Genomic DNA, 230,686 nt, shown 5'->3' with positions numbered 1-230,686 from the left:
GGATCTCCTCTGCTACAAAAGTTGCTTTCATGGCAAATTGGACATTCATCTGCTTCATCCAATCTGGCGGAACTTTGCTAGCCTTCATCGCCTCAAACCAGCTGTCAATTTGTTCATGCATCCGCTCGGCATCCCCTCGTTTCAACGAATCGAGGATGGCATCAGACATGCCAAACAATTGATGGGATTCACCGGTTTGCTGCTCGCCTATATCCTCTTTTGTAATGACGGCATCTGGTCCCATCACGAGCTTGTATTTAAGCAATTCCCCTGCATGTTGAAACGATTGGTGCAGCTTATGAAGACTTTCTGCCTCACTGCCTATGCCGACTGAGACGGTCCGTTTGAAATATTTCTTAACCATATGCTTGATCAATTCAGCCAAAGAAACAGCACGAAGCGCTGTTTCATTCTCGTTATTTACTTCATCCATACATAGGATAACCGCACAAGTGCCATCGCCCAATTCAATGGCTACACCGCGACATTCGCTGCGGGTTAGCTCCTCAGCTACATTAGCCAAGGCATAGCCGTAAAGCTGGAGATCCCGCACCGATTCAATCGTTGACCGATCATCGAATTCCAAGATCATCACCCGATAGCACGCTGCCTCCAATGAGATTCCCATATAGCCCAGGTACGACTGAATCTCGGTATAATTGGTGCGGTAATGTGTAAGCAAGTCCATCAACAGCCGCCACTTCATGGCATGCCGGCTCTCCTTCATATGCACATGCATTTCTTCACTTTCTTTCAGCACATCCCCGATCATCGTCTCCAGATCCACAAATTCATTGCGTGCCACTCCGGCAACGTTCAGCTTCCTGACCCCTGTGAGCTTAGCTACCCGTGACATATTATGCAGAAAACGATGCACTGGGCGAAGCGTCCAGTGTCCGACAAACACGACCAAGATGACCGCGATTAATGAAAGCACGCCAGCCACAATGGCAAGCAGGTTGCGGATATAAACCAACGGTTTGTTCTGCTGCACAGACGGAACGACTCGGACATATTTCCATCCAGTTGTTTCCGCAGTAATGTAATAGACAGAGTTCTCTTTCCCCTCAATCCTCGTCGTGTAATGCCCTTCTTTCGCACCTTGAAAGATCGGGGCAATCGAGGGCAGCTCGGCAATAGGACGTGATAGCATCGCTATATCTTGATGTAGGATTACCCGTCCTTGCGCATCCAGCAAAAAGGTTTCGTCCGCATTGTCCCCTTGCTCATCCATATTCTGCAATAGCTTATACAACTCTTCTTCTTTTAGATGAACGGCAATGGCTCCTTTACGATACCCTACAGGGTGGATCAAGGGATAAGTACGGATATACGACACTACATTGCGGAAAATCGGAAAAGTAGAATTGGATATTTCCATTTTGTGTGTAGGCAGCCAAAGTGTGTACCCGGTATGGTCCTTAAATTCGTTAGCCCACTGGCTGTTGGGCGGAAGTGCATCGGTTATAGCGCCTCCTGGAATCAGCTTGTTGCGCACATAAGAATATAGCTCAATAGATAATATGGAATCATTGGCATTCAGCGTTCGGTCGATTAGCAGCTGAGTCTTCAGCTCGATTTCCTGACCGCTATCCTCATATTCAAGGAATTTTCGGACGGTATCATTCTGCAGGAGATCAATTAAATTCCGATCTACGGATCCAATAACCAACTCGAATTTGCGATTGATTTCTTCCAATAAAGCTAGATTCGTATGAACCCGCTCATCCCTTACCTGCTTGCTAAAAATTTGATAGGACAACAGCGAAATCGCCGCAACCAATCCGACCAACAGCAAAACCATTGCCCAAATGGTAAAACGCAAGGTATGGCTTTTAAACAGGTTCATACGCTCTACACCCTTTTTAGTTTAATGCTTTACTAAGCCTTTATTGGCAGCATACCATTCTTGTATTAACGGATCTGCTTTCTTTCCGCCCAAACGATCCCATTCTTTACGAAGCTCGTCAATCGCCTTTTGTTCGGTATAAGCAGCTCCTCCGAGAATAGCTTGAGCTTTGATCTCTAGCTGCACGGTTTGGAAGGACGCTTTCACTTCATTAATTTCCGTAATGTTCGGTTGGAATGGGAAATCCCGACGATACTTGTTCTTCATTGCCAGCTCCAACGATTTTACTTTTTGCTTGGCTAGCTCCTGGGATACAGGATCCAATGCCGCACTCACTAGCAGATCCTCCGGCTTGACGACTTGTTGTCTCAGGACACCATACTCCGCAGCGTACGCCACTTCTTTCTTATAGATTTCCTGATTCGTAATCTGCTCCACGCCATTAACCAGTTTATAATGCGTTCCTTCTATTCCGTTTACCAAAGTATACCAGCCCTTGTCGATAATCCAATCCAAATATTCAACAGCGGCTTTCGGGTTTTTCATCTCTTTGTTGAAGGTTACATAGATACTAGCCTCGGTCTCTTGGTACAAGCCATACTTGCCGTATTTGGAAGCTACTGGCTCCATCGGCACCGGCATTGCCGTCGGGATATTCTTCTTCAGATCAGCCATCCAGTTATCGATGTTGCCCCCGCCCCAATTACAAAAACAAATGCCTGATTTTCCTGTAGTCCAGTTTTGGATCGCACGTTGATTGTTCTTATCGGTCAGATATTCCTTGTCGAACAGACCCAAATCGTACAGCTTTTTCTCATAACCCAGAGCATCGCGATAGCGATCCGTTAACGGTCCGAATTGGATCTTGCCATCCTCCTGTATAAACTCAGAAGGATGTACACCGAACATCGCGCTGATCTCATCCGTGGTGGTAGTACCCATGAGGGGCACGGTATCATCCTTCTTATTGCCATCGGGATCCATGGTTTTGAATGCTTGCGCGACCGCGATTAGCTCATCCGTCGTTGTCGGGGCTTTCAAATTCAACTTATCGAGCCAATCCTGACGAATCCAAATTCCGTGATTAGCGACAGTCGTAATCGGACGTTTGGATGTAAAGGCGTACATTTTACCATCAAAGGTAACATAGGGCTTCAGCTCCGGATTTTCCGCCAAATACTTTTTATAAGACGTACTATATTTCTCGATATACTCATCCAGCGGCTGAATCGATCCTTGGGTCACCAGCTTGCCGATATAATTGCGATCAAATTCCCAGATCATATCCGGGGCTTGCCCGGAGGCGAGCAGAACATTCAACTTATCCTGCGCCGTACCGCGGGGTACCGGGACTATTGTCACATCAATGCCCGATTGCTCTTGAATCCATTTCGTCCAGCGATTCTGTTCATACGTCCCTTCATCACTCGACACTAAGCCGCGGTCAAACATCGAAATACTGACTGCGTTAGGCAGCTTGGCGTAAGGATCGTCCTCTGCTGGTTTGGCTGAATCCGCTGCTGCCGTTCCCGACGTAGTCACTGCGCCATCTGTTGGTTTGTCCGAGCATCCACTGAGGATGACAATTGCTGCTAATATAATCGATAGGACAAGATATCCTTGACGTTTCCATACGTAACTTTTCTTAGCTCCCATAACACTAAAAACCTCCCTATTTTATCAAACCCAAATCTTTTAAACCTATTTTCAACCCTTTACGGATCCCATTAATACACCTTTAACAAAATATTTCTGCAAAAACGGATAAATCAACAAAATTGGCAAGGTGGCGATAACGACCGAGGCGCTGCGAATCCCTTCCGGCGTAACGGTTACCTGCTGAATCCCTTCTCCACTTTGCAGCAAATCCGGACTGAGGTTATCCAACATCTGATATAACTTGACGGTCAAAGAAACTTTGTCCGAGCTGTTGATATAGATTAATACATTCATATAAGCGTTCCACCAGCCTACGGCGTAGAATAATGTCAGCGCAGCAAGTACAGGCAACGACAAGGGAAGAATAATCCGCAGCAATAGTGTCATTTCCTTAGCTCCATCTACAGTTGCGGACTCTTCCAGCTCCTGCGGCAAAGCTTCAAAAAAGCTTTTCAACACAAACATATTATAAACGCTTATTAAGGCCGGAAGCCATAAGGACCAATACGTATTAACAATCCCCAAGTTTTTCACCAGTAAAAATTCCGGAATCATCCCGCCGCTGAACAGCATTGTAAATAAAATGAGCATCAACAGCGGATTGCGCCCGCGCAATCTCACTTTCGACAGTGGATAAGCTGCTAGTATCGTAAACAAAATATTAAGCAATGTGCCAATTACGGCGATCTCTATGGAATTGCCCATCGCGACCAGCAGCTGTCCATCATCTATTAAGTGTTGATAGGCGGACCAATTCCATTCGACAGGGAACAAGCCCACTTCGCTTGCGTTAACAGCTCGACTGCTGCTGAGCGATACTGCCAGCACGTTGATAAACGGAAAAAGTGTTGCATAGGAGCATAAAGTCAACATAACATATACCGCGATTTTGCCCCAAGAATAGGGAGCTCTCCGGGAGCGGGTAGAAGATATCGTTCGTGTAGTTACCATAACCCCTTTTCCCCCATTCTGCGGATAAGCTTGTTGACGGACACCACTAAAACCAAGGCAATAACGGCCTGAAATAGTCCGAGCGCTGTCGTATAGCTGTACTGCATGCCAACAATGCCGCGTTTGTATACATAAGTGCTGATGACTTCTGCGACTCCAGTGACCGCCGAATTCTGCAGCACAAATACTTGCTCGAAGCCGACATCCATCATCTTGCCCATTTGGAGCACCAGTAAGATAGCGATCGTGCCGCGAATGCCGGGCAGAGTAACGTGCCACATCTGCCTAAGCTTATTGGCACCGTCAATCTTCGCAGCTTCATAGAGCAATGGATCAACAGCTGCCATTGCCGCCAGATACAAGATCGTCGCGAAGCCCGCTTCCCGCCAAATCGACGAGAGTATAAAGACAATCGGCCACCAGATTTTGCTAACCATAAAGTAAATAGGCTCTAGTCCGAATGTCTTCAACACGGCATTAACCACACCGGTGCTCGGGGAAAGAGCTCCGATTACAATCGTTCCTAGCACTACCCAAGAAATAAAATGCGGTAAATAAAGCAAATTTTGTACAAGGCGTTTATACCATTCCACCCTTACATCATTAAGCAGAATGGCCAGGAATATCGGAACCGGAAACGCGAATAGGAGACTTAATACATTCAACGTTAAAGTGTTCATTAGAATATGGAGGAAATCGGGGCTGTGAAACAGCTTATCGAATTGCGCCAAGCCTACCCATGAACTACCCATAATGCCTTCAGACAACCTGTAATTCTTGAATGCAATAATCACACCATACAGTGGGCCGTACTTAAACACGGCAAAATACACGATGACAGGCAGCAGCAGCAAATACAATGTTTTGTTGCGCTGCCATTCCTTCCACCCGAAACGGTTCTTGTGCAGCTTCTTTCTATCAGTCGGCAATCTCATATCCGTTCGGTGCTGCTTGGCGGTCTGCGTCGTGCCCGTTTGTTCCATGGAGTCAACCCCCTTTCGTAAACGATGAATATCTGTGAGCTGATCAGACCCTGACCTAAAGCTATACCAAGCACCCATTTTATTCCATATCCATGTTTTGCTCGCATCTACTCTTCTTGTTGCAGACGCTATTCCTTTTTTGTGCGGATATCCAATTGAGGTATTTTCACAAAAAAATAAGCCCCGCATGATAGCGAGACTCAGTGTTTGCTCTATATAGTAGAAATGGTATTACAGCCCCTTAACGTTCGATGAGAACTTGCGTCACCATTTTCTCTGGTCCGAGTTCATATCCTGCAAACCAAATTTTCACACGATCTCCGATCTGGATTACGGAGGCGACCACATTTTCATCCTTTATCCACACTTGCACATTCTGAAGTAGCCGATACTTTATACCATCCACTTTGATGTAATACTCCTCGTTCACACCTTCGCCGGATTTCTCCACTCCTGTTACTATACCGCTCTCATCACCTATTCCATTATCCAATTCGGTAATTTCGAGGCGCAGTCCTGAAGTTTGCCCTGGGTAACTCGTCAACATCATTCCTTCACCCCATACCTTAACGGATGAGCCGATTTTCACATCCTTCGCTTGAAGCTCCTTTCCATTAAAGGTAATGAGCGCATCGTCCGTCATGCCGTACCATGCTCCGTCAGGCATTTTCTCTTCTTTGTCTAGATATCTATCCGATGAGATAACCAGAAATCTTCCCTCTTTGTCAATCGCAGTGATCTTGCCAGTCATCCCCGGTTGCTCTCCAATCATATATACAGAAATTCTAAGCGGAAATTCGCTTCCAATCGCCTCATAGATCGATTGTTTGAACTGGGCTTTCTCTTCATCCGACAGATCCGTCGAATGATCACCACCTATTCTACGGATCTCCAGGACACCTTCTTTTTCATCGCTGTATGAAGACTGAAACCTGACATTATGGCTTTTGAATACAGCCTCCAAAGAGGGAAGCCTATCAACATACTTTTCTAACTCTTCTTTAGAGATGGAGCTATCTTTATTGGATGTCTGGCTAGGTGCAGATCCCTCGCTTCCATTCACTGGTTTTCGCTCCCCGCAACCCGACAACAGCATCGTAACAACAATGGTAAAAACCATCACACCGAGTAACCTCATAAGCACGCCCCCTTTTCTTTCTTAGACGATCTCCTTCACAAAATAGTTGCTTTCTCTCCTGCCCATAACAAACTTCTTCTAAATTATCCCTTATTACCAGAAACTTTTCCCATATTTTTCCGTCTTAATAATGAAAGGTTTATATTTACGGATGGGGTGGATTGAATGATGAAGATTTTAGTCTATGTACGGGTGTTATTAGCTCTTATTCTTCTTTTTACTGTTTCTTTTTCGGGATTTTTTACCATTCCCAATGCCATCGCTTGCTCGAAAGGACATGTAAACACACTTGAAGAGGATTATTTGGTAGCTAATGCTATCTATACAGGGACGGTCACCCAGCTTGATGAGATTTATCTTAACGGCCGCTTGATGAAGCAAATGACGTTGAATTTTGATAATGTATATAAGGGCAAGCCACAGACAACCTTAGTGACCAGTTTCGATAGTGACCAGTGTGGTGTGGATGTAAAGATTGGAAGTCGTTATTTATTCTATGCATCGGGAAAACATCACCTGTATACAAGCGTATTTACTACATTTGACATGATTCGTTCCAAAGAAAGTGAACGCATATCGTGGTTGGAAAAACGTGCCGCTAACGCTCCCATCATTCATGTATTAGGTGAACAAAAAATAACAGCCTATGTAGCAAGTCGCTTGAATCTGGCGTTTGATGGCAAACCTGCATTACTCTCCTCGCCTGCACTGATTTATAACAACGTCACCTATGTCCCACTTGATTTCTTATCTCACTCTTTAAAGCTTCAGACTCACTGGAATCCGCAAGAAGCAACAATCGATATCTCAACTTCGAAAGGGAACGAAGTTGAATCCGAAACCTCCAATTGGCAGTCTTCACCTGCTAACGCCATAAACGCACCGACCCATTTACTTATCAAATATCAAAACATTCATTTTATTGTCAACGGATCTAAGTATCAACCGAATGAAGAACCGTTTATTCTACATAAACAAGTATATATCCCCTTACGTGCATTGGCCGAAAAGTTGGGGCTCGAAGTTTTTTGGGCTCAGGATTTGACTAGTGTGGATCACCCCTTTCCTAATGGTGAAAAACCTCCCGTTTTGGAGTTGAAGTTTTCCGTTAATTTCGGAATGGAAGCTGATTATATCGTTGATACACTTACTAAGACTTCTGTTACTTATCGTTATTTTGATTACCAACACACAAAAAAGCCTGAAACAAAACAACAGACTTCATCTTTTGAGAGCATGTTAAAAATGGTTGAAGGTCAAGGGATTCCCGCAAACCGAGTCCGGTTATTTCTTAAAGACGCATCTCAGGAAGTCGAATTAAAAATAGCCGGAAATCTAATGAAAGCCATCGAATCAGATCCATCTTATCGGCAAAAACTCGGTTCCTTGCTTGGTAAACCTATTAGTCTTTCTAATAAAGACACTCTTTTGATCACTTTGACAGATCTCCAAAAATAGAATTAAATGTACAGGAAGCGATGAGTTACTTCATATGTGAAATAAGACAAGGGTTATCCCTCAAGCCGTTTATTTACCGCTTAAAGGATAACCCTTGTTTGTTAATGATCTCATCTTGGACTTCTTGCATATCCATCCACTATGAACAACAATAAATGGGATTAAATAATAACTGAACTAAATGTGCAGAGACTCCAATAATTTGTATATCATCGCCGCGGCTTCGGCTCGGGTGACTGCTTTGCTTGAACGGAAGGTATCATCCCCATAACCGCTAAGAATAGTCGCCGATACTACAATATCGACTGATGCTCTAGCCCATGTTGGGATGCTGGAAGCATCTTTGAACCTGACCGAGTTTGCAGAGTTTACCGAGCTTACCACTAGGCTATCCGTTTGATTGGCTGTTGTATTTAACGCTTTTGCGATGATCACTGACATTTCGGCTCGAGTTATCGTTTGATTCGCTCTAAACCACATTTCTCCGTTCTCACTATAACCATGGATGAAGCCTGCTTCTACTAATGCAGCTACGTCTCCTTTGGACCAAGAAGGAATTTCGGCATCGTCCGCAAAATTCGTCGCGCCTTCGAAGGGCGAGATTCCAAGTGCTTTCGCAAGAATAGTGGCAAACTGGGCACGGGTTAAGGCTTCTTCGGGACGGAACATCTGATTTGGATACCCTTCGACGACTTCCATGCCAATCAATCGCTCGATATATGGCATCGCCCAATGTCCCCCTAAATCTAGAAACGGTTTCGGTTCGTAGTCATATACAGCAAATTTAGTAAAATGGTTGACGTAAATAGTAATTGTTCCATCCGCGTTAACGGTTCCACCGAGATAGATCCAACGCTCCAGAAGCTCGTTGTAATAATACACAGCAGCCCTGTTTCCGCTGATGACTTGATCTACATCGTACTTGAAGGTGATTTTAACAGGCTTTTTAAAAGTATCACCGGTCGAGCTGATGAACTCGAAAACTTGGCTCAACGCATGAAAATCTGGGGGTTCTGGAACCTGATCGTCTGGAACGACAGTGAATTTAATTTTGCCGTCCAAAGGCACCGACCCAGTCGGAATCGACAGCTTAACGAAATCTTTAAATTGCGCTTCCGCACCACCCTGTACAGTTACATCCACATACTGCTCGTCGTCGGTTGATATTGGCGTCGGCGTTGGGTCTGGTGTTGGTATCGGCGCTGATGTTGGTATCGGAGCTGGCGCAGGTATTGATGTGGGTCCTGGTGGAGCGACCACATTAGCAGGTGCCATCGTGACGGTCACCGTGTACGTCTGCGTCGAGTTGTCCGCAGCCGTTACCACATAAGTTACTGGCGATGTGAAATCGTTGGGCGTGGTTCCGCTGATTTGCGGCGTGCTGCCCACCTTCACCGTCGATCCCACATCGTTCGTAAAGGTTGCGATTAGACTCGTTACATCCGTTTCACTTGGCACCGTCAAGCTTATATTTGTGCCGCTGATCGTTCCCATGATGCCCGCAAAGCTATATGCCGTAATGTTCTTCGCACTGCTTAACGGTAGCGGTGGGGCTGGTGCCATCGTGACGGTAACCGTGTACGTCTGCGTCGAGTTGTCCGCAGCCGTTACCACATAAGTTACTGGTGACGTGAAATCGTTATGCGTGGTTCCGCTGATTTGTGGCGTGCTGCCCACCTTCACCGTCGATCCCACATCGTTCGTAAAGGTTGCAATCAGACTCGTTACATCCGTTTCACTTGGCACCGTCAAGCTTATAGTTGTGCCGCTGATCGTTCCCATGATGCCCGCAAAGCTATATGCCAGTATGTTCTTCGCGCTGCTCGGCAGCGACGATGGCGCTGGTGCCATCGTGACGGTAACCGTATATGTCTGAGTAGAGTTGTCCGCAGCCGTTACCACATAAAGTACTGGCGACGTGAAATCGTTAGGCGTGGTTCCGCTGATTTGCGGCGTGCTATCCACTTTCACCGTTGATCCCACATCGATCGTAAAGGTTGCGATCAGACTCGTTACATCCGTTTCACTTGGCACCGTCAAGCTTATAGTTGTGCCGCTGATCGTTCCCATGATGCCCGCAAAGCTATATGCCAGTATGTTCTTCGCGCTGCTCGGCGTTGGTGGTGGCGCTGGTGCCATCGTGGCGATCACCGTATATGTCTGAGTAGAGCTGTCCGCAGCCGTTACCACATAAAGTACTGGCGACGTGAAATCGTTGGGCGTGGTTCCGCTGATTTGCGGCGTGCTGCCCACCTTCACCGTCGATCCCGCATCGTTCGTAAAGGTTGCAATCAGACTCGTTACGTCCGTTCCACTTGGCACCGTCAAGCTAATATTTGTGCCGCTGATCGTTCCCATGATGCTCGCAAAGCTATACGCCGTAATGTTCTTCGCGCTGCTCGGCGGTTGCGGTGGCGCTGGTGCAACCGTGACGGTCACCGTATACGTCTGCGTCGAGTTGTCTGCAGCCGTTACCACATAAGTTACTGGCAACGTGAAATCGTTGTGCGACATTCCGCTGATTTGCGGCGTGCTGCCCACCTTCACCGTTGATTCCGCATCGTTCGCAAAGGTTGCGATCAGACTCGTTACGTCCGTTTCACTTGGCACCGTCAAGCTAATATTCGTGCCACTTATCGTTCCCGTAACCGATGGAGTCATTCCCGCAAAGCTATATGCCGTGATGTTTTTCGCGCTGCTCGGCGGTGGCGTTGGCGTTGGTGCAACCGTTACTGTCACCGTATACGTCTGCGTCGAATTGTCCGCAGCCGTTACCACATAAAGTACTGGCGACGTGAAATCGTTGAGCGTGGTTCCGCTGATTTGCGGCGTGCTGCCCACCTTCACCGTCGATCCCGCATCGTTCGTAAAGGTTGCAATCAGACTCGTTACGTCCGTTCCACTTGGCACCGTCAAGCTAATATTTGTGCCGCTAATCAATCCCGTAACCGATGGAGTCATTCCCGCAAAGCTATATGCCGTGATGTTCTTCATGCTGCTCGGCGGCGGCGATGGATCCCCAACGGAAATGGTAAACGATTGGCTTACGGAAGTATCTCCACCTCCATTTGCAGTCCCGCCATCATCTTTTAACGAGATCGCTACTGTGGCAGTACCGCTTGCATCGGCTTTTGGCGTAAAATGCAGCGTACCGCCGCTGTCAACAGAAGGTTGTTGTGTGAATAGTTCTGGATGGTCATTGTTGACCAAATACGTGAGTCCCTGAGAAGCTTCGTCAGTTGCTCCAGCAGAAATGTTTGTCGCCCAATCTGCGACTGCTTGTGCAGGTACATTATTCACCACATATTGGTCAGCACCCTTAGTAAATAAAGGCGCATCATTTACAGGCCGAACCTGCACCGAATACGATTGGGACGCTGATTTCGCTAAACCTGTCCCTCCGTTGCCTGTATCGGTGACGGTTAAGGTGACCGAATCCGTTCCATTGTAATTCCCGTCCGGCTGATAGCCTACGTTTTGAAGCGCAGCATTCAAATCAGCAACAACGCCGGAATAAGCAAGAAGTTTCGAATCGTTCTCCCCTGCAGTCAATGTAAGGCCGCTCGTTGCAGGTATGTGCACATTACCGTGCGTCGCTGACAATTGGACTGTCAACGTGGTGTCAGCCGTATCGACATCTCCGACTTCACCGAACGAGTTCACGATTGTGGTATCTTCATTGGCGGTCTGCTCTTCCGGCTGCATATTGAGAGGAGGGGCAAAAACGGACTGCTGCACGCCAATGAGCGTGCCATTATTGTCTCCGCCAGCGAGATCGGGAACTATATCGCCGATAACCTGTTCCATATCCAGATTCAGCTTCAGGCCCGGTTCGTTTCCTGACAGCTTACGATTGTAGTTCAGGCGAATTTCTGCATCACTCAACTTTCTGTCCCATACCCGAACCTCATCTATGTCAACATGGCCATATTTCCCTGCATACGCTAGGCTCGTATCATCGTCTTGCCCGATAAATAAATTGATGTTTTTGTTTAAACTTCGAAAAGTATCTACCTCTCTCACATACTGATAAATTCGCTGCCCATCCAAATATACGTTGTACTCCACTGTTATATTGTCTTCATCATAAAAATAGCTAATCGCGTAATGATGCCACTGGGTTATATCAACAGGCAGAGAAATATTTAATTTCACGTATTCAGTAGTTCCGCCTGATTTCATAAAATAAACGCTCATGGTCTTAGTATCCTTATTCGGATGCATAATAAAACCGTTCCCTCCTCTTGAAGAGAGGAGAACACCGCTCTCATTCCAAACTGGAGTACTCGACCGCGCCCACACTTCGGCTGTAAAATTGCGTCCCATTGGAAGAGCAGACACTTTGACCGAATTGCTGCTTCCATCGAAGTGAAGGGCGTGGTTAAGAGAAATCGTGGGGTGATAATTCATATTCAGACGGTTAACCGTGATAGTAAAAGTGGCTATAGCCGTGTCCACTCCACTTTGCGCTCTACCTCCGTCATCTTTAAGAATAACGGTAATTATCGCGCTTCCGTTAACGTCTGGCATCGGCTGGAAAGTTAATGTTCCGCTGCTGTCAACAGCGGGCTGTTCCAGAAACAGATACGACTTATCACTACTGACCAAAAAGGTCAAGTTCTGGATTTCATTAGGACCAGGCGATATGTTGGTTGCCCAGCCAGAGATAACCTGGCGCTCTGCACCTTCCTCCACCGTCAGATCGGTTCCTTTATCAAAGGATGGAGCTTCGTTAATTTTATGAATCATAATCGGATTCAAGTAGGTCGTGCTTGCGCTGCCGCTATCCGTAACGGTAACGGTCAGAGTATCCGCGCCATATTGATTGGCATTCGGCTGGTAAGTAAGGGATTGCATGGCGGTGTTCAAATCGTCCATCGTCCCCCTCCATATCATCAATGCAGAATGATCTGCCCCGCTTATCAGCGTAAGATTAACGGTTGAAGCGAACGATAACCTCCCTTTGGCAGCAGAAAGGCTCATCGAATATGGATCGCTTGGCGAAGCGGCATCGCTGTCTGTCAGCTCCAAGCTCGGCATTAGCCCTGGCTGACCTTCATCGAATACGATTGGTTGAGAAGCCAATACCCTCGTTCCTTCCGCATAACTTCCCTCTATAGACCCCACTTGACCGGGTTGGGCGAGGTTGTTCACACTTGGAGGACTAGTTTGAATAGATTCAAAGTTCCAATAAAGCACCAGGCCTGATTCGTTGCCGTACAGTCTGCGGTCTTTGTTTAAGGTGATATCCTCAGACTTACGGGCATAGTTCCAAATTCGAACTTCGTCGACCTCGACATTACCGAATCGTGTACCAGAGGAAACGGGATCTTTCCCCAGATAAACGTTACCATTGTGCGGACTGGTCCATCGACCAAGCAGTTTAATAGCTGACGTTGCAACAAGATTTCCGTCAAGGTAAAGCCTGACAGAGTCAATATCATATACAACTGCATAATGATGCCACTGCATAATATCATCGACATGGAAACTGACCGAAGCTTGAAAGGGTGTCTCATTCATACCGTTGAAACCCACAATATAGACATTTACAGTTTTGGTCCCTATAACGGGGTGCAGGATGAATCCGTTCCCCGACCTGGCGGATATTAGAAAACCGTCATCATTCCAAGTATCCGTGCCTGATTTGGCCCACACTTCCGCTGTAAATCTAGGCGCTAAGGGCACCGCGCCTGTTACGGCTGCATCGATTCCGTTCAAATTAATGGAACGACTCATTTTTTCTGTGACGGTTGGCGCTTGATTGCCTGTTGCATAAACCTCCTGCGAGCCAGTAAACACCGAGAGAGAAAAGAGACATACAACCATAAGCACAACGGCTGCTTTATGCATAACAGTGCTATTTTTCATCCTAAATCCCTCCTTATTATGAGACAGTACATTTTAATATTTTTAGACCTAATCAGAATCTAATTCTAGCAAGTGAAAAATGAAAAACAATTGACTAAGGTTAATTTCGCATTGTTTTTAGAGTATAATAATAAAAGCTATACATTCATTAATGTCTTGCCTATTTTACCAATGAAAAAATAATAAAACTATTAACCAAAGTTAACTCCAGCTATCGAAATCACAGTTAAAAAGAGGTTGTATTAGAGATAAAAAATAAAAGAGCAATACATCGCGGAGGTATAATGAATTCTTTCTTGGAACATGAGCCTATTATGCTCCATTCGAAAACAACCCCCCCCGTCTCCCGAATGAATCAGGTTACACGACAGAGACTGGTTGATTTAATTGAACAAGGTGTTCAAGGGAAGCTGACTCTGATCAGCGCTCCTGCTGGATTTGGAAAAACGACAATCCTCAGCCAATGGATACGTCAGACTGCATACACTACGGCTTGGCTCTCACTGGATGAGTTGGATAATGACTCTGTCCGCTTCTGGCGTTATGTCTCCAAAGGCTTAGCGAACGCTCTCCCAACAGCAACAGGCAATAGAATCGAACAGCTGGCACATAAGCTGCCTAATCTATCGATTAACACCTTTCTTGACGCGCTAATTAATGAGCTTCACACAGCCAATCAACCTACAGCACTCCTTCTTGATGATTATCACGTCATTGAAGAAACGAGCATTCATGACGGACTTTCCTATTTCATCGAGCATATTCCACAGCAGATTCATCTGCTTATTTCCAGCCGTAACGAACTGCCTTTTCCAACTGTAAAATGGAGAGTAAGAGATGAGATTACGATTATTGATACGCAGCAGTTGAAATTCACACTGCCCGAGTCTGAGGCTTTCTATCAAGAGACCGCTGGTCTTACTCTTTCTACTGAGCTTATTGCCCATCTCTTTTATCGAACCGAAGGTTGGATAACAGGGCTGCAATTGTTCTCTATTTCACTGCGGTCCGAAGCCGATTACGAACCCTTCATTGCTAACATTACTGGGTATAATCGGAACGTTGCCGATTACTTGTTCCATGAGGTCATAGCGAAGCTTCCTGAGGACATTCAGGATTTTCTTCTTTGTACGTCCGTACTAGAACGTCTGGATGCCAAAGCTTGTAATGACATCACACTTCGTTCAGATGGCATTCAAATGCTAGAGAAGCTGAAGGAGTGGAACCTGTTTCTCCTTCCGCTTGACGATCATGACATTTGGTATCGTTATCACCATCTATTCGCCGAATTTTTGCGAAATCTTGCAAAAAGAAAACACCCGGATTTGTGGTTATCGACGAACCTATTAGCTAGTAGCCATTTAGCAGAGCGAGGATTAATGGATGAAGCGATTGACCATGCCTTTGCTGCCAATGAGTACATATTTGCCGAAACCTTGCTATCCCGTCATATCTCCAATGTGCTTCAGCGCGGAGAATTTCCTACGCTGCTCAAGTGGTTCGACAGCCTGACCACTCATGCTAGCTTGTCACCCGAGATGTCGCTCATCTATGCCTTCATTCTCGTAGTAACGGGCCAAGCGGAAAGTGCGGGGCATCAGCTAAATCGAGTAGAGCAGCAATTTCACAGTATGGAATATGGAGAGGCACGCCAACAGCTGCAAAGTGGACTCTTGTTCGTGAAATCGAATCTTGTATTCGCTAGTGGTCAATTCGAGCAATGGTTTTCTTTCACCGCTGCCATCTTGGACGAATTTCTACCGCATAACTCCATCTTCTACAACTTTAACTATAACAAGACAGACCCCCTTGTCCGACGAAATGCATTCGGGTTAAAGGGGGTATTGTCAAAGGATACAGAAGCGATTGGCAAGCTGTTCTCGAATGTTCTAGAGAAGCATGGATGGGAGGATTCCCTCATTAATCTCTACCTTATTCAATCGCTAGCTGAGGGTTTCTATGAGTGGAATCGTTTAGAAGAAAGCCAAGATTTACTTCACAAGCTGGAAAGTGTTGCCCGTTTGCAGCAAATTCCCGGACTGTTTGTTCCCAACCGAATTACACAAGCTCATGTCTATTGGGCAAATGGCCAACCTGAGCTCTCTCACGCCATTTTAGAAGAAGCGATATCCATTGTCCTGAAGCTGGCCGAAACGCATTGGGTATCCTACTTGCGAGCTTGTCAATCTCAACTCTATCTCCTTCAAGGCCAACTTCCCGCTGCTAAGAAAGCAATGAGCATACTTCGTATATCTGCCAAAGAGAGACCTACCTTTAACAAGGAATTTGAGTATTTGGCCTTATCTCGTTTGCTTGGCGCACAGCATAAGGAGCTGGATGCACTTCGATTGCTCGAATTGCTGAAGCCCCAAGCACAGCGTGAGAACAGTCTCATGTGCAAAGTGGAGATTTCGATTATTCAAGCTTGCTTGCAGGAAAATCTGGGTCAACGCTCTCAAGCGCTAGCCGCTCTTCATGATGCACTCGTCATTGGAGAGGCCAATGGCTATATCCGGAGCTTCATCGATGCTGGGCAAGTTATGGCGAAACTGCTGGTTAAATACTTAGATCAAAAAAGCCGCTCAGATTCGTTGGATTCTTTCCCGTTCACACGAGTATCCAACACCTATATTCAGAAGCTGCTCGAAGCCTTTCCAAGCAAACAAAAGCAGGAAACGGCATTCCCGTCTCCTGCACTTATTGAAGAACTTACCCGGACTGAGCACCATCTCCTGAAGCTCATTCATCAAGGCGAATCGAACAAGCAGATTGCGGATAAGCTGAACTTATCAGTAGGGACCGTTAAAGTCTACGTTTCCAGACTCTACAGTAAATTAGACGTTTCCTCACGTACGCAAGCGTTGGTTAAGGCGCAGGAATTGCAGCTGCTCCATGCGCAGCAGTAAGCTGTTAACGTATATTTAACAAAGCTTTTCAAGAAAATAAAAGCCCAAGCAACAAATTGGATATGACATCATACCCAAACTCGACGAAACCAATCGTAAGCTACATCTCCTGATATTTCATGAGCACCTTCAAACAGATCTAATTCCAACTTCTCTTCTATTCCCAACAACTGGTAAACGCTCCGAATTTTCTCGAATGCTTCTAAGGTTGCATGTACAGGAAAAATTGGATCTCTTGTGCCAGCTTCGACCAGGAGAGGTCTTGGAGCGATCAATCCCAGTAGATCTGGCATTTCAGCCACAAGTGACAACCCTGGCACATAATTATCGATACAGTGATGAATGGATAAAATGCTTGCTTGAAATGTATTGGTAAAACCACTAACGACCGCAGCAGAAATTCGAGTATCTATTGCTGCAGCAAACGAACACACAAGCCCCCCGCCTGATATGCCCATACATCCGATTCGATCTGCGTCCACGTCCTCGCGAGTCAGTAAATAGTCTACACAGCGCAAAGTTTCAAATACTCGATATCCGGCCATAGTTTGGCCCATAGCTAAAAGAAAAGTTGAAAGACGTTTACAGGAGTTTGGTTCATGCGCTTCCTCAATCAGTTTCCGATCACCAAAGCCTAATAACTCCGGAGCGACCGTGATATAACCTCTATTAACCAATTCAATAGCAAAATTCTTTTGGTAGCCCACGTCCCCAGTCTTTTCTTCGCCATTTTCAGTTAATCCAACGATATCCTTACTTCCATATCCATGACCATGGCAAGCAATTACTGCTTCCGATCGCTCTTTGCGTTCTTTTGGGAGGAGGACATATATCGGCATGTAGAGCCCTGGATACGTTTGGATTTGAATCCTTTGACGAATATAAGTACCGCAGTCTTCTGATTCAAGAAGGACCGGGGAAAGTTCGGAAGTCTCAGAAGGGAAACCCCCTAGCAATTCCACGAACCGTTTCCGTAAACGCTCACTCCACTTGCTCCATTCCTCATTAGAAGATGCATGAAAACCTTCAGAGGGAGCAACACTCTCGTATAAATTCTTAAAATAATCATTCGGACTCCACATTACGGATACCCTCCACTAATTATATTTGTAATCTTGTTTCTAGAGATTCGAGATCTACAACTGATTCCCTCCATTTAAAATAATCTATGAAAAAAGAAATAATCACTCAATAAGGTTCGGAACCTATGAGTGATTATTTCGACCGAGTTAATATTTTGTAGCAGCAGCTCATTGAAGTATTTTCGCAAAAAAATAAGCCCCGCATTATAGCGAGACTCAATGTTTGCAGAAATAGTATTAGGTGTTGAATCATTTCAAAAATAATGATAACGGAACATGATCGCTTACAGGTCTCCAAAGATCGTAATTACCTACTGACACATCAACAAGTTTATCAAGCCACTTCGAGGGGATGAAGGCATAATCGATATGGTACCCCTTGTTCTGATTATAGTGTAAATAATATGTAGGTATGGTCTCACTTCCATGCAGTTCATTAAAATGGGTATGGTAGACACTGATTAGACCGTGATCGTTTAACAGATTCACAACGGTCGTATGATTGCCTACATGCGGTAACCTATCCCAAATTGCATTGCTATTCCAATCACCTATAACAATACATGTTTCATTTTGAAAGATTGATTCATACTGCCGAAGTGCAAGATACAATTGTCCTATGTAGCTTTGCTTTTTATCACTATGATCTTTAGTCCACACAATGAATATGGTGAATGTTTCAACTCCACTAACTAGAACAGGAACCACCCAATGGAACCTGTTCTCATAAGATGGATGTATAGATAATTTGTACAAATGATTAGAGAATATACCAATTCCTTTATTGGGGTTGTCGCCAAACCAGAGTGCATTTGTGAAAGTTGGGTCATAACATTTTTTTAACTTCTCCATTGATTCACATTCTTGGATTACTGCGATATCGGGTAACATTTCCGCGATTCGAACCCACTTTTTCCGAAATGCTTGGCTGCAATTCCAAGAGATAATTCTCATCACAAAACCTCCAGTTGATTCTAAATAAACGAATATATATTTAGAGAGATTCTAGAGCTTATGTAGATAATTTCTAAATGATTAATTTTAATTTATTACAAATGTGCTACGTTTAAAATTTCGTTTGCATTTTATAGAGGACAAGACTTGATATGGCTGTTTGCCTTTTATAAAAACACAAAACAAATCTAGTTATATTACTTTTAAAGACTTGTCGTATTCAATAGAATGTATGGCTGCCAAGTGGCTGGTGGTTGGGATTAGGTTTAAATAGCTCACTCCAAAATTATTATTATTGAGCATAGCTTACAGCCTGCTGACCTAGTTGCGTCCAGCTTTCTAAGAATGGTTGCTTTGCTATTTTCTCTGCCTTTTCCCCGTTGGCGGGGTTATTTATGTAAACATATTCCTCGTCATATCCTACTAATAAAACAGTGTGCTCTTCAAAAGTAGCACGAATTGTGCGGCCATCTATGGACTTCCATTCAACCCAATTATTAACGGAAGTAAAGTTTGATGTTGTCCAGACGACTACCGGATTACCTTGAGAAATTTGTCTTTCAATCTCAGTGAACTCATTTCCAGTCAAATCAACCATGTGACCATTAGAGATTTGCGCAAGTAAATCACCTATAGGCTTGTGATAGACCCCATAGCCCATCTTCTTTCCAGTTATATCACCAACAAAACCAAGATCAGGGTCTCCCCATACTTCAATTGAACCGTCTTCAGCATTTTGAAGTGGTGTCTCATCTTTAACTAACATTCTAATAAGCTCCTGCCTGTTGAAAGGAAGTTTTAGATAATTAACTAGCATGGCCAAGCTCGTAATCTCGCAACCATTATAATAATCAGGGAACTGCGACATAGCAGGTACATCTATAAGAAATTCCTTAACAGGAGGAGCAGGAGTAACAGTCGGAGTACTCACTTGACTGGTTTCATAGACTACCTCTTCAACCGTTTGCTCAAGAATGGGTACTTTAGTTTCTAGCCTATTTTCTATCTCGGCTACTGGAAAATCTGATTGTCTTACTGTTGTTGTGGAAGTGGGCTGATCTCCATTAGAGCATGAGCTACAGAAAACAATAACCAGAACAAGAGCAATCTGTATCAACCATCGTTTAGACATATTGCGCCCGCAAATTTGCCTGAATAGCGTTAATAGTATTGAAAATGCGAATTACTTTATCGATCATCGCCATACTCCTTAACTGTCATAAGATAAAATTCTCATAATATGACAATTCGACAAATCGGCCTCAATTCCCTCTTGATAGGAGTAGATCTGCTACAGATTGCTACTCCTGATCAGTTGTAAGTGCCGATTAAAACCCATAGATTGCTGTTTATCGTTTGGTTCACTGATTTTGATATATCGGTAGAGTTGCCGCCATTGTATTTAATTTTTATCGGCGCTGCATCTGGACGGTTGTTAAAAGCCGGCCATCGCATATAGACCTGATAGCTGCCTGCCTGAGTAATGGTAGGTGTCCATTTTGCCGTTTTACCCGTATCGACACCAGCTGTATTATCTGTTAAATAATTAGCCCCATAGTATCCGGCTGTAGTGTGCTTGCAGTCCAAGTCCCTGTTGTGACAAAACCGCTTCCGCTATTATCCATCTCAATCCCGGTTGCTTCTGTGCCTGTGACTTTAAGCATGACGACATTATGCGATAGCACACTTATACTGAAACTCCCAGTGAAGGAACCCAGCTCGGAGTTGGACCACAGATTTCGCACGCTGGCGGATCTTTAAGCAATTCTTTAGCCTGCTTAATTCTTACTGAGGTTAAATATTCATTGATCGTTACACCTGTTTCCTGTTTAAATAATAGGCATATATAAGTCGAGGTTAAATAAACTTCCTTGGCGATATCATCTACTAATAAATTTTCTGAATAACGCTTGTCCATAACGGATCGGATGCGTTCAATAACATTCTTAGATTTACCGCTGCGTTTCTCGCCAATTAATCGGCAAACATCAATTAAATAGGACTCCACCAGCTTTCGCAGATCGAGAATGGTTTCTTGCTTAATAATCAGCTCCCACAGACTGTGCTCTCTCTCTTCCATTTCTTGAGCTTGGATATTCAGCTCCAGCATAAGCCTGCTTCCGAGAAGAAGCAGGCTTATGCTGGACAACAATGCTGCCATATTTAATGCCTTCTCTGCGGTTATTTGATAGAGCGGCAAAAATTTCAATTAAAACAACAGACAGCTTCTCGGAATCCGCCGATTTAAGAATCGAAAGCAAATGCTCATTCTCCTTAGCTTCAAACCGATAAAAGTTCTCATCATGTACCTTCATATTATCCATAGAAATGATTTGGTTTTTACCCAAGTACCACTTTTGATCGGTTGCTTCCCGTGCTTGAGAATAAGAGTGCGGTAAATCCGCTAAATGGTTCACTTGTTCTCCTACGCCGATTGTAACACTAATTTTCAACCAACGGAGCAGATTATCCCGCACATCCTCAGCTAGGGCGTACAATTGATCTTCCTTATGCTCCTCAGCCTGAATACATACAACGCCAACAAATTCCCCGCTTTGATTCTCAAATGCATAACCGCTCATATAACGTTCGATTAACTCTTGAACAATATTCAGAATGGAGTAAGAAGTAATAAATATAATTTTCAAATGGGGGAATCTGCTTCTCAATGCTAAAGATAAACGAATCCCATCCATATTCGGCATTAGCACATCGGTTAGAATTAAATCCGGCTGAAGTTGCTCGATTAGCTCCAATGCAATATCACCATCTTCAGCCTCACCTACAACCTCAATATCATAGGCACTCCAGTCAAAAAAAGTACGTAAACCGTTACGAACTGAAGGCTCATCGTCCACAATGACTAATTTGTACATGCTACTCCAGCTCCTATCCTAATTAAGCAAGTAACTTTGAAAACGTTTTCAAATAGTTTGTAATTTATTATATCAAAATAAATTAACCGTAAGTAGATGGTAATCTTTCGGTTTCTGGTAATATTCTATAAAGATATAGCAAAGAGGATCTAGGTGCTAGCCTGATCCTCCATATCCAATATTCAAAATCAAATTTAATAACTGTTGGACGAACTGTTTTGGATACTCTTATGCGCCTAATGCTGCAGCAATTTCAATATTTATCGTTGCTTTCATTCCCATTGCACTCATAACAGCCTCAATTTTCTCTGTGGTTGCTCCATAATACTCATTTCGCTCATCTCTAGATATTTGCGCTTCCGACACTTCCAGTTTTTTAGCTAACTCAGATTGAGTCATATTCATATATATTCTAAACGCTATAAGGCTTTTTCCAATATCCGTAAACTTGTGAATCGGATTAAACAACCCTCTTTTTACTCTTTCATAATACTCAACTTCTTCCTTCAATTGTTCATGAAAAGAAATTAATGGCTCAACTGCCATGTTAACCTGTTCATCATTAAGACCCATTTCTACAAAACGAACCTTTTCCTTCGTAGTAAATATCTTATCTTGTTTCAATTTTTCCAGTGCCTTTTGATAGGCTGTTTCGTTTTTTATCAATTTCCTCAACTCCTTTATTTAATAATTTTCACTATTCCTTTTGGTTCTAATGTATCCCTTGTTTTTCTAAATGCAGCAGGAAACATCTGCTCTAAACCATGTTCATCGACGATCCCTGACGATTGTCCGATATGCGGATATAGTTCAACCTTGTATCGATGCCACATAGGCAGCTGCCATTTTGCAGAATTTCGGTCATAAATGCGATCTTTCCAGCTCCAAATTTTATGGGGGTCGATTGAGTTTAGTTCTCTTACAATGTCCGGTAAGGTTCTTACATCAGCCACGAAGTAACCATCTATATCACTAGGGCTTGCTTTGTCTTCAACAAATGAACCATCTATATAAATTTCTGTTATAACGTAATTGATTTAATGTCATCGGGTAGTCTTGTGCAGCTAATAAACCATTATCATTAAATATCAACATAGTTAGCCTCCGAAAACCCGAAATCGCACGATATATTACTAGACATAATTGTTAACTTAACCTATATGTTAATTTTATTATAAACCTGTTTATTAAGGACTTCAAGTGTTTACTTACAAATTTAATGAAGCTTTTACTTATTCTCATTCTCAATCAAACAAACTTAATTGATCCTCAAATGTTCTTCCACCATGCTGGAGCTGCTCGATGATTGTTTCACCTTGTGTGGAACGCTTTAGCTCCAATTCCCAGAACACGGGAAACCGGCGGCTTACATCCATCTTAATTAACTCAGGCGGTGCTAAGACGACCCATTGAAAATTTAAAACCTCAGCAATAGCAAAAATCGGATCGAGAATATGCACGGATACTGCTTGTCCAAACGGATTGTCCGAAATCAAGACCGACCATTGCTTGGTCTGCCTAATTTGCCGTTTATGCGTTAACAGCATCATCATAATCAGTGTGCGCGCTGCTAATAACTGCCCTCCGCTGCCTTTAGCTTCCGTAATCGAACCTTTGTTCAATGTTTCCCATTCTGTATAATGATGCTTCTTAGGCGTCTCATAATAAAATACATTCGTTGTTTGGGGTTTATAAATATACATGACAGGATAGCGATTCTTCAAAGCAACCATGACAATTTTGCTATCATTCATCCATTCAGCCAAGACAGCATCCGGTACACTCTCCAAGCTTTCAAACTTCGCAAGCAGCTCCTCAATACAGCTAACAAAATACCCCTTTAATAAAAGCTGGATATCCTCTTCCCGCTCAGGTAAATCTCCTTGCTTCATCTCCATTTTTACAAGTGGAAAGCGATGTCCAGATTGATTAATAATCGTCATGCGACTAGCCATGGAGCGCATTGATTTAATGATGCTAATCACGTGCTTGCTTGCTCTACTCGTCCAAAGCTCTCGTGCGTGCTCCGATTTCAACTTATCTAACAATAGTGTCTCGATTTCATAGTGTGCATGCTCCTTCATACTCCGCAGAAGCTCCAAAGTCGGATCATACTGATCCCATTGAACGGGAAGCAGGGTTCGCTGCAAACTCTCTTTCAGCTCTGAATCCCAAGCTTGAGCGCGAATGGTTTGCAAGAAATTCTCTTTAGTTGATAATACAGTTGCCCGTAAAGACCCCCGTTTATCAGCTAAACGCTTGTTCTGTTCGATCCACTGATTGACCAACTGATCTGCACCTATTTTGACAGTTTGCCGAATGGCAGCAGGGATTTCAAAAACAGCAGTTTGCGATATCGTTTGTGAAATAATAAGCTTCATTAGATAACCTAAATTAGCTAATCTACTCTCATAAGTTGCCAACAGATGACTGCATTCAGCCAAAAAGGTATATGCCTTATCCAAGCCTAGCTTCAGCTCAGCTTCTCGCAATGAAAGGTCTTCCCCTTCCCAAGCCTCTGCCACCCGGCCATGCTTATCACTATTCTTAACTGCCAATCGCTCGACATCTTGAGAAGTTAGCTTGGCTTGAGTCACAAATTCCAAATGCCCATTTTTGTAAGCCTGCAGCTCGAGTTCTTTAGCTAGCCTAACTCCCGTTGCCTTCTGCCATTCACTCCGCAAAACCTCCATGGCCAATTCAGCAAAAGATTCTTCACGCCATTCACCATTTAGCAGATCAAGCTCGCTTTCCTTTGCTTTGAGCCCATCCTGCTTATAAGCTAGGCTCACATTCAGCCTGACTAATTCGATATTATTCTGCTCCAGCGTTTGGCTGAGCCCTTGCCATTTCGTAATTAAGTGCTTCAAGTTCGACGAGTGATCTTGGGCAAACAAGCCAGATGCTGTTTGATTCACAGACTCATCAAGTCGCTCATGAGATAACCGTTCAAAATTAAAGTCGATGGAAGTGAGCGATACTTGCAGCTGTTGGAGCAGGCTTTTTTGCGCTTCCTTCCAATGTAGAGCTGCTCGGTCCAAAGCGAATAAATCGCTATCTATTTCTTTGCTAAGCGCGGCATTTGCCGTTAGTTTTGTTTGAAGCTCCAGCTTTTCAGCTTGCAGCGATTTTTTCTGAGAACGCCATTGCTGGTACTCCTTGCATTTAACTGTCCAATCACGAAGCGTTTTTAAGTCCGCATCACATTGCGCAATTTCTTTTCTTATCTCTTCAATAGTAGCTTCATAAGTCTTAAGTTGTTCCGTGATCAAAGTAAGTTTCTGGGCTGTTTTGATTTCCAAATCAGCTTGAGATTGGAGCTCTTCAGTAAGTTGATCCAGTACCAAACCCAAAGCTAGCGAATCCGCTTGCGCCGAATCTAACTCCAGCTCCGCATATAACGCTTCACCTTGTTCGATCTGAGCTTCGATTAACCCGATATTCTCTTGCATAATCGAGGTCTGTTCATTTAAGCTGATCTGCCACTGCTTATAATGATCCTGTTCGACTGACATGCGCAAGCCTTCATCCCGCAGCAGCAAACCACCATTTTGCAACGAGATAAATTCTTGGTTCGGCTCCTCCAATAACATCTGAGCCGATTCCATTGTCTCACGCAGATAAATCGGCACAGGTGCACGCAGCAAAAGTAAGCGCAGCTTAACAAGATCAAGCTTCCGCCAATCTCTTTCCAACAGCACTATACCGTAGGGCAGCAAAGGGTTCGTAGTCAGCAGCTGCAACGACTGCTCGGATGGCATTGATTGCAATAATTGCGTACCATAAGCAACGTTTATCCCCTGAGCCTCCAAGGTTGATTTCAGCGTACTAACCGCTTGATTAGGAATCCAATAATCATTCTGAGCGAGTGCAGTATCAAGCTGATGTGTCCAGAAAGCCTGTTGTTGGCTAGTTAATTCCGCCTTTCTAGCAGCAATAAGCTGCTCAAGCTGCTGCTTTTTGTCCTGAAGCCACTGCCGTGAAACAGCAGGAGCCCATGAGCAAGCAATACGGAGAAATCCAGCCAATTTATGTGCTAGGCGTTCCTCCTCCGACCGCTTCTCATCCCGCTTCAATGTCATCTGATTCCATTCTTTTTGGAGAAATCCAAGCGTTGTTAGCAGGCTTTGCCTTGCTTTAATGCTTGCTTCCTTCTCTTTTTCCGCCTGTTGCTTATCCTTCTGTACAGCTTTCAATACCTCCGAGCGTTGCTCCCAAACACCATCGAATTGCTTCACCAGCACCTCAGGTTTTTCATTGGCCGCTTGCCCGAATCGTTGCACCATCGTCATCGCTTCGTTATTCCACTGCTGCTGCTTCGCATTCAAACCACCGATTTGTTCACTGAGTCCATTGATCTCCTCATTTAGCCGCTCATTATGAGCTTGAACATCATCTCTACTGCCCTTTATACTTGTAAGCTCTAGTTCATAAACGCTTAAAGCCTGCTCCCAATGCTCAGAAACCTGCTGCCATTCTGCTTCAAGCAAGGGGAGGATAGTCTGCATTTCCTGCTGCAAATCCTTGTGCTCCGATTGCTGCTGCAGCTCCCGCACCTGGTCTTGAATCAGCTTTCTGTCACGCAGCATCAACTGTCTTTCGTTCCATAATACCGCCGTATGCTGCTGTATCTCCTGCTTCACATTTACCTGCAACTGCAGCTGCGTTTCGTTCAGCTTCAGCTCCGTCTCACTGGCTTGCTGCTGATAGCTTTGCCAATCCTTCCACTTGCGCGCATACTCGAGGTTATCCTCCTGCCATAACAAAACCTTCAGCTGACCCTCACTCTCAAGCTTACTTTGCTCCCATTTGAGCTTCTCTTGCTCCTGCTCGCCCTTCCACTCACGCAGCGCATGATGGATTACATTCCCCTCGTCACTATGAAGCTGTTGCTTCCCCTCATGCAAGGCACTCTGCTCCAAGCTTCCAATCAACGGCTCCAATAACTGCAATAAGTGAAGAAACGCATCCTCTCGCTTCAATAGCTTGGGGAGATTTTGCGCAATTCGAGCATTATTCTTAAAAATATCCAACAGCGTCCCAATCTTCCCTACCTCGTCCGTACTCGTTAAATGTCGGCTGATTTCAGGAATAATGAGATGGTGAAACAAGGCATGATTATCCTGGCCTTTTTTGAAAAAAGCCTCGACTCCGCCCTCTTGGCGATTAATGTCCCGCAGCAGCTCCCATTCTTTACGATCAATATCAAAGGTAAGAAGCAGCTCAAAGTAATCCTTGGTTTGATTCGCCGTATATGTTCTGAACTGCGCTTTATGTTTATTAAGAAATTCCTTCCATTCCTGAAAAGAAACGGTTTTCTTCGTTCCCTGATCTATCAACGGTAAAGCCTCGATCTCGTAATCACTGGGTTTAGTAAACTCATGGGTGTACAGCATATATCTGGGCTCTGCGCCCTCCCCATCGCTATCTCCGCTGTCCGTTTTCTCTTGTGCAGTCACCGCAATACCGGTAGTCAACCATTTGACCGGATAAGTATCTAAACGCCATTCAATAACAACATGAAAGGTATAAGGCACAAACTGCTTGTGATCATTATAAAATAACGCCTCGATCCGATTCTCACTCTTAGCGCCCCACTTGGTCAGAGGCATAAGCAGCTGAAACAGCATTTGCAGCAGCAATCCTTTACCACCGCCGTTCATTAACGCCAATAGCGTATGTTGAGGTTCAGAGCCATTGATAAAATCAAGTGTCGTATCGGCATATTGCTTGCGCATACTGTCATATTTAATTCCAACTAAACGTACCTTCTCAATACGCGGCATTTGGATTATCCTCCGTTTCTTCCGTGGTCGTGAATGCCTGAGCAATCGCAGCCTTCATCGCTTGATAACGATCCTGCTGGTGATAGATCGCTTCCATGCGTTCATATAATTCGTTCCGTGGAATAATCCGCTTCTCATCCTCGCTAATATAGACCAAATTCTCATCCCGAATCGTGCGAATCGCCATATGAATCAGCCCAATATGCGTTTTCCGTGTGCCAATCAAGCGTCCTTCTTTATCTGAATCATCATCGACAGCCATCGTTTCCCAAAGCTCTGCGATTTCCTCAATCGCAATTCCCCAATTCGCACTAAAGGCAGTTGCAGACACTAGCTGCTCCTGTTTCCAACGCATCAAGACCGCATGCACCTGCTTCTCCAGCTGATAATAGGACACGCCATTCGTCTCCGCCCTCATTCGCCGCGCTGCTTCCACATCCACTTCCGCTAGAAAGACCAGTAGAATCACATTCATCAGATAGAAATATTTTTTGGATTCAATATCTGTATAACGCTTTCTCATTTGGGTAAAAGAAGTCGCGAAAACCGAGCCCTCCGCCCGCGCCACCAAATGCACATGACTGGGTGCTTGGACGATCATTACACCCGCTTCATCCGCCATCACCTTCAGTGCTTCACGCACCTCATCCTGCTCAAAAAATGCCGTAAGCAAATGATCCTGATTTGGAATCATTTTTCGCCTCAGCAACTGAAAAAATATCGTCGAAGCCTGCTGCACATACTCTATATGAATGCTCATGGGGGGGAACTCCTTATCTCAATCCGAAATGGGGTTATGACAACGCCCTTCCAGCGAATCATCGCTTTGCCAGGCTCAATAGTCGCTATAATCTGCTTGCCGATTAGCTCACGCATCCGTCCATTCTTACGAAGCAGCCAACGCAGCAGGAGCAATCGCTCGTCCGAGCTTTTTTCCTCCGTATCTAACTCTGGTACCATAAAGCTGCTTCCATAGAACATCAGCCAGAGGTCAATCGCTTCCTTTTGCCGTGTCCATGCATGCTGAACTTCTAAGGATACATCGCGCAGCTGAGATAACGAGTAAGAGCCATATTCCACAACCTCGTGCATAATAGGTCCCCACAGCTGGCAAATCTCATCCCAATCCACTATTCGCCCTGGCTGATTCCCCTCATCCACTTCATTCTTATCAACCGGCTCTTGCTCCAACATCTGCTCTCCCAGCATATCCTGCTCTTGCCAAATCCAATCCATTGGGAAAATAAAGTCAGGCTGCGGTGAAAAAAGCGGCTGCAGCACAAAGCTCATCGCATCGGGATGAGGCAAGCCATTCTTCGCAATCGCATCCTCCCATATCGTTTGGCGAAAAGTAACATTCGATTGCTTCCAGAATAAATGTGGGAATTTATACCTTAGTTCGATTTCTAGAGACATATTCTGCAGCACACATTGGGCAAAACGATCATGAACCAGACGAGTCTGTTCAATTTTGTCCTGCAGCTGTCGCTGTTCTTCCGTAGGTGTTCCGCTCAAACGATGCAGCGTATGCAGCAGCTCGTCAAAGCGCAGTTTCTCTTCATCAAATTGCTTTTTTATCTCCGCCTCACGTTTGCTACGCAGCTTGATCCCTTGCTGAAAAATCATTTTCGGATTACGCCTTATATCCTCCTGATATTCCAGCTCCTGCTGAATCAAGCGCCGCACCCGTGCCAGCAAATCATCCAAACCACGCTGCGCTTTACGAAAATTACCGCGTTTCATCTGCTGCTGAATATACATTTGATCAATACTGATCTCCAGCTCCTGCAGCCATTCGCGACTCATAAAAATAATCTCTAAAGCTTCCTCTGTAAGCTGGTAAACGGTTTTTCCGCCTTTAGCCCAATCAGACGCATAGCGATCCTCCTTCAGATAACGAAACGTATGCGTGTCCATTATGGCGCTTTTTTCATCATAATAACTAGCGATGAACGGCTGTTGCAATTCAGGATCCTTATACCACAGCAAGCCCTCAACTAAACGTTCCACCTGCTCCGGCAGCACTTCAAACCCAAGCTTCATCCCCTCGATCATCTGCCCAGCAGACTCCATCAAATCGAAGCGAGTTCGTTGCTGATTGCTATCCAGCTCTCGATAAAACACCTCAAGCAAGAGCAATAATGAAAGCATAGGTGCATAGTCGTTCAAGGAGCCCAGGCTCATGCTTTTACCTAATGACCATAGAGGATTCAAGCGCTTTATTCGTTCTCCAAAACCGTCTAAACGATCATTCATCTAGCTGTCTCCCATCACGCGCTGAAGAGTTTCTATTGTAATCACTTCTTGAGGAATTCTAACTTGGCTTGTCCAGCATTGCTTAATAATCGCTAACGCCTGCTCAGAGATATTCGTCGCCAGCTCAAACTCCTGAAGAATCGTGATAAAATGTATTTCATTGGATTGTTGCCCTGTGATAAATTGAAAAGGTATACGTGCCAGCTCAGCCATACATCCGTAAATCGAAGCCGCAAGCTGAAGAGGATACTCGGGGAACTTAGCTCTCAGACGGGCATAGATACTCCAGCCCTCCGGATCTATATCCCCTGCATAATATAATTGAATGATGGACTGATTGAAAATCTCCTGATAAAAGGGTAAGCTGGCTTCGATCTTCTTGCCCTCTCCATAGATTATCGCATCAGGAATTAAACCAAGCAAATCAATCCCTTGCTCGAGTGCTCTTTTGCAGGTATGAAACATCGATAAATTCTCAACAATTAATACCTGTTTTGCTTCCGATAAAGGAACCCCTGGACGCGGCCAATAAACAAACGGCTCGCCGTAAACCTTGGCTTTCAAATCGGCTAGACTGAGACCCAATCGTCGTAGAAATTGCAATCCAAGCTCCGAGGAAAGCCACTTTTCCGCTTGAAACAGCTCCAAAGCTCGCTCCTCACGCGTAACCCATTCCCGCTTATCCCGCTCTTGCAGAAACTGATAAACCCGCTCAATTCGCTGCCATTCTTCCGCCGATTGTAGATTAGGCTGCAATCGATATTTATGCAGCTGCAAACGATCCGACATCTTCAGCATTTGCAGCGTATCCCATGTGCTCTCTATTCTATGAGGGATGATCCAATAAGAGGATTTAAGCTCGGGCTGCCGCCCATTGCTTTTTGCGCTCGTGATGGATTCAAGCCTCCCTTGTTGGAGGAGGTCTTGGATGGCTAAATGCAGGCTTATGTATCCGCCTGCTTCCTGGTAATAACTAATTTCAATATAGTTGCTACGGATATAAATCTCCGCTGAATGTGTATCTAGCTTCCGCCTTTGCTGCGGTTTGTCCTTAATAATAAGAGCTATGTATTGAAGCAATAATTGGGAGATTGTGAACATGGTACACCTGCTAACTGAAAAATCATACGCATGAAATACTTAAAATTAATGCACTATTTGAGTATATCATAGTGCTATCGACTTACATTAAACAAACAAGAAAAAAAGCAGCCCATTAAGATGACCACTATGGATAGGGATACTTTTATTATAAAACTTTGAGAGAGAATAGAGCTCACAACCGTATCGGCACCAATAAGGTTAAGTCCAGTCCCCCAGCCTTAAACGAGATCTAACTCTAAAAGAGCCCTCTATCTTTCAGGGATTGCAGGGTATTCAGAACAATCTCTTTTTGCATAAATCTAAGTTGACATTTTTCTAGTACCTTAATGAAACCAGTGCGATCTCCAGATATCTGGGCGTTACCCAACTCTTGACGATATTCCATAACATATTCAGTATCCACTACAATCGGGATAATTCCATTTTCTAGACACTGCTTTAACATAATGAACCTGCCAATTCGTCCATTCCCATCTTGGAACGGGTGAATTTGTTCGAACTCCACATGAAATTCTGCAATATCAGGTAAATATTTATTACTTAATTCCCACCGATAAAGTAAATCTTTAATCCTCTCTCGAACTAGGGTCGGGGGAGTTAATTTGACAGGGACTCCTAATATTCTATTGTCGTATATCTTCCAAGTTCCGGATAAACCTGCTTCTTCATCCTTTGTACCTTTTTTTAGAGTGTTATGGAACTTGAGCAATAAATCATCTGTGATCGGTTCTTCTAAAGTGTTAACCATTAATTCGAATAATTCCAAAGAATTTGCAGTTTCTTTAACATCCTCTAACTCGTGTTCTCCAACAACGATTCTTTTATCTAATAACAATCCTAGTTGTTCCTCTGTAAAAGTACTTCCTTCCATCTTGTTAGAATGAAATAAAAATTCAACTTTTAAATAAAAATACAAAGAGTTTGGATACTTTCGCAATTCAAGCAAATGTTTACCTGTAATCATACGTTATCTTCTCCTCCAAACATACCAATCTTTTTAAAACTCATACTTATTGATTTGATTTTAACATGGAAGAAGCTCTATACCTAACCATTGTTTACTTAGCTACTTTTTTTCCATTCTTGGTCAGCAATCAAGTAGATATTCTTCGTTTCGTCCCCTATTTATACACATATATCCCCACTCATGGTAAAGGAAAAGGTAGTGCTGTGTATTCCTAAATCTTGCAGATCATGAATAAGAAGAGCCGCTCGGTCTCTTGCTTCCTCATCCTTGAATACAATCCATAATAAGACTTCGAGGGTAAACGGCTACGCCGTCCTTTAAGGGCTAGGCGTTTGTGATTTGCAAACAAAATATCAATAAACAAAAATGCTGCGAGTATTAAAGATGTATACATGCTATTTAGATTCTTCTTCAAGTCTTCTCCTTTGGGAAGTATCTTTACCTCTCCTATTAAATCACAATTTATTTACTCATTAAAACACAAAAAAATTACATAAAAACGCGACATTGGAGTACTTTCATTTGCCGTTTTTATGCACATTTTTAAACCAATACTGCAAATACTTCATGTTGCATCACCCACTCAAACCCACCAACTCAAGCAATCTTTGATGAATCGACGGCCAACTTGCAGATAGGTCGACGGTATAAATCTTTACTTCATGACCCGACAACTGATAAGTAAGACTGAGTGATTGATCTACCTTTGGATATAGCAAAGCACCCTTAAGAACTTTACTAGGGTTGCGTTTCTCTATGTTCCTCAGATAGGAGTAGATCTGATATAGATTGTTACTCCTGATCGTTTTATTTCCAAATCTTCCCGTAGAGAGGGTGGTGCCATAGAATTTTGTATCGATAATCCATTTAACATGATCTTTATCAATGGAGATATCGGTCCTCATTATCGGCAAGTAAGATCCCGGGGTATTCGTATCTTCATCCCAATCTATTTTCTCACTATGCACCCAATAATCCTTAAGTTCTTTTTTGTAAAAATTCCTCGTGAATTGCTCAAACAGTTCAGCCATCTTCTTGTGATCTCGTTCAAAATCAGAAAACCGACAGGTTCCATCCTCTTCGTTTACCAGTAAACCATGATAAATTAATCGACATATCTGCAATACAAATCCGTAATGCCTATTATTACGATGGACCTTGGCTTGCTGGAATACAGAATCGTTAAGCTTGATAAGTGATACTTCTTGAAAATGATTATACAAACCAGCTATTCGTTCCTTGTGAGAAACGTTTAACTCCTTGACCTTGAGAAGTAAATGCAACGTTGATTTCACAATTCGATTATGAATTAAGTTCGTACTTAACTCATCATAACTGATGACCATCTTGCTTCGGAGATGAGTCAGTGCACGCACAGAGGGAGCAAATTGTAGCTTTCCCCGAAGCGTTGAGCTCTCCTCCTCAATAGGGTGATACTCCCGGTACAACCCTTTTTTTAGCATGGATGAAACACGATCGATCAGGAGGCGAGTAAATAGATCATAGATGTCCTTAGCATCCTCCTGATCTGCATTCTGCTGTTCACTTTCGTCAAGTCGGTCCCAAGCATAACAGAGCATATAATAGAGATTACGAATTGGTATGCGACTAGGCTCTTTCAAGAAGATTCCTCACTTTATCTTCGTCATCGAACCAATACTCCCGAAGTAAGGGTTCCACTTCAAGCTTGAGAATTCTTCTAAACCAAACTTCCTCATCCATGATAGTTTCATATGGACAGAAGTAACTGTGTCCGATTTCGTATCCTTTTCCCAAGTTGACTCGATCCTCTGTGATTTCCCTGTTAATCTCATTGAGCGAAGTAACGATTTTCTGGATAAAGCCTTGGCTGATACCTTTGCTCTGCAGAAATTCCTTAAATGAAACAGTCCCAAAAGCTGGCTCGATAGAGACAAATGCAAATCTTCTTCTCAGTGCATAATCTACCAATGCTAGTGAACGATCCGCCGTATTCATCGTTCCTATTAAGTAAAGGTTGACAGGGATATAGAATTGTTCACTATCATCCGAGTATGTCAATTTAACTGAGTAAGCTTTGGAACGTTTATCACTCTCAATCAACATCATGACTTCGCCAAATATCTTGGATAGGTTACCACGATTTATTTCATCAATGATTAGATAGTAATTATGATCAGGATCCTTCGTTGCCTTCTGACAGAAGTCATAGAATATCCCGTTCTTGAGAGCGAATCCACCACTGACTACAGGCTTATAGCCCTGAATAAAATCCTCATAGGAGTAGGATTGGTGAAACTGAATCATGCTGATTCGACTATCATCCCTCACACCGTTGTGATAGTAAGCTAGACGTTTGGCCACGAATGTTTTCCCTACGCCTGGAGGACCTTGCAAGATTAAATTTTTCTTGAATGTAAGGGCAGCCTTTATTTCTTCGCTTTGGTCAGCGGAGAGGAATACTTCCTCAAGTAATTGTTCTAAAGAATATGGTGGAGCATCATCTGGACTAGGTGGCTCTACGCCCGTTATTGTTACAATTGGATTCTCTATTAGTACAAGGATTTCCTTGAGGTAATCCTCATAGGGAGTGAGGTTAGTCAATGTCTTCGTTGCAAGCGTGGATTCATCTATTGGGGAGAAGTTCCAAGTCCCTATGGACAACCATTCCACCGATCGAACAGATTTATAGTTGGAACGCGCTAGGTCATATCTGTAATCAGATGTGATTTGCCCATAGGCAATGATAGTGCGTTTACCTTTCTTAATAATGACGTAATCTCCAACCTTCATATCTTTGACAAACTGATAATTGGCAAGTGCAACATTAGTAGGATTATGTGGTACATTGTGAAGTTCCTTCAGTTTGTCTGTGATCTCCTGCTTGGATTGATACTGCTGCAGATCTCCAAGCTCACTCCAGCCAATAGCAATAAGATTATTATCTCGAAAGTCTTCCCATTGATCAGAATTTTCCCCTGCAGCTAACAACCAGTGCTGAACGTTTGGTTCATTTACTGGTACAGCTTCAACTTTCTTCCCATAATTGACATATAAGAAACTAAAAAACTGATCGATTTCCAAATATATAGGCAGCTTTGTCTGTTTTCCCACGATCTCTATATATTTCCCAACAACATCCTCTTTCTTCAGACAATTTTGAAACTTGATGAACTTATCTGCAAAAGAGTCTCCACGAGCATAGCCCGGATCAAATAATAATATATTCTCAACTGCAACCTTATCCCGCTGATTATAGAAACAATATTCATCTGGGAATACACTACCGATAATTTCACTTACAGAGCTATTACCAATACCAAATAATTTATATTTCTCATCCGTTGCAAACCTTTTCATTCTCTCTGCAAGCGGAGCCTTATCATACAATAGATATTGAAAGCTACTACGATACTTTTCAATGGGTCCATTCATATTGCCCAATGCTTTTCCACGAGCAAGCGGCATACTAACAAATGCGTTGATATGTTTACCTAATCCTTGAAAGTCAATCCATTCCATTACCTTCAACCGATTAGGATCTTTAAATGTCTGAAAAAAAGTATCATTCTCACCAAGAAAATCACAGCTCTCAAACCATTTAGCAGCTTGTTTTCGAAAAACGTGCAAATACTTTTCCAAATTCGACATACTGGATTTCTCATTTAATAGACCTGGAGTTTTCCATAATTCTAATAAGGTTTCATATTCGTTATCAGTAAGCTTATAATTGGTGTTCTGGTTAATCTTGAAAATGGGTAGTATAGACGTCTCTGGCCAGTCTTTCAGCTCGTAGCGATGAAGCATTCCCAATTCTGGAGATATCCGTTGCTCTTGTAATCTTAATTGTACGGTCCAACATTCTCTTTCCTCATCGTATTGCGGCAATCCCGCAATATGACTCAATCCAATAACACCGCCGGAATTCTTCTGGTCTCCATCTGATCTCCAGATGAATACCGGATCGTTAATCTGCATTTCATCCTTAAAATGCTTTTGGCGTACATCCCACTGAAGTAACACATTTTCATGTAAATAAGTATCTATATCGAAATGTTTAGGGTTCCCTTGAAAAATCCAGTTGCTCACTTTTGTTCCTCCTTGTATTTACTTTATTTATCAATATGTTTCGAAGATGTTGTACCGCACATGCGTTTTATAAAATACTCTTACAAGATATTATAATAATCCTTATTCTAGTCTATTATAAATGGTCCTTAGTCAAATTGTGCATAATTATTCCAGATTAGAGATTATTCAACGTTTAGTTATAAAACCCTTTAAGGGAAACATTCAACTCGGCTCTAAGACAGTACGATGCTATCAATTGAGCACCGTCCTTCATGTCTTGCTTTTTTGTAAATCCATTCTTTTTTCAGTTCCTCTAACAATGTCCAAGACTCTTTCATTGTACGATATTAAGCTCGTTTCTCTTTACTCAAATTCCGGATAAAGAAACTAATAAATATCAATTTCTACAGTAAAGCATGATGGGAATTCCACTTATATAACACTTTCTTTCAATCTAAATAGTTAGATTTATTTCTATTCTAGCATATCAATACATATTGGTATTCACTAAAGAATACAAATTGCAATATTATAACAATACAATCTATGGCTATACCATTGATTGAGGTGACTTACACGAGCAATGATGAATTTATAATTACACCAAAAGAAGATAAATCGTTAACGATTTGGATAGGAATTGAAAAGCAAATGCAGGATCAACTTATTAATAAAAGCAACCGTTCTCGTAACGAATTAACTAACTTGGCGTTAGAATACGTATTGAAACATGGTAAGTTTATTAATAGTAATGGGATTGAGTAGTAATCTATTTAAAATGCAGAAGAACCCAAGCGACTATGATGTCGATTGGGTTCTTTACTTATAGACTTAAATTTAGTTTTATTTTCAATCTTTTTTATTAATTACTTCATCATACACCATATTAATTGCTCTTTGCTCTAATTTATAGGCTTCAAACCTATTACTGTTTGCTTCTAATATTAAATTATTAATTTGTAAAAACTTATTATCATCATTGATAATCGGTATTTCAATTTGTCTTACATGAATATCTTCCACATGATCCTGGACTGACCCATATATAAATCTCTCAATGATCTTTTGACCATAAGGCGAATTCAAGAAGGAATATAAATAACCTGCAACTTTATTACTACTTGGAAATATCCTAATCAAATCTTCGCTAGCAGACCAGCCTTCCCAATGTTTTGGAACCAAGGCTAATTTCCCAATTGTTCCACTTCTAGATATTAGTATTGAATTTTCCTTTAACAACAATTCATTTTTCAATCTTTCAGTGTGTTGATTAAATGATAAATATTTATCAGCTGATGGTGCAAGTTCTGTAATTTGCTTACCACCAAAAAAGGCAGTTCCTTGACCTTCTTCAACATAAATACGTTTAAATCTCCCCGGTAAGAAAACAGCTTTACTTAATCTCTCATCGCCTACTTTAATGACTTCTTTACTATTACTATGAAGATGAGTAAGTAAAGCATCAACTATAGGTATATGATTTGAAGCATCTATTCGTAAATTTAAATCACTTAATTTTACCGAGTAGCTTCGCAACTTTTCTGTACAATCAAAATAATCTTCCCCCATCTCTTCAATAGGTGGTAGTTTTAGTTCCGTAATAAGGATACTTTCAGCCTCTTCAATTAACAAATTAGACAGATCCCTTAGTTCAAAGGATTTTATTATATCATCGTGAATTTGTTTTTTTATATTATCCGGAGGATTAGGTATCGGAATGTTATCCAAATGCTCTGGTTCAATATGAGATATTACCGCTCCATAACTATTTGTATTTAAAAGTACCTTTCCTATTTTAGTTTTTAAAAAAGCATAGGTATATCCGCAATCATATTTAGAATGAAAATTAATTCGAATTAAATCATGACTGAATATTTTATTATCTAAAGAATCACTTACAACTGTACAGTTTCCAATAGTACCAGAGCAAGTTAATAATAATTGTCCCTTTTTCACTCTTAGTGATTCAATATCAGTATTAGTCTTTTCTGAAATAAAGTTAGTAGGTTTTGGATTAATCTCTGTAACTTGAGATGGTTGATAAATAGGATAATCCGATTTTTCTACCCAGATTCTCTTAAAGCGTGCTCTATGATAAGCATCCGAAAGTCCATTTTCTCCAGAAATAGTAGTTAATTCCCATTTACACAAACTTAGAATTGATCTTACGGTTTTCCCTTCAATATCGTAAACACTTGCTTCTAATCTAAAATCTTTATCTACTATATTTGATAATCCTACTGATGACCACCTAATCTCTTCATTTGGTAAATTAATATTATCTTGAATATATTTAAATTCATTCTTAAATACATTATTCACCATGTAATCCCCTCTAGTTCTTTCCATTTTCTAAATGTATTTGGAACAAGATCTGTTTGATCATCAATTAATTTTATCATCGCTTCCGATTTTCCACCATTTTCATCTTCTGAATTTTCACCCATATCATCTACCAGACTTGACTCAGGTATTAATATTTCATTGCCATATGCATCTCTTTTAAATGTTGCATTGCCTCTTTTATCATGTCCAACTTTATCTACCATTGCCATGAATATATTATAATCCTGCATTTGCCCACTTTTTTCTTCCTGATCAACTTCTTCTCGCGTCTTTTTTTGAAGAAATAATACTGATGTTTGTGTACCGTTCCTTGGTTGAAATGTATCTACATGCAAATCAATACTTGATATAATAATAGTGTTTTTTATTAGCCATTGACGTATATATGCTAATCCAGGAGAACCTAAAATAGAATCTGGCAATACAATTCCCATTCTTCCACCTTGTTTTAACAGTTGCCAACATCTCTCAATAAATAGTTGCTCGGGTGGAACCGATGATTGAAGTCTATTTGTTTTTACCCAGCCTTTTCCCTGTCTTACCCAAATATATCCTAGCTCAAATTGTTCAAGAATATGTGGGTCTTTAATTGGTATTTTACTACCAAAAGGGGGATTAGTCAGAATTACATCGAAATAACCTATACTTTTAGAATTCCTTAATTCTGATGGATCTATTTGAAGTGCTTCAGCTAGTTTCGTTTTAAACTCCTCGGTCCATTCATGTGGAGGTAATAATGAATCATTCCTAAGAATGTTGCCACTTCCATCATTATTCATGACCATATTCATTTTTGTAGCTTTGACTAAGTCTGGATTTATATCAAAACCGTAAAAATTACTCGATGCTATTTCTGAAATCTTTTCCTGGTAAATCTTTATCTCATCATAATTCCATTTAGAGCTTGACTTTCCTAATGCAACTGTAAGTTCTTTATCTAATTGTTTAATCACATAATTCATTGCAGTAACAAGAAAACCTCCAGTCCCACATGATGAATCTAAGACTTTTTCATGCATTTTAGGCGCTATCATTTCAACGGTCATTTTCATTATATTTCTAGGTGTGAAAAACTCACCTCTATCTCCACGTAAATTTGCGCCAACCAATTCCTCATATGCCTTACCCTTTATATCGATATTTGTATTCAAGAGACTATATTTTTGTAACTCACTGACTATATAAGCTAGACTTCTAGGCTGTAAATTGATAACATCATTGGCTTCAAATATTTTTCCGTACTTTTTTTTCACACCTTCAAATATTTTCGATATTCTTTTTTTTACTGTTAATTGTCCATCTGGATTTGACCTCTCAGCAGAGGTTGTATAAAATTGCAATGGATGTGGCAAATTTCTTTCATCCTCTATCTTGCAAAAGATAATTTTTAAAAACTCAAAAAATGCAGGTTGTTTTTGCAACCCATCAGTAATGTAAATATGATTATGACAAGTTTTAAATGTAAATAAGAGATTGTCTACTACTGCGTTTTTTAATGTATCCCGCTTAGGTCTATCTATATCTTCAATTGAACCAAAAGCAGATGGTATATCTATATATTCTTCAAATATTATATGTCCATTATTAATTACTTTTCTAAACACTTCTTTGCTTTTACCATTTGTCCACATTCCCCATTCACAATTCGGACATGCAGACATGTACGATTTTAACTGTTCTATCCCTTCCTTTTTATTGTTGATTTCAACTGCTTCTCTTTTACATTCAACAATAATTTTAATGTTCTCTTGAATAAACTCGGTACAATTCTCTGGAAAAATTCCAATATCAATTCTCGGCTTATTGGACCCAAGTTTTATTGTAAATTCAACATTAATGCGATCTCTAGTATACTTATGTTCGTTAACTAACCTTTTTTCAATTGTTTGCCTCACATATTCTTCCGGTGTATCATTTCTAAATGTTTTATCAATATAATCACAAATTTTACCTTCAGGAATAATTGGGGCTATATGAATATTAATTTCCTTCTCAATAATTTCCACTTTGTTTCCTCCAATTTAAAATGTATTTTAATAATCCAAATAACAACAAAAATGGAACCTATATTTCCGACACAATTGTCACTGCCCCCCAATTAGAAACATATGTTCTATTTTATATTTTTTATTTGTAAAAATCAACAATTCCATTTATAAAACACTTTACTGAGGATATTCCTACTCTGGCTAGAAATTAGCTTCGAATCTTTTTGTCCATTAATACTATACGGCTACCCTCATAATATAATCTCGTATATATTTTAATTATATCTATTATTAATGATTCGGTCTTAGCTATCTCGATAAAGTCTATTATAGAAATTGCATCCAATTCCTAAAATACAAATAGAATTTTATCATTATTCAACATTTATTTTGCTTGTTTACTAAATTCATCATATCAATATTAGCCAAAATAGTATATGCAATATTTAAGTCTATATTTGTTTATTATATTAATAACTAATTATTAACTCTGTTATTATTAGCAAATAATTAATACGATGTATAATAACCCCTATTAGTTTAAGGATTAGTGTTACAAATTACTATTCCTCACAAGTAGTACAACCGCCTCCACATGAACCGTGTGAGGGAACATATCCACCGGCTGAGCCTCGGTGACAACATACCCGCCTTCGACAAGGCGGGTGAGGTCACGCGCGAGCGTGGCGGGGTTGCACGAGACGTAGACGATGCGCTTGGGGCGCATCTCTAACATTGTCTCGAGCAGCTCCGGCTCGCAGCCCTTGCGCGGCGGGTCCACGACGATGACGTCAGGGACGATGCCATCCGCACGCCACGCGGGAATGATCTCCTCTGCTTTGCCCACGGCAAAGCTCACGTTGCGGAGATCATTCAGCTTCGCATTGCGGCGGGCATCGGCAATCGCTTCGCCGACGATCTCAACGCCGTAGACATGCCGCGCATTCTTCGCAAGAAAGAGCGAAATCGTCCCAATGCCGCAATAGGCATCGATGACAATTTCATTGCCGGTTAAGCCGGCATAGTCGAGTGCTTTTTGATAAAGCACTTCGGTTTGAATTGGATTAACCTGATAGAAGCTGCGTGCCGATATCTCGAACTTGATATCTCCGATATAGTCATGAATGAACTCAGCGCCCCACAACACACTTGTGCGATTACCAAATATAACGTTGGTTTTCTCGCGGTTCACGTTGTGGCAAATGCTTTTGACATTCGGTATTTTATGACGAATCTTCATGATTAATGTTTCAACATGAGGTATAGTCTCACCGTTCGTTACTAACACAAGCATCATTTCGCCTGTGCGAACCCCGATTTTCACTACTACATGACGCAATAAGCCTTTATGTGTCGCCTCGTCGTACGCAGATATCCCCATTTCCCGGGAAATAGACTTTACTCGACGAATTACCTCATCATTATTCTCGTGCTGGATCAAACAGGTATCCATATCAATAATCCGATGGCTGCCTTGAGCATAAAATCCACCAACGAGATTGCCATCCACTTGAGCAATAGGCACCTGTGCCTTATTGCGATAACGCCACGGATCCGACATCCCAATCGTAGGATGGACAAGAATCCCTTCTTCCCCTAACTTAACTCCCTGTCCTTGGCTTCGCTCTTCCCCTGAATGCCGAACAGCCAACTTACCAATCCGCTCCAAGCTATCGACTACCATCTGTCTTTTATATTTAAGCTGCCCTTCATAACTAAGATGCTGAAGCTGACAACCACCGCATTGCTTATATATTGTACAAGGAGCTTCAACCCGCTCCGGACTCACTTTAAGCACCTTAATCAGCTTGCCGTACCCAAACTGCTTCTTCAGCTTCACGACACGCACAAGCACCTGCTCGCCTGGCAAAGCACCATGAATAAAAAGGGTAAAGCCGTCTACACGGCCCACCCCTTCGCCTTCGTGTCCTATTCCAATAATGTCCGCAACATACTCCCCATTCTTCTCGACGGGAATGATTTTCGTATCACGTTCATCTTTAACCTTCATCTTTAAATCCTCCTGATTGCCTAAGCTGTTCTCATTCTCTAGCTAGTTGTTTACTCTTAGCACTTTTTTCTTTACTCTTTACTCTTTACGTTAGGATTGAAATCCATATTATTAGCCGTATTGCCGCTAGACGCATGAGAATCCTTAGCGTTTACTCTAACTTCTTTCTTAGCCTTCTCTGTAACCGGTCCTTTAGCTATAACGTTGTCCTTGCTATTATCTCTAACCGTGCTTTTCGTACCCCAGCGAGTCCAACCTTTTTTGTCCGTACCTCGCCCTGTTCCACCTTTTGCCTTAGCCATCTCAATCACTCCACTTTTCCCCTTATAACAAGAGGGACTTTTTCAATAAATTTGTTTCTAAAATACTTGCGAGTTAGCAAGTAATTAGGTGCTTTTAGAGCAACTAATTTCTTAAGAGTTGTTTAATGATTAAATTTAGCTGCCTTTAGAGCAACTAAATGCTGATATTATCAGTAAATTAGCTTATTTATCCCAATTAGCTGCCTCAAAAGCAACTAATTCCAAAATACTTAGTATCCCATTGATTTAGTTGCTCCAAAAGCAGCTAATTCCCCGATGTACAGCACCCAAGCAACATCAGCGAAATTAATCCCTCTAACCATTAACCCCTTAAATCATCTTCAACTCGTGCTCTTGTTTCCGCTTTGCCCGCTTGTATTGTTAGCTCATTTACTCTTATCAATCTTCACTCTTCCCAACCTCAAAACCCATTCTTACCCTTATATGTGGAATTGCCTGTTTGGTCAACGATGATGTTAATATGCGAAGGAAGCATGGAGAACATGCATGGTAAGGTGCCGCCGAATTCTCCATCCAAGTTGATTTGCACGTAATCGGGCGAGGTCACTTGAATGCTGTTGGTTTTGAAATAGATCATGTTCGGGTCATTGATATGCTCACCACGCAGTGCTGCACTGGCAACACGGATAAACTCGACAAGGTTGCACTTCTTAAGAATGAATACATCAAATAGTCCGTCGTCCAAGCTAGCTTCTGGAGCCAATTTCTCAAAGCCGCCAACAGAGTTGCTGTTAGCAATGATGAACAGCATGACCTGCTCATGGAGATCCATCTCTGGTGATTTAATGTATACCTCGATTGGGCGCAGGCGCGGGAGCTTCTCAAGCCCCTTCATATAGTACGCCAGCTGGCCGATCATGGTTTTCATCTTGCTGGGCACCTCGTAGGTAAGCTCTGTCATCGAACCCCCACCGGCAATGTTGATAAAATACCGCTGATTGACCTTGCCAACATCAATGGGACGCGCATATTGTTCAATAATGATGTCGCATGCTGCTTCCCACCTGCGTGGGATCGAAAGCGCACGCGCAAAATCATTGGTTGTGCCCAAAGGCATTATGCCCAGAAGCGGACGATGCGATTTCTCTGCCATCCCGTTGACCACTTCGTTTAATGTGCCGTCTCCACCTGCAGCAATTATAACATCAAAGCCGCGTTCCACGGCATCCGCAGCAGCTAGAGTTGCATCGCCTTCACCGATTGTGGCATGTGTTGAGGTTTCCAAGCCGCCGCGCTCCAGCCTTTGGAGTATATCTGGCAGCTTTTTCTTCATTTCCTCGCGCCCGGAGGAAGGGTTATAAATCAGTCTTGCTCGTTTGGCCATCTAATTACCACCCATTTTTCCTATCATCTGACGAATTTGCTTCTCCATCCATCTAGAAATGAGTGGGTGCGGAAGCATCGCCTTACCATTATATTTATATATGAACCCTTGCATGCGCAATGGAATGACCTGATTTGTGAAATAACCCTCGCTCAGGAAAAGCGGCGCGACAATAATCGTATGTTTTGGCTTTTTTAGAGCCCATGTCTTCATTTTACGCTTCACTTGATCAGGTAGCAACATTGCCACATCAACTTCATCAAAACCGCCGCGAAGCTTCAAGCGGGCAGCCAGTAATTCGAGACCTTTGCGCCAGCGCAGGTGAAAGCCCTTCTCCACACTGCCATGCCCAATTAAGAGTACAATTTCATGATCGGGCTGCTGGGATAATGCTTGTATTTTGCTATATATAATTTGAGTAATTTCCTCATCATCATCGATCGGTGAGCCAAAATGAATCCGAGCTTGAATCACTAATGGAACCATATCTGTTTCTAGATTAGGTTCCGGGATAACTCCCAAAGCATAACTTATCTCATCTATATGCGTACTGCCCGAGGAAACGAATAACGGAATGACCAGAATATCCGTCACGCCTTGCTGCTCTAAGCTGTAAATGCCATCCTGAATAAGTCTGCCTTCAATTAGCTCTAGATAAGAAGAATAGATCGGTATAGATATATCTGAATCTATTTCAATAGCAGCAACCGCTTGATCAACCAATTCAACCCATTCCGCATTGCGCGAGCCATGGCTGATGACCAGAACGCCGTATTTAATCATGGGAGCCCTCTCTAACGGTCTAATCGTTCTAATGATAATTTATAGCCATCATTGCCATAATTTAAACAACGCTTCACACGTGAAATAGTCGCAGTGCTTGCGCCAGTTTCCGCTTCGATCTGATTATAGGTACTCCCTTTACGCAGCATACGAGCGACTTCCAAGCGCTGAGAGAGAGACTGAATTTCATTTACTGTACATAAGTCGTCGAAGAAAATATAGCATTCCTCAACATCCTTTAATGTTAGAACAGCTTCAAATAATTGGTCAATCGCTTTATCGTTTAATTTTTTCAATTGCATCCGTCTTCAAACCTCCAGTTAATCTTTTCATTATGCTAAGCTTTCGACATTTTGCCGAAGAATCCCTGCTTTACTTTAGTAAACTTATCAGCTTTTACGTACTAAAAGCAATAAAACCTACAAAACCGTGACAAACGTCCAATCCAATCATTTGCCTACATCATAAATTATAGTAAAAAAAGGATTGTGAATCCAGTGAAACCAAATGAATTCAATAATACACGCCAAGATCCCTTCTTCTCCGACGGTTTAGTTCAGCAGCAGCCCTATTATGGTGCTGGCTTTCAAGGGCAGCAGCCCTATCCCGGTGTTAGCAGCTTTAATGGCTTTGCTCCAGCCGCACAATCAACGGCATTAGCCACACCCGCTGCTTCTACCGGCTTATTAGCTGGCTTACCCTTTAATATGACTCAAGTCAAAGGGTTTATTGACCGGATGGGTGGTATTGATGGGGTAATGGGGCATGTAGGCCGCATTCAAAAATTCATTCAGAGTATGCAGCAAATGGGACCGATGCTCAAAGTATTAATGGGGTCATTCGGCTCTAAGGCCAGCACGGCAGCGAAATTAGATGGGGATGGATTGACCTCCGCTGGTCGGCGCAGACGCAGATCTACACGTAGAAAAACCATTAAAGCCGGAAAAAAGAGCTACAAACGCAGATCCAGATGAGTAAGCGATAAGAAGGCTTCAAATTGCTCGGAAGGAAGCGGAGGACTTGTATAGAACCCTTGCATATAGTGGCAGCCTAGCTCTCTTAATAATTCATATTGCACCTTCTGTTCAATGCCCTCTGCAACCACTTCAAGCTGTAGGCTATTAGAAATAAAAATAATCGCCTTCACGATATCCAAATCACGATGCTCCAATGTCATTTCCGAAATAAACGATTTATCTATTTTGACCATACTGATTGGCAGCTTTTTCAGAATCGAGAGGGAGGAATACCCGGTACCGAAATCATCCAATGAAATTCGGATACCCATGGCCGTAAGCTCCTTCAACATATCAATCGTGGCTTCTAAATTATCTATAATGGTACTCTCCGTAATCTCGAAGATGAGATAACGGGGGTCCATTTCTGTTTTCTCAATAATCGCTTTCACATTGGCTACAAATCCAACTTGTTTAAGCTGCTGCCCGGAAATGTTTACAGAGATCTTGATCGGCTTATATCCTTTAGCTGTCCAGCGTTTATTCTGTCTGCAGGCTTCTAATAAAACCCATTCGCCAATCGGGATAATCTGTCTGGTATCTTCTGCAAGCGCAATGAATTCCAATGGAGAAACTATCCCGCGTCCTGGGCAGTCCCAACGCAGCAAGGCTTCAGCGCCATACACCATACCTGTTTGCAAATCGATCTGAGGCTGGTAGTAAAGCACAAACTCATGATTCTGCAAAGCGGTTTGCAGTTGATTCTCCATATGGATGCGCCACATGGTTTGCTCAATCATATGCGGTGAGAATAGCTCATATCTGTTCTTGCCAGCTTGCTTTGCTTTAAACATCGCAATATCCGCTTTCTGAATCAGCGTATCTGCATCCTGCCCATCAGTCGGGTATAGGCTAATCCCAACACTTGTCGTGATTCCCACACGCACGGCATCACAGATCATCGGCGTCGAAAACTGCGAGGCAATCGATTGAGCAAACTCTTCAACCTCCCGCATATGCTCATACGGATAGATCAAGACAAATTCGTCCCCGCCAAAACGGGCAATTTGCTCATTCTGATTTACCAGGGCTTTAAGATGTTTAGCAACATGCTCTAGTAAACGATCTCCCATTTGATGGCCGTAGGTATCATTTATTTTCTTAAAATGATCCAAATCTAGAACCAGAATAGCAAATGGCTCATCCTGACGCAGCTTAACTGCGGTTTTAATAACCTCATAAAAGCTCAACCGATTAGTTAAACCAGTTAAGCTATCATGATAAGCCAAATTATGCATCAATACCTCAGAGTGCTTCCGGTCCGAGATGTCTCTTACAGAGCCTATCATTCGAGCCGGCTTTCCGTGCTCATCGTATAAAACCTCTCCAGAGGCAATCACCCATACATATTCTCCATCTTGTTTACGCAACCGCAATTCAATTTCAAAAAGCGCTTTTTGCTGCAAATGCTCGAACAACGCTGCCTTATAGCTCGCATAGTCATCCAGATGAATAATATTTTCGAACAAGCTTGGAGTGGAAAGCCCTAATAAATTAAAAAAGCTTTGATTCCATTTTACGGCATCTGTCGTCATATCCCAGTCCCAAATACCATCATTCGAGGTACGTGATACGACCTCCAGCTGTTCAGCAATTAGCTTGAACTGCAGGCTTTGCTGTCTGACCGCTTCTAGAAGCGATTGCCGTTCTAAGGCATAAGCCATCATATCGAGATAATGGATCACCGTCTCTCGAGCCACTACTCTATTCGAATAGTTCATAAAAGCTGCTCCCAAAGCTAGAACGCACCAATTATTGCCCTCCCCACGAAAAGGCAGCATATAAATCATTTCACTGCTTCCTGCACTGGATTCATACATTTGCAATTCATCTGGTGGAAACTTTTCCATTTCAATATTCATTACGTTTACTAATTCATAGTTTTCATGAAAATGATAGAATTGATTGATCTGGAGCTTCGGAGAGCCATTCTCTTTATCATTCCATAAGCCCAGACAGCCCCATTGGAAAAAAGGCGCCAGAATCCAGCTTAAGTCCTTGATGACGTCAAATTTATAATTCATAATAAATTTATTGAATTCGTAATTGCTCTCAAACTTATGCGCTATTTCATCCTTAGTAATTAGGGGATCCATGGCTCGATCTTGTGTTTCCTCAGGCTCCACACACCCGCAGGAAGCGCGGACAACTAAATCACATTCGACTAAATAAGGATTTGTTAAACAGGGAATATCACGAATTTGATCAAATAATAGGTTAACCGCACTTTCTCCCAAACGAGCAATATTCTGATCTACACTTGAAAGCCTTGGATGGCTGGTTTTCCCTGCAATCGAATTATCGAAACCAATCATCGCGAAATCCTCTGGAACTCGATAGCCAAGCTCTGTGAATCTCTCTATCATACCCACGGCATTCAAATCTGTTCCTACTATAGCCGCTCTGTAAGGAAATCCTGCTTGAATGATGAGGTCAGCCGCACGTCTGCCACCCATAACTCCATAGTCGTTGGGATCGATCACATGATCCGGATTAAAAGCAATCCGATGATCTTCAAGAGCTTCACGATAACCCTTAAATCGCAAGCGCATATCATCTAATTCCATATAGCCCACGAATCCAATGGACCGATTACCGTGTCCCACCAAATGGTGAACGGCCCGTTTAATCCCACCTTCATTATCACAGAAAATCATCTGGCCGTTTATATGCAGCGACGTAATATCCTTGGCGATAGTTACAATCGGTTTTTTCACTTCAGCATGCAGGTATTGCAAATAATCATCTGTGACGGCATCCAACAATACAATCCAGCCATCGACTTGATCCAGTGCAATAGGACTGTCATAATTCTTCCCAGCTGAACGAATAGCTATCAATCTAGCATCATAGCTTTGAACTGTATTTTGGATCGAGCTTGTAATATCACTAAAATAATATCCACCTAGAAACGGAGACAGCAAGCCAATAGTTGTTTTAGCCATCGTGTAAGCCACCTCCTAATTTCCAAATCAATTACTAAATGATACCATTTTAGTAATGAAGGCGCTATCATTATCATGACTTGGAACTTATATCCATGTGATAAGTCTATTTAAGTGAGGAGTGATTAAATGGACTTGGATTATCTGGAGCATATGAACACAATCGAAATACCGCAGCTAAAAGATATCATGGAGTTCTATGGGGAGGATATTTGGAATTACGCTTATTTTATTACTAAAAATCACTCGCTTGCTGATGATATTGCTCAAGAGGTGTTTTTTAAAGCCTACAAGCATATAGCTACCTTTCGTGGAGGATCCAGCTTAAAGACATGGCTGCTCAAAATAACACGAAATACCGCACTCTCATTTCTGAAGCTCGCTTTTGTCCGCAAGGTTAGCTTGGTAGGCTTCATTTTCAATAGTGGAACCTCGCCTTCGCCAGAATCACAGTTTTTTGCGCAATTTCAGCTGGATGAGATGTGGAGCATCGTAATGAGCTTACCGATTAAATTTAGAGAAGTTCTCATCTTGCATGCACACTACGAATTATCTATGGAAGAAATTTCAAGCACCTTGGACATATCTATTGGGACCGTTAAGTCTCGCTTAAATCGCGCCCGCTCCAAATCAATAAAGCAATTAAAGGAGAGAGAAATCTATGAATAACAATGAACCAGATTTCGATAGTTATATCACTCATCGCCCCTTTGCCAAACGGATGTTTACAGAGTCACTTATGGATAAAGTGGAGATGAAGATTAAGGCGAGCGAGGTTAAGGCTAAACGAGGCTTACGCAATTGGGTTATCGGGACTGTTAGCTTAGCTGCTATAATCTTGGTAGTTTTGTTCGGTAATGATTATTACAGCACCAATAGTTTGGATGGGGCTGATGGCACTGGGACTAGCGAGAAGTATTTTCAAACTGCAAATTATCGGATTGCTCTGCCTCAGGACTGGGAAGCAAAGACAACAAATGACGGCGGTCTTATCATGACTCAAAAAAACCAAGAAGTAGCTAGAATAACAGTTATTCCACTTGAACAATCAGAATCTCTTTACAAGGAGAACCAGAAAATCGCTATAAAAGAAGGACTCCTACCCGATTCAAAATCTAAAATCACCTATTATATGACATTAAAGAAGTCAGGTAATCAGCAAGAGACGCATTATTATTTAAGTTTCGCCAGTGGAGGAGTCTTATATGATTTGTTATTTGACTCCAAAGTAGCAGCTTCCACGAGCTTGCGGATTGCCAAAAGCTTCGTCACTCCACCTGTTTTTTGGAAAATAGAATATCGAACGGTACCTATTCCCATGCTGGCAACAGTAGAAGGGCTTGAGCAAACGGATCAAATCTTGAATGGCCTTCGTTTAAGCGGAGATCAGTTTCTAACAGACATAAGCCCCCAAGATAACAATATATTTTTGAATCCTAGAGACATTTATAAAACCTACTACTACAGAATAAAGAGCTTCGAAAAAGCCTCCGAGAAGCTTGCCTATTTGCAAAAGGGCAGCCAAGTTATTATCCTTGCAGGAAATTATCAAACAACAGGCGAACCATCATTTTTAGGTTCAACCAAGCTCTATTATAAAAAAGGCAACGATTTCTACGATGTAGATGACGATTCCAAGTATCCTTATGCCATTCCAGCTAAAAAATAGATAAACAAATGGATTCCATATCCAACCTGCTGCCAAAACTCAATGTATAAGGAAGAAATTTCGTTATTAACGATATCATTTTCTATATCTGTCCATCAAACTTCCCAAATGAAGGCGAACAGCGAAAGAATTTCGCTATTAACGAACTTCTTTCGCTGTTATCGCCAAAACTTCCTTAGTAGCTGTGGTTTCCGGCTTTTTCTCTATTTTTAGCGAAAATCATGTATCTAATAACGAACTTATTTCCATATTTACTCAATCGGAATATAGATATCGACTTCGGACAGCTCATTATCAACACCAAGGAAACGCTCATCGTAGAACTCAAAATCTACGCCGGCAGCCCGCGTCAATTGATATTGAGGCCAGGTTTGGTGGATTTCTGCAAAAGTATCCGTAATATCATGACCAGGTTCGAATAAAGGTCCCTTATGCGTGAAAACAGCGTATTTTTGTGTAGGAATAATGACTCTAACCATCCCATCCGGCAGTGGCTCATGATTGGACTGAAAGCCCGCAACATAAACGATTGCCTCTCCCTCCATCCCATAGCAAATCCCGTAGCTGAAGGAAGGATTAATTTTCGCTTGAATTTCGTTTTCTCGTAGAATAAATCTTTGCCACATTTGCGGGATACTTTCTGAGCTGGTTTGACTGTTATGCTCCATCCCAACTACACTAAATTGCTCCACTGTTTTTATGGTAAAATTCATTTTAATCTCTCCTTTTATTGTAAATTGCTGCATACGAGCTTCTACTTGATTTAACAGCTGCTGACGGGTACTGATTTCCTCACGCAAGGTTTCCACATGCTCTAGCAGAATAGCATTGATTTTAGCAGCATCAGCCATCGCCCCACTCTCACGTAGCTCACGAATGACCTCCAGCCCCAAGCCAAGCGAACGAAAAAACACAATTTTCCGCAGAAGATCAATTTGCCCTGGCTGATAATAGCGATATTGATTTTCTTGTCCAATCTCTGCCGGCATGAACAACCCGATAGCTTCATAATGATGAAGTGTTTTGGTTGAAATATTGCAAATCCTTGCCATCTGTCCAATCGTGAGCATATCCTGCCTCCTAAGCTATTTTCCGATTAATAGTTGATTCTACCACCTGATTTAACCAGCCATTCGCCAGTCTCCCAATCAGTCAGCTCCGCTTCATTACCTTTATAGTACAAGTCAATCCGGATTAATACATCCTTGCTCCAAGGGGAATCGACCATTACACTTCGAAAAATGTCTTCTAACCCAGGGATAGCATATCCATACGGATGTGGAAAGGCTTCCTCAAGCTCATTTCTCGATAAATCAGTAATCAATGCAAATTGAAGAATAGGCAAGGCGTTATACTCATCATAAACAAGCTCAAATTTTAAAGTCCGAGGTGCAGAGAAATCAGTTATATCAGCCTGAAATTCCTCCTCATTAGCCGGAATAATAAAGGGCCATTCTTCGCCAGGATATCGATAAATATTAGTGATCTGAGAGAGCTTCTGCGTCAGCTCTTCCCACTTGGACTTCTCGAATAGAGGTACCGGAATGTTAACCCCTGAATGATCCATGTCAATAAGATGGCCTTTTAATCGAGCATACAGCGCCGTAATGGAGTGATCATTTGGAACCTCGGATGACTTCAGTACATTGTCTATTGCCTCCGTTTCAGCTAGCTGCTCCCAAGTACCCGCAAGATCAATACCATTTCTAATGGATACACATCCGAATACAGCTTGAATGGGAAGCGAAGTCCCTAAAACGATCTGCGGGTAATTTACGCTAGTTGCGCGAAATGACGTACTGGGTAAGTTTTTTTCTGAAACAGGCATAAAATTAAGCTCTCGGCAATTTGGAATTCCCATTAAAAGTGCGCCGAATGTACGGTTCCATTCCTTCTCATTCTGGTGATCGTTTGGAAAAATAAACGTGATTTCCGTAAGACGCGTCATAGCTAAATTTACATCCATTATCACAGCTCCTCGTTCTTATTATCCTACAGCTTTATCTTAGAACATTGCCCCAAGGGAAGAGTCAAGTGCTTTATTTGTAAGAATCTCTTTGCTTTGATAAAATGAGTAGGCTCACGGAATTATCTATAAGGGGAACTGAAACTAATGTCGAATAATGCAAAAGCTGGATTAATCATTACTGGAATTCTTATCGTGGTCTCAGCCATGGTTTACTTAGTGCTTTATGGGATTAACCGTGAAGACTTAAAAACTGAAATCCCACTTCCATCGGACGAGGCAGCTAGAGCCTACGTTCTGGAACATAAGCTGCTTACCACCGTTGAAGAGATACGTACCGAGCATCCTGGAGGGCCTAATTTTAAATCACTGCAAGGCACGGATGAAGCTGGAAAAGTGAAAATCGTTTGGCTAACAGGGAAAGATACTAAGATTAAAGAACGCGGATCCATCCTGGTTGAGGAAGGCTTGACTAAAGAGTTTATGCTCGCCAAGCTGCTGAAAGAAAAGAATATTAAAGAATCAGATCTCAAAGATATTTTCATCGCTCCCTACGATTATACCTCAGGAAGAATCATTTGGTTTGCTAAAGAGAAGGATATTCGGGGTCATGTATTATCCTATGATTTCAAAACAGGTGAGCTATTGTTCGAGATTTTCCAGGACCCTACGGCGTGGAAGCTGTAAGTTAAAAAGTCGTTCACAGCTTAGAACTGTGAACGACTTTTTTAAGCGAAAAAGCTATATTCACGTGTCCATTCCATTGTTTCACCAGGAGAAAGTAAGATGCTAATAAACATTTCTGGACTTACTACATGAGGCATCCCCCACAAGGCAAGATGATGCAATGGTGCATTCAAAGATTCCTGCATTCCCACCCCACTGGGCTCATGTGTAAGCCTCCAGGTGTTCTGCGATTGAACTGGAAGCTTGTTAAATAGGCAATAAAACTTCCCATCTACCGGGTTGGACCAACGCAATTCATCCCCATCTACTAAGATTCCATTGTCAATAGCAGCCGTGCTTTCACTAACATCAAAAGGCAGCCGCAGTACATACTCTGGGCCCACTGCATTCCCATTCACCAGTACAAAATTATGATTATATTCATCGGTTTCTATTGTTTTATCACCTGAATTATGGAGAATATACTGGATGCTTAAACCATTTTCTTTAATGCTTATCGTCTTTTTAAGTGTACATTCATAGCCTCTGCTATTAAGGGGGCTAACCTCAAAAAAAATGGAGTAATCGCTCTGCTCTACATTCACAACAAATGGTTGAAGGCCATAAGCTCTAAAAAAATTATATCTGGCATCATCCGGCTTCTCTAGCAAACCAACGCCGATTTTCGGGAAATCTTCCCCAATGGCACAATCACTGTACCCCACGGGTGTTAGGTTGCCAAACTCATTACAAAGGCCAAGTCCTCCCGTGCCTTCATTTGGCTGAAGTGACTCGCTGGCCATATAGGTATGTTTTCCGTCCAGGACAACACTTGTAACCCACCCCGTCCAATCAAACCTCGTACCTTGGTAAAACAAACCCGGCTGGGCAATTTCTAAGCGAAGTCGGCTATTTTCTAGAATAATCGGTGAATGTACCAAGCTCAATTCCTCCTAACAATCTATCCATTTACTCGCATCCTTGCCGGGATTTTATCACAAAATCACTGATAATCATTGATCAAGATATATAAGCCTCGAGTTCAATCAAATGTCGCTTCAGCTCTGGAATTTTTAAGCTTTTTAACAAGGCGATCATTCCTTTGACCATGACGACCTGCGGCTCTTTTTTATCCAACTCTGCTTCAAGCACCTGCAAGCTCATGTTAATCTCATCTAGCTCTTCCGGCTTCTTATTCAGCTTCTCTACAACTAGACGAATCGCGTGCAGCTCTTCAGCTAGTGCAGCTTTCGTTGTTCTCCCCGATTTAGGATTACTCGCGAAGAATTTTTCGAATTCTTCTGTATTAAGAATCGGTTTAGTTTGTTTGGCAAGCATTCCATCCACAATGTCATCCAAGCGATCGAGTAGAAATTCCGATACCATCTTGAAATCAAGCTTGATTTGCTCCATGATCACAAAGCCCATATACCCGTTGATCATCGAGATAAAAATAGTCGCCACATCGTAGGAAACGGGTCTGATTTCTTCCCCATATAGCTCAACTATGCATTGTTGATTGCCCGATAATTGCTGTGCTCTTAGTGAAAAGATCAGCTCATGAATTTCCTGATTGACTTCAAAACGTTCCTTCATCAGCACCTTGACGAAATCACTGTGCCCAACGAACTGTTCGTAGCTGTCAATCACCTGCCTAATTAATTTCTCACGCGGAGTTAAGTGAGGATCCTCCATCGTTTCCCAGAACTTAACCACAATCCGTTCAAAATAATACTTGCAAATCGAGACCAGCAAATCCTCCTTAGACTTAAAATAGAAGTATAAGGAGCCCTTAGCGATCCCGAGGGAATCAGCGATCTCCTGAATGGAGGTCGCCTGATAGCCTTTATCGGCAAAGCATTTAATCGCTGCTTCGAGAATTTGTTTCTTTTTATCGTTCAATCGAATTCACCGCCTATTTTAGACCGACTCTTCTTTAATTTTGCTGCGGAATCTAGCTAAGAATTCATAGAAGATCGGAACCATGATTAAGGTTAATAAGGTAGAGCTAATCAAGCCGCCAATTACCGTCACACCTAATCCTTTGGAGATAATTCCGCCTGAGCTCTCGAAGCCTAAAGCTAGTGGAAGCAATGCGCCTACTGTAGCCAAAGCCGTCATAAGAATCGGACGAAGTCTCGTTCCTCCAGCTTCTATTAAAGCTTCACGAACAGATAAGCCTTCTTGCTCCTTGTGCCTTACGCGGTCCAATAGGACAATCGCATTCGTCACGACAATTCCGATGAGCATCAGTGCTCCCATCATTGCTGCAGCACTGATTGTTTCGCCTGCAACATAAAGTCCAAGTAAAGCACCGATTAACATAAACGGCAAGGAGAAAATAATCGCCAACGGAGTAAGTGCCCCGCCAAAAGTGATTACGAGCAATAGATAAACAATAGCTACTGCCGCTGCCATCGCTAATCCAAGCTGCGTAAAGGTTTCCGTGATTTGTTCCGTCACTCCGCCAAAATCAACTTTGATCGACGCCGGAAGCTTGAGCTCATCGACTTTCTTTTGCAGATTGCTTGACGCTTTTGCTACGTCTTTGCTCGTAATATCAGCGGATACACTAACGAACAAGCGACCATCCTTACGAGTTACCGTACTGGCTGAAGTCCCTTCTTTAACCGTTACAAGCTCCTTTAAGGGTACTACTGCCCCAAGCGGCGATTGAATGGTCGCATTCTCAATATCAGCAATGCTTCCATAAACCTTTTGATCAACATTTACATAAACCTGATAGATTTTATCTTCAACCTTCACTTCTGTAAGTGCTGGACGATCCCGCACTGGACTTAACATCATCGCGATTTGTCCGGCTGTCAGTCCGTATTTGCTTAATTTAGCCTGATCCGCCAAAATCGTATATTGCTCATAGGTTTTGGATTGGCTGGTTTCTATTTTCTCAAAAGACTTGTCCTTAGCCATAATCCCTTGAATTTGTTCCACTGCTGGTTTAATTTCTTCCAATGAATCTCCATAAACGGATAAGCTAAGCTTGCTGCCGCCTATGCCGCCTCCAAAATCCATCGGCGCCCATTTGCCAGTTGGTTCAATTTTTCTAAGCTCCTCGATCAGCAAATCACTTTCTTTGGCAAACTCAGGTGTGTCCGTATTATAGAGCACGTAGAATAATGCACCTTTATTCGGGCCGCCTCCACCAAAAGGACTTTGTCCGCCTACCGAATATTGCAAATTCTCGACATTTGCGCGTTTAAGAATGAATTCTTCTGCTTGCATAGCTGTTTTCTTAGTATCCTCTAATAATTTACCAGGGCTTGGACTATAGGTTAGTGCTACATATTTATCCTCTTGGTCTGGCAGAAAGCTGGTTCCAACTACCTTAACCAAGCCTAAACTACTGACCAGAAGCACGATCGCTATAATAAATGTAATAATTTTGTGGCTAAGTGTCCATCTTAAAACTCGACGATAAAAGTTAGCAATTGCACCAGGTGTTTCATCGTGAATTTGACTTGCCTTCAAGCCTTTGCGGAACATCATATGTGCAAGCATCGGTACAACCGTAATTGCAACCAGCAAGGAGGCAATTAATGCGAATACCATGGTTAAAGCAAAGGGAAGGAACAATTGGCCAATTGGACCACTAACCGTACCCAAAGGTAAGAATACTGCGATTGTCACCAAAGTAGAGGAAAGAATCGGCATAAACATTTCACGTGTTGCATCCAAAACGAGCGGCTTGCCACTTAACTTCTCGGAATGCAGCCCCATACGACGGTAATTATTCTCGATTACGACGATCGAATCATCGACTACCCGCCCAATGGCCACGGTCATGGCACCAAGTGTCAAAGTATTCAAGGTAATATTGAATTGCTTCAATAAAAGGACCGCGATTAACAGGGATAAAGGGATGGAGACAATCGAGATAATCGTTGTCCGAATATTTCTTAAGAACAGCATGATGATCAATACGGCGAATAATGCACCGAATAGTGCTTTGGTCAGCATTGTACTGACTGACTCTTCAATCGGCTTGCCTTGATCAAAAATCGTCACTACATCAACGTCTGGATGATTGGTCTTAATCAGCTCGGCTTGCTTCTTAACTGCATTAACTACCGTTACGGTATTGGCATCCGGTGATTTAGTAGCATCTATTCCTACAGAAGGACTGCCGTTAGTTCGTGAAATCGAATCGGCTCTCCCGACTAATTCTACAGTAGCAACCTCTGACAGCTTATACGATGAAATTGTGCCAGGTTTAGGTGAAGAAGTAATTACGATATTCTTCAAGTCATCTAAAGTGGTTATATTGCCATCTACGACAATACTTTTCTCGGAATTCTCCATTTCAAAAAGCCCAAGCGGAACTTTAAGCGCTGATGCTTGCACGATACCTTTGAGGGCAGCTTCAGTGAGACCCATTTCCTTCATTTTTGCTTGATTTAAGGTTAAGGCAACTTCCTTAAATTGTTCACCGGATACATTAACTGTACCTATTCCGGCAATACCCTCTAGATTAGATTTAATTTCTGTATCAATTAATTTGGAGATTTCTTCGAGTGATTGATTTTTCGAGCTAATGCTCAATGAAATAACAGGAAATGCATTCAAGCTCAGCTTGGAAACCTTAGCTGGCTGTGCGCCCTGCGGCAAAGCAAGATCGGAAATCGCTTCCCGCAGCTCCGTCAATGCTTTATCAATGTTCTTACTGTATTTGTAGTTCACTACAATCGAAGAAACATTCTCCATCGAAGTTGAATCTACTACATCCACGCCGTCTAAATTCTTAATTCTCTGCTCCAACGGAATGGAAACCTTATCGGCAACCTCTTGCGGCGCAGCGCCGGGATAGACTGTCGAAATCGTTAGAATCGGCACATCCAAATTCGGCAGCGTTTCTTGCTTCATCGTGACACCTGCATACAAACCAGCAACTGTGATGATAATAGTCATCATCCAAATCGCAAATTTGTTGTTCAAAGAAAACTGAATAATACTTTTCATAGCTCCACTCCTAATGGTTTCTCTAGTGTTGAACGTTGTTCAACTAATGTTTATATAATAGTTGAACAACGTTCAAGTTGCAAGCTAGTCACGAAGTGTTCATACTTCTTGAACTTGTGTTTCCGAGTGGGTTCCTTTTGACCGTTATCCCTTCGGCTCAGGCCAAAAAGACTCCTTGTTAGGGAGTCTCCAGTTGTTGTTTAGCTATTCTACAGTAATCGTCGCTGTCATGAAGGTATGTGGCTCACAATAAACCTCATATACACCCGCTTCAGTGAATTTTTGGGTAAAAGATTCATCCTGCTTTAATAGCTTGCTTTTGAATGAACCATCTTTGGCAGTAATCGTATGCTTGACGTCATCTTTATTCGTGAAGGTTACTTCCGAATTGACAGGTACCTTTATTGAACTAGGGCTATAGGCAAAAGTTTTAATCGTAACTTCGATCGTTTTGCTGGTTACTGCTGGTGCTTTAGTTGGTTCAGGCGTAGCCATCATAGAATGATCCATTGTTGCAGTTGGCTTAGCAGTCGGTTTAGATGTAGGCTTTGGTGTAGGCTTTACAGTTGGTTTAGCCGTTGCTTTCAAAGTTGGCATAGGCGTCATGGGTTCCTTTGTTGGTTCTGCGGTTGGAGCTTCTGTTACCATCTCAACTGGAGCCATTGTTGGCATCATCGAAGGTTCCATGGACATTGTGGGCTCCATTGTTGGCATCATAGTAGGTTCCATCGACGGCTCCATTGTTGGTTCCATTGTCGGAGCCATACTTTCCATTCCTGCCATACTCTCCATTGGAGTGGATTTGCTGGTCATTTGAGCATCTGCATCATCCTTAGAGCTGCAGCCTGCCGCGAGCATTAAACTAGCTGATATCATTGCAATTCCTAGAAACGAGACGATTCTCTTTTGTTTTTTCATGCCAATCTCCTACTTTCCTTTTCTGATTACTTCAAAGCCTCTATAAACTTGAACGTTTTTTATCCTTGGATGGATCACATATACTAATACCAACCTTAATTTAGACAACAAAATTTTAGACAACAAAAAAGCCGCCTGCAGTTAATCTGCAAGCAGCCTTTTATCAGCTTCGGTCTAGATCGCTACATTATCCGAACTCGGACGCCTTAATTCATTAGTTGATTTCAAGCTGTCAATCTTGGCATTCAATTCACTAAATGCGTCATGTGTTCTAGCCATGCTGTCAATTTTGAGATTCAAATCCTTGAATGCTTGCTGTGAAGCACGTGAAACAGAAGATAGCTTCGCCCATACGAGCACCAATATAAGAATAAATACTACGGCAACAGATATGCCTACCCAAACTAATGTGTACGTCCACCAATTATTCATTACCATTATAACATCATCTGTAGTTCCCATTGCAACCAGCTCCTCTTTAATTAAGTTTATTATTAGTTACCTAGTTAATAAACCGTATTAAAGATTTTCAAACATGGCTGTCTGCTGTCTAATCGCGAGAAATTCCGAGAAAACGCAGCAAGTATAAAAACAGATTAATAAAATCAAGATATAGGTTAAGTACGGCTAACGGGATGTCCTCATTCGCTAAACCTTTACGGTATTGAGAGATGTCATAGAGGATAAATCCGGAGAAGATTAATACCCCACCACCTGCAATTAACGTACCCAATGGACCACTAAAACCACCAATAAACAGCCCTACTAAGCCAAACCCAATTAAAGTGAACAGGCCAACCATTAGAAAACCAGCGAGAAAGCTGAAATCTTTTTTTGAATAATAAGCGTAAGTGGATAATCCGCCAAATATAACAACCGTAAGAATAAACGCCGTATTAATTAAAGACGAGCCGCCAACAGTTGAATAATGCGCAAGCGTTGGATAAATAATGACACCCGTCAGAAATGTAAAACTAAACACAAACGCATACCCAATAGCTTTTTTACCTTTTCTAATAAAAAATGCAGAAACAATCATAATAATTTGTACGACCACCAAAGGAAGAAATAAAGCAGGTGGCACAACCGTTCCCACCAAGGTACCAAAAAACGAAATTAGAATCGATAACGTAAACATACGCAGCAGCTTGTGAAAAGATGAGTTGTATTCTCTTGCCAGTCCAATTGTCGACTGTCTTTGGTCATAATCCATTGCCAAATCCCACCTTGCTATTTAATTTACCGTTTGTCCGGTTACTACTATTGTATCATAATCTTCAATAAACATACTTATTTTTAGGGGAATACATATTTAAAATCTTTGAGGTAAAGCTAGGAACAGCACATAAGGAGCGTGATTAAATTGAACGTTGTCCTCTCATATTTGAAAGTCCATTGGCACACCCTATCCTTAATGCTTGGTTCCCTTTTAGCTATCTTCTATGTCTATAAAAATCGCCACAAGTTTTTTAACACTAAGACATACAAACGTCGTTCCAAGCTCTAAAAAAGCTGCTATAGAAACAGTAAAGGGGACCTTTCGGCCCCCTTTACTTATTCGATCTCCGTTAGACGGAGATCACCTCAGGCAAAGTAATCAACAAATCGATCACACTCCTTTCCTTACTAGCTTATCTTGCTTCTTTATTAAAACATTTTCTATATTAGCTCTCAAGTGAAAGAATAGTTATAAAAAAACTTTCGTTTTTATGGAGCCTATCTACTTATATTTTTAATGAGGATTCTCTGGTTTTCAGCTCGAACGGGACCATGATTTTAACAGGTATTGGATATCTGTTTTGAATAACATCGACAATTGTTTTTGCAGCAATATAGCCTATTTCAAATTTCGGAATATGTATCGAAGACAGCGGTGGTGAAGTATATTGGGAGAATTCAATGTTGTCGATGCCAATAAAAGCAATATCCTCAGGGATTCTAAGATTACTCTCTAGGACTGCACGCATAGCAGAAATCGCCATCATATCACTAGCTGCAAACATGGCTGTGGGTCTACTGATCGCTGGGTTCTGCAAAAGCTCCTTCATTAAAGCATAGCTTTTATCCACATCCCAGTTGGCATTCAGAATCCATTCCTGCTTCAGCTCAAGGCCAGCTTCATCCAAGGCGCTTTTGTAGCCTCTAAATCTTTTTTCTTTTTCAATCTTTTGGGAAAGTCCCACACCGCCAATATAGCCAATATCATGATGCCCTTGCTGCAATAAATGAAAAACGGCTTCCTTAGCAGCTGCTAGGCGATCATAGCTTACTTGCGACACGGAATCATCTGCAAAATCCACACCTACAATAAACGGAATGTGTTTTTTGATATATTCGTAGGTTTCATTCTCGATCCCTTCTACGAAAATCAATCCATCAATCTCGCTCTCATACAACACCTTTTGTAAAAAGCTAGGATTCTTAATTTCTTCTCCTGTATGGATAAAGCTCAGGTAATACCCTTGGTCAGCTAAACCCTTCTCAATCCCATCTAAAATAAAGGAGAAGTAAGGGTGGTTATATTTATTCTGTGGGGTTGCAACTATGCAGCCTACTTTTTTGGTCACTTGATTTTCCGCTTTTTTGCCTTTGACCAATTGTCTAGCAATCTTGTTCGGCTCATAACCTAATTTAGCCACGGCATCCCAGATTTTTGTTCGTGTTTCAGGACTTACCGCACGGCTATTGTCATTACTGATGACACGAGAGACTGTAGATATGGATACACCTACGTATTCTGCTACATCCTTTAGTTTCGCCACCATCACTCAATTCCTTTCAACAATTTACAAATTTGCGCCAAACGCTCTCTCTATAGTAATATGCTGAATTTTCAATGTCAAATTTGAATCGATTAGAAAAAAAAGACCAGGAAACGAGCTCGTTTCCCGGTCTTGCAATGCCTTTACTCTGCTAAGCTTATTTCCCGTACAATTCCTTAACTTCCTTGATTGCTTTAACCAAGTCGCCTTTGCCATCTAAAGGCAACGGCATTTTTTGCGGAAGGATTTCCCAAAGCAATTTGTCTTTTCCATCAAAGAATGGTGTTGTAATGGCATATTTCTGTGCATCGATAATCGCTTTTTTGTCAAAAGCAGCATCAATGGCTAGGTAGGCCTCAGCTGCTTTCTTATTAGCTGGAATCGCACTGCCTGATTTAGCTAGTGCATTCTGTCCATCAGGACCGGAAAGCCATGATAATAATGCCCATGCTGCCTTTTCATTCTTGCTGTTAGGGCTCATTACATTTCCAGCAGGCTGAACGACGGTTTGTGTAGTATTAAATTTAGGAGGCAGAATATATTCGAATTTAATGTTAGCTTTCTTAAACTCACCTGCTGACCAGCTTCCTGCAAAGCTCATCGCCACTTTACCTGAAGCTAAGCTTAGGAATGGATCTCCACCCAGGGTCTGGATAGTTGCTGATGATGGGGCAACATGTTCCTTGTCCACCAAACCACGAAAGAACTCTAATGTTTTCATTGCTTCTGGTGAATCTAAGGCAAGTGTTTTATCGTCATTGACTATTTTCGCACCGCTGGAGATTAATTGTGGCTCTAGCACGGAATCAAAATTCGTAACTCCGCTCGCTACTCCCCATTGCACGATATTCTTAGCATCGAACCCAGCTTCTGTCGGGTTTTTGCCGTTTTTATCAAGCGTCATTTTCTTGGCAATTTCCAAGGTTTGATCCCATGTCATTTCACCTGTTGGGAAAGGCGCTTTGGAAGGATTCGTCTTCGGATCTTCAAACAATCCTTTATTATAAGCAAATTCTACGATGTTGGCATCGCGCGGCAGGGAAACTTGTTTGCCTTCAAATTGATGAGCTGCTAAAAGTGCGGGTTCAAAATCGTTAAGATCGAAGTTATTGCTTGCAATCAGATCCGTTAAATCCTTCATTGCGCCAAGCTTGGCATATTTCTCTACATAAGCGAAGCTGATTTTATAAACATCAGGTAAATCCTTGGATGCCGCTTGAGCAGTTAACGATGTCCAATATGTACCCCAGTCCTTACTGATAACCTCAACTTCAACCTTAGGGTATTTCAGATTAAACTCCTTCAAAAGCGCTTTGGCTTGCGTTGTTTCTTCAGCTGTTCCCCATTGAGCGTAGGTTACCTTTCCGGAAATTTCTTCAGCAACAGGAGCTGTCGTTTCTGCTGGCGCCGCTGTTGCATCAGGTGCTACAGTTGCCTCTGTTGTTGGCTTTGTTGATGAAGCCGCCGTTTCTTCCTTTTTCGAACACCCGGATAGAACAATAGTAGCCATTAAAAAAGTACTTAGCATTGAAATTAAGATTCTTTTTTTCAAAGTAAACCCTCCCGATTTTTGAATGATTTTATTAATAATTCCGCTAGCTTCCTGCTCACTCACTTAATACCGGACAAAACCACCCCCTCAACAAAATACCTTTGGGCGAAGAAATAGATAATTCCGATAGGCAGCAATGCTATAAACGACCCAGCAGCTAACATGGGATAATCCCTTGAGGTGTCTCCAAGTATCTTCTGTAAACCAACGCTGAGCGGATAAAGCTTCTCGGATTGAATGAACAGAAACGGTGTAAAAAAATCCTGCCACGAAGCAACAAAGGAAAAAATGAATGCAGTCGTTATAATCGGGCCAGACAATGGCATAATCACGCGGGTATAAATAGTCCAAGAGCTGCCTCCATCCATATAAGTGGCTTCATCCAATTCAATCGGAATCGTCATAAAAAATTGGCGGAATAAGAAAATGAAGTAAGCCGTTCCAAGCAGTGCTGGCATTATTAATGGAAGCCATGTATTGTACCAACCAATGTTGCGATAAAGCACATACAACGGGATCAACGTAACCTGTGACGGAATCATTAATGTGGTCATAAGCACTATAAAAACGGCATTTCTGGAACGAGCTTTGGTTCTCGTAAAGCCAAAAGCGACCAAAGAGCTTGAAAATACCGTCCCCACTCCAACCGTTGTTGAAATCATAAAAGAATTCGCAATCCAGCGCGGCATCTCAGGCATTTGTGTAAAAAGCCTTTGAAAGGCGGAAAAGGTAACCTCGTCTGGAATAAACGTTGTCGGGACCGCATAGGTCTCGGCTTGAGTTTTCAACATTGTCGACATAAGCCACAGCAGCGGACCCATAAAAACCAGTAAACCCAAGATTAAGAATAGGTAGTAAGTGACAGCTGATTGTTTACGAATCTCTGTGTTCAAGATGCTCAGCTCCCCTTTTCCGATTCGTAATAAACCCACTTCTTAGAGGTTTTCAACACGATAATGGTTATGATTAGAATTATTCCGAACAACAGCCACGCTTGAGCCATTGCCGAACCGAATTTGAAGTCTGTAAAAGCAGTGCGATATGTAGTTACCATATAAGTGGTTCCCGAGTAATTCGGTGCTCCTTTGTTATTCAAGAGCAGCGGTTCGGTGAATATTTGGAAGAAATAAATAATTTGAATCACTAGCGCGAAAAGAATAGCGGGTGTTATCATCGGAAGCGTTATGACAAAAAAGGAACGAAAGATACTGGACCCGTCAATTTTGGCTGCTTCGTACAAATGACGCGGCACCCCTTTTAATGCGGCAATGAAGATTAATGCGGTTCCTCCAGCCCCCCATATAACCATAGATAGAATAATCGGCTTGCTGAGGAATTCACTGTCAAACCAGCTCACGCTGTCCAACCCTACCAAATGTAATAGTGAGTTCATTGCACCAGTTTCGTTAAAAATTAATCTCCAGATAATAACGGTTGCAACGGGTGGTACCAGATAAGGCAGGTAATATAAGGTTCTGAATAAGCGAATCCCTCTAACTTCAATATTAAGCAACAGAGCTATCAAAAGCTGAAAGCATATGAGAATAGGATTACCTACTACCACAAAAAATAAGGTATTCTTTAAGCTTTTGATAAAAACCGGATTGTGGAACATTTCCTTATAATTGTCTAATCCAATCCAATTCGCGGTAACCGCGTTATAGTCGGTAAAGCTATAAACCAGAGAAGCAATGGCAGGGCCAACGAATAATAGAAAGAAGCCAACAATCCACGGAAGAATAAATAAATAAAATTTGATCTCTTCTTTAACTTTTGAAGCCCGCATGTCTTCCCACCCCCGATTCATTAGCTCAAATCTACTGTTTTAAACCTCTTCTATCTGGACGTATCTGCCTTCTTTAATGGATCTCTCCGCAGCCAAAGCAATTTTTAGAGAGCTTCTGCCAACCTCTAGGGAAGCAAACGGTTTATCTCCAGTACGAACCGATTTAATGAATTCTGTTCTCTCCCGCAAGCTTCCAATGTGGCCATTCAACACAGAGTCGGATACGGAATCGACTTCGATTCTTTCTATAGAAGAATCTTCTCCTCCATAGATGGAAAGTGTCCTATCATTCTTAGCGATCATTTGCGCACCATTTGTCCCAATAAGTCCAATTTCTAACCCTTCTTCTGTTAAGTTGCGCGGTTTTAAATACATGCACAAACCTAGATTTGCTTTGCTTCCATTCTCATATTCAACCAAAACCCAGGCATGATCGATAATGGTGCTAGTGCTAATGTTTTTTGCAGGATAATGAGTATAGCTGTTCGTAATCATTTGGTCCGTTCCATTTTTAATCACATGCTGGCCGCCTGTTGCAAAAACGCGATAAGGCTTGGAATCAATCATCCAATTGAAAATATCAAAATGATGGCAATCCTTCTCAACCAATGCTCCACCTGATTTCGTTTCGTCATAGAACCAATCTGCTGGTGGAAAAGCCTCGCGATATTCCTTGCACCACATCATAGAAACCTGATCCAAACGTCCACCTTTTAATATTTCAGCCATTTTTCTGTACAGGTTCGAATAACGATAAACCAAGCCGATCTGCACTATTCGCTGACTGCGTTCCGCTGCCTCAATAATGGCATCGCAATCCGCTATATTGTGAGCCACTGGCTTTTCAAGAAAAACATGCTTACCGCTTTCAATAAATGGAATCGCTACTTCACGATGCAAATAATTCGGCACACTAATGACAACAGCATCGATGTCTTCATTATTCAGCAGCTCTCTATAGTCCTTACAAACCTTAGGTGTATTCTTGCGAATATAGGTTAAAGCTCGTTTTACATTATCTTCATTTGGGTCACAAACCCAAGTAATCTCACAATCGGCAATTTGGTCAAAACCACTGCAATGTCCAGCACCCATATCGCCTACGCCTATCATAGCTAATCTTATTTTACTCATCGCATATTACCCTCCGTGTTGTGTTACCCAACTTTGTTTTATTTTTGCCCCAAACGTTATATCTCAATATTAGTGATTTCCACTAATTCTGTCAATGATATTCTGCAAAAAAGATTCATTTGGGCAAATAAACGAGGGATTAATTAAATATTTGGGGCAAAAACAGATAGGATAATACTTAGTTACAATTCAGAGCCACCCAAGTGCTTATGCACTGAAGGTCAACCTTGCATACAGCTTAACACCAGAAAGTAGCTCTACAGCTACTTTCACTCTCTAACGCCAAAAATTGGCTCTATAGCCCCACTCACCAGTTACTTTCACTCTCTAACACCAAAAGCTGGCTCTATAACCCCACTCACCAGTTACTTTCACTCTTTAACGCCAAAAACTGGCTTTATAGCCCCACTCACCAGTTACTTTCACTCTCTAACGCCAAAAACTGGCTCTACAGCCCCACTCACCAGTTACTCAGACTCTGCAATGCTGATTTTCAGCTTTGCACGTAGCTTTCCACAACGGGAAAGTTATCATTTTCTATCCTATAAAAAAAGACCAAGCTACATAACAGAACTTGCCCCAAAAACCACTTTACTGTGTCACGTACGTCAAGTTCTTCGGATTGTCCCAGAATCTAGGTGCCGCCGTTTCTGCCGACCTGTACATAAACTTAATCGTCTGACTTGCAGCAACAGTAGGAAACATTTGATATTAATTTTTGTTTTTCGTTGACGGAAATCGTTTTCCAAATTTCTATAGACTAATCTCGATTTTATTACTATAATGGGCTTGATGAGAGCGCTTTTAGAATTCTAATAAGCAGAGCTTAAGAAAGGATTCCTTATGAAAAAACAAATTAGTTATGAATTGTACTTAGACAAAGTTTACGGCGCTTGGCTAGGGAAGAGCATCGCCGGAACCATCGGTGCACCTTACGAAGGGCGCAAAGAGTTATTCGATTATGATTACGACCCAAAAGCGATTGCCGAAATGCTGCCTAACGATGATCTTGATCTCCAAGTGATTTGGCTGCATGTGCTTGAAACCAAAGGGATTTACTTTACCTCCAATGATTTGGCAGACGCATTTTATCATTTGTATCCTTATAGTCCTGGCGAGTACGCTTATTTCAAGAAAAATTATGAACGCGGCTTAAACCCGCCCTTATCGGGATCATTCAACAATCGCTATTATATCAATGGGATGGGCTGTCCAATTCGTTCCGAAATTTGGGGTTGTATTAGCCCTGGAAATCCACAGCTAGCTGCCGAATATGCGGCTAAAGATGGCGTTCTCGACCATGCAGGCGACTCCGTCTATGCCGAGCAATACTTAGCGGCTTTGGAGGCTATGGCTTTTTTTGAGGATGATCTAGATAAACTAATGCTGGATGCGTTGGTCTATTTACCTGAAGGCACGAAGATCAGAAGACTAGCAGATGACACGATGAAATGGAGCAAAACCACACCCGATTGGCGCAAGGTAAGGGAAATGATTATCCGTGATTATGGTCATCCAGACTGTACGAACTTATATCAAAATATTGGCTTCACGTTCCTATCGCTGATTTATGGTGAAAAGGAATTCCTTAAAACCTCGATGCTTGCTTTAAATTGTGGATTCGATACGGATTGCAGCTGTGCCACTGCCGGCGCCATTCTAGGCATCATTTACGGAGCTACCGATTTGATTGAGCGTTATAATTTCTATGATACCAGCTATAAGCTGGATGCCTTGCTCACTCGCAAATCCAATAAGCTTTTTGATCTGGCAGAAGATACTTGTAGAGCGGGGGTTACGGCTGCAAGAAGAGTTAACACGGATATTGAAATAACAGGTGTCCCAGATTCCTTAGGTGAAGTCCCCTCTGTTGAGCCAACTCCTCGTCTGAATATTTTGATTGACTATCTGGGCATTCCTGTCATTGGTTTGAATGAAACCAAGACATTGTCTATCCAGCTTACTAATGAAACAAATGGAGATATTTTTGAAAAGGTTCATGTGCTTTTACCTGAAGGATGGACTACAGATTGGCAAGAGGAAAGTATCTTTTTGCGGAAATATGAATCGATTTCCAAAAATATAAGCATTTCTATCCCCACTGACCTCTCGATACTATCTGAGAAGAATACAATCACTGTTGAGTGTGGCTGCTACCAAGAGAAATTCGGCTTAAATGGCGCTCAGATTTGGCGTGTATTCGGTCCTTATTGGGATAATTATCTGGAGCTTCCGCCAACTGAACTAGGGGAATGGTACTATCCACATATCAAAGCGGAAACCGAAGACTTAACAACCGATTTAGTCAGACAATTCCACCTCAATACGAAAGCAGATTTAAATAAAGCTTATTTACAGGAGCCTGAATTTACCGAAGATGCTCTTCATAATGTAGTTAACATCTCTGAAGACTTATTCAGTGTTTCCGATATGATTGGCTTCCAAGGTCCTTGTGTGGTATATGCCGAGCGTTTAATTTATTCCAAGGAAGATCAAGAAGTTAGCTTAATCATAGGTCATTCGGATGCTTATAAGCTATGGTTAAACGGAGAGCTTCTTAGTGAAGCGGATCAAGTGGATTGGTGGACCGCAGAAAATCGCCATCTGACTCATCTCCAATTAAAAAAAGGACAGAACCGTCTCCTATTGAAATGTCATCGACACGGTAAAGACGCTCAATATAGCCTAATTTTCACCCAACTCGGCAAAAGCTTCCCTAAACACATTACGGATTTGGGATCTTATAGTCAGTTTTAATGATTAAATCTGGTTCAAGGCGCTATTGGGCTGCTTCGATGCGGTCGAGCACGAAAAAGGAGCTACTAATTTAGGGGCTCCTTCATTTATTCGAGCTTGCTTTCAAGCCAGTTTATCAGATCTTGAGTGACTTCGTCTCGTTTAATTTCATTAAACATTTCGTGACGACCACCCTCATAGAAGCGGTAGGTAATGTCCTGCAACCCAAGCTCCTCATACGTACGGATCAAGGCCATGACACCCTTGGTCTTATGTCCAACTGGATCCAAAGAGCCTGAAAGGAAATAGATGGGGAGATCTTTTGGAATTCGCCGCAATGCTTGAACCTGATAGATCTCTTGCAAAAAAACAAAAAAGTCACGAAAATAAGAAGCTGTAAATAAGGTACCACAATAAGGATCTACGATGTACTTGTTAACCTCATTCTCATCTCTGCTTAACCAATCAAAAGGAGTACGCAGTGGTTTGAACTCATTGTTATAGCTGCCAAAAACCAAGAAATTAATTATTTTACTCTTATGTCGCTCTCCGTAAAGCTTTGCAATGATTTTTGCCAAGAAGATGCCTGGCTTGATCGCGACTCCTGGATCACCGTTTGTTCCCGAAAGAACTATACCCTGAATCTCTTCAGCATATTTTTGCATATACCCCTGGGTCAAAAAGGAGCCCATGCTATGGCCTAATAGAAATATAGGTAAGTCAGGATGAGAAGACTTAATAATTTGCGTTAAATGTGCCATATCCTGCAGCATGCCATGAAAGCCGGTTGGTCCTATGTATCCAACATCCTCAAAAGTTGGTGCCGTTTTACCATGACCTTTATGATCATTAGCATACACGGCATAGCCACTAATTGTTAATTCAGATGCCAGTCTTTCATATCTCACCGCTGTCTCTCCCATACCAGGCGCAATCTGCACAATTGCTTTAACTGGCATACCTTCGGCAGGCAACCATCTATATACATAAATGCTAGCCCCATCGGCATCTTGAAACGTAAAGGGGAGGCTGATCATGCGGTTTTTGCTTCAATTGCTCTTCTGAGCCCCATCATATAACCAAGATGTATACCCTCATGGTAAAAGCTGTAACCAATAGATTCTTCCAAGGTCTCATAATGTAAAAAAGGGACAGCCAGCTTGTCAGCCAATTTACCCGAAATAAAGATTTGCAGGCGCTCTGTTTGCTCTCTTAATTCTTGCAACAAAAGCTCAACGGCAGGCGGTTGACCTTGCCAATCGGCAGGCTTTGTCCCTGGACCAAACCATGCGGTATATTCTTCAGGCAAGCTGATTTTCTCACCCATTAAGCGCAAGGTTAATCGATCCTGAACAAGCAGAATATGCCCTACATGCCATTGAATAGTATTATTAAAATTAGCCGGCATTACTTCGAAAATGGTTGAATCTATGGCTTCAATCCATTTCAATGTTCTCGAACGAACTAATCCCATGTGACTAAAAACCTGCTCCTCCGTCATCGCCTAACCTCCATATTTATGAATTTATGATTATACCAGAGCTTTCATTGCTATATCTGTTCGATACTGCTTACCCTCAAAATAAATTCGTTCCGCATCGCGATAAGCTTGCTCTCTCGCTTCTTTAATCGTCGTTCCTCGACCAACAACTCCCAACACACGACCTCCATTGGTAACCAATTGTCCATCTTTTAGAGCTGTTCCTGCATGAAAGACTAGTGACTCTTCTACATCATTCAATCCTGTGATTGGCAGGTTCTTTGGATACGTACCCGGGTATCCGTCCGAAGCAAGAATTACGCAAACTGCTGCCTCGTTACTCCACTGTATATCCATTTCCTCTAACCGACCATTTACCGTAGCTAGGAAAATATCTAACAAGTCCGTTTCCAAACGAGGTAATATCACCTGTGTTTCCGGATCACCAAAGCGCGCATTAAACTCAATCGTTTTAGTTCCTGTTGCTGTAAGTATCAAGCCTGCATACAGGACTCCGCGGAAGGGTCTGCCTTCTTTAACCATCGCTTCTGCAGTTGGTTTAAGAATAGTTGCAATAGCCTCATCAATTATAGATTGTGGAATATGCGGCAATGGAGAATAGGTTCCCATCCCGCCTGTATTTGGCCCCAAATCATTATCAAAAATCGGCTTATGATCCTGAGATGGTGTCATCGGTCGCACAACATTACCATCGACAAAAGCGAGTAAGGACATTTCTTGTCCTTGTAGGAATTCTTCAATAACAACCTGAGTTCCTGCTGTTCCAAAAACTTTATCGACCATAATGTCTTTTAATGCCTTTTCAGCTTCTTCTAACGAGTGAGCTACAATAACTCCTTTACCAGCAGCCAAGCCATCCGCTTTAATTACAATCGGTGCCCCTTGCTTATGGAGATAGGCAATTGCCTCATCATAATTCTCAAACGTTTCATAGGCAGCTGTCGGAATGTTATATTTTTTGAGGAGATTTTTTGTGAATACCTTGCTGCCTTCAATAATTGCAGCATTCTTACGCGGTCCGTAAACGAGAATATTCTTCGCTTCTAGAAAATCAACAATACCTGCAGCTAAAGGATCATCCGGTCCAACTACCACAAAATTGATGTCGTTTTCCAAGACGAATTGACTAATTTCTTCAAACTGATCTTCTAGAATATCTACGCATTCAGCAATACTAGCAATTCCACCATTACCTGGAGCACAGAAAATTTCTTTGACTTTATCACTCTTTTTTAACGACCAGATGATAGCATGCTCTCTTCCGCCTCGACCAATAACAAGTATTCGCATAGGATCTCCTTTCAAATTAAATTAGTGTTTAAAATGACGTACGCCGGTCATAACCATAACCATACCATTTGCGTTAGCTGCTTTAATAGAATCCTCATCTTTAATCGAGCCACCAGGCTGGATAACGGCTGTTATGCCTGCCTTAGCTGCTAATTCTACTGTATCGCCCATCGGGAAGAATGCATCGGAAGCCAGTACGGAGCCTTTGGCTTTATCGCCCGCTTGTTCAATGGCAATCTTCGCTGCGCCTACTCGGTTCATTTGCCCCGCGCCTACACCAACCGTCATATCATCTGCAACAAGTACTATTGCATTCGATTTAACATGTTTAACTACCTTCCAAGCAAACAACAGCTGTTTCAGTTCAGCTTCCGTTGGCTGACGTTCAGAAACTATTTTTAGATCATTCTCGCTCAATTGGTATGCATCGCTTTCCTGAACCAACATACCCCCATCGACAGTGGTAATCACCATTTGGGATTTATTTTCTGCGGTTGAGCTGCTTAATTTAAGTAAGCGAATATTTTTCTTCTTTTGGAGAATTTCAAGAGCTCCATCTGTGTAATCTGGCGCTATGATGATTTCAAGGAAAATCTCAGATAGAAGCTGCGCGGTTTCTTCACTGATTGTCCGGTTAGCTGCAATAATTCCTCCAAAAATAGAAGTAGGATCAGCCGCATAAGCCTTTTGAAAAGCTTCATGAATGTTGGCGCCAATCCCGACTCCACATGGATTCATATGTTTAACAGCTACAACAGCAGGTTCGCTAAATTCTTTGACGATTTGCAGCGCTGTGTTGGCATCGTTGATGTTATTGTAGGAAAGCTCTTTGCCGTGAAGCTGCTCAGCAGTCGTAATATTACCTTGGTCTGCTAAAGGCTTGCGATAAAAAGCTGCTTTTTGATGAGGGTTTTCGCCATAACGCAGATCTTGAACTTTTTCATAGGTTACTGTATATTTTTCAGGCATTGGCTCGCCCATTTGCTTGGAAAGATAGTCGCCAATTAGCGCATCGTAAGCACCCGTATGACGGAAAACTTTGGCTGCTAGTTGCTTGCGAGTTTCTAGAGTCGTATCTTGGGAAGCACGAATTTCTTCTAAAACTCTCGCATAGTCGGATGCATCTACAACTACGGTTACGAAAGCATGATTCTTCGCTGCTGAGCGCAGCATGGTTGGGCCGCCAATGTCGATGTTCTCAATGGCATCTTCATAGGAAACATTTGGCTTAGCAATCGTTGCTGCAAAAGGATACAAATTCACGACCACAAGATCAATGTAATCCAAGTTTAGTTTTTCCATTTGCTCTACATGCTCGGGGTCATTGCGAACTGCTAGCAATCCACTATGTACGGCAGGGTGCAAAGTCTTCACACGCCCATCGAGAATCTCGGGGAAGCCTGTCACTTCGGAAATTCCTATTACGGGAACGCCTTTTTCCTTCAACAAGCTTTGTGTACCGCCTGTCGAAATTACTTCTACTCCTAATTTAGCCAGCTCTGCGGCAAATTCGACTATGCCTGTTTTATCGGATACGCTGATTAATGCTCTTTTTATAGTCACAGTGTTCCTCCTTCTAAGTTTTGGATTGAAATTAAACCTTCAAAAACATTAAAACTTAGCCGTTCCGAATCTACATATCAGTTCCAGCCACTCTTGAAATTGCATCCTTTTTTATTGGAATAAAACAGGTGGTAAGGATGCAATATTCAAAGGCGGCACGTAAACTTTCCACTAGACATGTAAATCCTCCACTATCCGTTTTAACTTTTCCACATAATTAATTCACATAAACTTTTCTTTCGTCTACAAAAACCTAAACACTACTCAACAAAAACTTTTCTTCCGTCTAGACGGACCCGGCCAGCGCGGATTAGGGCGATGACTTGGGGATAGAGCATGTGCTCAAGGGCATGGATCCGTTCAGCGAGTGTCGCTTCCGTGTCGTCGGATGTTACGTCTACAGACATTTGGGCGATTACGGGTCCGGAATCTAGGCCGCCGTCGACGAAATGCACGGTTACACCGGTTAATTTTACGCCGTATTCGAAAGCTTGACCGATCCCGTTTATACCTGGGAAGGCAGGGAGCAAGGATGGATGGATATTGATAATTCTTCCATAGTATGGCTTAACAAGTGTATCTGTAATCAGGCGCATATAGCCTGCCATGATGATTAGATCGATTTGGCGAGCTTCGAGCTCCGCGATGATTTCGGCTTCATATATCTCGCGCGATGCGTAATCTTTGGGGCGAAAAACAAATGTGCTAACGCCTGCTAAATTTGCACGCTCTACCACGGGTGCTTGCGGCCGGTCACAAACAAGAAGCTCGACGATCACATCGAGCTTACCGGATGCCACGGCATCCACAATTGCTTGAAAATTGGTGCCGCTACCCGAGGCAAACACGGCAATGCGAAACGGCTGCGTCATACTACAGCTCCGTTAAATGTTACAATACGATCCCCAGCTGTTACTTGTCCAATCCGATATACGTTTTCTCCAAGCTCGCCAGCAATGCGCTCCGCTTCGTCTGCAAATCCTGCAGCAACGACAACTACCATGCCAATCCCCATATTAAAGGTACGGAACATATCATTGTTCGTGATTTGACCAGCTGCTTGCATCAATTGAAAGATCGGTAGAATCGGCCATGAACCATACTCGATATGGGCATTTACGCCTTCTGGAAGAACACGCGGGATGTTCTCAAGAAAACCGCCGCCCGTAATATGTGCCATGCCTTTAACTTTTACTTTTTCTATCAAAGCTAGAACCGACTTAACATATATTTTCGTAGGCTCAAGAATTACATCTCCAAGCTTACCGCCCAGCTCATCAAAATGCTGCTGTAAAGTGTAACCCTTATCCTCTAGTAAAAGCTTACGAACAAGTGAGAAGCCATTGCTGTGGATACCGCTTGATCCTAGTCCAAGAATCACATCACCTGGTGCAATCGTTGAACCATCGATGATTTTCTTCTTATCTACGATCCCTACTGTAAAGCCAGCAATATCGTATTCGCCACTGTGATACATCCCCGGCATTTCTGCTGTTTCTCCACCAATTAAAGCACAGCCTGCTTGAACGCAGCCATCGGAAATCCCTTTGACAATCGCTTCGATTTTCTCAGGAATGACTTGACCGCAAGCTAGGTAATCCAAGAAAAATAGCGGCTCTGCACCCTGAACAATAATATCGTTAACGCACATTGCTACTGCATCTATTCCGATCGTATCATGCTTATCCATCGCAAAAGCGATCTTCAGCTTCGTGCCAACACCATCTGTACCTGAGACCAGAACAGGCTCATCATATTTATCCTTGTTCAGCCCGAACAAAGCGCCGAAGCCACCTAAATCCGTGAGTACCTCTGGACGGAACGTCCGTTTCACGTGTTTTTTCATCCGTTCGACCGCTTCGTTGCCTGCGGCTATATCGACACCGGCTTGTTTGTAAGCTTCTGACACCGTTCAACACCCCTTTATTTTGGCAATACATATCTATTTGGATCAGCGTAATGGCTGAATAAAGCTTCTATTTTAGATTAATTAGAATTAACAGGTTCCGCAGCCCACTGCTTCCATTTCTTCACTTAATGCAGTTGGGTAATTATTATCAAAGCATGCTGTGCACATCCCACGATTAAATTCATCTGGTGTACGGCCAATGGCTTCCAGCAAGCCCTCTTTGGTTAAAAAATGCAGCGAATCGGCGTTGATCGCAATACGGATCTCTTCAACCGTTCGCTCATGCGCAATCAAATCCTTGCGATCCGGTGTATCAATTCCATAAAAACATGGGTTTTTATAAGGTGGCGAGCTGATGCGAACATGAACTTCCTTAGCTCCAGCTTCGCGCAGCATATTCACAATTCTTAAGCTAGTCGTCCCACGCACAATGGAATCATCGATCATCACTACACGTTTACCTTCAACTACTTTACGAACAGCGCTGAGCTTCATTTTGACTCCGCGTTCTCTGAGCTCTTGGCTCGGTTGAATGAAGGTACGTCCTGTGTAACGGTTCTTAATCATGCCAAGCTCATAGGGAATACCAGTTTGTTCAGCAAAGCCAATCGCCGCCGAGATACTTGAATCGGGAACACCCGTTACAATATCCGCATCAACAAAAGCTTCCATCGCCAACTGACGACCCATACGTTTACGGGCTGAGTGAAGATTTATTTCATCAATATCACTATCCGGTCTGGAAAAATAAATGAATTCCATTGCGCAAAGCGAGCGTTGCTGAAGTGGAGCAAAACGATCCTCTGTCATACCCTTTTCATCGATAATCAACAGCTCACCTGGACGCAAATCACGTTCGTAGGTAGCGCCAATTGTTTCAAAAGCACAGGTTTCAGAAGCAAATACATAGGCGCCATCCAAGCGGCCAATAGCCAATGGACGTAAGCCATGAGCATCCTGAGCTACAAAAAGGCGGTCATTGACGAGAATCAGAAACGCAAATCCGCCGACAATCCGCTGCAAAGCTTCTTTCACGGCATCATTAATATTCTTTTGCTTAGAGCGAGCTATTAGATGAATCACTACTTCTGTATCGCTAGTCGTTTGAAAAATCGAACCCAGCTCTTCAAGCTCCGCACGAATTTCAGGCGCATTGACGATATTCCCATTGGTTGCGATCGCCAAATCGCCGCCTTTGTATTTAAAGACCAACGGCTGCGCATTCTGCAGCTTGCTTGCACCTGAAGTTGAATACCGGACATGTCCGATAGCAGCAGGTCCTTGCAGATATTTAATCCGCTCATTGTCAAAAACCTCTTTGACCAAGCCCATATCACGGTGATAGTAAAAATTCTTACCGTCGGAGGTACAGATTCCTGCACTTTCTTCACCACGATGCTGTAAAGCATGCAAACCGTAAAACGAAAGCGCGGAAGCCTCCGAATGGCCATAAACACCGAAAACTCCGCATTCTTCTTTTAGCTTATCAAAATAATCATTATCGACGCCTTCATTATAGTATTGCCCAGTCCATAAGGAGTTACCTGAAGCATCAATCGCTGGTGAATCCGCCTGCACTATCCGCTTTGATCTAAATGTTAAGCGTTCATCAGACATGGAATCGCATCCTTCCAAACCTTTTCTAGTTGGTTAACGGGTGACTGTAGGGCTGCATCGGCTTGCGCGTTGATTCTAATGGAAAGCTCTTTACCTTTGACTGTACCTAACACTTGGTAAGGTACATCCTGTTGACTGACCCAGGTAATTAATTCTTGTGATTTACTTTCTTTGGCACTTAAAAGAATACGGGACTGGCTTTCACTGAATAAAGCAATATCAGAACGAAGCACTGTATTGAAATTCACTTCAGCTCCCAATCCACCGCTGATGCAGCTTTCTGCCAAAGCAACTGCTAAACCACCCTCAGATAAATCATGAGCAGAAGCGACTAAACCTAGCTGAATCGCAGCAAGCACCGTACGCTGTAGGTTTAATTCAACCTGCAAATCAATTTGTGGCGGACGGCCTTCTGTTACCCCATGGAGTATATATTGAAACTCACTGCCACCAAGCTCAGCATGAGTGTTGCCGAGTAAGATAATTACGTCGCCTTCATTTTTGAAGCCTTGTGTGGTGATATGGTCCAAATCATGAATCAAACCGACCATACCGACTACAGGTGTTGGATAGATCGCACCTTTGGCATTTTCGTTGTACAAGCTAACATTTCCGCCAATAACCGGGGAGTTAAGCACACGACAAGCTTCTGCCATACCATCTACTGACTTTTCCAGCTGCCAGAAAATCTCTGGCTTCTCCGGGCTGCCGAAGTTTAAATTATCTGTAATCGCTATAGGCTCAGCACCAGAGCAAACTACGTTACGTGCTGCTTCGCTCACGGCAATTTTACCGCCAACCTCAGGATCTAGATAAACATATCGTCCATTGCAATCCGTTGTCATCGCCAAAGCTTTACGACTGCCAGGAATTGAAATTACAGCTGCATCTGAGCCTGGTCTAACGACTGTACTTGTACGTACCATGTAATCGTACTGACTGTAAACCCATTCTTTGCTAGCCACTGTAGGTGAACCCAGAACCTTTTTCAAAGCATCTGTCAGATCTGTTACTTCTGCATATCGATTCGTATCGATAGCTCCATTAATTGCATAATAAGCTGGCTCTATAGAAGGTTTATTATATTGTGGTACATCATCAACTAATGCGGTAACGGGCATATCGGCTACTACTTCACCGTGATGAATGATTTTTAGACGTCCATCATCTGTAACTTTACCCACTCTTGGACAACCTAATCCCCAACGAGCAAAGATCGCCACAGCCTGCGCTTCATTCTCAGGAGTAACTACGAATAACATCCGCTCTTGAGATTCCGAAAGCATCATTTCGTATGCCGTCATCCCCTCTTCACGTTGTGGTACTTGATCCAAATAAAGCTCCATACCGTTGCCGGCTTTGCTCGCCATCTCAGCACTTGAGCAAGTCAAACCTGCTGCTCCCATATCTTGAATCCCAATAACAATTCCGGAATTAATTAGATCCAAGCAAGCTTCAAGCACTAGCTTTTCCATAAAAGGATCGCCGACCTGCACAGCTGTACGATTGGCTTCCGACTTCTCGGTGATTTCCTCAGAAGCAAAAGTAGCTCCATGAATCCCATCGCGACCTGTTCCAGGACCCACATAGAATACGGGATTGCCTACGCCTTGAGCAACACCTTTTTGAATTTTATCATGATCTATAAGTCCAACACACATGGCATTAACTAACGGATTACCTTCGTAGCTTTCGTCAAACATGATTTCGCCGCCGACGGTTGGAATCCCAATACAGTTCCCGTAAGAAGCAATTCCTGAAACCACATGTTCGAATAAATATTTGGAGCGTTCATTGTCGAGCTTACCGAAGCGTAAAGAGTTCAATAAAGCTACTGGACGAGCTCCCATGGAAAAAATATCGCGAATAATCCCGCCAACACCCGTAGCTGCACCTTGAAACGGCTCAACGGCTGAAGGGTGATTGTGACTTTCAATTTTGAAAACGACTGCTTGATTATCGCCAATATCGACGATTCCTGCACCTTCACCGGGTCCCATTAGTACGCGAGGACCTGTAACCGGGAACTTGCGAAGCACGGGCTTGGAATTCTTATAAGAGCAATGCTCCGACCACATAACGCTAAAAACACCAATTTCACAATAGTTTGGCTGACGACCTAGAAACCCGACTATTTTGCCAAATTCTTCATCCGTTACGCCCATTTGTTTATAAATCTTCTGTTCTGCGATCTGCTGTGCTGTAGGCTCCTTAACGGATTGCTGCTGCGCCATGTCGATCCCTCCATGTACTCAAGATTGATGTAAACATCCGCTTGCCGTCCTCAGAACCTAGTAATTCATGAATGGCGCGCTCCGGATGTGGCATCATGCCTAAAACGTTACCTGCTTTGTTGCTGATTCCTGCAATATCGTCCACAGAGCCATTGGGATTCTCCCCCGCATAGCGGAAAATAATTTGTCCATTGTCCTGTAATTCTTTTAGAGTAGCGTCATCACAATAGTAATTTCCTTCGCCATGAGCGATTGGAATGTTGATTTCTTCACCAAGCTTATAGTCCTGGGTAAAAGGATTGTTCGTGCTTTCTACTCTTAACGTTGTTGCATGACAGCGGAATTTCAAGGAATTGTTGCGCAGCAATGCGCCTGGCAGTAATCCCGCCTCAGTCAAAACCTGAAAACCGTTGCAAATGCCGATCACATATTTGCCTGCTTCTGCAGCCACTTTCAATGCAGCCATAACGGGTGCGAACTGGGCAATTGCTCCACAACGCAAGTAATCGCCGTATGAGAATCCACCGGGTACAATAATTGCATCATATTTGGAAAGATCCGTCTCCGTATGCCACACATAATCAACTGGCTGGCCTATGGTTTCCTCGACTGCCTTGAAGCAGTCAATATCACAGTTTGAGCCTGGAAAAACAAGCACTGCGAAATTCATTATGCCCCCTCCAGTTCAAAACGGTAATCTTCAATCACCGTGTTCGCCAACAGTTTTTCACACATCGCTCTAACACGGCTCTCTGCTTCAGCGCGATCTGCTGTGTTCAAGGTAACCTCCAAGTACTTGCCGATTCTCACTTTTTCTACCTCATTAAAGCCCATAGAGTGAAGTGCGCTTTGTACTGCGTTGCCTTGTGGATCTAATACGCTTTGTTTGATGGTTACGTAGACGGTTGCTTTGATCATTGAAAATTCCTCCTTGAAATTGTGTGGCTGCAGTTGAAAGACTAATGACAATTATAAAGTGATACCGTTCCAAACCGTTCTATTGCCCTCCAGCCACTCTTGAAATTGCATCCTTTTTTATTGAAATAAAACAAGTGGAAACGATGCAATATTCAAAGGCGGCACGTAAACTTTCCAGACAACAGAACTATTTTACACTCTAACTTTATATGAATTGATGGACTTGCTTCGCAAGCCATCCTGATTAAAACTCGTCAAAAGAGAAAAGATTAAGAGCAAACCAACTGTGCCCATTAGTTGCTTTTAGGGCAGTCAAACCAAGATAGCTACAAAAACCAACCTCATTACTTTATAAGCAGGTTCATGATGTCGCGGTAGCGTTGGGATGTGGCGGCGACGACGTCGGCAGGGAGTGGATCGGGTTCGCTGTTCTTATCCCAGCCTGAGCCGGAAAGGTAGGTGCGAACGGGTTCTTTATCCATGCTGTCGATCTCGGTGTCTAAAGCGTAATTCGCTTTAGCCCAGAAACGCGATGAATCTGGTGTGAATAGCTCGTCAATTAGAATGACTTTGCCGTCGATTAAACCAAATTCGAACTTCGTGTCTGCCAAGATGATGCCGCGCTTCTCACAATAATCATGAGCGAATTGGTAAAGCTTGATGCTCTTAGCTTCGAGCTCATCGGTAAGATCTGCGCCAACTAGCTCTTTCATGCGTGCTACGGAGATATCTTCGTCATGACCGACATCGTTTTTAGCTGCTGGTGTGAAGATCGGCTGCGGGAAACGTTCGTTTTTATGCATGCCTTCTGGAAGCTTGATCCCGTTAACTTCGCCTGTTTCTATATATTGTCTCCAACCGCCGCCTGTAATATAGCCGCGAACGACGCATTCAATATCAATTCGTTCTGCTTTCTTGGTGACCATGATGCGATCCTTCATTAACTCTGGATCGGTAATGATATCGCCAAGCAAGCTTACATCTGTATGGATTACATGATTGGGTTGAAGTAGAGCCGTTTGTTCAAACCAATAGCGGCTCAGCATGTTCAGCACATTTCCTTTGTCCGGAACAGCTGGATTCAGCACATAATCAAAAGCGGAAATTTGATCGGTTACAGCAATCAAGTAATATTCGCCTAAGTCGTAAAGCTCACGAACCTTGCCTTTATAGATCAGCGGTGCTTTGATATAAGGCTGGGCTGTAGCTATCGCAGTCGATAAACTCACAAGTAGAACCTCCTAATAATAAATAATGTAAGCTTATATTAATTCCAAACGTTTAAAGATCGTATCAACATGCTTCAAATGCCAGCTAGGATCAAAGCATTCTGCAATTTCTTCCAAGCTAAGCTGTTCACGAATTTCGCTGTCGGCTTCAACAATTTCCCGGAAAGAGCGTTGCTGCTCCCATGCCATCATAGCCTTAGGCTGTACAGTATCGTAAGCTTTCTCACGGCTGTAGCCTTTGTCGATCAGCTTCGTTAATACACGGCCTGAGAATGGAACTCCATATGTGCTTAGCAGGTTGCGTTTCATATTCTCTGGGAAAACCGTTAGGTTCTTCACAATGTTCCCAAAACGATTCAGCATGTAATTCAACAAGATCGTCGCATCTGGCAAAATAATTCTTTCTACGGAGGAATGCGAGATATCGCGTTCATGCCAAAGCGTTACATTCTCATAAGCAGAAAGCATATGGCCACGAATGACGCGAGATAAACCGGAAATGCTTTCGCAGCCGATAGGATTGCGTTTATGTGGCATAGCGGATGAGCCTTTTTGACCTTTACCGAACGGCTCTTCAACTTCACGAATTTCACTTTTCTGCAGTGCGCGAATTTCAGTAGCAAACTTATCCATTGAAGTCGCGATTAAAGCTAATGTAGCAACATACTGTGCATGACGATCACGTTGTAGCGTTTGTGTGGAGATAGGTGCTGCTTTAGTTCCTAATTTGCCGCAAACATAAACTTCGATAAACGGGTCAATGTTGGCGTATGTGCCTACTGCGCCTGACATTTTACCGAATTCAACGTTTTCCGCTGCTGCACGGAATCTCTCTAAGTTACGCTTCATTTCTTCGTACCACAAAGCCATTTTTAAACCAAAGGTTGTTGGCTCAGCATGTACTCCGTGTGTGCGTCCCATCATGGCTGTGTCTTTAAACTCGATTGCTTTATTCTTAAGAATTTCGATGAAATTCAATAAATCTTGCTCAATGATTTGATTGGCTTGCTTCAATATATAGCCCATTGCGGTATCCACAACATCTGTTGAGGTTAAACCATAATGCACCCATTTGCGTTCTGGACCTACTGTTTCCGATACGGAACGAGTAAAAGCGATGACATCGTGTCTGGTTTCTAGTTCGATTTCGTTAATTCGATCAATGTTGAAGGATGCTTTCTCACGCAATAAAGCAACGTCTTCTTTCGGAATAACCCCTAGCTCTGACCAAGCTTCACACGATAAAATTTCAACCTCAAGCCATGCTCTAAACTTGTTCTCTTCTGTCCAAATCGCAGCCATTTCCGGCCTACTGTAACGCTCAATCATGGTTAAACCTCCAGATAAATATTTATATTTTCGACATTTCTCATGACCAGATTTGAGTGTCTTCCACCCATTTCAGCGCCTGATTGATATCGTTGGTTAATAAATTAAGATGACCCATCTTGCGTTGGTGCTTGGCTTCTTCTTTACCATATAAGTGAAGCTTCACGGATAAACCATCGGCTTCCTCGCTTTGCTCCAACAGCCAGTTCATGACAGGGTCAACATGCTGCCCCAGTATATTGACCATGACAACGGGTGACAGCAGGGTAGTGGCACCGAGCGGTAAATTGCATATTGCGCGCACGTGCTGCTCGAACTGTGAAGTGGAACAAGCTTCAATCGTATAATGACCGGAATTGTGCGGCCGCGGTGCCAATTCATTGACGTACAGCTCGCCTTCCTCTGTCAGGAACATCTCGACTGCGATCAAACCGATCACATCGAGCGATGCCGCGATGCGAATGGCAAGCTGCTCCGCCTTGAGGCGAATCGCATCGGAAATGCGGGCGGGCACAATCGACAAGTGGAGGATGTTATCCACGTGAATATTCTCCGCCACAGGAAAAGCCTTAACCTCGCCGCGCGGATTCCTCGCCGCGATCACCGAAAGCTCGCGTTCGAAGCGGATGAACTGCTCGAGCACAAGCTCCGTCTTTGCCAAGCTAAGCGCGGCAAAGGCGGCTCCAGCCTCGTCCAATGAGCGAATCACCCATTGGCCTTTGCCATCATAACCGCCGGTAGCCGTTTTCAGCACGCACGGCGTCCCAAAACGGCCAATCGCCGCTTGAAGCTGCGCCAAGCTCTCGATTTGCTCGTACGGCGCCACTTTCACGCCTGCGGCTTCAATCGCGCGCTTCTCGCGAATCCGATGCTGCGTCGTATACAGCAGCTGGCTGCCTTGCGGCACATACGAGTCCGTCATCAGCTTAGCGGCTACATCCGCATCGATGTTCTCAAACTCGTATGTAATCACATCGGACAGTGCGGCAAGCTGACCCGCTGCCTCGGCATCATCATACTCGCCAATAATCTGGCGATCTGCTACTTGACCGCACGGCGAATCTGCGGTCGGGTCCAACGTAATAAACCGGTACCCCATATGGCGACCGGCTAAAGCAAGCATTCTGCCTAATTGCCCCCCACCTAACACACCGATTGTACTTCCCGGTAAGATAACCTTGGCTGGTTCAATAGACTTATTCATAATGATTCACTACTCTCGATAACAGTTTGACGCGTACGTTCTCTACGATCTATCAACTTCTGTTGAATTTCGGAATCCGTTATCCCCAAAATCTGTGCTGCTAAAAGCCCTGCATTTGTTGCTCCTGCTGTACCAATTGCCACAGTTGCTACCGGCACACCGCCAGGCATCTGAACGATCGATAATAAGGAATCCAAGCCATTTAAGCTTGCTGACTTAATGGGTACCCCAATTACTGGCAATACCGTTTTGGCTGCTACCATGCCGGGCAAATGTGCTGCACCGCCTGCTCCAGCGATAATCACTTGGATGCCGCGAGCGATTGCCGTTTCTGCATATTCAAACATTAAATCAGGTGTACGATGCGCTGAAACGACTTTCTTCTCAAACGGAATGTTTAATTCCTCTAGAATTACACAAGCTAACTTCATGGTCTCCCAGTCTGACTGACTTCCCATGATCACACCTACACGTGCTGACATGCTCAACCTTCTTTCTTCTATTTGAAGCAAAAGAAGAACAATCGCGGTGGTCCGCCACTGTTCTGTATTAGTTAATAAAATTATTATAAGTCAAAATTCGCGGTTTTTCGCACATTTTGTAATTATCCTTTTAACATCGCTAGCATTTATCCAAGCAACATTTAATTGCTCTTATAACTCTTATTTTAACAGCCTTTGACCAATGATGTCAAATTGAAAGGCGAACGATTTTCCTCAAATAACTTTGAAAAGTTCGCTTTTACTCGCATATTCCAGCTGTTTTACCCTTTATATTACAGATAACTCGATTTTCCAAGCAAATCCAATTCTTTCTAACTATTTGTTGAAATTATCTGCGATCTTCATAACGATTTTCTTGGGCCTGCAATACCGCATAGTCCGGCGCCCACTTGGGTGGTCCATATTTCGACATATAGCCTAGCTTATTGATGTAATCTTCAATCTTCACTTCTTTGCTTAAAGCTTCATATAAATGCCAGCAGCCATAAACATCACTTAGAGCACGATGAGCGCCAATCAATTCAATATTATATCTTGCACATAAATCCGTAAGCTTATAAGGAAAAACCGTCCGCTCGCGACTGATCGTCAATGTATCGATAAAAGAGTTATTGAAGGAACGTTTCGCCAGACGCATTAAAGTATGATGTAGAAAGCCTAAATCAAAGGCAGCATTATGAGCGACAATCACACTATTTCCGATGAAACGATTGAATATTTTAAAAGCAGTCACTTCATCAAAGCCATGCTTTAATTCTTCATCATGTATCCCTGTTAGCTCGATAATTTTGGGAGACAGCTTGCCATCGTATTGAATCAAGGTACTGAATTCACCAACAACCTGTCCATTCGCAACCCGAATCGCAGCCATTTCAATGACCTGATCCTTTTCAGCGCTTAAGCCCGTCGTTTCAAAATCAAACACGGTTATTTCGTTAATCAAAGCCATCTCTCCTCTATAGCAAACCCATTATTAATTTCTTCATTATATAATAGATTGGCGAATAAAGGGGAAGCTTCTCCTACATAAAATAACCACAGCTCGTGCAATGCCCGCGTACAACCGACATAAAGCAGCTTCGCATCCTGGAAATTCTGTTCATAATGGAGCGGATCCGCATCAATAATCAATACAGCATCAAATTCCAAGCCTTTGGTTAAATAGACTGGAAGCACCGAGATTCCACCGAGATATTCCCGTTGTCCCGCTTCAATTAAGTTGGCTGCCAAGCCTTTTCCTGTTAAAGCCTCATGCAGAATTGCACATTCTCGTTCCGTCCGATCAACAATTGCAATCGTATTAATCAAGCCACTTTCCTGCAGCTTGCCTACTGCCTTCAATAAAGCCTCCACCTTTTGCTGCTCATTGCCCAATTCGATCAAACGTACCTTTTCCCCACTGCGGAACACAGGGATAGCTGGTGTAATAGCTTCACCACCACGACTCAATACGGCATTGGCAAAATGAATAATTTCCATGGTCGAACGATAGCTGCGGTCCAATTGATGATACATCGTGCGGTCTGCCTCAAATAGTGAGGAAATCTCATCCCAATTCCAGATCCCCTGGTAAGCATGAATCCCTTGCGACAAATCACCTAGTATCGTAAAAGAACCTCCGCGGGTCTGCTCCTTAAGTAAAGCTACCTGAAACGGCGAGAAATCCTGGGCTTCATCTATCACTACATGATCAAACATTTGCTCGCTTTCAATTCCATAAAACCGATTGTGGATATAAATGAGCGGTGCTAAATCCTCTGGTTGAACCTCTTTTTTCTTGAAAAGCAGGTTAGATTCTTTAATTAACTCATCTGGTACATGAGGTTCTGTGAAAATAGTTTTGTAAAAAGAAAACGGGGATTCCTCTGGCCATTGCTTCAAGTAGGCACGCAAGCGGTCATTGGCTTTCTTCTTGTATTCTTTGCGCATCGACTCACTAGGAAATTTAGTTAACTCAATTTCTATCCAGCGCTTCATCCGCGCCACAGTACGATCACGACGTTTCATTAGTGGATAATGCTTGTTCTCGACATAAAACCATTCATGAACCGTCTTATTGAGCAAGGTTTTCCCTTCCCAAGCAACTAGATCTGCTGTAGGTAGGCAAGCGGCTTCAAACTGTTGTAATTTTTCATCTATATAATGAAGGAAAGCAATCGAGCCTTTAAAACGACCCGGAGCTTGATTATCAATTTGCGGTTTTTTTGCTCCAATATTAAACCAATAAGCTAAGCGTTTAGTCGAATCAGTCAGCTTCACTGCATTATCTAATAATGCCAAAGTCCAATCCTGAAAAATCGTTTGTTGAATATGACCTACACCAAGCTCTGGCAGAACACCTGAGATGTAATCGAGAAACATGCTATTCGGGGCAAAAATAATCATCCGCTCCGCGCGGATATTATCGCGATATTGGTAGAGCAAGAAAGCCAGACGATGCAAAGCTACCGTTGTTTTTCCACTCCCAGCAACCCCTTGAATCACGATAGCCGTATTTCTTACCGAGCGAATAATCTGATCCTGTTCGGCTTGAATGGTTGAAACGATATCTCGCAAGCGATTATCTTTATTCTCACCTAGTCGGTAGAGTAAGAATTCATCCGTTATCGTCGGCTCATCGCTATCTCGATCGTAGGTATCCACTACACGCTGCAGCACCTGCTGGCGAATCACTAAATTTCGCTTTAACAGAACGTGCCCGCTGATGGTGCCATCCTCTGGTGATTCATAAGTCGCTTCCTCTGTACCGCCTGTAAAAGAGTAAAAAAGACTGGCGACAGGTGCACGCCAATCTATAACTAATAGTTCATGGGTTTTGTCATTCTCGACACCATTCTTGCCGATATAAAGCGGAAATGGTTGGGTTTTACCAATTTCCTGATAATCCAAACGTCCAAAATATGGCTCCGCACTAGCTTTTTGCAGATGCTCCCGCTTGACCTCACGATTTAAATCCAAAACCTGTTCCGTTAAATCCTGCCCGAAGTAGCGTGGCGTTTCCACAATCTTCTGCAGCTGCTTGTCGATTTCATCGGTTGTTTTCTTGAGCTGTTTAAGCTCGTCTTGATAGGCACTTTGAGTCTGGTCCAAGATCAGTTACCTCCTAAGTTCTATTAACAAATCACATCCTAAAGCTATTCCTGCTTTAGTGACGAAGAGTCAATATACCATATAATAGGATAGCCTACAAGAGGTCCGCTCTAGATGATTTCTGATAACTGAAGAGCAGTATAAAAGATACAAGCAGCAGAGGTAAGAGTAGAATGTAAGTATGTTGAAAAGCAAGAATCGGTTCAGACCCCTTCTGGCTAACAATCGTCAACCCGCACAAAGCAACCGCAAACGATCCTCCCATAAATTGCGACAACTGGGAAAGCCCCATTCCCGATCCAAGCAGTTCTTTGGGAAGAATACGGGAGACTTCATTGGATATAGCCGAGGTAATGGTTGATGATGCCGGAGCAAACAGCAAATAGGCAAAAGTAATGATGAAAGCTGATTTATGAATCCACAAAGACACAATGATAATGGAAAGACTCATGAAGATGTAACCTATTAACAAAAATCTTAAGTTTCCATATCTGTCAATCCAGCGACCTACATATCTAATTAATATAGCCGATAAAACGGCACCGGGAAAAATCAATAAGCCCACGGATGCAGCCGGTTTATGAAAACCATTTGCCAGTACCAGAGGCATGAGAAATACCATGGACATATTAAGCGCAAAACCTAAAAAAATTAGAATAATCATTTTGAGGTATCCCGTATTTTTAAACAAAATAGGCTGTATAAATGGTTTTCTCGCTCTGCGCAAATGTGTAATGAATGTGATTAAAGAACCAAGGCTAATAAGAAGGAATAAAATGGATAGTTTAGACACTGCTACTAATAACGTAGCTGTTGTCAGCACAATTAAAACGGCGCCAATCAGATCAAATTCAAATTTGTTATGAGATTCCTTTGGAAGCAGCGACCACAACACCAGAACTAATGGAAGAACCAGACATATGACTAAAAAAAGCTCATGCCAGCCTAAGAATTGTGTAATAAAACCGCCTACAACTGGACCTAGCCCGAAGCCTAGAGACGATGCCGAAGCAAGTATGGCAATTGCCCTTCCTCTACGTTCAATGGGTACATACCGAGCAGCCAGTACCATTCCCAAACCAGGCATAGCTCCGGCACCACAAGATTGCAACAATCTAGCAAGCAGAACAAATCCAAAGCTGTCGGAGAAAAACCCTAATATAGACGATAATCCGAGAATGGAAAGTCCAATTGCCATTAGCTTGCGAATCGGGATAAAATCAGATAAACGGCTAAATATGATCGTAGAAAGGGCAAACCCAATCGAGTAACCAGAGACAAGCCAGGAAGCATGACCTGCTGAAATATGGAGCTGTTTAATAATATCAGGGATAGAAACGTTAAACATCGTTGTATTCATCACAATCAGAAAGGAACCAATTGACCAAACAGGAATAAACACTTTGTCTTTCATAAACTTCCACCTTTTTTTTGGGAGCGAGCTATTAGATATCAGAGATTAGCTCTTGAGTAGTAAGAATCGAATGGGCAAAGGTTGGACCATTGATCTCATGAGCAGCATGCATCGCTTCTTTGCTAAATGCCGCTGTTGCATCCTTCACGATAGTAACATGGTAACCAAGCTCTGTTCCGTAACGGGCAGTCGATTCAATACAGGTATTAGCCAATAATCCGATGATGATAATTTTATCGATTCCGTGCATTTTCAATTGGTAATCGAGATCAGTATTAGCAAAGCCGCTTGAACCCCAATGCTCTTTAATAATAATGTCACCGGATTGGGGCAGGAAATCGGCATGAAACTCGCCACCCCATGTGTTTTTGGCAAAGGATTGCCTTCTGCCTGATGCAAGCTGATTGGGGCTTGGATGTTTCCAGTTCGCATAATCTCCTGGCACCCAACGATGATGTGGCACGAAAAACACCTGAATACCTGAATGTCGGACTGCAGCAACAATTTCCTGCAAATGCGATAAGAGATTGACGGACTCCGCCACTTCTTTGGCATAAGGGTAGAGCTTCCCTTCTGGAGATAGGAAGTCATTATACGGGTCAACCAGAAGAAGCCCTGTAGTAGCACTATTATAGTTCTTATTTATCATGTTTAATCGCTCCAATTTTTTAGATTATATAAACCTAATAAATTGTCCTTCTTGCCTAACATTTATCCAACATTATCAAAGCTCACTCGGCTATGAGAAGCTCTTGCTCAACTGCATTCTCTGAAATAAATCCATCTTTATATCGAATCGTCCAGGCAGCTGATTTTTCATCGAAATTAATTGCTATAACAACAAATGCTTGGACATTTGCTGCTTCCTTGCTCGCTAGCGCTTTACGAATAACTTCCTCTTCCGTTAAAACAGCATTATCATGCTTCAGACTTGGTAAAATAGCTACCTTATCAGATTGACCTTGAGCAGGATATGATTCAGCTATGGGTCCATTAAACCAAACCAGAACTCTTTGTCCAAGCTCGACCTTTTCAGCTATACCTGAAACCCATACGGCATCGTAGTATTCCTTAATGCCACCTGTAGAGCCATAATCTTTAGCTATATTATTTACAATGAGTACTCTCTTCTCATCTCGTTTTACAACGTAACCAGTCATACTGAAATCAGTTGGAGGATTTATTACAATGGATACTTTATCCCCATATTGACTTAAGAAAGCTTGATTGGCTTGATCGCTTATCACTGTAACGGTTACACCCACATTGTTTTTGATCTCATCTACAAATATATCCTGAATATCGGCACCTAATTCACCATAATAATCCCATTTTTTCGTAATCTCCATTGAACGAGCTTTTAATTCAGAAACGGAATATTCAACATCTCTATATCTTATTAATTCAGGTGGGATTGTTTCAGCTAAACGTTTCTTTAAAAGCTCTGTTTTTTCATTCGGATGGGCTATGGCAACGACAAATTTAATTAACGGTGTACGTTCAATATACATGGAACCATACGGTTCAAAATCTCCGACTATTTCCTTAATATCTGCTTGAATTTGCGGCAAATAACGCGCCTCGATCCCCCCATTGATGTTTGTTACTTCTTTGGAACAACCGACTAACATAATAGTTCCGATAGCAATCAGAAATAGGAAACCTAGTTTGATTCGTTTCATATGGACAGCCTCTTCCCTATTTGTTTCTCCATTATATGTCTAATTATAGCATGATAAGGTAAAAAGCCGCTGAATGAGCAAAATTCACTCACAGCGGCTTCTATATAATGGATCTATTGATTAGACAGTGGCTTCCTTACTTGCACGGCTTCCACCTGACTTCGACCAGGGAACCACCAATTCATGCGACCTAGCAGCTTCATCGCGACTGGCACTAAGAACATCCGCACAACAGTTGCATCAAGGGCTATCGCGACTGCCATTCCAAAGCCGAGCATTTGAATGGGGAGCGCACCTGAGAAAGCAAATCCAGCAAAAACAGCGAACATTAGGATAGCTGCACCCGTAATTAAAGGACCTGTTTTTTCCATCCCTTCTGCAATACTCTCATCATTATTGCCTGTCTTGTTATATTCTTCTTTAATACGGCTAACTAAGAATACTTCGTAATCGGTACTAAGGCCAAACAGCAGCGCTAGCAATAAAATCGGCACAAAATGAATGATATAACCATTCGCTTGAGCATTAAATATTTCTACTCCATATCCCTTGGCGAAAACCAATACGAGGATTCCATAAGTTGCTGCAACAGAGAATAAATTTAAGATAATAGCTTTCAATGGAAGCAGAATACTGCGGAATGTAACAACTAAAATGATGAAGATTAGGACAAGCATAATTCCAAGGGCTGGCAGTAAGCTATCATTAATCGCTTTAGATGAATCTATCCCTTGCATCGTTTCTCCGCCAATACTAAAGGAGGTTCCCTCTGGTAAAGCGAATTCCGGTAAAACGGTATCACGAAGCTGTATAACGACATCTTTACTTGCATCACTTGCGCCATATTGATCCAATTGCAGCTCAAGCAATGCTGTATGACCATCCTGACTTAGATATCGGTCTGTCATTTTTCTGACATCTGCAGGAAGCGTGCTTTCCGTTTTTAATAAATCTGTGACCACAGCTGCATCCGTGTTAGGGAAGAAGGAAGCTACTGAAGATACATGAGCAACATCATTTCCTCGCTCCAGCTTGGTTTGCAATGTGGTAATTGTCGTGATGGCATCCGCAGTCCGCAAATCAGTCTTTTCGTTATGCAGTACAATGCTAATCGGACTTGTGGCGCCCTTGCCAAAGGATTGTTCCAGCATCGCAAAGCCTTGTCGCACGCCTGTATCCGCTGGCAGAATCTGCATGTCTGGCGAATAAAGCTTCATCCCTGCAGCCGGAACTGCTACTGCCGCTAAGATTAATAAAGCAGCTAGCAAATACACAACTGGACGTCGCATAATGGCTTTCGTCCATCTCTTCCAGCCGCTAGTTTTTGGAGATGTGGTTGAACTCGATAAGAATGGTATTTTACCTTTGTTAATGCGAGCACCCAATACTCCCAAAATAGCAGGTAGCAAACTAAGGCTAATTAGCCCCGCTACGAACACTACGGCTATGCCTCCAAAGGCGATAGCTTTAATAGCTGGGAGCGGTACGACGAATAATGCTGATAAAGCCGCAATTACTGTAATCGCCGAGAATAGCACGGTATGACCGGTCGTTTCCATGGTTCTTAATAAGGCATCTATCGTATTATTATTATTCTCTAGCTCCTGCTTAAAGCGATTAATCATGAATAATGAATAATCAATCCCAATCCCTAATCCTAACATTAACGCAGAATTTGTCACAAACACTGAAAGCTCTACCTGATTGGCGACCACATATACGATACCCATGGCAACTAACACAGAGCTAATCGTAACTACTAAAGATGTAATTGTCGCGACAACTGAGCGAAAAATCAGCAGTAAAATGAGGAGGATCAAAGGAAATACAATCATCTCCGCTTTAGCTAAGCCTTGCTTACTTTGCTCACTATTCTCACCTTGGAAAGCTGTCGTTCCCACTAAATGCGCTTCAACTCCAAGTAACTTGGCTTGCTCAACCAAACGCTCTTGGTATAGGGTTACATTGTTCATTACGTAATCTGCTTTAATATTCATATCGATGAAGGCAATACTCATATTCTTATCTGTGCCGATTAATCCCTGGCTCACGGCTTCCGATGCAGTAAGAATGCTGAATACATCAGCCACACCCTCTTCCGTTTTCAAACGATCTACTATTTGTTTAAGCTTATCTTTATATTCAGGCGTCCCAACTGCGTGATCAGGATCGCGAAGCACTAGCGTTAAAGAGCTTTCTGATCTGCCTGCAAATTGAGAAGCAAGCTGCTCTCCCGCGATAGCAGATTGTGAATTCGGTACATCCCAGCCCCCGCCACTTAGCAGCGATGGAAGCTTTGCGAATACTGAACCGCCGAGAATGATTAGAATCAACCAAGCGACAATAATAAACCATCTTGCTTTATAAACACCCTTGCCCCAAATACGCAGAACATTATGCATTTCATCCACCATTCCTTATTTTGTATTTTGTTTGTACGTTCAAACAATAATATGTAAAAAAAGAGATTATGATTCCTCTTTTTTCGGGGAGATTGCCTCCAAATATGCGCCTAACATGACTGCAAGTGTATCAAAAGCCTGATCGTAGTTAAATTCAGGGTCTGCAATTTTTTGTAATCCCAAGCCTTCAAAGACGGCATAGAGTATAGATGCGATCGTACTTGCTTGTTCTTGTGGCAAATGGGTCACAGCTTCAACGATACCGCCAATAAATTTGCGCTTGGTTGTCAGCATTTCTTTGAGAATTTCAGATGTATTTCCTCCACGAAGGCCAATTGCCGAAAGCTCATTGCGAAGAGTATACCAATCGGGATCACTGATTACTCTGGTTTTCGGTTCTTCTAATAGTTCTTTAATCGTCTCAATCGTTAAGGGTTTATTATCTAAATGCTTGAGGAATTCAAAGCTTTCGCAATACTTCGCTGTTTCACGGCGAAACACTTCAGCAAACAACAGATCTTTACTTGGAAAATAGTAATTGATCAAGCCCTGAGCGACACCCGCTGTACGAGCTATCTCTTTGGTTGATGCAAGATCATACCCTTTTACTGACAATACATTATAAGCGGCCGCTATAATTTTCTCGCGTTTGTCTAGCTCTGACATAGGTAATCTCCTTGCTTCACTAATTAGTTGAATGAACGTTCAAACAGATAATAACATGTTAAAATATATTTTGCAATATTTACGTAATCTCCAAGCTCCAGTCGTTGCAATTCATCCTATTTCCTGGAGGATATTCGAATTCACACTCACGAATCAGGGAGAAGTTGAGCTTCCGACAAACCGCATTAGAAGCAGGATTGCTAATTGACGGGAACGCATGGATAGAGCTATGTTTGTGCTCCTTGCTGGCGATAACGATGGCTTCTGCGACAGCTGCCGTCGCTAAGCCTCTGCCTTGGAAGGCTGGCAGGACACTCCAACCAATTTCGTACACGGACTCATCTTGCCAGACGCTATCCCAATAACCAACACTCCCAACGACTTCAAGACCTGGGAGCAGCACAATGCTAAACATCCGCCCAGTTCCTCTTCCCCCGATAGCCAGATAGCGCTTATGTCGAGCGATAATCTGCTCCTCGCTTTCCGGCCCTCCAAGGTGTTCCATCATCTCAGGAGCATTAATAAGCTTCAGTAAAGTTAGGTTTTCTTCTGCCCATTCCTTAATCTGAACCTTCTCTGCATTTATTCGCTCAGCCATTCTATCACCCCAAACATTATTCTAAAAACCTACTAAAATCCAAATTATAATACAAACATATATAGTTAATATGCACATGCTTCAGGTATAACTTTATTTACTGAAATGAGCCCAGTCTGAGGTAATCAGGTGCAGAAGCGCACCTTGTTTATTGAAATGAGCCGACTCTGAGGTAATGAGGTGCAGAAGTGCACCTTGTTTACTGAAATGAGCTGGCTCTGAGCTAATGTGGTGCAGAAGTGCACCTTGTTTACTGAAATGAGCCGACTCTGAGCTAATGTGGTGCAGAAGTGCACCTTGTTTACTGAAATGAACCGGCTCTGAGCTAATGTGGTGCAGAAGTGCACCATTTCTAGCTAATACTATCTTTTTTCCTGAGCAGAGCGCACATACAAAACATAGGTTTCAATCAAACAACACCTCAATACTGTTTTGCTAAATCAACTCGATTAACGGATGGCTCTCTTCCTGCTATAAAATCCTCTAAATTGCGTAAGAAGATTTCAACAGCACGCTCGTCATACTGAACCGTCGCCCCTGCGTGATGAGGCGATACAATTACATTGTCCATTTTCCAGAGTGGACTGTCTGCCGGCAATGGCTCCTGCTCGAATACATCCAATCCTGCACCAGCTATTCCGCCACTCTGCAAGGCAGCAGCAAGCGCCTTTTCATCCGTAGTCTGTCCTCTGCCAATATTGATGTACATAGCTGAAGGCTTCATAACGGCGAATTCTTTTTCACCAATCATATGTCTTGTTTCATCTGTAAGCGGCACTGTCATTACAATAAAGTCACTCTCTTTTAATGCTTCCTCAAGGCCATTACGCTTTACTATCTTGTCCACGTTTGCCACAGGTCTCCCTGAATAGCTGACGCCCCAAACTGTCATACCGAATGCTTTAGCTATCTTAGCTGTCTCTTTGCCGATTGCACCTACACCAATAATGCTAATGGTCTTGCCATGAATTTCATCCGCTGTTTCTGACTTCCATACTTGATTAATTTGATTCCGAATAGACGTGTTTAACTTCCTTGTAAAAGATAACACCATGGCAAAGATCGTCTCGGCGATTGGAAATGCGTGCACTCCGCTTGTATTAGTTAGTACAATACCACTCTTAGCCAATCTATCAAAAGGAAAGTGATTAACGCCCGCTCCCCAGTTTTGGATCCAACGCAGCTTAGTCTCAGGCTGTATGATATGCTCTGCAATAAGCGAATGCCAACCGATAATAACCTCTGCGTCCGATAAATGAGATTTCCAAACGTCTGATTCGTCCGCTACTATCAGTTCCATCTCTGGTGCAGCTTTGTAAATACGCTCCATGTGAGACTCGCTTAGCTTTTGAAAGCTAATTATTTTCCCCATACTCAATCCCTCCTAGCTCTTGTTGCTATCATCCCATAGGATTGGACGAATAATCAAGCTGAAGAAATTATTAATAAAGCAGCCATTAATAACGGCTGCTTTACACTTTTGAGAATATATGATTAAACCCACCATTTAAGATTAACAGGTGAAAGCGGACGCTCCCCGCGAATGACTCTGGCTACTTCCTCAACAGCCATCTTCTGCAAGGCTGGTAATGATTCTTCTGAATAATAAGCTGAGTGTGGCGTAAGAATAGCCCCTTCCAATCCAATAAGCGGATGATTAGCTTCGGGTGGCTCTGTTTCCAACACATCGAGGCAAATCATGCCGATCTTATTATCCAACAGCGCTTCTCTCATATCCGCTGCGTTTACTAAGGCACCACGCGCAGTGTTCATGATGATCACGCTGTCCTTCATTTTGGCCACCAACGCTTTATTGACAAAATGATAGGTTTCCGCGCTCAAAGGAAGATGCAAGGAAACAAAATCAGCTCTTGCACACAATTCTTCCAAGCTTACTAGCTCAATGCCCATAGCTGCTGCTTTATCCTGAGCTAGCCATGGATCATAGGCAACTATATCCATCCCAAATGCCTTAGCACGTGAAGCCACCTTTTGAGCAATATATCCGCAGCCGATCAGCCCTAAGGTTTTACGGGCTAAGCTGTAAATGGGCCGATGCTGCATGAAGCTCCAGCCGCCTGCGTGAACTCCCGCATTTATCGCGATCAGCTTACGAGCTGCCGTTAGCATGAAAGCTAAAGTATGGTCAGCCACTTCATCCCCGCAATAATGGGGCACATTGCTGACGTAGATCCCTTTTTTCCCAGCTGCTTGCAGGTCAATATTGTCATATCCAATCCCATAACGCAGAATAATTTTGCACTGATCCAGCTGTTCAATGGTTTCTTGCGGTATCTTCGTATACTGCACGAATAAAGCGACGCCATCTTTAGCTTTTTCAGCAATGACCTTTGGATCTACACTATTGATTAACTCCAGTTCCACACCGAGCTCTGCCAGCATTTTCGTTTCTTGATCTAAATTAGGGAAATCATGTGGTGTTATATAAGCCTTCAATTAACTCATCTCCTCATATAGTTAGGGATAACCATCATGTAGCTGCTCTGACTCACTTAAATATAATTTCATAATGTATAACTGTCAACAGTTTTAATGGCAGGTAAACAACCTAAGATTGCGAAAAAAGATTACTTCATCTCATTCCGTAATAATCATTAGTTTGTTTATATTGTTAATCATTGCTTCTTCACCTAAATTAAAGTGTTCTTTTAACAGCATTGTAGCCAGCTCAAAATCTTTTTTTTCTAAAGCTTTGGTAATGTCTCTATGCTTCTCAACGATCGTTTCTGCACGCGGATTGCCTTGATTGGTTATCTCGAGAATCGATTTAATGACCTCTTCCATCCCATACCAGGACTGAATTAGCGATTTATTATGTGACATAATGACAATTGTTTTATGAAAATCCATGTCTAAGCTGGAAAATTCACTTGCAGTAATCCGGTTATTTGACATTTTATCAAGAATGCCATAAAGCCGCTCGATTGAAATCGATATGTCCGCATAATTGGCGCATTTTAAGACAGCATGGCTTTCCAGAATATATCTAAACTCGTATAAATGTTGAATATCCTTCACCGTAAACCGCTTCACCATAACCCTGCCATTGGAAAGGCGTTCGGCAAATCCCTGATGGATCAGCATCTGCAGCGCATCACGAATGGGACCACGGCTTGTACCAAATTCCTTAGCCAGATTAGGTTCCGCCAAATGAAGATCGTTTGCAAAGTCCCCAAGTAGGATAGCCCGACGAATTTTTCTCGATACGAGCTCGGAGAGATTTTCTTTTTTGATATAATCCACGGTGGCTAGTCCTTTCTCCATTAAATTATTCCGCATTCACTAGAGTTATTATAGCACAAAAAGAGACACCCCTCTCGGAGTGCCTCGATCATTAGAAACCAATTTACGCGTTTGGTCCAATTGCAATAAATGTACCGGTTTGATCAATATAGATCTTTACCTCACCATTGGAAACGGGAGCTAAACCGTTATGAAACTTATCCGCTTCTAAATAATTAGCTTCAATCACAACTTCAGCTTTTTTATTGATGTAGCCATAGTTCCCATTTTCGTCTTCATACGTTGCTAAACCTTCGCTGAAATCTCCAGCATTTTCGTATTCCGTTTGCAGAATAACTTTACCGGTTTGATCGATGTAAGCCGTAAGACCATCCATTTTCACAGCTGCTAGGCCATCACTGAAAGGAAAGGCTTCCTCATAATCCGCAGGAATCACGAACTCACCTTTTGGATTAATAAAGCCAAACGAACCATCTACCTGCACCAAGGATAAACCATTTACAAAAGGAGAGGCAGCTTGGAATTCCGGCTTGATTACCACAGCTCCCGTTTTATCGATAAATCCGTAAGCGCCATCGACTTGAACAACGGCTAAACCTTCTGAGAAATCAAACGCATCCTCAAATGTTGCAGGAATAATTAGCTTTCCAGTACGATCGATATACCCAAATTTATCATCCGAGATAATAAGTGCTACATCATCAGAGAAATCAAAAGCTTCTTGATATTGATAGACAGATTGGATAACGGAACTGCCTTTTTTATCAATATATTCGTATTTACCGCCTTGTACAGCAAGGGCAGCCCCCTCATTGAAATCATAAACACTGTCATATTTCGCTTCAATGATTACTTTACCGCTTGGATCGATGAAGCCAAATTTACCATTGGACTTAACTGCAGCTAAACCCTCTTGAAACTCAGATGCTTCTTCAAAACTACCAGCAATTGCAGCTTCGCCAAAACGGTTAATGAAGCTTGCTTTTCCGTTTTGCGAGGATATATTCCATTGTGTTTGCACACTTAATGTTTTGGTTGCTGCATCCCAGCTTATTGCGGAACCAAGTGCTTCACTTACAAAACGAGCTGGAACCCAAGCTTGATCACTACTCCATAATGGAGCTTGTGTTAAAGCTGCTTTTTTACCATTGATTAGAGCCGATTTGGAATCGATCGTAAGAACGATCACACGCGCTCCTTGTGTAAGGGTGATTTTCTTAGCTGTTGCATCCCATTCTACGGTCGCTCCAATAGAAGCAGCAAACTCATTTACAGAAATTAGAATATTTCCGTTCTTCAAAACAGGTGCGTTTCCTTGCTGCGTAACTCCATTTATAGAAAGAGAGATAACTGATTCAGCAGAGGCGGAGGCTACAATCCCGAATCCGATTGCTTGAAAGCTCAGAAATGCGGTTAAGGTAAGCTTAATTAATTTACTTTTTCGGGATGATTTAGGTTTCATATTTAGATTTTCCTCTCCAATTAGGTTCATCGTACAGAATTATTTTTTAGGTGAATAGATTTGGTCAAACGTACCTTTGTCTGCAAAATGTGTAGCCTGTGCTTTATCCCAGCCACCAAAATCTTTGATATTGATCAAATTCAGCGTAGGGAATTGGCTTTCAAATTGTTTAGCAATCTTAGGATTGGAAGGACGGTAGAAATTCTTAGCAACGATTTTCTGACCTTCTTCTGTGTAAAGGTAATCCAAGTATGCCGTGGAAACTTCACGCGTGTCATGCTTAGCTACATTCTTAGTAACAACGGCAACTGTAGGCTCTGCAAGAATACTTAATGATGGCGTAATAATCTCGAATTTATCTCCGTATTCCTTTTTCGACAAGTAGGCTTCATTCTCCCAATCAATCAATACATCGCCTAGTCCTTTATCAACGAAAGTGGTTGTTGAACCTCTTGCACCTGAATCAAGTACGGGTACATTCTTGTATAAAGCAGCTACGAATTCTTTAGCTTTCTCTTCGTTATTATTGTTATGAGCTAATGCATATCCCCAAGCTGCCAAGTAGTTCCAACGAGCTCCACCTGATGTTTTTGGGTTTGGTGTAATAACAGAAACGCCTGGTTTGATTAGATCATTCCAATCCTTAATGCCTTTCGGGTTGCCTTTTCTTACTAATAGAACAATGGTGGATGTATAAGGCGCGCTGTTCTTAGCCAAACGATCCTGCCAGCCAGTGCTGATCAAACCTGTCTTGGCAATAGCTGATACATCATAAGCAAGTGCTAGTGTAACAACGTCTGCTTGCAAACCATCGATAACCGCACGAGCTTGTGAGCCTGAACCACCATGAGATTGCTTAATGGTTACGTTCTGTCCTGTTTTCTTCTTCCAATACTTAGCGAAGGATTTGTTGTAATCTACATACAACTCACGAGTTGGATCGTAGGAAACATTCAATAGTGTGACGTCCTTCTTAACATTCTTTTTGGCTACTTGGGCAAAAACACTGGTTGTAGTTAAAGCAAATACAAGTAATGCGAGGAATAACAAACGCGCTGTTTTTTTCATTGTGGTAATCTCCCTTATTTGGTTTTTGTAATGCCTTCCGGCTGGTTATATTTACAAACTCATCATATTACACACTATTCCTAGCTGTCAACTATGAATTAACGAAATAATGGAAATATTTTTTCTTATTGACAGTGTCATATTAGAGTTGTTACAATAATTCCATTAATTCCTATTATTTTTATCGGAATTAAATATTAAACATCAAAAAAGGGAGTCTACATTATGAATAAGAAGCGTTTTTATGGTTTATTATTTCTTACCGCCATCATCCTGGTTTTATCCGCTTGCTCATCTAAATCGGATAATGCTGAAGCTGAAGCAACCAAATCCGACTACACCAAAGCCGTTGAATTGAATCACGCTACAACGGATGAAGCCAGCTCATTCTTCAAAGCAATTGATACCAGCTTCATTCCCTATTGGAGTGAAAAAACAAAACAAACGGTAACTATTAAAGAATCATTAGGAAATTCAACTAAACAAAGTCAAGCCATAATGGATGGCCAATTAAAAGCAGATGTTGTTTCATTAGGTGTCGGTCTTGATATTGACGCCATTCAAACCAAAGGCCTAATTAAAGAAGGCTGGCAGCAGCGCTTAGAGAACAACAGCTCACCTTACACAACAGCAATAGCTTTTGTCGTTCGTAAAGGTAACCCTAAGGAAATTAAGGAATGGGAAGATCTAGTTAAGCCAGACATTCAAATTATTGCAACTAATCCCAAAACCTATAGTGATGCACGTTGGAGCTATCTAGCCGCTTGGGCAAATGGACTGAATGAAAACGGTGATGAAGAACAAGCGAAGACTTTTGTTAAAACGCTTTATGCCAACGTTCCAGAGCTTTATGCGGATGTCGCAGCTTCCAAAAGCGCTTTTCTGGACAATAACAAAGGGGATATCTGGATTACCACAGAACTCGAAGCCCTACAGCTTGCTAGCACAACGGGTAAAGACACTATCGAGGTGATTGTTCCTTCTATTACGTTATCCGTAGAGCCTATTGTTTCAGTTATTGACTCGAACGCAACAAGCGATGGAACCTCAGAGGTAGCTACTGCTTACTTAAACTTTCTGTATACGGAGGAAGCACAAACTATTGCAGCTAAGAATTATTACCGACCGCGCCTCGCTTCAGTTGCCGAGCAATTCCCCGAGCAATTCCCTGATGTTACTCTATTGACTGTAGATGATGATCTAGGTGGCTGGGATGATTTGCAGAAAGCTCACTTTGTAGATGGCGGCATTTTTGATCAGCTTGTCAAAAAATAAGTTAATTTATCTCTATGTAATATAGGAGAAGCACTTGAAGAACTAACTTCAAGTGCTTCTTTCATTTCTACTTCTTGTAATACAATATAGAAGTTTTGGATTGACACCTAATTGTCTGGTAAAACGCCGCGTGAAATAGTCCATTAAAAATCTTAAACACTAAGTAGTCCTTACACAAATTACTTCTGTATTCATAGCATGGCATTTTCTTATTGCTTCTTCAGGCAACACTATATCTCCCCCCCATGAGAGGGAGTACCTGAATTCATAGAAACCGCCTAATGCTGCTTTGAAATTAGTATCCCAGAAATTATTAAGCACCCATGAATATAAATGCCCAGCATCATCATAAATTCCGTTCTCTGCCTTTAACTGTCTTACGCCGAATTCAAGCGGCCCAAGCTGAATTAAAGGAGCATCCCGGATTGCAATAGCCAAGCCTTGTTCTTTTGCCGATAAGGCTATTCCTTCCTGAATGCAGTAGAAATCAATTCCTGTTCCGGGCAGCTGGTCAATTCGAGGCCGAAGTATGGCTCCGGTCTTCTCAATCCAGGTTTCAGAGGACATCGGGTCACCTGCAGCAAAAGGCAGAGAAAGATATATATTTTCTGGCTCCCATACATTGTCCTTATTCATTCGGACAGAGATATCCACTCTTGGCAATCCTGCATATGCTGTTAATACTACTGAGTAAAACGTTGTTCCCGCAAGCTCATAGTGCAGTTCCACCATTGTAAAGAGAGGTCCTTTTTCAACCAGCTTGACTCCAGAAAACGTACCTATGCTTCGCGAAACATTAATCCGTTTTCGATTTCTCCCCATTTTTATTCTTGTCCCGCATGCTTGATCAATACCATCGAAAGGTGTTATCTCATATACCGGTGTAAAAGCATTGTGTATCCTGTCGTTTCTTAAAAGCTCACTCCCCGATTTTTTATCAAACCAGGAAACTATACCTTCTTTTTCCTTCCAGGCTATGCATACAAAGGGTGTTTCCAAAGAGTTCTCATTTACATTAATCTCTTCCTTCGCACCTGAAATGTCATTAATACCATCAGCACCGATACCTTGATGATTGCTGACAGTAAATTGCTTTATTGCCACTACTGGGAGAATTTGCAGCTTTCTCTCCTCCCCAGCCTCCAAATGTTGAATGATACATACTTGAGTACATTTAACGCTTCTAAACAATTGATGTGGAACAACCTTGCCAGTATTCAGATCTATAACCTGAAGTCCATTTCCTAGTAAAAAAACTTCCCAGAAATCTATATTAAGCTTTGCCATATCCGTGATAGGAAATGGATGGGGATTAATTACCTGATAATTCATTGGCCTATCCGCAACTAATGGAACTTCACCTTTAGCTTCAAGGATCTTGTCCAAACAGCTGGAAACGATTTGGTGCGCTTGATAAGCAAACATTCCTTTACGAAACTCCAAAGACTGGACAGTTGTATCCCAAGGCTCCATTACGGAAGCCCAATGCCCCCATGTATGCTCAGCATACATAGACAGATTATACTCTGCTTGTTTTACCAAGCCAATAGTTGCAACTTTGTTATAGGGGTCAAGCTGCTTGACAACTCTAAGGTTTCGCTGAGCTTCTCTAAACACTTTTGTTGGAACAGGTGTGGATGCGACTCCGTCTGCCCACCAATCCGGCCAATCTCCTTTGAAAATGGGTATGTTCTTCTCCTGTTTCCTCAAATGAGTAAAAAAGCTATTTAAGGTTGTCATCTCAATATGGACACTTGCTCCGTAGTGCAAATTCCACTTATGGATAAAGTCCATAATCTGGCCGTTTGGCGGAGCATTATCCGTTATTAGGCCCGATGCCATCACCGGAACAAAATCATAAGGATAATCTTCCTGCTCAAGCTGGCTCAAATAACGGTGAATGCGTTTCTCGGCAATTTCCCTATGCTCCGGCATATACGCAGTTGTTTGAAATTCATCTTTAATATTATAAGAATGAAGCGCGCCTGGCACTAACCCAAGATCATTGCCTAACTGGTAATGGTCACCATTCCAAACCAGGATTTTATTCCCTTTGGGCGTTTCCCACCAAAAGGGAATTTGCTTGCTTCCAATCGGAAACATTCCATGATAGGTATGAATGCAAGAGAATAAATTCTCAATGCCCAAATCTTTCAGGCACTGAGCATATCCCCAGCTATAACCATTAATATCAGCAGTCATGGCCGTATCCACTTTGACATTAATAGATTCACCATACTTTACTGCTTTACCCATCATTGTTTTTAGCATTTCAAAGTCCATTAGCTCTGTTAGATTGAGATAGCTTGCGGTTAATTCGATATCACCGGATTTCACTGCATCTACAAATAACTGCTGGGTGTTCATATCTGCCTGCTCCAGGAATCGTTCAACAGCCCAGAAGGTTTCACATGTCCATTTAAACCCCTGCCACTCCTTCTTTTTCCCAGAGCGAATCGATTCCCCAATCATGACCGCCTGTTTTATATAATCGATATGATTTTTTTCAATCTTTTCCTGCCTGTCTGTATATCCGATATCGGTATGAGAATGATGAATAACAAACAATTTCCATTTGCGTTTAAGTGCTGTCTCTTGCATTATTCAACCTCGACTGCAAGCAAAGGAAACATCCTGCCTCGAATGGGCTCGTTCTCTTTTAAGTCTAAATTATCTGTGATCAGGTGGGAAACACCGCTATAGGTCGTACCGTCCGGCATATAAATGATGGCCAATGCCCTGCGTGGTTTCTCTGTCACGTTAGCATGTGCATAATGAAAGGTCAGCCCATCATGAAACGTACAGCTCCCTGCTTTCATGGGGACTTTAACTGGCTGCTGTTGGGCAATTTCGGTTCCTTTCACATACTCATTGATATCTGTCGGATCAACCAGATTAATAGGAGTCAGTTTGCCTGCTGTGTGTGATTTAGGAACAAACATCATGCAGCCGTTATTCTCATCGACATCATCAAGCGCAATCCAAATCGAGAGCGCTCCTGTTTCATTCATCGGCCAGAACACCAAGTCTTGGTGCCAAGGGGTTGGTTTCGAATCGCCCGGCATTTTCAAGAGTGCATGATCGTGGAAAAATCGAATTCCCTTGGCCCCGGTCAAACAACGGGCTATTTCTGCAAAACGGGGATGAAAGGAATACTTGCCCATGCCGCCATGATCTCTCCATGTATTGACTTTCTGATTCAGCACACGGTAATAGGTGCCTCCTTTTTTATCGGTCTGCGTGGAATGTCCGCCTTCAGCCTCCATGACCTCAGCCATATATTCGCGCAGCTCTTCCAATTCTTGCGTTGAAAGCAGATTATCCATTTGCACAAACCCATTTTCTCTATAAAAATTAATCTTCTCTTGCGAAATTGTTTGTTCTGCCGCTACATTTGACATTGTACACTTCTCCTTATTTTCTATATGCTTTAAATTTAGTTAAACCTGAGTGTATACGTGATTTTCGGCCACGATACGGTTTTTTCGGTCGTAATTGTCGTTTTAAATGGCTCCATAAAATCACAACCAGAAGCCATAAAATAAGTTTAACTACCAGAACTCGCCTTTTCAATCAGGGAAACTTTCGATTTGGTTTGTACATTTTGGCAGATTGCACAAAAATATCAACCATTCTATTAGTCTCCATGTAAAAGCATTAATTTCTCAGTTTCTGATGCACATTAAAAGAAGGTTCTCAGTGAATTTTGTCTCTCATTATTTCTAAATTGTATTCCCCTGATCCCAGAGCTATTTTATAAACATTGTCCACTTGGCTAATTTCAATATCCTGGGGCACTTTTCCATTCTCTAAAACTTCCCCTTTGAAATCTGCAGGGACGAATAACGTTGCATGGCAATTTACCGGAATGATTATTTTGATTCGGAATATATTCCCTTCTACCTGCCATCGGCAAGCTACTTGCCCATACATCGAGCGATGGGACGCATTAGCCCAATCCAGATCAGGTACGGGATTAGGACGCAATATAGTATGCTTGAATCCCGGCTCATGACTGTCTGGCTGGATCCCCGCAAGCCCTTTATAGAACCATGCGCTTACGTCACTGAACATGTGATGATTGCGGGATTCAGCACCATTCCAATTCTCCCAAAGCGTAGTTGCTCCCTGTTGAATCCAGTGGCCCCAGCTAGGAAATGTAGTTTGGGTAGCGATAACATAAGCGATGTTCGCCTGCCCAAGCTCGGATAGCGAATGCAGCAGAAATTTGGTGCCCAGAATGCCGCAATCCAGATGCATGTCGTTCTGATGGATCTTCGCCAATAAATTTTGCAAAACAATTGGTTTTTCTGCTTCATTAACGAATCCCATATATAAAGCGCAAGCTAAGGAGGTTTGGCAATCCCCTTCGATTTGGTCTGTTTCTGAATTAAGAAAGCGGCTGCGAAAAGCCTCGCGAATCCTATCAGCCAGCTCGAGATATTGCTGAGACTCATCATACTTATTCAAGATTTTTGCAGTCTTTGCTGCAATAACGGCATCGATATAGAAATAGGCTGTATCCGTCACAATTGTTGGACAAGCATGCTCCATCGCACCGCCAGTCGGCGGGCACCAGTCTCCCAGTCCGAAATCAACCAAATAACCATCTGCCATGGATACGAGATAGTTCATATAGGCTTTCATAGAGTCGAACATATATTCAAGCAAAGCGGTATCACCGCAATATTCGTATAAATTCCAAGGAATAAGGAATATCCCGCTATCCCAGGCTGGTCCACTCCCCCAGTAATAGCCCCAGCCGCCAGTCGGAATGATACCGGGAAGCTGTCCGCTTGGGGTTTGAGCATCTTTAAAATCACTCATCCATTTAACATAGGCTGACATGGGATTAAAATTGAAAAGCGTTTGCTCCGCTGACAAATGGGCATCACCCGACCAACCGTTCTTCTCACGGTGCGGGCAATCCGTCGGAATATCATGATAGTTAGTAAGCGTAGACCATCTGGCGCACCGTTGAATATCATTCAACAGCTGATTGGAACACTCGAATTCCCCTCTGGATTCAAATGCTGTGTGCACCACACGGCCCCGAAAATTCTCAAGGGTCAGTGTTCCGGGAAAACCTGTTATCTCCACATATTGAAACCCATGGTAAACAAACCGCGGTTCCCATTCCTCCTGACATCCACCCTTAAGCGTATATCGATCAGTTTGAAACTGCCCGCTGTACACAAAGCTGTCTATATTGGATGTATCTATGCTTCCATCCTGCTTTATTTTTTCCGAGTATTTTATGGTGATTTCTGTACCCGCCGGTCCACTCAGCCTAATCTGTGCCCAACCTGATATATTCTGCCCTAAATCATACACCCAAACGCCTGGGCTAACTTCCTTAAGATTAATCGGTTCAATTGTGCTAGTAATTTGGATTGGGGTCATTTGATTTGATTTTAAAATCCCCCCAGGACTGCGAACTATTCTTACTTTTTTCCACAAGCTGTCGTCAAATTCAAGCAAATTCCAGCCAGGCTGTTCCAATCTGGCATCGTAGAACTCTCCGTTCCTAAGGCCATCAAAAATAATCGGGCTTTCGGAGCAAGTCCAGCTGGCATCACTCCCAACAGTCATGCTATCGCCATTGTCATACATGACCTTTAACTGTAGGATGAATTTAGGCTGGTCCCTCCATGCGGCAGCTTTATGATTCCATACATCTGAAGTAAAACAGTTATACCAGCCGTTACCAAGAATTACACCTAATATATTGGTTCCTGCAGATAACTGATCCGTTATATCATAGGTGTTATATAGTACGCTTTCATTATAATTAGTAAAACCGGGAGTGAGTACATCATTGCCTATTTTCACACCGTTAAGATAAAGCTCGTAATAGCCTAGTCCAGAGACATACACCCTGGCACTGACAGCTTTTTTGACCATTTCGAAGGATTTACGAAACAACGGTGCCGGTACTGACTTCTCGGCTTCAGTTCGCCCTGAAGGATGCCCAATCCAATTAGCATACCAATCCTTGTTATCTAACAGCCCCATCTCAAATTTGGCTGCATCGCTCCACTCCGACCTAATACCGTCTTTATCCCATATACACACTTTCCAAAATACTGTCTGCGCTGACTTAAGCGGCTGTCCCTTGTATGCTACGTGAATAGATTGGCTCGACTCCACCTTACCGGTATCCCATAAATCTCGTATATGCTCATCCAGCTTTTCTCTGCTGCTTGCTGCAACAATTCGATAAGCGAATTGCATCTGCCACCGCACTTGAGATTCCAGCACCCAGCTTAACCGTGGTTTTGGCAGCTCAACGCCCAACGGATCCTTTAAATAATTACATGTCAAATAGTCGATCCTCATGATCGTTGTGCCCCCCATTTCTAATTCTTCATATCCATATGAAAAGGAATTATAAGTACAATGGTTGTCCCCTTCATTAGCTTGCTTTCGATTCTAAATTCGGCCTTTCCTCCGTAATAGAGCTGCAGCCTGCGAAAGACATTATCCATCCCGTAGCCGGATCGGCTTGTAGGCACTTTGTCATCCGCTGCTTGAAAGTCCATTACCTGCATACGCTCATGTATCTCCTGTATTTGGTTTTTTTTCATTCCAACTCCGTTGTCGGCAACCCTTATTTGAATACACCCGTTTTCACATTTTGCCGAAATATGGAGTTCACCGCCAGATGTATATTCAGATAATCCATGCTGGATCGCATTCTCTACTATGGGCTGAAGAATAAACTTTAAAACCGGCTGGGATAACACTTCTTCAGATATCTGGTATTCCACGGAAAATCTGTCGCGAAAGCGAATTTGTTGAATGGCAATATAATTTTGCGTATGCTTTATTTCAGTGCTTAACGGCACTAACTCCGGTCCCTTACTGATGCTGTAGCGAAATATCTGCGCAAGAGCGCTGACCATCGTACTTATCTTCGGCGATTCGCTAGCCTGTGCTTCCATGTTGATCGACTCCAAAGTGTTATAGAGAAAATGCGGGTTAATTTGCTGCTGCAGCATATTTAATTCCGCCTGCGACTTCAGCATGAGCATCGTCTGTTCCCGAGTCCGGCTTTCGATGTTTTCCCTCATTAATAGATTAATTTTGTAAATCATTTCATTAAAGCTCTGAACTAGTACCCCTAGCTCGTCATTGGAGCGATATTGAAATTTGGGTTGCAAATAGTTATCCGACATTTGATCCATCCTGATCTGCATTTTGCGGATCGTCCTTACGATTATATGAGACATTCCTTGACCTGCTAACATGCACACGGCAAAAACAGTCAGGAGTACCACCAAATCCGTTAATAGCAGACGATTTCTTAAATCATTGCTTAAATCCTTCGGATACTGCAGCACCAGCTTTCTGTCTGTTCCGGCAATACTTCGATTAACGGAAGTATAATTCCGCAGTTCATTTAACAGCTCACTTTTCGTGCTGAAGACGTCGTACAACAATTGATCTAGATTGGTATACAGCTTCCAATTGACAGAGGCAGGCAGCGGGATCGACTGGAAGACGTCCGGCTTTAATACAATTTGAATATATCCGGTTCTTTCCGAATTTTTTTGTCCGCTTTTATAGAGATTTCCGACAATTTTCAACGTATCCTTACGAAAAATATCAGGTCCTTGTGGCTGCCATAACAGGTCCTGGTCTGGGTCATTACTAAAAACACTAGGCTCCAAATGAAATAAAGCAGGAGAATCTGAGAATATAGAGGAATAGTTTACTCTGCCAAGAGAATCAAACAAGACAAAATAGGATAAGTCGCCAAGAGTGGTATAATCGTATTGCCCATCCACACTCGGTGCCGTCCCGCCAGATAAAACGTCCGTAGACCGGTTCATTCTGCTGAGCAAATCTGCATTCTCCGACAGCTGCTGAACCATGCGTTCATAGCGCTGCATCTCGTTGCTAACCGTCAACCCGGTCTGATCCGTGATTCTTTCCATAGAGCTCTGCAGCTGATGGTTAGAAAAAGTATTCAAAAGCTGCCAATAGAAAATAATAGCAAATATAATCGGGAGCCCTACTGAAAGCATGAATAAATAAAGCACCTTTAAACGGACAGACAGATGAGGCAGCCATTGCTTCCCCGCCCAATTCTCCGGAACAATATTCAAGGGAAGCTTTCCGCCTTCAAGCTGCATGAATTTGGACAATTCAACAATCGGCGAGACTATTTTACCGGAAATCCATATTGACAGCATCAGAGAAGCCACTATAACCACCAAAGAAACGGCAGCATAGGTACGTAGGATAGAAAAAATCGCGTGCTGATTGTAATGGAAGGCGATAGTCATCTTGAGCCCATAGGGCGACAATAGCTTTACATATTCCAACCAATCGGCTCTCACTGCGGATTCGTTCTGATTATGCCAAATCAGCTTTCCTTCCTGTGTGGAAACCGACAAAACTACGTCGGGAAATTGTTTCTCCGGAATCAACCTTTCAAACATATCCGAACTCAACACAAGCAGCTCCAGTGAAAAGTTTACCCTGTTCGTCAGAAGAAGCTTCCCTTCCAGTTGCCTTGCAAAAGCCGTAACTCGTTTGATTTGCTGATCCGTAGCGCTGTTCCATTTTTTATATATCTTGGCTATTAACTCTCCTTGATTGAAATACAGCGGAATTCCAGTGCCATTATTAGTGAATATATCCAATAAACCCGCATACTCCAGATCCTCGATCGAAGGCGGATTTTCATCTAATACTGCTTTTGATCCAATGTTGCTTACAAAGCTTTTTTGACTGCTATCGGCTCCAAGAATGTACAGCTTATCGACAAATTCAGGATCCATATACAGCTTATCTATGCGGTTGTTAAGATCCTTTCTTAGCTCAGGTTCATCTTTGGAGCTTACAAGGTTAAGAAAATCGGTAGTATACACGGTAAATTCGGGCCGCTTCAGCTGTGAGGACAGCGCTTCAAGCTCTTTGAATAAAGCCAAGGCATTATATTCAGCCTGCTCTGTCACCGTTTTCTGAGCTTGAGTATTAATTGTACGGTAAATTTCCTTAGCTTGAGAACCACCATGAAGGTTAAAAACAAGAACTGCAGCGAATGAAAGCAACAATGAAATTCCGACAATTCGGATTCTATGGGTAAAGAAATTCACTGTGATCAACACACCTTTGGCTGAATAGTTAAGTTTTCGACTTGCCGCTACGATAATCGTAAGGTGTTAATCCGGTGTATCTCTTGAAAATAATCGAGAAATGCTTGGTGTTCCGGTAACCAATCCGCTCGGATACTTCATAAATCTTATATTGCGGATCGCTTAATAACCGTTTGGCTTCATCCATTCGACAGGTAGTTAAATAGTTTACATAGTTTTCACCGTGCGATTTTTTGAACAGATAGCTTAAATAGGAGCTGTTGACATGAACCTGCTGAGATATTTCCTTCAGAGATATAGGCTCTTTGAAATGTTTTTGGATATATTGTTTCGCGGCCGAGATGATATGCCCTTCCGATTCAATTGCTTCAACCTTTGAATCCTGCTGTACACTCCCTGAAGCTTCCATAAAAGGAACATCTTTAATTTCATAAACGGAAAGCCGTTCTTCTCCTTCGGCCGCTAAAACCCGCTCTGCCTGCTCACCAGATAATAGAACCTCGGAAATATGAGAAACCGTTTCTCCTATACCAATCGAAAGGGTAGATTTAAACAACCCGCGGAAACGGTAAAAATGATTCCTGATATCTTCCGCCCGAAGGAGAAGCTTATCTGAATCACCTGCGGTCAGCAGCAGGCATAAGCCGGTCTCGGCTTCCACCAGATGGTACCCATGCCCGCGTTCATCCCAAATCTCCGAAAGGGTATTCTCAAAAGCGAAGAGAATCAGCTCCCAATCTTTTATTGAATAATCCGCTCTCACCTTTCCGTCTAACTGAATGACCGCTACCCGGAAGTCAGGAGCATTCAACTGAATGCTTCCTTCCGCACAGCCCCATTCGATTTCATCAGCGGATAGCGGCATAAACAATAGCTTTTGTAGAAATTCCTTGCGTTGGAGCAGCAAAGCTTTACGCTTTAAGGATAGCAAAACGGTCTTCTGCGATTGTTCCAATTGCAGTTCATTTACGACTCCATGGAATACACGGTCAAGCTCATCCTGCAGAGTTGGTTTAAGCAGGTAATCCGCTACACCACTTCGGAGTGAAGAACGCACAAATTCGAAATCATTGTAACCCGTAAGAATAACGACCTTCACAAACGGGAACAGCTGGTTGATTTGCTCGGAAAGCTCCAATCCCCCCATGAAAGGCATCATAATATCCGTTAGAACGATATCGACAGGGTTCTCCATAATATAACGAAGCGCTTCCAATCCATTGTTGCAATCATAAACCGGCTCGATTCCTAGTGCCGACCAGTTGTGCTTGGCAAGTCCTTCCCTTATATTGGCTTCATCGTCAGCAATAAGCAGTCGAAACATTGGAATCCCCCTTTCCGATTAGTATACCATGGGCGGTTTTTTCTTACTGCTACATTTTCACTGCAGATGATGTGAGACCCTGAACATAAGTTCTGCTCGTGAATAAGAATAAAATGATTAACGGTAAAGAAGCAAGTGAATATCCTGAGAATAGGATTGGATAATTGGTAGAGCTGCCTCCCATGGCCGAGCTTCCAACAAAGCGATTAACCAAACCAGCAGAAATTGTCATGTATTTGTTGTCAGATATAGCGATAACCGGCCAGAGCAGGTCATTCCAGGCTCCAATGACGCTCATGACAGACAAGGCTCCTAATATGGATAAAGAAAGTGGAACACATATCCGTGCATATAGGCCTGCCGGGCCGCAACCGTCTATTCGCGCGGCTTCGAAAATTTCTTCCGGGATGGCAGCAAAAAATACGCGCAGCAGGAATATGCCAAAAATAGGTCCAGTCGTCCACATGGGTACGATCAATGCCCAATAGGAGTTTAACAAATTCAGCGACTTGTAAATCATGTACAGCGGAACAAGCGACAATATACTGGGAACCATCATTAACGAAATGACCAATGTATACAGTACTTCTTTACCAAGAAATTTCATTCTTGCAAATACAAAAGCCGCAACAGAAGCCTGGAGAAGCAGACCAGCCGTTCCAACAGCACCCACTATGATGGTATTGAGTAAATAGCGCCAAATTGCCCGATAAGCTTCCTTATAATTCTCAATCCATAACGGAAGTGTTGGATACCACTGAGTATTCTGAAACTCTAAAGTTCCTTTCAAGGACCCCCACATTGTGAGGCCAAGCGGATAAAGCAAGAGCATCATAAGCAGGCAAAGAATCAAATGATTCAGCATTTGAGCGATGTTATGCTCGCGCCTAGGCGAATAATTCCGATTCAATTGGTTCCCCCCTAATCATTCATTTTCAAATATTTGATGCCAAGCAGGCTGAAAAAGAATATAACAACAAAAAGCATTACTCCAATGGCACAGGCTTCTCCCATTCTCCCAAAAGAAAAGCCTACGCTGTACATATAATAACCCGGAACCATCGTACTGTAGTTGGGTCCCCCTTGTGTCAAAACCAATTGTTTGCTGTAATCCTGCATTCCGCTGATAATACCGAGAATAAGAAAAAACTTAACCTGGCCCATGATACTCGGGATGTCGATGTGCCAAACTCTTTGCAGAAAGCTCGCACCCTCCAGCTCCGCGGACTCGATGACTTCTTTGGAAATGTTCATCAGACCTGCCAAATAAATCAAGACGGAGGTTCCACCTATCCAAGGAAATCCCAGAAAGTTGAGACTAAACAAAGCATATTGGGAATCTCCCAGCCAACCAGGCTTATAATCCTCTGGAAATCCAAACGTATGCAGCAGTGTATTAAGCAATCCGCTCTGTGGATCATATATATATTGCCAAATGAGCAGCACAACTGTACCTGGAACCACCATAGGTATCAACACCAGCACTCTATACCAATAGGAAATTCCCACTCTGCGCACTGAGAAAATCATCTCCGCTACAATAAACGGCGGAACAATGGCCACAAACAGCGAAGGGATGAGTAAATAAAACAAAGTGGGTATCGAGTGTACGAATATCGGATCTTGAAACAGCATCTTAAAATTATGCAGGCCAATCCATTTGGTCTCTCCATAGATATTCCAATCGCTGAAAGCATGTATAAAACTGCTCACAGGCGGATAATAGGCAAACAGCAGCAAACCAACAAATAATGGGCTTAGCAGTAAGTAGGCCGGCAATGAATTTCTAAACTGAAATAACAATCCTCTCATGTTAAATCTCCTTGTTTCAAGGTTTTATACTTCAAAAAAATGCGTCAGAAGTAATCCTCTTCGGTTGATCTGTTTCAGATTTCATTATCTTAATTAAATAGGAAGCTTTCGGCGGTATCTGAATGACTTTCGAGACAGTCTCATCATAAAAATGCAGCAAATCATCCTGTGCTTGATTAACGGAATTGGTCTGGGAGGGATAAAAAATGAATTCAGCTTCACCTTTTGAATCAGTCAATACCCTTACAGCCTTTAATGTTCCATACGTGGTCAGTCCGTAAATCCGGTCACCTATTCTTAGTTTGCCTGCCGAATCCATCACCCGCACCTTAATCATCACAGGAGTAATTCCTTTTTCCTGAACGGAATTAGTTGAAGTGCTTATTTCGAAATGGAAACGGGAAGCGGTAACAGCATCATTGACTCCGCCTGCAACCAATAAAGCAATGCCAACGAAAAAGATTGCTGCAGCCCATTTTTTTGTGTTCAAGTTTTCACACCCTTGTTAAAAGTCTGCCGACGAGTGTGTCGGCAGACTCATAATGTTATCATTTTGCCTTACTTGATTACCATATTCCAACCTGTTGTATCGATTTTCTGTGCCTGTATCGTCCGATCGGCCGATTTATTCGTCAAATCATCAAGTTTGGTGTAATATTGGTCATCTGTCAGCTTTCCATCAATCCATGCTTTTGTGTATTGTACCCATTGGGTATTCGCTTCGCTGTCCAAGCTGACTGACCATGGCAACGCCGGAGTCTTGGGAAACGGACGTTTAATCCAATCCTGCAGACTCGCAGGTACAGGCACTCCCTTTACCGCTCCAAGGGCCGTTTGATCCTCATCCACGATTAGTGAAAGATTATCTGGAACAGTAATAAATTGCAGAAAACGAACTGCTACCTGCTCTGTTCCATGATCCTCCACTGATTTTTTGAGAATGTTCAAGGCAACTGCCGGTGCAGGCTGATAAGGTCCCTCTTCAGTAAATTCCACCGGTGCAACAAACTTCGACTCTTTCTCGGTTAGGGTAAGCGGCGGAAACAAGCTGAACTCGAATTTCCGGTCTGTATTGGCGTTTTCTGGAGCAATACTCCAAGTGCCGTCTTCCTTCATAGCTACCTTGCCGTCTGTCCAGGATTTTGTAAAATCCGTGGTTTCCCAATTAGCTGGCGCCAACTGAAACATCTTCTTGAAATTCTGGTTTAAGTCTCTTGCATAATCGTGAAGAACCGGTGAGAACAAACCTTCTTTCGTAGCCCGCACCACTTCTACGGAATCAAAATTGCCATCTTTATTATAATCCGCTTTATCAAATACATTTTTCTTAGTATAGTAGGGACCTAAATTAAACTGGAATGCCCAATTGTAAATAGCCTTTATCGCAGTCCAAGGGACGAAGCCTGTATACCCTTTATCATTCAAAAGCTTGACATCATCGAGAAATTCATTAAATGATTTTGGTTCCTGCAGACTTTCTTTGGTAAAAATATCTTTGTTATAGTAAATTGCGGTTGGAGGCCCCGAGAATAAAGTAAGCGGGATCGCGACCGCTTGGTTCTTACCATCCATAATCCCGTTAACAACCGTTTTATCATTTAGAAGATATTCAGGGAACTGATCCTTCCAATGCTGATTATCCTTAACGAAGATATTGGATTGATCCAATGCTGAGTCCAGCGGCAAATAATAGGAATCATTGAGAAATTGGTTAAGCGTAAACCCAATATCGGGAGCATCTCCTGAAGCTAATTTAGCCCTATAAAATGAAGCTTTTGCTGCAGTATCCATCTTGTCCAGATCACGAACCCATTCGATCGTGACATTTGGGTACAGCTTGGTAAAAGCATCTGCTATTTTCTGGGAAGCAACTCTTACTGTCGGATTTTCTTTAGTTTTAGTCGTATTCAAGGTTGGTGTGTAATTGTGCAAATCTACCTTTAATGTAATTGGCTTACCTTCATTTAGCACTTCGGTCTTCTCTTGAGGCACCGCCGTTTCGGTGGCTGCACTCGCCGTTACCTCTGCCTTTGGACTTTCAAAGCTGGTATCGTTACTCCCCGAACAACCTGTCAAAACAGTAGAAGCTGCCGCTATCACAGATATGCCGACTATTATTCTTTTCTTAAGCCTCATTGTATTGCACCCTCCCGATATTGTCTTGATTTCGTAGATCTACAGTTATAATAATAAGATAGACGAAGGCACCATACAATGAGGCAGTCTTTTGAATTGGTTCGTTTTTTTTGGGAAAGCAATGCTGTCCAAGTAAGATCGCCAACAAACCATAATTATAAAAAAACCCTCTAATGCCGAGAGTCTATAAGATAACTATTCAGCTCTTTTTTCAACCTCTCCCCCAGCCTTTCATCCTATTAGAACATTAAACTAGCCACCCAAATGAGTTTACCCCTCTACTACGTCATCACTTTATTACATAAACGCGTCACCTTATATAACATAATATGTTATATTTTTCTGTTTATTTTTTAATAATCATGCTATTATATCTAACATAACTTGTAACAAGTCCTTACATTAATTTTTATTAGGAGGTTGTTAATAGTAAATTTCAAGTCGTTCTAGCAAATAAGCATACAACAAATTTACTAGATTTGTAAAATTTGATAGAGGATGTGACACCGAAGAGTAGGCAGAATAAGCAATTCTATAGCTTTATGTTATATATCCTAACATTGATTTGATTGTTGAATTTAATCATCTCAAAATCTTAAACTAGCAAACTATTGCAAATCAGGAGGAAAAACAACTTGAGAAAAGAACTTTCAAAGAAGTCGTTAATGATAGTCGCCGCTATGTCGCTCTTAATTGGTACGACTGGCACCACCTTCGCTCAGGACACCACGGTGAAGCCCAGGAAAAGTGAATGGACTGCAGCAACAGCCCCCAAGGATAATGTCATTCAAATCACTCCAAAATCCAGCAATAAAGATAGCGTAGTCGCGAAAGTAGCCCCATCAGCAGGAAACTCTACTTTCACTGATGGCCGAGTCATTGTGAAATATAAGAAAGGCTTCAGCTCGACGTCGACTCCAATCTTCGACCCCAGTACTTTGGAGAAAAGTATTAAGGTGCCCAGCATCAATGCTCTAATCGTAAACCTGCCAAAATCTACTAACGTAGAGCAATTACTCACACAGCTTAATAGTGATCCCAATGTCCAGTACGCAGAGCCTGACCATATGCTTGAAAAAGCCAGCAGTACCCCGGATGATACTTATTTCGCTAATCAATGGGCACTTTTGAACACAGGACAGGACCCTGCAGGGCAAAATGAACCAGGCCTTCCCGGTATTGATATTAAGGCAACTGAAGCCTGGACTATTACGAAAGGCAGCAGCGATCTTATCGTCGCAGTCATCGATACGGGCATTGCTATTGATAATCCTGATCTAACAAATAATATCTGGACCAACAAGAAGGATTATCCCAACAACAATATAGATGATGACCACAACGGCTACATCGACGATATCAACGGGTGGAATTTCATAGGCAACAACCCCCAGCTGTACAACCCAGTTGATGGAGACTTCCATGGCACCATAGTAGCGGGCATCATCGCTGCCTCAATGAATAACGGAATTGGTATTGCAGGCATTGCGCCAAACGTTAAGATCATGCCGCTTAAGTTTCTAGGACCTGATTACGGTTTAGAATCTGATCTTATACAAGCTATTGAGTATGCCGAGCGTAACGGTGCCAAAATCGCCAATATCAGCGCTGAAATGTTCGATCAAAGCCAATCTTTAAAAGATGTTATAGATGCATCTACGATGTTATTTGTAACAGCTGCCGGCAACTATGGCGTAAATACAGATTCTATACCTGCCTACCCAGCTTCCTATGACAGTCCTAATATTCTTTCAGTTACATCGGTGGACAATACGGGAAATATTGGAGAGGGCGCTAACATCGGCGTTAAATCCGTCGACGTAGCAGCACCTGGCCAAGCGGTTTTAAGTACCATCCCAACTAACAATCCGGGGCTGTCAGCAGAAATTGACTACGGCACGTCTGGCGGCAAGGCTATTTTTAACGGAATTGCCTTTGAAAATTTCCCTGACCTAGACGAAAGACAAGATGCTTACGACAGAGCAATGAATTACCTTGGCGCTACCAAGGAGGATATGGATACCAATATTCTCCTCGTTCAAGATGATCTTTCCAACATGACCCCCTATGCAAGCGACCCAAAATTATCCACATATAAAGCTTTGCTAGCTGACTATCAAGGAATTGATTTAACAGATGGTTCGGAGGATGTAGTTATTTCGGCACCAAAAGCCGGAGATGGACCTTCACTAGCCACAATGCAGAAATACAAAGTAGTGGTTTGGTTTACAGGCTTGGCAGCAAGAGATAAGCTCAACAATTTGACTGAAAACGATCAAGAGAACTTAAAGAAGTATCTGGAAGGCGGCGGACATTTGCTGCTTACAGGGTCTCACTCACTCAACAATATTGAATATTCCCCCTTCGTAAACGATGTCCTCCATCTTGCTTTTCAAGAAGAATTTACGTGGGCGGACATAGAAGGCGTTTCCGGCACTATCTATGATGGAGTGAGTTATGATCTTCACAATGACGATGATATAGACAGCTTTAATTGGGTCATTTCAAGAGACCCCGCTATTGCCAAAATTAATCTGCAATTTATTATGCCGTACCCGAAAAGCGTTTACGCCTTTTCAAGAGGCACTTCAATTGCTGCTGCTCATGCATCAGGTGTAGCGGCGCTCGTGCTAAGTCAAGATCCTACTCTTACTGCTGAAGCCATTAAACAACGTATTATGATGAGCGGCACTCGACTTAGTTCGTTGACAGGCAGAATTGCCAGCGGAAGCATGATTAATGCCTACCAAGCTCTTTCTGACGACGAAATTCCCGGTACTCCATTCTTTGGCGATAGCATCAGCAACCGCCTAAATGAGAAAACAGACCAGAACGATGTTTATGCTGTGGATCTCCATGCTGGGGAGAATGTCAGCTTCTCTATGACAGCGGACAATGGTACCGATTTCGACCTTTACTTATACGCTCCTTCTACGAGTTCGATTAATTCTAGAGAAGGAATCATAGCGTTCTCCGAAAACGAGAAGACATCAACAGAATCGATTAATTATAAGGTGACCGAGAGCGGAACCTATTATCTCGATTTGTATGCTTATAAAGGCAGCGGCGCGTATACATTAACCGTCAAGACGGATAATCACAATGGAATCTATGAAGATACCAGTAGTTCAGTAGTGTTTAATGGCCCTTGGACACAAGCTATTGATGCCGCCTATTCCGGTCAATCAGCGAAGCAAATCGATCATGCAGGTACAATTGAGATGGCATTCGTCGGCAGCTATATCAATTGGATCGGTTCAAAAAACGACAAACAAGGAATTGCTGACGTTTATATTGATGGCATAAAAGTGGCTTCCCCTTCTTTATTCAGCAAAACTTCATCAACCAAGCAATCAATCTTAGAGAAGATGATTCCTTACGGGCAGCACACTTTAACAATTGCTTGGACAGGCAAATCCGACCCGGATGCCAAAAAATCCGGCACAACCTTCATCAATATGGATGCCATTACCGTTTCCCAATTAATTCAAGAGGAAGACCCTACCACAATTTTCGCCGGTGATTGGCTTGTTAATTTCAGCTTGAAAAATTTCGGAGGAATAGCCAAATACACAAAAACCTCAGGCAGTTCTGCTCAGTTCAAATTCGAGGGCACGAAGGTGCAGCTGATAGCTTATACAGGAACAAACCGCGGCGAAGCAAACATTTATATCGACGATGTGCTTGTAACTCCTAATCCAATTGATATGTATAGCGCCACTACCAAATACCGCTCTACCGTTTTCGAATCAGCAACCCTTACTCCTGGTGCACACACCTTGAAAGTGGTAAATGCAGGAACGAAAAACCCTCTGTCTAGCGGCACTTACATTGCAGTAGATGCTATCTCTATCATTCAATAAACAAACAGATTTTATTACTAGGAAATGGGGAATCAGAAATTGTCTAAAATATGGATTAAAACATCTGTTGCTCTCTTAACATCTATCGTACTAATGACTACGCCATTTAACCAATCTATCCACGCGGCTGATACATCACTAAATATCACAGATTTGCTTAATCCCACACATTCGGTTATTCCTGCGTCCATGTCCGCTAGTCTGGGAGCAGCAAAGTATTCGCAAGCTGCTATCAATGCTCCAAGCAATACCAAAGCCAGCGTTGATCCTGAAATCGATACTACATCTACCAAAAACGTTAACGTAATCGTACAGCTTAGTGGACAACCGGCTTCCGCAGCCAAATACTCCGCAAGCCTTTCAAAGCGCTCGTTCTCGGCACAATCGACGGAAATGGCAATCCAAACAGAGCAAACATCCTTCCTGAGTACTGCCAGCGCAAAAGGCTTAGCAATGAAAATCAACTATCAATACGACACTGTACTCAACGGGATGGAAGTTACAATTGCGGCTAATCAAATTCCAAAATTGGCTCTAATATCCGGTGTCAAAGCAATCAGTAAGAATATCACTTATTATCCGATTCCATTGATTGATTCACCTCAGTCCGATGACCCTTCAGATATCAAATTTGATATCGAACCTCTTAAACAAATTGGAGTGGATACAGCCTGGGAAAATGGCTTTACCGGCAAAGGCTTGAAGGTAGGCGTTATCGATACCGGTGTCGATTATACACATCCTGATCTGAAGGATGCTTACAAAGGAGGGTACGACTCCTTCTATAAAGACAACGACCCTTACGAAGAAGCTCCCGATTTGTTCGGGTGGTATGAAGGAACCAGTCACGGAACGCACGTCTCTGGAACAATTGTAGGCAGGGCGCAGAATACGACATCCGATTTCGTCCAAAAGGGCATAGCATACGAGGCAGATCTGTATGCCTATAAAGTGCTGGGCAAAACTCATAACGAACAAACAGATGCTTACCAAACCTCTGGAACATCAGCGCAGGTTATTGATGGTATCGAGCACGCCATTAAGGATCATATGGACGTTATTAATCTATCATTAGGCTCCGATATGGAGAAGGATCCGAATTCACCTGATTCTATTGCAGTAAACAATGCTGTTCTCTCCGGCGTTACAGCCGTTGTTGCAAACGGGAATGCCGGAAGCAATGGATTCTATTATTATTCGATCGGCTCTCCAGCAAGTGCGCAGCTTGCTATCTCTGTTGCTGCTGCTACAAGCAAGAGCATTCATTATGACGCAAACTTTACAACCTCAGTAACGGATGCCACTTATTCTCTTAGTGTAATGGCATGGAAGGGCAAAGAAACAAATTTCCACGAAATTCTCGGATCAGATCCTCTGGAAGCCGTATACGTAGGCTTGGGATATGAGGAGGATTATGAAAAAGCCGACGCTACAGGCAAGGTAGCCCTGATCTCACGTGGCAATCTAGCATTCGAGGACAAAGTGATAATCGCAAAAAGGCACGGAGCAAAGGCCGTAATCGTGTTTAACGGCAACTCCGTGGGCGGCTCTACAGTTGCAGATTTAGCTGAACATGTTTCTGGTCGAGACGGTCCAATAGGGGCAGGGGCATACCTTGGCGAAAATTATGACCACATTCCAGCTTTTGATATGTCCGGATATGAAGGGCGCGCTCTGGCAAGACAAATCATTGCGCATACGGATCAGCCTACGCAATTTACATTTGGCGCAGATTTCCCGATGTCAGAATTGAATGGAGATACAATTGCAGATTTTAGCTCTCGCGGTCCCAACTCTGACGAAAATTACGGTATTAAGCCAGATATCAGTGCTCCAGGTGTGAACATTCTCTCCACTTTACCTAAATATGGCGCTTTTTATGGCGACCCAGAATATGACTACTATTTTGAAGGGAAAGAACCAAACTATGATGATGCATACCACCGCTCTAGCGGAACGAGTATGGCTGCCCCACATGTAGCCGGTCTGGCTTTGCTAGTCATTCAAGCACACAAAGACGCGCTCACAAAATGGTCACCTATGGATATTCGTGCTGCGCTTGCCAATACATCTGATGTAATCTCGGATACTTATGGGACGAAGTACGATGTTTATTCTCAAGGATCTGGCCGTGCCAACGTCGCAAATGCGCTTATTACACCAGCTATCGTAGAATCCCTTGATCCTATTACCATTTATGACGAGAAGATGAATCCCACGATTATGGAAAGCCAAGGAAGTAACTTAAGCTTCGGAGCCATTAACCCGGCAGATGAACCCATCTCTAAACCACTGCAGCTTAAGAACACTTCGAATAACCAACTGACTTATTCAGTATCTGTAGTTATGCATGACAAAGTTACGTCGGATCCGTCTGACCCAATCGATACACCTGACGTAAATAACATTGTAATGGCACTAGGGGGATTGAACGCGAATTCCACAATTAGTGTAGCTGCTAACTCAAACTACCGTTTCACCCTCTCGGCGCAAGCTAAGAGCAGCGCTGTTCATGGCGTATATGAAGGTGAGATTTTATTACAGAGTTCAGGTCTTCCTTCCCTGCATTTGCCATTTGTCATCCACGTTGGCGATGATGCAGCCGATAGCGATTTTGCTCTGCAGAATCCATCCATAACGAATAAAAAGATTATGCCCGATGCATCAATCGACATGTCAGCAACGCTAATGGATGATACAATGAATTTCATGGTAGTTGAAGTCTCCGGATTAAATGAAGGATATGTTGGGAGAATTTCCCAATGGTTAGACGTAGATGTTCAAGCTAATTTGTTGAAGCCACTTCCTGTAGGAAGGTTTACGTTTGAGAATATTGACGGAAGCTATTTCGACGGCACAGTAGATGAGTATGGGAATCCTATCATCAAGCAGCTTCCTGAAGGACAATACAAAATATCGATTATAGCCGTTCGATATGATGACTCTTTTGAAATAGCAGATGCCCAGAGCATTAGCCAAACGGTCTATGTGGACAATACTTCGGATTTGACTCCAACTCCAACTCCGAGTCCTGATCCGAATCCAACTCCGAGTCCGAGTCCTGGTGATGATGATAATCCAGGAAATGGAAACCCGAGTCCAAGTCCAAGTCCAAGTCCAAGTCCAAGTCCAAGTCCAAGTCCGAGTCCATCTCCTGATCCCGAACCGACTGCAAGTCCGAGTCCAGGAACTCCAACTAACCCAGACACCGGAGGAACTGATAGTGGTACTCCTACACCTACTCCAGAACCTACAAAGACTCCTGAACCTGCAAAAACTCAGGAAAATCTAACTTCTGTTGTTCAGCCAGGTCAAACACTCCAATCCTTGACTGGAGTTGCAACAACACAAGGAGATCAGACAGAAGTCACTTTTACCGATGCCGAGCTTCAGAAGGTTATAGACGCTATGAAGCAATCACCATTAGTTTTCAGCATCGTTGCAGATTCTACAGATTCATCTGAAATTAAGGCACATCTCTTGGTTACAGCTGCACAATTGAAGCTGCTGCAATCAGCACCAGAACAAAGCTCGATCGCTTTCTCATGGAACGATGCGACTGTCTCTATCCCACTATCATCCTTAGTTGATCTTGCTGCAAATTCTAATTTTACGCTCGACATTTCTCCGGCTGCGGACAGCAAATCTCTATTTGCCAAAGGCTTCGCGGATGCTACCATTCTTGGAACGCCTTACTTGTTCGAAGCATCGAGTATTGTCAACGGAGCATCAACTCCAATCTCGTTTTCTCCTGATCAAATCGTTCGGAGATCCTTCGTACTGGATAAAGGTATTGATGCAAGCAATGCAGGTGCATTATATATCGAAGGAGATAAGGCATACCCTGTACCTGCCCAATTCAAAAAAGCAAATGACGGATCGACCATTGTTACAATCAACCGCCCAGGCTTCTCTACCTATGCGGTAGCGACTAGACATGTAGCTTTTACTGATATTGAAACATCATGGGCAAGCACTGAAATTCAAACCTTGGCAGACAAGTTTATCTTGAATGGAACTTCAACCAAGACCTTCTCGCCGAAAAGCTCTGTCACTCGTGCACAGTTTTCCGCTATGCTTGTGAACGCAATCGGTTTGAATAAGCAAACGGCGAAGACTCCTTTTGACGACATCAAGGGTAATGAATGGTTCGCTCAAGATGTGGCTGCTGCTTATCAGGCTGGTCTCATTACAGGCTATTCAGGAAAGTTTAAACCCAATGATGAAATTACCCGTCAGGATATGACAGTCATGCTGGCAAGAGCAATCAAACTGCTGCACATCACTAAAACCAGCGGCACTCCCGCAAAGCCATATGGCGATGTGGCGCAGTTCAGCCAGTATGCGCAAGAAAGTATTCAAACCGTAACAGATACAGAATTAATGCAAGGTGTTGAGCAGCAGGGACAATTCTTCTTCCACCCTAATCTGCCAACTACTCGAGAAGCTGCCGCAAAAGTTCTATACCAGCTGATCAAAGCAACCAAGTAAACTTAATTATCCCTATTCAAAAGCCCCTGCATCGGCACCTCACCGATGTAGGGGCTTTTTACTCAACTCAGCCAATTGGTATATTCTTGACCCAACCAATTATCAGATAAGCTATAATCATAATAAGAGGTGGAGCAAGATGACATGGAAGCCGCAGCCTAATACAGAAATGCCGATTTTTCGGCAAATTTTTCATTATTACGAGAATCAGATTATTAATGGCATGCTTACTCCTGGAGCCAAGTTCCCGGCCGAACGTGAATTGGCAGCTATGTTTTCGGTAAATCGCAGCACGATTTCAGCAGCCTTCGAAGAGCTTCGCGCAGCGGGACTTGTTGCAACAAAAGTAGGAAGCGGTACTCGTGTAAGTGAGCTTATGTGGGAAACGAAGCCTTATCACTCGCCAAATTGGCAGCGTTATACCATTAATCGTATGTATGACCCTGGCTTAATCCTCCAAAACCAAATACATAAGGCAGCTTCTAAGCCTAATATGATCAATATGACTAAAGGGGAATTATCTCCCGACTTAATGCCGCTTGAATTCTTGAAGAAGCTCTCATCCCAGCTTGATTTCACTCAGCCCTACAGCTATCATGATAACTTTCTAGGTGACCCCAAATTGCGAGGAAGCTTAATTGAGCATTTAGCCAAACAACAAATTCATACCAGCACCCAGCAGTTATTAGTCACTTCCGGTGTAAAGCACTCTCTGCATTTAATTGCGCACACCTTACTCCAACCAGGGGAAGCTATAGCCGTTGAAGGTCCCTCCTATCTGTATGCTATGCAAGTATTCACAGCAGCTGGTTTGAGAATGGTGAAAATCCCTATGGACGCAAACGGGCTTATTCCTGAAGCCATCCCTGAGTTGTATCACAAGTACAGAATACGAATGGTATTTACTAACCCAACTTTTCATAACCCCACTGGAACCACACTCAGCTTGGAGCGTCGCCGTGCCTTATTGGCCATTTGCGAGCAGCTGCGATTACCGATCATAGAAGATGACCCTTATGGCATGCTTCATTTGGATTCTCCACAAACACCCCCTCCCGCTTTAAGGGCATTGCCCAGTGGGGAGCATTCCGTTATTTATCTCGGAACAATGTCCAAATTTGTGACGCCAGGCATGCGATTAGGCTGGATCGTTGCACCTTTAGAAGTTATCAATAAGCTTGCCGAGGCTAAAAACCGCACGGGGTACAGCTCAAGCCATGCCGGAGAAAGACTGGCTCAGCTTTATCTGGATTCCCCTAGTGCAGATACACAGTTGAATTTAATCCTTCTAGCCTTGATTTCAAGACGAAAAGTTCTACTATCTACTTTGCAAGATCAAATGGCTCATTATGCAACTCTTGCTGCACCGTATATTCCTGCAGGTGGTTTTTATGTCTGGCTGAAGCTCAAGACACCTGTCCCTGACAGGATTATTATTGAAGCCTGCATTAATCAAGGAGTTCTGGTTTATCCAGGAAGTATATATGGCGCAGAAAAAGGTTTCTTTCGCCTTACCTATGCATCTATCGGGGAAAGCGAAATCGTTGAAGGTGTCCGAAGAATTAAAGCCGCCCTTAAGCGACTACAAGTGAAGGGTGATCTATAAATGTGGTTTAAAGAAAAAAAATATGCTTGGTTCATTCTTATTTTCCTCTGGATTTTTGGTTTTGTTAATTCACTTAGTCGTTTCATATCCGCTTACTATCAGCCTGAGATTGCCAACTTTCTTCATGTGGGTCGCGGCTTTCTGGGTTTTACTTGGTCGACTAGTATATTTATCGGCGCCATCTGTGCACCTTTAGGCGGTTGGTTAACAGATCGATATGGGTATAAGAAGGTATTGATTGCCAGCGGGGCTCTCGGGACTTTAGCGACAACTCTTTTTCTGTTCATCCAGAATCCGATAGGCTATTATTGCGGGTTTGGTTTATTATCTGGTCTGGCAGGCATTGGAGCATCAACCGGCTATATATTGATCAACAACTGGTTCACCCATCACCGAGCTAAAGCCTTGGTTATTCTAGGCAGTGCAGGCTCCCTCGGTCTAGCTATTATTACGCCAATCTTCGTTTCCAATAAAACCTGGCTCGGCTGGAACAATGCCTATTGGATTCTTTTTACTACGGGCTGTATCTTTATACCATTAGCCATCCTGTTCATTCGGGATAACATTAGTAAACCAGCCAGCATTCAAGCTGATGAGATCGCTGCTGAGAAGCCAATAGTGCCGGATAAGCCCGCCTTAAGCAAGCTTCAAGCCTTTAAGCAATATCTTAAAAATCCAACGTTGGTCACCGTAATTTTTGCTTTATTCACTTGCGGCTTTAGCATGGGTACAGTCGAAATGCATTTAATGGCCATTCAACAGCAAGCACATGTGCATGATATGATGTTTACTTCATCCTTAAGCACACTTGGCGTACTAGAGCTTATAGGAGGTCTAACCTTTTCCTTTCTCTTAGACCGCATGCGTAGAACCCTAGCATTATCTGCCTTGTATACGTTGCGTGTTGTTGCTTTCACCTTATTGATTTTCCATTTTCAAGCTTCACCTATTTTGTTTTCCGTTATCTTTGGAGCTAGCTATCTTGGAGCTGTACCTGGGGGCATCTTAGTTGCTAACGAAGAATTAAAAGCCTCCAATCACTCCATGGGCTTACAAACTGGGCTCCTCATTCTCGTCCACCAGCTAGGTGGGGTAGCCGCCGCGATCGGCGGAGGATTAAACTTTGATATTTTTCATAATTATCAGCTGTTGATTGCGATTAATATTGCCATGAGCCTGATCTCTGCAATTGGCTATTATTACGTCTCAAAGCGTAGAAGTCAGCCAGCGTGACCTAAGCCACTCATATAATCATCAGCAGTACCATCAGTGCCCACTATATTATTGTAGCCCTCAACCTCAAACCACCCTTTTTGCCCATTGGCGGCTTGGATCAAGCACCAACGTTTATCATCGCTTGATATAATTTCCGCATCACTACCAGGCTGAATGATAAACGCTTTTTCCTTGTTATTTCTATCCTTATAGAGCTGTAGCGCCTTTGTCATTTTCACTTTTGCGTTCATGTTGTATAGGTCCTGGGGAACCTCATCAAACAAATGCTCTGCATTTAATTTGTACGTCTGGTCATGATACCAGTTTTGGATGATAGCGCCGCGTTTGCGATGCAGGATTAAAGTTCCATCCCCAGGGTATTCCATATCTGTCCCTTTACCTTGAAACTTGCCCATAAACTCGATTTGGTTCTTGGATCTATTAAGATAATAATAACTCGTCTCGTAATGCATGCTAGGATCTGACTCACTAATGGAAATCTCTTTAATTTGATCCTTGAGGTCTAGATCAACTTCTTGAAAATCACCATCCAAATAGCTAGAAAACCCGTTAAATATAACCTCATTAATTTTCAATACAAAAGATTCGCCTCCCTGACCTCCGTATAAAGCAACTATGTCCTCTTTGTTTTCCCCATCCACATTAGTTATCATTATATTAGACTTGAGGATTCGTTCAGAAGCCGCTAGCTTAGCGTTAGCATCCGTTAATTGCTCCGTTGCGGCAGCAAACTGTTTATCTGCTTTATCCAGCCTATCCTGCGTTTCTTGTACTTTATGTTTAGATGCAGCTAATTGCTGCTCTAAGTTGCTAATAATCTTTTCGTTTTTAGCAGAATCGCAGCCAGCTATGAACAACATGCAGCCGATACATATAATAAATTTTCTCAATTCAATATCACCTCTAATTATTATCATAAATCCCATATTAAGCCATCGATTTCAGTATACATCGAAAGTTTATTCTGTGCTCATTAATCTAATATTGGACACCTTCCAAACGCAAAAAACTGCGAATCGAAAATCCGACCCGCAGTTAATTGCCTATTTCGTTTAGTTAAACCTTGAATCTGGAAATAGCCGCTTGCAGCTTTTGTGACATTTGACTTAAATCATTCGCAGAGGCTGCAACCTCCTGTAAAGCAGCTAGCTGTTGGGTAGTATTATCCACTACAATTTGTGCAGCATTAGAGGTTAGTTTAGCAATACTAGCTGACTCTATAACAGATGCGGTTATTTCTTCAGAGCCTGCAGACATTTGCTCTGCGACTGAAGATACATCACGTATCTGATCCGCAACCTGTTCAATCGCCTGTAAGATTAAATGGAAGGAGTCACCCGCTTCATGCACAATCTGCGACCCTGCAGCAACTTCTCTTGTTCCTTCACTCATTGCGCCTACCGCAAGCTTAGTATCAATTTGAATTTGTTCGATTAGCTCGCTAATCTGGTTTGCCGAGCTTCCAGATTGCTCAGCTAGCTTCCTGACTTCACCCGCCACAACAGCAAAGCCTCGACCGTTCTCACCTGCTCTTGCAGCCTCAATTGCAGCATTAAGCGCTAGCAAATTTGTTTGTGTGGCAATACCAGAGATCACGCTGACTATACTGCCAATTTCAATCGATTGTTTCTCCAATTGTTGAACCATAATGGCCGAACGCTCTACTTTTTGCGCAATAGAATCCATTTGGCTGACTACCTGCTGCAGCAATTTATTGCCATGTATCGCTTTCTCCGTAGCTTCCAAGGATACCTCTGTTACTGTAGCTGATGTTTCTGCTATGCGCTGAATACCAATGGACATCTCTTCCATCGCTCTTGCGCTTTCTTGAGAGGCAATCCCTTGAGCCTCCGCTCCTTTTGCCACTTCAAAAATAGAAATTGAAATCTCATTGGAAGCTGCCGCTGTTTCCTGTGAGCTTGCTGACAGCAGCTCTGAAGACGCCGAGACATCCTGAGAGTTAGCATTTACTTCCTTAACCAGCACCTGAAGATTTCGTTGCATCTGAGCAAAGTTTTCTGTTAATCTACCAATTTCATCCCGGCTATTACTTTTTATATTTTGTGTTAAATCCCCTTTTGCAATGCTTTGAGCATGATTCATTAGTCTAATGACTGGACGGGTAATTACCCTGCTTAGAAACAAGGCTAAAGCAAACGCCAAAATAATATCGATAATACAGGTAATAACAAGCTGTGAATTTACTTTAGCGATTTGTGCAATTGAATTTGCATTTGAGGCCTTATATTCACTACTAAAGCTTTGAATCAATTGATCCGAAGTTGTATAAATCGTTGCTTTGAATGCATCGGTTTGATCATCCAACACCTTATATTGCTCACTTAGCTGCTCTGCAGACAATGTACTTCTTTTGTTGAAGATCTCTACGACATTGTCAAATGATTTTATATATCCTTCACTAGCCGTTTTCAGGGTTTTTACCCAATCTATTTGGCTTTGTTTATCAACACTTTTCGAGACATCCTCGATAAGCTGTTTAAATTTAACGGCATATTCTTTGTAATTTGTTATAGACTCTTCACTTTGATTGATGATGACATCCGCTTGGTTACTGTATAATATGCCGACATAATTCTTTATTTCCAAAGCAGCTTTTTGATCTTGCTCTCTCATATCATTTTCATTTAGTGCTGCCTTTACATCCTTTAGTTTATTGTAATTTAAGACAGCAGCCGAAGAAAATAACAAAATAACAATAAAAAAACCTAATAAAATTTTAACAACTATGGATCTGTTCTTAAGCATGGTCAATCCCCCTGTTTTCATTTAAACATATAATAAATCAGACTAAACAATTTCGACATTGTTCGACAAATCCCTCTTCAATTCAAGCTAAAAGCGATATAAATTTTACTTATCGAGCTATGAAATCTGTAAAATCAAACTCATCCATATTAAATACATTAATGTCTACATATTCGGCAATCCCCTGTACTTTACCACGATTGTTGAACTGCCATAACACCCATTTGCGTTGCTCCAATTTAGGATGCTTTAGAATATCTCGAAGCCAAATGTCTTGCTCTGGAAAATCACCTTTAATGTATTTGTTGTAAGTATCGTATGTAACATAAAGCATCGGCTTTTTGCCATAATACTGCTGTAAAAGCTCAACCATCTTATGAAGCTGCAGCTTAACTTTTTCTTGATCATAGCCTAGCCCAATCTCTAAGTCGATAACTGGCGGCAAACTACCTTCTTGTTTAGGCACTGTTTTAATAAAAAGCGCTGCCTGAGCTTCACCTGTGTTTTCCATTGAGAAAAAGTGATAAGCACCTATTGCCATATACTTCTGCGCTGCCTGCCAATTGGTTAGAAATTGTTCATCGACAAAATCTTCGCCCTCTGTAGCCTTGATATATACAAAACGAAAGCTATTGTGATTGCTGACTTCTTTCCAATCAATCTTCCCTTGATGATGGGATACATCTAAACCTTTAATTTTATATTTCATTGCAAAAAAATCATTATGCCAAATAATCCCCTTATATTCTAAGAACCCAAGGAAGATCGCCAAACAAACCATAACCATAATAAATCTACGTATTTTTTTCATCGGCTGCCTTCCTAAACTGCTTCCCTACTGAAGCTCAAATATCGAGTGCCTTGAAAGCTTAGCTTCCCCTGATCCCCTTCAGCCAAAAGTCCAAATTCACGATCCTGAATACTAAACTCGATACGATCTCCGCTTTCAACCTCAAAGGTTGCGAAGTAGGTTGTATGGGTACTATAGCGAATATGATCATCTTGGTTGTTACTGCTACTTGTGCTGACTTTGCTTCTTTTACTAACAATCTTAGAGAAGACTGTTAAAACAGGCTGTTTATTATTGTAGCTCCGTTGCTTATTACTCGATAAAACCCTAAATAGAAGGACAGCTACAATAATTACAACCACAAGCATTATAAAGATAGGCACTATTGTAAACATAATATTTGATTCCGTTTCCATATTTCCTCCTCATCACTGCAGTAATATTTGCTCCAATTGAGCATACCATGATTCATCGGTTCAAAAACCTCTTTTTGTTAATAAAAGTAAATTATAAAAAACGCTCCCGTGATTAGCGGCAGCGCTCTTGATTATAATACACTTACAATAATATCTGCTCCAATTGGCCAATCTCCGTGATTATAGCAAAAGGTGTTACATCAGGAGGCAATGTTTCGGCGTGATTGTTTACCCAAATAGCTTGCATACCATGATGCATCGGTCCAATAACATCGTTCTTAATCGAATCCCCCACAAAAACTACTTCACTTGCCGCAACATGGAAGGTATCCATGGCCATTTGATAGATCTCCTTAGCCGGTTTAGAGTAACCAACCTCCTCCGATATAAAGAGGTGTTCATCTTTAAAATAACGGCTTAGCCCCATTTGCTTAATTTTATTCCGTTGAAATTCAGGAGTTCCATTGGTTACTATACCTATGAGATACTTTTCTGCCAATAAAGCTAGGGTATGATCTACTTTGACGCTTGGTTTAATATAGTAATTAGTTAATGAGGTAAATAGTTCATGGAATTGAATAGCATCCTCATTGGTCACAACTCTATTAAAGTGCTCCAATGTTTTGATAAATCTATCTCTTCTAAATTCCCATAAGGAAATTACGCCTTCATCGTACAGCTGGCAGTATAACTCATCCTGAGCTTTAAATATGGGATATAACTCATTAATTTCAATTGCACTTGTTACTGCCGTTTGTTTAAAAGCTTCCTTGATGCTCTCTTCCCAATATTCATGCATATGGAGCAGGGTGTTGTCCAAATCAAATAAAATTAACCGAGTATTTAACATAATCTGTTACCTCCCGTTGGGTCATCGTTGGCTATAATTCGAGATTAGCTGCTGCTCTCTTAACGAAGTCATTCCGTGGGCAAAAGGTGCGCTTCTTTGTTCAAGCCATGCTAAGGTATCACGAATCGTTTCAGATAAAGGACGGAAGCTTAGACCTGCTTCTAACGCTTTATCTATATTCACCTGCATAAATCCAGCCGATTTCTCATCCTTTGCTGGAATCCAGAAAGGCAATTCCGTGAACACCTTCACTTTATGCTCCAGCAGATATTCATCCTCAAGCCAATTATACGCTTCATTTGGGCTGCACGCTTCAACAAATGTTTCCATTGTTAATACGTCGCGTGGACCTGTTGCATTATAAACGCCTGTTTTCTTAAGCTCTGCCATCCGAATAATCCACTCCGACAAATCCCTTACATCAATGAATTGAAGCTTTCTTTGCTTGCTCCCAGGCACTAGTATTTCTCCGCCTCGCTTAATGCGATGGGGCCAATAAGTAAATCGATCGGTAGGATCATGAGGCCCAACTATTAACCCTGGTCTGATAGTTAGGACTTTTCCCGGTAGAATTGTCTCCAAGCTAGCTTCACATAAGGCTTTTAAAGGTCCATAGGTTTCCCCATTGATTTCCTCCACATGCGGATCTGCTAACACTCCAAGGGGATAATCTTCACTTATACCCAGCTCTTGATAGTCTGCATATACGGAGATACTCGATATATAGATATAATGTTCAACAGTGTGCTTCAATGCTTGTGCGGTCTGCTCAACAATTCTCGGAACATAACCCGAAGTGTCAATTACAACATCCCACTTATGCCCAGCTAAGCTTGCCAAATCACCATCTCGGTCACCCTGCAGCTTGTTTATATTAGGAAAAAGCTCCGTATTAGTTTGTCCACGATTAAACAGCGTTATCTCATGGCCGCTTTGTAAAGCCGCCTCTACTAGGTATCTGCCAAGAAAAACGGTTCCACCCAGAATCAAAATTCTCATAACGCTAAGCCCTCCTTAACCAGGTTCATAAAATATTCCTTATAATCCGGATGACAAGCAATTAAATAAGGCTCTTCACACATTTCATCAAAAGGATTCCCAGCAAAATCAATTACAATCCCGCCCGCTTCCTTCACCATCAAGACACCCGAATAAAGATCATCGCCTTCCGAGTTATAGAGCACAATACCGTCTATATCACCCTTAGCCAGCATACACCATTGTATGGTTGGCGCCCATAATCTTAGCAAACGTTTAAAGTTCAGCTCAAGATGATGCCTTAATTTGGTTGCTTTTTCATCATGTTGTACCTTATGCCCTTGAATCCAACCGATGTTGCCTTTACGAATGTCTGCCTTCTTAGCAATTTGGATGTTTCGATCATTACAAAAAGCTTTCCCATCTTGGATAGAAACAAACAAACGGTTAGCCATCGGCTCGAACACAACACCTAGGACAGGCTTTCTTTGGAAAAGCAGCGTAATCGACACAGCAAAAACAGATAAACCAATCGCATAATTATTCGTTCCATCCAATGGATCTATTAGCCAAAGCCAATCGCTCTCCAGGTTATTGCTGCCGGCTTCTTCACTATGAACTTGATGTAAGGGAAACACTCTATTAATCGCTTTAAGAATAAGCGCTTCAGTTAGATAATCCACCTCAGTTACGAGATCGCCAAAACCATCCTTTTCATCAATCATATCGAAATGGTCATAACGTTCTTTGGCTATTTGTCCTGCTTCCCGTATGACTTGGATCGATAATTCTTTGGCAGCGTGAATGACTTCCCTGTTCATAATTGCTCCTACTTCCCAATCAATACCCAATAAGGCTTGATGAATTTTTTAATTAAAACAGTTAGCAGATAGGCACCGCCAAAAGCCACAAGGTAAGCACCTATAAAATATAAAAGATAGGCAATCGAGCCTCCGCTAGCTTTTATCTTCATCGTATAGAGACCTATAAGTGCTGGATGAATCAAATAAATCCCAAAGGAATGTGATCCGATATTCTGCAAAACGGTTGAAGTTTTACTAAATTTCTGATGAATCGCATATGACAACCATAAGAAGAATAAGGAAGCAAAAACACCATATGTATAGAAAAAGAAATCATAAACATACTGTGGTGCGAAGTGATGATTGTCTGCAAGAATATAAGGTATTGAAGCTCCAAGCCCCGTGATTAAAGCACATACGCTAATCCAAATGCGTTGCTTAATGATCAATGCCAGCGCTTTGGCATAATTCATCCCGATCGAGGCGCCTAAGAAGAAAAAGGCAAAGTAAGTGAAGCACAAGCTTGTCCGATGAGGGAAGCTATAATAATACTTATTAGTGAAATAGAACAGCAGGAATAAACCTATGCCAATCCACGTAAAATAACGCTGTACGAAAGAGAATTTCTTCACAAGAAACAGCAGCACTGGAAATAGTACATAGAATTGCAAGATAATAATAATAAAATACAAATGATAACCAGATTTAGACCAAGGCAGCAACGAAAGAAAATGGCTTAAATTAAACGTCATTGTGTGATAATATAAACGCTGATTAAATAAATAATAAAACAAAGACACCACTACATAAGGCACGACAATAAACTTCAGCCTTTTAGCATAGAACGGAATAATATCTTTCAGCTGCCACTTGGCATAGTAGTTATAGAACAGCACGACTCCACTCATAAAAAGAAAGCTTGGTACCGCATACAAAGAGATTTTATTCAAAAAGTTAAAAATCACATGAATCTTGCTTTGACGATCCAACAGTCCAACCCCTTGCGAGGATGCATGAATCAGCACTACTGCGACAATTGCAAAAAATCTAAAAAGCTCAAACTCGTATATTTTTCCCTTACCCATTCTATATCACCCCCAAGAGTATACCACGTGATGATTCCTTACAGGAATAGTAAAATAAAAATCCCCCTGCACGAAAAGCTTCGGCAAGGGGTCTTGATAGTGAACTGAAACCCGCTAAACAAACATCATTATGTAATTAACCTTCGCTGCCCACAAACACATAACGAGCAATGATCAGGACTGCAAGAATCCACATCAACCAATGTATTTTGTATTTGCCTTTAGCCAGCAAGTTAGCTACACTAGCCAATATTACATAGGACAGAATACCAAATGAAATCCCATTGGCAATATTATAAGTAAATGGCATCATGATGATCGTCAGGAACGCTGGGATTGCAATGACATAATCCTGAAAATCAATTTCCTTAATCGATTGGGCCATAAGCACTCCCACAATAATTAAAGCCGCTGAGGTAGCAGCACCCGGAATTAACGCAGCAATAGGCGCTAGGAATAAAGCCAATAAGAAGCAAACTCCTGTCGTTACAGCTGTAAGCCCCGTTCGTCCACCCGCTGCAACTCCAGCCGAGCTTTCAATATATGCCGTTACTGTGCTAGTACCCAATGCAGCACCTGCACTTATACTCACGGCGTCTACAAGCATCGCTTTACCGATTTTCTTCTTGCCTTCGACCTCATCCTTCAATAAGCCTGCACGATTGGCTGTACCTACCAAAGTTCCAAAGGTATCAAACAGCTCAACAAAGGTAAACGTCGCAATTATCGAAATAATGCCTGTAGTCATAACTCCTGGAAAATCAAAATTAAACATTTCCAGCTTGCCTAAATCAGGTACCCAAGTTGTCTTGGCATCCGATAAAGTAGATAATTCCACATGCCCCATCAGAATACCAACAATCGTTGTTCCAAGAATCCCGAACAAGATCGCCCCTCTTATCTTCAGAACCATCAAAATCGAGATTAATAAGAGCCCAACAAGCACCAATTGAACATCTGGATTCTTCAGGCTACCCATATGGAATACAGTCTCGAAGAAGGCTAGATCCGCATATTTGTGCGCACCGTAATCACTCCCAGGGTCAAGACCAATCGTTAGTAAATTGCTGTTCTTCAGACCGATGATTGTGATAAAAAGTCCAATTCCCACTGTAATCGCATGCTTCAAGCTGTTCGGAATCGCTATCAAAAGCAGCTGACGGACTTGGGTTAAAGTAAGAATAACAAAGATGATCCCGGAAATAAAAACAGCTGTCAATGCCATCGAACCCGTTATGGGCTCTCCGGTTGCGGCGGAGGTTAATATAACCGTTGCAAAATAAGCATTCAAACCCATTCCCGGTGCCAAAGCTACAGGGAAATTAGCATATAACCCCATTGCGATGGTTGCGATTCCTGCTGCGATTGCAGTAGCTAAGAACACAGCTGTCCAATCTAATCCTGTCGCATCTGAACCAAACACAGTAAGCGTATTGGGATTTACAGTCAAGATATACGCCATTGCCATAAATGTCGTCAATCCAGCCATAATCTCCGTTCTTACGGTCGTACCCTTGGCCTTTAATTGAAAAAATCGATCCATCGTCCAAAACTCCTCCTATAGAAAAGTGAGATTGCATTCTTATTCTAGGAGCTATTTTGGCTAATGTCAATAAAAAAGTCACATTATCGTCACATTTTCAACTAAACACGAACGTTAAATGGTTTTAAAGCCATTCATCGTTCGTGTAATCGTAGAATATGGCTCCTTCATCTGCATAAGCTGCTAAAACCTTCAAGAAAACCATTCCATATTTCTTATATTTGGCTTCGCCGATCCCTTTTATACGCAGCATGGCTTGCTCTGTTGTCGGGCAAGCCTCGCTTAAATCACGCAGCACGCTGTCAGGAAAGATAATATAAGGCGGCACCCGATCCTTGGCTGCCAAGTCCTTACGCAGTGCACGCAGCCGCTCGAATAATGCTTCATCTGCCATGACCTCCGCTCCATCGGAGAATGCTCCGTATGCATCAGCTCCTGTATGCTGGCGATTGCTTCGACTGCTAGTGCCACTGCCCGAAGCTCTGCTCCTACTGCGCTTAACACTCGCCGGAGCTACATTATCCTCAGGCTTCAGCCAGACTTCTTCTGTGCCCTTGAGGACAGCTCCTGCGATAGTCTGCAGCTTCACTACGGGATATTGCCCCTCCGTAATCATCAGATAGCCTTCCGCGATTAAAGCATTGATGCGACTGATAATGGTTTTCTCCGCATGATGGGCCAGCAAGCCGTAGGTAGGAAGCTGCTCGAAGCCTAGGTCTATCAGCTTCTTCAGCTTGGACCCCTTCAGCACGCTTGCTACGAGCGTCACCCCATACCGTTCCCGCATTCGCAGAATACAAGAAAAGATCATCTGCGCATCCTTAGTCATGTTAACTCTTTCACGCGTATCATTGCATTGGCTGCAATTGCCGCATGATTGCGGGGTATCCTTCTCGCCAAAATATTGGAGGATATAACTCCGCAAACAACGAGGCGTATGGCAATAGTCGATCATCGACTGCAGCTTTTTCGATTCATTGGCTTTGCGATCTGGTGGCAGCTGGCTTTGCTCAATTAGAAATTTCTGAATCATGATATCCTGCGGGCTGAATAAAAGCACACACTCGCTGGGCTCTCCATCACGACCGGCACGGCCAGCCTCTTGGTAATAAGCCTCCATATTGCGGGGCATATTATAATGAAGCACATAACGCACATTGGATTTATCAATTCCCATCCCAAAGGCATTGCTTGCCACCATGACACGCACATCGTCAAATAGAAACTTCTCCTGAGCCTCATTCCGTTCTTTATCCGATAACCCTGCATGATACTTGCCTACAGATACACCACTTTTATAAAGGTACTCGTAAATGGAGTCAACATCCTTACGTGTAGCCGCATAGATAATACCGGCTTCCTTAACACGCCCTGCAATCCATTGCTTCATATAATCTTTTTTATCAGCCACTCGCGTGACTGTGTATGTTAAATTCGGTCGGTCAAAGCCGTTGCGAAATACATTCGTATTATGTAAAGAAAGGCTATTTACAATATCATCTACTACTTCCGGAGTTGCTGTAGCTGTAAAGGCAGCAACAATCGGCCGTTCTGGAAGCATTTTTAATAACGTAGAAATCGAACGATAGCTCGGACGAAAATCATGCCCCCATTGCGAAATACAATGCGCTTCGTCAATCGCCACCATCGAGATCGTCAGCTTCTGCAACAGAACCATAAACCGTTCCATTTCCAAGCGTTCTGGTGCAATATACAATAGTTTATATAAGCCTTTACCTGCTTTTTGAATCCGATTTTCTACCTCTGGATAGGTAAGCGAGCTATTAATAAACGTAGCTGGAATCCCCATGCTATCCAATGTATCGATTTGATCCTTCATCAGTGAAATCAAGGGTGAGATCACAAGCGTGGTCCCTGGCAGCAATAGCGCAGGAATTTGGTAACATATTGACTTACCGCCACCCGTCGGCATTATGCCTAACACATCATTACCTGCTAAGACACTGCTGATAATATCATTTTGTCCATTACGAAAAGAAGAATAACCATAGTATTGCTTCAAAAGTTTCTGTGCTTGCTGCAGCATTGCTCCACCTCCACATAAAAAATAAAAGCTGCCCCGAGGGACAGCTTTAAGGTCATTTTAGGTTTAAACCTTTCGGTTAAAGACCTACAGCTTAACTACGTTCTCAGCTTGTGGTCCGCGGTTTCCTTGAACAACATTGAAAGATACTTGTTGACCTTCGTCAAGCGTTTTGAAGCCTTCGCCTGTGATAGCGGAGAAGTGAACGAATACGTCGCTTCCGCCTTCTGTTTCGATAAATCCAAATCCTTTTTCTGCATTAAACCATTTTACTGTTCCTGTTTGAGCTGACATTGTAAAACCTCCAACAAATTTTCGTTTTTTTCCGCACGGTAAGAAGAAATAAAAAATCACACTTCATCAAGAGTATCATTCATCACTCTTTAACGTGTGTGAACTATTTGATCTCATCTATACGAATAACAACAGTGTAGCACGCTTTAAATAATAAAGCAAATTCTTTTTGGCTAATTTAGAAAATGAATACGTTTCAATCAATAAGAGCCCCTGACTTAGCGGGCTCCCATCCTCTATCTATTATTTGGACTTAAATACTTCGCTGATCATCCCAACGCCGCCCAATGTTTCCACAGACTTTACTGGAATGAATATTTTGTTAGCTGCACCTTTTGAAATTTCGATCAGTGCTTCGAAAGATTTATACGCTAATACATTCTCATCCAAACCAGCTTCTTTAATTAAAGTCATCCGTTTTTTCTCGGCTTCAGCCACAACTTGAATTGCAGCTGCTTGCCCTTGTCCTTCAAGCTCTTGTGCCGATCGGAAACCTTCAGCCTGACGAATTCGAGCTTCTTTATCACCTTCAGCTTTAAGAATTTTACTCTGCTTGTCACCTTCTGCACGCAAGATCATATCTTGTTTAGCAGCTTCTGCTTCTAATACAATCGCACGCTTACTACGCTCAGCCTTCATTTGTTTATCCATCGCTTCTTGGATATCCAGTGGCGGCTTGATATCAATAACTTCTACACGCTCAATCCGCACTCCCCATTTTTCAGTGGCTTCATCCAGCGCTAATCGAATATCAATCGAGATCTTCTCACGACCGGAAAGAGTTTCATCCAATTCCAGCTTACCAATAATCTGACGCATCGTTGCTGTACTGATGTTACGTACCCCATAAACATAATCGGAAATCCCGTAAGTAGCTTGCTCGGGTCCTACAACCTGATAGAAAATAACTGTATCAATAAGTACTTGAACATTATCCTTGGTAATAACCGTTTGCGGTGGTACATTAGCTTGCTGAATTCTTAAATCATGATAAACTCTCACTTGGTCAATAATGGGAATAAGAATGTTTAAACCTGGTGTTAGCAACCGATTAAACTTACCAAGACGCTCGACAACCCCTATGCGCTGCTGAGGCACAATTTTAATCGTTAATCCAATTACAACTACTACCAAGAATAAAACTACAATAATGACGATCCACATACTCTAAACATCCTCTCGTTTTTGGACTTGCAGAATTGTATTGTAGCTCTGTACCACAATAATTGGGGTCCCTTTACTCAAAGGTACCTCTGATTGCGCGCTCCATGTCTCGTTCCCCACTTTAACAATTCCTAAACCTTCCTGCGGAATATCTTCCATTACAAGCCCTTCTAGACCTACGAGCTGATAAATCACATCTGTGAAGCCTCTTGAGTTGCGCATACGGCGTGTAACTTGCTTGGTGAACAGTGTTAGAAGTAAAGCGACCACAATACCGATAAATACTTGCAAAACAATAGCATCTGGCAGTATTAAAGCGACAAGCGCAGCAGCCAACGACCCTAAAGCAAGCCATAGTAAATAAAATGTTAACGTTGCCATCTCAGCAATGATTAACAAAATCCCAATCACCAACCAAATCGCCCAAAAAGCCATGATGATCTGCCACCTTCCTCTATCATACTATGTTATACGTGAGCCGTGAACAAAAGATTCACTTAAACGTGAAACAATAGGGTTACCATCCCAAACTATTATCACCTGCATTGGAGAAAGCATATAATGCACTAACTACCGGAATGGTTTAAGGAACATTCACTCCTTCAATTGCTTCATACTTTGAGCCTAATGATTAGCTAATTCTTTGTCAATATATAAATTTCATAATTCCTTAATACTTTTCATATCGTCGCTTAATATTCATTTGGTAATTTGAAGGTAGATACGTTCAGCTTAGGAGGGATTTTATGCGCTTAGCTCTGTTTACGGATACTTTCTATCCGCAAGTTAACGGCGTTTCCATGACCTTACAGCGATTTGTTAATCATCTGGAAAAAAGGCAGGTGGAGCACAAAGTATTCGTTCCAGTCTGTGCCAAAGATGAAATGTACTCCAATCATTTTATTCGTGCATCCAGCTTGCCTTTATGGCTTCTCAACCCAGAGTATCGTCTTGCTATACCGAATTTATTTAGCATCAGTAGTCAATTGCAGAAATTCCAGCCTGATCTGATTCATATTGCCACGCCCTTCAGCATGGGATTGAGCGGAATGTACTATGCGAGAAAATATCATGTTCCTCATGTAGCTTCATTTCACACTCAATTTGACCGCTATTTGGAGTATTATCATATGAAGTTTGCCTCCGGCTTGCTCTGGCGTTATTTCCGCTGGTTTCATCAATCAAGCCTTACGACCTTCGTCCCTTCTCTAGACACGATGCAGCATTTGCAAAATCACGGAATTCAAAAAGTTGACCTCTGGAAACGCGGAGTGGATTGTGCGCTCTATACGCCAGCAAAACGGAATACTGCCTCTATTCGCACTCGTTATAACATAACAGCACCTTATATTTTTCTCTATGTGGGACGATTGGCTCCGGAAAAAGATTTGGATATCCTTCAGCAAATTATTAGCAATCTCCCGCTTGGCTACAAAGAGCAAGTTCATTGGCTCATCGTCGGTGACGGACCACACTTGCACGAGATGCAAAATCACTCCCCAGCTAATGTAACCTATACCGGATATCAGAGCGGTGAAACCTTAGCCGAAATTTATGCAAGCTCGGATTTGTTCGTATTCCCTTCCTCAACAGAAACATTTGGAAATGTTGTTCTGGAAGCTTTTGCTTCTGGGATACCTGTAGTTGGAGCACGCGCTGGCGGGGTGCAGGAAATCATAGAGGATGGTGTTACTGGTCATCTGTGTATGCCGAGGAATAGCGAGGATTTCATCAAAAAGATCGTCCAATTGATGGATCAGCCTGATATTATGCAGAACTATGCCGCGCAAGCTCGTCAATACGCGATGACTCAATCGTGGGATTCGATCTTCGATAAGCTGTTGGACAGCTATGAACAGGTCCTTTATGAAAAGTCTAAAGCAAGCCTTACTGAAACCTCCGGTATCCAGAGCGCCTAGCATCTATAAAGAACCACTCACCTTGCATATTTGAATATCAACTACAGCCGTTCTTGAAAGCTCCAATTTCAAGGCGGCTAAATTTTTATATTTGCAACAAAATGGAATAAATTAACGTTAATTGATATAAGAACCTAACTTGGAAAGTAGGGATTTTTTGAAAAAGAGAGTTTGTTATTTGCTGCTTGTTGTCACAAGCCTATTCTGCTTTAATTTCATTACTTTTTCGGAAGCGTCAACCTCACAAAGCAGTACAAGCAAGCTGAGTCCTACCATAACCCCAATTAAGTCGGTAGAGAACATTAAGCTTCCAATTAAGTCGGAACAATATGACGATTTCGAAGAGCTGCAAAATGCTAAAAAAATCGAGGTATTTGCTCCAAGCGAATTACCCAAAGGTTATTTATTGCAGAAAATAGAGTATCAAAATAAAACAATTAAAGGTACATATCTAAATGGAAACCAATCCTTAATCTTTGTTCAATCCCCTGTCCCAAACGATGCGATGAATCAAGCAGACGCTTGGAAGGATAATGAAAATGAAAAGATCCTTACTTGGTCCTCAACCAATACCAGCTTTGAAATTAAGGCGATAAATTTAAATAAAGAAGATTTGATTTCGTTTAAACAATCGTTGCGATCGATCTCTAATACAACAGAAGATTACACTATACTTCCCTTTCAAATTATCACCTCTACAGATCTATCAGAAAAGAACAGTCCCAAAAATCGCACATTCTCCCTGTTTACCCCAGAAACATTTAGTGAATTTGTCAAAAAACAACGTGTGGTTATTAATAAAAAGTGGCAAGCTGCGGATGATGAGGTTATTATCGGACTATTTGCAGGAGAAAAAGCCAGCGGTTATGCAGTTACAGCTTCACAAATAACCTTGCAAAACAACCAGCTTACTGTCGCGCTTCATGAGTCAAAACCGGACCCTAATATGTCATACCCAGCTGTCATAACGTATCCATTTCAATTTATTTCAATAAAAATACCAGCTGGAAAAAATGTATCCTCGGTTCAATTTATTAGCGGAAAAGGCGAAGCACTAGCAAATTTAATTTTGATGAAGCCCTAGTAGTGGTAATCAAGAAGAAAAGAGTCGACTCACAAGGAGTCCGACTCTTTTCTTACTTTCCCGACTTGAGTAGCTAGATAGGAAACAAACAATAAAAGAATAACAGCGACAACGACAATCGATAGCTTAATATCTACATTATAAGAAGCTAAGACCGTATAGACAATTAATCCGCTAACGGTTAAGCCATTTTCGACGAAATTCTGAATGGCAATGGTTTTACCAGCTCCGACTACATTCTTGCCAACTTCCTGCAGAATGGTATTCAATGGGATTAGGAACAAGCCTCCGAAGAAGCCCATGGCAAACAGCATAAATATCGCGAAAACAATTTGCGGCAGCAAGGCAGCCAGCAAAATCGCAGCAACCATGAGAAATCCAAACAAGTAGGCATTATGCAGCTTGCCGACTGGAACCAGCTTAGCTGTAACAGCTGCAGCAAAAACAACTCCAAGCCCCACAGTCCCCAAGATAATCGATTGGTTCATCGTATCTGTAATATCCAGATAGTCAATTAGCCACTTTAATAAGGCAATCCGCAAAATGGCCGATGTCATCCAAAACGCCGCTGTGCCAATTAAGGAGAAACGCGCCTGGCGATAGGCAAGCAAGCTTCTCAAATCTTTAAAGAAGGCTAATGATCCTTGGATATAACGAATATTGGGATTACCGGACTTCTTAGGAATTTTAAACGTAAAAGCAAGCGAGGTGAGATAAAAAATAAAGCAAGTCAAGATCCCCGCAAAATCGGAGATGCCCGCAAGAATACCGCCTGCGACTGTTCCAAAAACAATGGCAATGATCGCTGACCCCTCTATCATGGCATTGGCACGAAGTAAATCGCCTTCGTTATCCGTAAGCTCGGTTAATATCCCATATTTACCTGGCGAGTAGATGACGGCGCCAATTCCCAGAATCATGTAGCAAATGATCGGGTTTAAGCCGAAGAACAGCAGCCCAACCCCAATACTTTTAAATAAATTGCCAACTAATAAGACATGAGATTTAGCTGTTTTATCTGCGTATGCACCAACAATTGGTGCAAGTATCACATAAGCCAACAGAAAAGCAATTTGGATATTCGTTATGTACGCATTTTCATTAGCAAATCCATGCCGACTCACCATACCGACAATAATAAAAAAGTTTAAATTATCAGCAAATGAGCTTAAAAACTGAGTGAAATAAACAGATCTTAACGGAGTTAATATTTTTCTTGAATCTGCCACCTAAGACACCTTCCCTAACTATAAACACTGATGCGATTCTTACCTGCCTTTTTAGAAGTATATAGGGCTTTATCCGCAGAATGAATTAAATCCTGGGAGTCCATAGATTTATTCGGCGATATCGTTGCTACACCTAAGCTTATTGTAACAAACTCACTCACTTTGGATTGAATATGCGGGATTTGCAGACCTTCTATAGCAAGGCGTATCCTCTCGGCAACAATTAATGCGCCCTCTTCATGAACGTCTGGCAGAATAACAACGAATTCCTCACCGCCGTATCGAGCCAAGCTATCTGACGGACGTTTTAACACCTCAGTTAAAGCCTGCGCCACATTCTTCAAGCAGTAATCACCGCCTAAATGACCATATGTATCATTATAAGCTTTGAAATAATCAATATCCATCATCACCAAAGAAAGCGGCTTTGAATAACGCGAGCATTGCGCCCAATCTTTCACAAACATTTCATCGAAGTAGCGACGATTGCCAATACCCGTTAAACCATCTCTTGTAGAAAGATGCCTGAGAATACGGTTGGCTTCCTTCAGCTTCTGTTCAGCAATTTTGCGTTCTGTTACCTCACGAAGAATATTCAACCGCGCGGGTGCCCCATGATAAGTAATGTTGCAGCCTGAGGTTTCCACATGTATATATTCGCCATCGGACCGGATAAACTCGCCGTCATAACGAATGGTATCTTCTGCATCCAAGCTTGCTTTTTGGATGGTCTCTATTAAAGATTCCTTAGAATCGGGATGGACGAAATCCAGCAAGTTTCTCCCAACGACCTCATCCTCGGTATTGTAGCCGAATATTTCACAAACGCTTTGATTAATGAATAAGATCTTGCCTTCAGCATGGACTAATACCCCATCCGGGCAAAGCTCAATGAGGCGACGATATCTTTCTTCGCTTTCCAACAAGGCCACACCATTGTCCGCTATCTCCGTAATCCGTTGACGCAAGTTGGCAAGCTCATCCTTCTCAGCTTTTGTCCAAAGCTCTCGTTCCTCTTGCATTCCCATTCCCCCTCAACCTAATTCCTTCTAATAGTTTTCAATAGCGATTAATAGACTATTGGATGATTTTGCGAATGATTTCAATAAACTTGTCCGTTTCAATTGGTTTAATAATATATGATTTAGCTCCATGCTTAATGGCTTCTAGAATCTGTGCTTTCTGGCCAAGCGCACTAACCATGATTACCTTAGCTTCCGGAAAATTCTTCACTAACAGTTTTAAAGCATCTATCCCATCCGTAACCGGCATACTGATATCCATCGTAACTACATCCGGTTTACTGTTCACATAAGCAGGCAGCACATCTCGCCCATCCGCAGCCTCAGCTACAACCTCATGCCCAGCCGATTCTAGAATATTCTTAATATTCTTACGCATGACCGCTGAATCATCCACAACTAAAAATCTTGCCATTGCCCATCACTCCTTAATAAACACACATTGAAAAACCCCAGCTTCTGTAAGTGCACTTCGCATGAGCCTCACATCCAATTCTGTTTCTGAACGAGCCTCTGAATATAAATATACAGCTGGACAACCCAAATATAAATCAATATCTTCCTCTTCACTTATCGTTTTACCTGCTACAATATTGGCAATTTCCGCGATAACTTTATCTGCATAACTGGGAATTTCTGCATCATTAACCGCTTCTAAAATATAATGGCTAACCAAAGAATACGCAAGGCTTGTTTCCATATTCAACACAAATCTGCCCTTCAAATCCCCGTAAACATTCAACTTAACCGTATAGCCTTCATTTAGCTTAGTATCCGATGTTCCCTCATATTTCTCCACAAAAGGTATACCTAGCTGGTTAAAATAACGTTCCGTATGCATCATTAAATTTCCAGTGAATATTTCATCCATATCCATCTACTAAGCCACTGCCTTTCTTAGTTAGCTTCAGGCAAAGGAACGTAGAACTCGAAGGTTGTCCCTCTTCCCTTCATCGTTTTCACATTGACCGCTCCACCCAGAATTTCAACAGCACTCTTCACTGCTGAGAGTCCTACACCTCTTCCAGCTAAGTCGCTCACTTCTTGCTTGGTCGAGAATTCTTCCGCGAAGATAAATTCAAGCAGCTCATCATCGGACAGCTGCTTAGCATCATCCGACTCACTTTGTCCTTTTTCAACCAACTTAGTGCGAATATGCTCAAGATCAATCCCACGTCCATCATCGGAGATGGTCAAGTGGATCTGCTCCTCCGCCATTTGAATCTTAAATTGAATGGTACCATACTGCTCTTTACCTGCATCTATTCGCTCTTCCGAATCTTCGATTCCATGTACAATCACATTACGCAAGGTATGAATTAACGTTCTGGCAAATGGTTGGAACCATTCGGGATCTACAAGGGTATCTCCGCCCTCAATTACCAAAGGATGAATAAAGATACCCTCCCGATCTGCCAAACGCTGAATAAATTCAGGGTAGCTTCTGAAGAAAGTCCGAACCGGTTTATACCGCCATTTTCTTAACTCCAGCAATAAAGTTTTATCTTTATCCTCTTTGAGCAGCTTAGCAATTTTATATTCAAATTCAATTAATTTCTCCAAATCAATCACGATTACATTTGTTTGTTCATCTTGCAAGAATTCATCACCCAATATATCCTGCAGCAGAGCGATATCCTCATCCAACCATTGCTTCATAGGAAAACTTGCAATAAGTTCAATAAATTTTTCTGAAGTAATGAGTTCCTTTTGTTTCAGGAGATTCGAGAGCTGCTCTTCCATCAGATGTAAATTGGGAGCTACATGGATTAGATACATCAACCCGCAATTCCCTTTTAAGGTATGGACTTTCTTAAAAATCGTCAGAATATGCTGCTCTAATGTCCCTCTGGTATGCAAGAATTCGTATAGCTCTGTTTGGTAGAAATGTTCATATTCCCGAACCATCTCAACAAAATCATCATAGTTGGTAACGACTTTAACGACCATTTTTAACAAATGTCTTTCTGCATCCATCTTATGCTCCAATAAACGCTTTTCCGAAATATCAGTTAAGACAACCATCAGAGCTTCAGACTTCATCTCCTGATTATCCTCAATTATCTTATAGTCCAGTTGTATAGGAATCTGCTGAATATAAACCTCCGCAGGCAATAAGGAGAAGATCAGTTCCTTGGCATTCACATCCTGCTCTTGAAAATATTCATCTAAAATCGATTTCAGCAGCTTTTGTTCTTCTACATCATTGGGATATAACAATTCAGGAAGCGAATTTCTCGCTACCTCTTGGTTAAATATTCGATTGCATTCCACGCTATGCTCGTCGGAGATGATTAAATCGGCACCAAACGACATGAAACCCTGTCCTGCTGAATCTAGTAAATTTCGAATCGCTAGTGTTCTTTGCTCAACGGTTTTTTCAAGCGAGTGATTCCAATGGATTATCTTCTGAAAAGCACCGACGATTTCAGCATCGGCTTGCATCACATTTTTGGGAATTTCATCGACTGGAGCTCCCGAAGCCATTCTCTCCATGGTTATCGCAAACTGTCTTAATGGCAGAATAATGCGTCTCCGCAGCAAATATGATACGAGAATGAGCAGTAAAATCATAATAATTCCCGCATAGATTCCTAGCTTGCGCAAACCCGCCTCAACTTCTCCACTTGCATTGGATGGGCTTTCTAAATAGAGATCGCCAATTGTCTGATCGGCCATATCTTGAAAAGAAACGGCTACCTTCGCCATTGAAACATTATTATGTTTTTCTGTCGTGAAAGCATTCTTTTGATTACCCGCAGTCTGTAAATCATTAAGAAAACCACTAAGTTTATTTTTACTGATCGCTTCATTTGAGGACAAAAATTGCCCAGAATGAAGCAGCACCGCTAGATCGGATTGCAAGGTGCTCTGAATACTTTTTAATATAGCGGAGTCTATGAATCTCCCTGTAACTAGCATACCCACAGGCTTGTCTAAACCATCATCGCCCGTAACAGGTGAAACCGCTACAATTGCCAAGCCTTTGGATGTATCCGTTACACCTGTAAAGCCTTGAGTATCCTGAAATCGCTCCATAATAGTCGGTAGTTTAACTAGATCTGTAAGCTCAGACACGTCTCCATGCTGAATAATCACCTGCCCCAGAAGATCGGCTTCAGCAACGAAATCAATATTGGGTACCAAATCAGAGATCGTGTAAATGTTCTGCTGCAGCCACTCTATATCCTTATTAAGCAAGGCATCGCGATTGTCTCCCCATAAACCATTGCTTATGGTAACACCAAGGATGCTCTCGCCCAGCTTATCAAACAGTTTCTCCGCAGCTTGGCTTTTGATGATCGCTTGTTCTTTCTCTAAATCTTTAAGTCCTGATGTCATAGTCGAATAAAAATAAAAAGCCAGAATGACTAGTGGAAGCACTATTAAAAGCGATATCCATAGAATCATTTCATAGCTTAAGGAATGGTTTTGTTTAGTGTGACTCATGAGATCCCCCATATAGGCTTCATTTAGTATTCGATGGTGATTAATGGTGACCCAATAGTGAAGCGCCAAGCTTTAGTTACCGAATTTTGATGCAGGGCCATTTGCAGATTCACTTTGTGATTGCCGCTTTGTACGGCAGCTTGCATTTTTTTCGAGTAAATTGAAACACTAACAGTCTGGCCATCTTGATAAACCTCTTGCTGATTACCTTGGATTTGATCAACAATGTTATAAATAAACGCCTCTGGATTATTCCCTGTTCCGAGGTCAGTTAAAGTCCCTTGTACCATGGTATTCCAAGCACCTATGAAACCCATATCAGCTAGCTTTGCAGTCAGGAGCAGTTGAGCTTGTACAATTAGTTCCATAGTCATTGGCGGAGCGGCAATTATGGTGAGGATCCACAAGCTTGATTGCTGATCCTTGGACCCAACAAGCATACTTTGCAGCTGAGCTCCTTCTGCTAATTGACTCGAACCACGTAGAACAGGCAAGCCATTCGAGTAATCTATTTTCCCACTTGATTGAAAATTCAGCTTTTGATTAAGCTCATCAAAAAAAGCTTGAAAAGCAGGTAAAGAAACATATCCTGCACCTTCATATATCCATTTGGCATCGAAGCTATAGCCTTCTTGAAGATAAGGTTGGCTAAGCTCAAGTATCGTTTGTGTATCCGTAGCTAATTCTTCCGTTTCTGAATTCTTCTGCTTCCAAGTAATAAATATTGTAGAGATTATGAGGACGGTTAAAACAAGCAGCCCTATTCTGCGCATGTGGAACCTCTTTCCTAGAATTCAATTCTCTGAATCTAGTAAAAGTATTCCCTATATTAAAGATCTTAATCCGCTAGATGCTCATTTGAATATCTTCGCGCAGCTCTGGCGTTTGTTTAATTATATCATCAATGGATACAACAATGGAGAGCATCGGCTCTAGCTCTCTAGAATCCCGACGATCACTAGAAGATGGCCATACCGTTTGAATAGCGGCATTTAATTTATAAGCATAGATATTCTGTAGAGCGCGATCTTTAGAGTCCGATGGGCCATGTGATAGATAAACCCCATTTAATTGCAAGGTGGATAAAGTAAGCGGATCTGTAACTGTAAGTGTAAGCTTGGCAGTCCCTAATAAATTAGCTAACAGCACATGAGCTTGGCTTTCCAAAATATATAGGCTTAAATCCTCGCGATCTGGTGAAACCAGCACCCCTTGCGCCATTTGTGTATTAAGCTGCAAGTCATCATCATAAGAGTCCACATATATAAACACTGCCCCATGCAAATGCTCGACGTAATCAGCCGCTAATTTCATTACTTATCCCCACTTTTCTATTTATGATTCTTACCTCCCATTTTAGCTTATTTTTTGGATTAATGCACGTATAATATAGGACAATACTACTAGTCGATATAGTCCTAAAGATTTACACTCGCAGGTAATTCAGGGAACCGATGGTTGCCACCGTCTGATAATTTAATAGCTGTGGTTGAAAACGATATGGGCGTTCAGAAGCTCCAGAAGCGAAAAGCTGAGCCAAGAATTTATAATCGGGGTAGGTAACTTGATTCTTTAAATATGCACTTTGATTACTGTTCGGCTTGCGATGATCATTTAATTCGGAGATCATTTGCTGCTCAGTCTTATTACCGATACCATGTCCATAATATAAGTTATTTGCCAGCTTAACTACATTCTCACCTTGCCATTCAGGCGTGTCTAAGGAAACATCCGGATTCTTAAAATAAAGAATATCACCTGAATACGACTCATCATTAGTATCCATTGTGATTAAATGTAAATCAGTATCGTAATTCCAATCATATAATAACAGATCACTATATAGTTCATTAAAGCGCGCTTCGCCAATCGTATCCAGCATGGCCTTGTACAGCACAATCACCATAGCGGTCGCACATTCAAAAGCATATAGACCACCACTTATAAAGATATCTCTAATTGCAGCGGACGTCGGTACATTAGGGCGCAGCTGGAATCCACCTTGCTCGGTTCTAATCCAATATTTCCAGTTGCAGCGCGATTTTCTAAAGCTGGCGAAGTCCGCCTTACTGGCAAGAAGTGCTCGCGCAGCACTAACAATATTCGACCTGAGCGTCAGCTCGAATCGGAGCTCATCATAGGAATCATACGCGTAGGTTGAGGTGCTATTCTTCTTTTGCAAGTATATTTCTTTTTCTAAAGTCGACCACGCTGATGTATCCACTAGATTGTCAGATCCTGATCCCGCTATAACGATCATCCACAAAACCTGCCTCCCGTTAGCCTTCTACATGCAGTATATGTTTATATTTGTCCTGACAGTACGAATTTACACTCTTACAGGAACCTGAAATAGATAAAACCGCCAATGCTTTCATTGACGGTTTAGTTAATCGTTATTCTGCTGGCTCTGTTGTGGCTTTTACTGCATCTATTTCTTGTGTTGAGGTGCCTTCAGTTACTTTCTTAACCTTCGATTCAGCTATGGCTTTATCCATGGCTTCCTGTCCTCTGGTTTGAATGGTCGGCAGCACTTCGTCCAACGATTTCTTGCTCTCTACCACCAGCTTCATTTCCTCATCAACGATTTGATTGAATACTTGATAGAAATTCTGAGGTATTTTTTCATAGCCTTTATAAAGATCGGTATCGGCTTTAAGCTTGTAAAAAGCTTCGAAGTTGTGACCATCCTTATCTTTAATGTAGCTAGTTCGAGATAAGAGCTGCTGAGTTGATCGTGATATTATTTTCGCAAATTCGTCACTGTTTAAGTATTTAATAAACTCCCACGCCGCCCGTTGTACGGTAGATTGAGCATTAATTGCATATAGCTCATAAATGCCAAAACCGGTCGTTATGTCCGGGTTCTTAGGATCAACTGGAACCGTGACCATCTCCCAATTAAAAGGCTTGTAATCCTTTATTTGATCCTTGGCTTGCTTGAATTGGTCCAACAAATAGAAGCTTCCTATAGTCATTGCTGCTCTTCCCGATACGAAATAATCTCTTTTTAAATAGTCGCCCATGGTTTGCTGCATGTTATTGTTTTCTGGTTGAGTGGAATTCATCGCCTTTGAGTTCAGTGCATCTATACTGGTTTGAAAAATTTTTTTCCAATCATCCGTATTAATTGTTACCTTTAAGCTTTCTGGATCAACTGCAGATAACTTCTCAGTTCTAGCAATCATGCTGGCAAACTGGTAAACTGAGGTCTGCCCGTAATTGTTTTGAAAAAACCCGAAAATCCGCTTATCCTCTTCACCTGAGATCGGAAATCGCTTGGCTAAATCCAGCACCTCGCTCCAGCTCATTTGATCCCTTGGCACTTCAATTCCATTCTGCTCGAAAAGATCCCTATTGAACATTAAAACCTCGCTTTGAAAGCTTGGTGACAAACCATAAAGCGTGCCGTTCCCTTTACTCCTTAGGATATCTGTAATCGCGGGTGAAATATTCTCAATATCGAACTTATCCTGTTTGATCACGGCATCTAACGCCAGGAGCTTGCCTTCCTCTGCCATTTTCTCATATCGATTGATATCCAACATCAGAACATCCGGCTTTTGCTCCTCTATTAATTTATTAAATTCTTTCTCTGGATCCTTGCCCTCCCCATAAATACCTTGGTTAGTTATAACCTCGATATCCACATTAGGGAATTTAGAATAGAATAAATTTCCGTATTGCTGAAAAAAACTCCGTTCGTCATAATACATAACTTTAATGGTCACTTTCTCATCTTTGCCCAACGCGTGCATAACCTTGCTGCCGCCATCTTTACTATCACTCGAACTACACCCAGCTAGAATCATCGTCGAGCTTATTGCTACAGCCAATCCAAATTTAAACCCTCTCAATCGGATAACCCCCCAGAATAGTTAAAAATTGCTATATTATTTAAACAACTCCTACTGTGAAAAGGTTCATTCCCATATAATAAGAGGGACGGATTTTTATGCTTGTACACCAAGGAGACGTCGTGACAACAGTAAAGCAAAAGCCAGATAAACTAATACGATAAAACCAAACAACAGGAAATAGCCACCCATATGATAGAACAGACTGCCAACGATCGGACTAAAAGCCATTCCCATATAGCGAAAAAAGTTATAAGCACCGACGGCTGTCGCACGGTTTTTCATGAAAACGCCCGTCAGCAGCGTCGTCTGCACGGGGAGCGAGAGCCCAAGGAATAACCCGAAGCAGCTAATACCGGCTAGCAACCAACCTATTGAAATCGAGTAGAAGATTAGGAAAAACAACACCGAAGACACATTTAGAAAAGTAGTCAGAACGATGACCTTTTTTCCGTCTATCCGTGCTTGGATTTTTCCACCGAAGAAGCTGCCAACCACTATACCAAGGGACATCGGCAGAAATACCAGTCCCTTTTGCTCGGCCGACAAGCCGTATCGTTCACTTAGGATGTTCGGTAGAAATACAAGAAAATTATAAAGGACGTAATACTGGATAAACCCGAGATAAATGATTGAAGACCCGATCTGATTCTGTAATATCACCACGAAGCCCCGCAGCTGGAAGTTGGCAGCCTCGCCGTTATCAGGCTTGGTTTCCGGCAGGAAGGTGTAGTTGCAGATAAGCACAAGCATGCCTGTGGCTGCAAGCACGAGGAACACCGAGTGAAAATTAAACAAACCACTGAGGAAGCCGCCGATGACCGGTCCGAGCACGGGACCCAGTGAAACCATCATCTGGAATGTCCCCATCGCCTGGCCGCGTTCTTTTCCATCGAACAAGTCGCTTATGACCGTGACGCCCACTACGGAGCCCGCGGCGATTCCAATCGCCTGCAGCGCCCGGAAGACAAGCAAAAGCTCTATACTTTTAGATAAGAAGCAACCAAGTGAAGCGATAACATACAGCGATATTCCGAACAGGATGACTTTTCGTCTCCCTTTCGAGTCGGTAAGCGGACCATAGACAATCTGCATGATGGCAAGAAAAAAGGTAAACACGGAAATCGTCAGGTTGACGACAAACGAAGTAGTGTGAAATTGACTAGCAACCTCGGGTAACACCGGCGTATAAATGGTTTGCGTGAACGGCCCAAGAAATGCGGCAAACGCCACAATATAAACAACGAATTTGCGATTCATGATGTGAAATCCTTTCTATGAAGTTGATCTACTTACTATTCCCAAATCGTATAATTGTCATCATACTTCAATTCGATTATTCATTCCAACGCATTTCATGTTATAATCTCATTGACTTGAGGGAATGAATGGAGAGTGTGAAATGGAACTTCTTCAACTGCAATATTTTCTCGTGGTAGCTCGATTGGAACATGTGACTGAAGCTGCACTAAGTCTACACGTTACTCAATCATCATTAAGCAAAACGATTCAACGCTTGGAGGAGGATTTAGGTGTTCCTTTATTCGATCGAATAGGGAGGAAGCTGCGATTGAATGCGTTCGGAAGCAGCTTCCTTCGCCGCGCAGAGAGGGCTTTGTTTGAATTGGAACAGGGAAAGCAAGAGCTTAGCGATCTATCCAGCCCGGAGCATGGCACACTTAAATTGGCAATGACCACTGCAAGCACGTTGCCTAATATTCTTCGAGAGTTTCGGAAAAGGCAGCCCTATATTCAATTTCATGTGCAAATGCTGACCACGCAGGAAATGATTACGCAGCTTCATAGAGGGGATGTTGATTTCTGCTTGTCCTCCCCTCCCATAGAAGCGGATGACATTGAATGCCAAATCGTGTTAATCGACCCCATCCTAGTAGCAGTTCCTAAGGGGCATCGACTGGCAGACCGGAGCAGCGTATCCTTGGCAGAACTAAAAGATGAATGGTTTGTCGGTGTAAAGAGAGGCTTTGGCACTCGAGATTTAGTGGACTCTCTATGCAAAGCGGTGGGATTTGCACCTAAATATGTGTATGAGGGTGATGAACCTGCAAGGCTAAGCGATCTTGTGGAAGCCGAAATTGGCATAGCCTTCATACCAAGCACGGCAAGGCGTTCACGGGAACAAATCAAATATCTCCAAGTAGAGAATCACGAATTGGTACGAGAGATAGCCTTGTTATGGCATAAGAGTCGATATATTTCGCGGGCTGCTCTGGAATTCCGTGAGGTCGTTTTAGAATATTTTGAGGCGATATCCAAACAGACCATTTAATACTATATATAAGCTTTAAAAGCTGCGCATTATGCTGTGATCTAAGCAGAGTAGAATATCAAGTTCTGGAGTTGTTGTCATTGTGGAGCATCAAATACGAAATCGCTTTGCTATTCTTAGTGACTTGCTTCTCGGATTGCCGATTTATTTAACCAGCGTTGGCGGATGGTCCAATCAGGATAAGATGATTCGCAAGCAAGGCTATGCGGACTTCCACTGGATTCAAACGATTAGCGGGCAAGGGGAATTAGTGACAGAGGGTCAAACCTTTACGGTTAATCAGGGGCAAGGCATGCTGCTGTTTCCAGATATAGCCCACACTTATTATGCCACCAAAGAACCCTGGGAGGTCTCATGGGTTACGTTTAACGGTAAATATGCGCGGAGTATCCTCAGAGCCTTTCATTGGGAGAATTCGCAAATTCTCACCATTTCAAATCCGCTTCGGCTTTTGCATAAAATGGACGTCATTTATAGCCTAACTAACTCCAAGGATACTATGGACAGCTTAGATGCTTCCTCCAAAATATACGAGGTGCTGCTTGATCTGCATGTATTCGGCTCGGCATCCGAGGTACGCTCCAAGCAGCAGCATATTGAGCATCTGTCTCCTGTGTTGAACTACATAGATGATCAATATGCACAGCCTATTGCTTTGTCTGATTTAGCCTCTTTACTCTCCGTTTCTCCGCAGCATGTTTGTGTATTGTTCCAGCAAACACTTGGCATGCGGCCATTTGAATATATTACTAAGCAAAGGCTGCGCAAAGCTAAAGAATTGCTGCTCAAGCAAACAGAAATGGAGATCTCACAAATCGCCCAGAATGTTGGCTATTCAGACGCCAGCTACTTTATAAAGCTTTTTAAACAACAAGAAGGCTTAACGCCAAAAGTATTCCGCAGCACCCACATTGGGCTTCCTTCGTAAAAAAACAAACAGTCTTGAACTTCATAACAAAGTTCAAGACTGCTGTCTATAATGATATCAGAATTAACCCGGATCCTAATTCGAAACTAGACGTAAACTAGACTCTGCTTCTTTAATTCTATCCAAGCTATAACGATTATTCTGCAGCAAGGATTGCAATGTTGCTGAAAGCTGTTCAAGTGTTGCAGAAGCTTCTTCACTTATTGAAGCGAGATTCGTAGTCGAGTCGACAATCGTTCCAGAGGAATCGCTGATTCGACTCATTAAACCACTATATCCATTAGAAAGCAGCTTTAATTGTGAGATTGCATCCGTGATCGATTCGAAGGATTGTTTTGTTTGATCCATGATTTCATTACTTTGCTGCATCCGTTTGGCGGCTTGATTCATTTTGGCCTGGGACAGCTCGGATTGATTAGTAAATTCCTCTAGCTGCTCCGTGATTCGAATTGCAGCTTGTGCTGTCATTTCAGCTAGCTTGCGAATCTCCATAGCTACAACAGCGAATCCACGCCCATGCTCGCCCGCTCTTGCTGCTTCAATACTGGCGTTAAGCGAGAGCAAATTGGTTTGATTGGCAATATCTTGAATGGTTGCGCTGAATTGACTGGTCTCTGCCAAACGATCAATTAGATCTGTTGTTACAGTTGCAACGGATTCAATATCGACTCGGAAATCAGCATTGGTTGCGGAAAGCTGCTCCATATTGCTTTTTCCTTGATCTGATAATAATGCGGCTTCATTCGTTTTTTCCGTTAGAATATGAATCGAATCCGACATCTCTTTAACCAGTGTATTCATTTCCTGAATCGAATCATTGATGGATAAGGTTGAATCAACTTGGTCAGTGGCACCATTTGCAATTTCTTGAAACGCCGAGTTCATTTCTTCGAAGGAATAGTTGTTCTCTTCCCCTGCTTTAGTCACTGTGTTCAAATGCTCAGTAACCGAAGTCACATTATCCATAACCAGCTGCTTTTGATTCTGCTGCTGCTGGGACAACTGCTCTGCTTGGCTTCTAGCCACTTCCATACTTTTAATTAGCTGCGTTGAAACTCTCAATAGGGCAAAAAGCAAAATGGAGATCAGAATATAAATGATATAATAGGTCGTTTCTGTATTCGGCTCAAGATGAATTTGGTCCTTCTGGCCAACCAAAATGTAGAGCAGCATAGCAAATCCGGACAAGACACTAATAATCGTCGGCCACAGTTTCATGAAAATCATCGATAGGATCAATAAGTAAAAAATGGAAAAGGTATTCGCCACACTGGGTGTCTGGCTTACTGATGAATAGGAACTCAAGATGCTGCCAACCACTGCAAAATAGCAAATATAATGGATCCAAATTCTTTTAAAATGCAGAAAGCCAAATATCCCAAGATTGATTAGTTGGATGACGACCAGCCACATTATGCTTGAATCCGTTTCCCCTTTACCTAAAGCCAAGACACTCGAAAAAGTTAAAAGAGCTGTGAAAGCCATGGCTAGAAATACAACCAAATTACGTTTAACCATGTCCGAATCAATAGCTGAAATTCCCTTTGCTTTAGCTATTGAAGTCGTTTTCGTTAGTTTTCCCATCTCAGCCGCCACCCTCTAAAATAAAATTGTACCTGTCAAAAATTCGACACATTTTGACAAACTCCTTTTATTAGAAATAATAAATATTCATTAAAAAAACCATTTCGTAAAGACAATGGTTTTAACAGTATCTATCAACCTAATTGTACTCCTTGGGTAAATGCTGAGAGAGCTTTTCCATCAGGTCAACTAAAGCTTGTCTCTCATCAGGAGTGAAATGAGCAAACGGTTCTGCCAATGCTTCCATCCAGGCTTCTTCGGTTTGCCGAATAAATAAAATACCCGCTGCAGTGAGTTCTACAAGCTTAATTCGGGCATCCTGTGAATCTGTCCGCCGCATGATTAAATCGACTTTTTCCAAGCGGTCCAGCATCTGAGACATTGTACTTTGACGAACATCCAAGTGAGCAGCTAACTGACCGATGGTGCGATCAGGCTTGCGGTATAGGTACCGAAGAAGAAGCCATTGTACCCGAGTCACGATTCGCTCTTTATTATCAAATGTCTTACAGCGCAGGTATCGATTGACTTTTTGCAAATGCGTGGTGAATATTTCTAACTGAGCTTTATCTACCATTATTAGAATCCTTCCTACATCTTCAATGCTAACCCAATTTCTCTTGAAGGAAGCTCAATAAACGAGCATAGGCTGCTCTAGAAGCTTTATTCTGATAAGAGGGTCTTGTGTCGTTGAAAAAAGCATGCTGAGCATTGGGATATACCGTATATTCGAATGATTTACCTGCTTCTTTCATAGCTGCTGCAAAAGCTGGCAAGCCTTCTACAAGCCGTGTATCCAATTCACCATGAAAGCCAAGCACTGGACAGACAATATTGGCAATTTGCTCAGTGGAAGGTGCATTCCCATAGAATATAACCGCTCCTTTAAGCTCTGGATCCAAACTCGCTAAAACGGCTGATAAAGCGCCTCCCAAACAAAAACCAACGGAAACAACACCCTGGCCTTTAGTGTAGCGATAAGTATTCCGCAGAAAAGCAGCTGCTCCAGTTAAATGGTTGTGGTAGTCAGTTGGATTTAATCCACCTAATAAAGATTTTAAGCTTTCTGAAATCATCGTCCGTTGTCCCAAAGGCAATCGAATTAAGGCTTCCTCCCGTTCAACCGGATTCCGCCATGATGACGAAGGCATTGAGTTTAAAAACTGCTTAGCCCCTTCAACTCGTTCAGGTGATATTGGATCTGGATAAGTACCCTCCAACGAGAATAGATCAGGTGCAAACGCGACATAACCCGCTCCTGCCAGCCTGCGAACTACATCCTGGATATGACCGTCAACGCCCCAAATTTCTTGGATGACGATAATCGCTGGCAAAGACTCGACTCCCTCCAACCTTGCAGTAAATCCGGAGAATTCGTTATTCTTACCGTACTTTATCCATTCTTCTTTAATAGTCAACTGCTCCAGCTCCTAGTTAGAGTCTGTTAATAGACTCTTTTATAATATATTATATAGCTAAACTATATATTATTTCGGTTTAAGTTGCTACATCATAATAAGAGTCAATAATGGAAATCATTGATTCTTCTACATCAGTTCGAATTGGAGTGGGAAGGAAATTAGTTTATCCGGGTTTACCATCAAATAAAAATCACTAAGCTGATCAGCCTTTATTTGAAAGGTAAATATAGAGTAAATCCTTCCGTCACCATAAACAACCATCCCTGTCTGCCCATTAAGGGAACAAAACTTAAATGCAAAGTCAGGAGGCTGCTTTTTTAAAATGCCCGTAAAAAAACTTATGATGCGCTCCACTCCAAGAATGGGGCGCACTGCTGCAGTAACTTTACCGCCTCCATCCGAATATAGAGTGGCATCTGTGGCGATAAGCTTCAATAGTCGGCTCATATCACTCGAAATAAGCGCATGAACGAATTGCTCGACTAACCCTAAGTTCGCAGGCTGATCCACTTGCTTATGACCGAATCCAATCGCTTCCTCATCCTTGCCGATGCTTCGTTTCGCACGGTGATAAATTTGCCGGCAATTTGTACTGCTTTTGCCTACAATCTCTGCAATATCCTCATATTCATATTCAAGAACCTCTCGGAGTATAAAGACAGCGCGCTCTACCCAGCTCAGCTGCTGCAGCAGCAGTAAAAAAGCCGTAGAAATCGATTCCTTACGCATAAAAGCTTGTGAAGGATCCGATTCCGTAAACTCATTGGTTAATAATGGCTCTGGCAGCCAAGGACCTACATATACCTTACGCTGCCTGCTTAATTGACGTAATCGATCTATACTGCGGTTAGTTACTATTTTACAAAGATACGCTTTAATGTTATCAATAGGCGCTAATGCTGCTTTATGAAGCGCTATAAAAGCTTCCTGTACGATATCCTCCGCATCCATCACACTTCCCAGCATTCGATAAGCTATCGCAAAAAGCATAGGTTTATAGGCTTGATATAGCTGCTCGTCTATCGGTTCATGATCCATTCAAAGCTACCTCGTTTCTTGTAAAATTTGCTTTGCGGCTCGAATCCCGCTTGCAACTGCTGCGTCTGTTAACATTTCACCGTGGCTTGCCCAATCTCCTGCAACATAAAGACCCGAAATCTCTGGTACCACAGGACCCGACTTAAGATCCGATTTGCCTAAATGCAGGTAATCGTTAACTACGGTTATGTTAGGCAGAAATTGCTTAGAGACCACTTCTTTCTGCCAGCCCGGCTGAACTAAATTCATGGTTTCTTCCAGCATCCGTTCGTCTGCCTTGGGATTATGTTCGCCATATTCGTGATATCTCATCACGTGAATAACCTGACTGCTACCCTCGCTTAGCTTAGCCACATTGGAATGATTGGAGTAATACATCGGCTGATCGATTCCCATTACAAAATGCCGATTAGCTACAGGCAAACGTTTTAAACAAATATCCAGACATGCCCCCGTTACCTTGCGCGCTTCGTCCTGCCAGCGCTTCAAGGTAGGAGATCCCGTTTCACCAATTAAACGGTAGGTATCCGCAGGAGCTAGAGTAGAAACAACCGAGGCGGCATTCAATCCGTCGCCTTCTGCAAAAACTACCTTCAGATCAGACTGATTTTGCTCAATACCTTTGACGTGAGCATTGCTTCTAAAGCCAACGCCAAGCTTTTTCGCCTGCTCCTGAAGCTGGTCTACAATCGTCTGCCACCCGCCATCCAGGTACATTACCCCAGGCTTCAATGCAATGGCAACTTGCTTAAGAACAGGTCCTGCAAGCTGATGGTCCGGTTCACAAGCGTAAGTTCCTGTACGGCAAAGTGCATAGAAGAAATGCCTAACCTTGGGATCTGCAATTTTATTCTCTGCCCATTCACGCAAGCTTATACCCTGCATTTCAGTTAAATTGAGCTTGGGGAGCCCCAGCAGCAGCTTGATTAGCTCAAATTTAGCAGACCAGGTGAAAAACGACGAGGTCAGCATTGCTATTGGGGTGGTCGGCATAGTCAGCAATTTCCCCTTCCATATCATTTCGCCTTTGGCTTTAGGTTTAGCTCCCGGAAGCTTAAGGCCTAGCTGCTGAAATGTAGGATAAGCTTCACCACCGCAGTATAAGGCATGGGCTCCTAAATTAAACGAAGCACCATTTTTCACATTTGTCATCGCTCTGCCGCCCAGCCTACTCGACTTTTCCAGCACAACTACCTTCTTGCCACCCTTTGCTAAATAAATGGCTGTAATCAATCCACTCAAGCCTCCACCAATAACTGCAACATCATATTTCTCCATACATAACGCCTCCTATTATTCTGCTTATAAGCAAGACGCTGCTGGAGTATGGTCTGTGACAATAAAAAAGAGACCTTGCGGCCTCAGGGCGAAAAATTATTGCGGAATTGTGTCTTTAGTCATGCAAGTGAAACGGAACAGTAGCTACCATAATATCACGATCAGCTTGAAGCTTGTTGCGTATACGCGATGCCGATTGGTTATGCAAGAAGCGATGCCACCATCGTTTAACAATGAATTGCGGCAGAAGAATCATAATATTCTGCTTCTCGGCAACATGGGAATCGATTCGTTCAATGAATTCCAATAGCGGTTTAACGAAGGTACGGTAACGTGATTTAAAGACGATCAAGCGGACACCTGGATTCCATTGCTCCCACTTTTCCTCCATGTGCTTCTCATCTTCGTCGGAGAATGCTACATAGAAAGCAATGACATTAGGCGATAAAGACGTCGCATAATTCAATGTAGCGGACACGGCTTTGTGAATCCCCGCAACCGGAACAATGATGATCGATTCCTTAGGCACTAATTTTTCATCACATAAACTGATTCTTAATTCGTTAGCAACGTCCTCGTAATGATGGCTGATTTTAGTAATACCCCAAAGCAATAAAGGAGTAATAATAATAACAAGCCATGCGCCTTCATGGAATTTAGTAATGGAGAAAATTAATAATACGATTAGGGAAACAACAGCACCTAGCCCGTTAATTAAAAGCTTACCCTTCCAGCCTTTCACACGATCTTTGTACCATTTGCGCACAAGACCTGTTTGGCATAGCGTGAATGATAAGAAAACACCGATCGCATATAAAGGAATAAGTGCATTTGTTTTACCTTGGAAAATAACAAGCAGAATACTAGCTAATACCCCTAAAGTGACGATTCCATAGTTAAACGAAAGACGATCCCCTCTAAAAGAGAACATACGCGGAAAATTCTTATCCTGTGCCATAATCGAAGCTAAAATCGGAAAGCCATTAAAGCTCGTATTCGCTGCAAGTGTCAGAATTAAGACTGTTCCGATTTGTGTGGCATAATACATAAACCCACGACCGAAAGCATGCTCAGTGACCAAGGATAGCACGGAAGTATGACCATTGGGATCTGGTCTAATTCCATAAGCTAAAGCCAATAAAGTAACCCCGCCAAAAACGATAGCCAATAAAACACCCATAGATAATAACGTCCGATTGGCATTTTTAGCGGATGGTGTTTTAAAGTGCGGAACAGCATCGGAAATGGCCTCAATTCCTGTAACCGCCGAGCACCCGGAAGAGAAAGCCTTAAGAATAATAAACAAAGTAAGTCCAGAAGGAATAGCCGTCGGAATAATGCCAGTTTCATGGATATTAGGTGCTCCAGATAGCAGATCATATACCCCTTTACCAATCAAAAGCAATATACAGAAAATAAAGAAGTAGGTGGGAATAGCGAAAACGGTTCCTGATTCTGATGTCCCTCTCAAGTTCAACCAAACCATGATCCATACGAGCACAATAGCAATCTCTACCATAAACGGCACCGTACTCGGAAATGCCGAGGTTATGGCTTGAACACTCGCGGAAATGGATACCGCAACGGTTAATGTATAATCAATCAGCAACGAGACGCCTGTAAGTCTTCCCCAAGGCATTCCCAAATTTTCTTTCGTGACCATATAAGCGCCCCCGCCTTGCGGGTATGCTTCAATCACTTGACGATAGCTCGTTACTAATAGGGCAATAAGCAGAATAATGGAAAGCGCAACAGGCACTGAAAAGGCAAAAGCGGCTACTCCAACTAATGCGAGCTCAAGCAAGATTTGTTCGGTTCCGTAAGTAACCGAGGATAGTGCATCCGATGAAAGAATGGGTAGTGCTTTCCATACCGGCATTTTCTCCGATTCCATTTCACTTGATTTCAATGGTCGGCCAAACATAAATTTTTTCAGCGATTCAGATGTCATCCTTCTTGTTCCCCCATGATACTTATTAACTTAATTTACCCCAGAAGGCACAAAAAAACACAAGATTAGACCTTGTGTTTGTTGTTCACAATTCTATCTTTCTCACGATCGCCTACGAGGTTAGCTGACGGATTCGGACGGTGAGAACTGCGCCCTAAAAGGTTATCAAACCTTTATTCACCCCAATAAAAATTGGTTTCCCCGTTTTTCATTATAAAAATTTGGCGAAATCTTAACTATGCAATTGGTTCGAATTGAATGTTACTCTTAAATCACATGCCTGTAAAGCCTGTTATTACCATAAAAGCGCCTTTTTTTATGACTAAAAGCTTAAATAATACGCTTACATTCCTATTAGTCTTTCTGCAGCTTCTTGTAGCGCCATTTATCGAACTATTGCGCTAAAAAGCTGCTAAAATTTGGATTGTTTTTTTACTATTAGTTTACACCTATGGTCATAAATGTAATTAAAGGCTCATTAGGCTTAACATAAACTAACTCTTGTTTGACATTAAATTCATTCGTTAAAGCCATCCAAGGCTCGACACACATAAATGGTTTGCCATCCAAGCTCCAAATAACCACATACTGGAACTCATCCCCATAGGTTAAATGAACTTCATGGCCCGGTTTAGGCTGAAATGAAATCTTCTGCGTAGCAGCTTTTGCAAAGGCGATAGAATCCGGCAGCTTGCTCATTTCTACTTCCCCCGTATAAGGCACCTGCTTGTGCTCGGTTAAGTAGATAAGCTGAGAAGCATCTGATTCCACGGTATTCTCCTTATTGTCGACGAGAAAGTAGGGATGAAAGCCTGCATACATCGGCATATCAGCTATGGAATGATTGCGATACTCTTGCTCAATATGCAGCTTTTGCGCTTGGAGTCTGAATGTGAACACTAGCTCATAGGCAAAAGGGTAGGCTTTTAGCGTCTCTGGTGTACTCGCCTGCTTGATTGTGATCGAAGCATAGTCTGACTGCTGCTCAGTAGCCACTACCTCCCAAGGATTCGTTCTAGCGACTCCATGATTATCCATGATATAGGTTTGCCCATCCCATTCATAAGCTTTGTTAACAAGCTGTCCGCAGATCGGAAATAAGATAGGAATACCTCCACGAATATTAGCCTTCGGATCATCAAAAGTCGGCTTGTCCAGATAAAGCTGTTCCTCGCCATTAACTCCGTAGCTAGTTACAATCCCGCCTCTTTCGGGTGAAATGTGAAACCATGAGTTTGTTGCTATATCCTTTACTTCATAAATCGGAAATGGACCTTCATTTATTGAAATTTCATACATACCTTAGCACCTCATTCTTATTGGATACAACTCCAAGGTAACCGGCTGAGCCGTCCTTGTATTATAAATTACCACTGACCGTCCTCAATGTAAAATAATCATTCTATTAAATAACTTCGAGCATATAGATTCATTTCACTAAAAATGGGTAAATTATCTTTATAACACCTATTGAGAGGAATGATAATAATGAAAGATATGAACCCAGTGAATACGACGAATGCTGATCATAATAAAAAAAAGGATGCTGTTGATCCCGCTTATCTTACAAAGGATCCTGTTCGAGCAGATACGCTAAACAACGTTCACCAAACGGGGGAAGCTGTAGTTGAAGCAGGAGCTTATTTCTGTGAAGCAGGTAAAAAACAAGACTTCGCTAAAGGCGCAACTTTTCCCGTCTGCCCTGTAAACGGTAGCTCTACCGTTTGGCGGCATGCCAATCATCAGCATAAAACAGGTGAAGCTGTTTTGGAAACCAGCCATTACTATTGTACAGATGGACAACATCTGGATTTAAATAAAGGTGATCATTTTCCAGTTTGCCCAAATACAGGGGAAGAAACGGTCTGGATGCACTCCGAATAACCCGTTAAAAGCTGGTTCTGAACATTTGTAACATAAACGTAATCTTGTCTTCATCTAATTCTAATAAAGCAAGCCTATAATAAGACTTACCCCCCTTATTAATATAAATATTTAAGACCCAAAGCAGAATCATTCGGCTTTGGGTCTCTTTCTGTCATTTAAGCTCTTGTTATTTCATAATTTTTTACACTCTATCCTGCATATCCTTCAATCGCTCCGCCAATACACGCATCATGCTTTTCAAGACATTCATTTGCTGGAAGCAGAAACTAAATACCTGGTCTTTGGTCAGCTGCAATAATATCGTTCGTTCTATAGCCGTACAATCCGCTGAACGAGGATCGCCATCGATAATCGCCATCTCTCCAAAACATTGTCCAACACTAAGCTTAGCTAATTTTTCCTCGCCTCTATGCACCTGCACAGTGCCTTCAATAATTCCGTACATCGTGTCGCCTGCTTCGCCAGATTTACAGATGCTTTCACCTGGTTCGTATATGACCTCTTCCACCATATGAGCAAGTCTAATAAAATCCTCCTGAGCAAAATGTGCAAACAGGCTGATTTTCTGTAAAACAAGCATTCTCTGCAGAATAATTCCATTATTGATTTGGGTAATAGCTGCGTTGTTGGTCTCATTAACAGGCGGGGTAATTTTCTCTGGCTCATTTGTTTTCGTTGAACCTACAAGTGCCAGGGCAGAACGAAGTCGACGAGACAATAACCTCATCAATTCCAAGGCGATAGCCGTCTGATCAAAAATCATCTCATATAGAGCTACAGAATCAAGCCGGAACAGATGCATATCTTCTTCTGCTATAACCGTAGCAGTCCGTTTGCTTTGAATTAACATGCCCATTTCGCCAAAGCAATCCCCAGCGACTAATTTCCCTACTTCTATATTATTCCTAAATACCGCCGCATTTCCTTTATGCATGAGATATAAGGAATCCCCATCTTCAAACTCACGGATTACCGCTTCACCCTTCTTAACTGAAACTTCTAATAAATGCTCGGAAATTTTCGATAAATCTTTACCTGACAGCCCGCGAAATAAAGTCACATTCTTCAAGAGCTTGACGCGATCAAGCTGAGTGACTCTCTCCTCTTGATCTTCTTTAGTTGCTGCAACATCGAATAAATTAAGGATCTCCTTATATTGCGGTTTATTCAGAGATTGATAAGCAGCAAATTGAATCACTTGATTCAGCCAAGCGTCCTTCTGTGTAAATAACCAGCTTAAGGATGGCCCTAAACTGCTTAGATCCGTATGGGTTCTTTTTATCGGTGAGGCTAGCATGATTTTAGTCATTTCAGTGCGCAGTCCACCCTGCATAAGCTGGTCAACCACCTCGGCTGAATTGGCTTGCTGCCTGACATCGCCCCCCATCCAATTGGCTTGAATAGCATGAACCGTCTTAGGGTCATAAATGAGCGACAACAGCTGGAAAACCCGGATAAGGATGTGAGCTTTGATTTGTTTTACCGCTTCAAAAACCTCGGCGAATTCATCTTCTTCACCTAAATCTTTGCCATGATCCGTAAATTTCCAATATAGCGATGTCTCTTGCATAATATAGTTTTCTATCCGTCTATTATCTGTTCTACCTAAGCTTGGATGCAAGCGAACCAAAGACTCCAATATTTTCTCACGAAGCTCATCGGATACTTGTTCGTAAGCATGGAGCAGCAAATCAAATGCTCGTTGTGTACCCACCCGCTCGAATACCTTAGGCAAATGCAGAATGGTTTTCTCGCCAATTAAATAAGGCTCCAGCAAAGGCAGAATAATAGCCTCATCATAGGCAGATAGTGCTTCTATGGCTTTTTGACGCGTTCCAGCCTTCTGCATTAAAGGAATAATAAACGGCGCAAGCTCGGGAACACGCAGCACAGCAGCTGATTTCAAAGCATAGACCTGTACATGTGCAGAATTATCTTGAAGCAGCTGGATCAGCGGCTTATAGAAGCTGGCAATACCTATTTTACCAAATAAGGATGCCATTGCTGTTCTTTCTTCCTCACGTCCGCTTTCAATTAAGCTTTTGAGTGTCCCGACTGCTTGGAACATGCCTTCAATCCCATAATATTTAATCAAGCCGGCAATAGCTGCTGCCTTTATCCTCACATCCGCTTCTTCCAAAAATCCGCTAATTCGTTCAACTTGGTCATCTTTGGCATAGGCAGATAAAGCCATAATCGCATTGGATTTCACTTTCACTATCGGGGATTGCAGCAAGGGCTCGAGCTCATGCTCGCCTTCCGGCGGGATCGTTTGCTGTATGTATTTCAGCGTTTCCGTACGTACCTCCACTACAGGATGACGGAGCAGCTCCGCAACATAGGGATTCAAATCAAATTGCTCTAAGCCTCGCAGCATACGAAAAGCATAAATCGCCTGCTGCTTTTCCTCGCTGCGCAGTGCATTAATCAATAGCTGAATACTGGCAGGATCCATTAAGTCCAGTTGCTCCGTATCCAACAAGTCGATTTCTCGTGTTTGCAAGGTAGCAAGCAGCATTTTTAAATAGGCGGCTTTTATCCGGATCGCTGCAAATATGCAGCATGCAATGAGCGCGAGGATCAAATAACTGAATTGGTGAACCGTCAGCAATTTGGTCAGCACAATCAGACTGATTGCAGCTACACCTTTGGCTCCATTACGCACCACTCCATCAAGAAAGCCCTTCGCTCGACCTCGCCATTCAGGCGAAATCGGAAACATAATTAGCTGGCTAACCGACGAATAAATCGTATCCCCTACTACTTTATCGCTACCCTTTACCATAACCGCCATAGCCAAAACCGGCATGAGCAGAACAGCGAAGCTGCCGGCGAATAAAACGATTGGAAACACAAGAATAGCCGTCATTACTCCAAAACGCGTGATCAACCGACCCGAAACAAAAAATTGGATGAACAGAGCAAGCAAGCCCGCAAACCCATAGAAGCTCCCCATAAATCCTGCCAAAGCCTCATTTTGCAACGATTCCCGTAATATTACTTTAAACTGAAAATCAATAAAAGTAAGTGAAATGACCAAGGTTCCTGCCATTAAAGCGACATATTTAAGATGCGGGACATTCTTGAAAAGCCCCTCCTTGCCCTCTGCCCTTGGTCTGGAAGCACTTGCTTGCTTCTTGACCGGTGCCTTAGAAATCGAGAAAAGCTGCTGGCGATCTTTGGTCTTATGTAAATGATAACGGACGAGTATTAAGCAGAGAAATTGCAGTCCTGCATAAATAAAAATCAAGTTTTCTGTACCTAACGGCCCTACTAACAGCTTTAAACCAAACCCGCTGACAATACCGCCGACAATACCGCCGCTGCCGACTAGTCCAATCATCCGTTTCGCCTTGCGTTGATCCATGATAGCTGTGGCGAATTGCCAAAAACAAACGATCATCAAGAAATTAAACACATCATACCCAACATAAATAACGGGAAACACCCATTGAAATCCAAAATCAACTAGTAAACGCGAACCTAAAGTTAGCATAGATACTAGAGTTATGACGCTAAGCACCAGCTGATCCGTCCTTAATCGTGTACACACTTTTTGAAATATAAAACCAGCGAGCAGCAAAGCAGCAGCCTGCGGCAAGTACATTAATGAAAGCTTGGATGAATCAAACCGGCTAAGGAAGAGTGTATCGGCAGCTGTCCGCCCAATCGTAGAAGCGGATACTATACAGAACAAATAACCAAATAATAGGAATATTTTAGTGTATTCTTCGCGATCTGCGCCAAATTTCTGAATGGCATTAGTAAATATATTTGCATTGCCTAGCTTTTTCATTTAATTTTTTTCTCCAATTCTAGTAGGTTGAACCAATGTTAAACTTATTAATAATATAATATTAAGACTATAATACCATATTTATGAAACCGAATATTAAAATAATTCTTCTTGATAGAGCTTTAATACTAAATATAATAATGTGTATAAAAAACAGAAAATGTGGATAAACCCCCACCTTATTCACATTTTTTTGTGCGTAAGTGCACAACCGTCTAAATTGCCAAGTAAATAACTTTTGCAAAATTGGTTTTTTATCCACTTATCCACAAACTTATCAACATTATACCCACAAACAAGATTATTTCTGTGTATAAATCGTATAGGTCTTGAAACACAAAAAAGTTGCCCGTCCGATCTGAGTAGAAAGGATGGGCAACCTATTAAACTATTTTTTTAACGAAATACGGTTGTCTTATTGCCGGACTGATTAGAGGGTACCGCCGTACACCTCGAACTCCCACAAAGAATAGCCATATTGCGTTGTTCGAGCTGTTCCGTTCATCTTTACATATCTTGCATTCACTGAAGGGAACGTAATGTCATTGATTCCCGCTTTGCCTGTCGCTGTAGAATAGACTGTCTTCCAAGAGATACCGTCTGTGGAAACCTCAACCGTGTAGCTTTTTGCAGCGGCGTTTTCCCAGTTCAAAAGCACATGGTTTATCTTGAACTCCGAGCCCAAATCAACCGTTATAAACTGCATATCGCTAAATGCAGACTCCCAACGCGTAACTGACCTTCCGTCTACCGCTTCGCTGCCTCCCTTAAGTGGGTTAGCGGAAGTGATAGTCGCTTTGTTTAATGCAAGGTTCCTTGCAGCGTTATCAGCCACGTTTGTGGTCAAATTCTGTTGAATGACAGCATCCGGATATCCATGCGCCTGCACCGTTATGGTGTAGCTCTTGGTCTCTGGAAATACAACGGCCTCTAGAGCGATAATACCAGATGTCACACAAATCTGTGCGGCGCTGATTGCTGTCCCGTTCACCTTAACTAAGGTGATAGAGTCTCTCCATGCCTCGTTGTCTGTAAAGCCAATATCGATTGGCTGACCGACTGTATTCAGCGTAGAATCCGCTGTTAATAACGGGGCAATACCTTGCGAGCGAAGCCCGCTTCCATATACTTCAAACTCCCAAAGCGAATAGCCGTATTGCGTGGTTCGTACCGTTCCGTTCATCTTAACGTACCTTGCACTCACTGGCGAGAAAATTAGATCATCTATACCAGCTTTGCCTTCCGTTGTAGAATAAACCGTCTTCCAAGACACACCGTCTGTGGAAACCTCAATTGTATAGCTCTTTGCCGCGGCGTTTTCCCATTTCAAAAGCACACGGCTTACCGTGGTTTCCGCGCCCAAATCAACTGTTATAAACTGCGGATCGCTAAATGCGGACTCCCAACGCGAATTTGTCCTTCCGTCTACCGCGTCGCTTCCGGGCCTAAGCGGATTCGCAGAGGTGATTGTCGCTTTATTCAATGCTAGATTTAAGGCAGGGTTAGGTACAGGTGTTGGTGTAGATGTTGGCGTTGATGTTGGCGTTGATGTTGGTACAGGTGTTGGTACAGGTGTTGGCGTTGATGTTGGTACAGGTGTTGGCGTTGATGTTGGTACAGGTGTTGGCGTTGATGTTGGTACAGGTGTTGGTGTAGTTGGCACGCCTGAAGGCTTGCCGTATACTTCAAACTCCAAAAGCGAATAACCGTATGCCGTTGTCCGTGTCGCGCCATTCATCTTGACGTATCTTGCACTCTCAGGTGAGAACGTAATGTCGTTGATGCCTGGTTTTCCTGAAGTTGTCGTATAAACGGTTTTCCAAGCCGTGCCGTCCAAGGATACCTGGACCGTATAGCTCTTGCCGGCGGCATTTTCCCAGTTCAGAAGCACGCGGCTTATTGAGTTCTCCGAACCCAAATCGACTGTAATAAACTGTGGATCGCTGAAGTCGGACTCCCAACGTGTATCCAGTTTGCCGTCCACCGCTTTATTGCCGGCTTGTTTTGGATTCGCGGAAGTAAGCGTCGATTTGTTCAACGCAAGGTTCACTGTTGATTTTGTGATAATATTCTGCTGAACAACAGCATTCGTATAACCGATCGCCTCAATGGTTATGTTGTAGCTGTTGTCCTCAGAGAATACGGAGGCAATTAAAGTGATTTTACCAGGCGTAACGCTATATTGTGCCGCGTTTAATGCCGTTCCATTCACCTTCACAGCATTAATCGCGTTTCTCCAAGCTGCATCATCCGCAAAAGTGATGTCGACCGGCTGGCCAACCATGTTCATCGTCGTATCTGCGGTTAAGTCCGGTGTGTCCAGATTGCCCGAAGGGCTGCCGAATACTTCGAACTCCCAAAGGGAATAGCCGTATGCCGATGTCCGAGTGGTACCGTTCACTTTGACATATCTTGCGTTCTCGGATGGGAACGTAATATCGTTGATTCCTTCGTGTCCACGCGTTGTGGTATAGACAGTTTTCCATGATTGTCCATCCAAGGAAACCTCAACGGTATAGCTCTTGCCTGCGGCGTTTTCCCAGTTCAAACGAACATGGCTGATTTTGTATTCCGATTTCAAATTGACTGTAATAAACTGCGGATCGCTGAATTCGGACTCCCAGCGCGTATCCAGCTTACCGTCTACCGCGAAGGAGCCAGCTTTATTAGGCTTTTCAGAAGTGATGGCTGGTTTATTCAGCGCAAGGTTAACGGTCGAGTTTGTAATTACAATTTGCTGAATGCTAACAGCTGGATAATCTGTTGCCTGAATCACGATGTCATAGTTGTCTTCCTCTGGGAATATAGAAGCGTTCAAAGTGATTTTTCCAGGTTTTACGCTATATTGTGCTGCAGCCAACGTTGTTCCGTTTATTTTCACTGCATGGATCGCGTCTCTCCACTCCAAGTTATCCGCAAAAGTAAGCTCGATCGGCTGACCAATCGTATTTTGCGTAGAATCCACCGTTAATTGTGGCGGGATATTTTTATCCAAATCAGTGACTTTCGTCGGATCGACTTTTACAAGCGATTTGGCACCGACCTTTGCAGAACCTGTTACTCCCGCTGCATTGTGGAAAGTAACCGTAACAGGAGCATTTGTCGGGTTCCAGATCATAGAAGAATAGGTCGTACCTTTCTTATACACGGTGGCACTTGACCATCCGCTTGCCCAAATGTCCTTCGAGCGTTGGCCCATTGTCGCCATGCTGTGCACGAACCAATAAGTGTCGAAAATTTCATTCTTCTGCGTACCTTCAAGCGTCCATTTATTCAGAACCGCTTGTGGATCGCTTAACGACTGAATCGGCCATACGATATGATACCATGTGTCCTCTGGGCCTTTTTTGTCCGCAACCATACCGTTATACAACGCGGCGGCTTTAGCCGGATCGAAGCCATAGCTTGTTAAATATTCTCCGGTTGGCAGCCAGTGGATGCCATACACATGAACAGGATCTCCGCTAAAGAAAGTGCCGAAGTTATACGCGCTTCCGTATACTTGTCCGACCGATTTGTGCTTAAACCCTGGCAGCCAGTTATCGTTGTCATAATTGAACCAGTATTGCTCTACAGCTTTTAGCTCAGTCGTAAATCCATAAATGGAGATATCGCGGTCTGCGGTGTTGCCGGAAAGCAGGCTCCACATGTATTCCCCGACCCAGCCGAACAGCGACTCCCCAGCTGCTTCTTGGTTATTCCCGCTATTATTGTCTCCATATCCGCCAGCCCATGAATGGCCTTCATACGGATCAAAGTTGCGCAGGAACGGATAGAGCGGATCGTTTTTCGACGGGTTGCCATAATCCCGAATAAGGTGCTCGACCATGTCGCCGTAATTGTCCTTGAAATCCTGGTCATAAGTCGCCAGGACGGCGGAAGCAAACGCATAATAGCCATAGGTAAAATGGTGGTCCGTCAGGCCTGTATTGGCACCGAATTCACTTGATTTGTAATACATGGTGCCCCAGGTCGGATCGTAATAGAAGAAATATTCCGGTTCGCCCTTCGTGTAAGTATACCAGTCGGTTAATATAGTTTTCATTCTGCTAAGGAAAAGAGTTTTATAGTTGTTGTCTCCGATTTGATCCGCGATCAATACACCCATTGCCAGCGGATGAAGCACTTTTCCTTGCCAATAAGCATCTCCAGCCATGATATTTTTTGAAGTAGACTCATCCAGGAAGTCCAATTGCTCTAGTAAAGCTTCACGTGAATAAGTTGGATCTCCCGGTTCGGTAAATTGGGGAACGATTCCGTAAAACCTATCTTCTGTGCTAAAAGAATTCCCTTCATGCAGCTTCAAAGTACCGCGAATGGACGGATAAGATAGCGCTGTTAGCGATGAAGTCGTGATTTTCCATTGATGAGGCAGTAGTGCCATCAAGGTTGTTGGTGCCATATCTGCACGCTTTTGATCGATCGTAACATCGAATTTGGTCGTCACTTGAGAGGTTCCCTCATTAAAACCAGGCGTGACTGTCGTATTCGTAACGAAGGCATAGGCATGTTTATAGAAGTAGTTCAAATCGCCGACAGCGGGAATCGTAGCCAGTGACAAGTAATTTTGTCCACTGCCTAGACGGACTTTGATTTTGCCGCCGACTTTCGTAAAGGTAGAGCCTTCAGGCGCGAATACGCCGTAGTGCCGAGTCACCGTTTGCGGTTTCGGAGCTCCGTCCACATTCGTTACTGTGAACCCGATATGGTCGACCGTTATAGATGAACCCTCGGATGCCAGAATCGCATTGTTGTTATCATCGAAAAAGCGAGTAGCAGCAGGGAAATAAAGCTCTGGTGTTGTAGCATCGCTGAATGCTGAGTATAGATAAGGCGAGCCTTTGACAAAAGTTGTTTTCATTTTTTCGGTCTCATTGTCGCTTAATACAACGGTAGCTGACCAATCGCTGTACGCGGAAATTTTGTTCTTAATGCGAGATGCACTGATGTTGCCTGACATTAAGTAAAAATCCGGGTCTCCGCCTGCATACTGCGAATTTCCGCTTGCGTCCACCCAACCTGCGCCGGGATTCAAGATGCTCAAGCCTTGATTGGTATATTTTGATTTAAGCGGAAGTGTGATCAGACTGTCTGACAAATCCTTAATCAAGACGGATTGCCACCAATCGTTAGAGGCAATTGGTGCTGCGATATTGTCCGTTTTGTTGATAGGTGGTCTAGGCTGCGGCATGGTTATATCACTTGTTAAATAGCTTCCCTGTCCGACTGCAACTGTAGAAGCGGTTGGCAGCGTCGGAATGGTATAGGTCGGCTTAGCATCCCCTTGCACGTAATCGTAAACGGAGAAATTGAATAAAGAGTAGCCGAAGCTTGTCGTCCTGCTGATCCCCTTCACTCTCACATAACGCCCGCTGGCATATAGGGGAGTGTCCATTAAACCTTCTCTTCCGTTCATTTCTCTATAAGCTGTTTTCCAGTTGATAGCATCGTCAGATACCTGAAGGTCGTAGATTCTGCCAGCTGCGTTTTCCCAAAAGAGTCTGATACGACCTATGGTATGATCGCTGCCTAAGTCAACATAAATCCACTCATCACTGGTGTCTTTGGAAGACCAGCGCGTGTCCTTATCCCCATCTACAGCATATTCCGGAAGCAAAAGGGGTTTATCTTTACCAGCTATTTGGTAGGTGGAAACGACAACTGATTTATTAAGGGCAACATCCGGACCAAGAACAACTGGCTGGGGATTGCTTCCACCCGTTCCGTATACCTCGAACTCATGAAGCGAGACCCCATAATTTCCAGCGCGTTGCAATGACAGCATACGAACGTAACGTCCTGATCCTGTCAAAGCGATCGTATCCACTCCTCCGTCGCCAGCTGTATTTGTATATATATCTTTCCACTGTGACTCATCGTCGGATACTTGAAGCTTATACGATTTGGAGTAGGCATTCTCCCAACGGATTATTACCTGGTCAATGGTTGCTGCAGCACCTAGATCTACATAAATCCATTGCGGGTCTGCACTAAAGGCACTGCCCCAGCGGGAGTTCAAATCTCCGTCCACCGCTTTATCAGGCGTTAATCCTCCCTCCATCGATGAAGCGTAAGCTGCTCCCTCATAGGATATTAAATGAGAGCTGGCAGCGCTCGCCTTTGTGCCTGGTATCAAATTAACAACACTAAGAACAAGTGATGAAATGATAGTTATCGAAACTAATCTAGTCCATTTTCTTAAACCTTTAGTATAAATCCGTTGCATAAATTAATTCCCTCCTAAGTATGGTTTTAAAGCTACAAATACAAAAACATAAAAAGCACATCATTTGTAACCTTCTTATAGAAAATATGTACTACCATTCAGCTACTTTTCCTTCCACCTCCTATTTACCTAGATAATATCCCACATTTGCCCGAAAAATGGGAACAAAAAAAGCCCCCTTGTTCATTCGGCAGCTGGCTGGCAGTAGCGCTGGCTCCAATGTTCCATCCGCTAATGAGGATGAACTTTGGAGACTTTTCGCGCCGTAGCCCCTGTAGCTTTGCGTCACCGGTTTTCACCGGTTATGCCTTTATCGTGACAAGCGAGCAATGGGATTTGCTTGCTGATACAATGTGATTATCTCATATTAAACAAAAAGACTAAGGATAGAATCAGACTTTAGCCTTAATTTTTGTTAATATTTAGTAATTTAAATAGTCTTCTATTTATTCGAATTAGTCCTAAAGGAGCAATTCTTATAAAATTCAAGGCTTGATTGAATATAACCACAAGTACTATACTTAGGTGAGTTTGCTTAAGAGGGCTGAAATGAAACATGGAGGTATTATGAATAAACGAGAGCCAATTAAATCAGTATTCTTATATGGTATTTTCATTTGTTACCTATTTTTGTTAATTTTTATATTTTTCTTATCAAGAGTTTCGCTTTTGGAGCTGTTTAATAGTCAAAGAACTTTATTAAGGTCAATCAATCTCATTCCTTTTAATAGCATAAGCGAATATATATCTGGCAGCTCTGTGAATTTAAAAAGATTCGCTTTTAGCAATGTGGTTGGCAATATAGCTATTTTTATTCCATTTGGTATATATTTGCCATTATTCAAAAATGATAAAAGAGTACTAACCAATCTGTTGTTTATATTTATAGTGAGTTTATTTGTTGAAATCATTCAGTGGCTTTTTGGCATCGGAACATCAGACATTGATGACATAATTTTAAATTGTTTGGGTGGATGGGTTGGTATTCTAGGGTATAAGTTTTTATTGCTAATATTAAGAGATGAGAAAAAAGTACGTACTGCAATCACAATACTATCTGCTATCGTAGGATTACCTGTTATATTATTTTTATTATTCTTCATTAAATTAAGACTCTGAATATCTTTATTGCACATAAAAACAAACAAGTTTGCCAGTTATCTTACAGCAACTAGATTTGCCTTCGCATATTTTTCACTCGTGCCTTCGTATGGCAAGCAGTGAGGCAAGCCTGTTCGTGGATCGGCAATAATATCTGCTTCTATGCCGAATACTTCGCGCAGCATTTCTTTCTTCATGACTTCTCCAGGTGTTCCTTGTGTGACGATTTTACCATTCTTAATTGCAACGATATGATCCGCATAACGTGCTGCTTGGTTCAAATCATGGACAACCATCACAATGGTACGTCCTTGCTCAACATTCAATTTCCTTAGAAGCTTAAGCACTTCCAGCTGATGGGCAATATCGAGAAATGTCGTCGGTTCATCCAGAAAAAGAATATCCGTATTCTGTGCAAGCGCCATTGCAATCCAAGCACGCTGACGTTGTCCCCCCGATAATTCCTGTACAGATCTCTCTGCAAGCTCACTAAGACCCGTAACCTCTAAAGCCCACAAGACTATTTCCTTCTCATCCGATTTCATTGAACCAAATCCAGAGCGATGAGGAAAGCGCCCATAAGAAACGAGCTCTTCAACTGTAAGTCCATCAGGTGCTATTGGATGCTGTGGTAGAATAGCCAGCTTCTTGGCAACCTCACGTGTAGGAAGCTTATGAATTGATTTACCATCTAACAGCACTTCGCCGCCTTTTGGCTTATGTAGGCGTGCCATGGTTTTGAGAATTGTTGATTTTCCAGAGCCGTTTGCACCAACAAGAGCTGTGATTCGGCCTTCCGGTATGGTCAAATGAAGCTGTTCCACAATAATACGCTCATTGTAGGCTATGTCCAATTTTTCGGTTTGCAATCGAATCAAACGAATCCACTCCTCGGTCTTTTTTCTAACGTCCAAATTAAATGATAATGATTCTCATTGTCGAAGTCAAGTAATTTTTATGATAGCCATCGAAAAGACATATTTACTCTACATTCACTTCCTCATAATTATGCAGGAATTATTATCCTCAAGTCGAAATTTAACTATTATAACTTTTTAGAGCTCGTGAAAGAGGTAGATCATTTGAATAATCAAACAGCTTCATTGCCTACTAATCCGCCAATAGTATTAATTACGGGGACTTCCAGCGGCTTCGGGCTGTTAACTGCTATTGCGCTCGGAAAAGCTGGATACCATGTCATTGCTACTATGCGTGACTTGTCCAAGCAAAATAGGCTAATAGAGCGGGCAACCGCTGAAAACATTATTCAAAATATAGAATGTATGCAGCTTGACGTTACGGATGAAAAATCGATTAATCAAACGATCAAAACCATTCTGGCCAAATATCAACGCATAGATGTATTAGTAAATAATGCGGGTTACGCGGTTGGTGGTTGTGTCGAGGACATACCCTTAGAGGTTTGGCGGGAGCAGTTTGAGACGAACTTTTTTGGCCTAATAACTTTGACCCAAGCTGTCCTTCCTATAATGAGACAACAAAAACAAGGTAAAATCATTAATATAAGCAGCATAAGTGGCAGGCTTGGTTTTCCAGGTTATGCTGCCTATTCGGCTTCAAAATTTGCTGTAGAAGGCTTTAGCGAATCGCTGCGTCATGAAATGCTGCCCTTTGGCGTGTACGTGGTTATAGTTGAGCCAGGCTCCTACAAAACCGAGATATGGGACAAAGGCTTCGCCAATATGCAAACCTCACCTGAATCGGCATATCGTACTCAGCTTGAAGCTGTTCTCCGCTATTCCCATAAAGCCGCTAAAACCTCGCCTGATCCCCAGTTAATCGCCGATCTTATCGTGCGCATCACAGCAAAAGCCTCCCCAAAGCTACGCTACCCTTTAGGTAAAGGGGCACGTTTATCTATTTGGGGCAAAGCGCTGCTTCCGTTGAAGTGGTTTGAGTGGATGCTGCATAAGCTTTTGTAGCTGTTACTTCATATATTGTTTCAACACACGCTTAATTTCATCATTAATCGGGGTTATATCTGTGTTCTCGAGAGCTTGGTCCTGGATGGCATATTTTAATTTTAGCTTCAGTATACGATATACACTTTGATTTATTCTTTCTTCTGGCAACTCACCTGTCTCAACCTTGCTCTTAAGGTTGCTAAGCACTTCCTTGGCTTTTTCATATTCATGTGCGACCATAATGACATCTGAGCCAGCGTTAATCGATTGGGCTGCCGCATCCTTCAATTCATAGTGATTGACTATGCCGCCCATGGTCATGTCGTCCGTCATCACAACTCCATTAAACTTGAGCTCATTTCTTAAATAATCGGTGATAACTGTCTTCGAAAAAGAAGCTGGATGATCAGGATCGATTTTGGGCAAAAGAATATGAGCTACCATAACAGCATCGACATTATTATCAATTGCAGCTTCAAAAGGCAGCCACTCAAATGAACGTAATCGCTTAAGATCTGTTTGCACAATGGGCAAATCCAAATGCGAATCAACCGAGGTATCGCCATGTCCGGGAAAATGCTTAACAACTGCAGCAATCTTCTGTGCTTGAATTCCCAGCATAGTCTGCACGCCTAATTTACTAACCAGATTTGCATCTGCGCCAAAAGAACGGTCGCCAATAACTGGATTGTTCGGATTGCTATTGATGTCCATTACAGGCGCATAATCCATATTAAAGCCTACAGACTGCAGCTCCTTACCTAGTATGTTGCCTAGCTTATTAGAGAATTCAGGCTTGTTAATTTTACCAATGGCGCGATTGGTCGGCAGCTTGGTATATTCATTCGGCATTCTACTTACTCTGCCGCCTTCTTGATCGACACCTAGCCAAAGTGGAACTTTATTAAGGTTGGTATTAGCTTGCTTAAGCTCGTTTAAGAAATCAGTGGTCTGAGTTTTATTGACAATATTATTGCTGTATAGAATAATTCCGCCAACATGATAATGATCAATTAAATCTCGTGTTTGCTCACTTACTGCCGTCCCCTCCACCCCGACTATCACCATTTGTCCGATTTTTTCATCCAGAGTCATTAGCTTGATTTGCTCTTGAATTGGATCTGGTGTTGGAGTTGGGCTTGCAGTTGGAGCTGGAGATGAGCTTGGTATTTGAGTCGGACTTGAACTTTCTGTTGCACTGGGTCTAGGACTGATAGTAGTAAGGTTATTCTTCGAGCTGCAGCCACTGGTTATCACACAAATACTTATTAGGAACACACTTATCCGTTTATTTGGGGACATAGGAAATCACTCACTTTCTACATGCTCTCATTATACTTCCCCCAACGCTGCAAATATAGACCAAGCCCCCACCTGTCGGTGAGGGCTTGATTATTGAATTGGATCGTCAGTCTTACCCAGTTAATTTGCTAAGACTCCCTTCTTCTCGTCATATTCACCCTTCTCTTCGCTGGCTCCAATTTTATAGGTTCGAGTAAACAAGGACGAAGCTAAGCCTACAGCGATCATAGCGGAACAGACAAAGAGTGCTGGAACCAAATGATCCGCAAATTGCTCTTGGCTGGTAACTGCCGAGCCCATCTGAAAGATTAACCCTGCAATGGCTACTCCGAATACCCCGCCAAGCTCACGGAAAGCATTACTTACGCCGGACGCTTCACCTGCATCTTTCTCAGCTAAAGAAGTTAAGATTCCGTGGGAAAGCGGTGTAAAGCTCAGTCCCATACCTGCACCCGCCATCATTAAGCCTGGAAGCAACGTTGTGAATGGATAATGGGCTCCATTAATTAAGGTGATGATAGCGAAGTATAACATCGCGAATAACTGCAGCACCAACCCCATGATTAAGATATTCTTCGAGCCTAAGCGATTAATGAATAGACCTGCCAACGGTGCCATAATCATCGTCATCCCGGTCCAAGCCATTTCTCTAACACCTGCTTGCAATGGGCTGAATCCTTGCCCTTGCTGGAGAAATAGCGTCAGAATAAAGATGGAGCCAAAAATACCAGCACTCATCCAAAAGCCTGCCAGATTGAAGCTAAGATAATTCCGATTCTTAAAAAAGCGCAGATTTATCATCGGTTCAGCCTGCTTCAAGGATCTTCTTGCAAATATAAGTAACAGCACAAGACCTGCAGCAATAGAAGTAATAACGCTTGCTGAGCCCCAGCCCTCCGTATTGCCCATAACCAAACCATAAACGATTCCAAACAATCCAATACCAAGTAAACCAACACCTAGGACATCAAATGGCTTAGAGGATCCGCGTGATTCTGGAATCCAGAGACTGCTGAATATTACTACCAAGATGCCGATAGGAATGTTTAACCAGAAGATCATCTGCCAAGGAAAGCCTTCAATTACAGCGCCTCCAACCAAGGGTCCTATTGCCAATCCAAGACCGGAGACACCCGACCAAATTCCCAATGCAGCTGCCCGCTTCTCGACAGAGAAAACCGAGTATACTAGCGTTAAGCTAATCGGCATAATGAACGCTCCACCAAAGCCTTGAACCGCACGAGCAATAGAAAGAGATAAAGCCGAGTCACTAAAACCTGAGAGTATCGATCCAATAGTAAACAGTAAAACACCGAGAATAAACATTCGCTTTCGACCAAAACGTTCACCGAGCAGACTCGCCGGAATTAAGAAAACGGCAAAGGTTAGTGTATAAGCGTTCAAAAACCACTCCAGCTCCGTCATATCCGCGTGAAAGGAATTTTGGATTGAGGGTAAAGCTACTCCAAGCACAAGAGTATCCAGCATAGTCATAAAAAGCGCGAGACAGGTAACAATTAGAATCTTTCCTTGATTTTTCATTTTCATCATCCTTTATTTTTTATTTATCAATCAATAAATACTGAGGTAAAAAGAGAGACAGCCTTTACTTTATGCTGTCACTTTCCACTTTTATTGAACCAACATAATTCCGGCAGCCCCAAAACCTCTGCCAATGTAAGCATCATGCCATCGCCAATAAATTCACTGGCTTTTATTCCGGGATCGGATAAACCTGCTTTCTGAAATCGGGCTAATACGGTATCATATACTAGTTTAAATTTAGCTTTTACATGCTCGCGAATGCTCGGTTCGGCAATGGTGTGTGATTGCATAAGCATGAGAATTTCATCCCGATGGCTCTTCATCACCTCTATAAAGCTATGTCCCATCGTTTCATAAAGCTTATCAGGGGGAGCATCAATTTCTTCAAAGACTTGAAAAATCCGTGAAAAAGCTCGATCCATTACCGCTTGGTACAAGGCTTCCTTATTTGCAAAAAAGTGAAACACATAGGGCTGAGTAACACCTGCTGCTTTGGCAATTTGCGCTGTTGTTGCCTTATAATAGCCACTCTCTGCGAAAATAGCTACAGCTCCATCGATAATTAAATCCTTTTTATCGACGCGTACGACCATTTGAAGCACCTCATCTGTAAAGCCCATTTTTTATTTATTGATCAATAAATAAAATATAATCTAAAATGAACTAGGTGTCAATATTATTTTAATTGCAGACAGCAAAACGGGATCCTCTACACTCTCTAGAGGATCCCGCTTTGCTGCTAAAAGTGATTCAATTAAGCCTGAAATGAACCATAGCTGACAAATTCGCCTAATGGTTTTCTATAGCCGCGAGGCCTTTTGTGCGAAGTCTTTTCAACCCCAATGGTAATAATCATTACAGGCACTAAATGGTCTGGTGCATTCAAGAGCTTAGAAACAGCCGCCGGATCAAATCCAATCATCGGGCAAGTATCCCAACCTTTATCCTTGGCTACGAGCATGAATAACATCGCGGATAAAGATGCATTACGGATGGCTTCATCACGCTGAAAAGCATCTTGGTTCTCATACCCGCTATTGATTGAAGCAATCGTTTGATCAAATTCTTGTTTACTTAATACACCTAAATCGCGCAAGCCTTCATAGATCTGCGGCGCATTCTTATAAGCGAATTTATCACCAAACACAACAATGGCTGCCGCTGAGGTTCCCACTTTATGTTGGTTGTATGCCGCTGCTTTCAACTCTTCTTTCAAAGGAAGCTCATCTACAACAACATAATGAGCATGCTGCAAATTTGAAGCGGATGGAGCAAGCTTGGTTAGAGTGAAGATTTCTTCTAATTCCGCACGCGTGATTTTTATCGTTTCATCAAAATTATTCGCAGAACGCCTTTCTTTAATTACAGTCTCAAAGCTGGCTGAGCTTGCTACGGATTGATTCATTTTCATTACCTCCGATTATTATTGCGCTACTTTTCTTTGGACATACATGGTTTTAGATGCAGCGGGAATATGACCTGATTTATTGATTTTAGTAGCTAGGTATTTATGATTAAACTTTGAAACATCCCCCCATAGTGGAAGATGGGAATCGACTAAAACACCTTTATCTTGCATGGCTTTAATCTTCTTAGGATTGTTTGTGATTAAAGTAACTGGTTTCTGACGCAAAGCATGAAGTACACGGATCGCTTCGTCATAAGAGCGCGTATCATCTTCAAAGCCTAAGCTATGATTTGCTTCTACGGTATCCAGCCCTTCCTCCTGTAGCAAGTAAGCCAATGATTTAGCAAAAAGTCCGATTCCTCGTCCCTCATGATTCGCTAGGTAGAATATGGCTCCACTCCCGTGCTCTGCAATCATTCTCATGGATTCCTTCAATTGAAAACCGCAATCACATCGCTTGCTGCCAAAAATATCTCCAGTGTGGCAAATGCTATGCATCCGAATCAAGGCTTTATCTGAATTCTGGAAATCGCCATAAACTAATACGGAAGACTGCTGCATCGAAGCAAGATCTAATTCAGGCAATATATCTAATAAAGCTCCGGTATCGGAGGTTATATTCTCTAAGGTTAACCACGTGTACCATTGAAAGTGCAGCTCTTGCTGTTCCAATTGGATAGGCAGCTTGATAGGTCCAACGATACTTAGCGCAGGCTTACCTGGCTCTTGGGTAATTTGAATTTTCTTCTTTAGGAGTAATTTCACTTGATCTGTAAGCATATATGAATCATCCTTTCGGGCATAATAAAAGTTTATATACGAATATTAATATATATACTTACTTTTGTAAAGCTAATATGTTAAAATAATCTCAGAAGGAGTTGAACACAATGTCAGAATTTCAAATGTGCGCTAAGTTTGAAATGGCTTTCGAGTTATTAGGTAAAAAGTGGACTGGCTTAATAATCAATACTTTGCTTACCGGCCCAAAAAGATTTAAAGATATTACTATGATGATCCCGAGTATGAGTGATCGCATTTTGGCTGAACGCTTCAAAGAGCTTGAGGCTGCAGGCATCCTCGAGCGTCATGTATTCCCTGATATTCCTGTGAGGATTGAATATGAGCTAACCAAAAAAGGCAGGTCACTACAACCCGTTATGAATGAAGTACAGCATTGGGGTGATCAATGGTACGGATTGTAAGCATTCTCCCAAATCGAAAAAAAGGCTATTGCTCAAGGAATTAATTTCACTTGGGCAATAGCTTTTATATGGGAGAATTTATTTATCGGGTAATTGAGTCACGTAGCTGTCCGATAGCCTCAAGAGTTCCAGCGCGTTCTCATACTGCTGTTCCGTTGCTGGGAAAGCGGAGCCTTCCACAGGGGCTAGCGAATAATTGACACCGTCCTCATAGGCAATACCCGGCAGAAATAAGCTCAGATCTGTTATAAAGGATCCGGTGGGAAGAAAATGGCGCATTGGCAATAAATTAGTTGTCTGATTAAGCAAGTCTTCCCCAAAGTAGATTTGGTTTTCCAAAGATACACCTAGTAAATTTGCGACTGTTGGTAGAATATCGATTTGTCCGCCTGTGTTTTCAATCACTTGGTGCATAGCAACATCTGGAGTATGAATAATGAGCGGAATGTTAAACATATCCGAATTGGTGTATGCACGGCCGAGCAGCTGATGCATAAGCTCCAGTTCGTCTTTGCTTAACGAGTGTAAGGGCAGCCCTTGATGATCCCCATAAAATAAAATAATGCTGTCATCCCATAAACCACGCGATTTTAAATTCGCAATGAATTGGCCCAATGCATAATCGGCATAATTCTGGGCTTGAAGATAATTTCCCAACAAATTGTCCTTGAATGGTTCTGGCAGCTTCATCTTGATCTTCGATTCCGGAATAGTGTAAGGATGATGTGCACTCATTGTGATCATTTGGGCATAAAAGGGTTGAGCGCTTTGGTCCATCTTCTCCAGCTGATTGACCGTCTTACTATATAAAATTTCATCAGAAGCGCCGAATGCAATATGGTCGTCATCACCGAAAAAGCTTTGATCGTAATAATGCTCCCACCCCAAGGATGTATACAATTCTTGCCGATTCCAAAATTCCACTTTATTAGTATGAAAGGTTGCCGTAGTAAAGCCATTATCAAGCAGCAGCTTGGGCAAGCTCGGCAACGCTTTATCCACAAAATGATCCGTAGCAGCCTCGTGCTCTGGCACATAAAGCGAGGTATTAACAACATACTCCGCATCGGAAGTCGTCCCTTGTCCTACCATTGTATAGAAATTATCAAAGTCTATGTTTTCCTTAGCTAGCTTGTTTATATTTGGCGTTATTTCCTGGCCATCGACTTTTAGATCAATCAGGAAATTCTGAAAGGATTCCAGCTGGACAATAATTAGATTCTTATTCTTGAACTTCCCAAAGTACTGAGGCTGAAGCGGTGTCTCAATTCCTTTTAGCTTTTTAATAGCTGATAGATTAATAGAGGCCATCGGAACGGTTTCTATCTCCTGATTGCTGTCGCTTAAAACCGTATAAAGCTCATAATTTAAGATTCCCATCTCTTCGGCTTTTTTATTTTCATTCATACTCGCCTTATTAGGCAATATACTAAATAAGCATGAAGTAATTGATAGAATGAATACCAATGACAGTACAGACTTTCGCATAGGAATAAGTTTAAAGGGATTAGCTCCTAATTTAATTCTCTTGCGCAGCAAGATAACGGCAAATACAATAATATCGATGAATATGAGTAAATAGTATGGATCAAGCAAGGAGTAAGTACTCTCTCCGACTTTCGTGACTTTATCCATTTGGTTAAGCGCATGATAAGTCGCAATAATCCCATAATACTTGTAGTACATAAGGACCGCGAAATAGAGCACAGTTATCAGTAGATTGACGATTAAATAATAAAACAACTTCCTTTCCTTAGCAAACCATTCAATCAGTGTAAACATAACCCAGAAAAAGGGGATTTCCGTTAAGATTGTCCCCCATGAAGGTCCGTCCTCAAAAACTACAAACCATGCTAAACAGCCTTTTAGTGCTAAAATTAAAGTAAAAATAATAAATCGCCGGTTTCCGAGTTTTAATAATGCCATCTGTAGTCAATCCTTCCGCCTCGAAATAAATCGATATGTTGTTTTAAATTTGCAATTTTTGTTCATTTTCGTTAACTGCTTCCAATCTAATCTTACGTTCCTGATTTCTCATGATGACCAGATTCCGAATATAAATCAGAATCCCAGGCACTTGACCGACAATAAATACGGGGTCTTGGCGATAAATGGCATAAACGGATAATACACTGCTGCCAAGTATGCTGAATGTCCAGAATGAACGAGTAACTACACTTTTCTTAGCCTTTTCGCTAGCAATCCACTGAATAATAAACCTGCCTGTAAACATTAATTGTCCGACAAAACCAAACAAAATCCACTTGCTCTCCGGTGTTTCAAATATATTCTTAAGAGATACCCACATATTACTCTCTCCTAATCTCGAAACGTATCGCACGCTTTCGCAGCCAGCCAATTACAATTGCATCCATCAAGCCTACAAAAACACGGTTCATCACACCATACTTTGAAATACCAAATTCCCGCTCTCTGTGACTAACTGGCACTTCCACTACGGTATATCCATTCATCCTTGCCAATGTAGGCAAGAATCGATGAAAACCATCGTATAATTGCAGACTTTCCGCAACCTCTCTTTTAAATAGCTTCATTGGACAGCCTGTATCTTCTATGACATCTCCCGTGATCCAGTTCCTTACACCATTGCCAATTCGCGAGGAAATCTTCTTAAGATAGGTGTCCTTCCGCTTCGTTCTCCATCCGTTTGCGAAATCGAACTCAGCCAGATAAGGCAATAAAGTAAAAAAGTCGTTAGGATCCGTTTGTAAATCTGCATCTATTAAAGCGATATACTTTCCACTGGCTTTCCGAATTCCAGCTTGTATAGCAGCCGTTTGTCCGCAATTTTTCCGGAAGTGAATGACCTCCACATGGAGATCCTCGGATGCCAATTTATCCAACCCATGCTCCGTTCCATCCGTGCTTCCATCATTCACTAATATGATTTCATAGCCAGCCACTTTATCCATCACAGCTTCTGTAATGCATTTATACAGCCTTTCGATATTCTCTGTTTCATTGTAAATAGGCACCACCACGGAAAGCTCTACCATTCATCCCGTCCTCCTTCATACCAAGCGATAAAAGCATGCAATCCTTCATCAAAAGTCGTCAGCGGATTATAATGGATTAAGCTTTGTGCTTTCGAGATATCCGCATAAGTTTTATCAACATCCCCAGGCTGCATTGGGAGCTTGTGCAGAATCGGCTTTTTTCCTAATTCTCGAGAAATATGATCCACCAAGCTTGTAAGGGAATAAGTTTGATTGCTGCCTAAATTAAGGATTTGATACACGTCCTGATGCTGCTGAATGTATTGAAGCGAGCCACTAATCCCATTAATAATATCTTTTATATAGGTATAGTCTCTCTGCGTGGACCCATCACCATAAAACGGTATGGCTACCCCTTGGTCAATCAATGCTGTGAATTTATGAATAGCCAAATCTGGACGCTGTCTTTCCCCAAACACAGTAAAAAACCGCAGCATGATGGTATCTATCCCGTAAAGATGATGATAGGCATATCCCATAAGCTCGCAGCTTTTCTTCGTCATCGCATACAACGAGATTGGAGAATTCACTTCATCCGTTTCGGCAAAAGGCAGCTTAGTATTATTGCCGTATACGGAGGAGGAAGAGGCGCAGATCCACTTCTTCACCTCATACTTTTTCATTAATTCAAGAATATGCAACGTACCCTTTACATTAACTTCTTCAAAACCCAGCGGATTTTCCATCGACGCTCTGACACCTGGAGAAGCGGCTAAATGAATAACAGCATCAATCTTAGATGCTTGGAAAATGCTCTCTAGTCCTTCCATAGAACGAATGTCCACGAGCTCTAAACGATACTGCTCCCTATTTACCTTGATCTGCAGCTGCTGCAAATCATCGGCTTTATTAGTGAAAGTAAAATCCTTTGCCATGCCAAGCGATTCCAGAACATTCTTTACCTTGCTTTGATAGCTATAATAATCTGTAAAAGAATCTACGTTGATAATATGATGCCCTTCCTTCAGTAGAGCTTCACATAGATGAGAGCCAATAAAGCCGGCACCGCCAGTAATCAGGTAGTTTGCCATACGCTTCTCCTTAGTTCAAACCAACTGGTTGATAATTAAATTGCTTGCGAATCGTTTTATGATTAACAAACTGATTTCTTAAATCAAACCACAGATTGCCTTTCATGGAAGTCTGAATGCGATCTAAGTTCAACCTATAGAATTGGCTCCATTCCGTAAGAATAACAACTGCATCTGCGGCAATCACACATTGGTATTCATCCTCATAATATTTAATCTGAGCTTCATCTGACTTAAATACCTGCTTAGTTTTCACCGAACCTCCCGGACAATAAGCTTGAATATGGGCACCTTTATCAAGAAGCCTTCGAATGATATGAATACTCGGAGCTTCGCGTATATCATCTGTGTTAGGTTTAAAGGATAATCCCAGGATAGCTATTTTAACTCCCTTGAGGCTGCCATTTTGAGCCAGCGAATTTGCAATTTTCTCAACCATTCTATTCTTCTGTTTTTCATTTGCTTCTATAGCAGCCTTTACGACATACAATGGTTCTCCATAGTGATTGCTTAAATTTAGAATGGCTGCTGTATCTTTGGGAAAGCAGCTGCCCCCATAACCGGCTCCAGGCTGAAGATAGGCCGAACCAATTCGCTTATCCAATCCCATCGCCTTAGATATATCCACGATATTGGCTCCTGTTTTCTCCGCTAGCAGAGCGAACTCATTGATAAAAGAAATTTTAGTAGCAAGAAAGGCATTGGAAGCATATTTAATCAATTCCGCTGTTTCGAGGTCCGTGTATATAAACGGTACCCGTTTCTCCTTATATTTATGATAAATTGTATTCATTATTTTTTTGCCATATTCACTTTGAGTACCAATGACAATCCGATTGGGGTGGTTCATATCCTTAACAGCTGATCCTTCACTTAAAAACTCTGGATTCGAGATAATTTCAACGCGCGTCGAAACTTTCCTATCCGCAAGCTCCTTAGCTATTCTTCGCTCAATGTGTCTTGTACTACCCACAGGAACCGTAGACTTAATAACAACAGCTTTATCCTCATTCATATAGGTGGCAATCATAAGCGCTGCTTCTATTACATTAGAGAGATCAGCCTCTCCCTCATCTGTTGTAGGTGTACCAACCGTGATGAAAATGATCGGACTGGACTCAATCATCAGCTTGATATCATTGGAGAAAATCAGAAGCCCCGCATCCATTGCCATTCTCATATTGCTGGCTAGCTCTGGTTCAAAGAAAGGAAGCTGCCCTTCGTTCAACAATTCAACTTTCTGAATATCAATATCCGTACATATAACCTTCATCCCAAAATTAGCCAGCCCCACACCATGAACAAGACCTAAATATCCTGTTCCTAATAAGCCAACAGTCATCATTTAGATACACCTTATTCCCCATTATAATTTAGATAGGTTACCAACCTATCAATAGATATTACAGGATTCCTTCTACATGCACAACCATTTATTTATATAGGAGATATTATATTAACAATTGGCTTTAATAAGACCTTTTTCTTAAAGGAAACCTCAAGTTGAACCCCTAATACGTTTAGAGTACAATTAAAGGTAAATAAAGTCTCAGATTGAGGGGAATTTCATGACTGAAACAACCAACCCAGACGTGAAAAGAATCTATGATTCTTTTGATCGCTTCGCAAAAGCGGAATGGCGCAAAAAAACCTTTTGGGGAATGAAGCCAAGTGAGGTTCGAGCTTTAGTCAGCATTAGGGATATTTCTCGCAAAAGTGATAATGGGGCTACGGTTTCCGAAATAAGCAAATGGTTATGTGTAACCTCCCCAACGGTAACTCAAATCATTAAAAGCTTGAGCAGCAATGGCTGTATTATTCGATCTACTGATTCCAAGGACAAAAGAACAACTGAGATTAAATTAACTGAAAAAGGCCAGCAAATTGTTCAAAAAGCGACCGAAAGCTTTAACTCTTTGTTTTCAGGTCTAATAGATGTACTAGGAAAGGAACAAAGCGACACACTGGTCTCCTTATTAAATCAAGTTTATGCCTATTTTGAAGAAGCGAGCAAAGGTCAGTTTGATTAACCTATTTTCAGCCATGCCTAAAAGCCCTCAAAGTTCTTGAGGGCTTTTAATATAGCAGTATGCTAGCTTACTTTATAATATTTTCGATAAGAAGGCTTTGGTCCTTGCATGCTGCGGACGTTCGAAGATCTCCTCTGGAGTCCCTTCTTCCACAATAACACCTTGCTCCATAAAGACAATCCGATCGCCAACCTCGCGAGCAAAGCCCATTTCGTGGGTAACGACAATCATTGTTTTTTGCTCTCTAGCCAAATCCTTCATTACGGCCAGCACCTCACCCACCATCTCAGGGTCAAGCGATGAAGTCGGTTCATCGAACAGCAAAATCTCAGGCTCCATGGCTAAAGCGCGGGCAATCGCTACTCTTTGTGCTTGGCCACCTGATAACGAATCGGGAAACGCCTCCGCTTTATCTGACAAACCAACCTTCTTTAAGAGCTCTAATGCTTTCTCGCGTGCTCTATCCTTAGTCCAGTTCCTTACCTTCAAGGGCGCGATCATAATATTATCAATAACCTTCATATGAGGAAAGAGATTAAAACGCTGAAATACCATGCCAAGCTCGGTTCGAATTGCTTTAATGTCCGTTTTGGAATCCATCAGCGATATCCCATTAATTCGAATGTCTCCGCTTTCTGGCTGCTCCAACAAATTCAAGCATCGCAAAAACGTTGACTTACCTGAACCCGAAGGACCAATCACTACCAAAACCTCTTTTGCTTTAATATCAAGATCGATACCATTCAAAACGATATTTGAGCCAAAGGATTTTTTCAAAGCTCTTACTTCAATAATTCCACTTACGATGTCTTCCACTTCCTTTCCACATAAGCCAGCAGCTTGCTCATGGAATAAGTAAGAATAAAGTAAATCAACGCTGCCATTAAGTATGGCTCCCAGATCCTTTGGTATTGAGCCGCCATCATTTTCGACCAGTACATTAGCTCTGGAGCGGCAATTACGGTCACTAGTGATGAATCTTTTATGAGAACGATGAACTCATTACCAATAGGTGGGATCATTCGTTTAATAGCCTGGGGCAGGATGATCAGCTTCATGGTTTGATAGTGTGTCATGCCTAACGACTTCGCCGCTTCGGTTTGGCCTTTATCTATCGACTGAATACCCGCACGATAAATCTCTGCCATATAGGCTGCTGAATTTAATGAAAGTGCGACGAATGCAGCAAGTATTGCGTTTGTAGTTCCGTAAAAAAAGGGCACCACTCCAAAGTGAACAATTAGAATTTGCACCAACAGCGGAGTACCTCGAAAAAAGTTAATATAGCAGCTCATCGGTAAGTTAATATACTTACGTGCAGACATTTTCCCTAATGCAACACCAAGTCCTAAAACAGATCCAAAAAAGATGGATACTAAGGAAATAATGATCGTTAGAAGTGTACCTTTTAATAGCACAGGCAAGTAATCACTAATAATATCAAATCTAAAATCCATTCCGTTCTACTCCTTAAAAGAAAAGCATGCGCAAATTGAAGACTACGCATGCAGCTTTTTTATTTATATTGCTCAAGTAATTTAGTTGTGTCTAGATCTTTGCCTGTCCATTTTTTATACGCTTCTTTGTACTTGCTGCTCTCCACAACTTTTTTAATCGCAGGATCAAGCTTTGCTTTTAAGTCACTGCCTTTAGGCAATAAAATCCCATAATATTCGGAGGTGAAGTTTACTTTATCTTCTATACTTACAAATTTTTCTTTGGGGTTTTTCTTAATGTAATCCAAGATCACTACAAAATCAGCCACAACTGCATCAACACCGCCTTTTTGAAGCTCCAACAAGGCAATTGTATTGCTATCGAACTTCTTCAAGCTTGAATTATCGTTGCCCATTATCTTACTCATTAATGTATCAGCCGTTGTCGCAAGCTGGACAGCAACCTTCTTGTCCTTCAAATCAAGTGCTGATTTAATCGGGCTGCCTTCTCTAGTAATGATCATATTCTCGGATTCAAAATAAGGAACCGTATAATCATAGGTTTGTTTCCGCTCGTCTGTAATCGAAATAGAAGAAATCCCGGCTTGGTACTCTTTACCAGCCTTGACGCTTAAAAGCATTGGATCCCAGCCTGTATTGCGAACTTCATACTTCAATCCCGCTTCTTTCATTACCTCAGCAAGAAAGTCGATGTCTAAGCCAACAATGTCTTCCTTATCCATGCTCTCCATCGGTGCATAGCTTGCATCTGTTGCAATAGAATAAGTGATCTCCTCTGGTGCGCCTTCTGTGTTCTCTTTAGCTTTACCGCATCCTGCTAGCGCAACAACAAACACAACCACCAATCCAATCGTTAACCATTTCTTCATTTTAGTTCCCCCTGCAATTTTTTTGTCGAAGCATTCCGTGTATAATAAAGCATAGAAAGATTTTATCAGTAAAATCGCTGCAGAACAATGTTTATTTATGGGTATGTCAGATATTCTAACACATATAAAAGATAATAATCCAATTTAGGAGGAAATTTACAATGTTGAAGAAATACGCTCTGAATAGTGGAAAGAATGTGAAGTTATCTGCGTTCGATCCCGATGATACTGATAAATTTAAGAATAAAGAAGAAATTCGTGAGAAGTTTGAAGAAATGGAAGAAAAACTGAAGGAGCTTCAGGACAAGCTATATGCAAGTAAAACTCATTCCGTGCTGATTCTTTTTCAAGGCATGGATTGCAGCGGCAAGGATGGAGTCGTTAAGAAGGTTTTGTCCAACTTAAACCCACAGGGCTTTCGGGCCGAAAGCTTCAAGAAGCCAAGTGAAGATGAGCTATCCCATGATTTTCTATGGAGAACCCATAAAGTAATGCCCGCAAAAGGCTATATTACGGCGTTTAACCGCTCTTATTATGAAGATGTGCTAATCACGCGGGTACATGATACAATCACGGACGGGGAAGCAGCAAAACGCTTGAAGCATATTCAGCATTTTGAGAAGCTCCAGGCGGATAATGGTGTGCTGGTAATTAAAATCTTCTTGCATATTTCGAAGAGTTTTCAATATGAGAAGCTGAAAGAGCGGATAGCCAATCCTGAGAAGCATTGGAAATTCGATATCAATGATCTACAAGAACGTAAATATTGGGAGAAATATGTCGAAGCTTATGAAGATGTTTTCACTCAAACTGGTAAAAAATCATGTCCGTGGTACATTGTTCCCGCTGATGAAAGATGGTTCCGAGATTTCCTTGTATTGAAAATAATTGTTTCTGCAATGGAACAGTTAAACCTTGAGTATCCAACAATTGAAATTGATGTCAGTGAATTCTCATAGAAACAGAGGATCCAAATATAATTGGATCAAATTATTCTTGATCTCTTCTTTTGAATAACCGCGTTCATGCCTCATAAATAGATAGAGCTCAGGATTTATCGAAGCTATCAACGTATCCGCTCTAAAAGCTCCATCTGCAACGGCTCCGTTTACTTTGGGCTCTACCTCATTAAATAATTGACTGATCGTGTTATGCATAAAGCTATATAAAGGCGATTGATACATTAGGGTCTGCCGCCCTTCACAGGTTGGCGCTTGAATCGAGACCAGCCAGTGGGAATGGCTTTCAATGAAATTTAAGAAAATCTCCAATAACGTAGTTAAACGTTCTTTAGCAGGCTGCTGCTGATTATTATCCAGATATTGCAGAATCTCGTCACATAAATGGTCACAGCTTTCTTTCATTAAATCCTGACAAAGCTCTCCCTTATGGGCATAACGGCGGTAGAGAGTACCTTGCCCAATACCTGCTGATTTAGCAATTTGATGCATAGTAACACTATCCACACCATATTCTGTGAAAAGCAATTGTGCTTTTTGCAGAATAATTCGTCTATGTTCAATTGAGTCTTTTCGTTCTTTACGGATTTGCATGGATTCCATACCTCTTTCCCAATGTTCACTGAATATTCAATTGACAAACGGACAATTGTCCGTTAAAATCAAGAAAAAACGGACAATTGTCCGATTAATTAAGCGGTTGTAAATGAAAGGGTTCCTATACTCGTATTGTACTCTCGAAGACTGTCTGGGTCAAGCGAGCAATACGAGCTATTAAAGCAGCCTGACTCTTATAATTCGTTTGAAAAAAACCTAGGAGGTTGAGTATGTCAGCTGGATCAGCAAAAGATTTAACAAAAGAAAAGCCACAAACGATTAAAGAAATTTTAGTTCCTCTCATTACAATTATCATGGGATTGTTCATGGTCATTCTCGACGGAACAGCTGTTAATGTCGCGATTCCTAAGCTCACGGCCGAATTTAATTCTACTTTTGAGGTGTTACAATGGACGGTAACGGGATATGCATTAGCTAATGCAGCCGTAATCCCGCTGGCCGGTTGGTTATCTGATCGCTTTGGAGCTAAGAATATTTTCCTATTCTCCGTCGCTTTCTTTACCTTAGGCTCGTTGCTGTGCGCAATTGCAACCAACCCCGCACAGCTTATTACCTACCGCATTATCCAAGGTATTGGCGGCGGGATGGTTATGCCGATTGCCATGGCTTTTATTTACAGACTCTCTCCTCCTGATAAAGTAGGCGCAGTGATGGGTATTATGGGTATCCCGATTCTATTAGCTCCAGCACTTGGGCCCTTATTAGCTGGCTGGTTAGTTGATTATGCATACTGGCAATGGATTTTCATCGTTAATTTACCGATTGGGATTATAGCTATTGTTGTAGGTATTCGTTCTCTGCCTAGCATTCAACGCCAAGCTGTAGCAGCCCTCGATAAATTCGGGATATTACTAGCTCCGATTGCATTTGCCGGCTTATCCTATGGGGTAAGTGAAGGTGGAAATGGTTGGTCATCGGCCAAAACAATTACTGGTCTCACAGTTGGTGTTATAGCCTTGCTCTTATTTATTATTGTTGAGCTTAGGCACAAACAACCTATTCTCGAGCTTCGCGTATTCAAATCTATGGATTTCAGCAAAGCCATTGTCATTCAGTGGATTTCACAAATTGCCCTGTTTGGAACCATGTTCATGATTCCTTTATTCCTCCAGCGAGCTCAAGGCTACAGCGCTTTTGACACAGGCTTGATTATGCTTCCTCAGGCAATAGCTGCTGGTATATTCATGCCAATCAGCGGTGCTTTATTCGATAAAATCGGAGCACGCCCTTTGGTTATGGGTGGTATGGCAATCGTAACAGGTGCCGCTTTTATGCTCACACAGATCGACGCAAGTAATGGTATTTCAGCATTAATTCTACCACTTGCACTGATAGGCGCTGGAATGGGACTTTCCATGATGCCGCTTAATACACATTTGATTCAAGCGTCACCACAGAATTTAGTAGGTCGTGTTACTTCACTAACTAACGCCGCTCAGCAGGTCATGACTTCCTTTGCAGTAGCAGGCTTGATCACAATTCTTGCGAGTAAAATGAAGATATTCATGCCTGCAGACGGCATACCTACACCTGAAACATGGACTCAATCTTTCAGCGGCACCTTTAAAGTTCTGGTTTACATTGCCCTTGTTGGTTTAGTCTTAGCATTCTTGCTTAAGAAACCAAAGAAGCTTGAAGGTCATGTCCAAAGTGCTGAAGAGCTGGAAGCTAGTAAAATGTTCGTTTAATTACACTTATTATTCATCCTAATAAAGGGACGCGATAGGCTATAAGCCTGTTGCGTCCCTTTTTCACTACCCATTATGCAAAAACATATGTTATAAAATGTTAACTATTTTGGATTAATTACCTCCATTGAAGGAATAATATAATTCAGGTCCAACGCAACTTTAACTTTTCACCCAAAAAATATCAGTGAGGATACATAAGGGATGGCATATCCATCGTTTGATAAATTAGAAGAGGTAAGAAAGGGATACTTGGATTTATACCATGAATACTGGCTAAATAACGTCTTATTTTCTTTCGATTGGTGGCTATTATTAACAATAAGCATCGTCCCTTGGATTATCTGGTGGAAAATAGTAGATAAATCAAAATTAACACAAATCGTACTTTACGGATTTTTTGTATCAATGGAAGCGGTATTGCTTGATATCTTTTTAACAAATTTAATAAAGTGGGGCTATCAAAGCACATTCATTTATTTGCTTCAGCCGATCTCATCTCCATACGATTTATCCTTCCTACCTGTTGTCTTTATGCTGATTTATCAGAAATTCGCAAAATGGAAAGGGTATCTTATCACCTGTATTTCAGTATCTGCTGTTTTAACCTTCATTTTAGAGCCGCTTTTAGATTGGATGAATATTATTAAAAAATATAATATCTCGTTCTTCTATTTATTCTTGTTTTATACCCTAATTGCCATTTCTTCAAAGTGGATTGTAGCTAAAATCGCGGCTGGTGCTTATGAAAAATAATTCGCGCCGTAAATTAGTCTATGTAAACTTGATTGGAACTACGCAGATCCATTTGCGGCATCCCCTGATTATCGCTTGGTGGTCTGCTGCTTTCCCAGGGTTTGGACATTTGCTATTATCCAAATATCTAAGGGGTTTTCTCCTATTTGGATGGGAATTGTTAATCAATACCAAAGCCCATATTAATATGGCGATGATCTATACCTTTACAGGTCAATTTGATAAAGCAGCTGATATTCTTGATATCCGTTGGATGTCTTTATATGCTCCTGTTTATCTTTACGCCATATACGATAGCTATCGAACAACAGTAGATTTAAATCATGTTCATGTGCTGGCAAAACGGGAAAATACTGATTTTGATTCTTTTGCAATTGGATCTCTCGAAATTAACTATTTGGATAAACGTTCTCCTCGTATGGCGTTTCTCTGGTCCTTGTTAATGCCAGGGATGGGACAGCTCTTTATTCATCGGCTTACTACTGCTTTTTTCGTGTTAGCCGGCTGGATAGCCCTCTGTTATCAGTCTCATTTTCTTGAAGGACTGCAGTATACTTTGCTTGGGCAATTCACAAAGGCGAAGGATGTTGTGAATTTTAATTTCTTGTTATATCTGCCATCCATTTATGGGTTTGCGCTATACGATGCGTATGTAAATACAGTGGAAAACAATAAGTTTTTTGATTATGAACAAAAAAAATATTTAACCAAAAATTTCCAAATTCCCACTTTTAACTTCCCTAGAACTCAGCCTAATCAAGAAGAAGGTGAATTCATGCACGTTGTTTCCTCATTTGATCATACCATTTACTTGGAGCTAGCTATCACTGCCCTCGTTGAAGAAGGCATACCTAAAGAAGATATCTTCGCAGTACCCTTGGATAAAAAAAAGGAAAAGCGAAAAATGTTTGATACCATCCATGCATCCGATGGGATCAGTCTCTTTGATTCAGGAATTGCTCTTGGAACTGCGCTTGCCGTAATAGGTTCATCTTATGGCTTTATCATTGTAGGAGGGCCAATTCTCTGGGGCGTAATTGGCGCATTAGCTGGATTCTTAATCGGGTTTATTATTGATATATTTTATAAAGCTGAAAAAACGAATAACCCCAGAGTAGGAAAAAGCACAGAGGTCTTCGTAATCGTAAATTGCAGCAAACACCAAGTAAGTATGGTCGAGGATATTCTTTGGACGCATTTTGCTTTTGGGGTTTCACACGTTACCTAATAAACAACCTGTTCTAAGCCTGATTCTGCTGAACGGTAAACGGCTTCGAGTGCAGCTAGAACGCTTCGACCATACTCTGGAGAGCAGCTAGTTTCGCTATGGTTCCTTATGGCCGTGAGCAAGTCGGAATATTGCAATTCGAATGGAGCTGCCGTTATTACTGTTTCCAGCTTCTTATAGCTATCACCCCGACTCATCCATAAGCTTTCACCGGTTACAAGCTTCAGCATCCCCTCTGTAAAAATAATCTCCGTTTCATTGCGTGAAGCCCCCAAATAACCTGATTGAACAATCGTTGCGGGAATCCCTTCCACCGTCTCCAGATAAATAATACCGCTGCCTTCTACATTTCCCCTGCTCCCATAATAACTGATTGAAGCCTTTATTTGGCGGACAGTACTATCTGTCAGCCACTGAATTTTATCGATTGAATGTGTACCCAAATTAGCAAGAATGCCTCCACCCGATTTCGCTTTTTCGACAAACCACTGCGGACGTGAGTCCTCAAAGTAGTTTGTATGTCTGATATCATGAATCATAACGAGTTTACCTAATTCTCCACTTTGGATGATTTTTTTAGCATGTATATTCTCAGCCATATAATGCTGGGTATGCCCAACCAAGATACGAATATCAGCTTTACGGCCAGCTTCAATGATCTCATCGCATTCCAATACAGATAAAGCCATAGGTTTTTCCAGCATTAAATGACACCCGTGCTCTGCAGCAAAAACAGCTGTCTCTTTATGCAGAAAGTGAGGTAACGCAATTGCCACCACATCTGGTTTTTCTGTTTGAATCATTAACCTGTAATCTGTGTATGCCTTTATTTCGTAAAAATTAGCGACTTCATTTGCTTTAGCATAATCGATATCCACCACCGCACAAGCTGCTAACCCCTCCGTTGCTTGGACAGCATCAAAATGCTCGTTTGCAATAGCACCCGCTCCAAGTACCGCTACTCTTAGGTCTCCCTTATCCAAGATCGTTTCACCCTTTCCCAATCAGGCGGCTAAACTTGTTTATTTTTGTATTGCGTAGGCGTATAACCGGTGGAGCTTTTAAATAATTTGCAAAAATAACGATAGTCGGATATTCCAACAGCCCCGGAAACTTCATATATTTTCATTGTTGTTCGCTCCAACAGCTCGCCTGCTTTTTCCATACGTACCCTATTTAAATATTCCGAGATATTCTCACCGACTTCCTGCTTGAACATCTGACCCGCATAAGAAGGATGCATCTGAATGAGCTCCGAAAGCTCTGATGCCTGCACATCTTCCTTATAATGCTCGCGAATATAGCGGCACATCAATTGAACTTCCCTACGAAGCGCAGCAGGTGGATGAAACCGATTGTTCATCCATTCATGGATGGCATGAGTAGTTTCTGCCCACCAACCACAATAGTCGGCCCACGTTTCCAGTCGATCAATTCCACTTAAACGCTTGATGACTGAGCTAGGCAGCTTCACCAGCTCTGGTTGGAACATTTGTCTCGTTAGACGCAGCAAATCTACCGGATGAATCGGGGGATCGTAGAGCTTGGTCATCACAGACACGCTTTCCTGAAACCCTTCAGCATTCTCTCGTTGCAGCGCCTTTACCACAGAACTAATCCACTCCCGGTTTAGCTCCGCATCTAATAGCCTAAAAGCAATCGCCTGTTTATTGATTATTGCCGATTCCGAATTATAGAAATAGGCAGCTAGCCCATCAAGCCCTTCGCATAGAGCAGCAGCAATTTGCTTTCCCGTTAGCGGCTGCTTTCCCAATTCTCGTATCGGGCTGACATGAATAAAGCACCTCATTAGCTTAAAAACCTTTAAAGTTTCCAGAACAATCAAAGCTAGCTGGTTCATATGAAAGATATTCAACGGTTGCCTGGAACCGAACAGCATATGTAAGCGGCTTTGCTGGATTGGAAGCATCACCATCTGGCAGCCTTCGCCAATAGTACGTTGATCGAGTCTTTCTTCCAGCACTTCGCTTACTTGTTTCTGCAGCTGAATAAGCTCCTCCTTGGAAAGTTCCTCTTGCATGGAGCCTACAGCTGCGCTCCAACCAATGGTTAATCCTGCCGTATAGCTGGTGTGCTCCAGACCATCGAACCACTCGCCTGGAATTGTACGAACAGGGACGTTTCCAGCTTCGTCCACAAGCTGCTCCGTCCATTCCCGCTTCCTTGACCATTCCTTCTCCCATTCAAGCTTCCGCCGCATCTCCAGCTTTTGATCGATATCCATCTCCTGCTCTATCTCTTCCGCTACCTTTCGGCAAGCATCGAGAATTTGCTCAGGGGTCTGCGCCAGCTTGATCAAGTAATTATCCACACCAAGCCCGATCGCTTGCTGTGCATATTCAAACTCGCTATACGCCGTCAAGATGACAATTCGAATTTTCGGCCACCTTTTTCGCACATATCCAGCTAACTCCAACCCATTCATATTCGGCATTGTAATATCCGTTAGCAGCAAATGCGGCATATCCCGCTCGATCATTCTAATGGCTTCTTCGGCTCCAGAAGCTGCACCTAAGAACGTAAACCCCGCATCCGACCAAGGAATCCGTTCCGAAAAACGTTCACGTACCCACTGTTCATCGTCTACCATTAGCAGCTTCAGCATGGCCATCCCAACTTCCGCAAAATTCATTTCTCTCGCAGTTCGCCAACCGGAAGATGAATCGTTACCGTTAGCCCTTCGTCCACCTCATTCTGAAAATGCAGACCATACTGATAACCAAATGTCATGCGAAGCCGTTCTTGCACATTACGCAGCCCCAGATTGTTCAAGCCTTTATACGGATTGGAAGTGCTCGCTTCCTCCATTAGCTCATCCAGCTTATCCTTTTCAATACCTGGTCCTGTATCGGAAACCTCAAGCAGCACATTATCTGCATCCATGCTTCTCCCTGAAACAATGATATGATTAACCCCTTTTTTACTTAACCCATAGAAAATACTGTTCTCCACCAGTGTAATCAATGTCAGCTTAGGGATCGGCGTGTTATAGTAGCTTTCTGGAACGGCAATGTCCATCTCGAACAAATTCCCATATCTAAGATTCATAATCTGCACATAGTTTTCCAATTCCCGCAGCTCGTCTTCAACCGTAACAATATCACCAACTTTGTCCGTTGAATATTGCAGCAGCCCCATTAACGAGCGAATCATCTCGCACATTTTCTCGGTTTGTCCCGTTTCTCCCAAGCAATATATAGCATTGAGAGTATTGTTGAGAAAATGCGGGTGAATCTGTGATTGCAGTACCTTCAGCTCATGATGCCGCTTCTTCTCTTCTGCTTCCTTCAAGTCATCAAACAAAGACTGGATGTTGCCCATCATGCGATTGAAGCCTTCTGCAATATGCGTAAACTCGTCGTTGCGCTTCAGCTTGATCCTAACCTCCAATTCGCCGCGAGCCGCAGCCTTGAATTGTCGCGTGATGGCAATTACCGGCTTGCGTATATAGTTGGTAATCCATACAGAAAGGATTAACGCCAGCACAACAGCCATTAATAGAACAAACACCAGCTGGCGCTTAAGGGAGTTCAGCAAAGGAAATGCCTGCGACTCCTCGATCACAGAGAATACAACCCAATCCCACCGATTCTGATTACTGCTGAGCACGGTATAGTTCCCATAAGAGGTTTGAATGTTGTTATATGCTGTCCCGCTCTTTTGAGTCAACGCTTTCAAAGCTTCCTTCATTTCCATGTGATCCAACAACATTAACGGATAGGTAAGGGATGTGTTCGTCGACAAATACTCGCCTTGACCCGTAAACAAATATATCCGCGAACGCTCTCCTTGGATGATCTGGGGACCCGTTAGTGCATCTAAATTCAAGTCCAGTGCAACAACTCGATTACTGTCAATTTGCTTGGAAACGGTAATAACCGAACGTTCTTTAACCAAATAAGGGGGACTCCACCAGAATCCCGTTTTACTAGTCTGATTCTTAACTTCATCTGCTCGTTCGGGAGTAACGAAATATTGGTAACCAAAGGGAGAGCTTATCTGCACCTTGCCATCCTCAATTAAATAGATACTATAAATCTGATCCTGATTTGAATTCATAATATCATCAAGCAACAAAGTGTAATCTGCTTTGTCCATTTTATTATAAAGAACTGGATTAGAAAGAAAGATCAGCTGACTCTGAATGGAGTTCATCAATGTTTTAATATAATTTTCAATCTGCACAACAGAGCCTTGCAGCACTTTTTCGTTATTTTGCTTAATCGGATCTAACAGACGCTGGTAGCCGAATAAAGCGATCACCAAAAACAGAACTATGACAGATAGGAATGTGAGAATAAACAGCTTAACACTGACACTTGAAGTGAAGCTTGTTCCTGGTTGTCGATAACGATTCATGTTAGATCGCCCCACTTTTTGGGATTTGCTACTATACATTATAGAAAATTATTAACTATTAAACTAGTAGCTACCCCTTAACAGAGCCCAACAATGCACCTTTGACAAAATATTTTTGCAAGAAGGGGTAAATAATGAGCAGTGGCAATGTAGCCACAACAACTACCGCCATCTTGATCGTTTCTGGAGGCAGTGCATCGAGAGCCAGCGAATTAACCGACAGCTCCGTGCTGACATTAGGCGATTGAATCATATTTCTTAGCACAACCTGCATCGGCATTAACGTTTTGTCGGATATATAGAAGATTCCTTTAAAATATTCATTCCAATGTGTAACACCGTAAAACAAGCCTATTGTTGCCATAATTGGAGCCGATAGAGGAAGTACAATCCGAAACAACGTAGATAAATCACCGCATCCGTCGACCTTAGCTGCTTCCTCCACTTCCGCAGGAAGATTCTCAAAATAGGTTTTGATGATCAATAAATTAAAGGTCGACACCATCCCGGGAATAACAAGCGCCCAAACTGAATCATACAATCCGAGTGAACGAACCATAATGTAAAGCGGAATTATACCGCCACTAAAAATCATGGTGAACACGATAGCCATCAATATAAAATTGCGGCCTGGTACTGACCTCTTGGACAGCGGGTATGCCAACAGTGTTGTGACCACCAAATTCAGAGCCGTACCCACTATCGTAATAAAAACAGTAATTTTCAGTGCCTGTGGGATACGTGCGCTTCCGAATATTTCTTTATAGGCTTGAAGTGTAAAATGCTCGGGCCAAATAACGAAGCCGCCATTTTTCATCACCTCAATGTAAGGAGTAACCGAAACAATCACAACATAGTACAGCGGAAATAACGTTAGAAGCGCAAACAACGCTAAAGACGTATAAATTACTGTATCCGCAGCTTTATCTCCTTTTGTTTGTTTGAGTACAAACGACATGCTTATCCTCCTCCTTCTCCTTAATGCAGATTACCATATGCCGGAGCCCCCAGCTTTCTTGGCCAGCCTGTTTGCACCTATAACGAGAATGAGCCCTATCAAGGATTTAAAAACACCCATAGCTGCAGCAACACCAAATTCCAAACGTTCAAAACCGTATCGATACACCCAGGTATCCACAATATCCCCGACATCATATACCCGGGCGTTCAAGAATATGAAAACCTGATCAAAGCCTGCATCCAATATGCCACCGATTCTAATAATGAGAATTAGTGCGAATACATCACGGAGTCCTGGCAATGTAATATGCCAGAGCTGGCGCCAGCGTCCTGCGCCGTCTACAACAGCAGCTTCATAAAGCTCTTGATTGATGGATGCCAGAGCGGCTAAATAAATAATGGCTCCAAACCCGGTATTTTTCCATATTTCCGTAAGCACAAGCAACGGCCTAAAGAAACCCTCACTGGTCAATAAATCAATCTGCCCCCAACCCGCATCGCGCACAAAAGTACTGATTAATCCAGAGCCTGGAGCAAGAAAAGAAAATACCAGCCCATACACGATGACCCATGACAGAAAATAAGGACCATACGTTATGGTTTGAACCACTCGTTTGAACCAACGAACTCTTACTTCATTAAGCATAAGTGCGAGTATGACATCAGGCACCATACTGCCGATAATTTTATAAATGCTGATGATCAGCGTATTTTTCATAATTCGCAAAAATTCAGGATTATCGAAAATAACTTGAAAATTCTTAAATCCGATCCAAGGGCTTCCCCAGATGCCCTTCATCAGGTTGTAATCTTGAAAAGCAATCAGAGTTCCTACCATTGGAGCATAGTGAAACAGAATATAATAGACCAATCCAGGTATCATCATGAGGTAGAACCACCTGTTGCGGTAAAAACTGCGCAGCTTGCTTTGCCTTAATGGATGTGGCCTTGCAGATTTCTCTTTAATTGCAGCTATGGTTTCCGCCATTGCCATCTCCTCCTAAAAGTGAAGGAAACCCATAAGTAACTCAGGGTTCCCTTCCATGCCTAAATACGTTTATTTAAAATCGTTTAGCTTCTTATCCTTCAGAACGCTGTTTATTTGTTTTGTATACTCGGTGAAAATTTCTCTGCCCTTGAATTTAGTCATCAGCTCTTCCCGATATTTCGGCCAGTTATTACCGTTTTTGTCTTCAAAAATCGCTTTGACATGGTATTTGCTCATTTCTTTGCGGAAATCACCAATGTTGATGCCAGCAGGAGGAACCAAGCTAACCGGAGGTAATGCGTTGTTTTTTGGATAGCCTTCAACTGTTTTCAGTATGGCATTGTCATGTTCGGATATACGAGAATCAATCAGTTCTAATCCAAGAACATTCGGTTCATCCGGTGTAAATACTTGGTATACATTCAACCAGTTGCCGGCTTGGGCGATGTCAGCTTCGAAAGCTGCAACGTTTAAGGTTATCTTGTTGCCTGATTTGGTGTAATGCTTGCCTTCTTGACCATAGTGGGTCAACAGGAATCCTTCTTCACTAACTAGCCAATTTAGAATTTCGATGGAGCGTACCACTTTTTCAGGATTTTTGTCACTCGTTGTTTTGCTTATCAGGATCGTGTTTTCAGGAACGTTATATTTCCACATCACTGGTTTATCAAGCGGATAAATAGGCTGCCAATTGGCTGTTGGATTAAGTGCCTTCGAACGGTTTTGTACGCTGGTAGCAACGCTATCTAATGCGACTGTTTTATCACCTGTTGTAAAGATCATACCAACTTTGCCTTGAGCGGCTTTGTCAAAATTGGCAGGCGCAATATTAAGGAACCAATCCGGATCTACGATCCCAGCTTTATTCCACTCCACCACCTGATCAATGACAGCCTGTACTTTAAGGTCTGTACGGGTATCTACATAGTTGTTGTCGGCGATCATAAAATCAGCGACAAGTCCATTGTTCAACCATTGCGGGAAATCGAAAGGCAATTTCTGACCGCTTCCTGCTGTTGTGAAGCCATACGTATCTGGCTTGCCGTTGCCATCCGGGTCACCCTTGGTAAATTGCGTCATGACGTTTGTCAGTTCCTCGTAATTTGTTGGCGCCTTCAGACTAAGCTTATCGAGCCAGTCCTGACGGATATACCAGGAAGCATAGGAATTGCGTTGGAAGGGCAGAATCGCTCGGGTAAACTCGCCTGGTTTAAGCTGAAAGGCGTCCAACTCTTCTGGGCTCACCCATTTGAAGTAGTTAGGCAAAGTTTCTTGTGTGAAATAAGCAGCCATGTTAGTGGCAATTCCGTCTTGGATATATTTCTGGGACTCTGCCCCACCAGCGATAAACATATCCGGAGTGCTTCCTCCAGCCATCGTTACATTTAACTTGTCATGATATTCTTTACCAATCAGCATATAATCGATATTTAAATCCACGTTGAACTTCTCTTCGATTGCTTTTCTAACAAAATCTTTATCTGCTGAAGGCAGTGTCACATTCGCTAGATTTCCACCAGCGACCGACCAGTTCAAAGACAGTTTGGCAGGTTTAGCGCTTTCAGATACACTTGGCGAGCTGTCTGTTGCTGTTGTTGCGGGAGTTGTTTCTGCCGCTTTCTTGTCTCCATTACTGCATGCACTAAGAACAAACATGGCAGCGAGTCCTACGGTTAATAGCTTTTTCATTGCTTAACACCCTCCTGTTTGTGTAATTTCCGTAAACACTTACCTGATGTACAATTATAAGAAAGTATAAGTTTCACTATTATACGGGTCTTAGAATTCCGGACAAGCGCACCAACTTCTTTCAGAAGATGGCGTAGCCGTTTATCCTTGTACCTAAATGATAACGTTTACTTAAACTAATTATAGGTGTGGTGAATTAATGAAACTAGCAGACGAATACAAGAAATAGTGGTCAAAATAAAGAAATGTCCATTCTACAGATGGATAATGGCCTATAATTATTATATAATATGCACCAGATAGATACCAATAATTGACCGCTTACATAAACATGGAGGTTCTACAGCAAATGGCAGACAAGCCCAAAAGAACGACCTTTCGAACTCGACTTGAAGAAATGATTGCGATTCTAAGAAATGATATATTAACTGGGAAGCTGCAGCCGGGGGATTTTTTACCTTCTGAATTAACACTTACTGAACAGTTTCAATTAAGCAAAAACTCCGTTCGCAAAGGATTGGAAGAGCTGCTCGACCAGGAAATGATTGAAAAAGTACCACGAGTCGGCACACGTGTTGTGGGTTCAGGACTCAACGCCAAACTTACTCTTAAATTCGGTTATTATCCCACCTTGATTCTAGAAGCCAACTTATTGCAGTTAATCGACGATTTTCAATTGAGTTTTCCACATATTGTTGTCCAGATGGTTCCTATTTCAGATTCAGTTTTCTCATCTAACCCAAAAGAAGCACTGGACAGGGACGCATTCGACCTCATTACTTTAAACAATCATCACTACGGATTGTGTAAGGATAATGAAGCTATAATGGATATGCTGGAGCCACTTAGGCCAAAGGAAAACACTTATCCCTTCTTGTTTCGACCATTCACTGAAGCGAATAACCTTTACGTGCAACCTTTTACTTTCTCTCCAATTGTCCTGTGTTACAATAAAGAGCATTTCAAGGAAGCAAAGCTGCTCGAGCCAGACAGCAGCTGGAATTGGCACGATGTACAGCAAGCCGCTCTTACCTTAACAAAAAAGCGTGATCGCATTGGTTTATTTTTTCACTTACAATCGATTAATCGTTGGCCGCTTTTCCTACTACAGAACAAAGTTGTTTTTGAACGTGATGCTCAAGGAAAGCTAATACTCGATAACGAGAATTTTCGGGAATCTATGAAAATGAGCTTACAGTTATTTGAGGGAATGAATGCGGGATCCTTATATATGTCGGAGAATGATTCGGATAGTGAAATGTATTTCTCGCAGCAAAAAGCCTCTATGATCGTGACCAGCTATTACAGCTTGAATCATCTGCTAAAGGCTGATTTCGACTACGATATCGCCCCACTTCCTTATTCCCAGGAAGCAAGAACCCAGCTGATTATTATCGGCCTAGCTATCAACAAGTCCAGTAAACAGAAGGAAGCAGCCCAGGCGCTGATTGATTATCTCGTTTCCGAGGAAACACAGCTTCATATCCGCAAAAACTCGCTTAGCATTCCCAGTATAAAGACAATGGCTGAATGGACCGGTGAAGAAAGCTTTGCCCGCCCTTCCCGGTTTATGTTGTATCGGGATATTATTCCTACATTCCGTTTTTATTCTGACATGAACGTTACCTTCCATGAGTTGGAAACCATGAGGCGCATTTTCAAGCTTTACTGGGCGAGATTAGATAACTTCGAGACGGTTTTGCGCAGGCTCGAGGAAGCTCTTTAGGGGAAATCAGCTCTACAGCGATGTCCGGTACCCATCCCGTTGCTGAAGAGCTGATTTCTGCGCAAAACTGAAATGAGCTCAATTTCCTTAGCATAAGCACAAAATTTATGCGTATACAGTTTACTCAATTGGCGTTTTAAGTCCTAAGCACAATAATCATGCTTATCTCCAGGAAAAAGCTTGGTTTTTCAAAAAATCCTTAAACTTAAGCCTAAAAATTGTGCGTAAGCATCAATTTCTGGTCCTAAACTCTATTTTTAGCATAAATATTAGGCTTATAAATTTTGATGACAACCTATTACATGCAGAATCTGCGTATATTTCGAGAGATCCGTTGAAAATGCCATCAAATAACGGCCGATTGTGAGAAAGGGTACGCGAAAACACCCTGTCCTTAGCTTACAGGACGGGGTGTTTTCGCGTGTTCTGACAATAAAATCCACTACTGCTTAGGCAATTTAAAAAGCCTTGTTCCTCCTGTTGTATAATAAATATCATCGTTTAAGCCCATCGCCATCAGTGAAACATTTTTATCTACAACCTTAGTATTATTCGCTAGATTAGCCGGATCGAATACAGTTAAATAACGACCGATCGTCGTATACAACTTGCCGTCCGTTCCAAAGTTCAAATAAAATCCTCGCCATTGGCTTGCTCTTGGGGAATCTGGATACATCACAATAGAATCTAGAATCTGATAGTTCGCGGGATTCATTTTAAAGAGCGCGAAAGCCGTATGGGAACTGTAGTTAGTATTTCCGAATGCGCCGCCCCACAGATTTCCATCCGAATCAAATACCAGCTTGCCGATGAGTGTGATGTTCGTCAAACCATTGATCGTAAGCGGACTTTCGCCAAGTTTAACGTTATTCACCGCATCCCACTTGAACATTACGGCTGTCGTCGCCACAGGCGGTATACCGAGACCTCCGTCAATCGACGTGCTTCCATAGACGATGCCGTTACGATAGGCGAGCGCAATGATACTTTGTTCATATACAATGTCGGTATCCGTCCGCCATGTATCGGTCGTTGCATTGTAAGTGGTCAAGGCACCTTCCAGCTGTTGGTAGCCAGCTACCGTTCCGATAAACAGCTTGTTGTCGCCAGAGGCAAATCCATAAGGTCGATCTTGATTTGGAACCGTGTAAACGAGACCTGGATTACCCGTAGCATCTTCCTTGAAGTTATAAGCCAAACCTGCATCATAGCGGTAAATACGCCCTCCCCCATAAGCACCGAAAAAGGTCTTGCCGTTCAAAAAGCCGGTCTCCTCAATTTGGTGCGGAGCGAACGGAGCCGCCTGCTTCACTTGGTATGTCTGCGATGTCTCGTTGAATACACTCATTCCATCGATGAAACCGCCAAGATACAGCTTGTTGTCCGGTCCTTTCGCCAAGCTTTGAATATTGACCCCGCTAACAGACGCAACCGGTTGAAATACCGTCAATGCATTCGTGGTCGGATAGTAAAGCGCGGTCTGTGTGTTTGAGAACAGCATCGCCAGCTTTTGGACACCATCTGCGTTGACCCAATCGATTGCTTTTAGCCCAAAGGATGGAAGAGTAATCGGTAAATTCGACGCGTTCAACACTTCCGCCACCACATTCGTTGAAGCATTATACGTCCACAGAGTGCTCGTAAATTTATTGCGATAATAGATCAGATTGGCATTATAAGGGGATGGAGGTGCGAACTTGCCGTCAAACGCCTCTGGATCCTGCCAATCTACAAACTTCAACACATTATACGGTGAGCTCTCGTTGATAATGCTAAACGAAGTACCATGCGCGACGTACAGTTTTCCGCTGTTTACCCAGACGTTGTGCACGAAATCTGTCGACCCCGTAATATTCGCTCCATTATGATATACTCCGAGAGGAATTTCCACTTTGGCTTGGGTAGCCCTATCCATTCGTATCAAATGCTTTTTTGCGCCGATTCCCGCATACACGTACGAGCTGGTAACTGCAGAACCCCGAACATAATTCTCGCCCGAATACATCGCCCCGTTATTGATGAGGCTGCTAAACGTATTATTACTTGTATTGAATTCAAATATTTTGCCGTCATCAGGATCATCAATGGAAGGATTACCTACGTCAGCAACCTCTGGGGAATAGGTAGAGCCGATTATTTTACCGTTCGCATCCGCATCTAGATCCCAGACGAATTTCGAGTTAGGAGCCGGATTGATTCCTACCACTGTGATGGCATCTGAAACCGGATCATACATCCACAACTTGCCATTGCTTGTATTTGTACTGCTAAAATACACTTTATTATTTGACGCAACAGTAACCGCCCAGGTTTCTGTTGTATTCGGTACAAGAGCCGAGAAATTGACTACCCCCGTAGTGGCATTAACTGCATAAAACCTTCCCGGATTGCCGCTGGACACGAAATACACTTCGTTGTTCGCGCTCGATATCGCTCCTCCCTGCGTCGACGCTGATTCCGTCGCTTCACCCAAACTAACAGGAGAGTTGTACGCATTCGAAACTTCGAGCCCTGCCATAAATAACGAAGCATTGTCCCAATACGTTTCACTGGTACCCCCTAGACTAGAATAAAATAACAATCTGACCGTGGCCGCAGTCGCTGGAGCCGTTTCATAAAAATTGATTAATGAGGTCCAATTGGGCGCGTTGTTGATTGCATAGGATTTGGAAAGAATCTCGTTGCCGCCTGCATCGTAGAATTTAATATACGCTTGTGAGCTTCCGGATATCAATTTCACTCTCGCCTTTGCTTGATATGCTTTTCCCGGCTCTGCAATAATCGCTTGGCTGAAAAGCCCAACGCTATTCACAGTACTGTTGTCATAAATTCGCAGACTAGCAACCCCAGTGTCGTGCTGTGCTACGCTTCGTTCAACGGTGCCGTTAGCATTGTAATTCGTCCATCCTGGGATAACAGATCCATTAATCTCTTCGAATCCGTAATTAAGCAGACTATTGTAATCGGCTACGCGGTACAACATAACCTCGTCCACATACGCCGAAGCTGTATACGAGGCGTCAGAATATACCATAATCGTTGCAAAGGCGGCATCATAAGGCGCAGCCCCCTTAACGCGTACATCCTGCCACACATTTAAAGTTGGGGTAATACTATAAATCGCTTCTTTGCTCAAGTATATTCCTGATGAGTTGTACCAGCGAATCCGAAGCGACGGAGAACCGGTATAGCTGGCAACATTCAGCTTGACCGATGCTTCATAGGTTTCTCCTGCCGTGACTGTTTTTTGTGAGCTTTCCAATCCGAGCGGTAACCCCGTGGCCGTTTTCAAGAATTTGACGCTTTTAAGGCCAGAGTATTTGACCGTTCCCGTCCAGGTAAGACCCGAATTTGTGTAGCCGCCAGAGAAATTGTCCCAACCTGGAATTTCACCTGAAACCAATTCTTCTTCAAAATCAGAGTTTGTCACCGGAATATTCACGATTGTATCGCCAGCGTGTACGGGTGAAGGTTTGAGGATAACCAAGCATAACAAAGCTAACAATACCCCACAAAAACAAACTTGCAGTATCTTTCTACCTGACATGAACATAGTCATTCTAATCATCCTTTCTCCTTTTATCCCAAGGGGGTTTGAAAGACTATCGTTGGATTTGTTGTGATATTAATTGCAATTTGTTTATGCGTTCCGGCATAACTCATATCAAAGGAATAAGTACCGGACAACAGCTCTTTGCTGATCTCTCCTCCTGTTGTAAGTCCAAAGGTCCGCCAGCTTCCTGCATAATAGCTTACTGTACCGGTATCTAACGGATTTCCCAGGCTGTCTTTGAGCTGCACTTTGACGTTGATCGTCTGGAAAACAACCGCATTGTCCGTTCCTGTATTCTGTACAAGCTCTTTGCGTGTGCCTTCATAAGTCATACTAAAGGTATAGGAACCTGCCAACAATTCCTTGCTGATTTGGCCTCCAACCGTATTGCCAAAGGTTCTCCAGCTTCCCGCATAATAGCTCACTGCTCCAGTATCTAACGGATTTCCCTGACTGTCCTTGAGCTGCACCTTAACGTTGACGGTCTGGAAAACAACCACATTATCCGTTCCTGTATTTTGTACAAGCTCTTTGCGTGTGCCTTCATAAGTCATGCTGAAGGTGTAGCTCTTATTCGCTAAAGATTTCGTTGCCGTTCCGGAGCTGTCCGTTATGCCAAACTCTTTCCATCCTCCATCGTAATAGCTAACTACACCCCCACTTAGCGGATTTCCGTTGCTGTCTTTAAGCTGAACCTTTACGGCTGATGCAGCAAGTGTAAAGCCAAGATTCTGCGCGGCTTCAACATTTCCCGCTAGATCTGTTGACTTATAAAGCAAGCTGATCTGACCTTGCTTAGCAAACGTAATTGGGGAATTATACTGCTGCCATAAAACCCCGTCTAAACTGTATTCGGTGCTCGCCACACCAGAAAGATTATCTCCACTAACTAACGTTACTGTGACAGGATTTATGTACGAACCATTAGGTCCATCCGGCTGTATTGGCGATAAACTTGCTGTTGTAGCTGGCGCTATTTTATCGATATTGCTTATCACATAGCTGGTTATATTGGATACTCTGCCTGCAGGATTCGTTTCTCTTGCGTAGACTGTATTATTGTTTGAAACCACAATAGGATCCGTGTAGGCTATCCATGTTCCGCTTGCCCCCACTTTATATTCTTTCGCCGCTGCGTCAGTTGGATAGCTGATTGTTACGATGATGTCCGTATTGGTTGGAGTTGCAATATTTGCTGTGAAGGTTGGGTCAATTGGTGCCCGTGCCACCGTAACCTGAATTGTATTGGTCCTAATGGTCTTCCCACCCAAAGTTATATCGGCATATACATTTGCGGATCCCACCATAAGCGCCTGTGCCTGCCCATAAACTACTGTCAATACAGTTGGGTCGCTGCTTGTGAATGCAATTGTGCCCCCCGCCATGATGGCCGGAAGTCCATTCGCCAGAACAGCGGAGCTGATAATAGGCTCGCTTTTCCCCTGTTCTAGTGTGGCATTTCCCATCGATATGGAAGCTTGAGAAAGCGGAACGGGCAGTTTGAACAGTGTCGGCCCCGATGTATAATAAATGCTTCCGTCCATACCCAAATCCATCAGGTTGGTTTGGGCATCCACAAGCTTGCGTGATTTCAAGGTGACCGGATCGAAAACCGTCACATATCGCGCTATTGTCGTATACAGCAAGCCATCTTTCCCCCACCGTAAATAAAACGCCCGCCAAGTGTTGCCTCCGCTCACATTAGGGTAAATTAATTTACTTTTCACAACAGCGTTGGTGTTGGGATTCATCGCATAGATTGCGTAAATAGATCCACCTTGAGCATCCGTTCCCCATGCACCGCCCCAAAGCAATCCATCAGGACCAAAGGATAGCCCGCCAAGCAATATCGGCGATGTCAAGCCTGGGATAGCTGGCTCAAACTCATCCACCTTGGTGTTTGTTGCCGTATTCCATTTGAACAGCTTGGCGGAAGTGGCCGTACTGGCTGACCCTAGGCCACCATCGATAGATGTGCCTCCGTAAACAATTCCATTCTTATAGGCGAGAGCAATAATGCTTTGATCTTGTACAACGTTCCGTTTAGTACTCCACAAACCGGTTGTCTCATCAAAAATGGTCAAGCTGCCACCCAGAACTCCATAAGCCGGTACCGTTCCTACAAACAGCTTGTTATCGCCCGAAGCAAACGCGTAAGGCCGATCTTGCAGCTGTGGAATCGTATTAACCAAACCTGGATTATTCGCAGCTGTCTCCCCATAGCTATAAGGCAAACCTGCATCGTAACGATAGATGCGCGCTCCTGTGTAAGCACCGAAGTAAGTCTTGCCATTCAAAAAGCCGATCTCCTCTACTTGATGTACAGAATTAGGAATAGACGCTTGCACCTGGTAGCTTTGAGTGGATTCATCGAATACGCTAAGCCCATCAATAAAACCACCGAGATACTGCTTGCCGTCCGGCCCTGCCGCTAGACTTTGAATATTAACACCGTCCCCTGCCACAGGTACTTGGATAGTTTCCAAGGAGTTATCCTGCGGATTGTAAAGTGTATATTTACCGTTCGCGAAAAGGATAGCCAACACTTGGCTGCCGTCAGGTAATGTGATCCAATTCAATGCTCTGGAGTCGACTTCCGGAAGCGTATTCTGCTGTGTCACAGCCTGCACCGTATTCGTTGCGACACTATAAGACCACAAATTGCTTGAAGTTTTATTGCGATAATAAATCAGATTGTCATTATAAGGGGATGGCGGGGAGATTTGGCCATCAAAAGCTTTTGAGTCCGTATTGAGGATACTCAGCTTCACATCAGCGAAATTTTGCTCATTAAGGATGATCATTGATGTTCCGTGAGCGATATAAAGGAGGCCGTTGTAAGCCCAAATATTATGGATAAACCCGGTCTGACCTGTAACTGAGAGCGGGATTTCCACCCGTTCTCCACTTGTTCGATCGATTCGGATCAAATGCTTGATTGAACCAATTCCGGCATACAAGTACCGGTCGGTAACCCCGCTTCCACGGACATATTGTTCACCTGGATACATATTGCCGAGATCGGCAAACAAACCGGTATTGGTGTTATAGGTAAATACTTTGGCATTCGGATAGACAGAGCCATATATAATGCCGTCCGAACTCGCATCCAGATCCCAAACGAAATTCTCGGAAGGATTATTCCCCACTTTTGTGATCTTCTTCAGGATCGGGTCGTACTTCCAGAAGCCGCGATTGGCCGTAGCAGCAAAATAAACGTTGTGATCCGAACCGACCGTCACCGCCCAAGTTTCTGTCGTGCCAGGGACTGCTTCCGAGAAATTAATTTCCCCCGTAACGGCATTAACTGCATAAAACGTCCCTGGTGCGCCGTTAGACACGAAATAAAGCTCTCCGTTGCCAATTGCTCCCCCTAATGTCGAGGATGCAAGCGTCGCCTTTCCTAAATTAACAGGCGCCCCATATGCAAAAGGCAACGAAAGCGTCTCATTTACTTTCTTTGTAAAGGAGACATCGTCGAAATAAGCTTTGCTAAGAGTCGCCACTCCAGAATACAGTAAGACCTTAGCCGTTACGGCATTTAACGGAGCTATCCCCTCCACTTTAAATTGATTCCACGTATTAAGCGGAGCAGCGAATTGAATGGAGGATTGACCGACTTCACTGCCTGCAGAATTGTAGTATTTAATGTACATGACTACACTCCCGCCTGATATCAAGCGAACACTCGCCTTTGCTTCATACAAACCATCGGGTTCCACAGCGATCGCTAGTGTATTCAATCCAGCAGGGAGCGAGTTGCTGGTATCTTCTAACAACAAACTAGACAATCCGCTATTCTGCTCTGCCGTACTTATCGAAATGGAGCTGGTTGGTGTGCCAGAATAAAGCCCCCAGCCTGGAATAGTCGACCCTGATGCAGCCGTTTCGAATCCAGGATTCTGCAGAGCAATCTGATCGACAACCCGATAAAACTGCGTTTCATCCACATAGGCAGCCATTGTTACACCCGTGGAAGCATACACGAAAATCGTCGCAAAAGCGGCATCCGATGGTGCAATACCATTAGCATGAATATCCAACCACTTGTTTAATGGAGGTGCAGGGATCGAATAAGTAGCTTGTTTGTTTAACGGCTGCCCCGCTGCATTGTACCAACGAATCCATAGAGCAGGAGATCCCGAACCGCCAGCATCTTTAAAATTTAGTTTAATTGCAGCTTCGTAGGTTTTCCCTGAAGTGACAGCAAGTTTAATGCTTTCCGCTCCAAGCGGCGCATTTGTTACTGTTTTCACCATCTTCAAGCTTCTAGCACCTGCGAACTTGACCGATTCAGAAAGTGAAAGCCCTGTAGTTGAGCCGCTAGTATAATAACCCCATCCCGGAATTTTGTTTGAGATTAAATCTTGCTCAAATCCGGGATTTATTACTGGAATATTCTCCGCTGAATCAGCGGCCCGTACAGCCGATGGCACGAGGGAAATCAGACATAACAAAGCTAATGTAACCAACAACCATTTATGAAACACTTTTCTTGCAATTGTTGACCTAAACATTCTCATCACCCTTTTTACGAATTATGAAATCGCTTACATATTAAATTTTGATCCAAAGCTAAATTAGCCCTGGATCGTTTCTAGAATTGTCATTCTCGGTTCGTTTTCTTGCTGCTTCCCGTAATCTACTAAAACCCCGAGGACATCCTGCGGAGACTCGTGAAGCAATTCGTAAGCCTCCGTCATCGATGAAAGAGTCATCTTATGAGAGATCAGCATTTCAATGGAAATTCGTTTTTCTGCAAGTAATCGGATAAATTCCGCCATGTTGCGGCCTTCCGTCCAACGGACGTAGCTGATCGGATAATCATTTCCCTTGCTTTCGTAGCTGCTGTCATACCGTCCAGGACCACCCGCACGCGAGATCAGCACCTGTGCCTCCTTAGCAAACATCAGCTCCCGATCAAAGTCCATCTTGACGTCACCAACAATCACTATTTTTCCCTTATCACGAATCCACCCGAGTGCCTGATCAATTATTCCCGCATTAGCGCCATTAGCGCAGATGATCACCGCGTCAGCACCTTGCTGCTGTGAAATCGAATCGATGGCACTACGGACATCTTGCTCATGGCTGTACACTATTGCCGTACACGCCTCCGAAAGCTTTGCGCAGCGTTCTTCCAACAGATCAAAACCAATTAGCCTGTAGCCGGAAGCTTCCGCAATCTGACTCGCTATTTGCCCCAATATGCCGAGTCCAACCACGACAACCGACTCTCCAAAACGCAAATCAGCCTGCCGCAACGCGTGAATGGCAATTGCACCAAGGCCAACGAAGGCTGCCTCTTGCGAATTGCATTCATCCGGCAGCGGGACAACCAAATGCCTGGGAACCGCCAGTATTTCCGCATGCCTGACATAAGGAGCCCCGTAGCAAGCTACCCGTTGTCCTATGGACACATGAGTGATTCCCTCACCGATTTCCTGTACGATTCCCATCGCGCTATAACCAAGTGAAATCGGATGCTCTGTCATGCGATTTTTCAGCAAAAGCTCTGTGCCTGAGCTAATAGCCGAATAACAGGTTTCTATTAGCACGTGGTTCGCTTCAATGGGAGGTTTTTGCAATTCTACAATATCAATCTTACCCTTCAGCGAAACAACTGCCCTCATCCAAAATTCTCCTTCCTTACCTAAGTTTTGTATTGGTTCTTATCTGGTTCATATTATTAATGTTATGCGATTGTTAAGAAGCTGTCAAACCTTTTTTCAATTGGAATTAGTCTTCCATTTCCGCGTAAACTACCCTTTTCTCATTGTTTGCGAGGTTCAACATGCTAGTTGTAAAGGATACTTCAGAGATAAGTATCAAATAAGAACCAATACTTGTATAATTATTCATACATGGAGGTTTTATTAGCCTACTATGCCTGCAAAATGAGGCTATATATAATAAAAGGAAGTGGTTTTTTGTGAAGGATGATATCATCTCTGCCTTGCTGGAAACAGCGGAATTAAAGATTCTGACGTTCGACATCCATCGCCGCCGTGAGATGAACTACCGGAACAGTGTATTTAAAGAGCATTACATGATGACTTATGTGAGAGAAGGCTCCGCCAAGCTTAGGGTTCAGGACCAAATCTATGATATACGAATCATAAAAAGTTTGAGGCTGTATTCGACGAATTCATGCTCTCCAAGACACGAGGGGGGTATATACCCAATATCATTCTGCAAAAGGCCCAATCGTTCGAATTGCTTTATTTATTATTGGAAAATGCTTTTGGAAGTGTAGATACCATGGATATGAGGAAGCAATCTCATAGCTTTTTATCCATTCTTTTGAAAATTGTAACCCAGCCTGAGGCTTCACTTTCCTTGGCGGATATATCCAAGGATTTACATATGAATCCAACCTATATCAGCAACCATTTTAAAGCAATGTTCGGCAAATCACCGATCCTGCTGCATCGGGAAATTAAAATTGCCAAAGCCAAATCACTTTTGGAAATACAGGGAATCAACATAACCGAAATCAGCGCTAGCCTCGGATTTAACGATCTCCAAACCTTTACCCGTCTTTTCAAGAAATACACGGGAATTACCCCTAGCCAATACAAGGGTTTATTTGATAAAAGTACTTAATAGGCATCCAGATGCAATAGCTGTATAAGTGTTAAACTTCCGCAAAGCTATGCTCTTTTTTTCATATTCCGATACCTATAAACTAATCACGAGGGTAAATAATCTTAATCGTGGAGGTATTACAATGGAATCATGGAATATTATTTTTACAGAAAAACAAAAGGTCGAGGTCCAAAAAGAGGCGTTCGATCCTGCACTGGGCCAGACAGAAATTTTATGTGCCGCGATTCGTTCCCTTATTAGTACAGGAACAGAGCTCCAATGCCTTAGAGGCGTATTTGATCCGAATACCAACTGGTCGGATTGGGTTAAGTATCCTTTTCAACCTGGTTATTGCATGGTGGCTGAAGTACTTGAAACGGGGAGTGAAGTTAAGGGAGTCCAAAAAGGTGACCGTGTGTTTGTGGCAAAGTCGCATAACCAATTTTTCAAAATAGATGCTCAGTACGCTTATCCCCTTCCGAAGGATGTCAGTGTCGAGCAAGGTGTTTGGTGCAGCCTTGCCACTACTACACAGCTTGGCGTGAGAAGAGCGGAGCTGCAGCTCGGAGAAACGGTCGGAGTCATTGGGCTCGGACTTCTTGGCCAGCTGGTTACCCAATATCTATATCTTTCCGGAGTCAAGGAGATTTACGCCATAGACCCTGCTGACAGCCGTTTAGAGCTGGTCAAAAAGCGACCGGGTATTCATCTGTTAGCCATGGATGCGGGTAAAGCTAAGGAAGAAATCAAGCATAAAACCAATAGCAGGATGCTAGATGTCATTTTCGATATTACCGGCCATCCTTCCGTCTTAGCCCAAGCCACTCAGCTCGTCAAACCCTTGGGACGTGTTATTCTGCTAGGGGATACAGCTACTCCTTCTGCTCAGGGAATGGGCAGCAATGTGGTATCCAATTCCGTTTCTATTCTAGGCATCCATTCACTTATGGATTATAAAGAGTGGAATCATCCTGAAATGACTAAGCTATTCTTAAGTTATATCACCCAAGGACGAATGGATATCAAGCCATTGATTACCCATCGTTATTCCCCTTTAGAGGCCGTGGAGGTATACGATTCGTTGGTGCAAAACCGCAGCTCAGCCATGGGCGTTCTTTTTGATTGGACGGCAATAAAGTCTTAGAATGTCAAAAAGGCCGATACTTAAATCGGCCTTTTTCTGAGATTTCGAGCTACTTCCGCCCATAATCCGCTTTAATCTCGCCCCACTCTTTGGTTTCCCACTTCAGGACTTTGTTTGTATATGTATTTGATTGCAGCCATTTAACAGCCCGATCCATTAGCTCCCATATTTCTTTGGTGGAATCATCTCTCACCAAAGTAGAGGCCGCTTGTTTCTGCTGCACCCATTTCAAGGCGGTTCGCGAATCACTATATATGGTGCGCGAGCTGCCTAATTTTTTTAAATGAGCGAGCGCGTGAACAATGGCGAGAAATTCGCCCATATTGTTCGTCCCTTTACTGATCGGCCCGACAGCAAAAATCACTTCGCCCGACTGTGTATCCACACCTTTATATTCAACAATCCCCGGATTGCCACTGCAGCCGACATCAACCGATAAGCTGTCCATAATAATAGAGGCATGCTCTGAATTGGTTTCCGTTGGTTTTGCTGCTGTCTTTGGCTTCTGCCCTTGTCCCCAATTCTTGCTTGGTCCTGCTCGATAGGCTGCCTCGGCTTCTTTTTGAGATTCATAGGACTTGAACTTGGCTCCCGTAAATTGATTTACCTGCAATTGAGTTTCAGCCCAGCTTGTATAAATTCCGGGCTTTTTGCCAGCCCATACTACATAATATTTTTGCTTCGCCATTGTCATTAATCCGCCTTTCTAATCTAAGCTTTTCCATAAGTAAAAAGTAGCATAGGCCTCCCATTGAGCCCAGCCCATTGCATGCTTGCGAATTTCTGCGAGGGTTGGCTTCTGCTCAAGCTGTAATTGCTTCTTTAATGCATTATGCAAACCAACGTCCTCCAACGGAAATGCTGCTTTATCGCGTAAACATCTCATCATTACATAGTTAGCCGTCCAAGGACCAATCCCGCGAATGCTAACCATCGCTTTCTCCGCTTCCTTGAAATCGCCCATTGCCAATAGCTGCTGTTTGCTAAGCTCACCACGCTCTATTAACTTCGCTAAGTCAATAATATACTCTGCTTTTTTACCTGTAAGCTGCAGCTTTGTTAAATCTTCAACTGCTAGACTAGCAATTTGTGCTGTAGTTGGGAATAACCAATACTGATTTCCCTCCCACTCTAAACCAGCACCAAAGCTTTCGACAAAACGTTTCTTAAGCGAGTAGGCAAAAGCTAAATTAATCTGCTGCCCCATAATCGCCCAGCAAAGCGCTTCGAATAAATCAGGAATACCTGTTATCCGCAAGCCATAATGTGATTTTACAAGTTTATGTAGGATCGGATCTGCTTCAGCCAACTGATAGAACTGAGTTAAATCTGTTTCTAAATCAAACCAGTCCCATACATATAAGGCAGTTTGGACGCGCGTCTGATGACTTGGCTTGCAGTTAATGAATTTGATATTTAAGCGATGATCCTCTGATACCGCAACCTCTATCAATATAGGTTCATTGTCTATTAAGATCAGCTTGTATACTCTTCCGTCCTGTACACGATGCAAGCATTCATTGATAGAACGCGTTAAGTAAAATAGGGTTTGCTGCATACTAAATTCAATGGGAAGGGAGCAAGAAATTTCGGTTTCTTGCTCCCTCCATTTATCATTAAAGCCACTTTGTTGCATGGGTTCACTCTCATTCTATTATGCGATAGACGTCGGTGCACCAAATGGGCTCGCATAATGGGGAATTTGGCTTAAAATATGGTGAACCTCAGCTTCATTCATTTCTCCAAAACGCGAAGCTGCATCTACAATCTTCGGAAACAGGCTCATGTCTCCCGCACTCGCAAAGCCAGTAATATCTTGGCGGAATAATACAAAATGTACACAAGCATCAATGATCTTTTGCTCGCTGAATGGTTCATACCAGGTTGTAAATTCTCTTGGCTGCTCATCTTTCCACGGTCCTTTGGCAATTGCTTTTATGACACGAAGTGAGACTGACTGCCGGCTTGTTTCCTCAGCCAAACGATCAAAAGCTAATCGATATTCAGGCATTGAATAAAGAAAATAATTATAGGGAGTTAGAATCGTATCAAAAGGGAATCGTTTTAAAGCTTCCAAATGTGTAGCAGGCGCCTCATGACCATGTCCAGTAATTCCAATGGCCTTAACAAGGCCTTCCGCTTTTGCTTCAAGCACGGCTTCAAGCACCCCGCCTTTAGCTGTACACAAATCAAGCTCATCTATGGTTCCAACAGCATGAAGCTGGATAAGATCCAGATGATCCACCTGTAAACGCTCTAAGGAACGATATATTTCTTCCTTGGCTTTAACTGCAGTACGCTCTCCTGTTTTGCTGGCGAGAAAAATTTGCTCACGAATCCGTCCCATCCATGGACCTAACCGAATTTCAGAATCTCCATAACTTGCCGCCATGTCGAAATGATTGACGCCCTGCTCTATAGCGTAAGCAATCGATTGATCCGCTTCTTCCTGTGTCGCCTGCCCAAGCTTAGCTCCTCCAAACATCACCACTGAGCTAGCTTTTTCCAATCGTTTCATAGTGCGATAGATCATTTAATGGCTCCTTTCGTTTACGTGTTCCTATTATTATACCCAATACTGTAAGTACAAAAGCTATAAAATGGATAAAGCGGATCCGCTCACCTAAGAATAAAGCCCCGCCAATCATACTTGCAAAAGGCAACCCATTGAGAAATAAAGCCGTGCGTCCAGCACCAAACGCTTTGATCCCATAGTTCCAGCCAATTGTCCCAATGGAGGATGCTCCCCAAGCAGACATAAACATAACTCCCCATGCTGTTGCACTTAAATGAAGCTCCCCATACCCAGATGGACCTATTACAAAAATAGCACCTAGATTAATCATAATACCACCTAGCATAGTGGAGTATGCAGTCACGACTAGTATAGGAATATTTGTTGTCATAACTTGTTTAACCAGCAAGCCTCCCACTACAAAACCCAGCATAGAAACGACCATAATTCCGTCTCCCCAACCAGATATTCCAACAGAGCTATCCACTGATTTGGACGTAACGGCTAACACAACTCCGCTGAATCCCAGAACCGCGCCAATTCCTAGCTTCCAATGCAGCCTTTCGTTGGTTAGCACTAATGAAGCAAGCAGTGCTGTAACCAATGGATTGAGTCCTAAAATAAGCGATGCATTGGTAGCGCTGGTTGAAACAACTCCATAAGACATAAAAATTTGGTGGATGAAAATAGTGGTTAGCGCAACATAAAAAAGCAGCAGCCACTGTCTGGAAGTAGGTCGGTATAATCCATACTTCATCCAAGCAAAGAATAACAAGGCCACTCCCGCCAATGGCATTCTGATGGCAACCACTAGCATAGGTGGGATGAATTCCGTTAAATATTTAATCATGACTACATTTAATCCCCATGTGATAACTACGGCAACAAGTATAGCATAAATGATTTTCTCTCTCTTAGACAAGGTGTCCACTCCCAGTTAGCTTCTAGATGCATCATACCACAAATGGACATAAAGTAGCCTCCGTTTATGTATCTTATAAACGAAGGCTACTTCTTACCTTTACTATTCAATTTGTTGATCTATCCTTCCATATAACATGCACTGCATGTCTTCAATGTAGCATTCTCATGGAGACACAACGGCATGTCCAATCCAATAGCGGTTTAGTTAAGTTTCCATTACCATTCTTATTCAATTTCTCACGATTTCCCACATGCCAGCAGATACTAAAAAGCTTTTCATCGCTTTTATAGGTATGTAACTGAGTAAAGCATGCTTCGCTAACCTATCCCATTGGTCTATCCCCTCTCGATTTACTTTTATTTTATTCAGCTTATGGCTCGTAATGAGTTTCGGCGTTTGCTTCCGATTGGCGGATTACTTATACGCCGTCATTAACCTAAAACTGAAAAAATAAATGGTTTCATCTTTCGGTGATGCCTTGCGATGTGAGCGTTGAATCTTTGGTACACCTTTATATTAACGGATTGTAAAAGAAAAAGAAATCCGCAAAAAACCGCATATCCCGCCGTTTTGAAAAGGCTTTCACAGCTATACTGCCTTTACCTCTGTCTAACATACAATTCTTGCCTATGTCTGTTTAAGGGTGTGTAGGCCAACAAAAGGGAAAAACTCCTCTTCTAATACTCCAATTTCTCATATTTTTGGCTTGAAACTTACTACTTCACCTTGAAGCACAAAAGAGCTTGCCTGCCACAGCTCACCCTGATTATTCTGCACAGCTAATCTTTGGTAAGCCTTCTCTGCCATTTCCTTCATGGGCTGTTGATAGGCAATCATCTCATAATTAGCCCAAAGCTCATCCGATTGGAAGGTTTTTCCTTTAAAATCCTGTTTAAATAAAACAAGTGAACCGTTCTCCTCCGCTATTCTCTCGAAATGCTCCATAAACGATGCAAAAAACGGATTGTGAACTGGCGCAACTAAAGCAATTAGGTCCAATGAGCTTGGAAATCCATTTTTACGATGGGAAACGACCGTTCCTTGACCCTGTGCGCTAGCAATAACTCCTTCTTTTTTCAACTCATCTAATGCTTTACGTACGGTTACCCGGCTTAGCTCATATTGATCACAAAGCTCATGCTCCGTTGGAAGAACCGTTCCGCTGACATACTTGCCTTCCAAAATAAGCTTGAGCAGCTGATCCTTCAAACCTAGATACAATGACATAAAACCTCAACTACCTTTCAATAAACAGCTGCCTATTTGTATTAACACACAATACAAATATTCTTACTGTTTATTGTTTAAAAAATCAATCCATCCGAGAAGAACCAAAAAATAAGCTGCAGATTAAATCTGCAGCTTATCATTTCGTATCCATATAGCAATTTTATTTAGTCACATTTCCAGTCAAAGTCGTCTTACCCGCAGAGCTATCTGTGATATCAAACCCACTTTTGTAAGTCCCACCCAGAAATCTCGCACTTGTTATAGCTGCATCACTATAAGCATCGCTTGAAGCTGTCATAATCGTCGGAGTATCTACACGAGTTGTTCCTCCATATAGCTTGAAGTTTTTATCTGATGCAGTGCCCGTCATTTTGATTTGTTGAATTACATTTGTCCCGCCACGTAGCTCAAAACCAATAACTGGGTTGCTATTCGTATCTCCTACTATACCATTGAACAATCGGAATGAACCTGTCGAGCCACTTCCCACATATGCGAAACCACGAGTGCTGTCACTACCAGCGGTATAAAACCACGAACCAATAAAATCAACGCCGTTTGTACCTACATCATCAATTTGTATCCCTCTTCTGGATGCATCAAAGCTGGCAAAATAGAGCTTTGCATTACACTTGCCCGCTGCCTGCGCCTCCGTTCTCAATCCGGTGTAATTGGCAAAAACAAAAATGCCCAAGGAATTCTCACTACCACACTGTCCCAATGTAAAAGCATTCAAATTTGTTGTCAAATAAGGATGAAGTGTGGCCCAGTAATCTCCATCTGGACTGCCAACAAAAGGCGAACGAAACCAAAAATGCGGATTGATGTGCACATTCTCCAACCAACCGGCTGTGGGGCTCTTCCCTACATATATAGCCTGCTTCAAGAAACTGCCTTGCACCCCATGAATATAATGATTATCGGCATTATTCGTCAAACCAAAATCCAATCCTTGATATGCATTTGTAAACGAAGTATCCACTACATAATCTCCCGACCCATTGCTGCGGATTGCCCATGGATACGCCACGACATTGGTATAATCCTGATTGGGATAATGGATGGTCAGCCCTCGTACTCCGCTACTGGCTGCAAGCGTAATGAAAGGTGTTCCCACTGCATTCCCACTGCCATTCGTCGTCAACAATGCGCTGCCAATAACATGTGTATGATGTGGACCATCGAATATACCGCGTAGTTCGACTCCAGTTGGAACACTTAAGGTTCCCGTTACTTTGAATTGTCCTGCCGGTACGAACACAGTGCCCCCGCCAGCTGTCCCGGCTGCATTCAACGCATTCTGGATGGCTGTTGTGTTGTCGGTTACAGCATCTCCTACAGCATTATAGGGTGATGCTGTAATGACATATAAGTTATTATTCGCTGGCTTTGGTTTCGTGGCAATATACGTATGGCTGGAATATGAGCGTGTATCATAACTAAAACCTGCATGGTTGATTTGCACGTTGGTTGATGATTTTCCGCTGTTGTCATCGATCTGCGGCACTCCATTGAATGTATTGCCCATAATAGCCGCTGAAATAATTCCCGTGGTCAGATGAATCGATTTAGCATTTTTCTGAAAATTGCTGCCGGCAACCGACAAACTACCTGCTTGCGCTTCTATAGCATAAGTTCCCGCGCTGTACCCCCAATCGTTAAAGGTACAATTCTGAAAGGACAGACCTCCGCTTCCTTGATGAAGCACAGCCGTTTGCGGAGCGCCCCCAATCGTACTGTTATTAAATCCTACCGTATTCACGAAATTAGTAGTGGTTTTAACAGCAACAGGATTAATCCCAGCGGAAGCTTTAATAATGGAGTCTGATATAGCATATCCCGTTGGACTTGTATAATCTACGAGAATACCAACATTCCCTTCATCTATATCAAGCTTTGCCATCGTTCCCATGCTGCCTGCATCCCCCCCATAGGTTGTAAATTCATGGGCCAAATTTAAACCTGTCTTGAAAGAACGAAGGGTTACATCGTAGGTATAGCCCATATCAACTCGTCCAAAAATCAAGCCTTCCGCATTAGCGACTGTGTAGTTTTTCAGCGTTTGCAGATTGGTACTGCCCGAAGGCGCACCCGCTAAACCAGAGGTACTCCAGTAGTCAGGCTTGAACTTTACCCCTTCGATTCGAGGCACATCAGGGTTAAAGCCTATCTCAATCCCTTTGCGCAATACCGTACCATAAACATTATTAATATATTGAAGCTCATTAAAGCTCGGTCCACACTTAATCCCCAAATAAGAATTAATCAGGGTAACATTAATGATATTACTATTATCCGCAAACATGGACTGAATGGTCCAAGGATAGGCGTGGACTGAAGAATAATCCTGTTCCGGGTACCAAATGGAGACATTTGTAAGGGCTCCGCTTCCATATATCCCGATAAACGCAATCCCGTTAGCATTATCTTTGTATTCGTATGCCTTCAGAATAGTTCCCAACCCGAGCCCGCCACTATCCGGGCTTTTCCAATCTCCTCGTAGAGTCACTCCCTCTGGAATGTAGAGATGTTTTTTGATGGCATAGCTGCCTGCCGGAGCATATACAACTGCGCCGCCTGCAGCTGCTGCAGCAAACAATGCTTTCTGAAACGCATACGTATCGTCCGTAGTCCCATCTTTAACAGCTCCAAAATTCATTACATTAAAACTGGCAATCGGCACATCCGTTGTAGTCAAAGTAGTCGTAACGACCGAAGGCGTTCCACTTGTGTACCCTCCTGTAGGCTCAGCAGCCATAACAGCATACGCAATACCATTGCTAATCGACTCCAAGTTTACAGAAGGATTACCATCTGCATATCCCGTTGCTTTCAGAGTAACCCCATTCGTAATTTTCACATTATCCACAAAGCCTGTTATATAATCATTCGTAAAGTTACTCTCCGAAGCAATCGTCCAATTGAGAATGGTCTTGCCAACCAACGAAGTCGGCACTTTAATTTTGCGGTGATACCATTGGTTGCCCGTATACCGCTGCAAACTGGTAGAAGGATGGGCACTCAGGCTATTTTGATCTATCCATCCAGAATCCCGTCCATTTGTCGCATCTGTAAAAGTTAGGTCCACAGCAAAACCTGGGTTGTTGGAAAAGTCCAGATTCTTTACATCGTATTCCAGATAATCTCCAGCTACCATCGTGTAACTCTGTTGTGAGAATACCCAATAAGCATACTTATTGGAGAAGCTTGCGTAAGTTGAATAATCCGGTTCAGCAACGTTCAGCACTCTTAAACTCAGCATATCTCCAGATGTGCTGCCTGTATTATTAGCATAAGCATTTGTAGTCAAGGTTGCAGTCGAATTAATGCTCAACATCGTTGTATTCACAGTAGGCGCACCATCCGCATATGCAGTGAGCTTGAGAGTAGCCCCATTGGTTACTTTAACATTGTCATATAAAGCAGTATAAACTTTGCTGGCATCATCATTCTCACCACCCAGCATCCAATAGCTGACCGTCTTGCCAATCATGGTAGCAGGCACCTGGAGCTTTCGATGAAACCAAACGCCTGTAGCATATTTAGTAATATCTGCTACCGGGTGCCCGCCAATCGAGTATTGATCATTCCAAGAACCTTGATCACGGAAAGCAGTACTGTCCGTGTTCACAATATCCAAGCCACCTGACCCATAAGCAAGCGTATCGTTAGTAAAGACATCATATTCAATATAGTCCCCGCTAACAAATACATAGCTGCCTGCTCCTGCAGTAGAGAATTTTTGATAAGCATATTTGTTTGTACCTGTTGTCGAATTGTTCGTTACTGTATAGGAAAGGACATCCCCTGAAGGAGAACCGAGATTGTAAGTCTCCAACCGGGAATCATATTTCGTTGCCGAAATGCCATTGGAATTCAACACCGTTTGAAAAGGTGGAGCCCCATTCGCGTATGCAGTTAGTTTTGTGGTAGCTCCTCCATCTGTAATAAGTACATTATCGTAAAAGACAGAATACACTTCATTGGGTACAGAATCCCTGTTATATAACGCCCAGACGGAAATGGTCTTGCCAACTGCGCTGCTAGGGAATTTAATTTTACGGTGATACCAAGTGTTTGCTGCATCATTAATGGAGCCTGATGAGCTTCCATGTACCCCTTTTTGATCATATAGACCTGATGCGCTGCTTAAATAAGAGCTGTCTGTAAATTGAATGTCTACTGCCCCCGTATCTCTGGGCGCACCGTCAAGCTTGACATCATATTCTAAATAATCGCCGCTCGCAATCACATAAGAACCAGCTCCTGCTGTAGAGAGCTTTACACGTACATATTTATCAAAATTCCCCGTATCCGCCGAGTTATTGACCACCGTAAGTTTAAGAATATCTCCTGAAGGTGCTGCCATTGCAGTAGTTGTTCCCAGAAAGGGAATGTTCCCCGGAGAGAGCCAACCTGTGAACATGAAGATGAACGAGAATAAAATTAGGACTGCTTTCTTTTTCATAAATATACCTCCAATTAAATTATTTAAGTCAATATAAAAAAGATAGCGCTTTCAATTTGCACAACTAAAAATTTTCGTTTAGTTTCTGCACCTCTTATTAAAGTTAATGACCACCTCCAATCTTCGGATCCGCCAGCATATTTATAAATGACGGATCCCTTAGATTTTTTATGACTTAATTGCTCCAGCTGATAACCCTTGAATGTAATATTTCTGAAAGACAAAAAACGCGATAATAATCGGTAAGATAGAGATCAATGAACCGGCCATAACCACGTTCCATTGTTTAAAAACACCTGTGTCCAGAAAAATAACTGCCAACGGCAAAGTAAAAAGCTTTGGAGTGCTTAGAATTACCATTGGAAGAACCAACGAATTCCATGAACCCAGGAAGCTCATCGTCGTAATCGTGGCCATTGCCGGCAAGGCTAATGGTATATAAATCTGAAAAAGTGTCCTAAATACACTGGCTCCCTCGATTTTCGTTGATTCATAGATTTCATGTGGTATGGAGCGGAAATAATTACGAAACAAGAAGATTGCAAATGGCGCAGTACCGTTTACCATTGGCAAGATTAATCCTAGATGGGTATTCAGAATATTTAATTTGCTCTCAATTAAAAAAAGCGGAATTAAGACCGTAACACCAGGAACAAACATCATTCCCAAAAACATATAAAAGAGAAAGCTGTTCCCGAAGAACTTAAGCTTGGCAAATGCAAATCCAGCCATGGAGAATAGAACATTAACCCCCACTAATGTCCAAAATGTAACATTAAGGCTGTTTAAAAAATATCTGAAAAAGCTCATTTTCTTCCATACTTCCGCATACGTTTCCCAATGCCATTTATGTGAAGGCAGCAAGGAAAAACTAGACATAACTTCCATAGGTGCTTTGAGTGATGCGGATGCCATCCAAATTAATGGATAAACACAAAGAAAAGCCCAGACTAAAAGTATGCAATAAATGATTATATTCTGCAGGTACGTGAGTTTCATTCGATCTCCTCCCTTCTAGGTTTTATCCTTGAATGATTTGATGCTGATCAATGAAAGCACGAACGTGAAGAGAAACATAATCCAACCCATCGCATTGGCAGTACCTAAATCACCATTTCTGTTAACAAACGCTTCTTTAAACATCAGTACACTAACAACCTCTGTCGTTCCAGCAGGACCACCCTTGGTCATAACCCAAACCTGATCAAATATTTGCAATGCCCCATTTAAATTAATAATGATCGCAATGATCGTAATAGGGCGAAGAATAGGCCACGTGACATTGACTAGCTTCTGCCAGAAGTTCGCTCCATCGATATCAGCGGATTCATACAAATGTGGGTCCACCGTTTGCAGACCAGCAAAATATAGAATCATGGTGCCTGGTACTCCACCTAGAACAATGACAACGATAATAGCAGGCAGCGCAGTATTTAATTCTCCAAGCCAACCATTGACAGCCATTGCATCTATTAAACCAACCGCTTTTAGAAATTGATTTATGGAACCTTCCGGATCATAAATACCCGTCCATACATAATATATGGCAACGGAAGATGTAACCATTGGCAGCAGGAACAGTGTTCTAAAAAATCTAACACCTTTTGTAATGCTCTGCAGAAGAATCGAAATTAACAAAGAGATCGGAATAACAAGAAACACCATTGAAATACAAAGAATCATATTATTTTTGAGCGCAAGCCAGAATTTCTCGGAAATAATTTGATCTCTACCCAACAAAAAATCTTTAAAATTATCCAGTCCAGCAAATTTTGCATTAGAAATCAAAGAACCCTGAGGCAAATGATAAAAAGAAAGCCACAAAGAAAAGCCTACCGTAAATAACCCAATTACAAGGAACAAAATAATCGCTGGAGCTATTAAAATATAGGCAGCCATAGATTCACGACTTGCAGCTTTATTGCGATAATGTTGAGAACTCATTAGTAAACACCTCTTTTTTTAAAAAGCAGGGGGAGGACCAACCCTCCCTCCTACTCCATACAAACTAATTATTTCTTTTCTTTTGCCTTTTCAGCCGCTGCCGCTTTATCAAACTCTTCAGCAGCTTGTTTAGCGGTTGCCGCGCCAAGAATAATTTTTTGCTTCATTTCGTGGAATTTATTCCATTCAGGTCCAAATACCTTATCCGAAACGCCAGCATTCTCTGAATACCAATTGCTCTCGGTACTCATTGAGCTTAACATGGAACTAATAGCGCCATTCAATGCTTCTTTATTCTTCACATTCACAGCCGGGATATCGAAAGCCCCATTTGCGTAAAGCACCATGCCTTCTTCTGATGTCAAATATTTAACAAAATCGATAGCAGCCTGTTTATTCTTGCCTTTATCTGAAACAACAACTTGTACTAAAGGAAATGGCGTTACTTTTGCATCCGGGATTTTAGATCCTTTGTATGCCGGAACACGGAAGCTAATGATATCTTTGGGATCCATGCCCATTTTACTAAATGAAGCGAATGAGAAAGTGCCTCCAAGGTTATAAGCAGCTTTACCGCTTGCAAAAGCTTGATCTGCAGGATCAATGTCAAGGCCAACAATCCCTGGTAGCATATTACCTGATTTGGTTACATCTTCAATAAATTGAGCAATCTGCATGTGAGCCGGATCCGTCATTTTAGATTCGCGATTCATAAATTTCGTATATTCTTCAGGACCATTTTTCATATAATCCTGGAAATTAGCCATCCAATTTTCATATACAGAGAATGTTTTGCCGCTGAACACTAGTCCAGGCACACCCGTTTTAGCTTTAATTGTATTCATATTAGCAAGCCATTCTTCCATATCAGCTGGTGCAGTCGTCGGCAAACCAGCTTCCTTAATCAGCTTAGCATTTCCATAGATGGTATAGAAGGAGCCAATATCAAGTGGAATTCCGTAAGATTCGCCAACCTTGCGTTCTTTTGACCACTGGCTGGCTTTCTCATCTTTCTGCCACCCATCCAAATTACCTTGGTTAATCACAATACTATTGAAAGCCGATGGGAAGAAGCTGTCTTTCCAAGCTTTATCTTTATCCAGCTCATCTGCCCAGTTCATAGCCCGACCATCAAAAGCGCCCCCGCCAGCTCCAGCCCAGTATAAATACATATCAGGCAATTCATTTGCAGCAGCTGCAGCGGTCGTTTTCTGCCTATAGGCATCGTCTGGAGTAGTAAGCTGCGTTTCTACGCTTACACCAGTCTTCAGCTTGTAAGCATCCGCAACCGCTTTCAAACCTGGGTCAAAGGCTACTTTGAAATTCCACATTGTTAATTTAATATCACTTTTAGGTGCAACGGATTCAGCAGGTGTAGCAGATGCTGTAGAACTGTCTGTTGCTGCTGGGCTGTTAGTTTCAGTTGAGCTATTGCTCCCACCGCATGCAGCTAGAGTAAATACCATAATAGCTGAAAGAAGAATTGCGAAAGATCTTAGCATTTTTTGGGATGTTGTCATGTGAAATGCACCTCTTTTTTAGTTTATAAAACTGGAAGCCCCTTAGAATGTAATCGTTATCATGATACACGTATCATCAAAAAATTTTCATCGTATTTCTAAGTATTTATAAAAGCACCTCCATTTATAGTACATATATACAACTTTTATTAATTGTATAATTAGAATATAAGTCATATTTTCAATCTTGTAAAGTTGTATTTAAAAATAAATATCCTAATCGTCAGCACTCCACCTTAGTTAAACCCCATCTATTACTTTCAGAGTAACCAGGTAGCTATTTTTTTGGCTGGTATAGTTGTGTTTACGGACCCATTCAACACTTCTTGCTGTCCAATTACTTTCTCATCTAACCTTGCTACCGCAATTTGTGAATCTTTTTTTATCCATCCGCCTCCAAGCTCTATTTCTTGGGATTCCGAACTAAGATTAACAAACCTCAGTGCTGCATGAGCACCTTCCCTTGTTTTTTTAAAAGAAGTTATCATAATCGATTTATTAGGCAAGTGAAGCCAGGATGCTGTAGCAGCTAGACTGCCTTCATGTAAAGTGGAAACCACAGAGCGAAGCGGTGTTTGAAACGCACTGACGTCAGGAATAGCCTCAACATAACCCCCTGTATGCGATAGGATTGCAAAT

At 42.4% G+C, this 230,686-nt stretch carries 173 protein-coding genes, 2 pseudogenes and 2 riboswitches (2 of these 177 cut by a window edge); of the genes and pseudogenes, 29 read left to right on the top strand and 146 right to left on the bottom strand.

Features of this window, described 5'->3' with window-relative positions:
- The 5 genes from EHS13_RS04260 to EHS13_RS04240 form a co-directional block, all read right to left on the bottom strand.
- Positions 1-1,849 carry the 5' portion of a helix-turn-helix domain-containing protein gene (locus EHS13_RS04260; RefSeq protein WP_155699176.1) on the bottom strand. It extends 476 nt beyond the left edge of the window, so 1,849 of the gene's 2,325 nt are visible here — the first part of the coding sequence; its start codon is at positions 1,847-1,849; its stop codon lies off the left edge, out of view.
- Between the two features lie 21 nt (positions 1,850-1,870).
- A complete protein-coding gene (locus tag EHS13_RS04255; RefSeq protein ID WP_155699175.1) occupies positions 1,871-3,505 on the bottom strand; it encodes an extracellular solute-binding protein in 1,635 nt (544 codons plus the stop codon).
- A 51-nt stretch (positions 3,506-3,556) separates the two neighbouring features.
- On the bottom strand, positions 3,557-4,459 hold the full coding sequence (locus tag EHS13_RS04250; RefSeq protein ID WP_155699174.1) for a carbohydrate ABC transporter permease: 903 nt from the start codon (positions 4,457-4,459) through the stop codon (positions 3,557-3,559).
- Positions 4,453-5,442, bottom strand: coding sequence for an ABC transporter permease (locus EHS13_RS04245; protein WP_227013783.1), 990 nt, complete (start codon positions 5,440-5,442; stop codon positions 4,453-4,455). Before EHS13_RS04245 ends, EHS13_RS04250 begins: the two co-directional genes overlap by 7 nt.
- Positions 5,443-5,683: 241 nt before the next feature.
- Positions 5,684-6,580 (bottom strand): DUF3221 domain-containing protein, encoded by an 897-nt coding sequence (locus tag EHS13_RS04240; protein ID WP_155699173.1) that lies wholly within the window; start codon positions 6,578-6,580, stop codon positions 5,684-5,686.
- Positions 6,581-6,745: 165 nt separating this feature from the next.
- On the opposite strand from EHS13_RS04240, the gene EHS13_RS04235 reads away from it, so the two are divergent.
- Entirely contained in the window at positions 6,746-8,038 is a 1,293-nt protein-coding gene (locus EHS13_RS04235; RefSeq protein ID WP_155699172.1) for a stalk domain-containing protein, read from the top strand.
- Positions 8,039-8,215: 177 nt separating this feature from the next.
- Here EHS13_RS04235 and EHS13_RS04230 read toward each other — a convergent pair whose 3' ends face one another.
- On the bottom strand, positions 8,216-13,909 hold the full coding sequence (locus EHS13_RS04230; RefSeq protein ID WP_155699171.1) for an SGBP N-terminal domain-containing protein: 5,694 nt from the start codon (positions 13,907-13,909) through the stop codon (positions 8,216-8,218).
- Between the two features lie 350 nt (positions 13,910-14,259).
- On the opposite strand from EHS13_RS04230, the gene EHS13_RS04225 reads away from it, so the two are divergent.
- Entirely contained in the window at positions 14,260-16,815 is a 2,556-nt protein-coding gene (locus EHS13_RS04225; protein ID WP_227013782.1) for a winged helix-turn-helix domain-containing protein, read from the top strand.
- Positions 16,816-16,883: 68 nt separating this feature from the next.
- On the opposite strand, the gene EHS13_RS04220 is transcribed toward EHS13_RS04225, so the two are convergent.
- The 16 genes from EHS13_RS04220 to EHS13_RS04150 form a co-directional block, all read right to left on the bottom strand.
- Positions 16,884-17,897 carry an alpha/beta hydrolase family protein gene (locus EHS13_RS04220; RefSeq protein ID WP_155699169.1) on the bottom strand — a complete coding sequence of 338 codons (1,014 nt, stop codon included), beginning with the start codon at positions 17,895-17,897 and terminating at the stop codon, positions 16,884-16,886.
- 249 nt (positions 17,898-18,146) lie between these two features.
- Positions 18,147-18,851: an exonuclease/endonuclease/phosphatase family protein gene (locus tag EHS13_RS04215; protein WP_155699168.1), complete on the bottom strand. Its 705-nt coding sequence runs from the start codon at positions 18,849-18,851 to the stop codon at positions 18,147-18,149.
- Between the two features lie 292 nt (positions 18,852-19,143).
- Positions 19,144-19,983: a C39 family peptidase gene (locus tag EHS13_RS04210; protein WP_155699167.1), complete on the bottom strand. Its 840-nt coding sequence runs from the start codon at positions 19,981-19,983 to the stop codon at positions 19,144-19,146.
- A gap of 179 nt (positions 19,984-20,162) precedes the next feature.
- Positions 20,163-20,438: a golvesin C-terminal-like domain-containing protein gene (locus EHS13_RS04205; protein ID WP_155699166.1), complete on the bottom strand. Its 276-nt coding sequence runs from the start codon at positions 20,436-20,438 to the stop codon at positions 20,163-20,165.
- Positions 20,390-20,596 carry a hypothetical protein gene (locus EHS13_RS36185; RefSeq protein ID WP_405083547.1) on the bottom strand — a complete coding sequence of 69 codons (207 nt, stop codon included), beginning with the start codon at positions 20,594-20,596 and terminating at the stop codon, positions 20,390-20,392. The genes EHS13_RS04205 and EHS13_RS36185 overlap by 49 nt, the downstream gene beginning before the upstream one ends.
- The gene (locus EHS13_RS04200; protein WP_227013781.1) at positions 20,539-20,931 is read right to left on the bottom strand and encodes a helix-turn-helix transcriptional regulator; all 393 of its coding nucleotides are present in this window, start codon (positions 20,929-20,931) and stop codon (positions 20,539-20,541) included. Before EHS13_RS04200 ends, EHS13_RS36185 begins: the two co-directional genes overlap by 58 nt.
- Positions 20,891-21,727: a response regulator gene (locus tag EHS13_RS04195; protein ID WP_155699164.1), complete on the bottom strand. Its 837-nt coding sequence runs from the start codon at positions 21,725-21,727 to the stop codon at positions 20,891-20,893. The genes EHS13_RS04200 and EHS13_RS04195 overlap by 41 nt, the downstream gene beginning before the upstream one ends.
- A 228-nt stretch (positions 21,728-21,955) precedes the next feature.
- Entirely contained in the window at positions 21,956-22,393 is a 438-nt protein-coding gene (locus EHS13_RS04190) for a helix-turn-helix transcriptional regulator (RefSeq protein WP_155699163.1), read from the bottom strand.
- 14 nt (positions 22,394-22,407) lie between these two features.
- Complete coding sequence (locus tag EHS13_RS04185) at positions 22,408-22,695, bottom strand: hypothetical protein (RefSeq protein WP_405083570.1); 288 nt, start codon at positions 22,693-22,695, stop codon at positions 22,408-22,410.
- A gap of 276 nt (positions 22,696-22,971) precedes the next feature.
- On the bottom strand, positions 22,972-27,513 hold the full coding sequence (locus EHS13_RS04180; protein WP_155699162.1) for a coiled-coil domain-containing protein: 4,542 nt from the start codon (positions 27,511-27,513) through the stop codon (positions 22,972-22,974).
- The gene (locus EHS13_RS04175) at positions 27,500-28,273 is read right to left on the bottom strand and encodes a DUF6063 family protein (protein ID WP_155699161.1); all 774 of its coding nucleotides are present in this window, start codon (positions 28,271-28,273) and stop codon (positions 27,500-27,502) included. Before EHS13_RS04175 ends, EHS13_RS04180 begins: the two co-directional genes overlap by 14 nt.
- Positions 28,270-29,769, bottom strand: coding sequence for a hypothetical protein (locus EHS13_RS04170; protein WP_155699160.1), 1,500 nt, complete (start codon positions 29,767-29,769; stop codon positions 28,270-28,272). Before EHS13_RS04170 ends, EHS13_RS04175 begins: the two co-directional genes overlap by 4 nt.
- Positions 29,770-30,870: a Wadjet anti-phage system protein JetD domain-containing protein gene (locus EHS13_RS04165; protein ID WP_155699159.1), complete on the bottom strand. Its 1,101-nt coding sequence runs from the start codon at positions 30,868-30,870 to the stop codon at positions 29,770-29,772.
- Positions 30,871-31,108: 238 nt separating this feature from the next.
- Positions 31,109-31,837, bottom strand: coding sequence for a Fic family protein (locus EHS13_RS04160; RefSeq protein ID WP_155699158.1), 729 nt, complete (start codon positions 31,835-31,837; stop codon positions 31,109-31,111).
- Between the two features lie 578 nt (positions 31,838-32,415).
- Positions 32,416-33,462: a 5-methylcytosine-specific restriction endonuclease system specificity protein McrC gene (gene mcrC, locus EHS13_RS04155; protein WP_155699157.1), complete on the bottom strand. Its 1,047-nt coding sequence runs from the start codon at positions 33,460-33,462 to the stop codon at positions 32,416-32,418.
- Positions 33,449-35,908: an AAA family ATPase gene (locus EHS13_RS04150; protein ID WP_155699156.1), complete on the bottom strand. Its 2,460-nt coding sequence runs from the start codon at positions 35,906-35,908 to the stop codon at positions 33,449-33,451. Before EHS13_RS04150 ends, mcrC begins: the two co-directional genes overlap by 14 nt.
- A 528-nt stretch (positions 35,909-36,436) precedes the next feature.
- Here EHS13_RS04150 and EHS13_RS36585 point away from each other — a divergent pair.
- Positions 36,437-36,655, top strand: a complete 219-nt coding sequence (locus EHS13_RS36585) for a CopG family transcriptional regulator (RefSeq protein WP_155699155.1) — start codon at positions 36,437-36,439, stop codon at positions 36,653-36,655.
- Positions 36,656-36,739: 84 nt separating this feature from the next.
- Here EHS13_RS36585 and EHS13_RS04140 read toward each other — a convergent pair whose 3' ends face one another.
- The 7 genes from EHS13_RS04140 to EHS13_RS04110 form a co-directional block, all read right to left on the bottom strand.
- Positions 36,740-38,215: a restriction endonuclease subunit S gene (locus EHS13_RS04140; protein WP_162462948.1), complete on the bottom strand. Its 1,476-nt coding sequence runs from the start codon at positions 38,213-38,215 to the stop codon at positions 36,740-36,742.
- Positions 38,209-40,242, bottom strand: a complete 2,034-nt coding sequence (locus tag EHS13_RS04135; protein ID WP_227013779.1) for a type I restriction-modification system subunit M — start codon at positions 40,240-40,242, stop codon at positions 38,209-38,211. The genes EHS13_RS04140 and EHS13_RS04135 overlap by 7 nt, the downstream gene beginning before the upstream one ends.
- Positions 40,243-40,777: 535 nt before the next feature.
- A complete protein-coding gene (gene rlmD / locus EHS13_RS04130; protein WP_155699153.1) occupies positions 40,778-42,235 on the bottom strand; it encodes a 23S rRNA (uracil(1939)-C(5))-methyltransferase RlmD in 1,458 nt (485 codons plus the stop codon).
- A gap of 71 nt (positions 42,236-42,306) precedes the next feature.
- Entirely contained in the window at positions 42,307-42,537 is a 231-nt protein-coding gene (locus tag EHS13_RS04125; protein ID WP_155699152.1) for a DUF3934 family protein, read from the bottom strand.
- A gap of 421 nt (positions 42,538-42,958) precedes the next feature.
- The gene (locus EHS13_RS04120) at positions 42,959-43,882 is read right to left on the bottom strand and encodes a diacylglycerol kinase (protein WP_155699151.1); all 924 of its coding nucleotides are present in this window, start codon (positions 43,880-43,882) and stop codon (positions 42,959-42,961) included.
- On the bottom strand, positions 43,883-44,665 hold the full coding sequence (locus tag EHS13_RS04115; RefSeq protein WP_155699150.1) for a sirohydrochlorin chelatase: 783 nt from the start codon (positions 44,663-44,665) through the stop codon (positions 43,883-43,885). It lies immediately after the preceding gene.
- A gap of 11 nt (positions 44,666-44,676) precedes the next feature.
- Positions 44,677-44,967 carry a YerC/YecD family TrpR-related protein gene (locus EHS13_RS04110; protein ID WP_155699149.1) on the bottom strand — a complete coding sequence of 97 codons (291 nt, stop codon included), beginning with the start codon at positions 44,965-44,967 and terminating at the stop codon, positions 44,677-44,679.
- 195 nt (positions 44,968-45,162) lie between these two features.
- On the opposite strand from EHS13_RS04110, the gene EHS13_RS04105 reads away from it, so the two are divergent.
- Positions 45,163-45,639, top strand: coding sequence for an aminotransferase (locus EHS13_RS04105; RefSeq protein WP_155699148.1), 477 nt, complete (start codon positions 45,163-45,165; stop codon positions 45,637-45,639).
- Here EHS13_RS04105 and EHS13_RS04100 read toward each other — a convergent pair.
- Positions 45,618-48,626 (bottom strand): EAL domain-containing protein, encoded by a 3,009-nt coding sequence (locus tag EHS13_RS04100; protein ID WP_155699147.1) that lies wholly within the window; start codon positions 48,624-48,626, stop codon positions 45,618-45,620. The genes EHS13_RS04105 and EHS13_RS04100 overlap by 22 nt on opposite strands.
- 129 nt (positions 48,627-48,755) lie before the next feature.
- Between EHS13_RS04100 and EHS13_RS04095 the strand changes: the two genes are divergently transcribed.
- Positions 48,756-49,295, top strand: a complete 540-nt coding sequence (locus EHS13_RS04095) for an RNA polymerase sigma factor (protein ID WP_155699146.1) — start codon at positions 48,756-48,758, stop codon at positions 49,293-49,295.
- Positions 49,288-50,295 carry a hypothetical protein gene (locus EHS13_RS04090; RefSeq protein WP_155699145.1) on the top strand — a complete coding sequence of 336 codons (1,008 nt, stop codon included), beginning with the start codon at positions 49,288-49,290 and terminating at the stop codon, positions 50,293-50,295. The genes EHS13_RS04095 and EHS13_RS04090 overlap by 8 nt, the downstream gene beginning before the upstream one ends.
- 251 nt (positions 50,296-50,546) lie before the next feature.
- Here EHS13_RS04090 and EHS13_RS04085 read toward each other — a convergent pair whose 3' ends face one another.
- Positions 50,547-51,365 carry a MerR family transcriptional regulator gene (locus EHS13_RS04085; protein WP_155699144.1) on the bottom strand — a complete coding sequence of 273 codons (819 nt, stop codon included), beginning with the start codon at positions 51,363-51,365 and terminating at the stop codon, positions 50,547-50,549.
- A gap of 26 nt (positions 51,366-51,391) precedes the next feature.
- Positions 51,392-52,261 (bottom strand): hypothetical protein, encoded by an 870-nt coding sequence (locus tag EHS13_RS04080; protein ID WP_155699143.1) that lies wholly within the window; start codon positions 52,259-52,261, stop codon positions 51,392-51,394.
- Between the two features lie 147 nt (positions 52,262-52,408).
- On the opposite strand from EHS13_RS04080, the gene EHS13_RS04075 reads away from it, so the two are divergent.
- Complete coding sequence (locus EHS13_RS04075) at positions 52,409-52,948, top strand: hypothetical protein (protein WP_155699142.1); 540 nt, start codon at positions 52,409-52,411, stop codon at positions 52,946-52,948.
- A gap of 41 nt (positions 52,949-52,989) precedes the next feature.
- Here EHS13_RS04075 and EHS13_RS04070 read toward each other — a convergent pair whose 3' ends face one another.
- The 11 genes from EHS13_RS04070 to EHS13_RS04020 form a co-directional block, all read right to left on the bottom strand.
- A complete protein-coding gene (locus EHS13_RS04070; RefSeq protein WP_155699141.1) occupies positions 52,990-53,868 on the bottom strand; it encodes a hypothetical protein in 879 nt (292 codons plus the stop codon).
- A gap of 79 nt (positions 53,869-53,947) precedes the next feature.
- On the bottom strand, positions 53,948-54,829 hold the full coding sequence (locus tag EHS13_RS04065; RefSeq protein WP_162462947.1) for a TetR/AcrR family transcriptional regulator: 882 nt from the start codon (positions 54,827-54,829) through the stop codon (positions 53,948-53,950).
- A gap of 18 nt (positions 54,830-54,847) precedes the next feature.
- Complete coding sequence (locus tag EHS13_RS04060; protein ID WP_155699139.1) at positions 54,848-57,904, bottom strand: efflux RND transporter permease subunit; 3,057 nt, start codon at positions 57,902-57,904, stop codon at positions 54,848-54,850.
- A 204-nt stretch (positions 57,905-58,108) separates the two neighbouring features.
- On the bottom strand, positions 58,109-58,822 hold the full coding sequence (locus EHS13_RS04055; RefSeq protein ID WP_155699138.1) for a cupredoxin domain-containing protein: 714 nt from the start codon (positions 58,820-58,822) through the stop codon (positions 58,109-58,111).
- 174 nt (positions 58,823-58,996) lie between these two features.
- A complete protein-coding gene (locus tag EHS13_RS04050; protein ID WP_155699137.1) occupies positions 58,997-59,284 on the bottom strand; it encodes a hypothetical protein in 288 nt (95 codons plus the stop codon).
- Between the two features lie 88 nt (positions 59,285-59,372).
- Positions 59,373-60,035: a Bax inhibitor-1/YccA family protein gene (locus EHS13_RS04045; RefSeq protein ID WP_155699136.1), complete on the bottom strand. Its 663-nt coding sequence runs from the start codon at positions 60,033-60,035 to the stop codon at positions 59,373-59,375.
- A 511-nt stretch (positions 60,036-60,546) separates the two neighbouring features.
- On the bottom strand, positions 60,547-61,587 hold the full coding sequence (locus EHS13_RS04040) for a LacI family DNA-binding transcriptional regulator (protein ID WP_319633416.1): 1,041 nt from the start codon (positions 61,585-61,587) through the stop codon (positions 60,547-60,549).
- 154 nt (positions 61,588-61,741) lie between these two features.
- Complete coding sequence (locus tag EHS13_RS04035; protein WP_155699135.1) at positions 61,742-63,136, bottom strand: ABC transporter substrate-binding protein; 1,395 nt, start codon at positions 63,134-63,136, stop codon at positions 61,742-61,744.
- A 59-nt stretch (positions 63,137-63,195) separates the two neighbouring features.
- A complete protein-coding gene (locus EHS13_RS04030; protein ID WP_227013778.1) occupies positions 63,196-64,029 on the bottom strand; it encodes a carbohydrate ABC transporter permease in 834 nt (277 codons plus the stop codon).
- A 5-nt stretch (positions 64,030-64,034) separates the two neighbouring features.
- Entirely contained in the window at positions 64,035-64,922 is an 888-nt protein-coding gene (locus tag EHS13_RS04025; RefSeq protein ID WP_155699134.1) for a carbohydrate ABC transporter permease, read from the bottom strand.
- 39 nt (positions 64,923-64,961) lie between these two features.
- A complete protein-coding gene (locus tag EHS13_RS04020) occupies positions 64,962-66,056 on the bottom strand; it encodes a Gfo/Idh/MocA family protein (protein ID WP_155699133.1) in 1,095 nt (364 codons plus the stop codon).
- Between the two features lie 843 nt (positions 66,057-66,899).
- Between EHS13_RS04020 and EHS13_RS04015 the strand changes: the two genes are divergently transcribed.
- Positions 66,900-68,813 (top strand): ADP-ribosylglycohydrolase family protein, encoded by a 1,914-nt coding sequence (locus EHS13_RS04015; RefSeq protein ID WP_155699132.1) that lies wholly within the window; start codon positions 66,900-66,902, stop codon positions 68,811-68,813.
- Between the two features lie 86 nt (positions 68,814-68,899).
- Here the strand turns inward: EHS13_RS04015 and EHS13_RS04010 are convergent, their stop codons facing one another.
- The 27 genes from EHS13_RS04010 to EHS13_RS03880 form a co-directional block, all read right to left on the bottom strand.
- Positions 68,900-69,829, bottom strand: coding sequence for an alpha/beta hydrolase (locus EHS13_RS04010; RefSeq protein ID WP_155699131.1), 930 nt, complete (start codon positions 69,827-69,829; stop codon positions 68,900-68,902).
- On the bottom strand, positions 69,826-70,293 hold the full coding sequence (locus EHS13_RS04005; protein ID WP_155699130.1) for a DinB family protein: 468 nt from the start codon (positions 70,291-70,293) through the stop codon (positions 69,826-69,828). The genes EHS13_RS04010 and EHS13_RS04005 overlap by 4 nt, the downstream gene beginning before the upstream one ends.
- Before the next feature lie 30 nt (positions 70,294-70,323).
- Complete coding sequence (gene purD, locus EHS13_RS04000; protein WP_155699129.1) at positions 70,324-71,583, bottom strand: phosphoribosylamine--glycine ligase; 1,260 nt, start codon at positions 71,581-71,583, stop codon at positions 70,324-70,326.
- 21 nt (positions 71,584-71,604) lie between these two features.
- Positions 71,605-73,146 carry a bifunctional phosphoribosylaminoimidazolecarboxamide formyltransferase/IMP cyclohydrolase gene (gene purH / locus EHS13_RS03995; protein WP_155699128.1) on the bottom strand — a complete coding sequence of 514 codons (1,542 nt, stop codon included), beginning with the start codon at positions 73,144-73,146 and terminating at the stop codon, positions 71,605-71,607.
- A 260-nt stretch (positions 73,147-73,406) separates the two neighbouring features.
- The gene (gene purN, locus EHS13_RS03990; protein ID WP_155699127.1) at positions 73,407-74,018 is read right to left on the bottom strand and encodes a phosphoribosylglycinamide formyltransferase; all 612 of its coding nucleotides are present in this window, start codon (positions 74,016-74,018) and stop codon (positions 73,407-73,409) included.
- Positions 74,015-75,055 carry a phosphoribosylformylglycinamidine cyclo-ligase gene (purM, locus tag EHS13_RS03985; RefSeq protein WP_155699126.1) on the bottom strand — a complete coding sequence of 347 codons (1,041 nt, stop codon included), beginning with the start codon at positions 75,053-75,055 and terminating at the stop codon, positions 74,015-74,017. Before purM ends, purN begins: the two co-directional genes overlap by 4 nt.
- 87 nt (positions 75,056-75,142) lie before the next feature.
- Entirely contained in the window at positions 75,143-76,672 is a 1,530-nt protein-coding gene (gene purF / locus EHS13_RS03980) for an amidophosphoribosyltransferase (protein ID WP_155699125.1), read from the bottom strand.
- Positions 76,654-78,906 (bottom strand): phosphoribosylformylglycinamidine synthase subunit PurL, encoded by a 2,253-nt coding sequence (purL, locus tag EHS13_RS03975; protein WP_155699124.1) that lies wholly within the window; start codon positions 78,904-78,906, stop codon positions 76,654-76,656. The genes purF and purL overlap by 19 nt, the downstream gene beginning before the upstream one ends.
- On the bottom strand, positions 78,884-79,576 hold the full coding sequence (purQ, locus tag EHS13_RS03970) for a phosphoribosylformylglycinamidine synthase subunit PurQ (protein WP_155699123.1): 693 nt from the start codon (positions 79,574-79,576) through the stop codon (positions 78,884-78,886). Before purQ ends, purL begins: the two co-directional genes overlap by 23 nt.
- Positions 79,576-79,824 carry a phosphoribosylformylglycinamidine synthase subunit PurS gene (purS, locus tag EHS13_RS03965; protein ID WP_155699122.1) on the bottom strand — a complete coding sequence of 83 codons (249 nt, stop codon included), beginning with the start codon at positions 79,822-79,824 and terminating at the stop codon, positions 79,576-79,578. Before purS ends, purQ begins: the two co-directional genes overlap by 1 nt.
- Before the next feature lie 344 nt (positions 79,825-80,168).
- Positions 80,169-81,053, bottom strand: coding sequence for a phosphoribosylaminoimidazolesuccinocarboxamide synthase (locus EHS13_RS03960; RefSeq protein WP_155699121.1), 885 nt, complete (start codon positions 81,051-81,053; stop codon positions 80,169-80,171).
- Positions 81,054-81,086: 33 nt separating this feature from the next.
- On the bottom strand, positions 81,087-82,382 hold the full coding sequence (gene purB / locus EHS13_RS03955) for an adenylosuccinate lyase (protein WP_155699120.1): 1,296 nt from the start codon (positions 82,380-82,382) through the stop codon (positions 81,087-81,089).
- Positions 82,383-82,422: 40 nt separating this feature from the next.
- A complete protein-coding gene (gene purK / locus EHS13_RS03950) occupies positions 82,423-83,586 on the bottom strand; it encodes a 5-(carboxyamino)imidazole ribonucleotide synthase (RefSeq protein ID WP_155699119.1) in 1,164 nt (387 codons plus the stop codon).
- Positions 83,583-84,068, bottom strand: a complete 486-nt coding sequence (purE, locus tag EHS13_RS03945; protein WP_155699118.1) for a 5-(carboxyamino)imidazole ribonucleotide mutase — start codon at positions 84,066-84,068, stop codon at positions 83,583-83,585. Before purE ends, purK begins: the two co-directional genes overlap by 4 nt.
- Positions 84,069-84,417: 349 nt before the next feature.
- Positions 84,418-85,038: a 3'-5' exonuclease gene (locus tag EHS13_RS03940; RefSeq protein WP_155699117.1), complete on the bottom strand. Its 621-nt coding sequence runs from the start codon at positions 85,036-85,038 to the stop codon at positions 84,418-84,420.
- A complete protein-coding gene (locus EHS13_RS03935) occupies positions 85,029-87,182 on the bottom strand; it encodes a HelD family protein (RefSeq protein WP_155699116.1) in 2,154 nt (717 codons plus the stop codon). Before EHS13_RS03935 ends, EHS13_RS03940 begins: the two co-directional genes overlap by 10 nt.
- Before the next feature lie 91 nt (positions 87,183-87,273).
- Positions 87,274-88,593: an MFS transporter gene (locus EHS13_RS03930; RefSeq protein WP_155699115.1), complete on the bottom strand. Its 1,320-nt coding sequence runs from the start codon at positions 88,591-88,593 to the stop codon at positions 87,274-87,276.
- Positions 88,594-88,624: 31 nt separating this feature from the next.
- The gene (locus tag EHS13_RS03925; RefSeq protein ID WP_155699114.1) at positions 88,625-89,242 is read right to left on the bottom strand and encodes a cysteine hydrolase family protein; all 618 of its coding nucleotides are present in this window, start codon (positions 89,240-89,242) and stop codon (positions 88,625-88,627) included.
- A gap of 82 nt (positions 89,243-89,324) precedes the next feature.
- A complete protein-coding gene (locus EHS13_RS03920) occupies positions 89,325-90,275 on the bottom strand; it encodes a YobA family protein (protein WP_155699113.1) in 951 nt (316 codons plus the stop codon).
- 113 nt (positions 90,276-90,388) lie between these two features.
- Positions 90,389-92,677 (bottom strand): MMPL family transporter, encoded by a 2,289-nt coding sequence (locus EHS13_RS03915; protein WP_162462946.1) that lies wholly within the window; start codon positions 92,675-92,677, stop codon positions 90,389-90,391.
- 66 nt (positions 92,678-92,743) lie between these two features.
- The gene (locus EHS13_RS03910; RefSeq protein WP_155699111.1) at positions 92,744-93,343 is read right to left on the bottom strand and encodes a TetR/AcrR family transcriptional regulator; all 600 of its coding nucleotides are present in this window, start codon (positions 93,341-93,343) and stop codon (positions 92,744-92,746) included.
- Between the two features lie 79 nt (positions 93,344-93,422).
- Positions 93,423-93,941, bottom strand: coding sequence for a GNAT family N-acetyltransferase (locus EHS13_RS03905; protein ID WP_155699110.1), 519 nt, complete (start codon positions 93,939-93,941; stop codon positions 93,423-93,425).
- A 421-nt stretch (positions 93,942-94,362) separates the two neighbouring features.
- Positions 94,363-95,313, bottom strand: coding sequence for a D-2-hydroxyacid dehydrogenase (locus tag EHS13_RS03900; protein WP_155699109.1), 951 nt, complete (start codon positions 95,311-95,313; stop codon positions 94,363-94,365).
- Between the two features lie 122 nt (positions 95,314-95,435).
- Positions 95,436-96,398 carry a C-terminal binding protein gene (locus EHS13_RS03895; protein ID WP_155699108.1) on the bottom strand — a complete coding sequence of 321 codons (963 nt, stop codon included), beginning with the start codon at positions 96,396-96,398 and terminating at the stop codon, positions 95,436-95,438.
- Between the two features lie 141 nt (positions 96,399-96,539).
- Positions 96,540-97,241 (bottom strand): GntR family transcriptional regulator, encoded by a 702-nt coding sequence (locus EHS13_RS03890; protein WP_155699107.1) that lies wholly within the window; start codon positions 97,239-97,241, stop codon positions 96,540-96,542.
- Positions 97,242-97,308: 67 nt separating this feature from the next.
- Entirely contained in the window at positions 97,309-98,667 is a 1,359-nt protein-coding gene (locus tag EHS13_RS03885) for a WG repeat-containing protein (RefSeq protein WP_162462944.1), read from the bottom strand.
- 39 nt (positions 98,668-98,706) lie between these two features.
- Complete coding sequence (locus EHS13_RS03880) at positions 98,707-99,735, bottom strand: sulfate ABC transporter substrate-binding protein (RefSeq protein WP_155699105.1); 1,029 nt, start codon at positions 99,733-99,735, stop codon at positions 98,707-98,709.
- A 225-nt stretch (positions 99,736-99,960) separates the two neighbouring features.
- Between EHS13_RS03880 and EHS13_RS03875 the strand changes: the two genes are divergently transcribed.
- Positions 99,961-101,010, top strand: coding sequence for a sulfate ABC transporter substrate-binding protein (locus EHS13_RS03875; RefSeq protein WP_155699104.1), 1,050 nt, complete (start codon positions 99,961-99,963; stop codon positions 101,008-101,010).
- Between the two features lie 159 nt (positions 101,011-101,169).
- On the opposite strand, the gene EHS13_RS03870 is transcribed toward EHS13_RS03875, so the two are convergent.
- The 9 genes from EHS13_RS03870 to EHS13_RS03830 form a co-directional block, all read right to left on the bottom strand.
- Positions 101,170-103,611: a glycoside hydrolase family 38 N-terminal domain-containing protein gene (locus EHS13_RS03870; RefSeq protein WP_155699103.1), complete on the bottom strand. Its 2,442-nt coding sequence runs from the start codon at positions 103,609-103,611 to the stop codon at positions 101,170-101,172.
- Complete coding sequence (locus EHS13_RS03865; RefSeq protein WP_155699102.1) at positions 103,611-104,411, bottom strand: phytanoyl-CoA dioxygenase family protein; 801 nt, start codon at positions 104,409-104,411, stop codon at positions 103,611-103,613. Before EHS13_RS03865 ends, EHS13_RS03870 begins: the two co-directional genes overlap by 1 nt.
- A gap of 295 nt (positions 104,412-104,706) precedes the next feature.
- Entirely contained in the window at positions 104,707-107,349 is a 2,643-nt protein-coding gene (locus EHS13_RS03860) for a family 78 glycoside hydrolase catalytic domain (RefSeq protein WP_162462943.1), read from the bottom strand.
- 20 nt (positions 107,350-107,369) lie between these two features.
- A complete protein-coding gene (locus EHS13_RS03855; RefSeq protein ID WP_155699100.1) occupies positions 107,370-110,117 on the bottom strand; it encodes a sensor histidine kinase in 2,748 nt (915 codons plus the stop codon).
- A 28-nt stretch (positions 110,118-110,145) separates the two neighbouring features.
- Positions 110,146-111,441 (bottom strand): response regulator, encoded by a 1,296-nt coding sequence (locus tag EHS13_RS03850; RefSeq protein ID WP_155699099.1) that lies wholly within the window; start codon positions 111,439-111,441, stop codon positions 110,146-110,148.
- A gap of 49 nt (positions 111,442-111,490) precedes the next feature.
- Positions 111,491-112,351, bottom strand: coding sequence for a carbohydrate ABC transporter permease (locus EHS13_RS03845; RefSeq protein ID WP_155699098.1), 861 nt, complete (start codon positions 112,349-112,351; stop codon positions 111,491-111,493).
- An 11-nt stretch (positions 112,352-112,362) separates the two neighbouring features.
- Positions 112,363-113,253 carry a carbohydrate ABC transporter permease gene (locus tag EHS13_RS03840; RefSeq protein ID WP_155699097.1) on the bottom strand — a complete coding sequence of 297 codons (891 nt, stop codon included), beginning with the start codon at positions 113,251-113,253 and terminating at the stop codon, positions 112,363-112,365.
- Between the two features lie 31 nt (positions 113,254-113,284).
- Positions 113,285-113,743 carry a hypothetical protein gene (locus EHS13_RS03835; protein ID WP_155699096.1) on the bottom strand — a complete coding sequence of 153 codons (459 nt, stop codon included), beginning with the start codon at positions 113,741-113,743 and terminating at the stop codon, positions 113,285-113,287.
- Between the two features lie 68 nt (positions 113,744-113,811).
- Positions 113,812-115,389 carry an ABC transporter substrate-binding protein gene (locus EHS13_RS03830; RefSeq protein ID WP_155699095.1) on the bottom strand — a complete coding sequence of 526 codons (1,578 nt, stop codon included), beginning with the start codon at positions 115,387-115,389 and terminating at the stop codon, positions 113,812-113,814.
- A gap of 635 nt (positions 115,390-116,024) precedes the next feature.
- Here EHS13_RS03830 and EHS13_RS03825 point away from each other — a divergent pair.
- The 4 genes from EHS13_RS03825 to EHS13_RS03810 all read left to right on the top strand — a co-directional run bounded on the left by EHS13_RS03825 (position 116,025) and on the right by EHS13_RS03810 (position 126,582).
- Positions 116,025-119,252 (top strand): S8 family serine peptidase, encoded by a 3,228-nt coding sequence (locus EHS13_RS03825; RefSeq protein ID WP_155699094.1) that lies wholly within the window; start codon positions 116,025-116,027, stop codon positions 119,250-119,252.
- A 39-nt stretch (positions 119,253-119,291) separates the two neighbouring features.
- Positions 119,292-123,743, top strand: a complete 4,452-nt coding sequence (locus EHS13_RS37345; RefSeq protein ID WP_162462942.1) for a S8 family serine peptidase — start codon at positions 119,292-119,294, stop codon at positions 123,741-123,743.
- Positions 123,744-123,882: 139 nt separating this feature from the next.
- Positions 123,883-125,349, top strand: a complete 1,467-nt coding sequence (locus EHS13_RS03815) for an aminotransferase-like domain-containing protein (RefSeq protein WP_155699092.1) — start codon at positions 123,883-123,885, stop codon at positions 125,347-125,349.
- Positions 125,350-126,582 carry an MFS transporter gene (locus EHS13_RS03810; protein WP_155699091.1) on the top strand — a complete coding sequence of 411 codons (1,233 nt, stop codon included), beginning with the start codon at positions 125,350-125,352 and terminating at the stop codon, positions 126,580-126,582.
- On the opposite strand, the gene EHS13_RS03805 is transcribed toward EHS13_RS03810, so the two are convergent.
- From EHS13_RS03805 to EHS13_RS03745, 13 genes are all read right to left on the bottom strand, one after another.
- The gene (locus EHS13_RS03805) at positions 126,570-127,475 is read right to left on the bottom strand and encodes a hypothetical protein (RefSeq protein ID WP_155699090.1); all 906 of its coding nucleotides are present in this window, start codon (positions 127,473-127,475) and stop codon (positions 126,570-126,572) included. The two genes, EHS13_RS03810 and EHS13_RS03805, sit on opposite strands and share 13 nt — an antisense overlap.
- Before the next feature lie 166 nt (positions 127,476-127,641).
- A complete protein-coding gene (locus EHS13_RS03800; RefSeq protein ID WP_162462941.1) occupies positions 127,642-129,351 on the bottom strand; it encodes a methyl-accepting chemotaxis protein in 1,710 nt (569 codons plus the stop codon).
- 109 nt (positions 129,352-129,460) lie between these two features.
- Positions 129,461-130,162 (bottom strand): GH25 family lysozyme, encoded by a 702-nt coding sequence (locus tag EHS13_RS03795; RefSeq protein ID WP_155699088.1) that lies wholly within the window; start codon positions 130,160-130,162, stop codon positions 129,461-129,463.
- Positions 130,163-130,173: 11 nt separating this feature from the next.
- Positions 130,174-130,557 (bottom strand): DUF2500 domain-containing protein, encoded by a 384-nt coding sequence (locus tag EHS13_RS03790; RefSeq protein ID WP_155699087.1) that lies wholly within the window; start codon positions 130,555-130,557, stop codon positions 130,174-130,176.
- Between the two features lie 142 nt (positions 130,558-130,699).
- A complete protein-coding gene (locus EHS13_RS03785; protein ID WP_155699086.1) occupies positions 130,700-131,407 on the bottom strand; it encodes an HAD family hydrolase in 708 nt (235 codons plus the stop codon).
- A 21-nt stretch (positions 131,408-131,428) separates the two neighbouring features.
- Positions 131,429-132,406 (bottom strand): NAD-dependent epimerase/dehydratase family protein, encoded by a 978-nt coding sequence (locus EHS13_RS03780; RefSeq protein ID WP_155699085.1) that lies wholly within the window; start codon positions 132,404-132,406, stop codon positions 131,429-131,431.
- Positions 132,403-133,206, bottom strand: coding sequence for an inositol monophosphatase family protein (locus tag EHS13_RS03775; RefSeq protein ID WP_155699084.1), 804 nt, complete (start codon positions 133,204-133,206; stop codon positions 132,403-132,405). The genes EHS13_RS03780 and EHS13_RS03775 overlap by 4 nt, the downstream gene beginning before the upstream one ends.
- Positions 133,207-133,214: 8 nt before the next feature.
- Positions 133,215-134,273, bottom strand: coding sequence for an acyltransferase (locus tag EHS13_RS03770; protein ID WP_155699083.1), 1,059 nt, complete (start codon positions 134,271-134,273; stop codon positions 133,215-133,217).
- A gap of 136 nt (positions 134,274-134,409) precedes the next feature.
- Positions 134,410-135,816 (bottom strand): NCS2 family permease, encoded by a 1,407-nt coding sequence (locus tag EHS13_RS03765; RefSeq protein ID WP_155699082.1) that lies wholly within the window; start codon positions 135,814-135,816, stop codon positions 134,410-134,412.
- 124 nt (positions 135,817-135,940) lie between these two features.
- On the bottom strand, positions 135,941-137,863 hold the full coding sequence (gene recQ, locus EHS13_RS03760; RefSeq protein WP_155699081.1) for a DNA helicase RecQ: 1,923 nt from the start codon (positions 137,861-137,863) through the stop codon (positions 135,941-135,943).
- An 84-nt stretch (positions 137,864-137,947) separates the two neighbouring features.
- Positions 137,948-138,154: a cold-shock protein gene (locus EHS13_RS03755; RefSeq protein WP_155699080.1), complete on the bottom strand. Its 207-nt coding sequence runs from the start codon at positions 138,152-138,154 to the stop codon at positions 137,948-137,950.
- A 243-nt stretch (positions 138,155-138,397) separates the two neighbouring features.
- A complete protein-coding gene (locus EHS13_RS03750; RefSeq protein WP_155699079.1) occupies positions 138,398-139,318 on the bottom strand; it encodes an SPFH domain-containing protein in 921 nt (306 codons plus the stop codon).
- A gap of 3 nt (positions 139,319-139,321) precedes the next feature.
- Positions 139,322-139,753 carry an NfeD family protein gene (locus tag EHS13_RS03745; RefSeq protein WP_155699078.1) on the bottom strand — a complete coding sequence of 144 codons (432 nt, stop codon included), beginning with the start codon at positions 139,751-139,753 and terminating at the stop codon, positions 139,322-139,324.
- 311 nt (positions 139,754-140,064) lie between these two features.
- Here EHS13_RS03745 and EHS13_RS03740 point away from each other — a divergent pair, with 311 nt between their 5' ends.
- Complete coding sequence (locus tag EHS13_RS03740) at positions 140,065-141,237, top strand: glycosyltransferase family 4 protein (RefSeq protein WP_155699077.1); 1,173 nt, start codon at positions 140,065-140,067, stop codon at positions 141,235-141,237.
- A 157-nt stretch (positions 141,238-141,394) separates the two neighbouring features.
- Positions 141,395-142,321, top strand: a complete 927-nt coding sequence (locus EHS13_RS03735; RefSeq protein ID WP_155699076.1) for a protease complex subunit PrcB family protein — start codon at positions 141,395-141,397, stop codon at positions 142,319-142,321.
- Between the two features lie 29 nt (positions 142,322-142,350).
- Here the strand turns inward: EHS13_RS03735 and lplT are convergent, their stop codons facing one another.
- From lplT to EHS13_RS03685, 10 genes are all read right to left on the bottom strand, one after another.
- The gene (lplT, locus tag EHS13_RS03730; RefSeq protein ID WP_155699075.1) at positions 142,351-143,550 is read right to left on the bottom strand and encodes a lysophospholipid transporter LplT; all 1,200 of its coding nucleotides are present in this window, start codon (positions 143,548-143,550) and stop codon (positions 142,351-142,353) included.
- Positions 143,551-143,564: 14 nt separating this feature from the next.
- Positions 143,565-144,572, bottom strand: coding sequence for a sensor domain-containing diguanylate cyclase (locus EHS13_RS03725; RefSeq protein WP_162462940.1), 1,008 nt, complete (start codon positions 144,570-144,572; stop codon positions 143,565-143,567).
- A 55-nt stretch (positions 144,573-144,627) separates the two neighbouring features.
- Positions 144,628-144,987, bottom strand: a complete 360-nt coding sequence (locus EHS13_RS03720; RefSeq protein WP_155699073.1) for a response regulator — start codon at positions 144,985-144,987, stop codon at positions 144,628-144,630.
- A gap of 6 nt (positions 144,988-144,993) precedes the next feature.
- Positions 144,994-145,449 (bottom strand): chemotaxis protein CheX, encoded by a 456-nt coding sequence (locus EHS13_RS03715; protein ID WP_155699072.1) that lies wholly within the window; start codon positions 145,447-145,449, stop codon positions 144,994-144,996.
- 20 nt (positions 145,450-145,469) lie between these two features.
- The gene (locus tag EHS13_RS03710) at positions 145,470-148,022 is read right to left on the bottom strand and encodes an ATP-binding protein (protein ID WP_162462939.1); all 2,553 of its coding nucleotides are present in this window, start codon (positions 148,020-148,022) and stop codon (positions 145,470-145,472) included.
- Positions 148,023-148,045: 23 nt separating this feature from the next.
- On the bottom strand, positions 148,046-148,795 hold the full coding sequence (locus EHS13_RS03705; RefSeq protein WP_155699070.1) for a YwmB family TATA-box binding protein: 750 nt from the start codon (positions 148,793-148,795) through the stop codon (positions 148,046-148,048).
- Positions 148,796-148,868: 73 nt separating this feature from the next.
- Positions 148,869-149,336, bottom strand: a complete 468-nt coding sequence (locus EHS13_RS03700; protein WP_155699069.1) for a hypothetical protein — start codon at positions 149,334-149,336, stop codon at positions 148,869-148,871.
- Between the two features lie 112 nt (positions 149,337-149,448).
- Positions 149,449-150,282: a protein-glutamine gamma-glutamyltransferase gene (locus tag EHS13_RS03695; protein WP_155699068.1), complete on the bottom strand. Its 834-nt coding sequence runs from the start codon at positions 150,280-150,282 to the stop codon at positions 149,449-149,451.
- Positions 150,283-150,418: 136 nt separating this feature from the next.
- Positions 150,419-151,879 (bottom strand): ABC transporter substrate-binding protein, encoded by a 1,461-nt coding sequence (locus tag EHS13_RS03690; protein WP_155699067.1) that lies wholly within the window; start codon positions 151,877-151,879, stop codon positions 150,419-150,421.
- Between the two features lie 96 nt (positions 151,880-151,975).
- Entirely contained in the window at positions 151,976-153,139 is a 1,164-nt protein-coding gene (locus tag EHS13_RS03685) for an MFS transporter (protein WP_155699066.1), read from the bottom strand.
- A gap of 142 nt (positions 153,140-153,281) precedes the next feature.
- Between EHS13_RS03685 and EHS13_RS03680 the strand changes: the two genes are divergently transcribed.
- Positions 153,282-154,169 carry a LysR family transcriptional regulator gene (locus EHS13_RS03680; protein ID WP_155699065.1) on the top strand — a complete coding sequence of 296 codons (888 nt, stop codon included), beginning with the start codon at positions 153,282-153,284 and terminating at the stop codon, positions 154,167-154,169.
- An 82-nt stretch (positions 154,170-154,251) separates the two neighbouring features.
- Positions 154,252-155,097, top strand: coding sequence for an AraC family transcriptional regulator (locus EHS13_RS03675; RefSeq protein WP_155699064.1), 846 nt, complete (start codon positions 154,252-154,254; stop codon positions 155,095-155,097).
- A 75-nt stretch (positions 155,098-155,172) separates the two neighbouring features.
- On the opposite strand, the gene EHS13_RS03670 is transcribed toward EHS13_RS03675, so the two are convergent.
- The 7 genes from EHS13_RS03670 to EHS13_RS03640 all read right to left on the bottom strand — a co-directional run bounded on the left by EHS13_RS03670 (position 155,173) and on the right by EHS13_RS03640 (position 163,668).
- Positions 155,173-156,681: a methyl-accepting chemotaxis protein gene (locus tag EHS13_RS03670; RefSeq protein ID WP_155699063.1), complete on the bottom strand. Its 1,509-nt coding sequence runs from the start codon at positions 156,679-156,681 to the stop codon at positions 155,173-155,175.
- Between the two features lie 139 nt (positions 156,682-156,820).
- On the bottom strand, positions 156,821-157,258 hold the full coding sequence (locus EHS13_RS03665; RefSeq protein WP_155699062.1) for a MarR family winged helix-turn-helix transcriptional regulator: 438 nt from the start codon (positions 157,256-157,258) through the stop codon (positions 156,821-156,823).
- Between the two features lie 28 nt (positions 157,259-157,286).
- Positions 157,287-158,099, bottom strand: coding sequence for a dienelactone hydrolase family protein (locus EHS13_RS03660; RefSeq protein ID WP_155699061.1), 813 nt, complete (start codon positions 158,097-158,099; stop codon positions 157,287-157,289).
- A 129-nt stretch (positions 158,100-158,228) separates the two neighbouring features.
- Complete coding sequence (locus tag EHS13_RS03655) at positions 158,229-159,140, bottom strand: RNA polymerase sigma-70 factor (RefSeq protein WP_155699060.1); 912 nt, start codon at positions 159,138-159,140, stop codon at positions 158,229-158,231.
- Between the two features lie 6 nt (positions 159,141-159,146).
- Positions 159,147-160,418 carry a phytoene desaturase family protein gene (locus EHS13_RS03650; RefSeq protein ID WP_155699059.1) on the bottom strand — a complete coding sequence of 424 codons (1,272 nt, stop codon included), beginning with the start codon at positions 160,416-160,418 and terminating at the stop codon, positions 159,147-159,149.
- A gap of 115 nt (positions 160,419-160,533) precedes the next feature.
- Positions 160,534-162,369, bottom strand: coding sequence for an APC family permease (locus EHS13_RS03645; RefSeq protein ID WP_155699058.1), 1,836 nt, complete (start codon positions 162,367-162,369; stop codon positions 160,534-160,536).
- A gap of 94 nt (positions 162,370-162,463) precedes the next feature.
- Positions 162,464-162,606: riboswitch (cyclic di-AMP (ydaO/yuaA leader) on the bottom strand.
- Between the two features lie 201 nt (positions 162,607-162,807).
- Positions 162,808-163,668 carry an aldose epimerase family protein gene (locus tag EHS13_RS03640; protein WP_155699057.1) on the bottom strand — a complete coding sequence of 287 codons (861 nt, stop codon included), beginning with the start codon at positions 163,666-163,668 and terminating at the stop codon, positions 162,808-162,810.
- Positions 163,669-163,857: 189 nt separating this feature from the next.
- Between EHS13_RS03640 and EHS13_RS03635 the strand changes: the two genes are divergently transcribed.
- Positions 163,858-164,253 (top strand): hypothetical protein, encoded by a 396-nt coding sequence (locus EHS13_RS03635; RefSeq protein WP_155699056.1) that lies wholly within the window; start codon positions 163,858-163,860, stop codon positions 164,251-164,253.
- Between the two features lie 184 nt (positions 164,254-164,437).
- Here the strand turns inward: EHS13_RS03635 and EHS13_RS03630 are convergent, their stop codons facing one another.
- The 3 genes and pseudogenes from EHS13_RS03630 to EHS13_RS03625 all read right to left on the bottom strand — a co-directional run.
- Positions 164,438-168,052 carry an Npt1/Npt2 family nucleotide transporter gene (locus tag EHS13_RS03630; RefSeq protein ID WP_155699055.1) on the bottom strand — a complete coding sequence of 1,205 codons (3,615 nt, stop codon included), beginning with the start codon at positions 168,050-168,052 and terminating at the stop codon, positions 164,438-164,440.
- A gap of 430 nt (positions 168,053-168,482) precedes the next feature.
- A pseudogene (locus tag EHS13_RS37460) lies at positions 168,483-169,448 on the bottom strand (galactose-binding domain-containing protein); the annotation flags it as partial.
- A gap of 312 nt (positions 169,449-169,760) precedes the next feature.
- Positions 169,761-174,113, bottom strand: a pseudogene (locus EHS13_RS03625) (galactose-binding domain-containing protein); the annotation flags it as partial.
- Positions 174,114-174,539: 426 nt separating this feature from the next.
- Positions 174,540-174,597: riboswitch (cyclic di-GMP riboswitch) on the bottom strand.
- Between the two features lie 230 nt (positions 174,598-174,827).
- Between EHS13_RS03625 and EHS13_RS03620 the strand changes: the two are divergent.
- Entirely contained in the window at positions 174,828-175,397 is a 570-nt protein-coding gene (locus EHS13_RS03620; RefSeq protein WP_227013777.1) for a VanZ family protein, read from the top strand.
- A gap of 38 nt (positions 175,398-175,435) precedes the next feature.
- Here the strand turns inward: EHS13_RS03620 and EHS13_RS03615 are convergent, their stop codons facing one another.
- Complete coding sequence (locus EHS13_RS03615; protein WP_155699053.1) at positions 175,436-176,257, bottom strand: ABC transporter ATP-binding protein; 822 nt, start codon at positions 176,255-176,257, stop codon at positions 175,436-175,438.
- Positions 176,258-176,461: 204 nt separating this feature from the next.
- Between EHS13_RS03615 and EHS13_RS03610 the strand changes: the two genes are divergently transcribed.
- Positions 176,462-177,322 carry an SDR family oxidoreductase gene (locus EHS13_RS03610; RefSeq protein ID WP_227013776.1) on the top strand — a complete coding sequence of 287 codons (861 nt, stop codon included), beginning with the start codon at positions 176,462-176,464 and terminating at the stop codon, positions 177,320-177,322.
- A 3-nt stretch (positions 177,323-177,325) separates the two neighbouring features.
- On the opposite strand, the gene nagZ is transcribed toward EHS13_RS03610, so the two are convergent.
- The 5 genes from nagZ to EHS13_RS03585 form a co-directional block, all read right to left on the bottom strand.
- Positions 177,326-178,606, bottom strand: coding sequence for a beta-N-acetylhexosaminidase (gene nagZ / locus EHS13_RS03605; protein ID WP_155699052.1), 1,281 nt, complete (start codon positions 178,604-178,606; stop codon positions 177,326-177,328).
- 120 nt (positions 178,607-178,726) lie between these two features.
- Positions 178,727-180,148: an MFS transporter gene (locus EHS13_RS03600; protein WP_162462938.1), complete on the bottom strand. Its 1,422-nt coding sequence runs from the start codon at positions 180,146-180,148 to the stop codon at positions 178,727-178,729.
- Between the two features lie 77 nt (positions 180,149-180,225).
- Complete coding sequence (locus tag EHS13_RS03595; protein WP_155705209.1) at positions 180,226-180,744, bottom strand: TetR/AcrR family transcriptional regulator; 519 nt, start codon at positions 180,742-180,744, stop codon at positions 180,226-180,228.
- Between the two features lie 161 nt (positions 180,745-180,905).
- Positions 180,906-181,556, bottom strand: coding sequence for a nitroreductase family protein (locus EHS13_RS03590; protein ID WP_155699050.1), 651 nt, complete (start codon positions 181,554-181,556; stop codon positions 180,906-180,908).
- Positions 181,557-181,574: 18 nt separating this feature from the next.
- A complete protein-coding gene (locus EHS13_RS03585) occupies positions 181,575-182,339 on the bottom strand; it encodes a GTP cyclohydrolase II (RefSeq protein ID WP_155699049.1) in 765 nt (254 codons plus the stop codon).
- Between the two features lie 110 nt (positions 182,340-182,449).
- Between EHS13_RS03585 and EHS13_RS03580 the strand changes: the two genes are divergently transcribed.
- Positions 182,450-182,764, top strand: a complete 315-nt coding sequence (locus EHS13_RS03580) for a winged helix-turn-helix transcriptional regulator (protein ID WP_155699048.1) — start codon at positions 182,450-182,452, stop codon at positions 182,762-182,764.
- Between the two features lie 78 nt (positions 182,765-182,842).
- On the opposite strand, the gene EHS13_RS03575 is transcribed toward EHS13_RS03580, so the two are convergent.
- From EHS13_RS03575 to EHS13_RS03555, 5 genes are read right to left on the bottom strand one after another with little or no spacing between them, the layout of a single operon-like run.
- Positions 182,843-184,690, bottom strand: coding sequence for an LTA synthase family protein (locus EHS13_RS03575; protein ID WP_155699047.1), 1,848 nt, complete (start codon positions 184,688-184,690; stop codon positions 182,843-182,845).
- A gap of 43 nt (positions 184,691-184,733) precedes the next feature.
- Entirely contained in the window at positions 184,734-185,072 is a 339-nt protein-coding gene (locus EHS13_RS03570; protein ID WP_155699046.1) for a lipid-A-disaccharide synthase N-terminal domain-containing protein, read from the bottom strand.
- A 1-nt stretch (position 185,073) separates the two neighbouring features.
- Positions 185,074-185,781: a glycosyltransferase family 2 protein gene (locus EHS13_RS03565; RefSeq protein WP_155699045.1), complete on the bottom strand. Its 708-nt coding sequence runs from the start codon at positions 185,779-185,781 to the stop codon at positions 185,074-185,076.
- Complete coding sequence (locus EHS13_RS03560) at positions 185,775-186,812, bottom strand: GDP-mannose 4,6-dehydratase (protein ID WP_155699044.1); 1,038 nt, start codon at positions 186,810-186,812, stop codon at positions 185,775-185,777. The genes EHS13_RS03565 and EHS13_RS03560 overlap by 7 nt, the downstream gene beginning before the upstream one ends.
- A 10-nt stretch (positions 186,813-186,822) precedes the next feature.
- Entirely contained in the window at positions 186,823-188,157 is a 1,335-nt protein-coding gene (locus tag EHS13_RS03555; RefSeq protein WP_227013775.1) for a UDP-glucose dehydrogenase family protein, read from the bottom strand.
- A gap of 223 nt (positions 188,158-188,380) precedes the next feature.
- Between EHS13_RS03555 and EHS13_RS03550 the strand changes: the two genes are divergently transcribed.
- Entirely contained in the window at positions 188,381-188,842 is a 462-nt protein-coding gene (locus tag EHS13_RS03550) for a MarR family winged helix-turn-helix transcriptional regulator (RefSeq protein WP_155699043.1), read from the top strand.
- 72 nt (positions 188,843-188,914) lie between these two features.
- Here the strand turns inward: EHS13_RS03550 and EHS13_RS03545 are convergent, their stop codons facing one another.
- Genes EHS13_RS03545 through EHS13_RS03535 form a run of 3 tightly spaced genes read right to left on the bottom strand, consistent with a single transcriptional unit; the run spans position 188,915 to position 191,168 of the window.
- The gene (locus tag EHS13_RS03545) at positions 188,915-189,637 is read right to left on the bottom strand and encodes an amino acid ABC transporter ATP-binding protein (RefSeq protein ID WP_155705207.1); all 723 of its coding nucleotides are present in this window, start codon (positions 189,635-189,637) and stop codon (positions 188,915-188,917) included.
- A gap of 5 nt (positions 189,638-189,642) precedes the next feature.
- Complete coding sequence (locus EHS13_RS03540) at positions 189,643-190,299, bottom strand: amino acid ABC transporter permease (RefSeq protein ID WP_155699042.1); 657 nt, start codon at positions 190,297-190,299, stop codon at positions 189,643-189,645.
- A 59-nt stretch (positions 190,300-190,358) separates the two neighbouring features.
- A complete protein-coding gene (locus EHS13_RS03535) occupies positions 190,359-191,168 on the bottom strand; it encodes a transporter substrate-binding domain-containing protein (protein ID WP_155699041.1) in 810 nt (269 codons plus the stop codon).
- 161 nt (positions 191,169-191,329) lie between these two features.
- Here EHS13_RS03535 and EHS13_RS03530 point away from each other — a divergent pair, with 161 nt between their 5' ends.
- Complete coding sequence (locus EHS13_RS03530; RefSeq protein ID WP_155699040.1) at positions 191,330-192,127, top strand: PPK2 family polyphosphate kinase; 798 nt, start codon at positions 191,330-191,332, stop codon at positions 192,125-192,127.
- On the opposite strand, the gene EHS13_RS03525 is transcribed toward EHS13_RS03530, so the two are convergent.
- Positions 192,122-192,721: a TetR/AcrR family transcriptional regulator gene (locus EHS13_RS03525; RefSeq protein WP_162462937.1), complete on the bottom strand. Its 600-nt coding sequence runs from the start codon at positions 192,719-192,721 to the stop codon at positions 192,122-192,124. The genes EHS13_RS03530 and EHS13_RS03525 overlap by 6 nt on opposite strands.
- A gap of 233 nt (positions 192,722-192,954) precedes the next feature.
- Here EHS13_RS03525 and EHS13_RS03520 point away from each other — a divergent pair, with 233 nt between their 5' ends.
- The 3 genes from EHS13_RS03520 (at position 192,955) to EHS13_RS37340 (ending at position 196,417) form a co-directional block, all read left to right on the top strand.
- Positions 192,955-194,433 (top strand): MDR family MFS transporter, encoded by a 1,479-nt coding sequence (locus EHS13_RS03520; RefSeq protein ID WP_155699038.1) that lies wholly within the window; start codon positions 192,955-192,957, stop codon positions 194,431-194,433.
- Between the two features lie 204 nt (positions 194,434-194,637).
- Positions 194,638-195,189: a CBO0543 family protein gene (locus tag EHS13_RS03515; protein WP_155699037.1), complete on the top strand. Its 552-nt coding sequence runs from the start codon at positions 194,638-194,640 to the stop codon at positions 195,187-195,189.
- Complete coding sequence (locus EHS13_RS37340) at positions 195,179-196,417, top strand: hypothetical protein (RefSeq protein WP_155699036.1); 1,239 nt, start codon at positions 195,179-195,181, stop codon at positions 196,415-196,417. Before EHS13_RS03515 ends, EHS13_RS37340 begins: the two co-directional genes overlap by 11 nt.
- Here EHS13_RS37340 and EHS13_RS03505 read toward each other — a convergent pair.
- The 6 genes from EHS13_RS03505 to EHS13_RS03480 form a co-directional block, all read right to left on the bottom strand.
- The gene (locus EHS13_RS03505; RefSeq protein ID WP_193571474.1) at positions 196,414-197,400 is read right to left on the bottom strand and encodes a Gfo/Idh/MocA family protein; all 987 of its coding nucleotides are present in this window, start codon (positions 197,398-197,400) and stop codon (positions 196,414-196,416) included. The genes EHS13_RS37340 and EHS13_RS03505 overlap by 4 nt on opposite strands.
- Positions 197,401-197,429: 29 nt before the next feature.
- Positions 197,430-199,070, bottom strand: coding sequence for a response regulator (locus EHS13_RS03500; protein ID WP_155699035.1), 1,641 nt, complete (start codon positions 199,068-199,070; stop codon positions 197,430-197,432).
- A complete protein-coding gene (locus EHS13_RS03495) occupies positions 199,067-200,797 on the bottom strand; it encodes a cache domain-containing sensor histidine kinase (protein ID WP_162462936.1) in 1,731 nt (576 codons plus the stop codon). Before EHS13_RS03495 ends, EHS13_RS03500 begins: the two co-directional genes overlap by 4 nt.
- Positions 200,798-200,867: 70 nt before the next feature.
- Positions 200,868-201,755, bottom strand: a complete 888-nt coding sequence (locus EHS13_RS03490; protein WP_155699033.1) for a carbohydrate ABC transporter permease — start codon at positions 201,753-201,755, stop codon at positions 200,868-200,870.
- Positions 201,756-201,785: 30 nt separating this feature from the next.
- Entirely contained in the window at positions 201,786-202,745 is a 960-nt protein-coding gene (locus EHS13_RS03485; RefSeq protein WP_155699032.1) for an ABC transporter permease, read from the bottom strand.
- 69 nt (positions 202,746-202,814) lie between these two features.
- A complete protein-coding gene (locus EHS13_RS03480) occupies positions 202,815-204,434 on the bottom strand; it encodes a type 2 periplasmic-binding domain-containing protein (RefSeq protein ID WP_155699031.1) in 1,620 nt (539 codons plus the stop codon).
- Positions 204,435-204,783: 349 nt separating this feature from the next.
- Here EHS13_RS03480 and EHS13_RS03475 point away from each other — a divergent pair, with 349 nt between their 5' ends.
- Complete coding sequence (locus EHS13_RS03475; RefSeq protein ID WP_162462935.1) at positions 204,784-206,160, top strand: extracellular solute-binding protein; 1,377 nt, start codon at positions 204,784-204,786, stop codon at positions 206,158-206,160.
- Between the two features lie 442 nt (positions 206,161-206,602).
- Here the strand turns inward: EHS13_RS03475 and EHS13_RS03470 are convergent, their stop codons facing one another.
- From EHS13_RS03470 to EHS13_RS03460, 3 genes are all read right to left on the bottom strand, one after another.
- Complete coding sequence (locus EHS13_RS03470) at positions 206,603-209,728, bottom strand: carbohydrate binding domain-containing protein (protein ID WP_155699029.1); 3,126 nt, start codon at positions 209,726-209,728, stop codon at positions 206,603-206,605.
- An 11-nt stretch (positions 209,729-209,739) separates the two neighbouring features.
- A complete protein-coding gene (locus EHS13_RS03465; protein ID WP_155699028.1) occupies positions 209,740-214,230 on the bottom strand; it encodes an OmpL47-type beta-barrel domain-containing protein in 4,491 nt (1,496 codons plus the stop codon).
- Between the two features lie 63 nt (positions 214,231-214,293).
- Complete coding sequence (locus EHS13_RS03460; RefSeq protein WP_227013774.1) at positions 214,294-215,301, bottom strand: zinc-dependent alcohol dehydrogenase; 1,008 nt, start codon at positions 215,299-215,301, stop codon at positions 214,294-214,296.
- Positions 215,302-215,863: 562 nt separating this feature from the next.
- Here EHS13_RS03460 and EHS13_RS03455 point away from each other — a divergent pair.
- Both EHS13_RS03455 and EHS13_RS03450 read left to right on the top strand, forming a co-directional pair.
- Positions 215,864-216,319: a helix-turn-helix domain-containing protein gene (locus EHS13_RS03455; RefSeq protein WP_155699026.1), complete on the top strand. Its 456-nt coding sequence runs from the start codon at positions 215,864-215,866 to the stop codon at positions 216,317-216,319.
- Between the two features lie 124 nt (positions 216,320-216,443).
- Positions 216,444-217,445 carry a zinc-dependent alcohol dehydrogenase gene (locus EHS13_RS03450; protein WP_162462933.1) on the top strand — a complete coding sequence of 334 codons (1,002 nt, stop codon included), beginning with the start codon at positions 216,444-216,446 and terminating at the stop codon, positions 217,443-217,445.
- 49 nt (positions 217,446-217,494) lie between these two features.
- Here EHS13_RS03450 and rnhA read toward each other — a convergent pair whose 3' ends face one another.
- The 10 genes from rnhA to EHS13_RS03400 form a co-directional block, all read right to left on the bottom strand.
- On the bottom strand, positions 217,495-218,133 hold the full coding sequence (rnhA, locus tag EHS13_RS03445; RefSeq protein ID WP_155699024.1) for a ribonuclease H: 639 nt from the start codon (positions 218,131-218,133) through the stop codon (positions 217,495-217,497).
- Between the two features lie 18 nt (positions 218,134-218,151).
- Positions 218,152-219,081, bottom strand: a complete 930-nt coding sequence (locus EHS13_RS03440; RefSeq protein WP_155699023.1) for a DNA-3-methyladenine glycosylase 2 — start codon at positions 219,079-219,081, stop codon at positions 218,152-218,154.
- 18 nt (positions 219,082-219,099) lie between these two features.
- On the bottom strand, positions 219,100-219,978 hold the full coding sequence (locus EHS13_RS03435) for an aldo/keto reductase (RefSeq protein ID WP_155699022.1): 879 nt from the start codon (positions 219,976-219,978) through the stop codon (positions 219,100-219,102).
- Positions 219,941-220,882, bottom strand: a complete 942-nt coding sequence (locus EHS13_RS03430; protein WP_155699021.1) for a DMT family transporter — start codon at positions 220,880-220,882, stop codon at positions 219,941-219,943. Before EHS13_RS03430 ends, EHS13_RS03435 begins: the two co-directional genes overlap by 38 nt.
- A gap of 696 nt (positions 220,883-221,578) precedes the next feature.
- Positions 221,579-222,112 carry a GntR family transcriptional regulator gene (locus EHS13_RS03425; protein WP_155699020.1) on the bottom strand — a complete coding sequence of 178 codons (534 nt, stop codon included), beginning with the start codon at positions 222,110-222,112 and terminating at the stop codon, positions 221,579-221,581.
- A 163-nt stretch (positions 222,113-222,275) separates the two neighbouring features.
- Positions 222,276-226,583: a glycosyl hydrolase family 28-related protein gene (locus EHS13_RS03420; RefSeq protein WP_155699019.1), complete on the bottom strand. Its 4,308-nt coding sequence runs from the start codon at positions 226,581-226,583 to the stop codon at positions 222,276-222,278.
- A gap of 168 nt (positions 226,584-226,751) precedes the next feature.
- A complete protein-coding gene (locus tag EHS13_RS03415; protein ID WP_155699018.1) occupies positions 226,752-227,582 on the bottom strand; it encodes a carbohydrate ABC transporter permease in 831 nt (276 codons plus the stop codon).
- A 15-nt stretch (positions 227,583-227,597) separates the two neighbouring features.
- A complete protein-coding gene (locus tag EHS13_RS03410; protein WP_155699017.1) occupies positions 227,598-228,527 on the bottom strand; it encodes a carbohydrate ABC transporter permease in 930 nt (309 codons plus the stop codon).
- 68 nt (positions 228,528-228,595) lie between these two features.
- On the bottom strand, positions 228,596-230,047 hold the full coding sequence (locus EHS13_RS03405; protein WP_155699016.1) for an ABC transporter substrate-binding protein: 1,452 nt from the start codon (positions 230,045-230,047) through the stop codon (positions 228,596-228,598).
- 260 nt (positions 230,048-230,307) lie between these two features.
- Positions 230,308-230,686, bottom strand: the final stretch of a protein-coding gene (locus EHS13_RS03400; protein ID WP_155699015.1) for an alpha-mannosidase. The gene runs 2,285 nt beyond the window's last position; 379 of the gene's 2,664 nt are visible here — the last part of the coding sequence; the start codon falls outside the window, past its right edge — the gene reads right to left on this strand; its stop codon occupies positions 230,308-230,310.

The organism is Paenibacillus psychroresistens, assembly GCF_009728935.1.
Classification (GTDB): domain Bacteria; phylum Bacillota; class Bacilli; order Paenibacillales; family NBRC-103111; genus Paenibacillus_AC; species Paenibacillus_AC psychroresistens.
Note: the sequence above shows the minus strand (reverse complement) of the source record. Positions and strands in the feature narration are given on the sequence as shown.

Coding starts and splice junctions, on each gene's coding strand:
- EHS13_RS04255 (WP_155699175.1), bottom strand. CDS start 3,505: ATGGGAGCTAAGAAAAGTTACGTATGGAAACGTCAAGGATATCTTGTC.
- EHS13_RS04250 (WP_155699174.1), bottom strand. CDS start 4,459: ATGGTAACTACACGAACGATATCTTCTACCCGCTCCCGGAGAGCTCCC.
- EHS13_RS04245 (WP_227013783.1), bottom strand. CDS start 5,442: ATGGAACAAACGGGCACGACGCAGACCGCCAAGCAGCACCGAACGGAT.
- EHS13_RS04240 (WP_155699173.1), bottom strand. CDS start 6,580: ATGAGGTTACTCGGTGTGATGGTTTTTACCATTGTTGTTACGATGCTG.
- EHS13_RS04235 (WP_155699172.1), top strand. CDS start 6,746: ATGATGAAGATTTTAGTCTATGTACGGGTGTTATTAGCTCTTATTCTT.
- EHS13_RS04230 (WP_155699171.1), bottom strand. CDS start 13,909: ATGAAAAATAGCACTGTTATGCATAAAGCAGCCGTTGTGCTTATGGTT.
- EHS13_RS04225 (WP_227013782.1), top strand. CDS start 14,260: ATGAATCAGGTTACACGACAGAGACTGGTTGATTTAATTGAACAAGGT.
- EHS13_RS04220 (WP_155699169.1), bottom strand. CDS start 17,897: ATGTGGAGTCCGAATGATTATTTTAAGAATTTATACGAGAGTGTTGCT.
- EHS13_RS04215 (WP_155699168.1), bottom strand. CDS start 18,851: ATGAGAATTATCTCTTGGAATTGCAGCCAAGCATTTCGGAAAAAGTGG.
- EHS13_RS04210 (WP_155699167.1), bottom strand. CDS start 19,983: ATGTCTAAACGATGGTTGATACAGATTGCTCTTGTTCTGGTTATTGTT.
- EHS13_RS04200 (WP_227013781.1), bottom strand. CDS start 20,931: ATGGAAGAGAGAGAGCACAGTCTGTGGGAGCTGATTATTAAGCAAGAA.
- EHS13_RS04195 (WP_155699164.1), bottom strand. CDS start 21,727: ATGTACAAATTAGTCATTGTGGACGATGAGCCTTCAGTTCGTAACGGT.
- EHS13_RS04180 (WP_155699162.1), bottom strand. CDS start 27,513: ATGCCGCGTATTGAGAAGGTACGTTTAGTTGGAATTAAATATGACAGT.
- EHS13_RS04175 (WP_155699161.1), bottom strand. CDS start 28,273: ATGAGCATTCATATAGAGTATGTGCAGCAGGCTTCGACGATATTTTTT.
- EHS13_RS04170 (WP_155699160.1), bottom strand. CDS start 29,769: ATGAATGATCGTTTAGACGGTTTTGGAGAACGAATAAAGCGCTTGAAT.
- EHS13_RS04165 (WP_155699159.1), bottom strand. CDS start 30,870: ATGTTCACAATCTCCCAATTATTGCTTCAATACATAGCTCTTATTATT.
- EHS13_RS04160 (WP_155699158.1), bottom strand. CDS start 31,837: ATGATTACAGGTAAACATTTGCTTGAATTGCGAAAGTATCCAAACTCT.
- EHS13_RS36585 (WP_155699155.1), top strand. CDS start 36,437: ATGGCTATACCATTGATTGAGGTGACTTACACGAGCAATGATGAATTT.
- EHS13_RS04140 (WP_162462948.1), bottom strand. CDS start 38,215: ATGGTGAATAATGTATTTAAGAATGAATTTAAATATATTCAAGATAAT.
- rlmD (WP_155699153.1), bottom strand. CDS start 42,235: ATGAAGGTTAAAGATGAACGTGATACGAAAATCATTCCCGTCGAGAAG.
- EHS13_RS04125 (WP_155699152.1), bottom strand. CDS start 42,537: ATGGCTAAGGCAAAAGGTGGAACAGGGCGAGGTACGGACAAAAAAGGT.
- EHS13_RS04120 (WP_155699151.1), bottom strand. CDS start 43,882: ATGGCCAAACGAGCAAGACTGATTTATAACCCTTCCTCCGGGCGCGAG.
- EHS13_RS04115 (WP_155699150.1), bottom strand. CDS start 44,665: ATGATTAAATACGGCGTTCTGGTCATCAGCCATGGCTCGCGCAATGCG.
- EHS13_RS04110 (WP_155699149.1), bottom strand. CDS start 44,967: ATGCAATTGAAAAAATTAAACGATAAAGCGATTGACCAATTATTTGAA.
- EHS13_RS04100 (WP_155699147.1), bottom strand. CDS start 48,626: ATGGCTAAAACAACTATTGGCTTGCTGTCTCCGTTTCTAGGTGGATAT.
- EHS13_RS04095 (WP_155699146.1), top strand. CDS start 48,756: ATGGACTTGGATTATCTGGAGCATATGAACACAATCGAAATACCGCAG.
- EHS13_RS04090 (WP_155699145.1), top strand. CDS start 49,288: ATGAATAACAATGAACCAGATTTCGATAGTTATATCACTCATCGCCCC.
- EHS13_RS04085 (WP_155699144.1), bottom strand. CDS start 51,365: ATGCTCACGATTGGACAGATGGCAAGGATTTGCAATATTTCAACCAAA.
- EHS13_RS04080 (WP_155699143.1), bottom strand. CDS start 52,261: ATGGATGTAAATTTAGCTATGACGCGTCTTACGGAAATCACGTTTATT.
- EHS13_RS04075 (WP_155699142.1), top strand. CDS start 52,409: ATGTCGAATAATGCAAAAGCTGGATTAATCATTACTGGAATTCTTATC.
- EHS13_RS04060 (WP_155699139.1), bottom strand. CDS start 57,904: ATGAAAAGTATTATTCAGTTTTCTTTGAACAACAAATTTGCGATTTGG.
- EHS13_RS04055 (WP_155699138.1), bottom strand. CDS start 58,822: ATGAAAAAACAAAAGAGAATCGTCTCGTTTCTAGGAATTGCAATGATA.
- EHS13_RS04050 (WP_155699137.1), bottom strand. CDS start 59,284: ATGGGAACTACAGATGATGTTATAATGGTAATGAATAATTGGTGGACG.
- EHS13_RS04045 (WP_155699136.1), bottom strand. CDS start 60,035: ATGGATTATGACCAAAGACAGTCGACAATTGGACTGGCAAGAGAATAC.
- EHS13_RS04040 (WP_319633416.1), bottom strand. CDS start 61,587: ATGGTGGCGAAACTAAAGGATGTAGCAGAATACGTAGGTGTATCCATA.
- EHS13_RS04025 (WP_155699134.1), bottom strand. CDS start 64,922: ATGCGGGCTTCAAAAGTTAAAGAAGAGATCAAATTTTATTTATTTATT.
- EHS13_RS04020 (WP_155699133.1), bottom strand. CDS start 66,056: ATGAGTAAAATAAGATTAGCTATGATAGGCGTAGGCGATATGGGTGCT.
- EHS13_RS04015 (WP_155699132.1), top strand. CDS start 66,900: ATGAAAAAACAAATTAGTTATGAATTGTACTTAGACAAAGTTTACGGC.
- EHS13_RS04010 (WP_155699131.1), bottom strand. CDS start 69,829: ATGATCAGCCTCCCCTTTACGTTTCAAGATGCCGATGGGGCTAGCATT.
- EHS13_RS04005 (WP_155699130.1), bottom strand. CDS start 70,293: ATGACGGAGGAGCAGGTTTTTAGTCACATGGGATTAGTTCGTTCGAGA.
- purD (WP_155699129.1), bottom strand. CDS start 71,583: ATGCGAATACTTGTTATTGGTCGAGGCGGAAGAGAGCATGCTATCATC.
- purN (WP_155699127.1), bottom strand. CDS start 74,018: ATGACGCAGCCGTTTCGCATTGCCGTGTTTGCCTCGGGTAGCGGCACC.
- purF (WP_155699125.1), bottom strand. CDS start 76,672: ATGTCTGATGAACGCTTAACATTTAGATCAAAGCGGATAGTGCAGGCG.
- purL (WP_155699124.1), bottom strand. CDS start 78,906: ATGGCGCAGCAGCAATCCGTTAAGGAGCCTACAGCACAGCAGATCGCA.
- purQ (WP_155699123.1), bottom strand. CDS start 79,576: ATGAATTTCGCAGTGCTTGTTTTTCCAGGCTCAAACTGTGATATTGAC.
- purS (WP_155699122.1), bottom strand. CDS start 79,824: ATGATCAAAGCAACCGTCTACGTAACCATCAAACAAAGCGTATTAGAT.
- purB (WP_155699120.1), bottom strand. CDS start 82,382: ATGATTGAGCGTTACAGTAGGCCGGAAATGGCTGCGATTTGGACAGAA.
- purK (WP_155699119.1), bottom strand. CDS start 83,586: ATGAATAAGTCTATTGAACCAGCCAAGGTTATCTTACCGGGAAGTACA.
- purE (WP_155699118.1), bottom strand. CDS start 84,068: ATGTCAGCACGTGTAGGTGTGATCATGGGAAGTCAGTCAGACTGGGAG.
- EHS13_RS03940 (WP_155699117.1), bottom strand. CDS start 85,038: ATGGCTTTGATTAACGAAATAACCGTGTTTGATTTTGAAACGACGGGC.
- EHS13_RS03930 (WP_155699115.1), bottom strand. CDS start 88,593: ATGAAAGACAAAGTGTTTATTCCTGTTTGGTCAATTGGTTCCTTTCTG.
- EHS13_RS03925 (WP_155699114.1), bottom strand. CDS start 89,242: ATGATAAATAAGAACTATAATAGTGCTACTACAGGGCTTCTTCTGGTT.
- EHS13_RS03920 (WP_155699113.1), bottom strand. CDS start 90,275: ATGAAACGAATCAAACTAGGTTTCCTATTTCTGATTGCTATCGGAACT.
- EHS13_RS03915 (WP_162462946.1), bottom strand. CDS start 92,677: ATGCATAATGTTCTGCGTATTTGGGGCAAGGGTGTTTATAAAGCAAGA.
- EHS13_RS03910 (WP_155699111.1), bottom strand. CDS start 93,343: ATGTCAGAGCTAGACAAACGCGAGAAAATTATAGCGGCCGCTTATAAT.
- EHS13_RS03905 (WP_155699110.1), bottom strand. CDS start 93,941: ATGGCTGAGCGAATAAATGCAGAGAAGGTTCAGATTAAGGAATGGGCA.
- EHS13_RS03900 (WP_155699109.1), bottom strand. CDS start 95,313: ATGGGGAAAATAATTAGCTTTCAAAAGCTAAGCGAGTCTCACATGGAG.
- EHS13_RS03890 (WP_155699107.1), bottom strand. CDS start 97,241: ATGCGGAATAATTTAATGGAGAAAGGACTAGCCACCGTGGATTATATC.
- EHS13_RS03885 (WP_162462944.1), bottom strand. CDS start 98,667: ATGAAACCTAAATCATCCCGAAAAAGTAAATTAATTAAGCTTACCTTA.
- EHS13_RS03880 (WP_155699105.1), bottom strand. CDS start 99,735: ATGAAAAAAACAGCGCGTTTGTTATTCCTCGCATTACTTGTATTTGCT.
- EHS13_RS03875 (WP_155699104.1), top strand. CDS start 99,961: ATGAATAAGAAGCGTTTTTATGGTTTATTATTTCTTACCGCCATCATC.
- EHS13_RS03870 (WP_155699103.1), bottom strand. CDS start 103,611: ATGCAAGAGACAGCACTTAAACGCAAATGGAAATTGTTTGTTATTCAT.
- EHS13_RS03865 (WP_155699102.1), bottom strand. CDS start 104,411: ATGTCAAATGTAGCGGCAGAACAAACAATTTCGCAAGAGAAGATTAAT.
- EHS13_RS03860 (WP_162462943.1), bottom strand. CDS start 107,349: ATGAGGATCGACTATTTGACATGTAATTATTTAAAGGATCCGTTGGGC.
- EHS13_RS03850 (WP_155699099.1), bottom strand. CDS start 111,441: ATGTTTCGACTGCTTATTGCTGACGATGAAGCCAATATAAGGGAAGGA.
- EHS13_RS03840 (WP_155699097.1), bottom strand. CDS start 113,253: ATGAGAGGATTGTTATTTCAGTTTAGAAATTCATTGCCGGCCTACTTA.
- EHS13_RS03830 (WP_155699095.1), bottom strand. CDS start 115,389: ATGAGGCTTAAGAAAAGAATAATAGTCGGCATATCTGTGATAGCGGCA.
- EHS13_RS03815 (WP_155699092.1), top strand. CDS start 123,883: ATGACATGGAAGCCGCAGCCTAATACAGAAATGCCGATTTTTCGGCAA.
- EHS13_RS03810 (WP_155699091.1), top strand. CDS start 125,350: ATGTGGTTTAAAGAAAAAAAATATGCTTGGTTCATTCTTATTTTCCTC.
- EHS13_RS03800 (WP_162462941.1), bottom strand. CDS start 129,351: ATGCTTAAGAACAGATCCATAGTTGTTAAAATTTTATTAGGTTTTTTT.
- EHS13_RS03795 (WP_155699088.1), bottom strand. CDS start 130,162: ATGAAAAAAATACGTAGATTTATTATGGTTATGGTTTGTTTGGCGATC.
- EHS13_RS03790 (WP_155699087.1), bottom strand. CDS start 130,557: ATGGAAACGGAATCAAATATTATGTTTACAATAGTGCCTATCTTTATA.
- EHS13_RS03785 (WP_155699086.1), bottom strand. CDS start 131,407: ATGTTAAATACTCGGTTAATTTTATTTGATTTGGACAACACCCTGCTC.
- EHS13_RS03780 (WP_155699085.1), bottom strand. CDS start 132,406: ATGAGAATTTTGATTCTGGGTGGAACCGTTTTTCTTGGCAGATACCTA.
- EHS13_RS03775 (WP_155699084.1), bottom strand. CDS start 133,206: ATGAACAGGGAAGTCATTCACGCTGCCAAAGAATTATCGATCCAAGTC.
- EHS13_RS03770 (WP_155699083.1), bottom strand. CDS start 134,273: ATGGGTAAGGGAAAAATATACGAGTTTGAGCTTTTTAGATTTTTTGCA.
- EHS13_RS03765 (WP_155699082.1), bottom strand. CDS start 135,816: ATGGATCGATTTTTTCAATTAAAGGCCAAGGGTACGACCGTAAGAACG.
- recQ (WP_155699081.1), bottom strand. CDS start 137,863: ATGCTGCAGCAAGCACAGAAACTTTTGAAGCAATACTATGGTTATTCT.
- EHS13_RS03755 (WP_155699080.1), bottom strand. CDS start 138,154: ATGTCAGCTCAAACAGGAACAGTAAAATGGTTTAATGCAGAAAAAGGA.
- EHS13_RS03750 (WP_155699079.1), bottom strand. CDS start 139,318: ATGTGGATCGTCATTATTGTAGTTTTATTCTTGGTAGTAGTTGTAATT.
- EHS13_RS03745 (WP_155699078.1), bottom strand. CDS start 139,753: ATGGCTTTTTGGGCGATTTGGTTGGTGATTGGGATTTTGTTAATCATT.
- EHS13_RS03740 (WP_155699077.1), top strand. CDS start 140,065: ATGCGCTTAGCTCTGTTTACGGATACTTTCTATCCGCAAGTTAACGGC.
- EHS13_RS03725 (WP_162462940.1), bottom strand. CDS start 144,572: ATGCAAGAGGAACGAGAGCTTTGGACAAAAGCTGAGAAGGATGAGCTT.
- EHS13_RS03720 (WP_155699073.1), bottom strand. CDS start 144,987: ATGGCAAGATTTTTAGTTGTGGATGATTCAGCGGTCATGCGTAAGAAT.
- EHS13_RS03715 (WP_155699072.1), bottom strand. CDS start 145,449: ATGGATATGGATGAAATATTCACTGGAAATTTAATGATGCATACGGAA.
- EHS13_RS03710 (WP_162462939.1), bottom strand. CDS start 148,022: ATGAGTCACACTAAACAAAACCATTCCTTAAGCTATGAAATGATTCTA.
- EHS13_RS03705 (WP_155699070.1), bottom strand. CDS start 148,795: ATGCGCAGAATAGGGCTGCTTGTTTTAACCGTCCTCATAATCTCTACA.
- EHS13_RS03700 (WP_155699069.1), bottom strand. CDS start 149,336: ATGAAATTAGCGGCTGATTACGTCGAGCATTTGCATGGGGCAGTGTTT.
- EHS13_RS03695 (WP_155699068.1), bottom strand. CDS start 150,282: ATGATCGTTATAGCGGGATCAGGATCTGACAATCTAGTGGATACATCA.
- EHS13_RS03685 (WP_155699066.1), bottom strand. CDS start 153,139: ATGAATCGCAAATTCGTTGTTTATATTGTGGCGTTTGCCGCATTTCTT.
- EHS13_RS03680 (WP_155699065.1), top strand. CDS start 153,282: ATGGAACTTCTTCAACTGCAATATTTTCTCGTGGTAGCTCGATTGGAA.
- EHS13_RS03670 (WP_155699063.1), bottom strand. CDS start 156,681: ATGGGAAAACTAACGAAAACGACTTCAATAGCTAAAGCAAAGGGAATT.
- EHS13_RS03665 (WP_155699062.1), bottom strand. CDS start 157,258: ATGGTAGATAAAGCTCAGTTAGAAATATTCACCACGCATTTGCAAAAA.
- EHS13_RS03655 (WP_155699060.1), bottom strand. CDS start 159,140: ATGGATCATGAACCGATAGACGAGCAGCTATATCAAGCCTATAAACCT.
- EHS13_RS03650 (WP_155699059.1), bottom strand. CDS start 160,418: ATGGAGAAATATGATGTTGCAGTTATTGGTGGAGGCTTGAGTGGATTG.
- EHS13_RS03645 (WP_155699058.1), bottom strand. CDS start 162,369: ATGACATCTGAATCGCTGAAAAAATTTATGTTTGGCCGACCATTGAAA.
- EHS13_RS03640 (WP_155699057.1), bottom strand. CDS start 163,668: ATGTATGAAATTTCAATAAATGAAGGTCCATTTCCGATTTATGAAGTA.
- EHS13_RS03635 (WP_155699056.1), top strand. CDS start 163,858: ATGAAAGATATGAACCCAGTGAATACGACGAATGCTGATCATAATAAA.
- EHS13_RS03630 (WP_155699055.1), bottom strand. CDS start 168,052: ATGAAAAAGCTAGGCAATGCAAATATATTTACTAATGCCATTCAGAAA.
- EHS13_RS03620 (WP_227013777.1), top strand. CDS start 174,828: ATGAAACATGGAGGTATTATGAATAAACGAGAGCCAATTAAATCAGTA.
- nagZ (WP_155699052.1), bottom strand. CDS start 178,606: ATGTCCCCAAATAAACGGATAAGTGTGTTCCTAATAAGTATTTGTGTG.
- EHS13_RS03600 (WP_162462938.1), bottom strand. CDS start 180,148: ATGAAAAATCAAGGAAAGATTCTAATTGTTACCTGTCTCGCGCTTTTT.
- EHS13_RS03595 (WP_155705209.1), bottom strand. CDS start 180,744: ATGGTCGTACGCGTCGATAAAAAGGATTTAATTATCGATGGAGCTGTA.
- EHS13_RS03590 (WP_155699050.1), bottom strand. CDS start 181,556: ATGAATCAATCCGTAGCAAGCTCAGCCAGCTTTGAGACTGTAATTAAA.
- EHS13_RS03585 (WP_155699049.1), bottom strand. CDS start 182,339: ATGCTTACAGATCAAGTGAAATTACTCCTAAAGAAGAAAATTCAAATT.
- EHS13_RS03580 (WP_155699048.1), top strand. CDS start 182,450: ATGTCAGAATTTCAAATGTGCGCTAAGTTTGAAATGGCTTTCGAGTTA.
- EHS13_RS03575 (WP_155699047.1), bottom strand. CDS start 184,690: ATGGCATTATTAAAACTCGGAAACCGGCGATTTATTATTTTTACTTTA.
- EHS13_RS03570 (WP_155699046.1), bottom strand. CDS start 185,072: ATGTGGGTATCTCTTAAGAATATATTTGAAACACCGGAGAGCAAGTGG.
- EHS13_RS03565 (WP_155699045.1), bottom strand. CDS start 185,781: ATGGTAGAGCTTTCCGTGGTGGTGCCTATTTACAATGAAACAGAGAAT.
- EHS13_RS03560 (WP_155699044.1), bottom strand. CDS start 186,812: ATGGCAAACTACCTGATTACTGGCGGTGCCGGCTTTATTGGCTCTCAT.
- EHS13_RS03555 (WP_227013775.1), bottom strand. CDS start 188,157: ATGATGACTGTTGGCTTATTAGGAACAGGATATTTAGGTCTTGTTCAT.
- EHS13_RS03550 (WP_155699043.1), top strand. CDS start 188,381: ATGACTGAAACAACCAACCCAGACGTGAAAAGAATCTATGATTCTTTT.
- EHS13_RS03540 (WP_155699042.1), bottom strand. CDS start 190,299: ATGGATTTTAGATTTGATATTATTAGTGATTACTTGCCTGTGCTATTA.
- EHS13_RS03535 (WP_155699041.1), bottom strand. CDS start 191,168: ATGAAGAAATGGTTAACGATTGGATTGGTGGTTGTGTTTGTTGTTGCG.
- EHS13_RS03530 (WP_155699040.1), top strand. CDS start 191,330: ATGTTGAAGAAATACGCTCTGAATAGTGGAAAGAATGTGAAGTTATCT.
- EHS13_RS03525 (WP_162462937.1), bottom strand. CDS start 192,721: ATGCAAATCCGTAAAGAACGAAAAGACTCAATTGAACATAGACGAATT.
- EHS13_RS03520 (WP_155699038.1), top strand. CDS start 192,955: ATGTCAGCTGGATCAGCAAAAGATTTAACAAAAGAAAAGCCACAAACG.
- EHS13_RS03515 (WP_155699037.1), top strand. CDS start 194,638: ATGGCATATCCATCGTTTGATAAATTAGAAGAGGTAAGAAAGGGATAC.
- EHS13_RS37340 (WP_155699036.1), top strand. CDS start 195,179: ATGAAAAATAATTCGCGCCGTAAATTAGTCTATGTAAACTTGATTGGA.
- EHS13_RS03500 (WP_155699035.1), bottom strand. CDS start 199,070: ATGAATTTTGCGGAAGTTGGGATGGCCATGCTGAAGCTGCTAATGGTA.
- EHS13_RS03495 (WP_162462936.1), bottom strand. CDS start 200,797: ATGAATCGTTATCGACAACCAGGAACAAGCTTCACTTCAAGTGTCAGT.
- EHS13_RS03490 (WP_155699033.1), bottom strand. CDS start 201,755: ATGTCGTTTGTACTCAAACAAACAAAAGGAGATAAAGCTGCGGATACA.
- EHS13_RS03485 (WP_155699032.1), bottom strand. CDS start 202,745: ATGGCGGAAACCATAGCTGCAATTAAAGAGAAATCTGCAAGGCCACAT.
- EHS13_RS03480 (WP_155699031.1), bottom strand. CDS start 204,434: ATGAAAAAGCTATTAACCGTAGGACTCGCTGCCATGTTTGTTCTTAGT.
- EHS13_RS03475 (WP_162462935.1), top strand. CDS start 204,784: ATGGCAGACAAGCCCAAAAGAACGACCTTTCGAACTCGACTTGAAGAA.
- EHS13_RS03470 (WP_155699029.1), bottom strand. CDS start 209,728: ATGATTAGAATGACTATGTTCATGTCAGGTAGAAAGATACTGCAAGTT.
- EHS13_RS03465 (WP_155699028.1), bottom strand. CDS start 214,230: ATGTTTAGGTCAACAATTGCAAGAAAAGTGTTTCATAAATGGTTGTTG.
- EHS13_RS03455 (WP_155699026.1), top strand. CDS start 215,864: ATGCTCTCCAAGACACGAGGGGGGTATATACCCAATATCATTCTGCAA.
- EHS13_RS03450 (WP_162462933.1), top strand. CDS start 216,444: ATGGAATCATGGAATATTATTTTTACAGAAAAACAAAAGGTCGAGGTC.
- rnhA (WP_155699024.1), bottom strand. CDS start 218,133: ATGGCGAAGCAAAAATATTATGTAGTATGGGCTGGCAAAAAGCCCGGA.
- EHS13_RS03440 (WP_155699023.1), bottom strand. CDS start 219,081: ATGCAACAAAGTGGCTTTAATGATAAATGGAGGGAGCAAGAAACCGAA.
- EHS13_RS03435 (WP_155699022.1), bottom strand. CDS start 219,978: ATGATCTATCGCACTATGAAACGATTGGAAAAAGCTAGCTCAGTGGTG.
- EHS13_RS03425 (WP_155699020.1), bottom strand. CDS start 222,112: ATGTCATTGTATCTAGGTTTGAAGGATCAGCTGCTCAAGCTTATTTTG.
- EHS13_RS03420 (WP_155699019.1), bottom strand. CDS start 226,583: ATGAAAAAGAAAGCAGTCCTAATTTTATTCTCGTTCATCTTCATGTTC.
- EHS13_RS03415 (WP_155699018.1), bottom strand. CDS start 227,582: ATGAAACTCACGTACCTGCAGAATATAATCATTTATTGCATACTTTTA.
- EHS13_RS03410 (WP_155699017.1), bottom strand. CDS start 228,527: ATGAGTTCTCAACATTATCGCAATAAAGCTGCAAGTCGTGAATCTATG.
- EHS13_RS03405 (WP_155699016.1), bottom strand. CDS start 230,047: ATGACAACATCCCAAAAAATGCTAAGATCTTTCGCAATTCTTCTTTCA.